Origin of the sequence: Streptomyces sp. B3I8 (assembly GCF_030816915.1) — a bacterium.
In the GTDB taxonomy this organism is placed as follows: Bacteria; Actinomycetota; Actinomycetes; order Streptomycetales; family Streptomycetaceae; genus Streptomyces.
The window spans coordinates 1,718,495-1,949,180 of record NZ_JAUSYN010000002.1 but is presented as its reverse complement, the minus strand read 5'-3'; the positions used below and the strand labels follow the sequence as shown (position 1 = coordinate 1,949,180).

General features: G+C 72.0%; 184 protein-coding genes, 9 pseudogenes and 2 riboswitches (2 of these 195 cut by a window edge). Of the genes and pseudogenes, 106 read left to right on the top strand and 87 right to left on the bottom strand.

The features are described 5' to 3' along the window. From QFZ64_RS10860 to QFZ64_RS10815, 10 genes are all read left to right on the top strand, one after another. Positions 1-132, top strand: the end of a protein-coding gene (locus QFZ64_RS10860) for a hypothetical protein (RefSeq protein WP_307064675.1). It extends 21,651 nt beyond the left edge of the window; the window shows 132 of its 21,783 coding nt (coding positions 21,652-21,783); its start codon lies beyond the left edge, outside the window; its stop codon occupies positions 130-132. A 57-nt stretch (positions 133-189) separates the two neighbouring features. Then, entirely contained in the window at positions 190-930 is a 741-nt protein-coding gene (locus tag QFZ64_RS10855; protein WP_307064674.1) for a type VII secretion system-associated protein, read from the top strand. Between the two features lie 86 nt (positions 931-1,016). Next, positions 1,017-5,495 carry an ADP-ribosyltransferase domain-containing protein gene (locus QFZ64_RS10850; RefSeq protein WP_307064673.1) on the top strand — a complete coding sequence of 1,493 codons (4,479 nt, stop codon included), beginning with the start codon at positions 1,017-1,019 and terminating at the stop codon, positions 5,493-5,495. Positions 5,496-5,934: 439 nt separating this feature from the next. Then, entirely contained in the window at positions 5,935-7,854 is a 1,920-nt protein-coding gene (locus QFZ64_RS10845; RefSeq protein WP_307064672.1) for a non-ribosomal peptide synthetase, read from the top strand. Further along, positions 7,851-11,051: a type I polyketide synthase gene (locus QFZ64_RS10840; protein ID WP_307064671.1), complete on the top strand. Its 3,201-nt coding sequence runs from the start codon at positions 7,851-7,853 to the stop codon at positions 11,049-11,051. The genes QFZ64_RS10845 and QFZ64_RS10840 overlap by 4 nt, the downstream gene beginning before the upstream one ends. Continuing rightward, positions 11,048-11,851, top strand: a complete 804-nt coding sequence (locus tag QFZ64_RS10835) for a thioesterase II family protein (protein ID WP_307064670.1) — start codon at positions 11,048-11,050, stop codon at positions 11,849-11,851. Before QFZ64_RS10840 ends, QFZ64_RS10835 begins: the two co-directional genes overlap by 4 nt. A 182-nt stretch (positions 11,852-12,033) precedes the next feature. Further along, positions 12,034-13,692, top strand: a complete 1,659-nt coding sequence (locus tag QFZ64_RS10830) for an acyl-CoA dehydrogenase family protein (protein WP_307064669.1) — start codon at positions 12,034-12,036, stop codon at positions 13,690-13,692. Next, on the top strand, positions 13,689-15,056 hold the full coding sequence (locus QFZ64_RS10825; protein WP_307064668.1) for a condensation domain-containing protein: 1,368 nt from the start codon (positions 13,689-13,691) through the stop codon (positions 15,054-15,056). Before QFZ64_RS10830 ends, QFZ64_RS10825 begins: the two co-directional genes overlap by 4 nt. Before the next feature lie 32 nt (positions 15,057-15,088). Next, positions 15,089-16,996 (top strand): non-ribosomal peptide synthetase, encoded by a 1,908-nt coding sequence (locus tag QFZ64_RS10820; protein ID WP_307064667.1) that lies wholly within the window; start codon positions 15,089-15,091, stop codon positions 16,994-16,996. Positions 16,997-17,124: 128 nt separating this feature from the next. Beyond that, positions 17,125-18,549, top strand: coding sequence for a hypothetical protein (locus tag QFZ64_RS10815; protein ID WP_307064666.1), 1,425 nt, complete (start codon positions 17,125-17,127; stop codon positions 18,547-18,549). A 94-nt stretch (positions 18,550-18,643) separates the two neighbouring features. On the opposite strand, the gene QFZ64_RS10810 is transcribed toward QFZ64_RS10815, so the two are convergent. Beyond that, a complete protein-coding gene (locus QFZ64_RS10810) occupies positions 18,644-19,159 on the bottom strand; it encodes a sigma-70 family RNA polymerase sigma factor (protein ID WP_307064665.1) in 516 nt (171 codons plus the stop codon). 543 nt (positions 19,160-19,702) lie between these two features. Between QFZ64_RS10810 and QFZ64_RS10805 the strand changes: the two genes are divergently transcribed. The 7 genes and pseudogenes from QFZ64_RS10805 to QFZ64_RS10775 all read left to right on the top strand — a co-directional run bounded on the left by QFZ64_RS10805 (position 19,703) and on the right by QFZ64_RS10775 (position 28,156). After that, on the top strand, positions 19,703-20,596 hold the full coding sequence (locus QFZ64_RS10805; protein ID WP_307064664.1) for an AraC family transcriptional regulator: 894 nt from the start codon (positions 19,703-19,705) through the stop codon (positions 20,594-20,596). Positions 20,597-20,863: 267 nt separating this feature from the next. Then, positions 20,864-21,694 (top strand): ricin-type beta-trefoil lectin domain protein, encoded by an 831-nt coding sequence (locus QFZ64_RS10800; RefSeq protein ID WP_307064663.1) that lies wholly within the window; start codon positions 20,864-20,866, stop codon positions 21,692-21,694. Between the two features lie 37 nt (positions 21,695-21,731). Further along, positions 21,732-22,103 (top strand): YbaB/EbfC family nucleoid-associated protein, encoded by a 372-nt coding sequence (locus QFZ64_RS10795; protein ID WP_307064662.1) that lies wholly within the window; start codon positions 21,732-21,734, stop codon positions 22,101-22,103. Positions 22,104-22,220: 117 nt separating this feature from the next. Continuing rightward, positions 22,221-23,026: pseudogene (locus QFZ64_RS10790) on the top strand (transposase family protein). A 417-nt stretch (positions 23,027-23,443) separates the two neighbouring features. Beyond that, positions 23,444-23,788: pseudogene (locus QFZ64_RS10785) on the top strand (glycosyltransferase family 2 protein); the annotation flags it as partial. A gap of 786 nt (positions 23,789-24,574) precedes the next feature. Further along, positions 24,575-25,918, top strand: coding sequence for a polysialyltransferase family glycosyltransferase (locus QFZ64_RS10780; protein ID WP_307071648.1), 1,344 nt, complete (start codon positions 24,575-24,577; stop codon positions 25,916-25,918). A 540-nt stretch (positions 25,919-26,458) separates the two neighbouring features. Further along, positions 26,459-28,156 carry an N-6 DNA methylase gene (locus tag QFZ64_RS10775; protein WP_307064661.1) on the top strand — a complete coding sequence of 566 codons (1,698 nt, stop codon included), beginning with the start codon at positions 26,459-26,461 and terminating at the stop codon, positions 28,154-28,156. A 13-nt stretch (positions 28,157-28,169) separates the two neighbouring features. Here the strand turns inward: QFZ64_RS10775 and QFZ64_RS10770 are convergent. The 3 genes and pseudogenes from QFZ64_RS10770 to QFZ64_RS10760 all read right to left on the bottom strand — a co-directional run. Next, positions 28,170-28,735, bottom strand: a pseudogene (locus tag QFZ64_RS10770) (3'-5' exonuclease); the annotation flags it as partial. Between the two features lie 54 nt (positions 28,736-28,789). Then, positions 28,790-29,107 (bottom strand): hypothetical protein, encoded by a 318-nt coding sequence (locus QFZ64_RS10765; protein ID WP_307064659.1) that lies wholly within the window; start codon positions 29,105-29,107, stop codon positions 28,790-28,792. Positions 29,108-29,358: 251 nt separating this feature from the next. Continuing rightward, the gene (locus tag QFZ64_RS10760; RefSeq protein ID WP_307064658.1) at positions 29,359-30,183 is read right to left on the bottom strand and encodes a DUF1684 domain-containing protein; all 825 of its coding nucleotides are present in this window, start codon (positions 30,181-30,183) and stop codon (positions 29,359-29,361) included. An 809-nt stretch (positions 30,184-30,992) separates the two neighbouring features. Then, a riboswitch (SAM riboswitch) is annotated at positions 30,993-31,100 on the top strand. A gap of 349 nt (positions 31,101-31,449) precedes the next feature. Between QFZ64_RS10760 and QFZ64_RS10755 the strand changes: the two genes are divergently transcribed. From QFZ64_RS10755 to QFZ64_RS10740, 4 genes are all read left to right on the top strand, one after another. After that, entirely contained in the window at positions 31,450-32,430 is a 981-nt protein-coding gene (locus QFZ64_RS10755) for an amino acid ABC transporter permease (protein ID WP_307064657.1), read from the top strand. After that, positions 32,427-33,224, top strand: a complete 798-nt coding sequence (locus QFZ64_RS10750; RefSeq protein WP_307064656.1) for an amino acid ABC transporter ATP-binding protein — start codon at positions 32,427-32,429, stop codon at positions 33,222-33,224. The genes QFZ64_RS10755 and QFZ64_RS10750 overlap by 4 nt, the downstream gene beginning before the upstream one ends. A gap of 64 nt (positions 33,225-33,288) precedes the next feature. Next, entirely contained in the window at positions 33,289-34,314 is a 1,026-nt protein-coding gene (locus QFZ64_RS10745; protein WP_307064655.1) for an ABC transporter substrate-binding protein, read from the top strand. A 126-nt stretch (positions 34,315-34,440) separates the two neighbouring features. After that, on the top strand, positions 34,441-35,166 hold the full coding sequence (locus QFZ64_RS10740) for a GNAT family N-acetyltransferase (RefSeq protein WP_307064654.1): 726 nt from the start codon (positions 34,441-34,443) through the stop codon (positions 35,164-35,166). Positions 35,167-35,328: 162 nt separating this feature from the next. On the opposite strand, the gene QFZ64_RS10735 is transcribed toward QFZ64_RS10740, so the two are convergent. The 3 genes from QFZ64_RS10735 to QFZ64_RS10725 all read right to left on the bottom strand — a co-directional run bounded on the left by QFZ64_RS10735 (position 35,329) and on the right by QFZ64_RS10725 (position 40,033). Further along, positions 35,329-37,242, bottom strand: coding sequence for a phospholipase C (locus QFZ64_RS10735; protein WP_307064653.1), 1,914 nt, complete (start codon positions 37,240-37,242; stop codon positions 35,329-35,331). A gap of 300 nt (positions 37,243-37,542) precedes the next feature. Beyond that, positions 37,543-38,793, bottom strand: a complete 1,251-nt coding sequence (gene efeB, locus QFZ64_RS10730; RefSeq protein WP_307071647.1) for an iron uptake transporter deferrochelatase/peroxidase subunit — start codon at positions 38,791-38,793, stop codon at positions 37,543-37,545. Positions 38,794-38,836: 43 nt separating this feature from the next. Beyond that, complete coding sequence (locus QFZ64_RS10725) at positions 38,837-40,033, bottom strand: EfeM/EfeO family lipoprotein (protein WP_307071646.1); 1,197 nt, start codon at positions 40,031-40,033, stop codon at positions 38,837-38,839. A 559-nt stretch (positions 40,034-40,592) separates the two neighbouring features. Between QFZ64_RS10725 and QFZ64_RS10720 the strand changes: the two genes are divergently transcribed. The 10 genes from QFZ64_RS10720 to QFZ64_RS10675 all read left to right on the top strand — a co-directional run bounded on the left by QFZ64_RS10720 (position 40,593) and on the right by QFZ64_RS10675 (position 51,727). Next, positions 40,593-40,985, top strand: coding sequence for a hypothetical protein (locus tag QFZ64_RS10720; RefSeq protein WP_307064652.1), 393 nt, complete (start codon positions 40,593-40,595; stop codon positions 40,983-40,985). 725 nt (positions 40,986-41,710) lie between these two features. Beyond that, the gene (locus QFZ64_RS10715) at positions 41,711-42,583 is read left to right on the top strand and encodes a class II glutamine amidotransferase (protein ID WP_307064651.1); all 873 of its coding nucleotides are present in this window, start codon (positions 41,711-41,713) and stop codon (positions 42,581-42,583) included. A gap of 235 nt (positions 42,584-42,818) precedes the next feature. After that, positions 42,819-44,438: an MFS transporter gene (locus QFZ64_RS10710; protein ID WP_307064650.1), complete on the top strand. Its 1,620-nt coding sequence runs from the start codon at positions 42,819-42,821 to the stop codon at positions 44,436-44,438. An 18-nt stretch (positions 44,439-44,456) separates the two neighbouring features. Then, entirely contained in the window at positions 44,457-44,990 is a 534-nt protein-coding gene (locus QFZ64_RS10705) for a hypothetical protein (RefSeq protein ID WP_307064649.1), read from the top strand. A 159-nt stretch (positions 44,991-45,149) separates the two neighbouring features. After that, positions 45,150-45,668 (top strand): hypothetical protein, encoded by a 519-nt coding sequence (locus tag QFZ64_RS10700; RefSeq protein ID WP_307064648.1) that lies wholly within the window; start codon positions 45,150-45,152, stop codon positions 45,666-45,668. Between the two features lie 134 nt (positions 45,669-45,802). Further along, entirely contained in the window at positions 45,803-46,276 is a 474-nt protein-coding gene (locus tag QFZ64_RS10695) for an SHOCT domain-containing protein (RefSeq protein ID WP_307064647.1), read from the top strand. A 30-nt stretch (positions 46,277-46,306) separates the two neighbouring features. Then, the gene (locus tag QFZ64_RS10690) at positions 46,307-46,753 is read left to right on the top strand and encodes a hypothetical protein (RefSeq protein ID WP_307064646.1); all 447 of its coding nucleotides are present in this window, start codon (positions 46,307-46,309) and stop codon (positions 46,751-46,753) included. A gap of 28 nt (positions 46,754-46,781) precedes the next feature. Continuing rightward, a complete protein-coding gene (locus QFZ64_RS10685) occupies positions 46,782-48,134 on the top strand; it encodes a diacylglycerol kinase family protein (RefSeq protein WP_373430584.1) in 1,353 nt (450 codons plus the stop codon). Between the two features lie 151 nt (positions 48,135-48,285). After that, the gene (locus QFZ64_RS10680; protein WP_373430583.1) at positions 48,286-51,090 is read left to right on the top strand and encodes a LuxR C-terminal-related transcriptional regulator; all 2,805 of its coding nucleotides are present in this window, start codon (positions 48,286-48,288) and stop codon (positions 51,088-51,090) included. 439 nt (positions 51,091-51,529) lie between these two features. Further along, positions 51,530-51,727 (top strand): hypothetical protein, encoded by a 198-nt coding sequence (locus QFZ64_RS10675; RefSeq protein WP_307064644.1) that lies wholly within the window; start codon positions 51,530-51,532, stop codon positions 51,725-51,727. 15 nt (positions 51,728-51,742) lie between these two features. Here QFZ64_RS10675 and QFZ64_RS10670 read toward each other — a convergent pair whose 3' ends face one another. After that, entirely contained in the window at positions 51,743-52,432 is a 690-nt protein-coding gene (locus tag QFZ64_RS10670) for a potassium channel family protein (protein ID WP_307064643.1), read from the bottom strand. 427 nt (positions 52,433-52,859) lie between these two features. Between QFZ64_RS10670 and QFZ64_RS10665 the strand changes: the two genes are divergently transcribed. The 4 genes from QFZ64_RS10665 to QFZ64_RS10650 all read left to right on the top strand — a co-directional run bounded on the left by QFZ64_RS10665 (position 52,860) and on the right by QFZ64_RS10650 (position 55,908). Further along, entirely contained in the window at positions 52,860-53,324 is a 465-nt protein-coding gene (locus tag QFZ64_RS10665; RefSeq protein WP_307064642.1) for an SHOCT domain-containing protein, read from the top strand. A 31-nt stretch (positions 53,325-53,355) separates the two neighbouring features. Beyond that, positions 53,356-53,799, top strand: a complete 444-nt coding sequence (locus QFZ64_RS10660) for a hypothetical protein (protein WP_307064641.1) — start codon at positions 53,356-53,358, stop codon at positions 53,797-53,799. Continuing rightward, on the top strand, positions 53,799-54,089 hold the full coding sequence (locus tag QFZ64_RS10655) for a hypothetical protein (protein ID WP_307064640.1): 291 nt from the start codon (positions 53,799-53,801) through the stop codon (positions 54,087-54,089). Before QFZ64_RS10660 ends, QFZ64_RS10655 begins: the two co-directional genes overlap by 1 nt. Positions 54,090-54,204: 115 nt before the next feature. Further along, positions 54,205-55,908 carry an N-6 DNA methylase gene (locus tag QFZ64_RS10650; protein ID WP_307064639.1) on the top strand — a complete coding sequence of 568 codons (1,704 nt, stop codon included), beginning with the start codon at positions 54,205-54,207 and terminating at the stop codon, positions 55,906-55,908. Positions 55,909-55,932: 24 nt separating this feature from the next. On the opposite strand, the pseudogene QFZ64_RS35330 reads toward QFZ64_RS10650, so the two are convergent. After that, a pseudogene (locus tag QFZ64_RS35330) lies at positions 55,933-56,222 on the bottom strand (3'-5' exonuclease); the annotation flags it as partial. Between the two features lie 250 nt (positions 56,223-56,472). Here QFZ64_RS35330 and QFZ64_RS10640 point away from each other — a divergent pair. Then, positions 56,473-57,795 (top strand): hypothetical protein, encoded by a 1,323-nt coding sequence (locus QFZ64_RS10640; RefSeq protein WP_307064638.1) that lies wholly within the window; start codon positions 56,473-56,475, stop codon positions 57,793-57,795. Between the two features lie 133 nt (positions 57,796-57,928). Here QFZ64_RS10640 and QFZ64_RS10635 read toward each other — a convergent pair whose 3' ends face one another. After that, on the bottom strand, positions 57,929-58,183 hold the full coding sequence (locus QFZ64_RS10635) for a hypothetical protein (RefSeq protein WP_307064637.1): 255 nt from the start codon (positions 58,181-58,183) through the stop codon (positions 57,929-57,931). Between the two features lie 355 nt (positions 58,184-58,538). Here QFZ64_RS10635 and QFZ64_RS10630 point away from each other — a divergent pair, with 355 nt between their 5' ends. Further along, on the top strand, positions 58,539-59,612 hold the full coding sequence (locus QFZ64_RS10630; RefSeq protein WP_307064636.1) for a hypothetical protein: 1,074 nt from the start codon (positions 58,539-58,541) through the stop codon (positions 59,610-59,612). Positions 59,613-59,629: 17 nt separating this feature from the next. Here QFZ64_RS10630 and QFZ64_RS10625 read toward each other — a convergent pair whose 3' ends face one another. Next, the gene (locus QFZ64_RS10625) at positions 59,630-60,100 is read right to left on the bottom strand and encodes a hypothetical protein (protein WP_307064635.1); all 471 of its coding nucleotides are present in this window, start codon (positions 60,098-60,100) and stop codon (positions 59,630-59,632) included. A 115-nt stretch (positions 60,101-60,215) separates the two neighbouring features. Next, positions 60,216-60,440: a DUF397 domain-containing protein gene (locus QFZ64_RS10620; RefSeq protein ID WP_307071644.1), complete on the bottom strand. Its 225-nt coding sequence runs from the start codon at positions 60,438-60,440 to the stop codon at positions 60,216-60,218. 343 nt (positions 60,441-60,783) lie between these two features. Here QFZ64_RS10620 and QFZ64_RS10615 point away from each other — a divergent pair, with 343 nt between their 5' ends. Together QFZ64_RS10615 and QFZ64_RS10610 are read left to right on the top strand one after the other, a co-directional pair. Continuing rightward, on the top strand, positions 60,784-61,677 hold the full coding sequence (locus QFZ64_RS10615) for a helix-turn-helix transcriptional regulator (protein WP_307064634.1): 894 nt from the start codon (positions 60,784-60,786) through the stop codon (positions 61,675-61,677). Beyond that, complete coding sequence (locus tag QFZ64_RS10610) at positions 61,674-61,865, top strand: DUF397 domain-containing protein (RefSeq protein ID WP_307064633.1); 192 nt, start codon at positions 61,674-61,676, stop codon at positions 61,863-61,865. The genes QFZ64_RS10615 and QFZ64_RS10610 overlap by 4 nt, the downstream gene beginning before the upstream one ends. Positions 61,866-61,922: 57 nt before the next feature. Here the strand turns inward: QFZ64_RS10610 and QFZ64_RS10605 are convergent, their stop codons facing one another. Next, the gene (locus tag QFZ64_RS10605) at positions 61,923-62,432 is read right to left on the bottom strand and encodes a hypothetical protein (protein ID WP_307064632.1); all 510 of its coding nucleotides are present in this window, start codon (positions 62,430-62,432) and stop codon (positions 61,923-61,925) included. Positions 62,433-62,537: 105 nt separating this feature from the next. Beyond that, on the bottom strand, positions 62,538-63,743 hold the full coding sequence (locus tag QFZ64_RS10600) for a phosphatidylserine/phosphatidylglycerophosphate/cardiolipin synthase family protein (protein ID WP_307064631.1): 1,206 nt from the start codon (positions 63,741-63,743) through the stop codon (positions 62,538-62,540). Positions 63,744-63,926: 183 nt separating this feature from the next. Between QFZ64_RS10600 and QFZ64_RS10595 the strand changes: the two genes are divergently transcribed. The 3 genes from QFZ64_RS10595 (at position 63,927) to QFZ64_RS10585 (ending at position 66,633) form a co-directional block, all read left to right on the top strand. Then, positions 63,927-64,823 carry a helix-turn-helix transcriptional regulator gene (locus QFZ64_RS10595; RefSeq protein ID WP_307064630.1) on the top strand — a complete coding sequence of 299 codons (897 nt, stop codon included), beginning with the start codon at positions 63,927-63,929 and terminating at the stop codon, positions 64,821-64,823. A gap of 199 nt (positions 64,824-65,022) precedes the next feature. Then, on the top strand, positions 65,023-66,240 hold the full coding sequence (locus QFZ64_RS10590; RefSeq protein WP_307064629.1) for a 4-hydroxybenzoate 3-monooxygenase: 1,218 nt from the start codon (positions 65,023-65,025) through the stop codon (positions 66,238-66,240). Positions 66,241-66,396: 156 nt separating this feature from the next. Next, positions 66,397-66,633 carry a DUF1918 domain-containing protein gene (locus tag QFZ64_RS10585; RefSeq protein WP_307171560.1) on the top strand — a complete coding sequence of 79 codons (237 nt, stop codon included), beginning with the start codon at positions 66,397-66,399 and terminating at the stop codon, positions 66,631-66,633. Positions 66,634-66,774: 141 nt separating this feature from the next. Here QFZ64_RS10585 and QFZ64_RS10580 read toward each other — a convergent pair whose 3' ends face one another. Then, complete coding sequence (locus QFZ64_RS10580) at positions 66,775-67,236, bottom strand: signal peptidase I (protein WP_373430582.1); 462 nt, start codon at positions 67,234-67,236, stop codon at positions 66,775-66,777. Between the two features lie 239 nt (positions 67,237-67,475). Here QFZ64_RS10580 and QFZ64_RS10575 point away from each other — a divergent pair. Both QFZ64_RS10575 and QFZ64_RS10570 read left to right on the top strand, forming a co-directional pair. Continuing rightward, positions 67,476-68,324: pseudogene (locus tag QFZ64_RS10575) on the top strand (serine/threonine-protein kinase); the annotation flags it as partial. A 1,508-nt stretch (positions 68,325-69,832) separates the two neighbouring features. Continuing rightward, positions 69,833-71,815: an FHA domain-containing protein gene (locus tag QFZ64_RS10570; RefSeq protein ID WP_307064628.1), complete on the top strand. Its 1,983-nt coding sequence runs from the start codon at positions 69,833-69,835 to the stop codon at positions 71,813-71,815. Between the two features lie 113 nt (positions 71,816-71,928). On the opposite strand, the gene QFZ64_RS10565 is transcribed toward QFZ64_RS10570, so the two are convergent. The 4 genes from QFZ64_RS10565 to QFZ64_RS10550 all read right to left on the bottom strand — a co-directional run bounded on the left by QFZ64_RS10565 (position 71,929) and on the right by QFZ64_RS10550 (position 74,477). Continuing rightward, positions 71,929-72,303: a MazG-like family protein gene (locus QFZ64_RS10565; RefSeq protein ID WP_307064627.1), complete on the bottom strand. Its 375-nt coding sequence runs from the start codon at positions 72,301-72,303 to the stop codon at positions 71,929-71,931. A 21-nt stretch (positions 72,304-72,324) separates the two neighbouring features. Beyond that, the gene (locus tag QFZ64_RS10560; protein WP_307064626.1) at positions 72,325-73,152 is read right to left on the bottom strand and encodes an SAM-dependent methyltransferase; all 828 of its coding nucleotides are present in this window, start codon (positions 73,150-73,152) and stop codon (positions 72,325-72,327) included. A 120-nt stretch (positions 73,153-73,272) separates the two neighbouring features. Beyond that, positions 73,273-73,491, bottom strand: a complete 219-nt coding sequence (locus QFZ64_RS10555; protein WP_030379652.1) for a DUF397 domain-containing protein — start codon at positions 73,489-73,491, stop codon at positions 73,273-73,275. A 104-nt stretch (positions 73,492-73,595) separates the two neighbouring features. Next, positions 73,596-74,477, bottom strand: a complete 882-nt coding sequence (locus QFZ64_RS10550) for a helix-turn-helix transcriptional regulator (protein ID WP_307064625.1) — start codon at positions 74,475-74,477, stop codon at positions 73,596-73,598. A 310-nt stretch (positions 74,478-74,787) separates the two neighbouring features. On the opposite strand from QFZ64_RS10550, the gene QFZ64_RS10545 reads away from it, so the two are divergent. Then, complete coding sequence (locus QFZ64_RS10545; protein ID WP_307064624.1) at positions 74,788-75,222, top strand: ATP-binding protein; 435 nt, start codon at positions 74,788-74,790, stop codon at positions 75,220-75,222. A 207-nt stretch (positions 75,223-75,429) separates the two neighbouring features. Here QFZ64_RS10545 and QFZ64_RS10540 read toward each other — a convergent pair whose 3' ends face one another. After that, complete coding sequence (locus tag QFZ64_RS10540; RefSeq protein WP_307064623.1) at positions 75,430-75,987, bottom strand: DoxX family protein; 558 nt, start codon at positions 75,985-75,987, stop codon at positions 75,430-75,432. A 408-nt stretch (positions 75,988-76,395) separates the two neighbouring features. Between QFZ64_RS10540 and QFZ64_RS10535 the strand changes: the two genes are divergently transcribed. Both QFZ64_RS10535 and QFZ64_RS10530 read left to right on the top strand, forming a co-directional pair. Continuing rightward, positions 76,396-77,832, top strand: a complete 1,437-nt coding sequence (locus QFZ64_RS10535) for a D-alanyl-D-alanine carboxypeptidase family protein (protein WP_307064622.1) — start codon at positions 76,396-76,398, stop codon at positions 77,830-77,832. A 194-nt stretch (positions 77,833-78,026) separates the two neighbouring features. Continuing rightward, a complete protein-coding gene (locus QFZ64_RS10530; protein WP_307064621.1) occupies positions 78,027-79,670 on the top strand; it encodes an alkaline phosphatase in 1,644 nt (547 codons plus the stop codon). Between the two features lie 35 nt (positions 79,671-79,705). On the opposite strand, the gene QFZ64_RS10525 is transcribed toward QFZ64_RS10530, so the two are convergent. Then, positions 79,706-80,707, bottom strand: coding sequence for a Gfo/Idh/MocA family protein (locus tag QFZ64_RS10525; protein WP_307064620.1), 1,002 nt, complete (start codon positions 80,705-80,707; stop codon positions 79,706-79,708). Between the two features lie 151 nt (positions 80,708-80,858). Here QFZ64_RS10525 and QFZ64_RS10520 point away from each other — a divergent pair, with 151 nt between their 5' ends. The 4 genes from QFZ64_RS10520 (at position 80,859) to QFZ64_RS10505 (ending at position 85,580) form a co-directional block, all read left to right on the top strand. After that, a complete protein-coding gene (locus QFZ64_RS10520; protein ID WP_307064619.1) occupies positions 80,859-82,211 on the top strand; it encodes a multidrug effflux MFS transporter in 1,353 nt (450 codons plus the stop codon). Continuing rightward, positions 82,163-83,332 carry a serine hydrolase gene (locus tag QFZ64_RS10515; RefSeq protein ID WP_307064618.1) on the top strand — a complete coding sequence of 390 codons (1,170 nt, stop codon included), beginning with the start codon at positions 82,163-82,165 and terminating at the stop codon, positions 83,330-83,332. Before QFZ64_RS10520 ends, QFZ64_RS10515 begins: the two co-directional genes overlap by 49 nt. Before the next feature lie 291 nt (positions 83,333-83,623). Continuing rightward, a complete protein-coding gene (locus QFZ64_RS10510; RefSeq protein ID WP_307064617.1) occupies positions 83,624-84,652 on the top strand; it encodes a small ribosomal subunit Rsm22 family protein in 1,029 nt (342 codons plus the stop codon). Positions 84,653-84,767: 115 nt separating this feature from the next. Further along, positions 84,768-85,580, top strand: coding sequence for a bifunctional DNA primase/polymerase (locus tag QFZ64_RS10505; protein WP_307064616.1), 813 nt, complete (start codon positions 84,768-84,770; stop codon positions 85,578-85,580). Positions 85,581-85,671: 91 nt separating this feature from the next. On the opposite strand, the gene QFZ64_RS10500 is transcribed toward QFZ64_RS10505, so the two are convergent. The 4 genes from QFZ64_RS10500 to efeO are packed head-to-tail and all read right to left on the bottom strand — an operon-like array spanning position 85,672 to position 90,077. Next, positions 85,672-86,751 (bottom strand): hypothetical protein, encoded by a 1,080-nt coding sequence (locus QFZ64_RS10500; RefSeq protein WP_307064615.1) that lies wholly within the window; start codon positions 86,749-86,751, stop codon positions 85,672-85,674. Then, positions 86,711-87,583: an iron uptake transporter permease EfeU gene (gene efeU, locus QFZ64_RS10495; protein WP_307064614.1), complete on the bottom strand. Its 873-nt coding sequence runs from the start codon at positions 87,581-87,583 to the stop codon at positions 86,711-86,713. The genes QFZ64_RS10500 and efeU overlap by 41 nt, the downstream gene beginning before the upstream one ends. Positions 87,584-87,587: 4 nt before the next feature. Next, positions 87,588-88,904 (bottom strand): iron uptake transporter deferrochelatase/peroxidase subunit, encoded by a 1,317-nt coding sequence (gene efeB / locus QFZ64_RS10490; RefSeq protein WP_307064613.1) that lies wholly within the window; start codon positions 88,902-88,904, stop codon positions 87,588-87,590. Positions 88,905-88,937: 33 nt separating this feature from the next. Further along, a complete protein-coding gene (gene efeO, locus QFZ64_RS10485) occupies positions 88,938-90,077 on the bottom strand; it encodes an iron uptake system protein EfeO (RefSeq protein WP_307064612.1) in 1,140 nt (379 codons plus the stop codon). Between the two features lie 574 nt (positions 90,078-90,651). On the opposite strand from efeO, the gene QFZ64_RS10480 reads away from it, so the two are divergent. Further along, on the top strand, positions 90,652-91,296 hold the full coding sequence (locus QFZ64_RS10480) for a PhzF family phenazine biosynthesis protein (protein ID WP_307064611.1): 645 nt from the start codon (positions 90,652-90,654) through the stop codon (positions 91,294-91,296). A 38-nt stretch (positions 91,297-91,334) separates the two neighbouring features. Continuing rightward, positions 91,335-91,709, top strand: a complete 375-nt coding sequence (locus QFZ64_RS10475) for a hypothetical protein (protein ID WP_307064610.1) — start codon at positions 91,335-91,337, stop codon at positions 91,707-91,709. 85 nt (positions 91,710-91,794) lie between these two features. Here QFZ64_RS10475 and QFZ64_RS10470 read toward each other — a convergent pair whose 3' ends face one another. From QFZ64_RS10470 to QFZ64_RS10460, 3 genes are all read right to left on the bottom strand, one after another. Further along, entirely contained in the window at positions 91,795-92,622 is an 828-nt protein-coding gene (locus QFZ64_RS10470) for an NmrA/HSCARG family protein (RefSeq protein WP_307064609.1), read from the bottom strand. Positions 92,623-92,767: 145 nt separating this feature from the next. Next, positions 92,768-93,208, bottom strand: a complete 441-nt coding sequence (locus QFZ64_RS10465) for a MarR family winged helix-turn-helix transcriptional regulator (RefSeq protein WP_307064608.1) — start codon at positions 93,206-93,208, stop codon at positions 92,768-92,770. A 387-nt stretch (positions 93,209-93,595) separates the two neighbouring features. After that, positions 93,596-94,162: a GNAT family N-acetyltransferase gene (locus tag QFZ64_RS10460; protein ID WP_307064607.1), complete on the bottom strand. Its 567-nt coding sequence runs from the start codon at positions 94,160-94,162 to the stop codon at positions 93,596-93,598. A gap of 126 nt (positions 94,163-94,288) precedes the next feature. Between QFZ64_RS10460 and QFZ64_RS10455 the strand changes: the two are divergent. Beyond that, a pseudogene (locus QFZ64_RS10455) lies at positions 94,289-94,488 on the top strand (GNAT family N-acetyltransferase); the annotation flags it as partial. A gap of 375 nt (positions 94,489-94,863) precedes the next feature. Here QFZ64_RS10455 and QFZ64_RS10450 read toward each other — a convergent pair. Then, positions 94,864-95,532: a heme oxygenase (biliverdin-producing) gene (locus QFZ64_RS10450; RefSeq protein ID WP_307064606.1), complete on the bottom strand. Its 669-nt coding sequence runs from the start codon at positions 95,530-95,532 to the stop codon at positions 94,864-94,866. Between the two features lie 110 nt (positions 95,533-95,642). Then, positions 95,643-96,500: a type I methionyl aminopeptidase gene (map, locus tag QFZ64_RS10445; RefSeq protein ID WP_307064605.1), complete on the bottom strand. Its 858-nt coding sequence runs from the start codon at positions 96,498-96,500 to the stop codon at positions 95,643-95,645. Positions 96,501-96,566: 66 nt separating this feature from the next. Between map (QFZ64_RS10445) and QFZ64_RS10440 the strand changes: the two genes are divergently transcribed. After that, entirely contained in the window at positions 96,567-96,803 is a 237-nt protein-coding gene (locus QFZ64_RS10440; RefSeq protein WP_307064604.1) for a hypothetical protein, read from the top strand. A gap of 61 nt (positions 96,804-96,864) precedes the next feature. Here the strand turns inward: QFZ64_RS10440 and QFZ64_RS10435 are convergent, their stop codons facing one another. Next, complete coding sequence (locus tag QFZ64_RS10435; protein WP_307071642.1) at positions 96,865-98,163, bottom strand: MFS transporter; 1,299 nt, start codon at positions 98,161-98,163, stop codon at positions 96,865-96,867. 177 nt (positions 98,164-98,340) lie between these two features. On the opposite strand from QFZ64_RS10435, the gene npdG reads away from it, so the two are divergent. Together npdG and QFZ64_RS10425 are read left to right on the top strand one after the other, a co-directional pair. After that, positions 98,341-99,078: an NADPH-dependent F420 reductase gene (gene npdG, locus QFZ64_RS10430; protein WP_307064603.1), complete on the top strand. Its 738-nt coding sequence runs from the start codon at positions 98,341-98,343 to the stop codon at positions 99,076-99,078. Between the two features lie 143 nt (positions 99,079-99,221). Beyond that, the gene (locus QFZ64_RS10425; protein WP_307064602.1) at positions 99,222-99,419 is read left to right on the top strand and encodes a hypothetical protein; all 198 of its coding nucleotides are present in this window, start codon (positions 99,222-99,224) and stop codon (positions 99,417-99,419) included. On the opposite strand, the gene QFZ64_RS10420 is transcribed toward QFZ64_RS10425, so the two are convergent. Continuing rightward, a complete protein-coding gene (locus tag QFZ64_RS10420) occupies positions 99,409-100,209 on the bottom strand; it encodes a site-2 protease family protein (RefSeq protein ID WP_307064601.1) in 801 nt (266 codons plus the stop codon). The genes QFZ64_RS10425 and QFZ64_RS10420 overlap by 11 nt on opposite strands. A 304-nt stretch (positions 100,210-100,513) precedes the next feature. On the opposite strand from QFZ64_RS10420, the gene QFZ64_RS10415 reads away from it, so the two are divergent. Continuing rightward, the gene (locus tag QFZ64_RS10415; RefSeq protein WP_307064600.1) at positions 100,514-104,278 is read left to right on the top strand and encodes a BTAD domain-containing putative transcriptional regulator; all 3,765 of its coding nucleotides are present in this window, start codon (positions 100,514-100,516) and stop codon (positions 104,276-104,278) included. Between the two features lie 13 nt (positions 104,279-104,291). Here QFZ64_RS10415 and QFZ64_RS10410 read toward each other — a convergent pair whose 3' ends face one another. From QFZ64_RS10410 to panB, 3 genes are all read right to left on the bottom strand, one after another. Then, positions 104,292-105,134: an ABC transporter permease gene (locus QFZ64_RS10410; protein ID WP_307064599.1), complete on the bottom strand. Its 843-nt coding sequence runs from the start codon at positions 105,132-105,134 to the stop codon at positions 104,292-104,294. Next, positions 105,131-106,153 (bottom strand): ATP-binding cassette domain-containing protein, encoded by a 1,023-nt coding sequence (locus QFZ64_RS10405; protein ID WP_307064598.1) that lies wholly within the window; start codon positions 106,151-106,153, stop codon positions 105,131-105,133. Before QFZ64_RS10405 ends, QFZ64_RS10410 begins: the two co-directional genes overlap by 4 nt. Positions 106,154-106,428: 275 nt before the next feature. Then, complete coding sequence (panB, locus tag QFZ64_RS10400; protein ID WP_307064597.1) at positions 106,429-107,328, bottom strand: 3-methyl-2-oxobutanoate hydroxymethyltransferase; 900 nt, start codon at positions 107,326-107,328, stop codon at positions 106,429-106,431. Between the two features lie 255 nt (positions 107,329-107,583). Here panB and QFZ64_RS10395 point away from each other — a divergent pair, with 255 nt between their 5' ends. The 3 genes from QFZ64_RS10395 (at position 107,584) to QFZ64_RS10385 (ending at position 111,330) form a co-directional block, all read left to right on the top strand. After that, entirely contained in the window at positions 107,584-109,179 is a 1,596-nt protein-coding gene (locus QFZ64_RS10395) for an MFS transporter (protein WP_307064596.1), read from the top strand. Between the two features lie 108 nt (positions 109,180-109,287). After that, positions 109,288-110,031: a TetR/AcrR family transcriptional regulator gene (locus QFZ64_RS10390; protein ID WP_373430581.1), complete on the top strand. Its 744-nt coding sequence runs from the start codon at positions 109,288-109,290 to the stop codon at positions 110,029-110,031. Between the two features lie 264 nt (positions 110,032-110,295). Further along, positions 110,296-111,330, top strand: coding sequence for an endonuclease/exonuclease/phosphatase family protein (locus tag QFZ64_RS10385; protein ID WP_307064595.1), 1,035 nt, complete (start codon positions 110,296-110,298; stop codon positions 111,328-111,330). A gap of 116 nt (positions 111,331-111,446) precedes the next feature. Here QFZ64_RS10385 and QFZ64_RS10380 read toward each other — a convergent pair whose 3' ends face one another. From QFZ64_RS10380 to QFZ64_RS10370, 3 genes are all read right to left on the bottom strand, one after another. Then, positions 111,447-113,207: an NAD+ synthase gene (locus tag QFZ64_RS10380; RefSeq protein WP_307064594.1), complete on the bottom strand. Its 1,761-nt coding sequence runs from the start codon at positions 113,205-113,207 to the stop codon at positions 111,447-111,449. A gap of 176 nt (positions 113,208-113,383) precedes the next feature. Continuing rightward, positions 113,384-114,982 (bottom strand): multicopper oxidase family protein, encoded by a 1,599-nt coding sequence (locus QFZ64_RS10375; RefSeq protein ID WP_307064593.1) that lies wholly within the window; start codon positions 114,980-114,982, stop codon positions 113,384-113,386. A gap of 198 nt (positions 114,983-115,180) precedes the next feature. Then, on the bottom strand, positions 115,181-117,121 hold the full coding sequence (locus QFZ64_RS10370; RefSeq protein ID WP_307064592.1) for a protease pro-enzyme activation domain-containing protein: 1,941 nt from the start codon (positions 117,119-117,121) through the stop codon (positions 115,181-115,183). A gap of 290 nt (positions 117,122-117,411) precedes the next feature. Here QFZ64_RS10370 and QFZ64_RS10365 point away from each other — a divergent pair, with 290 nt between their 5' ends. Next, the gene (locus QFZ64_RS10365) at positions 117,412-117,882 is read left to right on the top strand and encodes an Rrf2 family transcriptional regulator (RefSeq protein ID WP_307064591.1); all 471 of its coding nucleotides are present in this window, start codon (positions 117,412-117,414) and stop codon (positions 117,880-117,882) included. Positions 117,883-118,030: 148 nt separating this feature from the next. Here QFZ64_RS10365 and QFZ64_RS10360 read toward each other — a convergent pair whose 3' ends face one another. After that, on the bottom strand, positions 118,031-119,242 hold the full coding sequence (locus tag QFZ64_RS10360; RefSeq protein ID WP_307064590.1) for a globin domain-containing protein: 1,212 nt from the start codon (positions 119,240-119,242) through the stop codon (positions 118,031-118,033). A gap of 455 nt (positions 119,243-119,697) precedes the next feature. Here QFZ64_RS10360 and glnA (QFZ64_RS10355) point away from each other — a divergent pair, with 455 nt between their 5' ends. Continuing rightward, positions 119,698-121,059: a type I glutamate--ammonia ligase gene (gene glnA, locus QFZ64_RS10355; RefSeq protein ID WP_307064589.1), complete on the top strand. Its 1,362-nt coding sequence runs from the start codon at positions 119,698-119,700 to the stop codon at positions 121,057-121,059. A 198-nt stretch (positions 121,060-121,257) separates the two neighbouring features. On the opposite strand, the gene QFZ64_RS10350 is transcribed toward glnA (QFZ64_RS10355), so the two are convergent. Continuing rightward, complete coding sequence (locus tag QFZ64_RS10350; protein ID WP_307064588.1) at positions 121,258-122,421, bottom strand: NAD(P)/FAD-dependent oxidoreductase; 1,164 nt, start codon at positions 122,419-122,421, stop codon at positions 121,258-121,260. A 138-nt stretch (positions 122,422-122,559) separates the two neighbouring features. Here QFZ64_RS10350 and QFZ64_RS10345 point away from each other — a divergent pair, with 138 nt between their 5' ends. Beyond that, positions 122,560-123,174, top strand: a complete 615-nt coding sequence (locus QFZ64_RS10345) for a TetR/AcrR family transcriptional regulator (RefSeq protein WP_307064587.1) — start codon at positions 122,560-122,562, stop codon at positions 123,172-123,174. A gap of 122 nt (positions 123,175-123,296) precedes the next feature. Beyond that, positions 123,297-123,623: a hypothetical protein gene (locus tag QFZ64_RS10340; protein ID WP_307064586.1), complete on the top strand. Its 327-nt coding sequence runs from the start codon at positions 123,297-123,299 to the stop codon at positions 123,621-123,623. Positions 123,624-123,690: 67 nt separating this feature from the next. On the opposite strand, the gene QFZ64_RS10335 is transcribed toward QFZ64_RS10340, so the two are convergent. Further along, on the bottom strand, positions 123,691-124,266 hold the full coding sequence (locus tag QFZ64_RS10335) for a TetR/AcrR family transcriptional regulator C-terminal domain-containing protein (protein ID WP_373430580.1): 576 nt from the start codon (positions 124,264-124,266) through the stop codon (positions 123,691-123,693). A gap of 74 nt (positions 124,267-124,340) precedes the next feature. On the opposite strand from QFZ64_RS10335, the gene QFZ64_RS10330 reads away from it, so the two are divergent. Both QFZ64_RS10330 and QFZ64_RS10325 read left to right on the top strand, forming a co-directional pair. After that, positions 124,341-125,618, top strand: a complete 1,278-nt coding sequence (locus tag QFZ64_RS10330) for an FAD-dependent oxidoreductase (RefSeq protein ID WP_307064585.1) — start codon at positions 124,341-124,343, stop codon at positions 125,616-125,618. Between the two features lie 188 nt (positions 125,619-125,806). Then, entirely contained in the window at positions 125,807-128,839 is a 3,033-nt protein-coding gene (locus QFZ64_RS10325; protein WP_307064584.1) for a bifunctional [glutamine synthetase] adenylyltransferase/[glutamine synthetase]-adenylyl-L-tyrosine phosphorylase, read from the top strand. 108 nt (positions 128,840-128,947) lie between these two features. Here QFZ64_RS10325 and QFZ64_RS10320 read toward each other — a convergent pair whose 3' ends face one another. Both QFZ64_RS10320 and QFZ64_RS10315 read right to left on the bottom strand, forming a co-directional pair. Beyond that, positions 128,948-129,880: a phosphatase PAP2 family protein gene (locus QFZ64_RS10320; protein WP_307064583.1), complete on the bottom strand. Its 933-nt coding sequence runs from the start codon at positions 129,878-129,880 to the stop codon at positions 128,948-128,950. Positions 129,881-130,018: 138 nt separating this feature from the next. Continuing rightward, a complete protein-coding gene (locus QFZ64_RS10315) occupies positions 130,019-131,053 on the bottom strand; it encodes a LacI family DNA-binding transcriptional regulator (protein ID WP_307064582.1) in 1,035 nt (344 codons plus the stop codon). Between the two features lie 554 nt (positions 131,054-131,607). Between QFZ64_RS10315 and QFZ64_RS10310 the strand changes: the two genes are divergently transcribed. From QFZ64_RS10310 to QFZ64_RS10290, 5 genes are all read left to right on the top strand, one after another. After that, the gene (locus QFZ64_RS10310) at positions 131,608-132,882 is read left to right on the top strand and encodes an extracellular solute-binding protein (protein WP_307064581.1); all 1,275 of its coding nucleotides are present in this window, start codon (positions 131,608-131,610) and stop codon (positions 132,880-132,882) included. A 208-nt stretch (positions 132,883-133,090) separates the two neighbouring features. Further along, complete coding sequence (locus QFZ64_RS10305) at positions 133,091-134,095, top strand: carbohydrate ABC transporter permease (RefSeq protein ID WP_307064580.1); 1,005 nt, start codon at positions 133,091-133,093, stop codon at positions 134,093-134,095. A gap of 14 nt (positions 134,096-134,109) precedes the next feature. Next, positions 134,110-135,021 (top strand): sugar ABC transporter permease, encoded by a 912-nt coding sequence (locus QFZ64_RS10300; RefSeq protein WP_307064579.1) that lies wholly within the window; start codon positions 134,110-134,112, stop codon positions 135,019-135,021. Between the two features lie 113 nt (positions 135,022-135,134). Further along, positions 135,135-136,883 (top strand): glycoside hydrolase family 13 protein, encoded by a 1,749-nt coding sequence (locus QFZ64_RS10295; RefSeq protein ID WP_307064578.1) that lies wholly within the window; start codon positions 135,135-135,137, stop codon positions 136,881-136,883. A 309-nt stretch (positions 136,884-137,192) separates the two neighbouring features. Next, positions 137,193-137,558, top strand: a complete 366-nt coding sequence (locus QFZ64_RS10290) for a beta/gamma crystallin domain-containing protein (protein ID WP_307064577.1) — start codon at positions 137,193-137,195, stop codon at positions 137,556-137,558. 75 nt (positions 137,559-137,633) lie between these two features. Here the strand turns inward: QFZ64_RS10290 and QFZ64_RS10285 are convergent, their stop codons facing one another. Continuing rightward, positions 137,634-139,754, bottom strand: coding sequence for a carbohydrate-binding module family 20 domain-containing protein (locus QFZ64_RS10285; protein ID WP_307064576.1), 2,121 nt, complete (start codon positions 139,752-139,754; stop codon positions 137,634-137,636). A 249-nt stretch (positions 139,755-140,003) separates the two neighbouring features. Here QFZ64_RS10285 and pulA point away from each other — a divergent pair, with 249 nt between their 5' ends. Together pulA and QFZ64_RS10275 are read left to right on the top strand one after the other, a co-directional pair. Further along, positions 140,004-145,472 carry a pullulanase-type alpha-1,6-glucosidase gene (gene pulA, locus QFZ64_RS10280; protein ID WP_307064575.1) on the top strand — a complete coding sequence of 1,823 codons (5,469 nt, stop codon included), beginning with the start codon at positions 140,004-140,006 and terminating at the stop codon, positions 145,470-145,472. 74 nt (positions 145,473-145,546) lie between these two features. Further along, entirely contained in the window at positions 145,547-145,900 is a 354-nt protein-coding gene (locus tag QFZ64_RS10275; RefSeq protein ID WP_307064574.1) for a 5-carboxymethyl-2-hydroxymuconate Delta-isomerase, read from the top strand. A gap of 7 nt (positions 145,901-145,907) precedes the next feature. Here QFZ64_RS10275 and QFZ64_RS10270 read toward each other — a convergent pair whose 3' ends face one another. After that, positions 145,908-146,624 (bottom strand): TetR/AcrR family transcriptional regulator, encoded by a 717-nt coding sequence (locus tag QFZ64_RS10270; RefSeq protein WP_307064573.1) that lies wholly within the window; start codon positions 146,622-146,624, stop codon positions 145,908-145,910. A 73-nt stretch (positions 146,625-146,697) separates the two neighbouring features. Beyond that, positions 146,698-147,519 (bottom strand): type I methionyl aminopeptidase, encoded by an 822-nt coding sequence (map, locus tag QFZ64_RS10265; protein ID WP_307064572.1) that lies wholly within the window; start codon positions 147,517-147,519, stop codon positions 146,698-146,700. A 132-nt stretch (positions 147,520-147,651) separates the two neighbouring features. Here map (QFZ64_RS10265) and QFZ64_RS10260 point away from each other — a divergent pair, with 132 nt between their 5' ends. Continuing rightward, positions 147,652-147,924: a helix-turn-helix domain-containing protein gene (locus tag QFZ64_RS10260; protein ID WP_307064571.1), complete on the top strand. Its 273-nt coding sequence runs from the start codon at positions 147,652-147,654 to the stop codon at positions 147,922-147,924. Between the two features lie 187 nt (positions 147,925-148,111). On the opposite strand, the gene QFZ64_RS10255 is transcribed toward QFZ64_RS10260, so the two are convergent. Together QFZ64_RS10255 and QFZ64_RS10250 are read right to left on the bottom strand one after the other, a co-directional pair. Next, complete coding sequence (locus QFZ64_RS10255; protein WP_307064570.1) at positions 148,112-150,025, bottom strand: hypothetical protein; 1,914 nt, start codon at positions 150,023-150,025, stop codon at positions 148,112-148,114. Between the two features lie 166 nt (positions 150,026-150,191). Beyond that, positions 150,192-153,320 (bottom strand): alpha-N-acetylglucosaminidase, encoded by a 3,129-nt coding sequence (locus QFZ64_RS10250; RefSeq protein ID WP_307064569.1) that lies wholly within the window; start codon positions 153,318-153,320, stop codon positions 150,192-150,194. A 112-nt stretch (positions 153,321-153,432) separates the two neighbouring features. Here QFZ64_RS10250 and QFZ64_RS10245 point away from each other — a divergent pair, with 112 nt between their 5' ends. Next, positions 153,433-153,852, top strand: a complete 420-nt coding sequence (locus QFZ64_RS10245) for a hypothetical protein (protein WP_307064568.1) — start codon at positions 153,433-153,435, stop codon at positions 153,850-153,852. Between the two features lie 277 nt (positions 153,853-154,129). On the opposite strand, the gene QFZ64_RS10240 is transcribed toward QFZ64_RS10245, so the two are convergent. The 6 genes from QFZ64_RS10240 to QFZ64_RS10215 all read right to left on the bottom strand — a co-directional run bounded on the left by QFZ64_RS10240 (position 154,130) and on the right by QFZ64_RS10215 (position 159,211). Beyond that, the gene (locus tag QFZ64_RS10240; RefSeq protein ID WP_307064567.1) at positions 154,130-155,698 is read right to left on the bottom strand and encodes a DUF1996 domain-containing protein; all 1,569 of its coding nucleotides are present in this window, start codon (positions 155,696-155,698) and stop codon (positions 154,130-154,132) included. A 178-nt stretch (positions 155,699-155,876) separates the two neighbouring features. Next, positions 155,877-156,896, bottom strand: a complete 1,020-nt coding sequence (locus tag QFZ64_RS10235; RefSeq protein WP_307064566.1) for an NAD-dependent epimerase/dehydratase family protein — start codon at positions 156,894-156,896, stop codon at positions 155,877-155,879. 125 nt (positions 156,897-157,021) lie between these two features. Further along, on the bottom strand, positions 157,022-157,663 hold the full coding sequence (locus QFZ64_RS10230) for a winged helix-turn-helix domain-containing protein (protein ID WP_307064565.1): 642 nt from the start codon (positions 157,661-157,663) through the stop codon (positions 157,022-157,024). Between the two features lie 135 nt (positions 157,664-157,798). Beyond that, on the bottom strand, positions 157,799-157,921 hold the full coding sequence (locus QFZ64_RS10225) for a hypothetical protein (protein WP_307064564.1): 123 nt from the start codon (positions 157,919-157,921) through the stop codon (positions 157,799-157,801). A gap of 155 nt (positions 157,922-158,076) precedes the next feature. Then, positions 158,077-158,736, bottom strand: a complete 660-nt coding sequence (locus QFZ64_RS10220; RefSeq protein WP_307064563.1) for a hypothetical protein — start codon at positions 158,734-158,736, stop codon at positions 158,077-158,079. A gap of 115 nt (positions 158,737-158,851) precedes the next feature. Further along, positions 158,852-159,211, bottom strand: a complete 360-nt coding sequence (locus QFZ64_RS10215) for an ArsC/Spx/MgsR family protein (protein ID WP_307064562.1) — start codon at positions 159,209-159,211, stop codon at positions 158,852-158,854. 217 nt (positions 159,212-159,428) lie between these two features. On the opposite strand from QFZ64_RS10215, the gene QFZ64_RS10210 reads away from it, so the two are divergent. Next, entirely contained in the window at positions 159,429-159,743 is a 315-nt protein-coding gene (locus tag QFZ64_RS10210; RefSeq protein WP_307064561.1) for a hypothetical protein, read from the top strand. A 111-nt stretch (positions 159,744-159,854) separates the two neighbouring features. On the opposite strand, the gene QFZ64_RS10205 is transcribed toward QFZ64_RS10210, so the two are convergent. The 3 genes and pseudogenes from QFZ64_RS10205 to glnA (QFZ64_RS10195) form a co-directional block, all read right to left on the bottom strand. After that, on the bottom strand, positions 159,855-160,451 hold the full coding sequence (locus QFZ64_RS10205) for a hypothetical protein (RefSeq protein WP_307064560.1): 597 nt from the start codon (positions 160,449-160,451) through the stop codon (positions 159,855-159,857). 81 nt (positions 160,452-160,532) lie between these two features. Then, positions 160,533-161,450: pseudogene (gene htpX / locus QFZ64_RS10200) on the bottom strand (zinc metalloprotease HtpX); the annotation flags it as partial. A gap of 240 nt (positions 161,451-161,690) precedes the next feature. After that, on the bottom strand, positions 161,691-163,100 hold the full coding sequence (glnA, locus tag QFZ64_RS10195; protein ID WP_307064559.1) for a type I glutamate--ammonia ligase: 1,410 nt from the start codon (positions 163,098-163,100) through the stop codon (positions 161,691-161,693). A 229-nt stretch (positions 163,101-163,329) separates the two neighbouring features. Here glnA (QFZ64_RS10195) and QFZ64_RS10190 point away from each other — a divergent pair, with 229 nt between their 5' ends. Next, positions 163,330-163,815, top strand: coding sequence for an RDD family protein (locus QFZ64_RS10190; RefSeq protein ID WP_307064558.1), 486 nt, complete (start codon positions 163,330-163,332; stop codon positions 163,813-163,815). 678 nt (positions 163,816-164,493) lie between these two features. Here QFZ64_RS10190 and QFZ64_RS10185 read toward each other — a convergent pair. The 5 genes from QFZ64_RS10185 to lipB form a co-directional block, all read right to left on the bottom strand. Then, positions 164,494-165,177, bottom strand: coding sequence for a DUF4157 domain-containing protein (locus QFZ64_RS10185; protein ID WP_307064557.1), 684 nt, complete (start codon positions 165,175-165,177; stop codon positions 164,494-164,496). A gap of 241 nt (positions 165,178-165,418) precedes the next feature. Continuing rightward, positions 165,419-166,117, bottom strand: a complete 699-nt coding sequence (locus tag QFZ64_RS10180) for a DUF4191 domain-containing protein (protein ID WP_307064556.1) — start codon at positions 166,115-166,117, stop codon at positions 165,419-165,421. A 111-nt stretch (positions 166,118-166,228) separates the two neighbouring features. After that, a complete protein-coding gene (locus QFZ64_RS10175) occupies positions 166,229-166,450 on the bottom strand; it encodes a hypothetical protein (protein ID WP_307064555.1) in 222 nt (73 codons plus the stop codon). A gap of 404 nt (positions 166,451-166,854) precedes the next feature. Then, positions 166,855-167,820 (bottom strand): lipoyl synthase, encoded by a 966-nt coding sequence (lipA, locus tag QFZ64_RS10170; RefSeq protein ID WP_307064554.1) that lies wholly within the window; start codon positions 167,818-167,820, stop codon positions 166,855-166,857. Between the two features lie 146 nt (positions 167,821-167,966). Then, a complete protein-coding gene (lipB, locus tag QFZ64_RS10165) occupies positions 167,967-168,764 on the bottom strand; it encodes a lipoyl(octanoyl) transferase LipB (protein WP_307064553.1) in 798 nt (265 codons plus the stop codon). Between the two features lie 427 nt (positions 168,765-169,191). On the opposite strand from lipB, the gene QFZ64_RS10160 reads away from it, so the two are divergent. Continuing rightward, positions 169,192-170,631: a regulator gene (locus QFZ64_RS10160; protein ID WP_307064552.1), complete on the top strand. Its 1,440-nt coding sequence runs from the start codon at positions 169,192-169,194 to the stop codon at positions 170,629-170,631. A 326-nt stretch (positions 170,632-170,957) separates the two neighbouring features. Here the strand turns inward: QFZ64_RS10160 and QFZ64_RS10155 are convergent, their stop codons facing one another. Together QFZ64_RS10155 and QFZ64_RS10150 are read right to left on the bottom strand one after the other, a co-directional pair. Then, positions 170,958-172,538, bottom strand: coding sequence for an NAD(P)/FAD-dependent oxidoreductase (locus tag QFZ64_RS10155; protein WP_373430579.1), 1,581 nt, complete (start codon positions 172,536-172,538; stop codon positions 170,958-170,960). A gap of 190 nt (positions 172,539-172,728) precedes the next feature. Beyond that, a complete protein-coding gene (locus tag QFZ64_RS10150; protein WP_307064550.1) occupies positions 172,729-173,685 on the bottom strand; it encodes a TIGR01777 family oxidoreductase in 957 nt (318 codons plus the stop codon). A 105-nt stretch (positions 173,686-173,790) separates the two neighbouring features. Between QFZ64_RS10150 and QFZ64_RS10145 the strand changes: the two genes are divergently transcribed. Next, on the top strand, positions 173,791-174,288 hold the full coding sequence (locus QFZ64_RS10145; protein WP_307064549.1) for a GNAT family N-acetyltransferase: 498 nt from the start codon (positions 173,791-173,793) through the stop codon (positions 174,286-174,288). Positions 174,289-174,360: 72 nt separating this feature from the next. Here the strand turns inward: QFZ64_RS10145 and QFZ64_RS10140 are convergent, their stop codons facing one another. After that, positions 174,361-175,542 carry a MarP family serine protease gene (locus QFZ64_RS10140; RefSeq protein WP_307064548.1) on the bottom strand — a complete coding sequence of 394 codons (1,182 nt, stop codon included), beginning with the start codon at positions 175,540-175,542 and terminating at the stop codon, positions 174,361-174,363. Positions 175,543-176,094: 552 nt separating this feature from the next. Between QFZ64_RS10140 and QFZ64_RS10135 the strand changes: the two genes are divergently transcribed. After that, complete coding sequence (locus tag QFZ64_RS10135) at positions 176,095-176,847, top strand: peptidoglycan recognition protein (RefSeq protein WP_307071639.1); 753 nt, start codon at positions 176,095-176,097, stop codon at positions 176,845-176,847. Positions 176,848-176,903: 56 nt separating this feature from the next. Here QFZ64_RS10135 and QFZ64_RS10130 read toward each other — a convergent pair whose 3' ends face one another. From QFZ64_RS10130 to QFZ64_RS10095, 8 genes and pseudogenes are all read right to left on the bottom strand, one after another. Further along, a complete protein-coding gene (locus tag QFZ64_RS10130) occupies positions 176,904-177,422 on the bottom strand; it encodes a DUF4240 domain-containing protein (protein WP_307071638.1) in 519 nt (172 codons plus the stop codon). A gap of 47 nt (positions 177,423-177,469) precedes the next feature. After that, positions 177,470-178,486, bottom strand: a complete 1,017-nt coding sequence (locus QFZ64_RS10125; RefSeq protein ID WP_307064547.1) for a YafY family protein — start codon at positions 178,484-178,486, stop codon at positions 177,470-177,472. A gap of 194 nt (positions 178,487-178,680) precedes the next feature. Then, positions 178,681-181,422 carry a pyruvate dehydrogenase (acetyl-transferring), homodimeric type gene (gene aceE, locus QFZ64_RS10120; RefSeq protein WP_307064546.1) on the bottom strand — a complete coding sequence of 914 codons (2,742 nt, stop codon included), beginning with the start codon at positions 181,420-181,422 and terminating at the stop codon, positions 178,681-178,683. A gap of 421 nt (positions 181,423-181,843) precedes the next feature. Then, positions 181,844-182,467, bottom strand: a complete 624-nt coding sequence (locus QFZ64_RS10115; protein ID WP_307064545.1) for a GntR family transcriptional regulator — start codon at positions 182,465-182,467, stop codon at positions 181,844-181,846. A gap of 244 nt (positions 182,468-182,711) precedes the next feature. After that, positions 182,712-184,526: a 2-oxoglutarate dehydrogenase, E2 component, dihydrolipoamide succinyltransferase gene (sucB, locus tag QFZ64_RS10110; protein ID WP_307064544.1), complete on the bottom strand. Its 1,815-nt coding sequence runs from the start codon at positions 184,524-184,526 to the stop codon at positions 182,712-182,714. Between the two features lie 57 nt (positions 184,527-184,583). After that, positions 184,584-185,972, bottom strand: a complete 1,389-nt coding sequence (lpdA, locus tag QFZ64_RS10105; protein ID WP_307064543.1) for a dihydrolipoyl dehydrogenase — start codon at positions 185,970-185,972, stop codon at positions 184,584-184,586. Positions 185,973-186,186: 214 nt separating this feature from the next. Next, a pseudogene (locus tag QFZ64_RS10100) lies at positions 186,187-187,726 on the bottom strand (leucyl aminopeptidase). 407 nt (positions 187,727-188,133) lie between these two features. After that, complete coding sequence (locus QFZ64_RS10095) at positions 188,134-188,919, bottom strand: adenosylcobinamide-GDP ribazoletransferase (RefSeq protein ID WP_307064542.1); 786 nt, start codon at positions 188,917-188,919, stop codon at positions 188,134-188,136. Between the two features lie 81 nt (positions 188,920-189,000). Here QFZ64_RS10095 and QFZ64_RS10090 point away from each other — a divergent pair, with 81 nt between their 5' ends. After that, complete coding sequence (locus QFZ64_RS10090) at positions 189,001-189,771, top strand: hypothetical protein (protein WP_307064541.1); 771 nt, start codon at positions 189,001-189,003, stop codon at positions 189,769-189,771. 38 nt (positions 189,772-189,809) lie between these two features. On the opposite strand, the pseudogene QFZ64_RS10085 reads toward QFZ64_RS10090, so the two are convergent. Beyond that, positions 189,810-191,703: pseudogene (locus QFZ64_RS10085) on the bottom strand (phosphatidylglycerol lysyltransferase domain-containing protein). Between the two features lie 58 nt (positions 191,704-191,761). Beyond that, complete coding sequence (locus tag QFZ64_RS10080; RefSeq protein ID WP_307064540.1) at positions 191,762-192,844, bottom strand: methyltransferase domain-containing protein; 1,083 nt, start codon at positions 192,842-192,844, stop codon at positions 191,762-191,764. Positions 192,845-193,004: 160 nt separating this feature from the next. Between QFZ64_RS10080 and cobT the strand changes: the two genes are divergently transcribed. Beyond that, positions 193,005-194,063 carry a nicotinate-nucleotide--dimethylbenzimidazole phosphoribosyltransferase gene (gene cobT / locus QFZ64_RS10075; protein ID WP_307064539.1) on the top strand — a complete coding sequence of 353 codons (1,059 nt, stop codon included), beginning with the start codon at positions 193,005-193,007 and terminating at the stop codon, positions 194,061-194,063. Between the two features lie 33 nt (positions 194,064-194,096). Here the strand turns inward: cobT and QFZ64_RS10070 are convergent, their stop codons facing one another. Then, positions 194,097-195,302: a bifunctional adenosylcobinamide kinase/adenosylcobinamide-phosphate guanylyltransferase gene (locus QFZ64_RS10070; RefSeq protein ID WP_307064538.1), complete on the bottom strand. Its 1,206-nt coding sequence runs from the start codon at positions 195,300-195,302 to the stop codon at positions 194,097-194,099. 125 nt (positions 195,303-195,427) lie between these two features. Between QFZ64_RS10070 and QFZ64_RS10065 the strand changes: the two genes are divergently transcribed. Further along, the gene (locus tag QFZ64_RS10065; protein WP_307064537.1) at positions 195,428-195,718 is read left to right on the top strand and encodes a hypothetical protein; all 291 of its coding nucleotides are present in this window, start codon (positions 195,428-195,430) and stop codon (positions 195,716-195,718) included. A gap of 45 nt (positions 195,719-195,763) precedes the next feature. On the opposite strand, the gene QFZ64_RS10060 is transcribed toward QFZ64_RS10065, so the two are convergent. The 3 genes from QFZ64_RS10060 to QFZ64_RS10050 all read right to left on the bottom strand — a co-directional run bounded on the left by QFZ64_RS10060 (position 195,764) and on the right by QFZ64_RS10050 (position 198,597). Then, positions 195,764-196,852, bottom strand: coding sequence for a S1C family serine protease (locus QFZ64_RS10060; protein ID WP_307064536.1), 1,089 nt, complete (start codon positions 196,850-196,852; stop codon positions 195,764-195,766). 318 nt (positions 196,853-197,170) lie between these two features. Next, entirely contained in the window at positions 197,171-197,884 is a 714-nt protein-coding gene (locus QFZ64_RS10055) for a bifunctional 2-polyprenyl-6-hydroxyphenol methylase/3-demethylubiquinol 3-O-methyltransferase UbiG (protein WP_307071637.1), read from the bottom strand. 83 nt (positions 197,885-197,967) lie between these two features. Next, positions 197,968-198,597, bottom strand: coding sequence for a DUF3043 domain-containing protein (locus QFZ64_RS10050; RefSeq protein WP_307064535.1), 630 nt, complete (start codon positions 198,595-198,597; stop codon positions 197,968-197,970). 286 nt (positions 198,598-198,883) lie between these two features. Here QFZ64_RS10050 and QFZ64_RS10045 point away from each other — a divergent pair, with 286 nt between their 5' ends. The 4 genes from QFZ64_RS10045 (at position 198,884) to QFZ64_RS10030 (ending at position 202,284) form a co-directional block, all read left to right on the top strand. Next, positions 198,884-199,690 carry a PspA/IM30 family protein gene (locus QFZ64_RS10045; RefSeq protein ID WP_307064534.1) on the top strand — a complete coding sequence of 269 codons (807 nt, stop codon included), beginning with the start codon at positions 198,884-198,886 and terminating at the stop codon, positions 199,688-199,690. Between the two features lie 75 nt (positions 199,691-199,765). Further along, positions 199,766-200,044, top strand: coding sequence for a hypothetical protein (locus QFZ64_RS10040; protein ID WP_307064533.1), 279 nt, complete (start codon positions 199,766-199,768; stop codon positions 200,042-200,044). Positions 200,045-200,368: 324 nt separating this feature from the next. Beyond that, complete coding sequence (locus QFZ64_RS10035; RefSeq protein ID WP_373430578.1) at positions 200,369-201,604, top strand: sensor histidine kinase; 1,236 nt, start codon at positions 200,369-200,371, stop codon at positions 201,602-201,604. After that, positions 201,601-202,284 carry a response regulator transcription factor gene (locus tag QFZ64_RS10030; protein ID WP_307064532.1) on the top strand — a complete coding sequence of 228 codons (684 nt, stop codon included), beginning with the start codon at positions 201,601-201,603 and terminating at the stop codon, positions 202,282-202,284. Before QFZ64_RS10035 ends, QFZ64_RS10030 begins: the two co-directional genes overlap by 4 nt. Positions 202,285-202,323: 39 nt before the next feature. Here the strand turns inward: QFZ64_RS10030 and nadA are convergent, their stop codons facing one another. Further along, on the bottom strand, positions 202,324-203,520 hold the full coding sequence (gene nadA / locus QFZ64_RS10025) for a quinolinate synthase NadA (RefSeq protein ID WP_307064531.1): 1,197 nt from the start codon (positions 203,518-203,520) through the stop codon (positions 202,324-202,326). 342 nt (positions 203,521-203,862) lie between these two features. On the opposite strand from nadA, the gene QFZ64_RS10020 reads away from it, so the two are divergent. Continuing rightward, positions 203,863-204,219, top strand: a complete 357-nt coding sequence (locus tag QFZ64_RS10020; RefSeq protein ID WP_006143665.1) for an iron-sulfur cluster assembly accessory protein — start codon at positions 203,863-203,865, stop codon at positions 204,217-204,219. Between the two features lie 61 nt (positions 204,220-204,280). Here the strand turns inward: QFZ64_RS10020 and QFZ64_RS10015 are convergent, their stop codons facing one another. Together QFZ64_RS10015 and QFZ64_RS10010 are read right to left on the bottom strand one after the other, a co-directional pair. After that, entirely contained in the window at positions 204,281-205,876 is a 1,596-nt protein-coding gene (locus QFZ64_RS10015; protein ID WP_307064530.1) for a hypothetical protein, read from the bottom strand. Positions 205,877-205,984: 108 nt separating this feature from the next. Next, positions 205,985-206,209 carry a hypothetical protein gene (locus QFZ64_RS10010; protein WP_307064529.1) on the bottom strand — a complete coding sequence of 75 codons (225 nt, stop codon included), beginning with the start codon at positions 206,207-206,209 and terminating at the stop codon, positions 205,985-205,987. A gap of 138 nt (positions 206,210-206,347) precedes the next feature. Here QFZ64_RS10010 and QFZ64_RS10005 point away from each other — a divergent pair, with 138 nt between their 5' ends. After that, positions 206,348-207,322: a carbohydrate kinase family protein gene (locus QFZ64_RS10005; protein WP_307064528.1), complete on the top strand. Its 975-nt coding sequence runs from the start codon at positions 206,348-206,350 to the stop codon at positions 207,320-207,322. Between the two features lie 171 nt (positions 207,323-207,493). Here the strand turns inward: QFZ64_RS10005 and QFZ64_RS10000 are convergent, their stop codons facing one another. After that, positions 207,494-208,894, bottom strand: a complete 1,401-nt coding sequence (locus QFZ64_RS10000; protein WP_307064527.1) for a cysteine desulfurase/sulfurtransferase TusA family protein — start codon at positions 208,892-208,894, stop codon at positions 207,494-207,496. A 467-nt stretch (positions 208,895-209,361) separates the two neighbouring features. Here QFZ64_RS10000 and coxB point away from each other — a divergent pair, with 467 nt between their 5' ends. The 4 genes from coxB to QFZ64_RS09980 all read left to right on the top strand — a co-directional run bounded on the left by coxB (position 209,362) and on the right by QFZ64_RS09980 (position 213,842). Continuing rightward, positions 209,362-210,321: a cytochrome c oxidase subunit II gene (coxB, locus tag QFZ64_RS09995; protein WP_307064526.1), complete on the top strand. Its 960-nt coding sequence runs from the start codon at positions 209,362-209,364 to the stop codon at positions 210,319-210,321. After that, positions 210,318-212,054 (top strand): cytochrome c oxidase subunit I, encoded by a 1,737-nt coding sequence (ctaD, locus tag QFZ64_RS09990; RefSeq protein ID WP_307064525.1) that lies wholly within the window; start codon positions 210,318-210,320, stop codon positions 212,052-212,054. The genes coxB and ctaD overlap by 4 nt, the downstream gene beginning before the upstream one ends. After that, positions 212,051-212,449 (top strand): cytochrome c oxidase subunit 4, encoded by a 399-nt coding sequence (locus tag QFZ64_RS09985; RefSeq protein ID WP_307064524.1) that lies wholly within the window; start codon positions 212,051-212,053, stop codon positions 212,447-212,449. The genes ctaD and QFZ64_RS09985 overlap by 4 nt, the downstream gene beginning before the upstream one ends. Before the next feature lie 130 nt (positions 212,450-212,579). Then, on the top strand, positions 212,580-213,842 hold the full coding sequence (locus tag QFZ64_RS09980) for an Ig-like domain-containing protein (RefSeq protein WP_307064523.1): 1,263 nt from the start codon (positions 212,580-212,582) through the stop codon (positions 213,840-213,842). 193 nt (positions 213,843-214,035) lie between these two features. Here the strand turns inward: QFZ64_RS09980 and QFZ64_RS09975 are convergent, their stop codons facing one another. Continuing rightward, entirely contained in the window at positions 214,036-214,434 is a 399-nt protein-coding gene (locus QFZ64_RS09975) for a hypothetical protein (protein ID WP_307064522.1), read from the bottom strand. Between the two features lie 181 nt (positions 214,435-214,615). Here QFZ64_RS09975 and QFZ64_RS09970 point away from each other — a divergent pair, with 181 nt between their 5' ends. The 6 genes from QFZ64_RS09970 (at position 214,616) to QFZ64_RS09945 (ending at position 221,946) form a co-directional block, all read left to right on the top strand. Further along, positions 214,616-215,236 (top strand): heme-copper oxidase subunit III, encoded by a 621-nt coding sequence (locus QFZ64_RS09970; RefSeq protein WP_307064521.1) that lies wholly within the window; start codon positions 214,616-214,618, stop codon positions 215,234-215,236. 72 nt (positions 215,237-215,308) lie between these two features. Next, a complete protein-coding gene (locus tag QFZ64_RS09965) occupies positions 215,309-216,121 on the top strand; it encodes a c-type cytochrome (protein ID WP_307064520.1) in 813 nt (270 codons plus the stop codon). Next, positions 216,118-217,185, top strand: a complete 1,068-nt coding sequence (locus QFZ64_RS09960) for a ubiquinol-cytochrome c reductase iron-sulfur subunit (protein ID WP_307064518.1) — start codon at positions 216,118-216,120, stop codon at positions 217,183-217,185. Before QFZ64_RS09965 ends, QFZ64_RS09960 begins: the two co-directional genes overlap by 4 nt. Then, complete coding sequence (locus QFZ64_RS09955; protein ID WP_307064516.1) at positions 217,182-218,822, top strand: cytochrome bc complex cytochrome b subunit; 1,641 nt, start codon at positions 217,182-217,184, stop codon at positions 218,820-218,822. Before QFZ64_RS09960 ends, QFZ64_RS09955 begins: the two co-directional genes overlap by 4 nt. Before the next feature lie 152 nt (positions 218,823-218,974). Next, positions 218,975-220,042 carry an anthranilate phosphoribosyltransferase gene (gene trpD / locus QFZ64_RS09950; protein ID WP_307064514.1) on the top strand — a complete coding sequence of 356 codons (1,068 nt, stop codon included), beginning with the start codon at positions 218,975-218,977 and terminating at the stop codon, positions 220,040-220,042. Between the two features lie 224 nt (positions 220,043-220,266). Then, a riboswitch (SAM riboswitch) is annotated at positions 220,267-220,383 on the top strand. 180 nt (positions 220,384-220,563) lie between these two features. After that, a complete protein-coding gene (locus tag QFZ64_RS09945; RefSeq protein ID WP_307064512.1) occupies positions 220,564-221,946 on the top strand; it encodes an aminotransferase class V-fold PLP-dependent enzyme in 1,383 nt (460 codons plus the stop codon). A 47-nt stretch (positions 221,947-221,993) separates the two neighbouring features. Here QFZ64_RS09945 and QFZ64_RS09940 read toward each other — a convergent pair whose 3' ends face one another. Both QFZ64_RS09940 and QFZ64_RS09935 read right to left on the bottom strand, forming a co-directional pair. After that, positions 221,994-222,275: an Lrp/AsnC family transcriptional regulator gene (locus QFZ64_RS09940; RefSeq protein ID WP_307064510.1), complete on the bottom strand. Its 282-nt coding sequence runs from the start codon at positions 222,273-222,275 to the stop codon at positions 221,994-221,996. Next, entirely contained in the window at positions 222,272-223,003 is a 732-nt protein-coding gene (locus tag QFZ64_RS09935; RefSeq protein ID WP_307064508.1) for a rhomboid family intramembrane serine protease, read from the bottom strand. The genes QFZ64_RS09940 and QFZ64_RS09935 overlap by 4 nt, the downstream gene beginning before the upstream one ends. Before the next feature lie 155 nt (positions 223,004-223,158). Between QFZ64_RS09935 and QFZ64_RS09930 the strand changes: the two genes are divergently transcribed. The 6 genes from QFZ64_RS09930 to QFZ64_RS09905 all read left to right on the top strand — a co-directional run bounded on the left by QFZ64_RS09930 (position 223,159) and on the right by QFZ64_RS09905 (position 230,333). Further along, on the top strand, positions 223,159-223,398 hold the full coding sequence (locus QFZ64_RS09930; protein ID WP_307064506.1) for a hypothetical protein: 240 nt from the start codon (positions 223,159-223,161) through the stop codon (positions 223,396-223,398). 65 nt (positions 223,399-223,463) lie between these two features. Next, positions 223,464-224,813 carry an NYN domain-containing protein gene (locus QFZ64_RS09925; RefSeq protein ID WP_307064503.1) on the top strand — a complete coding sequence of 450 codons (1,350 nt, stop codon included), beginning with the start codon at positions 223,464-223,466 and terminating at the stop codon, positions 224,811-224,813. A 331-nt stretch (positions 224,814-225,144) separates the two neighbouring features. Continuing rightward, complete coding sequence (locus QFZ64_RS09920; protein WP_307064501.1) at positions 225,145-226,185, top strand: NlpC/P60 family protein; 1,041 nt, start codon at positions 225,145-225,147, stop codon at positions 226,183-226,185. 248 nt (positions 226,186-226,433) lie between these two features. Further along, positions 226,434-227,474 carry an NlpC/P60 family protein gene (locus QFZ64_RS09915; RefSeq protein ID WP_307064499.1) on the top strand — a complete coding sequence of 347 codons (1,041 nt, stop codon included), beginning with the start codon at positions 226,434-226,436 and terminating at the stop codon, positions 227,472-227,474. A 207-nt stretch (positions 227,475-227,681) separates the two neighbouring features. After that, positions 227,682-228,890, top strand: coding sequence for a hypothetical protein (locus QFZ64_RS09910; protein ID WP_373430577.1), 1,209 nt, complete (start codon positions 227,682-227,684; stop codon positions 228,888-228,890). A gap of 270 nt (positions 228,891-229,160) precedes the next feature. Beyond that, positions 229,161-230,333, top strand: a complete 1,173-nt coding sequence (locus QFZ64_RS09905; RefSeq protein ID WP_307064497.1) for a CdaR family transcriptional regulator — start codon at positions 229,161-229,163, stop codon at positions 230,331-230,333. Here QFZ64_RS09905 and QFZ64_RS09900 read toward each other — a convergent pair. After that, positions 230,302-230,686, bottom strand: partial view of an alpha/beta hydrolase gene (locus QFZ64_RS09900; protein WP_307064495.1) — the end only. It continues 578 nt past the right edge of the window; 385 of the gene's 963 nt are visible here — the last part of the coding sequence; its start codon lies beyond the right edge, outside the window — the gene reads right to left on this strand; it ends in the stop codon at positions 230,302-230,304. The two genes, QFZ64_RS09905 and QFZ64_RS09900, sit on opposite strands and share 32 nt — an antisense overlap.

Sequence of the window (230,686 nt, the reverse complement as noted above, 5' to 3'; positions counted from 1 at the left end):
GCGGCTGAGGCCGCCGCTGCGGCCGGCGAGAGCGTCGGCTGCGAGGTGTCCGTGGCCCGGGCGCTGGCGGACGAGGCCGCACAGCGGTGGGAGAGGGCACGGACGAGCCGGAGCCACCTTACGGACCACTGACCACGTCGCAGGACGACGAACCCGACCGGACAAGCACGAGCGAGTAAGGCACCTCGAATGACGACCAAGAAGCGCACCAGCAGGACCGATACCCAGTCCACCCCCGAGGCCCGGGAAGAACTCACGGCGGAACGGGACGACATCGAGGGGCGTGGCACTCCGGCGAATTCGGAGACCGCCGAGACCTCGGAGACCGCCGAGACCTCGGAGACCGCCGAGCCGGAGGTGGAAATGCCGGAGCCACCGGAGGACATCCGGCAGGCCGCCAGACTCGCCCCCGACCACTGGTTCAACATGGTCGATCCCACCTGGTCGGGGGAGCAGGCACCACCGGAGTGGGCCGTGATCGGCCGATGGCGCTCGGACGCCGATGGGGAGATCGTCGACTGGGAGCACAACGACACCTACCGCCCGTCGCCGCGCGCCCTCGGACTGCCGGAACCCACCGACCCCGTCGACGCGGCGGTGCAACTGGCCGCCAGCGGATACGGCCCGGCAGAGGACGTACCGGCCGCGCTGGCCACAGCGGAGCTCGCGGTGCTCGTCCAGGCCGACGGCACACCGGTGAGCGCAGCCTCCCCGGACGGCAGCGCGGTGGTTCCGGTCTTCACGTCGCAGACGCACATGGACTCCGCCGGCCGTCTGGCCTTCGAGGTGGTGCCCGTCGCCGCGCTCGTCGACCGTCTCCCCGAGAACCACCAGCTCTACCTGAACCCCAGCGCCGCCGTGGCGATGCGCGTGGAACCCGAACCACTGCGCGAGGCCATCAAGGTGGCCGCCGCTGGACAGGAGACGTAACTCGGTCTGGCCGATGGCCGAGCGGACGTATTCAGGTGTGAAGTGTGATGTGGAGGTGGCAAGCGGTGCCAGGTGAGGTCTCAGGCGTGTTCCCGGAGCAGTGCGTCGCTCAGGCGGTGGACACACTTGGCCCCGCGTTCGATGCTCTGTCCACGGCAGGCAGGGCGGAGCTGACCGGCCGTATCATGCGCGACATCCGGGAGTTCGTCGACTCCAGACGTCCCTCGTGGCTCGCTGAGACGGAGCGGCTCAGCACCGGGGCGTGGGTGACCACGCCCCCGTCCGTGAACGCCACTGACTCTTCCGGGTCCGAGGCGACAGTGGGCCCCGCTCTCCGGCTGCGCGGTGGTGCTCCGGAAGCGTTCGAGCCCGACCAGGACATCGTCGAGAACTGGCTTTCGGAGTCGAATCTCCCCCTTCGGCGTCGATCGCCGAGGTTGCAGGAAATTGACAGGGCCCTCGCCGACTGGATGTCGGGTGGCCGGGACCGCCGGCTTGCCTTCGAGCAGAACACGAGGGAGCTACGGGCAGTCGACTCCGCGATCGGTGCCTGGCTGTCGGAGAACCAGGAGTCCAGCCGGCTGGGCAAGGTGCAACAGCTCAGAGCGCGCATGTGGGAGGAACTGGAAGGCGTGTCCGCCCTCGCGCGCGCCCATCCCTATCTCGTCCAGCAGGGGTATCGAAACACCGACGCGGACCGACGAGTGTTCCGCCGCGGCTTTCGCGACTACGACCTGCACTTGCGGGCCGTACCGCATCGGAGCATCTTCCGTCAGGCACCGGAGGAAGACGTTGTCGCCCTCGTCGCCTATACGGGTATCACTGAGTTCTCTGTGGTCAATGCGGCCTTGCGCCAGGGTGACACGTACACGCTGGCGGCACACGAACCACTCGTCAAAGGTGTAATTTCCGCGCTGAACCACTTCTCGCCGCACATCGGGACCGTTTATCGCGGAATCATGGTCGGCTCCGCGGAATTGGAGAGGGTGCTCGCCCGATACGCGGTGGGCAGGGTGGTACAGGAGCCGACATTCGTCAGTGCGGACTCCCAGGCCCCCCGGTTCTCCGGGAACATCCAGTTCGAGATCACGTCCCGGACCGGTCGGCCCGTCCAGGCTGTCTCCCGACATCGGGGCACCGAGGCGGAGGTCATCTTCCTCCCGGGCACCAGCTTCGAGGTTCTTTCCAGGGAACAGCGGCACGACACGTGGTTCATCAAGATGGCAGAGGAGCCCGCATCCCGAGACACCACCGGCCAATCTTCGCATGAGGAGCCACGCGAAGTCCGTTTCGCCTGGACGGACTCCAGTTCCTGGCGGAGGGTCGGAGAGCAGCTGGGCTCGAACCCGGGGGGTACCTACCTCGATCACCACAATCGCCTCTTCTACGTCAAGACGGCGCAGAGCCATGACCACGCGCGTAACGAAGTGCTGGCTGCCGAGCTGTACCGGACGGCAGGGCTCGACATGCCTGCCCTGTGGTTGGTGACCCACCAAGGGAAAGCCGGCATCGCCTCACCGCTCGTCCACGGAGCACGAACCGACCTTCGGAACAGGCTTGAGAAGGACCCCGCTTATCGGAAGGCCATCCAGAACGGGTTCGCTGTCGATGCCTGGCTCGCCAACTGGGACGTCGCGGGCACCGCTTACGACAACATCGTGAGTTCAAGTGACGGCAGGCCGGTGCGGATTGACGCCGGTGGCACGCTGCTGTACCGGGCCAGAGGAGACCTCAAGGGCAGTCTCTTCGGGGCGCAAGTGAACGAGTGGGAAACCCTGCGCAATCCTTCCTACAACGCGGAATCTTCTTACATCTTCTCCGGGATGAGTACCCAGAGGCTGCAGGAATCCGCTCGGAGGGTGCTTCTCGTCGGGCCGGGCCAGATCGACTCTCTGGTCGACAGCCTCGGGTTCAAGGCGACAGTCGGCACGTTCTTGAAGGACACGCTGAAGGTGCGCCGTGCCGACGTCGCCGCGCGGGCGGGGATTGCGCTGCCGGCCGGAGAGGCCAGCGGTCAGGTAACGAACCGGACCCCCACGGCCATGACCGGGTACTACGGCAACCCGAATTTTCAGTCGAGCGCCGATGACCGTGCGCGGTTCGCGCGTACATTCAGGTCCTACGCTCGTTATCTGCCCAAAGCCCTCGCTCTCGCTGCCGCCAACCCCGCTTTGCAGGGCATTCCTCACGAAGACCTGGTCGCCGTCCTCGGATACACCGGCAACGCGTTCTTCGATGTGGTCAACAAGGGACTTCGCGAACAGGATGCCGAAGTGCTGCAGACCTACGACGCTCATATCCGGGGGGTCGTGTCCGGGCTGAACAGGCTACCCGTGTACAGAGGCACGGTGACCCGTGCGATAGAGATCTATACAGGGTCGGAGCTCGACCGGGTCGCAGCCCGTTACCCGAAGGACGCGACGGTCGAGGAAAAGTCCTTCGTGAGCGCCGACGCCACGCGCCTGTCGCGTCCCGGGAACATCATCTTCACGATCGAGTCCGAGACAGGACGCGACATAAGCCTGCTGTCGGACTACCAGGAGGTGGAGACCGAGGTGACGTTTCCGCCCGGGACCACGTTCAAAGTCACCAAGAACACCAAGAAGGGCTCGACCTACCGCATCTCGATGAGGGAAGTACCGAGGCCGCGTACCGCCGCTCATCCTGACAGTGCGAACGTTCCGGCGGTCCCGTGGGTGGGCGCTGTCCCGGCGATGCCGTCGTCGGCCTATAGCCATGCGTCCACTTCCCGCGAACCCGTGTACTCCCGTCCGTCGGCCTCGCAGGCGTTGGCGATGATGCAGCATTCGGCAGCCGGGCAGGCGGAGCAGGTGGACGCTCTCACCGAGCGTGCCGACCGTATGACGCTGGGAGACCGGGACCGAGCCCGCGGGGGAACGGTTCGGAGCGCCGGCTCGAGTGCCGGCGCCGGTGTCCCCCGGGTGGATCCCGCAGTCACCGCACTGTGGCGGGAGACGTTCTCCCTCGCTCGTCGGGCGCTGCGGGGCGTTCCCGAGTCGCGGCAGTGGCGGGAGACGGCGGTGGCGATCCTGGCCACGCATCACGTGGCGCCCCCGGCGGCCACGCGGGGTGAACCGACGGCGGACGAAAGAGCTTATGGGGACCTGTTCTCCGACATGGTGTACGCGGTCGCCGCCAGGCTTCACGCCGACCGGGCCCAGCCCCGGGCCCAGGAGTCGGCGATCGCGCTCGCCCGGCAGATGGCGGCTGCGTTCGGCATCAACGCCGGCGGTGCACCGGCTCGCACGGGCTGGAGCGAGCCGGCGCCGGGCGGGGACGCGGGCGTGTCCGAAGGCGACGGTGCCGGGTTCGGTGCCGCCGTGGGGTATGCCGGTCTGGACATCGACACCCGGGGCATGAGGGTGGCGCGGGACCTGATCGAAGTCCCGGCGCAGGTCGAACGGCCCGTCGCCGCCCGCACCGAGGCCGCGCGACTGCTCGGACCTCTCCTGCGCAACCCGGCCGTCGCCGAACGCGTCGCGGACAGCGGCGTCCGAGTGATCGTCATCCCCCGCACCCTCCGCATCACCGACCTCCCCGAGTTCTCCGCCGCGAGCATCGCGGAGGGTGGTCCGCCCGCCGAGAGCCGGGGCTGGACCGACACGGCACGTGGGCTGGTGGCCGTGAGCGAGGAGAACCTCCTCGGTGAGGACGCCCCGGACCCCGGCCGCACCCATCCCGAGGGCTATTCGTCCGTGTTGCACGAGGCCGGGCATCTGGTCCATGCGTTCGGTCTGGACGACGACCAGCGGACCAGGGCGGACGCCGCCCACACCGCCCGCCTCGCCGACGGGGCGGCGGAGGACTCGGTCGACGGCCCGCTCCGCCACGTGGACGGCACTCCGTCCGCGAACCACTCCTCCGCCGACCCGGTGGAGAACTTCGCGCAGGCGACGGTGGCCTTCTTCGGGGCCAACCATGGGAAGGACGCCACCACCGGCCGGCACCGCAACAACGGCCCGGGCTGGCTCGCGGCCCACGACCCCACCATGTACGCGCTCCTCCTGGAGGTCTACGGTGAGCCGCCCGCCGAACCTCTCGGCGCGAACGCCCTCTCCGTCACCCGTGCCGACCGGGACCGGTGGCAGGCCCTCAAAGACCACACGGCTCTCGTCGAGGCGCCTGGGGCCCCCGCGATCACCGAAGCCTCGGCACCGGCCACGGACCGCACGACAGGTGGCATTCCGCCGGCCGCCTTCGACGGGCCGCCTCGAGCCGGACGGGGCGGCAGTGCACCGGTGGGGGACGTCACGCCGGACAGGACGACGGCTCGGGACCACGCGGAGCCGACACCGATGCCCGCCGTTCAGGAGCCCTCGCGCTTTCTCAGTCAGGCAGAGGTCGCGACTCTGCTGGTCGAGGAGGAGTACACGGCGTCTCGAGAGGTGCTGGACAGGGCCCTGGCGGCACTGGCGATGGCCCAGCAGGCGGCCGCCGACGGCACCGCCGGGCCGTGTGACCTGTCGGTGGCCCAGGCCCTCGCCAGATCGGCGGAGGATCGCCACGCCCGGGCCGGCAGGATGCGGGACGGGTCGACGACGTGACCGAGGACGGTTCGGGTCGCCTCGCTTGCATGAGCATGCGCGCCCATACGCCCATACGCCGCGGTGGCGCCTGGGTGGTCGATGTCTGCGGACACCCGCCGCACCACGGGCGCTGGGCATGCTCAGCCGGATCAGAACCGCGCACAGATGCCAGCCGGGAACAACCTGCCTCGGCAGCGGGCGGGGTGTGACGCCGATACGCCTCACGCGCTTGTGGTGAACCACTTGCCCGGTCCCACTCGTGTACTTGGCAGATTCGGTATGGCGCAGTGGTTCCATCCGGCGGTGAGGTGTGCCGGACCGGTGCCGGTGCCCGACGCGTGAACAGAGATGCGCGATCGATCGGCGAGTGCGGGACGTGCGGTGCAGCCCGGGATGCGGGCCCCGAACCGAGTGTTGTCCGACTCGTGCGGGCGGTTGCGACAGAATGGTGAGGCACATGCAGAACGGCGATTCCCCGGCGTGCGACGTCGTGGCCGCATTCGAGGAGCGGGCACGGACCGCTCCTGACGCGGTCGCTGTCAGCGATCAGGGCAGGTCGACGACATACGCGGAACTCGACCAGCGGTCGGGAGAGCTGGCGCGGCAATTCGCGGCCCGCGGCGTCGGCCCCGGCACGCTGGTGGGCCTGTGTCTTCCGCGCGGTCTGGGTTTGGTCACGGCATTGCTGGGGTGCCTGAAGTCAGGGGCGGCATATCTGCCACTGGATCCTGCCTTGCCCGAGGGGCGGTTGCACGCTCTTCTGTCCGAAGCCCGAGCAGATCTGGTGCTCGTCGACGACTCCCTTTCGCATGAGCTGAGCGTGCCGGACACGCAGGTGGTGCCGCTTGCGTCCTTTGCCGGGACCGATGAGCTGGAGCCCGGCCGGAGGACGGTCGACGCCACGACGGACCTCGCGTACGTGATCTTCACCTCCGGTTCCACCGGTGAGTCGAAGCCGGTCGCGGTGTCCAGGACGGCACTGTCCCACCACGCTGTGACGATGGCCGCGGTATTCGACCTGACGCCGCGGGACAGGGTGGTCCAGTTCGCCAGTCCCGCGTTCGACGTGGCGGCGGAGGAAATCTTTCCCACCCTGGCGTCCGGCGCCTGTGTGGCGGTGCTCCCCGACCAGGACCGCTCCCCGCGGGACCTTGAGCGGTTCCTCAGGGAGGAAGGAGTGACGGTGGCCAATCTGCCGTCCTCCTACTGGGCGACGTGGGTTGCCGACCTGGACGCCGAGCCCCGGACGCTGCCCGCATGCCTGCGGCTCCTCGTGGTGGGGAGCGAGATCGCGCACACCCGCACGTTGGCCCGGTGGCGTCGGCACTGCGGCATCCCCGTCATCAACGCGTACGGACTGACCGAGATGACGATCACGGCGTTCGTCAGCCGGTTCAGCGGCCAGGACATGCCTTCCGGGGATGTCCTCCCCATCGGGCATCCGCTTCCCGGCGTTGTGGCCCACGTGCTGGACGCCGCACTGCGGCCCGTGCCCCACGGCACCGTCGGTGAACTCTATCTGGGTGGTGTCACACTGGCTCGCGGCTACCACCGGCGGCCTGACCTGACTGAGACACACTTTCTCGAGGGTGCTGTCGAAGCCCCGGGGACCCGCCTGTATCGAACGGGGGACCGAGTCGTCGAAGATGCCGACGGGGCACTCACGTGCCTCGGCCGGATCGACGATCAGGTGAAGATCCGCGGACACCGGGTGGAACCCGCCGAGGTCACGGCCGCGCTCCTCGCGCTTCCCGGCGTCGCCCAGGCCCACGTCAGGCCGCTCGCCGACGAGCGAGGAACCCGGTTGGCCGCCTACGTCGTCGCGGACAGTGGAACTGGGTCCTGCGTCCAGTCATCGGAGCTGCGGGCCGCGCTGGCCCTCAAGCTGCCCGCGGCGATGGTTCCTACCGAGATCATGCGCGTGCCCGAGCTACCACTCACAGTGAGTGGCAAGGTCGACGTGCGGGCTCTGCCACTGCCTGTGGCGTCCGTCGGCAACACCGCGGCAGGCGCCGGGAGGTCGATGGCTCCCACCGAGCAGAAAGTGGCCGAAGTCTGGTGCGAGGCGCTGGGCACCTCATGGGTGCACCCTGACGCCAACTTCTTCGACCTCGGCGGTCACTCGCTCCTCCTGGTACAAGTCCGCCGGCGCCTGTCGGACGCCTTCGGCCGACCGATATTCGCAACTGCGCTCTTCGAGCATCCGACTGTCCGTTCGCTCGCCCGGTTCCTGGACGAAGCGCTCACCGACGCGGTACCGGCTGCTTCACCGGAAGCGGACCGGGGTGACGTGCGGCGCCAGGCACGCAGCCGGATACCACGAAGCGTCCGCCACGCCTCGGATGCGAGTGGTGCGCCCGTGCAGGGGCACTCATGACCGCGTCCCGCTCGGATCTGCGTATCGACGACGGGTCCGCTCCCTTCCTCGCTGTGGTCGGCATGTCGGGACGGTTCCCTGGAGCCGCCGGTATCGAGGAGTTCTGGACCAATCTCGTCAAGGGAACGGACTCTCTCACCCGCTTCACCGCGCCTGGTGCTGCTCACGTGTCGGCGATCGGCCTGCTGGAAGACGCGGACGCCTTCGACGCCGAGTTCTTCGGCTTTTCACCGCGGGAGGCGCTGCTCCTCGACCCGCAGCACCGGGTCTTCCTGGAGTGTGCCTGGGAAGCGTTGGAGGACGCGGGATACGACCCGAAAGCCTGCCCGGGGGCGGTGGGGGTCTACGCGGGAAGCGGTCAGAACTCCTATCGGCATGAGCTGTCCGCCTATCGCGAACGGCTCGGGCCAGTCACCGACTGGCAGCTGAACCTGGGCTGCGGACCGGACTTCCTGACCACCCGTGTCGCCTACAAACTCGGCCTGCGGGGGCCGGCCGTGACCGTGCAGACCGCGTGTTCCACCTCCCTGGTGGCCCTGCATACAGCGGCGCAGGCTCTGCTGAGTGGCGAATGCGACGTCGCGCTGGCGGGCGGGGTGTCCATCCGGTACCCCGCGCAGCCCAGTGAGTACGTGGAAGGCGGCATCATCTCCGCCGACGGGTACTGCCGGGCATTCGACGCCAGAGCGAGCGGCACTGTGGGCTCCAGCGCGGCGGGAGTGGTGGTCCTCAAACGGCTGGCGGAGGCGGCCGCATCCGGGGACCGGATCAGGGCCGTGGTGCGCGGCACTGCGGTGAACAACGACGCCTCCGCCAAGATCGGTTACACGGCGCCCGGTGTGGAAGGCCAGGCGGAGGTGATCCGGGCCGCCCTCTCGGTGGCCGGGGTACCGGCGGAGTCGATCACCTACGTCGAGACGCACGGTACGGGAACCGCACTCGGGGACCCGGTGGAAGTGGCCGCCCTCACCAAGGCCTTCCGTACGAGCACTGACGCCCGGCAGTTCTGCCGCATCGGCTCGGTCAAGACCAACGTGGGGCACACCGACGCGGCTTCCGGAGTGGTCGGCTTCATCAAGGCGGCGCTGGCCGTGGAACGCGGTGTGATTCCGCCGAGCCTGCATTTCTCGTCCCCCAACCCTGAGATCGAGTTCGACGACAGCCCCTTCCGGGTGAACACCGAGCTGATGACATGGGACCCGGCCGAGTGGCCGCGACGGGCCGGCGTCAGCTCGTTCGGAATCGGCGGAACCAATGCCCACGTCGTACTGGAGCAGGCACCGAACCGGTCGGCACCGCCCGCGACATCCGCGTCTCAGCTGCTGGTCCTTTCCGCGCGCAGTGCGACCGAACTGGACACCGCCTCGGCACGACTCGCCGAACATCTGCGTACCCCCGGCGTCCAGGCGCTCCCCGACGTCGCCTGGACGTTGCAGACGGGCAGGCACGCCTTTCCATACCGCCGTGCGGTGGTGGGCGCCGACCATGACAGCTGTGCCCGAGCCCTCGCCTCGGGCGCGGCCGGTGGAACCGCCTTCCGGTCTCGAACCCTGACATCACCGGGGCCGGTATCACGTGAGCCGAGTGTCGCGTTCGTCTTCTCCGGCCACGGAGGGCAGTACGCGGGCATGGGCGGCGCACTCTACGAGAGCCACAGAGTGTTCCGTGAGGAGGTGGAACGGTGCATTGCGTTGGCGGGCCCCGGACTCGGCCCCGCAGTGCGCGTCGCGATCCGCCCCCGAGACTCGGTGGAGACGGAGACTGCCCGTCGGCAATTGGCTGGCATGGGTGTGGCACAGGTCGCCGTCTTCGTCCTGGAGTACGCGACCGCCCAGCTGTGGAGGCATTGGGGGGTTGAACCAGGTGCGGTGGCCGGCCACAGCCTCGGTGCCTTTGCCGCCGCGTGTGTTGCCGGCGTTCTGTCGCTGCAGGACACCTTGCGGCTGGTCGCGGCGCGTGGCTCCCTCATGGAGACGCTCACCGGCGGTGCGATGCTGGCTGTCCAGTGCCGGGAACCGGATGTCACGCCTTTTCTGGGTACGGAGTTGGACCTGGCCGCCGTCAATGGGCCGGAACAGTGTGTTCTCTCGGGCCCCCAGCCGGCGATCCAACGTCTTCACGGGCGGCTGACCGAGCAGGGCGTGGACAGCCGGCCGCTGAACATCGCCGCTGCGGCGCACAGCAGGGCCGTCGAGCCGGTTCTCGCCGCGTTCGCGACGGAGGTCGAACGCGTGGAGTGCAGGCCACCCGCGGTTCCGTGGGTCTCGGACACCACCGGGACCTGGGTTCCCATGGACGCCGCTCCCACCACGGACTTCTGGGTGAACCACATGCGCCGGACCGTCCGTTTCGGCGAGGTCGTCTCGACTCTGTTCTCGGATCCCGCCCGAGCGCTGGTCGAGGTGGGACCGGGAAGAACCCTCACGAGGATCGCCGTGCGACACCCGCAGTACACCGATGGGCACGCGGCGGTGTCCAGCCTGCCGCACGTCTCGGACGGTGCATGTGCCGACGAGACGATGCTGAACGCGGCGGGCACGTTGTGGAGCCGGGGAGCCGACCTGACCTGGCGGCACATGCAGGACGGACAGGAACGACGTCGGGTGGGCCTGCCCACCTATCCGTTCACCCGTAGACGCTACGCGCCCGGCCCAGCTCCCGCCCGGGAGCAGGCCGGGCCCTCGGCACGCGGCCCGCGCCGTTCGTTCCAGGACCCGCCGGCCGAGTCCGCGTGGGGCCTCCCAGAGCCGGTTGAGAGGAATGGGCCGGCTGTTGACGCCACCGCCACGGTGGTAGGACACCTGGCGGAAGCGTTCGGTGTCCTGCTGGGACTGGAGGGCGTCGACCCGCACGAGAACTTCTTCGAGCTGGGCGGAGACTCCCTCGTCGCACTTCAGCTCATGCGTGTCATACGCGAGGACTTCGGGGTGGGCGTCACGGCCCGGCAGATCTTCACCGCCGCCACGCCGGCCGCGTTGGCCAACGTGATCGCGTCCGCGTCCGACAGAACCGTCGACGGCTCCGCGGCGGACGAAGGTGACAGTGACCCGCGTGCAGTTGCGCGACCACGACCCGAACCCGAGGAACACTCTTTGCCCCACGACGACTTCAACCACCGCGACGCGGCACACGGATCCAGCGGCGTGTCGGCGGTCAACGGGCCGACGCCCGGCGAGCCGATGGGGGAGGCCCCGTGAGCGAGACGCCGGCGTCCCGCCCAGCCCCGAGCCGTACGCCCTGGCTGGTATGCCGACGCCCCCGTCCGGGCGCCATCGGACTCTACTGCTTCGCCCACTGCGGCGGAACGGCTGGAGAATTCGCCCGCTGGGCGGACGAGCTGCCCGACGCAGAAGTCCGGGCCGTGCAGCTGCCAGGACGGGGCTCACGTATAGATGAACCGGTCCTCACCAGCATGCAGTCTCTGGTGGCCGCGTTGCTGGCTCACCTCGACTTCGACGGCAGGTTCGTCTTCTTCGGACACAGCCTGGGAGCCCTCGTCGCCTTCGAGGTCGCACGTGGCCTGCGGGACCGCGGCCGGGCTCAGCCGGAAAGGCTCTTCCTGTCCGCCAGTCCCGCACCACACCTGCCAAGAACCCTTCCTCCCGTCCATCACCTGGACGATCAGGACCTCTTGGCGGCCATCACCGACATGTACGGGACCTTGCCCGCCGCGCTGAAGGAGGACCCCGAACTGCTCCGGCTCATGATGGTTCCGCACCGCGCGGACTTCCGGATCGTGGAGACCTACCAGTACCTACCCGGCGCTCCGCTCGACATTCCTCTGCACGTCGTCACCGGCAGGGAAGACCGTCACACGGCCGAGCAGATGACGGCTTGGTCCACGCACTCCCGTGTTCCCGTCGATCTGCATCCGTTGCCCGGCGGACACTTCTACCTGCGCGAGCAACGCTCCGCACTGCTCGCCCATCTGCGCGCGCGCCTGACCGAGACCACGGGGACACCTGAACGGCAGCGGATCACAGGACGTGCCGGATGAAGCACAGGGGACGGATACAAGACCCATCGCGCTCTCCTTCCCGTCCGGACGCCGCCGGAGGGCGGGCTCCGGACGGCTTTTTGACCCGGCTCTACCGCGGAACGTTCGCCTGGGACCTCCTTTTTCCCTTCCCACAACAGGAGAGGGGGGACCGCGAGTATGGAGACCGAGCAACCGCGGAGTTGGCCGACTTCCTGCAGGAGGCAGTTGATCCCACACTCGTCGACACGGCAGGCAAGCTGCCGGACGGGTTGGTGCGGGAGTACGCCACGCGCGGCTATCTGTCCATGCGGCAACCCTTGGAGCAGGGCGGCCTCGGGCTGTCGGCCCTCAACGCCTTCCGGCTTGTGCGCACGGCGGCCGAACATTCGATGGCGGCGGCCTTCACTCTGGCACTCCACACCGGCTTCGGAGCCGCCGCCTATCTCCCGCTGTTGAACGAGGGCGAGACGTCGGCGGACATTCTGCGAGCCTGCGCCGAGGGAGCACTGTTCGGCGACGCCGACACGGAACAGTCCGGCGCTGCCAATACGGCGCGCGCCACCACGGCGACTCCCGTACCGGAGGGCTACATTCTCAGCGGCGAGAAGATCTTCGTGCACAACGCGGCGGAGGCGGGTCTGCTGCTCGTCTCGGCGACGGTCCGCGGCGAGAACACCTGCGAACCGGCGCTGTTCCTGGTGGATCCCTCCAGCCCCGGGTTCTCCCTCACCTCCCGCCACCAGTACATGGGGTTGCGGGGCGCTGACAACGCTGTGATTCATCTCGACGAGGTGTTCGTTCCCCGCGGACGGATGCTGGCCGGCCCTTGTCCGGACCGTCCAGGAAGGCGGGTCGGGCCGTCGGGACGAGCCCTCCGGGAGACCGCGGCGAGAGGACGCCTCTACCCCATCGCCGCTCCCTCACTGGCCGTCGGGCGCCTGGGAACGCAGTGGATGCGTGACTTCGCCCGGCGGCGAAGCGTCGACGGACTCCCACTGGGGGAGCACGACGAGATCCAGCGACTGCTCGCGGTCTCACTCGCCGACGTGTTCGCCATGGAAGGCGTGGTCGAGTGGTGCCTGCTGGCTGAGGAGCGACGTCCGGGCCTCAACGTCGTGGACGACATCACAGCCGCGAAGAACATCACATCGCTGGCCTGTTGGCGCATTATCGACCGGACGCTGTCCGTCACCGCGACGGAAGGTCTGGAGACCGCCCCGAGCAAGTTGCGTCGCGGAGTCCCGCCACTGCCCGTTGAGCGCTTCTTCCGTGATGCGCGCGCACTGCGCATCGCGGGTGGCGTCGACTTCCTGGTCGACTACCGGGCCGCGCGTGACGCCCTCTCCGCTCTCTCTTCGCGCACGTCACAGCCGGTACAGTCGCGCAGGCGGGCCTGCACGGCCACTGGCGCGGCCATGGCGCGCCTGACGGCACGTAACCGCGGACATCTGCAGTACGCCACTCGCCAGAGCGCCGTCTTCGCGTCCGTGTGCCGTGCTCTGACGGCCCGACATCCGGACCCCGCCGATCTCCATGCGCGGCAGCGGACCCTGATCCAACTGTCGCGCGTGTCGAGTGAACTGTTCACCATGGCGGTAGTCCTGGCCCGGGCCGCTCGGATGACGACCGAGGGGGACTCGACGGCCCAGACCCTCGCCGATGTCTTCTGCGAGGAGGCCGGCCACCGGATCGACGACGCGATGCGCCGTCTGACACGGCCGCAGCCGGCGGATCACGCTCGCCTCAGCGCGGCGTGGATGGACGGCGAAGGCTTCGGCCTCCCGGCTCCGAACACCCTCACCGACCCGCCCTCCGCCCAGTCACTGGCATCGCCGACTCAGGAGACAACACAGTCGTGACACCGTTCGACCTCACCCGGTCCCAGCAGATCATCTGGCTGCACGAGGAACTTTTTCCCCGCAGTCACGCCTACAATTTCAGTGCTGTCCTCGATCTGCGCGGCCCGCTCGACGAGCAGGCACTGCGAGACAGCCTTGCCGGTGTCCTTCAACGGCACGAGGGTCTGCGGCTGGAACTCGTGCCCGGTGGCCTCCCGCCACGGCAACGCGTCAACTCCACCACCACGCCGCGGTACAGGACCGCGGACCTGTCGTCCCGGGACGATCCGGATGCCGCCTGCCACGAGATCGTCCTCGCCCAGCACAACGATCCGTTCGACCTCACAGAGGCACCCCTGGCGCGATGGTGCCTGGTGTCCCTCGGCGACAAGCACCACCGGCTCGTGCACACCGAACATCACCTCATCCACGACGGCTGGTCGTTCAGTGTCTTCCTGCGTGATCTGTTCACCCTGTACCGGGGCTTGACCGGGGGCGCCGCCGCGAACCTGCCGACACCACGTTCCTTCGCCGATCACGCTCGCGGGTTCGCCGCCGAACCGGACGGGTACGCATCGCACGAGAGCGCGCTGCGCCATTGGCGTACGCTTCTTGAAGGCGCCGAATTCGGCCTGGCCTTCCCCGGCCGCGCTCCCGCGGAGCGCCGCCGCGAGAGCCCGGACGGCGCCCAAACCCGGCACGTCCTGGACCCCGAGCTCGCTGAGGATCTCCGGGCTCGCGCACGCCGCGACGGCCACACCCCCTATGTCGTGCTGCTCACCCTGTACGCGGAGCTGCTCAGGCGCCACACGGGACGCGACGACATGGTGATCGGAAGCGCGGTGGGCAACCGTCCCACCGCCTACAGGCACAGCATCGGCATGTTCGTCAACACGGTGCCGCTGCGTGTGCGCCTTCGCCCTGGTAGGCCTGCCGGGGAGGCGGTTGACGACGCCGTGGACATGCTGATGCAGGCGCTGCCCCACCAGCATCTTCCTGTACAGGAGCTGGCCAGGGAACTCGGTGTGCATTCACGAACCGGAGTAGACACCCCGCTGTTCCAGGTGATGTTCAGCGCCCACGACGCCCCGTTGCCCGTCATCGAGGGGCTCGATGTTCACGTCTCCTTCGAAGAGGCCCTGAACGGTGGCACGTCGCGTTTCGATCTCGACGTCGTGGTGCTGCCCGACTCCCGGCGGACCGTCAATCCGCGCACCGGGCCGGCCGGCATGACGCTCATCTGGGACTACGCCACGGACCTCTTCGACGAGGCGGCTGTGAGGGTCCTGCAGTCCCAGTACACCGACCTCCTGCGTGACTACGCACGCGCGCCCGGGACCCCCTTGTCCGCCATCGCCCCCCATGTGACGTCCGTCCACCGCTGACCCCTGTGCGACCGATTCTTAGGAAACATGACATGAACACTGCGGATACGATCTCTCCGGGCCGGCATCCGGAACTGAGCATCCTTTGGGGAGGACGGTCAGGAGCGGCACCCGCGCCGGGCGACACGCTGCTCGCGTGGTTCGAGGCCTGGGTGGAACGGCAGCCGGAGGCCGTGGCTGTCCTGGCCGGCGACGAGGCGTGGAGCTACGCCGACATCGACACCGCAGCGAAGCGCGTCGCCGAGGCCCTGGCGGGCAAGGTAGGGCGCGCGGACCTGGTCGGTCTGTGCCTGGACCGGTCTCCCGGCCTGATCGCCGCGGCCGTGGCGCTCGCTCGGCTCGGTGCCGTCTACTGGCCGTTGGGACCGAACCCAGCAGCTGGGCGGCTTGCCGAACTCGTCGACGCCAACGGTGTGAACTGTCTCCTCGCCGACACCCTCGTCTCCCCCTTGCCCGGCTGGAGCGTGGGAGTTCCCGCAGGCCTCGGGCGCGCCGAAACGGCTTTGACCCCGATCGTCCGCCCCGAGCCCGCACCACGACCCACAAGTGCGGGACCGGGCAGCCCCGAGCCATTCTCCGCGGTGACCACCTCCGGCACGACCGGCAGGCCCAAAGTGGTCCTGCTCGCGGGACCCGCGCTGGCCGAACTCGTCCGCTGGTACTGCCACATGCATGAACTCGCCCCCGGCGACCGGGTCAGTCTGCTGCTCGGCACCACCTTCGATGTTCACCAGGCGGAAATGTGGGCGTCCCTGTGCTCCGGTGCGACTCTGTGCGTCGCACCCGCCGGTGCTCGCCAGTCAGCGGCCGAACTCCTCGAGTGGTGGCAGACCGCGAGCATCACCAGCTCCTTCCTGCCCACGCCGCTGTCCGAACTTGTCTGCGCTGCCTCCTGGCCCGCGGACCTGGCACTGCGGCACCTCACCATCGGCGGCGACCGCATGCGGACCAGGCCACCGGCAGGCGTTGCCGTGCAGGTCCACAACATCTACGGACCGGCCGAGGCCACCGTCGTGACCACGGCGCACCACCTGAGGCCGGGCGCACCGCGCGACGCGGTGATACCCATCGGTACGCCGCGTGACGGCGCCATGGTGCTCATCGCGGATCCCGGAGGGCGGCCCGTCCCGGTGGGCGAGGCGGGCGAGGTGCTGATCGGGGGATCCTGCCTGGCCATCGGCTACACGGACCCCGACCGGACAGCCGAGCGCTTCTTCACCGCCGCACCCACCGCGCACACCGGACCGATCCGCCTGTACCGCACCGGCGACCGCGCATGTATGGACATCGACGGAGAACTCCTCTTCCTCGGGCGCATGGACGACCAGGTCAAGATCAGCGGCGTGCGCGTCGAACCGGTCGAGGTCGAGACAGCGCTGGAGCGCCATGCCGGGGTCCGTAACGCTGTAGTGATTCCCGTGAGCGGGGCCGGCGGCGCCCAGTTCCTCGCGGCATTCGTGCGGATGGCGGACGGGGTGCCGCGCGACGCCGGCACCCTTCTGCGCACCGCGCGCCGGCACCTCGTCGAGCAGGCTGTCCCCTCCCACGTGCACTTCGTCGACGCCTTCCCTCTCAACGCCAACGGCAAGGTCGACCGAGCGGCTCTGGCCGCGTCCCACACACGGGCGGTGGCAGACGTGCAGTCCGCCGCCGACGGCCTTGGAGACACCGCCGGACGTCTGCTCGATATATGTCGGCGCCTGCTGGATGTGCCTGTCCTGGAACTGAGTGACAGCTTCGCGGACAGAGGTGGTACGTCCCTGGCTTTCGCGCGGCTGCTCGCCGCCGTCCAGGGGGAGTTCGGCGTCACACTCCGCGCCGCTCGTGCCATGCGGCAACCCGATCTGGGAGCCCTGGCCGTACTGATCGACTCCGTCCGTGACGTCGACGCGCACCATGGACAACGGGCCCACTCCTGCGAAGCAGTGTCTGTGCCGTGAGGCCGCAGCGAGGCCTCAACGGTAGCTGCTCACCTTGTGACGCTTCGTCCGGAATCTCGAATGCCGAACACCACTGCTCCCAGTGTGCCGATATGGAACAAGAACGACAGAGAAGGAGGCACCAGGAAATGGGCGCCGACTCCGTGGTCACCGACGCCTTTCTCGACGTCGTACGGGCCCACTCCGTGACCTCGTCAGAGCTGCTCGAAGGGGTGACGGAGGCCGATCTCCTCAACAGTTACTACGGTGCTGACGAGGGAGTACGGTTCCTGTCCCGCCCCCTGTTCCTGGAACAGTCGTGTCTGAGCCGTCTCATGGCGGATCTGGACAGCCTGTACGAAGCTCTCACCGCGCTACCCGACCGCGCCTACGGAGGGGATGTCGCTGCCTTCGGCAAGGCTGTGGGCCTGACAGACGTCCAAGTCTCGGCGGCACTGCGCAGCAGGGGCACTTCGGTGAGTCGGCAGGGCCGGGCCGATCTGTGCGCGAGCCCTGCGGGCTTCCGTCTCATGGAGTTCAACCTCAACAGCGCGCTCGGCGGCCGGGACAACGCCGAACTGTGCCGGGCCCTTCTGGACCACCCACTGCTGCGGGAGTTCGCTGAGGAGCACCATCTCGGCTACGTGGACACCATGCGTGAGGAAATCCGCAATCTGCGCAGCGAAACCGGGTGGGAGGGGAACGAGAGCCCGGTCGTGGCGATGGTCGACTGGCCCTCCAGTTATCTCTCGCTCTCCCCGTATCTGCGGGCGTACTGCGACCGGCTGCGTGAACTCGGCCTGGACGTACGACCGTGTCATCTCGGGCAGCTCGTCTACAGAGAGGGAAGGGTGTGGCACGACGACCGGGTGATCGACGTCGTGCTGCGTACCTTCCTGATCGAGGACCTTTTGGAATCACCGGGCGCCCCCGCACTGTTGGACCCCCTTCTGGGGGCCGTCGAAAAAGGCCAGGTGAAAATTTTCACGCCGCTGGACAGCGATCTGTATGCCAGCAAGGGAGCACTCGCCATGCTCTCGGACGATCGTAATCGGCACCTTTTCAGCGAGGACGAGCTCGCCGGCATCGACCGTCTCCTTCCCTGGACCCGCATGATGCGTCCCGGTCCGACGGGGCTGGAGGACGGCCGACGCGTCGACCTCCTCGACTACGCCCTGCAGAACCGGGAGGACCTGGTACTCAAGCCCACGTCTCTCACCGCGGGTTCGGGCGTCGTCCTCGGCTGGGACGCGGACACCACGGAGGAGGCCTGGCGATCGCACCTGACCGCCGCGCTGAACGGACCGTATGTCATTCAGCGCCGGATTCGGACACGACCCGAACTGTTCCCCGATGAGAAGGGGGAAACGAATCCCTGGTCCGTCGTCTGGGGTGTGTTCACCGGCGCCCACGGTTTCGGCGGGGCAGCCTGTCGTGGCGTGAGGTGCGACTCGGGTTCGTCCGTGGTGAATGTAGCCGGGGGAGCTGCTTATGCCGCGGTCCTCTGCCGGAATGGATCAGGTAGCGGACCGGGGGTGCCGACGCCGGACCGGGTCGCAGTTCGGTTCGAGTAGGCGGTGAAAATTCCGTGTCCCCTGTGCGGATGGCACCTCCTTGGACGTGATGCGGAACGCGGTGGGCCCACACGGAGAGGTGGTCGCCGTCGTGTTATGTCCCGGTCATGGCGCGCAGGCGGCGAAGTGCGTAATGCCGTCGAGATTTCACGGTTCCGGGTGGTATTCCCAGAATGCGGGCCGTCTGCTGTACGGTCCTGCCGCAGAAATATGTATGCAGGAGGACTTCTCGATGTTGCCGCGGCAGATGGCGCAGTAATTCCGTCATCTCGATGGCAGTGAGGACGGCGGTACAGTGGTCCGGCAGCAAGACCTCCGCGTCGCCGTCGAGGATCTCGTGGCGAGAAGTAGCGCTGCGCATCCGGTCAATGACAAGATTCCGGGCCACGGTGAGCAGCCATCCGCGCACCGAACCCTTGGTGCTGTACAGGCGCTCCGCATGCGCCCAGGCCCGAATGAAGGTTTCCTGGACGACGTCCTCGGCCGCATACTTGTCGTTGAGGAAAGCCTCGGTGTAGGCCAACAGGGCTTCGGTGTGGTCGGATACCAACCTGTGCAGCAATTGGTCACGGCGGGTGGTGTACGAGGTCGCTGTGGCGAGTGAATTCATTGTCCGGTTCTTAGTGACGTCTTTGCGGTGACATGTGAGTGGACGGGGCTGCCGAGGCCGCCGGCGGCGTCCGTGTACGGATGCGCGCTCGAGTCGATCGGAGTGTGTAGGTCCGGACGCCGCTCGCCAGTGGTCAAGTGTCTGACTTTTCGAGGTTGCGCGCTGCGTACTGACTCGGCGGACCCAAGGCGCGAGCCCTACGAGCCCCACTACATTGAAGCAACTCGCCCGCAGTTCAACCTTGCCCAGAATTGGCACATGATTGCACGATCCTCGCCAGATCACTCTGGACTGTGCTGCCAGAACAGCAGGTGGTCGCTTTATGGTCTGCCGACGTCGACCGAGGAGTGCAGTATGTCGTTTTCCCGGGGGAGTGACAGGGTGAGCTCCCCGCTTTCTGTCATGCACGTCAAGTCACCTACGGTTGAGTAACCTTGATATCGGCTTGCCTAAAAATTGCGGAGCCTTGCATGATCCTTCTTTTTAGGCCTCGGTGGCGAGTCGGAATGGACTATTCCTCCGTCGCGATGTTTCAATCTGTGTATGTCGCTGGTTGAACTTCGAGCGTTACTGGCCCGGCATGCTCAGGCCGACGGAAAGACTTGCATCGAGGACGTGTTGATCGTCCGTGCCGAGTCACAAGCTTTAGAGTCGTCCATGACTGGATTGATCATGGAGCTGATCGCCCAGGGTGACAAGCGACTCGCGTTGGGTGAATTCATCTATGAGCTCCGGGCCGGGCAGTACCTGGTCACGTCCGCCGACGTGCCTGTCACAGGTCACTTCATGGGTGTCAAGCCGGAGCACCCGGCGCTCTGTCTCGGTCTCCGCCTGCGGCCGACCGAAATAGCCGAGGTGATGTTGCAGGCGCCGCCGGGGAGTTTTCCGGAGGCGGACACCGAGCCGCCGTCGGCAGTGGCTGTCACCGGCGCCCCCGACGAATTGATCGACGCGGCTGTGCGGCTGCTGAGATTGCTAGATCGACCGAGGGACCGGGAAATACTCGCGCCTCTTGTCAGGCGAGAACTCTTGTGGCATCTGATTACGGGTCCGCAAGGGGCCACCATTCGCCAGATCGGCTTGGCCGACAGTAAGCTCTCCCATATTTCCAAAGTAGTGCAATGGATACGGGAGAATTACAGGGAGCCCTTTCAGGTGAGCACTCTGGCGGACTTGGCGGGTATGAGCATTTCGGCCTTGCATCGAAACTTCCAGGCGGTCACCCGGATGAGCCCCATACAGTTCCAGAAGCACATCAGGCTCCATGAGGCGAGATTGCTTCTGGCGGCACATCCGAAGGATATCGCACACATTGGGTATCGCGTGGGATATGAAAGTCCCTCCCAGTTCAGTCGCGAGTACCGGCGTCATTTCGGTGTGCCGCCAAGTCGGGACAAAATTAAGTTCACGACGTGTATGCCCCGTGCGGAGAAATAATGGCGTAGACCACTCCTCGATCGCCCGTGATCATGCACCGGCCGGCTTGTCGATGTCGCGGATGACTTCTTCAATCCTGGCCATGCAGTGCTCGCATATTTATCCCACACATCGATCCAGAAAGGAAAAAAGACAGTGGGAGAACCTACGCAGACGGAGTCCAAGCGGCCTGGTATACCGGGTTTCGCCAAGGGGTTCGCATCCAGCGCTCGCCGGCGGGGAGACCGGGACACGCGCAGCATGCCGGCTCGCGCTCTCACGGCCGTATTGGCGATCACCGTCATGGCCGTCGGAATAGTCGGCATCGGTGCTCTTGTCAATCACCAGCGTGAGAAGAACAAGGAGCAGCAGGTCGCCGAGGCCAAGCGGGAACGACAACTGCGAGGGGTGGCAACCTCGAAGCCTACCGTGATCGACGTCGGGCCCTCCGCCGGAGGCCATGGAAAGGGCCGGTCCCGTGGCTCCGGAGGCGAGAGTGTTGTGGTTCTTCCGGGCAGCAGTGGCAAGGGCCGTCCGAGTGTCGCTGGGAAATCCGGGCCGGTCGGGTCCCGAACGGCCAGTGAGTCTGCTGCGCCAAGCGCCTCTCGTGCCGCTGACGGTTCAACTGGGACCGGTGGCGGGCGGTCCCAGGAAGGGACTTCCGGCTCAGGTTCCCAGCAGAGAAAGAAGTCGTCCGGCGGGCAGACCCGAAATGACGACTCAGGCGTCCCGCGGTATCGCATCGTTGGCAACCCGTCCAACCGCTGCATCGATGTCACCGACCGGATCTACAGCGCCCCTGATCGCACGCCGCTTCAACTGTTCGACTGCGGTAATAACGGCAACCAGCAATGGACTTTCTACTCGGACGGTACCATTCGCTCACTCGGCAAGTGCATGGGGCTGGTGGGGGGCTCGACAGCCAACGGCACCGCGGTCGATGTCTATACCTGCAACGGCAGTGCCGGCCAGCGGTGGCGCTTCGAACAAGCTGGTGATCTGGTGAACGTTCTGGCCGACAAGTGCGTGGACGCCAAGGATCACGGCACGGCCAACGGAACTCGTCTTCAGTTGTACACCTGTGCCGGGACGGACAATCAGAAGTGGCACGTGGTCTGATCTCTTGGTACGTCCCTCGATAGGCAGGAGTTCAGGCATGACAGCATCTTTGGGCTCACACCGCCCCAACATGCAGGCGTTCATGGAGCAGATACGCCAGACGCAGGCCAGTCTGCTCGCAACACAGCAGGAATTGATCGAGAAAAGGTTCGAAGGATCGTGCGGTGGGGGTGCGGTGCGTGCCATTGTCGACGGGTCCGGACGCTTGCGGGAAGTGATTATCGCCGAGGAGGCTGCTGACCCGGAGGACACCGACAACCTTTCCTCTCTGCTGATCACCGCGATCAGAGAGGCGACGCTGGCCGCCCAGGAATCCGCGATGCAGGAGCTGCTGCCCACTATTGCCGGCACGATCCAGAAGAACATACGCGCCAACGTCTCCTCTCGCTCGGGAACCGGGGCAAGCTGAACGCGGTCATGTCCCTTGTCGTGGTGTAGGCGATCAGTGAACCTCTTTCATCCTGTGCCGTGAGGATGAAATGGGCTGGTCAGGTGGTGTGACATGGCGAAGCCCCTCGTCGTTGGTGTGGTGATCTCACTCAGCACGCCATCGGCCGGGGGGCTTCGTTGGTTCCGTATCCTTCCATGCTCGACGTCCCGTATGAGCTGGTTGAGCACGTTGCGTGGCTCATCTACGCCCGAAGGCATGAACTTCGCACGCGCTGGCGGAAGTTGGGGTGCTTCAAGCAAGCCTTGCTGGTGCTGGCCCACCTGCGGAAGAACGAGACCCTCGCACAGGTGGCCGCCGGTTTCGGAGTGTCGGAAGCGACAGCCTGGCGCTACGTCGGTGAGACCGTGGAGGTGCTGGCGGCGTGGGCACCGGGCCTGCACGAAGCCCTCGTCGGTCTGGGCGAAGGCGACTTCGTCATCGTCGACGGGACACTGATCCCCACCGGCCGGATCGCGGCCGATGAGCCGTACTACTCGCAAAAGCACAAGAAGCACGGCATGAACGTCCAGGTCATCACGCGTCCGGACGGCACGCCTCTGTGGTTTTCGCGGGCAACGCCGGGACGCACCCATGACCTGACCGCAGCCCGTGCTCACGGCATCGTCCAGGCCTGTCTCACCCGCCAGATCCTCGTCCTGGCCGATCGCGCCTACCAAGGCGCCGGCGCCACCGTCCGCACCCCCTACTACGGCCACCGCGAACTGCCGGAGCACTACCAGCAGTACAACCGCGACCACGCCCGTCTCCGCGCTCCGGGCGAACGCGCCTTCGCCCGCCTCAAGTCCTGGCGACTGCTACGTCAAGCCCGATGCTCCACCAACCGCATCGGCAGAGTGATCGCAGCAGTCCACACCCTCCTCACCTGCGAATACGCAGGATGAAAGAGGTTCACTGTTTCCGGTGACGGTGGAACGCTCGCGCCAAGCAATTGCAGAATGGTCGATTCGGCTCATGCTGATGCGCGGCTGACAGCCCGGGGCGACAGTCCACGGTTGTCCATGAGGCCCTGCAGGATATCGGCAAACCGTTGTGTCACCCTCGTACCCTGCTGAACCGACCGAGTTCGGTGCCGGCGTTCGCACCGGAAAGCGGTCCCGTCGAAGTCTTCATCGGCGGGGCTTCCGGGGTGCCTGACGGAGACGGTGACGGCGAAGTCGGCGGACAGCCGCCGGCCATCGGCGCCTCGCACACGGTTGTTCACCTTCATGTCGGTGGCTGTTCATTTCCGGGACATGGAAAGACTTGGCAAATGGATAGCATGCACGGGTTCCTGAATGTGACCCCGGGGGGATCCGCACATGCCGAAGCTTTCCGTTGTCGTCCCGTGCCATGATGTCGAGGCCTATGTGGCGGAAACGGTGCGCAGTCTGGCTGTCAACGCGGACCCCGAGTTCGAGTTCCTGCTGATCGACGACCGCTCGACCGACCGCACCGGGCAGATCCTCGACGACATGGCCGGCACGCTGCCGAACGCCCGGGTGATCCATCACGAGACCAACCAGGGCGTGGCCCAGGCCCGCAACACCGGGCTGGACGAGGCGACCGGCGACTACGTGACCTTCCTGGACGGCGACGACTGGTACGCCCCGGGCCATCTGCGCGCCATGGTCGACCGCATGACCCGCCTCGGCTGCGACTTCGCCCGCACCGACCATGTGCTGGCCACGGGCCGCAAGCGGCAGATCCGGTACGCCCCGGCCCGGCTGCGGGACGTCGTGATGGACCCGCGCGACGGCATCGCGCCCGCCCACATGTCCACCATGGTGGACTACCCCTTCGTGCCGTTCGGCATCTACAGCTCCCGGCTCTTCGAGAACGGCGAGGGCCGGTTCGAGACGCGGCTGCGCACCGCCGAGGACCGCCTGTGGGTGTGGCGGCTGCATCTGCGGGCCCGCAGTTACGCGGCACTGGGACTGCACGGGGCCTTCTACCGGCGGGGCGTGGGAACGTCGTTGACCCAGATCTCCGACACGCGCCAACTGGACTTCATACCCGCCTACGACACCGTCCTCAGGGAAGTCGCCGCCGACCCGGAGGGCGACCGCTTCATGCCGAAGGCGGTCCGCACCTACTGCGCGATGATCGCCTTCCACATGGGCAAGGCCGGCCAGTACGAGAGTGCGGTGGCCAAGCAGCTCAAGGCCGAGTCGACAGCCGCGCTGCACCGGATGCCCGGGGACGTCCTCGACGAGATCCTGGCGACGATGGACACCCCCCGGAGCACGCTGCTGCGCCGCCTGCGTGACACGGGAGAGGCCCGCCCGGGGCGCACGGCCCCCGTGGTGGTCGGGCCCCCGGTCTTCCGCACGCCGCGCACCACGGACGCCCCGGCCCTTCCTACCGGCACCGGCACCGGCACCCTCACCGTCACCGCCCCCCGCTCCGCGGACTCCACCGGCCGGTCCGGGACCGAGGCCGGGTCGCAGCCGGTGCAGGTCTTCCAGGCATCCACCCTGTACGGCGCCGCCACCCTGGCCGCCGCCCTGGACGCCGGCCAGTTCGGTCCCGCCGGCGAGGCCCGGCGGGTGCTGCTGCTCACCAACAACGCGGCCGTCCCCGAGGTGGCGCCGCCCATGTCCGAGATGACGGGCTTCTCGACGGTCGCCGCCCGCTTCGACCAGGTCGAGGACTGGAACGAGGCCATCGCCCCGCACCACCCGGGCGGCTGGCGGCCCCGTCCGGAGGACACGGACCTGTGGGAGCGGGTCCTGCGCACCCGGTGGGAACTCGGCGCCGGACCCGTGACGCTCGTGGTGGAGTCGATCCAGGTCAGCCCGGCCCGCAGCCTCGCCGCCGTGTTCGCCGGCGCCCCGGTGCACGTGTACGCCGACGGCCTGATGAGCTACGGACCGACCCGCGACGAGCCGCCGCACTCCGTCGCCGTCCGGGTCCAGCGGCTTCTCCACCTCGACCTGGTGCCGGGGCTGCGCCCGCTGCTGCTCTCGGAGTTCGGCGTCGCGGCCGAACTCGTCCCGGACGACGCCTTCCGCGCGGTGCTGGCCGACCTGTCCCGGGCCGCCGCCGACGACCCGGAGGTGGTGCGGGCGGCCGAGGCGGCGCCGACCGCGCTGCTGCTCGGCCAGTACCTGGCCGCGCTGAACATCCTCACCGCCGAGGAGGAGGAGGACCTGCACGTGCGGATGCTGCGCGGCGCCGCCGCGGCCGGTCACCGCTCGGTGGTCTTCAAGCCGCACCCCACCGCGCCGGTACGTTACGGCGAGGCCCTCGAGCGCGAGGCCGCCGCGGCCGGAGTACGGCTGACGACGCTGCGCGGCACGCTGCTCGCCGAGGTCTTCTACGCGCATCTGCCGCTGGAACTGGTGGTCGGCTGCTTCTCCACCGCGATGCTCACGGCCTCGGCGTACTACGGCATCCCCACCGCCCGCGTCGGCACCAGGGCGGTGCTGCGGCAGCTGACGCCGTACGAGAACAGCAACCGCGTGCCGCTGGTGATCGTCGACCACGTCGTCCCCGACCTCGAAGCCGGGGCCGCGGCCCGGCTGCCGGAAGCCCCGCCGACCCTCCAGCCGCTGGTGGGGGCGGTCGGGTACGGCATGCAGCCGGTCCGGTACCCCTGGCTGCGCGCCGACGCCGAACTGCTGCTGGCGCAGGACGCCGGCGACCCGGGTGCCGAGGGGGAGGAACGGTACGCCGCGTACTTCGCCACCGAGCGGCTGACCGAGCTGGACCTGCCCGGCGGCCGGAAGCGGCGCGAACCCCTGCTGCGACAGGTACTCACACGCGGCCGCAGCGAGACGGCGTCCCGGTCCTGACGACCGGGCCCGGACACGGGGTACGCGCGGCGGCTCGGCGGTCCGGTGGCCCGGCACCCGGCGGCCGGCCACAGCGGCGACCTGCCGCACGAGGCCGCCGACGCGCACCCGCCCGAACCCGAGGTGCACTCGCCCGAAGTCGACGTACACCCGCCCGAAGCCGGTGTACACCCGCCCGCACAAGCCCCTGTGCGTGCACCCGCCCGCATGAGTCCCGTGCGGGACACCCGCCCGCACGGGCTCTCGGGCACCCGCCCGCACGGGCCCTCGTAGGCGTGCGCCGTGAAGCCCAGCCGGCGGTAGCGGTCCAGGGCGGTGTCGAGGTCCCGTACCGGGATCACGGGCTCAACCTTGTTGAAGGCGACTCCTGTCACTTGCCCAGTCCGGTAGGACTTCGGCAGTCGGACACCGGCCGTGCCGACCGCGGGGAGGAAGGGACGGGGAACAGCGAAATACACAGAAAGTGTGGACATGCGTGCGTGAACGATGTCGACGCATACTGACTCAAGTCGAAATCGGCTGCCCGTGTACGCTGGAATCATGACGGACGATTCCGCTTCCTCGGCCGGGCCCCTCGTCACCGGTTCCGAGATCGCTCGGTTGGCCGGGGTCACCCGGGCCGCCGTCTCCAACTGGCGTAGGCGGTACGACGACTTCCCCGCGCCGGCGGGAGGCGCCGCCAACAGTCCGCTCTTCGCGCTCTCCGAGGTCCAGGCATGGCTGGACAGGCAGCGCAAGGGGCAGGAGGTGTCGCCCGAGGTCGAGCTCTGGCAGACCCTGCGGGCCGTGTACGGGGAGCAGATGGTCACGGGGCTGGCGGCGGTGGCCGCGGCGCTCGGCGGGGACAGCGGGGCGGAACTGCCCGACGAGATTGCCGGGCGGGTGCGGGAGTTGGTGCGGACCGAGACGCCCGTCGATCTCGTGAACGGGTTGACGGAACGGCTGCTGGACTCCGCCCGGCGTGCGGGGTCGGATCAGGTGACGTCCGAACGTGTCGTGCGGGCCGTGCGTCACTTCGCCCCCGAACTGCCCGCCGGCGCCACGGTCTTCGACCCCGCCTGCGGGATCGGGGTACTGCTGCTGGCCGTCGCCCCGGAGAACGGGACGCGGTGTCACGGGCAGGAACTGGACCCGGACAGCGCCCGGTTCGCGCAGTCGCGTGCCGAACTCCTGGGCCGGTCGGGCGTGCGCGTCGAGGCGGGCGACTCGCTGCGCGCGGACGCGTGGCCGGACCTCAGGGCGCGGCTGGTGGTCTGCGATCCGCCGGCCGGTGTGACCGAGTGGGGACGGGAGGAGCTGCTGCTCGACTCCCGCTGGGAACTCGGCACCCCGTCCAAGGCCGAGGGCGAACTCGCCTGGCTCCAGCACGCCTACGCGCACACGGAGCCCGGCGGCGACGTCCTCATGGTCATGCCCGCCTCGGTCGCCTACCGCAAGGCGGGCCGCCGCATCCGCTCCGAGCTCGTCCGCCGGGGCATCGTGCGCCAGGTGGTCGCCCTGCCGCCCGGGACGGCGACCTCGCACGCCCTGCCCGTCCACCTGTGGTGCCTGCGGCGCCCCGAGAGCACGGCACGCACCGACACCCACCAGACGGTGCGCATGGTCGACCTGACCGGCAACAGCCCCGACGGCAGCCTCGAACCGAGCCCCGACCAGGTCGCCGAGGTGCCCCTCATCGACCTCCTCGACGACCTCGTCGACCTGACCCCCGGCAGCCACCTACGGCCCCGGGAACGCGACTACGCGGGCGAGTACGCCACCCTGCGCGCGGAGTTGGACGACAGGATCCGCCGGCTCGCCGCCGTCCTGCCCGACCTCGCGGCGGGCGGCGGACCGGGCTCCCTGGACGGCGCCATGACCAGCGTCGCGGACCTCGCCCGCGCCGGGCTCGTCCGTTACGACGGCCCCGTGCCGGTGTCGGCCAGCGAACAGCTCGACACCGACTACCTCCAGGGGTTCCTGCGCAGCTCCTCCAACACCCGCCGCTCCACGACCGCCAGCGGCACCTACCGGCTCGACGGCAGGGGCTCGCGCATCCCCCGCATGACCATCGACGAGCAGCGCCGGTACGGCTCCGCCTTCCGCGCGCTGTCCGCGTTCGAGGAAGGGGCGCGCGAGATCGGTGAGTTGAGCCGGCGGCTCGCCGAGGTCGTGCGCGAGGGCATCGCCACGGGCGCCCTGGCCCCGCCGCCGGAGTCCACAGAGTCGCCGGAGGCCCCGGAGCCGCCGCAGGACTGAGCGGGCGGCCCGGTCAGGCCGTGGCCGCCGGCGGGAACGGGCTCCGGGTGCCGCTCCACGTCACGCTCAGTGCCTCACGGGCCCGGGTGCAGGCGACGAAGAGCAGGCACCGTTCGCGCGGCAGGTCGGCGTCGTGCGGCAACGGGTCCGCCTCGCGCGGCGTGATCTCGCGGGTGAACGGAACGGTGCCCTCGGTGACCCCGAGGACGTTGACCGCGCGGAACTCCAGCACCTTCATCGCGTGCATCGTCGCCAGCCGTACGCCCTCCGCGCCCGGCGCGATCTGCCCCTTGACCCGCGTCACCGGGACGCCCGCCGCCCTCAGCTTCTCCTCGGCCGCGTCCAGGGAGAGGTTGAAGCGGGCGCACACGCCGATCTCATGCGGTGCCACCCCCCGTCGAGCAGCCCTCTGACCCGCTCCAACAGGGCCTCGGTCTCCCCCTGCCGGGTCGCGTACCCCTGCGCCTGGGGACGCCGCCCGTGCAGCAGCGAGCGGTGTCCGGCGAGGGTGTCCGTGCCGCCCTCGCCCTCCAGCGCCTCGACGGTGACCGGCGCGAGGAGCCGGGCCGACCAGGCCAGGCCCGTACACCAGCGCGGCGGCGGCCGAGGAGGAGTTGCACTCGACGTCCCGGGTCACCCTCCAGCGGGCGGGCGCGTTCTGCGCCCCGCCGGGCGCGCCCTGGGGACTGCCGACGCATCCTGGACGGCACCCGGGGCGGCCGGTACGTCCACGGGCGCGCCCTCCGCCCGCAGTTCCGCCCGCACCCGGCGGGCGTAGGCGCCGGGCCTCGGCCACTCCTGCGCGGTCACGAGCGAGCCCTCCCGTAACAGGAACTTGTTCGTCCCGTTGCCGCCGAACGGGACCAGCAGGTACCCCCGCGCCTCGGCACCGTCCTGCGGCAGCTTGATGAGGAACTCGGGCGTTCCGGGGAGGCGTTCGGGCTGCGGCACGGGTGACCTTCCGGCAGAGGGACGATGCCTGCGAGAGCGCTCCCCAGGCTAGACGTTGACGTTGTCAACGAACATGCGAGCGGCATAGGCTCAGGTGAGCCGCGGGCGTTCGGTCTCTCGGGGGACGGACGAGTCGGGCGCTCTACGATTCCGGTGACACGTGGCCGACGACCGGTGGATTCGCCCCGGTCACGGGGGATCGCGCTTGCGCAGAGCGTCGGTGTTCCCGCCGGGCCGGGAGTGGGTCCGGCTCAGGAGCCGCCGCGCTCGCGGGGGATCTTCTGACCGGCCTCGACCGCCACCGGCAGCCGGTTCTCGGCCGGGGGCAGCGGGCAGGTGGCCAGGTCCGTGTAGGCGCACGGCAGATTGGCGGCCCGGTTGAAGTCCAGGACGACCGTGCCGTCGGCGGCGGGCGGATCGAGGGTCAGGGACCGGTTGGCGGCGTAGGTGGTGACACCCGAGGTCGCGTCGGTGAACAGCACCAGTAGCCGGCCCGCCCCGTGGCCGGGGAAAGCGGTCAGCGACAGCGGGCGCCCGTCCAGCTCGAACTCGACCCTGCCCGGGGCGTCGTAGACATGCTCGAGGCCCTCGACGGCGGCGCCCACGGTGGTCGGCCGCGGAGTGTCGAACGGGACGTAGCGGCCCGTCACGGCCCAGCGTGGGTCGGGGGCGTAGGCGGGCGTCCCGGCGAAGGCCGTGCGCAGCGGGGCGTCCGGGTGCCGGGGGCGCACGATGTCCTGGCCGCCGCGCCTGGCGACCTCGATGACGGCGTCCTTCCAGACGGCGTCCACGCCGCCGCGCTCGGGAAGCACGCCGAAGCGGTGCTCGCCGCTCACCGGCGCCCCGTCGACGACGAGTTCCTCGCCCTCGTCGAGGTCCACGACGACGCCCCCGGGGCCGGTGCGCCACGCGCCGGGCGCGTCCGGGAAGCGTTGGGGCCGGTCGTCGAGCCAGTGCAGACCGGTGATCGCCAGGAACCCGTGCGGGGCGGCGAGCCGGGCCTCTTTGGCGCGGTGCCACTCCAGCCAGCTCTTGGTGAAGGCGTGGAGGTCAGTGGTGGCGGCCTCGGTGGTCATGGGCGATCTCCCTCGTGTCGGGGTGCCTTCGGGCAGGGGATGCGGGGCCGGGCTGCCGGGCCGACGCGCGTACCCGGCGGGCACGTTCGCCGCCGCGTCACCGGGTGCGCCGGCGGTCGGCTTCCACGGGCGTCGGCCGAACCCGCGTTCCGGTGGCGCGGGGCGGCTTCTTGTCGGTCATGCGGACGAGGTCATGCGGATGAGGTCTTGCGGACGAGGTCATGCGGACGAGGTCATGCGGGGACGCCGATCGGCCCGCGACAGGGAAGGGTTCGGCGCCGGGCCGCGGGGTGGGCGTCGTTGCCCTCGAGCTCGACGGCGAGGTGCGGGGCGGGGCCGGACAGGGGAATTCCTTCCGGAGGACACGACGACTCGCGGCCACGGGGCCACGACGAGACGGCCGGCGGGAGCGGCCGGCAGAGGTCAGACGTGTGCGGAAGGACAGACGGCGGAGGAGGTGCGGCAGTAGTCGACGTGCCGCCGGGTGATCAGCCGCGCACCGGTGCACGCACCGTGCGGTGCCGTACCCAGTACGCGCATCACAGCCTCCACCCGTCAACGGCTCTCCTTTTCAACGTAAGTCGTCCGCCCCCGTGAATGTCAAGGCCGACGGCGTCCGCGATGCGGGACGGGAGGGCCCTCTTGACGCCGGTGTCGGCGGGATCGACACTCGCTGGGGCAATCCCAGTGAACGGGTAGGGAACGTAGGGTCGTCCGGGCGGGCGGCGCACGCGGCCTGCCGGCCGGTCCAGTCGGCGGACCGGCGTTGACATCCGTTCGGGCATTTGTCTTTACTACGGCCCCAGAACGGTCATGAGCGTCAGCGACAAGCCCTGGCTTGCTGACCGGCAACCCTCCCACCGCGGTGGGGTGCCCCAGGTGAAGACCCGACCGAAGAGTTTCGGTAAGCGCGAGGCCCACAGGGCCGGAACGGTGACGGTGACGCCATGAACGCAGCTCCCAGGACGGCCACGCGCCGCCCACAGGGCTGCGTGGAGCCGTACCCGAACCCGCTCGTCGCCGATCGCGCGGTCGACCTGCTCCGTGTGAACAGCGCACTGTGTACCGCACCGGGCCGTGCCCGCTGTCGGGGCTGACCTCTTTCCGCAGCGCCCGAAGCCCGCACGCCGCCGCAGCCCCGCATTCCCCGACGAACGCCGCCCGTGCGGTGTGCCGTTGTCCTCCCCGCCCCCGGTTCCCCGCGGCCGCATCCGCCGACGCATGCCGCCGCGCCGTCCGGGGTGTCCGAACCTGCCGGAGCCCACCATGAGTGAACCCCCTGGCGCCACCGTCACGCTCACGCCGTCACCCACCGCCGACGAACCGCCGCCACCGCTCGTCGCACAGCGGGTCCTGCCGCTGCGGCGCCCCGGGCGCTGGATCGCCACCGCGGTCGTACTCGTCCTGGCCGCCCAGTTCGTGCACGGACTGGTGACCAACCCCTTCTACCAGTGGGACCGCTGGAGCTACTGGTTCCTGCGCCCCACCCTCCTCGACGGCCTCGTGATCACCCTCGAAGTCACCGCCTACAGCGCGGTGCTGGGCCTGATCGGCGGCGTCGTGCTCGCCCTGGCACGACTGTCCAGGAGCCCCGTGCTGCGCGCGGTGAGCTGGACCTACGTCTGGGTGCTGCGCTCCGTCCCGCTCATCGTGGTGCTGATCTTCCTCTACAACTTCAGCGCCCTGTACAAGACGCTGAGCATCGGCATCCCCTTCGGCCCGGCCTTCTTCTCCTTCGACGAATCGAGACTGGCCACCGACATGGTCGTCGCCGTCGTCGGCCTCAGCCTCAACGAGGCCGCCTACGCGGCCGAGGTCGTCCGCGGCGGCATCCTCTCCGTCGACCAGGGCCAGCACGAGGCGGCGGCGGCGCTCGGCCTGCCCAAGGGCTACCAGTTCCGCAGGATCGTCTTTCCGCAGGCGCTGCGCTCCATCGTCCCGAACTACGTCAATCAGCTGATCGGCCTGATCAAGGGCACCTCGCTGGTCTTCTATGTGTCCCTGCTCGACCTGTTCGGCTCCGCACAGACCATGGGTGCCACCTACCCCGGCGACATCGTGCCGCTGCTGCTGGTCGTCACCGTCTGGTACCTGATCCTGACCAGCGCCGTCTCCGTCGTCCAGTTCTACGTCGAGCGGCACTACGCCCGCGGCGCCACCCGCGGCCTGCCGCCGACACCGCTGCAGAAGCTGCGCACCGGTCTCACCGGCCTGCGGGCCCGCATCCGCGAGGAGGCCGCCGTATGACCGCCAGGACGCTCGAGCCCCTGGCCGGGGGCGGGGCCGCCACCGTCGAGGTGCACGACGTGCACAAGTGGTACGGCACCCACCGGGTACTGGCCGGCGTCGACCTGACCGTCCGCCCCGGCGAGGTCACCGTCGTCCTCGGCCCCTCCGGCTCCGGCAAGTCCACCCTGCTGCGGGTCATCAACCACCTGGAGAAGCCCGAGATCGGCCACGTCAGCATCAACGGCGAGCTGATCGGCGTGAAGCGGCACGGCGACCGGCTCAAGGAACTGAGCGAGCGGGCCATCCTCGTCCAGCGCGCCCGGATCGGCTTCGTCTTCCAGAACTTCAACCTCTTCCCGCACCTGACCGTCCTCGACAACGTCGCCGCCGCCCCGGTCGCCACCGGCAGGCTGGGCAGGCCCGAGGCCCGGGAGCTCGCCCGCGAGCTGCTCGGCCGGGTCGGGCTCGGCGACAGGACCGGCGCCTACCCGCGCCGGCTCTCCGGCGGCCAGCAGCAGCGCGTCGCCATCGCCCGCGCTCTCGCCCTGCGCCCCGGCGTCATCCTCTTCGACGAGCCGACGTCCGCCCTGGACCCCGAGCTCGTCGGCGAAGTCCTCGCCGTCATCAAGGACCTGGCGACCAGCGGTACGACCCTTGTCATCGTCACCCACGAGATCGGGTTCGCCCGCGAGATCGCCGACCAGGTCGTCTTCCTCGACGGCGGAAGGATCGTCGAGCAGGGCCCGCCCTCCGAGGTCCTCGACAACCCGCGGCACGAGCGGACCAGGGACTTCCTCGCCAGGGTCCTCTGAACCCCGTACCTCCTCCAGACCTTCCCCACGCCACCCTCCTCACCTCCAGCGACAAGGAACGGCCATGCCCACGCAGTTCACCCGACGCAGCCTGATACGCGGCATCACCGCGGCGACCGCCGTCGCCTCCCTGGCCACCGGGCTCGCCGCATGCGGTGGCGACAGCGACGCGGCCACCTCCACCGACACCGCCTCGTCCGGCGAGGTCGTCATCGGGAAGGTCTCCAACGGCGCGGCCGAACAGACCTCCCTCGAGGTCACCGAAGTCAAGTCCATCAGCGCCGAACTGCCCGCCGCGGTCAGGAAGAGCGGCAAGCTGGAGATCGGCATCGGCGCCCTGCCGTCCGGCTTCCCGCCGCTGGCCTACGTGGGCAGCGACCAGAAGACGCTCACCGGCGCCGAGCCCGACTTCGGCCGCCTGGTCGCCGCGGTCCTGGGCCTGCGGCCCGAGGTGAAGAACCTCACCTGGGAGAACATGTTCGTCGGCATCGACAGCGGCAAGGTCGACGTGGCCTTCTCCAACGTCACCGACACCGAGGAGCGCAAGAAGAAGTACGAGTTCGCCTCCTACCGGCAGGACAACCTCGCCTTCACCGTGCCGAAGAAGAGCACCTGGAACTTCGACAACGACTACGAGAACCTCGCCGGCAAGACCGTCGCCGTCAGCTCCGGCACCAACCAGGAGAAGATCCTCCTGGAGTGGAAGGCGAAGCTGGCCAAGGAGGGCAAGAAGCTCACCGTCAAGTACTTCCAGACCGCCAACAGCGTCTACCTGGCCCTGGCCGGCGGCAGGATCGACGCGTACCTCGGGCCCAACCCCGGTATCGCCTACCACAACCGTCAGGTCGCGAACACGCCGGACGCCACCCGCACCGCCGGCACCTACTCCGGTGCCGGCGCGCACCTGCAGGGCCTCATCGCGGCCACCGCCAAGAAGGGCAGCGGCCTGGCGAAGCCGCTCGCCGACGCCATCGACCACCTGATCGAGAACGGCCAGTACGCCAAGTGGCTCAAGGCGTACAACCTCTCCAACGAGGCCGTCACCACGTCCGAGGTCAACCCGCCCGGACTGCCGCTCGACAACTCCTGACCCGGGCGTGCCGGGAACTCCACCGCCGCCTCGCGGTGGAGTCCCACGCGCCGCACACCCGCGCCCAGCACCCGCGCCCGACACCCGCGCAGAACACCCGAGTCGAACACCGGAGACCGTCACACCATGTCCGTCATCGCCCTCGACGCCGGCTCCTCGCACCCTCTGGACAACCCCGCCTGGGCCGCGCTCACCGGCCCGCACGCCCGCTTCGCCGAGCGCGTCGGCCGGGCCGTCCGGTACCAGCAGGACGTGTCCCCCTTCCACGCCGTCGCAGGCGACAACGACCCGCGCGCCTGGGCCGACCTCGCCGCACTCGTCGGCCCCGGCGGTACCGCCGCGGTGCGGGGCGTCACCGAGGTCCCCGAGGGGTGGGAGGTCGTCCACACCGGGCACGGCGTCCAGCTCGTGGACACCTCCCTGCGTGCCGAACCCGACCCCGAGGCCGTACGGCTCGGCCCCGCCGACGTGCCCGAGATCCTCGACCTGGTCGCCCGCACCGAGCCGGGCCCCTACCTGCCCCGCACCGTCGAACTGGGCACCTACCTCGGCATCCGGCACCGGGGCCGCCTCGTCGCCCTGGCCGGCGAGCGGCTGCACCCGCCCGGCTGGACGGAGATCAGCGCCGTGTGCACCGACCCCGAGCACCGCGGCCGGGGCCTGGCCACCCGTCTGGTCCGCGCGGTCGCCGCCGGCATCAAGGAGCGCGGCGAACGCCCCTTCCTGCACGCCGCGGCCACCAACGCGAACGCCATCCGGCTGTACGAGTCGATCGGCTTCACCCTGCGCTGCCGCACGGTCTTCTCGCTCCTGCGGCACACGGGGGCCGCTGCCCTGGAGGAGACCGCGTAGGGGGAGCGGCACATGACACGTGTACTCCGTGCCCTCCGCCCTTCACCCTCCCCGCCCGACGGGGCGGGGAGGGTGAAGGCGCTCGCCCGGGGGAGACTCGGTGTCTCCCCCGGCGGCCTCGCGCGAGACCGACAGCCTCTTCGCGTGCCGGACGGCGTCGGCTCACATGGCCGGGGTCGTGCCCGAGGTGCGGTTGCGGCGGCGGTGCAGGGCCAGGGCTGTGGTCGTGCCGACGGCTGTGAAGAGGCCGGCGGCGATGAGGAGGGGGGTGTTCGGGTCGGTGTCGGTGCTGGCGGCGACGTTCTGGGCCCGCAGTTCCTGGACGTACGCGGGGTACGCGGCGGTGGAGACCTTCGTCGTCGTCCGGTCGTAGTGCGGGGAGTGGTTCACCGAGGCCACCGAGCCGTCCGCGTTCAGCAGCACCTGCTTGTTGTCGGGGTGCCGGAAGTCGAACAGGCCGTCGAGGGTGCCGGCGCGCTGGTCGAAGGAGGCGTCACCGATGCGGCCGGTCGACCAGTTGTCCTCGATGAACTTGGTGATCGAGGTCTGCTCGGTGGCGGCGTGGTCGATCTTGTTGACCTTGCTGTACGGGGAGATGACCAGCAGCGGCTGCCGGGTGCCGGGGCCGCAGCGGTCCGCGTAGCCGCCCTCGGCGGCCGGACCGGACTGGCAGGCGGGGGCGTCGAGAGCCTTGCCGTTGGACCCGACGCTGGTGTCCTTCGAGCCGTTCAGCACCTTCGAGGTGACGTGGTCGTACCAGCCGTCGGAGTCGTCGTAGGCGACCACGACCGCCGTGGATTTCCACTCCGGCGACTTCTGCAGCGCGTTGATCTCCTTGACGAGGAAGTGCTGCTCGTCGATCGGGTCGGAGTAGGCGGCGTGGCCGTCCTGGTACTCGGCGGCCTTGAGGAAGCTGACCGCGGGGAGGTGGCCCGCCTTGAGCGCGGCGTCGAAGTCGGTCAGGTCGTAGTTGTGGTTGGCGCGGCCCGCGTGCCCGATCTCGGCGACGCTCCTCGGGGCCAGGTGGTGCGGGTTGGACGTCGACCTGTAGTACTGGAACGGCGCGTGGTGCGGGCTGTAGTCGACGACCGCGGCGCCGCCGACGTTGGTGTGGGTGGTGCCGCCGCACTTGGCGTAGTGGCCCTGCTCGCCGTCCCACACGGTGCTGGGCCGGAAGCCGCCCTGGAACCAGCCCCAGCTCACGCCCTTGGCGTTGAGCAGGTCACCGATGTTCCTGCCCCGCATCACGGCGAGCGCGTTGGTGCTGGTGTGGTCCTTGTCGGAGCAGTCGTCGTACGCCGGGTCCGGGTCGTTGACGACCGTGCCCACGCCCTTGGCGTCGGGGGAGAGGACCGTGTACGGGTCCGGCGTCGCCGTCTGCTTCGGGTGCTCGGTGCCGGAGGCCGGGTCGACGGAGACGACACCGTGCGTCTGCCCCGAGACCAGGTTGAGCGCGCCGGGCGTGGAGGGGCCGTACACCGAGCTGAACGAGTTGTCGCTCATCGCGTAGTGCTGCGCGTAGTTCCACAGGCCGGTGACGGTGTTGCCGTCGTAGTAGTCCATGGCCAGGCCGGGCTCGCCGAACAGCCCGGTGCACTTGCTGACCTCGGTGTTCTCGACGTACTTGTCGGCCTTGCCGCCGTTGGCCGCGTACTGCTCGGGCCCGTAGCCGTGGTTCTGGTCGCAGGTCATGGCCTGCGACGGCGCGAGCCGCTTGGGCGTGTACAGGTTCGGGTTGGTCTTCAGCAGACCGGCGCTCAGCAGGTTGTCGGCCTCGGGGGTGTGCCGGGCCGCCTTGAAGGTGGTGCCGTCGGTGTTCGCGGCCTTGGGGTAGGTCGCGAAGTAGTGGTCGAACGAGACGTTCTCCTGGTAGATCACCACCACGTGCTTGATCGGCGTGGCGGTGCGCGTGTCGGAGTGGCTGTGGCCGTGACCGTGGCCGCCCTGGCCGCCGTGCCCGGTGTTCGCGGCCGCGGGGAGGACCCCGCCCGCCGCGGCCAGGGCGACGGCGCCGAGGACGGCGCCCACGCGCGTCAACCGGCGCCGTGCGCCTGGGGTTCTGCCTGTGCCGATCATGCTGTCTCGCCTTCCGGGAGCACCGAGTTCCGCTGCCACGCCGTCCGTGGCCCGCATGTCCATGGCTCGAATGGCTGTGGCCTGAATGTCCATGGCCGGATTTTCGTCCACGTCGGCGGCGGATCGGGGGAGCGGCAGTGACCGGCGGGCGAACGTACGGTCAGGAAGTTCTCATGGACTTTTAGGCATTCCTTGACCCGCGCGGGTCGGTTCCTGGTGGGTGCGGGTCCGGGCTCGACGGGTGCGGGTCCGTTTCCGACGGGCGCGCGCCCGTGTCCGTTCCCGTCCGGTTGGGCGAGATCAGGCCAACAAGGTGCGCCCCAGCCAGTCCGACGTGTCCCGCGCTCCCGGCAGGGCGAAGAAGTAGCCGCCGCCGAACGGGGAGATGTAGTCGACCAGCGGCTCCCCGGCCAGCCGCTTCTGCACGGTCTCGAACTGCCGGGCCAGGTCCTGCTGGTAGCAGCAGAACAGCAGGCCCATGTCGAGGTTGCCGTTGACGTCCACCCCCCGGTCGTAGTTGTGGGCGCGGCGCAGGATGCGCTGGTCCGCGGTGGCGGTGGTGCGGGGGTTGGCCAGGCGGATGTGGCTGTCCAGCGGGATGATGTCGCCCTTGGGATCCTGGGCGTACCGGGGCGTGTCCGTCTCGTGCCGGCCGTCCAGGGGAGCGCCGGTGTCCCGGGCGCGGCCGAACATCCGTTCCTGCTCGGTGAGCGAGACCCGGTCCCAGAACTCGACCAGCATCCGGATGAGCCGCACGACCTGGTAGCTGCCGCCGGTCGCCCAGTCCGGTTCGCCGCCGCCCGCGCCCACCCACACCAGCCGGTCCATCGCCCGGGGACTGGTGACGTCCGGGTTGGCGGTGCCGTCCTTGAAGCCCATGTGGTTGCGCGGGGTGCCGGAGGGGCGGGGCGGGCTGACGAAGCCGTCCATGCGCCAGCGCACCTGCATGCCGCCGCGGGTGTGCCGGGCGACGTCGCGCAGGGCGTGCAGCACGGTGTCCGTGCTTCCGGCGCTGAACTGCACGCTCAGGTCGCCGTGGCACCAGGCGGCGTCGAGGTCGTCGTCGGGGAAGGACGGCATGGCGGTGAGCCGGCGGGGCCTGCGGTCCGCGAGGCCGTACCGCTCGTCGAAGAGCGAGGCGCCCACGCCGACGGTGACGGTCAGCGCGTCGGCCGGGAGGGTGGGGCCGAGGGTGCCGGAGTCGGCCGGCGGGGCGGTGATCCCCAGCTCCTGGGGGTTGCCGCCGGCGGTGAGGAAACGGGCCCGGTCGGTCAACGTGCGGAGCAGATCGGCCAGTTCGGTGCGGTTCTCGGCGGTGGTGTCGAAGGACACGAACGCGGTGGCGCGGCGGGTGGGGGTGAGGATGCCGGCCTGGTGACGGCCGTGGAAGTCCACGCGCGCGTCGGTGCCGGTGCCGGTGCCGGTGCTCGTGTCCGTATGCGTGTCCGTGGCGGACGCGGCACCCTGGTCCGCGGCCACGAGCCCCGCACCGGCGACGGCCGCTGCGCCCGCCAGGAACCCCCGGCGGCCGACCTCGTTCACCCGGTCCATCCGGTCCATCCGGTTCCTCCTTGGTCGATCCCGTCCCCCCGCTTCACGCGGTCCTCCGTACGTCCGTGAGGGCGGCCACGTCGGCCAGCCGCTCGGCCAGGTCGCCCAGGTCCGCGTCGACCTTCTCCCGCTGCGTGCGGGTGAGCCGGTCCAGCGGCGTCCAGTGGCCGCTGTGGTGGAAGGCGTCGAGGGTGTGCCGGGCCCGGTCCATCGCGGTGCCGAGTCCGCCCAGCCCGGAGTCGCGGCCCTTGAGCAGCGGGCGCAGGCGGGTGAGCAGTTCCCGGCTGCCGTCGAGGTTGGCGCGGGCGGTGGCCAGGTTGGTGCCGCTGCCGTAGTCGGTGCGGCCGGTCAGCTCGAACTGCACGGTGTTCTCCACGATCTCGTGCGCGCGCAGCCCGATGTCGCCCGGGTCGATCCGCTGGTCGGGCCAGCCGTCGCGCAGGGCGTGCACGGCCTTGGCGAGCCGGCCGGCCGGGCCGCGCAGGCCGCGCGCCGACTCCCCGTGCCACAGCCCGTACTCGACCCGGTGGAACCCGGCGAAGTCGGCGTCGTGGACCCCGCCGGGCAGCCCCGCGGTGGTGCCGTTGATCTCGCCGTCGGCGTCGCCGAAGGTGCCGTAGGCGGCGCCCATCCGCTCGTACACGAGGTGCGCCGGCAGCCAGGCGGCGCGGGCGGCCGGGAGGTCCCCGCGGTCGATCGCGTCGCGCAGCGCGTCGGTCCTCGTGGCCAGCTCGACGGTGCGGTCCTGGATCCACTTCTGGTAGCCGAGGGTGGGCGGGATGAGGTCCTGCTGGGTCACGGGGACGGCGGCGGGGCCGCTCTTCACCTTGCCGCCCCCGGCGATCCGTACGGTCGGGCCGGTCACGGCGTCCGCGTCGTCGGGCAGGCACTTGAAGGCGTACGAGCCGCTGCCGAGGGTCACCCGCATCGGGCGGACGGTCCCCGGGGCGAGCCCCTCGACCTCGCCGTAGACGGCACCCGTACCCGCGTCGGTCAGGTACACCTCGGCCGCCGCGCTGGAGGTGTTGTTCAGGTCGAAGACCTGCCGGCCGGGGGCGGGGTGGGACCAGCCGCGTCCGCACCCGCCGGGCGTCACCTCGACGACGGTGTGCCGCAGCCCGTCGGAGTCGGACGCGCGCGCCGGACCGCCGCCCCCGCCGGAACCCCCGGCGGTCGCCAGCACCCCGGCCCCGACGGCCGCCCCCGCCACGAGGACCCCGGACACGGCCCACACCAGCACGGTCCGCCGACGGCCGGTCCGGCCGGGCGGCGCCGCTACGGGACCGGGTACGACGCCGGCGTCGCCCTCGGTATCGCTAGCGGCATCGGCGTCGGTATCGGCGTCGGCATCGGTGGGGATCTCGGGCACGCCGGTCCTCCAGGAAGGGTCGTACGAAACGAGGCGGCACCGACGATCCTAGGCACGCCACGCCCCCGAAACCGCCCCCCCGAGCCCCCTTGCGACCAGAGGGAAAGCCAGAATTCGCCCCCAGTTCACCCGCCCGTCGCGCCACGCCGTCTCCGGACGGCGGGTGGCTTCGGGACCACGGCCAGGGGCAGGCGTACCAGCTACCCGCTGACCGCGATGAACCACCGGGGCAGGCCCCCTTCGAGTGAGCTTTCGGGAAACCGTCCCACCGATCTGCCTCGATCTCGCCAGGACGACATGGGTGGCAGCCGTCCCCGCAGACCTCTGCCACCACTACGGCCGCACCTGACAGGCCCTCTCTGAGCGCCGCCTCTCAACTGCACACCGCCACCAGCAGGTTGGAAAAGGCTCACTGTCCCAGAACACGGAGGTGCTCAGCTACCACCACGGCGCCAAGGGCCTGAATATCGTAGAACGGTGGATCGACGGGCAACCGGTCGAGCAGTTCGAGCCCAGCAACGAACGGACGCTTCGCGCCCAGGGTGCACCGCTGCTGTGGCAGGCCCTGCAACATATGCGCAGCCAAACGGGCGCCAATGCTTCTCCAGGGACGGACGCGGCTTTGGCGCTGTGCACCGTGCACGACCACGTCGGAGCCGCTGTGACCGACGAACTGCTCCGCCAACCTCTGCTCAGCGTCTGGCTCCACCAGCCCGAACGTACGGACCAGCCCGAAGACGTTGACTACCCACCCCTGGTGATCCCTCCGGCATCCCGCGGACTGGGCCGCCACCTGGGTTCCCTGCCGGCCTCAGACGTGTAGCCACCGTACTGTCTTGCACTCTGCCTCGGCAGACTCCGTCCCCCCCCCCGGCCCCCCAGCCAGGGCCCCCGCCTCAGCGTTGCACGGCAGCACCTTGCACACTCCGTACGCCTTGACGGCGGAACGCTCCTGGCGGATCAGATGACCGAACGAAGTAGCGGCCGCGTCGCCGCATCCTATGTTCCGGACGCGACCACGATCAGTTCCCACCTACGCGAGCACCTGGTAGACCTCCGGCATTGGATGCCCTACGCCTTGGCGCCATTGATGTCGCCAGGCGTTGTAATCCGTGCCGACCTTGATGTCGCCGCCCCGCGACCGCCCACCGCATCCACAACGCCAATGCCAGTTCGCCTCGTTGCGAGGACGAGCGTCTTCAGTATCCGACTGCGACGCGGCCCGCTGAAGCGCACGCCCGATGAGCAAGGCCCCACCCGCAACCAGCACACCCACGCCGGCCCACCCATCCAAGGAACCGGAGCGAGTGGCCTGGACTGTTGCTGCGGGCGGGCAGACCGAGACGGCTCGGTGGCCGTGTTTCCCGCGCTGCCCATGCGAGCGTAGGGATACGGGCTCCGGGCATCCCCTGTCCGCATGCCCCGAGGGGTGCCGAAGGCGATACTGGTAGCAGCCGCGGGACGACGCCCGCCATGCGCCGAGGCTGCTCGAGTCCGGCGGCCGGCCACTGCGGTGGCGCCTCCGCCGCCGCCGGAAGGGGCGTCACGATGTGCCGCTGGATCGCCTACTCGGGTACACCCGTCCTCCTCAGCCAGGTTCTGTTCCAGCCGAAGCACTCCCTCATCGACCAGAGTCTGCACTCCCGCATGGGTGTGGAGACGACCAACGGCGATGGCTTCGGAATCGGCTGGTACCCGCAGGAAACAGCGGAAACGGCTGACACGGCCGATCCGGCCGTCCTGCGGGATGTCGGCCCGGCCTGGAACGACCGCAATCTGCAGGAGGTCGCCCACCACACCCGCTCGGGCCTCTTCTTCGGGCACATCAGGGCATCGACGGGAACGGCGGTGCAGCAGAGCAACTGCCACCCCTTCCGGAGCGGCCGATGGCTGTGGATGCACAACGGGATGATCAGTGGGTTCCGTCGGGTCCGGCGTGATCTCGCCCTGGCCGTGGACCCGGCCCTGTACGCCGACATGGAGGGCTCCACCGACTCCGAGGTCATGTTCTTCCTCGCCCTCACCTTCGGCCTGGCCGACGACCCGCCCGGCGCGGTGGCGCGCATGGCGGGTCTCGTCGAGACGACCGCGGAGTCGCACGGCATCCCGCACCCGCTGCAGATGACCATCGCGGTGGCCGACGGCGAACGCGTGTGGGCCTTCCGTTACTCCAGTGAAGGCCGTTCGCGGTCGTTGTACGTCAGTACCAGGGTGGACGCCCTGCGTGCGCTCCACCCCGACGTGTCGTTCCTGCGTGAGCTGTCCGACGAGACCCGTCTCGTCGTGTCGGAGCCTCTGGGCGACCTGCCCGGCGCGTGGAACGAGGTGCCGGAGAGCAGCTACGGCGTCGTGCAGCCGGGCGGAAGCGTCCTCCAGCGCTTCAGGCCCGAGTACGCGGCGGCGGCCGGCGCGCATGAATGAGCACGGAGGGGACCGCCACCGGCCCTTACGTGTCGGTCGACACGGTGAGGACCCCTTTCGGAGGCGTCCGCCGGAAGCCGGTGGTGAACCGGCGCGGTGACGCGGTACGCCGGGCGCGTGACCTCGGGCTTCCGCGATCTCCCCCGCGAGGGGTGAGGCACGAGACGCCACCGCGGCGGTGCGATGGGGGGAACGTGCCGCAGCGCACCGGTCCGACTCGGCGAGGTGAGACGACGTGAAGCACTGGCGGGCCCTGGCAGTCCTCGGTACGGCCCAGTTCCTGATGGTTCTGGACACCTCCGTGATGAACGTGTCGATCAGCCGGTTGGTCGAGGACTTCGACACGGAGGTCACCGCCATCCAGGCCGTGATCACCCTGTACGCGCTGGTCATGGCAGCGTTCATGCTCATCGGCGGCAGGCTCGGGGACATTTTCGGACGGCGCCGCATGTTCCTGGCGGGGCTGACCGTGTACGGGGTGGGGTCGGCCCTGACCGCCGTGGCGCCCACGCTCTGGGTCCTCACCCTGGGCTGGTCCGTCATCGAGGGGCTCGGGGCTGCCATGGTGCTGCCGGCGATGGCGGCCCTGGTCGCACAGTCGTACCGCGGTCGCGACCGGGCCGTCGCCTACGCGGTCATCGGGGGCCTCGCCGGAGCCGGGATCGCGGTCGGCCCGCTGCTCGGCGGCTGGATGACCACGTACCTCACCTGGCGGCTGGTCTTCGCGGGCGAGGTCCTGGTGGTCGTCGCCGTGCTGCTGTGCCGGCGGATGATCGCGACGCCCGCCTCGACCGGACCTCGGCCCCGGCTGGACAAAGTGGGCGCGGTGCTCTCCGCCGCCGGGCTGGGGCTGGGTGTGCTCGGGGTGCTGCAGAGCAGTACCTGGGGCTGGGTGAAGCCCCGCAATCCGCCGTTCACCGTCCTCGGTTTCGCCCCCACCCTGTTCGTCGTGGGCGCCGGGCTCGCCGTGCTGGCCGTCTTCCGGTTCTGGGAGCGGCGGCGGGAGGGCCGCGGCGCCGCCCCACTGGTGCACCTGTCCCTGCTGGACAGGCCGGTGCTCCGGGCCGGCCTGACGACGCTCCTCGGCCAGAACCTCATCCTCCTCGGTCTGTTCTTCGCCATTCCGTTGTATCTGCAGGTGGTGCAGGGCTTCGACGCCTTCGAGACGGGACTGCGCCTGCTGCCGGTGTCGGCCACCATGCTGGTGACCTCCCTGTGCGGTTCCTCGCTGGGACGCAGGATGGGGCCACGCGGGGTGGTGCGGCTGGCCCTCACGATCCTGGCAGCGGCCGTCGTGTGGTTGCTGGCCACCATCGACCCGGTCATCGACGACGCGCAGTTCGCAGGAGCCATGGCCGTACTGGGCGTCGGCGTCGGCCTGCTCGCCTCGCAGCTCGGCAACATCATCCAGTCCGGCGTCGGCGAGGACGAGCGCAGCGAGGCCGGAGGGCTCCAGTTCACGGCACAGAATCTCGGCTCGGCGCTGGGCACCGCCCTCATCGGCTCCATCCTGGTCGGCGCGCTGGCAGGCGCGTTCACCACTCAGGTCGCGGACGACCCGCGGCTGTCCGCGACCGCCCGCGAACAGGTCGGGGCCCGCCTGGAAGCGGGCATCACCTTCGTCTCCACGGAGCAGGTGCGTTCCGCGGCCGAGCAGGCCGGGCTGCCACCGTCCGAGGTCGACGCCGTCACCGAGTCCTACGCCTCCGCTCAGCTCGACGGGCTGAAGGCGGCGATCCTCGCCACCGGAGGCGTTGCGCTCGCCGGTTTCCTGGTCACCGCACACCTGCCGAGCGCGCGGGTGGGCCGCTCGCCCGAGAGCGCCCCGGGCACCGCGGTCGGACGCGCGGACTGACCTAGGAAGGAGATCTGGGTGTCCAGGAATACGAGCGGGGTCGGGCAGAGCGCGGCCCGACGGGAGCGCCGGGCCGACCATCGTGCCCACGCGGACTACACCGGCGGCGTGTACGGGTCCATGCTCGCGGCCTCCGTCGCCATCGGTGCCGGATCCCTGGGTTCCTTCCCCCGTGCCGAGTTGGTCCTGTTGCTGTTGCTCACCAGCCTGGTCTTCTGGATCGCCCATGTCCACGCGGAACTGTTCGGAGCGCGTCTCGCCCAGCATCCTCCGGACCGACGGCTGATCCTGCGCGTGTGCCGTGACGAGTGGCCCGTCGTCAAGGCGGCCGTACCGCCGGCCGCGGCCATCGCCGTCAGTCCCCTGCTGGGGCTCGACGTCCGGGGCGCCGTGTGGCTTGCGCTGTGCGTCGCCCTCACCGGACAGGTGGGCTGGTCCGTCGCCGCGGCACAGCACGCGGGCGCCTCACGACGGCTGATGGCCGCCACCGCGACGGTCAACGTACTGCTCGGTCTGGTGATCGTCGCCGTCAAGATCGCAGTGACGCACTGACGCACTGGCACCGCCTGTCCGACTCCTCTGCCCTCCTCCTGCTGCTGACTTCGTTGCTCGCTGCGGCTGCTGGACGTCGTCGGTGTCTGGCTGCCCGTACTGACCGTCGTCCTCGCCGCGCTCGCCGTGTGGACCGCACCGGCCCACCGGGTGATGCTGATGGCCACCGCGACCGGCGTCGCCGCGACGACGGCGCTGCTGCTGGTGGCTCTGGCGGTACTCCGCCGGGCCTACCTGGACTCGGTGCCGCCCGCCGCGCTGCCGCCCGACGCGGCGGCGGCCGTCTACGACACGCTCGTCCACTTCCTGCGCGACAGCGCCCGCACACTGCTTGTCGTGGCGGTGGTCACCGTGCCGGTCGCGTATCTGTACGGGCCGGGGCGTGCCGCCCGTGCCGCCCGAGGGGCGGCCGTGCGGGCCACGGCGGCCGCCGGCCGGGCCCTGCGTCGAGGCGGTGTGGACACCGGGTCCACGGGACGTCTGCTCGCGCGGCACCGGACGGGCGCCACCAGCAGCGTCATCGTGGCGGGAGCGCTGATCCTGCTGTTCTGGAACCACCCCACGGTCACCGCCGTGGCGCTCGTCCTCGGGATCACCTCGGCCGCCCTGATCGTCCTGGCGGTGCTGGCGGCGGCGGCCGGACCGGCACGTACGTCGCCGCGCCGAACAGTCTCCTGAACGAGCGTGTGGGCCCCCGGGCAGGGGCATCGGCCGCACTCACCCGCGCCGGGTGATGCCGGACGGCGAGGCCCGTGACCACCCTGAGGTCAGCAGGCAACAACGGCCGGGCATGCCCGGGACGGAGGACGGACATGAGCGCACAGACCTATCTGGCGTACGACTATCCGCTGCTGGGGGCCTTCTGGACGATTCTGATGATCTTCCTGTGGATCATGTGGTTCGTCCTGCTCCTCCGCATCGTCACCGACATCTTCCGGGACGACGGGCTGAGCGGCTGGGCGAAGGCCGGCTGGCTGGTGTTCTGCATCCTCCTGCCCTTCCTCGGCGTGTTCGTCTACGTGATCGCCCGCGGCAGGAACATGGGGCGCCGCGAGACGACGCGGGCCCGCGCGCAGCAGGAGGAGTTCAACGCCTACGTCAGGAAGACCGCGGCCGGCGGATCCAGCAGCGCCGACGAGCTGGCCCGGCTCTCCGAGATCCGGGACCGGGGTGCCATCACGGACGAGGAGTTCCGCAGGGCGAAGGAACTGGTCCTGTCCGGCAACGGCCACCCAGGACGCGCGGAGACCGTCGGCACCGCAGGCACCGGCGCCTCCGCACGCTGAAACTCCCACACCCGAGAAACGAGGTCCGAGATGACCGCGACACACACCCACCCGGCTCACACCGCGAGGCAGGAATGGGCGACCGGTCTGACCGCCTTCGCGGCAGTGATGCTCTTCCTCGCCGGCCTGCTCACCCTCTTCCGGGGCATCATGGCCATCGCCGAGGACGACGTCTTCGTCACCACGCCCAACTACGTCTTCGAGTTCGACCTCACCACCTGGGGCTGGATACACCTCGTTCTGGGCGCGCTCGCCATGGTCATCAGCGCCGGGCTGCTCAGGACGGCGGTGTGGGCGCGGGTCACCGGGGTCGCCATCGCCGCCCTTGTGATCATCGCCAACTTCCTCTCCCTGCCGTACTACCCGGTGTGGTCCGTCGTCATGATCACCATCTCGGGCTTCGTCATCTGGGCCCTGTGCGTGGTGAAGCGCGGCGGCGACCTCCACGACCTGCCCGGGGAACCCCGGTCGCGATAGCGACGAGGCAGGGAAGAAGGGGCGACAGGTGGGGTCACGAGGCGACGAGCCGAACGCGCCGCGAGCGGCGGGCGGGCCGGGCGGTCACAGTGCCGCGCGAGCCCGCGTCGCCCTGCTCCTCCTGCTGGGCGGCGTCCTGACACCGCTCGTCGCCGCCGGTCCGCGCAGCGTGCTGTGGGTCCTGGTCGGCATCGCGGGACTCGTGCTCGCGGCCGTCGGCGTGTGGTGGGCCCTGGCACACACCGGTCTCGCCCGCATGGTCGGAACGGTCCTGTCGGTGGCCGCGCCCCTCACCGTCCTCGCGCTCTACGCCACGGCCGACCTGCTGGGCCCCGCCCTGGTATCGCTGGGCCTGCTGGCACTGGCCGTCCTCGCGGCACGCTCGGCCCTGGCGCCCGCTCCCCCGGCCTTTGAAGCGACCGCCGTGACGCCGCGGCACCCGTGGGTGCTCATGAACCGCCGATCCGGCGGCGGCAAGGTGGACCGGTTCCGTCTGGCGGACAAGGCACGGGCCGCTGGCTGCCGTGTGCACGTGCTCGGCCCCGGTCAGGACGTCACCGCGCTGGCCCGGCAGGCCGTCGCCGACGGGGCGGACCTGCTGGGGGTGGCGGGCGGCGACGGCACCCAGGCGCTGGTCGCCGACGTCGCCGCCCGCCACGACGTGCCGTTCGTGGTGATCCCGGCCGGAACCCGCAACCACTTCGCCCTCGACCTCGGCCTCGACCGCGACGATCCGACAGCGGCGTTGGAAGCCCTGACCGCAGGTGTGGAACTCCGCGTCGACCTGGGATACGCCGCGGACCGCGTCTTCGTCAACAACGCCTCCTTCGGCACGTACGCGGCCGTCGTCAACGACCCCGCCTACCGGGCCGCGAAAGCCCGTACGGTCTGGCAGACCCTCCCCGGACTGCTCACCGGCGACAACGCACCCGCTCTGCGCATGACGGCCGACGGACGGCACGTGACCGGCCTCCAGGCACTGCTCGTCAGCAACAACCCCTACGGACACGCCGCTGAGGTGTCGCGCCCGGGGCGCAGGGAGCGGTTGGACACAGGACTCCTCGGTGTGGCGTGCGTCCGGGTCGGCAGCACCACCGAGGCGGCGCGCCTGGCGAGCCGCCCCCGCTCCGGGGGCCTCGTCCGGCTCACCGCCGACGAGGTCGTCGTCGAGGCCGGCACCACCACCCTGCCCGTCGGCATCGACGGGGAGTACGTCGACCTGCCCTCTCCCGTGGTGTGCCGCAGCGCGCCCGGAGCACTGCGGGTGCGCGTGCCACGCCACCGGCCCGGTGGATCGAGGCCCCGGGGGCCGGCGCCCGACTGGCCGCGCGTGGCCCGGCTGGCACTGGGCCGGCCGCCGCCCCGCCTGGGGTGGTCCTGAGCGGAGGTGCTCCCGGACGGCCGTCCGCGTGCCCGGACGGCCGTCCGGAGCGACACTGGGAGGGATCGCGGGACGGTGTCGGCCCGGCGTCGGCGCCACGGACGATCCCGCGTCCAGGCCACCGCGATGGCACCCCCGCTGCCGGAAGGGCATGGACAATGTGCCGCTGGATCGCCCGCTCGGGCGCACTCGATCCGCCCGGCCGGGCTCCGTGTCGGCCGGAGCACTCCTTCGGGCCCGCGTACGCCGACGGTCCGGGATCGCGGGGCTGAGGGCCGTGGTGGCGACCGACCGCACGACCCGGGCACCGGACGGGACGAGCACCGACCCGCTGGGCGATCCGTACCTGCTCACACGGTTCGCTTTTCCGGCGCGGCCTGCGACCTTCCTGCGGCGGCAGCGGCTCGTCGCGCGCCTGAATCAGGCTCTGCGCACACCGCTGACGCTGGTCAACGGCCCGGCGGGGGCCGGCAAGACACTGCTGGTGGCCGACTGGGCCGCGGGGCTGCCGTCGCCGGTCGCCTGGCTGACCGTCGAGGCGGGGGATCACCGGCCGGGGGTCTTCTGGGCCTACGTCTTCGAGTCCCTGCGCGTCAACGGGGCACGGGCCGCCGGTGCCGTCGGGGCCCCCGCGGACCCGGCCGATGTGGGACGCGGACTGCTGGCCTCGCTCGCCGCCGAGTTGAACGACCGCGACCGGCCCGTGGTCCTCGTGCTCGACGAGTACGACCGCATGACCGCGCCCGAGGTCGCGGAACAGCTGGAATTCGTCCTGCACCACGCCGGACGGGGACTGCGCCTGGTCCTCGTCACCCGCACCGAACCGCTGTTGCCGCTGCACCGCTACCGGGCCGCCGACGAGCTGACCGAGCTGCGCGGCGCCGAACTGTCCTTCACCTCGGAGGAGGCCGACGCGCTGCTGCGGCTGCACGGACTGCGCCTTCCCGCGCATGCCGCGTCCGCCCTGGTGGAGCGCACCCGGGGCTGGGCCGCCGGGCTGCGGCTGTCGGCCCTGGCGGCCCAGGAGAGCGCCGACCCGGAGCGGTTCCTGAAGGAGTTCGAGGCGGGCCGCAGCACGGTCGCGGACTTCCTGCTGGCCGAGGTCCTGAAGGGGAGGACGCGGGAGGCGCAGGACCTGCTGATGCGGGTCAGCGTCCTGGACCGCTTCTGCCCGGACCTGGCCGACGCCCTCACCCTGCGCAACGACGCCGAACCGCTCCTCGCCGAGCTGCACCGGCAGAACGCGTTCATCGAGCGGCTGGGGCACTCCTGGTACCGGCTGCATCCGCTCTTCCGGGAGATACTCCGGGCCCACCTGCGCGAGCGGCTGCCCGGCACGGAGACGGAACTGCACCTGCGGGCCGCCCGATGGCTGCGCCGTTCCGGCATCGTCGAGGAGACGCTCGTCCACGGCGCCGCGGGTGGCGACTTCGATCTGGCCGCCGGCGCGCTCGTCGACAATCTGGCGATCGGCGAGTTCTTCACGGGCCTGCGCTCGGACTCCCTGGCCCAGCTCTTCGCCGGCATGGGGCCCGAGGCGGGGAGCGCGGCGAGCGACCTCGTGCGGGCGGCGGGCGCGCTGGCCCGACGCGACCTCGACCGCGGACTGTGCCGGCTGCGGCGGGCTCAGGAACAGTTGTCCGACGCCGGAGACGGCCCTGACCTGGCGGCGGCCCGGCTGAGCTGCACACTCCTCGAGGCGCTCGCGGCCCGGCTCACCGGATGCCCCCCGAGGGCCGAGCGGGCCGCCGCGACCGCCGAGGAACTGCGCCGGGATCTGCCGGACCGGCTGCTGGACGAGCATCCGGAACTGACCGCCCTGCTGCTGACGCACGTGGGTTCGGTCCGTCTGTGGGAAGGGCACTTCGACCACGCACGTGCCGCGCTGACCCGTGGTGCCGGTGTTCCGAGCGGGTCCGCCACCGTGGTGCCCCGTACGGAGTCGATGGGGCACCTGGCTCTGGCCGACTACCTGAACGGCTGGCTCGGCCGGGCCGAACGCAGGGCGCTGGCCGCGGTGTCCGAGGGGGAGCTGGCGGGTCTGCACCGGCCTCCCGGTGCCGGCCTCGGCCGGCTGGTCCTGGCGGCGGTGGCCGTGGACCGTCAGGAACTGGGCCGGGCCCGGGCCCTGCTCGACGAGACGGCCCTGCTCCCGGCCCGGGAGCACGATCCCGTGCCGACGGCGGGCCGGGCACTTGTCGCGTCACGCCTTCTCCTCGCCGACGGGGAGACGCCCGCCGCCGCGGAGGCCGCGGAGCCGGCCGTGTCCGCGGCCGTGGCGTCCCCCTGGGCGCGGAGCCACGCGGCGGTCGTCCGTTCCGCCGCCTGTCTCGCCGACGGGCGACCGGACGAGGCCGTGCGGTTCCTCGACGGCGTCCTCGGCGACCAGCCGCTGTACGCGGTGGAAGCGGCGGCGATCCAGGTCGCCGCGGGGCACCCCGACTCGGCGGCCGAACTGCTCGACGCCGTCCGTGCCGGGGGACGCGCCGGACCCGCGGTGGGTGTGGGGGCGGCGCTGGTGCGGGCCCGGGCGGCGCAGGAGTCGGGGGAGAGCGACACCGCTCGCAGACTCGTCGCCCGTGCCCTTCTCGACGCCCGGCGCGAGCGTCTGCGGCGCCCCTTCCTCCAGGGAGGGGACTGGATCAGGCCGCTGCTGGCCACGGCCCCGCTGCGCGAACTCGCCGAGGGCTGGCTCCTGCCCGGCCGGCCGGGAGGGCACGGCGGGCCGCGGCGGCCCGTGTCCGATCCCCCACCCCTGGTGCCGGTGGAGCTGAGCACACGCGAGCGTGACGTCCTGCGGCGGCTGGCGCGCATGATGACCACGGAGGAGATCGCGGCCGACATGTACGTGTCGGTGAACACGGTCAAGACCCACCTCAAGAGCACGTACCGGAAGCTGGCGGTGAACCGGCGCGGCGACGCGGTGAACCGCGCCCGCGAGCTCGGCCAGCTGTGAGGGGACGCGGCGAGAGCGCGTGGTCCGGGTCCGTCGAGGGGGGGAGAGAGCGGGCCCTGCCGCGCGGTGAGGACGCGGAGGGAGAAGAGGGAGAACCTGGTGTCCGAAGGTACGAGCGGGGCCGGACGGGCCCCGGACCGAGGGGGTGCCGGGCCGACCACCGGGCCCGTGCGGACCGCGCGGACCGCGCGGGCGGTGTCTACGGCCCCATGCGACGGCCGGTGGTCACCACCGCGGGCGGTCGACGTACTGCTGGGCCTGGTGATCGTCGTTCTCGGGATCGCGTCGACGCACTGGGACCACGGCCGCGGTCACCTGTAGCGGGGGAGGCCACCGGGGGGCGACGAGGGGCACGATCGTCACAGAAGCACCGCCCGCGCCGAGGCCCGCGCCGAGACCCGGGGCGGTGTCCCGAGCCCGGCCGGTGGAAGGTCCGCTCGTGCGCTACGAGATCCGAGTCGAGGGACACGTGTCGGAGACGCTCACGCACGCGTTTCCGGAGATGGAGCACGTCGTGATGTCGGGCCAGACCGTCCTGTTCGGCACCGTGATCGACGAGGCCCAGCTGTACGGGTTGCTCGTGCGCTGCCAGTCGCTGGGTCTGCGCGTCATGGAGATGCGGCAGCTTCCGGAATGACGGCGCCGGGGGCGGTCACGGTCCGGCTTCCTGCCCCGTCGGCCCCTGCCCCGTCGGCCCCTGCCCCGTCGGCCCCTGCTCCGTCGGCCCCTGCTCCGTCGGCCCCTGCTCCGTCGGTCCCTCACCGGGGTCGGTGTGGTCCCGTCGCTGCCGGTGGAGACCTTCCTGCACCGCGCTCGCCAGCACCCGGGCGGCGACCCCGACGAGCAGCAGCCCTCCCATCATCTGCACCATCGTGAGGATGCGCCCCGTCCGGGAGCGTGCCGTGATGTCTCCGAAGCCGACGGTGGTGAACGTGGTCAGGGTGAAGTACAACGCGTCCGTCCGGGCCAGCGGTTCGCTGAAGGAGCCGGGCGCGGAGCGGTCCAGCAGGTAGTAGGAGCCGGCGAAGAGGACCAGGAACAGCGACAGCGTGGCCGCCAGGCCCTCGACGGCTCTCAGCCGCGGGTGGGGAGAGCGTGTGATGGCCCGCACCTCCCAGGTGAACACCAGGAGGACCGCCAACAGGCCGCATGCCAGCAGTACCGACGTGCCGACGGTGAGCCGCTCGTCCAGCGGCAGCAGGTAGTAGGCGGCGACGAGGCCGGCGGCGATGAACACGGCGCGCACGAGGGTGACGGCGGCGGCCCGTCGGGAGCGGTGCCCGCCGTGGCCGGCCGGCCCGGACGGGGTCCGGTCCCCGTCGTGCGTGGTCGTCTCACTCATCTCAGGTCTCTTCGTCCCGTCACGGTTCCTTCGCCGCCGTCCGGATCGGTGGGCCGATCCCGTCCCCGGCTCCACCTCCATGCCCCGGCGCCCGGCCGGGATCACCCCTGGCGGGTGAACCCGGACCTCGATGCCGGACCACGACACTGGAACGGACGCGTACGGACGTTTTGGCGTCCACCGACCGACCGCCCCGTCCGTCGGGCGACCCGGTGCCGGCCGGCCGCCCCATGAGGAGGCGCCACGACCGCGCCCCGGGACCGGCGGGACCTGCCGGCCGGCTCGCCAGGGCCCGGCCGAGCCCGCCGCGGCGGCCCGCGGAGGCGCCCCCACTCACCCGTGCCGGGTGAGGCCGCGCGGTGGACCCGTGAGCACCCTGAAGTCGTACGGAACGACGGCCGGGCACCGCCCGGGACGGAGGTCGGACATGACCGCACAGACGTATCTCGCTTACGACTACCCCCTGCTGGGGGCCTTCTGGACCATGCTGGTGATCTTCCTGTGGATCATGTGGTTCGCCCTGCTCTTCCGTGTCGTCGCCGACATCTTCCGGGACGACGACCTGAGCGGCTGGGGAAAGGCCGGCTGGCTGGTGCTCTGCGTCGTCCTGCCCTTCCTGGGCGTGTTCCTCTACGTGATCGCCCGCGGCAGGAACATGGGGCGCCGGGAGGCGATGCGTGTCCGTGCGCAGCGGGAGGAGGCCGACAGCTACATCAGGATGACCGCGGCCGGCGGGTCCAGCAGTGTGGACGAGCTGGCCCGGCTCTCCGAGATCCGTAACCAGGGCGTTCTCACGGACGAGGAGTTCCGCAGGGCGAAGGACCTGGTCCTCTCCGGTCGGGGCCCGGCGGAACGCGCGGGCACGGCAGGCACCGGCGCCTCCGCCCGCTGACACACCCGCATCCCATGAATCGAGGTACGAGATGACCGCGGCACACACTCATCCGGCACGTACCGGCAGGCAGGAATGGGCGACCGGTCTGACCGCCTTCGCGGCAGTGATGCTCTTCCTCGCCGGCCTGCTCACCCTCTTCCGGGGCATCATGGCCATCGCCGAGGACGACGTCTTCGTCACGACACCCCACTACGTGTTCCAGTTCGACCTCACCGGCTGGGGCTGGATCCACCTCGCCCTGGGCGCCGTCGCCATGATCGTCAGCGCCGGGCTGATCAGGCCGACGACATGGGCGCGGGTCGCCGGCGTCGCCATCGCGGCCCTGGTGATCATCGCCAACTTCCTCTCCCTGCCGTACTACCCGGTGTGGTCCGTCGTCGTGATCACCGTCTCGGGCTTCATCATCTGGGCCCTGTGCGCCGTGACGAGCGGACCGCGAGCAGGGGAAGCGACGAGAAGGAGGGACAACTGATGACTCGGGCGCACACGGGCAGGGCGCACACGGGCAGGGCGCACGCGGACAAGGTGCATACGGACGGGTCGTACTCCTCCCGCCCCGCGGTCCGCCGCCTCCTGCCGTTCGCCGTGATCACCGCGATCGCCCTGGTCTTCATCTTCGAGAACCGCTCGAACGTCGAGATCCGCCTCCTCGTTCCCCTGGTGACGATGCCCCTGTGGGGCGCCCTCCTGATCGCCTGGGCCCTCGGCGTCCTCGCCTGCGTCTTCACGGTGCGACGCCGGTCGCACCGGCACTCACGATGAGGTCGCGGCGGCACAGAAGAAACAAACTGCACACAAAACACAGACGCACGCGTGTGTACGATGTCGACGTATGTAATCTTTAGTCGAAATCGACTGCCCGTGTACGCTGGAAATCATGACGGATGATTCCGCTTCCTCGGCCGGGCCCCTTGTCACCGGTGCCGAGATCGCTCGGTTGGCCGGGGTCACCCGGGCCGCCGTCTCCAACTGGCGTCGGCGGTACGACGACTTCCCCGCACCGGCGGGAGGCGCCGCGAACAGTCCGCTCTTCGCGCTCGCCGAAGTCCAGGAATGGCTGGACAGGCAGCGCAAGGGCCAGGAGGTGTCGCCCGAGGTCGAGCTCTGGCAGACCCTGCGGGCCGTGTACGGGGAGCAGATGGTCACGGGGCTGGCGGCGGTGGCCGCGGCGCTCCGCGAAGAGCACGCGGCGCCCGGCGGAGTACCCGGGGCAAAGCTGCCGGACGAGATCGCCACCCGGGTACGGGAGCTGGCGCGCACCGAAACGCCCGTCACTCTCGTGAACGGGCTGACGGAACGGCTGTTGGACTCCGCTCGGCGCGCGGGGTCGGACCAGGTGACGTCCGAACGCGTGGTGCGGGCGGTGCGTCACTTCGCCCCCGAACTGCCCGGCGACGCCACGGTGTTCGACCCGGCCGGCGGCATCGGGGTGCTGCTGCTGGCCGTGGCCCCCGAGGCGGGGACGCGTTGCTACGGACAGGAGCTGGACGCGGACAGCTCCCGTTTCGCGCAGCTGCGCGCCGAACTCCTGGGCCGGTCGGGCGTGCGCGTCATGGCGGGGGACTCACTGCGCGCGGACGCGTGGCCGGACCTCAAGGCACAGCTGGTCGTCTGCGATCCGCCGGCCGGTGTGACCGAGTGGGGGCGGGAGGAACTGCTGCTCGACTCCCGCTGGGAACTCGGCACCCCGTCCAAGGCCGAGGGTGAACTCGCCTGGCTCCAGCACGCCTACGCGCACACGGAGCCGGGCGGCCACGTCCTCATGGTCATGCCCGCATCGGTCGCCTACCGCAAGGCGGGCCGCCGCATCCGGTCGGAACTCGTACGCCGGGGCATCGTGCGTCAAGTGGTCGCCCTGCCGCCCGGGACGGCGACCTCGCACGCACTGCCCGTCCACCTGTGGTGTCTGCGGCGTCCCGAGAGCGCGGCACGTACGGACACCCACCAGACGGTGCGCATGGTCGACCTGACCGGCAACAGCCCCGACGGCAGCCTCGAACCGGGCCCCGACCAGGTCGCCGAGGTGCCCCTCATCGAGCTCCTCGACGACATCGTCGACCTGACCCCAGGCAGCCACCTCCGGCCCCGGGAACGGGACTACGCGGGTGAATACGCCACCCTGCGCGAGGAGTTGGAGGACAGGGTCCGCGGACTGGCCGCCGTCCTGCCCGAGCTCGCGGCGGGTGGCGGGCCGGGCTCACCGGCCGGTGCCACCACCAGCGTGGCGGATCTCGCCCGCGCCGGGCTCGTCGCGTACGACGGTCCGATGCCGGTGTCGGCCAGCGAACAACTCGACACCGACTACCTCCAGGGGTTCCTGCGCAGCTCCCTCAACACCCGTCGCTCCACGACCGCCGGCGGGACCTACCGTCTCGACGGCAGGGGTTCGCGCATTCCCCGCATGACCATCGACGAGCAGCGCCGGTACGGTTCCGCCTTCCGAGCACTGTCCGCGTTCGAGGAAGGGGTGCGCGAGATCGGCGAGTTGAGCCGGCGGCTCGCCGAGGTCGCCCGCGAGGGCATCGCCACGGGAGCCCTGGCCCCACCGCAGGAGCAGGAGAAGCAGCAGCAGGAGAAGTGAGCGGGTGGCCGGTCGGGCCGTGCCCGGCAGGAGCGGGCTCCGGGTGCCGCTCCACGTCAGGCTCAGTGCCTGGCGGGCGCGGGTGCGGGCGACGAAGAGCAGGCACCGTTCGCGGAGCAGGTCGGCGTCGTGCTGGAGCGGGTCCGCCTCGCGTGGAGTGATCTCGCGGGTGAACGGGACGGTGCCCTCGGTGACGCCGAGGACGGAGACCGCGCGGAACTCCAGCCCCTTCATCGCCTGCACCGTCGCAGGCCGTACGCCCTCCGCGCCCGGCGCGACCTGCCCTTTGACCGCGTCACCGGGACGCCCGCGGCGCGCCGTAGCCGTACACCGGCGCGGCGGCGGCCGAGGAGGAGTCGCACTCGACGTCCCGGACCACCGTCCAGCGGCAACATGTTGACGTTGTCAACGAATATTCGGACGGCGTAGGGTCCGGAGAGCCGCGTGGGTACCGGCTGCGGGCCACAGGCGGTCGGCTCTCCGGGGGAACGGGCGCATCAGGCGATCTACGATTTTGGTGACACGTCGGCCGTGGGCCGGCGTGTGTCGGCCGAGGGGGAAAAGATGATCGACTACCGCAAGGCGGAGAGCGTCCCGGTCTGGATGCTGGCGACACGCGATGTCCAAGTGCCCGCGGTGATCGGGGACGGGCCTATGAGCGCTGAGCGGTTGGGTGAACTGCGCGGCGTACTGGCCGCGTTGGCCGAGCAACCGATCGCCACGCTTGAGGCGCATCCGATGCCCGACAAACTCGACCGCAGCCGGGGCATCCCTCTCGATGCCGCCAGCCCGCTGGCACAGCACCTGTCGCAGCTCCTCACGCAGTCGGCGAAGGCGTCCGCCACGGCCGCCAAGGCGACGGCCTCGGGCGAGCTCCTGTGCCGTGTGGTGGTCCCCGCGAAGGTCGCCGCCGAGTTCGGGCAGGGGCTGGTTCGCTGGGTGGTGCCGAAGGGGTCGACGAGCGGGTTCCACGGCACTCTCGTGCACACCGCGACGGGCCAGTTCGCCGCCAACGCGACGCTTCTGCCGGTCGGCGGAGTGGCAGCGGCGGGCGCGGTCGGCGGTGCCGGGGCGACCGCCGGTGCGGCGGCCGCCGGGGGCGCGCTGCTCACCGTGGCCGCTCCGCTCGTGCTCATGGCCGTGGCGGTCGGGGTGAGCGCGCACGCCGACCGCAAGCGCCAGCAGGCCATCGCACACATCACGGACCTGCTGGAGCAGCTCCAGGAGGACAAGCTCGACGACGAGCACAGCTCGCTCAACGGCTGCCGCCCCGCCATCGACAAGGCCACGGCCATCCTGCTCGACCAGGGCAAGCTCGGTGCCTCCCTGGGTCTGGACACGGCGGTCAACACCATCGACACGGCACTGAGCAGGGCCGACATCCGACTGACCCGTTGGCGGAACGCGCTCGACAAGCTCCCCGACGGCGAGCCCGTCGAGATCGGCACGCTGAGCGAGGCGTTCCCCGGCATCGACGAGGAGGGCGGCACGTTCCGCACCCACCTCGAACTGGCGGGTCTCGCACTCGCGTTGAAGCGGCGGGTCAACGTCCTCCAGGCGGTCGAGGCGGCCCAGAGCGACCCCGACAACCTGTTCGAGAACTTCACCCGCACGCTCCGGGACGACGAACAGCGGCTCAACGAGTTGGAGTCGGGCCTCTCCGGAGTGCTGCTGCGCCTGTCGACGCTGGAACTGGCCCGCCCGAAGAGCGTGCGGCCCGTCCTCATGACCAGCGAGGTCGACCGGCTGCTGCGCACGGCGTACCGGATCCGCGGTCTGGGCGACGGCGTCGCGGCCGACGGCCGTCCGGCGGACGTGGCGATCGAGATCGCCCGCGACCGGGACGGCTCGGTGGTCGTGTTCCCCGCGCTGCCCGTGCGGGCGTAGGCGCGCGCGAGCCGCGGCCCGGCTCGTCGGCGCCGTCACGCGAGGGCCGGTGTCGTCAGGACCGCCCGGACCGTCTTGCCGCTGGGTGGGAACGGGACGCAGTCCCAGTGGTCGGTGAGGGCCGTGACGAGGGTCAGGCCGCGGCCGGCGGTGGCGAGCGGGTCGGGTGTGGGGGGCGCGGGGCGGGGGAGGGGGCGGAGGTCGCCGCGGGCGTCGGTGACCTCGATGCGGAGTCGGCCGGCGGACCGGTCGAGTGCGAGCGTGAGCGCCGGAGGCAGCGGCCCGGGACGAGCCCGTGCAGGACGGCGTTGGAGGCCAGTTCGGCGACGACGAGTTCGGCCCGCTCGGTGAGGTCCGGCGGGTCGTCCCAGGTGTGCGGTGCGGTCACCGCGAGGAGCCGGGCCCTTCACGATGCCTTCTTCCCGTCCGGCGATGCGTGCCTCGCCGACGATGGTGCCTCGCCTGGGGTTGAACCGGGTTTCCATCACGTTCCTCCAGAATTTCCGGGCGTGTTCGCTGCCCGGGCCGTGCTCGGCGAGGGGTCGTGCAGGTGCCGTGATCGGCGTTGGGCAGGAAGCGAACCTATGGACTGGACGGGAACGCTTGTAGGTTTTTGAGGGTCGATCACCTTATTGAGTGATCCTGGTGATGGGGTGACGCAGGTGAGGAGGGGCGGGCCGCGCGGGCGGGGGGCGGCCGTCTGTCCGGGGGCGCTGTCGGTGGTGGGTGGCAGGATCGCCGGCATGGTTTTCGTACGTACGACTCCGCCGCGGCCTGTCGAGGTGACCGAGCTCTTTCCCGAACTGGCTCCGCTGGCGCGTCCCGCGATCCGGCTGCATCCCCGCCCGGGATCGCCCTCGGTCGAGGACAGTTCCGTCGGGGGACCGTTGCTGTGGCCGGCCGAGGCGCCCTGGCCGCACTGCGAGGAAGCGCACCTGCACGGTGACAGCGGGTTCCGCGAGTCACCGGCAGAGGTGCGGCTCGACAGGCACCGGCGGGCCCGGCGGCATGAGGACCCCTACGGCCCCTCGTTCACGCCCGAGGAGGAGGCGGCCATGGAGCGGAAGGCCGCGAGGCTCGCGGAGCGACTCGACGCCGGCCCTCCCCTGCCCGCCGAGTGCCCGGTCCCCCTGCTGCCCGTGGCCCAGCTGTATCTGCGCGACGTGCCCCTGCTGCGGCCGCCCGGAGAGGCCGATCTGCTCCAGGTCCTCTGGTGCCCCTACGACCACGAGCCGGACTGGAAGCCCGCGACCGCGGTGTTCTGGCGCTCCGCCGCCTCGGTCGGCGACGTCCTCGCCGCACCGCCCGAACCGTATGAGGCCAACTACCCGGGCTACGTGCCGGAGCCGTGTCTGCTGGCACCGGAAATGATCACCGAGTACCCCGACAGCCTCGATCTGAGCCCGGAGCTGCGGCAGATGGTGGGGGACTGGAGCCGATGGCAGGCAGCCGGTGCGGTGGTGGACAGCTCGTACGAGGAGTACCCGCCGGAGTTCTACGACGGCAACCTGGCCGACGCTCCCGGCTGGAAGGTCGGCGGCTGGCCGCCGTGGGGCCGCACCGACCCGTACCCCCGGTACTGCGCTGTCTGCGAGGCCCGGATGGTCCCGCTGCTGACCATCGCCTCCTTCGAATGGGACGGTGGTACGCGCAGCTGGGCGCCGCGGGAGGACCGGGCCGCCGCCTACGCCCCCGGTCACCTCGCCGGCCTGTCCCCCGCGCAGCCGACGCGAGTGGAAGTGGGCAGCGCCGACAACATGCAGCTCTACGTCTGCCCCACCTCCCCCGAGCACCCGCACACCGACCTGATCCAGTGAACGGCCCGGCCCCCCGACTACGCGCAGGGGCAGGGGAGTTGGGGGGTCGCGCGGTTCGGGGTGCACGTCACCACGGCGAGGGTGAGGTACGTGGGGCGGTCCAGGTAGTAGCCGTACGAGACGTCGGCGCCCGCGTGCAGGCGTTCGGTGGCGGTCTGCACCAGGCGGGTCAGGCGGGCGGGGGCCCGGTCGGGCTCCGTCGCGAAGCGGGGGGCGTATTCGGCCAGGCGTTCGCCGAGCCGGTCCGCCGCCTCCTTCGGCTCGTCCCACGTGCTCCGGACCAGTGAGCGCGGCTTGACGAGCCAGTACGCCGTCTCCAGCGGCGGGAGGTCCGACGTGCGGAACTCGGCGGCCACCTGGCGGTAGCGCTCGATCAGTTCCGGCCTGCTCCCGGGCGGTGGCGGGCCGGGGTGCGGGGGCCGTCGCAGCGCTTCGTCGTCGAAGCGCGCCTTCGGGCCGGTCCAGAGGTAGGCGTGGTGGTGCCGCACGTGCGTTTCCGTTCCCGTTTCCGTTTCCGTGGTGAGGGGCACCGGCCGGACGCGGGGCAGTGCCCGGTCCGGCCGACGGCGGGGAGGGGAGGGCGGGGAGGGGGAGGGACGTCGGTCAGGCGCCGAGGCCGAAGCGCGCCGGGTCGATACCGGCGGCGTCCAGCTCCTTTGTGGTGAACCGCAGCGGCTGCGCCTGCGGCCGCTTGCTGTCGCCCAGCGCCCACGCGTCCTCGCCGATCCGCGCGAGCGTCACGCAGCCCTCCGTGCAGGGGCCTCCGCGCGCCTTCGTGAACGAGGCCCCGCCGATGTCGAGCGCGTACAGGTCGCTTCCGCTCCACATGACTGCCATGACTGCCATGACTGCGCCTTCCCGCTCGTCCGACGCGGCCGGGTCCGGCCGCCCGCCGCCCTCGGTGGGCGGCAGTGCACGGGGCCCGGGGCGCCCGCCCCGCTGTTTCCGCTGGTCAGCGGTGTGGGCGGACCTGGTCTCCCGGATCTCCGTGACCTCGGAGTGGCGGTCGGACGGGGGCGGGGACGAGTGTGGCACCCCGTACGGTGAGTCAGCGTACGGACACGAAGAGTGGACGGTACATCTGATTGTCCGTCAGGCTGGGGGTGTACGCGGGTGGCGTGAGCGCCGGTTGAGCGGTGCGGTGCGCGCACGACAGGAAAGGGGCGACGGGATGGACGTGGTCGGGGTCGAAGGGGAGGCGGCGGCCGGGAGTGCCGGTACGCGGGCGGCGGTTCCGGTGGGGGACTGGGAACGCGAGCCCCATCCGTCCGACAGCCTGCGGACGTTCGGCGCGTTCGTCCAGGCGCTGCGCGAGCACGCGGGGCTCAGCCGGGCCGACCTCGCCGCCCGGGTCCAGTACTCCAGGCACACGGTCGAGTCGGTGGAGCTGGGGCGCCGGATGCCGGACGAGGGGTTCGTCGAGCGGGCGGAGGAGGCCCTCGGCAACACGGGGGCGCTGCGCAGGGCCGCGCGGCACCTCACGCGGGGTGAGGCGGGGTTGGCGGCGTGGTTCCGGCGGTGGGCGCGGCTGGAGCGGGAGGCGGTGAGTCTTTGCACGTACGAGTGCCGGTTGGTGCCGGGCTTGTTGCAGTCGGAGGAGTACGCCAGGGCCGTGTTCGAGGGCACGATTCCGCTGCGGACGGACGAGGAGCTGGAGGTGCAGCTTGCCGCGCGCATGGAGCGGCAGGTGATGATGCGGGAGCGGCCGACGGTGCCGTTCAGCTTCATCGTCGAGGAGCACGTGTTCCGGCGGGGGTTCGGGGACGCGGAGGCGATGCGCGGGTCGGTGGACCATGTCCTCGAGCTCACCGCTCCGCGCAACGTGACGCTTCAAATGGTGCCGGTGGGGGCTGGGTTGCACGCGTGCCTGGACGGGCCCTTGCAGATCCTGGAGACCTCCGAGGGACGGCGACTCGGGTACTCCGAGGGGCAGCAGAACGGTCGGCTGATCTCCGACCCGAAAGAGATGATTCTGCTCTGCCAACGCTATGACACACTGCGCTCGCAGGCCCTGAACCCGACGGAATCCCGGGACCTGCTGGAGCGACTTCGAGGAGAGCTATGAACAGCGGTACGTCGGAACTCGCCTGGTTCAAGTCCAGCTACAGCGGCAGCCAGGGTGACAGTTGCGTTGAGGTTGCGATCGCCGAACAGGCCGTCCACGTACGGGACTCCAAGGACGTGAACCGCCCGGCCTTCGCCGTCGGCCGCGAGGGCTGGGGCCAGTTCGTACGGTTCGCGTCGGAGCGATGAGCGGATCGAGGGCGTGCCGTCCGCTGCCGGGGTGGCGGGCGGCACGCCTCACCGCGTTCAGGAGCCGTTGGCCTCGTAGCCGAGCGCTGCGCGGTCGATGAAACGGTCACCGAGGTCGCGCACGGGCGCGGGCTTCGGTTCCGGGGTGGTGCTCTCCGCCGTGCGCTTCTTCTTCGGGGCCGGCTTCTTGCCGCCCGTCTGCTCGGCCGGGGTCGCCTTCGCCTGCCTGGCCATCTTCGCGGCCGGCGTATTGCGCGCCTCGAACCTCTTGCGGAGTGCTGCGAGTTGCTCGCGTTCTAGCGGGGCCACGTCGGCGGGGAGGGCGTTGACGAGGGCGCGGGCCCTGCTGAGCGAGTAACGCGCCGCGTGCCACTTCTTCTTGCCGATCGCCGTGCGGGCCAGGTCGAGGGCCTGGTGCAAGGCCTTGATCTTCGCGGGCTGCCGCCGGGGTATCTCGGCCTCGGCCCCGCTGCTCCGCCGTTGCTTGGCGGCACGGGTGCCCCAGTCCGTACCCGAGGTCAGGACGACGACCGATCGGGGGTTGCTGCTCTGGCTTCGACGAACCACGTGCGTTGTTCCTTGGCTGAGCGGTGGGGCATGCCCCTCGGCCTCAAAGATGGCATGACAGTGTTGACATCGTCAACAGCATATTGCCCGTCCACCTTCATCTGGTCACAGGAACCGGCGGATCGGGTGTACCGCCGTCTCGCGCAGGCGCTGCCGGACGGCGCGGTGGTGCCAGCGGGTGCGGTCGATCGTCGTGCTGCGTTTCAGGTCGGCGTCGAAGTCGCGGTCCAGGCCCGCGGTGAACTCCGGGTCCAGGACGGCGAGCATGACCTCCTCGTCGTGGTCCATGGAACGCCGGTTGAAGTTGGTCGAGCCGATGAGGGCGGCCAGGCCGTCCACCGTGATGATCTTCGCGTGCATCATGGTCGGCTGGTACTGGTGGATCTCGACGCCCGCGTCGAGCAGGCGGCCGTAGTGGTGCTGGCCCGCCAACTGGCAGGCGCGCTGGTCGGTGTGCGGGCCGGGCAGCAGGATCTCCACCCGCACACCGCGCCGGGCGGTGGCGCAGAGCAGGTCGATGAAGTAGATGTCCGGGGCGAAGTAGGCGGTGGCCAGCCGGAAGCGCTGCTCGGCGGAGGTCAGCATGACGCGGATGAGGGTCTGCATGTCCTGCCAGCCGAAACTGGCCGACCCGCGCACCACCTGCACGACGGACGTACCGGGCTGGGCGTGCTCGGTGAAACGGTCCCGGTCGTCGTACAGCTCGTCGTGACACTCGGCCCAGTTCTGGGCGAAGGCGGCGGCGATGCCGTCCAGGGCCGGGCCGTGCACCTTGACGTGGGTGTCGCGCCACTCGTCGGGGTTGCGGGCGTCGCCGCACCACTCCTCGGCTATGCCGACGCCCCCGGTGAAGGCCGTGTGCTCGTCGACGATCAGGGCCTTGCGGTGGCAGCGGTGGTTCTGCTTCAGCGGTGACAGCCGTAGCGGCTTGCGGAACCAGGCGACCTGCACGCCGGCGGCGTCCATGTCGTCCAGGAGGTCCTGCTCGATCCGCTTGGCGCCGAAGCCGTCCAGCAGCAGCCGTACCCGTACACCGGCGCGGGCCCGTTCGGCGAGGGCGGCGGCGAAGTCGCGGGCGATCTGCCCCCGCCAGTACACGAACGTCATCATGTCGATCGTGTACTCGGCGGCCCGTATCGCCTCCAGCATGGCGGGGAAGATCTCGTCCCCGTTGCGCAGTGCGATCAGTTCGTTCCCCTCCGTGGCGGCGACGCCGATCAGCCGCTCCAGGCGGCGGCGCAGCCGCTGGACACCGGCCCCGGTCCCGGTTCCGGCACGGTCGACGTGGGGGCGCTGTTCGGCGACGGTCATGAAGGGTCCTTGACTGAGAGAGGGCTTGTCCCGGAGAACCCGTCCGTACGCCGTCGGGCACCGGGGAGTGTATTCAGTACCTGCCCGCGCCGACCCCTTCGAAGCGGTGTGCGGGTCCTCGGCCGCAGTGGGCGTCGCCCCGTCACCACTCCGCCCTCGGGACCGGTCGTACAGTGGCCCACCATGCCGGAACACCGCCAGGAGCGTGCCGCGTCCGCCGCGTCCGCCGCGTCCGCCGCGTCCGCCGCGTCCGCCGTGCCCGCCGTGGCCCGGGAGCCGCAGTACATGGATCGGCACCCGGACCGACAACCGGACTACGCCCAGTCCGTCGAGTACCGGAAGGGGACGTCGCGCGGGGCCGCCCGCCTCCCGCACGGCTTCGTCCTCGAGCCGCACTCGCACACCAGGGGCCAGCTCGTGTACGCCGCCTCGGGCGCGCTGGCCACGGCGACGGCACGGGGGACGTGGGTCGCGCCCGCCAACAGGGTCACCTGGACGCCGCCGCGGTTCGCCCACTCCCACCGCTTCTACGGGGAGACGGACGTGCGTCTCCTCACCGTCCCGCTCGACCTGTGCGGGCAGCTCGTGGACCATCCCAGCGTCTTCGCGGTCAGCCCGCTGCTGCGTGAGGCGCTGCTCGCGCTCACCGGCGGGAAGGAGCGCAGGCCGGGTGCGCACGGGCGGCTGCTCGCCGTCCTCGTGGACGAACTCGCCGATGCCGCCGAGCAGTCGCTGCACCTTCCGGAGGCGAGCGACGACCGGCTGCGCACCGTCACCGCCCTCCTCCACGAGGACCCGGCCCGGCCCGCCACCCTGGCCGCGCTGGGCCGGACGGTGGGCGCGAGCGAGCGCACGCTCAGCCGGCTGTTCCACGCCGAGCTGGGCATGAGCTTCCACCGCTGGCGCACCACACTGCGCATCCACCATGCCCTCGCCCACCTCGCCGCCGGCCTGTCCGTCACCGACACCGCTGTGGTGTGCGGCTGGTCCAACCCCTCCACCTTCATCGACGCGTTCACCGAGATGGTCGGGCAGACACCGGGCCGATACCGGGCGGGGCTGCGCGGCGCCCGGTCGTAGCCCGTCGTAGCCCCTCGCGGTGCGTCGTAGCCGGTCGCAGCTTGGCGGGTTTTCGGTATCCGGTGTGCGATCACCGGTGGTCGGCGGGGGAGCGCGGGTCCGAGAGTGGGGACCGAGCGCCGCGCCCGTCAGGCCGGCGCCCCCGGTCACGCCACCGCCGTGACCGGCCACCACCGCGAGCCCGGAGACGTACACGCACATGAGCTCAGCCCACGACAGCACCACCCCCGAGAGCACCCCCCACGACAGCACCACCCACGAGAACACGACCGTCGTCATCGTCGGGGCCGGTGTCGCCGGTCTCACGCTCGGCAACTTCCTGCTGCGCAACGGCGTCGACTGCGTCGTGCTGGAGAAGCACTCCCGCGCCTACGTCGAGGGACGCCAGCGCGCCGGGACCATCGACACCTTCGGCGTGCGCATGTTCCGCGAGTGGGGCCTGGAGGAGGTCCTCGCGGGCGACTCCGTACCCGAGAGCGACTTCGACTTCTACATCGACGGCCATGCCATGTCGGCCGACATGGGCGACGACAACGACGAGGCCCTCTACTGCCCCCAGCAGGTGCTTGTCCGCAACCTCACGGACGTCTTCCTCCGGGACGGCGGGGATCTGCGGTACGAGGCCGCCGACGTGTCCCCGGAGAACCTGACGGGGGAGCGCCCCGTGGTGCGGTACCGGGACGCCGACGGCGTGGACCGGGCCTTGGACTGCGACTTCGTCGCCGGGTGCGACGGCTTTCACGGGGTGAGCCGGCGCAGCATCCCCGCCGCCGCGCTGACCGAGTACTCCCACGCGTACGGGTACAACTGGCTCAGCGTCCTGGCCGCCGTCCCGACCGACCCGGCGGCCATGGCGATCCACCCGCGCGGTCTGGCCGGCATGATCCCTCGCGGCTCGCAGGCCACCCGGCTGTATCTGCAGTGCGCGGTCGAGGACACCGCCGAGCAGTGGCCGGACGAGCGGATCTGGAGCGAACTGGAGGCCCGCTTCGAGATACCCGTGCCGACCGGCGAGATCGTCGAGAAGCGGATCGTCCCCCTGCGCAGCGTGGTGTTCGACCCGATGAGTCACGGCGGGCTGTATCTGCTGGGGGACGCCGCCCATATCGTCCCGCCGATGAGCGCGAAGGGCATCCACCTCGCCCTCCACGACACGCAGGTCTTCGCCCGCGCCGTCATCCGCGCGGTCAAGGAGGGCGACCGCGGTCTCCTCGACACCTACTCCGAGACCTGCCTGCCCCACATCTGGAACTACCAGGCGTTCGCCACCTGGATCACGGAGGTCATGCACAACGCCGGGGACACCCGTCACGAGGGCGAGTTCCGCAAGCAGATCGCCCGCGCCGAACTGCAGCGCCAGTTCACCTCCGACGCCGCGAACAGACTCTTCGGCGAACTCACCGCCGGCGTCAACTAGGGTCTTTCGTGCCGGACCCCGCGACGCCGGAATGATCCAAACGAGAGGCCCAGGGATCGTTTGGCGGCGGCCCCCAACCTGTACGAAGCTGGAGGGGACGGGGACGGGCCGGTGGCAGGGGTGCCGTTCCGCCGATCACGAGAGAGGGTGACGACCATGCGAGCTCAGGTCGGCGACCAGCTCGTCGTCGAAAGTACCAAGTCGGGCGCGACCCGCCGGGACGGGGAGATCGTGGGGCTCCACCACGGGGACGGCACCCCGCCGTACGACGTGCGGTGGTCGGGCACGGAGGAGGTGTCGGTCGTGGTCCCCGGGCCCGACGCGCACGTCCACCACGTCCCTCACAGGGAGCACGAGGGGTACGGGACGCCGCGCGAGGACCGCGGGGTGTAGGCCGCCCGACCCGGGGCTACGCGGGTGTGAAGGGTGCGGCCCTCCTAGGGCCTGTTGCAAAGTCCCGTCGTCCGCCCGGAGGGCAGGCGGGACTTTCGCAACAGGCCCTAGGAGGGGTGAGGGGGGCCGTATCGAGTCTCTTCACGCCTCCTGCTCCCGCGGCGGCTGTGGCACCGCGTACCCCGGTACGGAGGGCCACCGCACCGTCAGCACCACCGACTCCTCCTCCGCAACCCAGGAGTGGTCCACTCCCCGGCTCCAGACGACGTAGTCGCCCTGCTCCTGCAGGAGCACGTCACGGCCGGGGAACTCCATGCGGAAGCGGCCGCTGATCAGTACCAGGAGGGCGGTGCGGACCTCGCCCTCCACCCACTGGGCCCGGCGTTCGCCGCGCGGGTGGACACCCCACTTGACCTCGACGGCGTCGCTGTGGCGGGGGTCGCCCGGTTCCCGGAAGTGGCCCAGCAGCCAGCCCCGGTCCAGCACCGCGTCCTTGCCCGCGCTGCCCACGTACACGCCGTCGTCCGTACACCCGTCTTCGGCCGCGTGCGCGTGGTTGCGGTTCGCGTACGCCCCGTCGTCCCCGCGTTCGCCGTTCTCCATGCCGGGACGCTAGCAGTCCGCCGGACGCGCGCAGTGCCCGTTGCGCACCCGTCCCGTGCAGTACTGCCCGCTCAGGTGTTCGTATGAGGTGTGGCCGCGTTGTTATCCTGCCACCAACCGAACTTCCCCTGTTCCGCGTGTACTTGACAGGGCGGGCGAACGCTTCGGCGGTGGGGGCGGGGTGGGTCCTCCTGGCTCGGTGAGCCCGCCCACGCCCAGGAGACGAGGAGAGTCGCCCCATGCAGGACCAGGACGCGGTGCCCCCGGACACGACCGACGAGCGGTTGGTGGCCGGCCGATACCGCCTGCTGTCCCCGCTCGGCGCGGGCGGCATGGGAACCGTGTGGCGCGCCCGCGACGAGATGCTGCGCCGCGAGGTCGCCGTCAAGGAGGTGCGCGCGCCCGCCGGGCTGCCCGCCGCCAAGGTCGAGCGGATGTACACCCGGCTGGAGCGGGAGGCGTGGGCCGCGGCCCGCATCGCCGCCCGCAATGTCATCACCGTGCACGACGTGGTCATCGACGCCGACCGCCCGTGGATCGTGATGGAGTTCGTCCGCGGCCGCTCGCTCGGCGAACTGATCGCCTCCCAGGGGGCGTTGACGCCCCGGGAGGCGGCCCGGATCGGTGCGGAGGTACTGGCCGCGCTGCGCGCCGCGCACGACGCCGGGGTGCTGCACCGCGACGTGAAACCCGCCAACGTCCTCCTCAGCGACGACGACCGGGTGATCCTCACCGACTTCGGCATCGCCATGGTCCAGGGCGACACGGCGCTGACGCTCACCGGCGAGGTGGTCGGCTCGCCCGAATACCTGGCGCCGGAACAGGCGTTGGGCCGTCCGCCGGGGCCGGCGACCGACCTGTGGTCGCTCGGCGTGCTGCTGCACACCGCCGTCCAGGGCCGCTCGCCCTTCCGGCGCGAGAACACCCTGAGCACGCTGCGCGCGGTCGTCGACGAGGCACCGCCCGCCCCGCACCGCGCCGGGCCGCTCACCCCCGTCATCGAGGGCCTGCTGCGCAAGGACCCCGCCGAGCGGACCTCCGCCGAGCGGACGGCCGAGCAGCTGCGGCTCGTGGCGGCCGGGAGCACGGCGGACGCGGACACGGAACGGACGGACCCGGAAACACCGGTCACCGGCAGGCCAGGTACGGATGCGCGGGCGGCCACGGATGCGCCGAGTACGGACGTGCAGTCCACGGTGGCGGACACGGGAGTGACCGCCGAGGCGACGGCCGTAGAGGCGACGGTCACGGAGGTCGGGACCCCGGTCACGGCCGTCGAGCCGACGGTCACGGAGGTCGGGACCCCGGTCACGGCCGTCGAGCCGACGGTCACGGAGGTCGGGACCCCGGTCACGGCCGTCGAGCCGACGGTCACGGAGGTCGGGACCCCGGTCACGGCCGTCGAGCCGACGGTCACGGAGGTCGGGACCCCGGTCACGGCCGTCGAGCCGACGGTCACGGAGGTCGGGACCCCGGTCACGGCCGTCGAGCCGACGGTCACGGAGGTCGGGACCCCGGTCACGGCCGTCGAGCCGACGGTCACGGACGTCGGGACCCCGGTCACGGCCGTCGAGCCGACGGTCACCGCCGCCGAAACCCCGGCCACGGACGCCAGGACGACGGTCACCGCCGCCGGGACGGCCGCCGCTACCGCCGCCACCACGGCCGCGGGCCGACCGGTCTCCGGCGGCTCCGGCTCCCGGGCCGTCGACCCGCGCACCGCCCTCGCGCGTCCCGCCGGCCCCGGGGCCGCCGACGCGCCCGCCGCACCACAGGGTTCGGCCCCGGCGACGCCCGTTCCCGCAGCCCCCGTCGCCCAGGTGCCCGTCGCCCCGCAGGGGTCGCCCCCGGCCGCCGCGCCCACGGTGACCGCGGACGCCCTGCCGGCCCCGCGCGGTCCGCAGGGCGAGCCCCCGGCGCCCCCCGGCACCCCTCCGGGGCGGCCCCGGAGGTGGGGCGGGGCGTACGTGTGGGGTGCGGCGGCCGCCGCGTTCGTCGTGCTGGCGGGCGGACTGGGATACGCCCTGGCCACCCACGGCGACGACGGCGACAAGGGCGGCACGAACACCAAGGCCGGCACCGCCACGGCGGGTACGGCCACCGGGCAGGACCAGGGCCAGGGCGGCACGGCTCTCGAGAACGGCGGCGCCGCCCCGCCCCCGGCGACCGTCTCCGTCACCGGCACGCACACCACGTACGCCGGGAGCTGCCCGCCCCCGCAGGGCCAGGCGCCCACCTTCACGGCCACCTTCGAGGTGACGAAGCTGCCCACGACGTTCACCTACCGCTGGGTGTCCTCGGGCGGCACGGTGGTCGACCGGGCCTGGCGGAAGCTGTCCTTCGCGGCGGACGGCCCCCGTACCCACCAGGAATCGGTGAGCGTGACGACGTACGCGCAGTCGGGGACGCTGTCGAGCGCGATGGGCGTCGAGATCCGGTCGGAACGGCAGACGGTGTCCGACACGGTGCCGTTCACCCTGACATGCGAGTGACGGAACGGCGCGCGGCGCCCGACGGCTCCCGGGGCGCCCCGAGCGCCCTTCACCCCGCACCACCCCTTCACCCCGCACCACCCCTTCGCCCCCAGGAGTCTTGAGTGTCGTCGGTCATCGTGGGACGTACCGGTCCCTTCAGTGGTCAGAGTGTGCTGCTCGGCACCGCTCCGCTGCGGTTCGGGCGCAAGAGCGACAACGACGTGGTCATCGTCAGCACCAAGGCGTCCCGGCTGCACGCCGAGATCGTCGTGGAGAACGGTGTCCACGTCCTCCACGACCGTGACAGCAGGAACGGCACCCACGTCAACGACCAGCGCGTCACGCGGCACGTGCTGGTCTCCGGCGACGTGATCCGGATAGGCGACGAGACCTTCCGTTACGAGACGCAGGAGGCCATGGAGACGGTCATGGACCTCTCCCAGGCCGATCTGCCGCCCGCCGCCGCGGCCGACCCCGGCCGGCTGCGGGTCACGGTCGTCGGCGGGGGACCGGTCGGTCTCGCCTTCGCCCTGCTGCTGGAGGACGCGCTGGCGGGCAACGTCGCCCTCACCGTGTACGACGGCCGGTGGACCCGGGCCGACAACGCCGTGGTCTGGAAGGACGAGACACAGGGCAACGTCCGCCGCCAGCAGGTGGTGACCATCCAGAGCCGGCAGTACCTCGCGCTGACCGAGGAGATGCGCCAGGCGCTGTTCGGGGCGGGCGAGTTCTCCGAGATGTGGCCCGTCGGACCGGACTCCGTGGGCGGCCGGCCTCCCCGCAACATCCGGATCGCCTACATCGAGGACCGGCTGCTGGAACTGGCCGCGCGGAAACCGGCGATCCGGCTGGTGCCGCGCCGGCTCGACGTCGAGGAGCACGACACCCGGCTCGCCGGGGAGCACGTCCTGGTGATCAGCGACGGCGGCCGCTCCCGCACCCGTGAGCACTACATCGACCGCTTCGGCCGGGCCGACTCCTCCGTGTACTCCCTCGACGGCGAGCACCTGCACGACCTGGTGCTCGGCCTGCGGGTCAAGTCGCCGCTGCCGGACCCGACGAGCGTCCTGCTGACCGTCTCGCAGAACCGGTTCCTGCTCAACTCGCTGCGCGGCGAGGGCTTCCTCAACATGCGGCTGACCCGCGAGGAGGCCAAGGCGGTCGTCGGCATCGACCCCGAACGCCAGGTGTTCGCGGACTGCGTCGCCGCGCGCCCCTGCGTGATGAGCCGGCAGGAGGACAACGAGTTCGTCTGCCCCACCCACGGCACCCTCTTCCTGCCCGCGCTGCTGCGCGGCTCCGTCCTGTGGAAGCGGATCCAGGAGGGGCTGCGGATGTTCGGCGTGCCGGAGGAGGACCTGAGCGCCATCACCTCCTTCCGGCTGGACATGGTGCAGCGCCCCCGGTTCACCGCGGAGCTCCGCCGCGCCACCGCGACCGGCCCGGGGACCTACGGCTTCCTGCTGGGCGACGCGGCCAACGCGATCCACTTCTGGCCCGGCCGCGGCCTCAACAGCGGCCTCGCCTCCGCCACGTCGCTGGCCCGCTCGCTCAGCCGGGTGTGGCGGGGCCGGCCGCTGCGCGACGCCGACTTCATCCGGCACGAGGCCGCGATGTCGATGCTGCAGTACCGGCACAAGAGCCGGGCGTGGAACGCCATGGTCGCCACCGACGACAAGGGCGTCACCCGCGCCATCAAGGACATCATCGCCCACAGCACCGAGCCGCTCCCGGAGGGCGGTGTCGGCGCCGGTGCCGGTGCGGAGGCGGGCGGGGCCGATCTGGACGGGCTGCTGGAACGCATGTCCGCGATCCGCGAACGGCTCGCCCCCCGGATGCCGGGCCTGCCCGGCGACGAGGAACTGCGCGCCCACCTGTCGGCGCTCGCCCCGTCGACCCTGCGCACGCTCCGGGAGAGCGGCGCGTGGGACACCCTGATCGTCGGCGGCGAGGAGGTCGACATCGACCTCTTCTACCAGTCCGACGCCCCCGTCTACGTCCCCCGTCCCAGCGACCCCCTCGACGCCCCGGGCGTCCCGCGCGATCCCCGCGTCCTCGGCACCGAGCCCGGCCCGTCGGCACCGGTGGCGGGCCCGCGCGGCTGAGCGCGGACGGAGGACCAGGACCAGACCGGAGACGAGCACCGGACCGAAGACGAGGACCAGACAGAAGACAAGGAACAGACAGAGGACGGAAAAGGGGCCTCACACCTCAGGTGTCAGGCATCCGATCCCGAGGCCGGTGGCCCGAGTGAGCGGCGGGCCACCCCGGCGACGTGGGACTCGAACGTCCCGCGGGCGTCCGGGGTCAGCGTGCGCAGCGCCACCAGCGCCGTGAGGGCGACATCGCACAACTCCGCGCGGACGTCGTCCCAGGTGTGGGTGACGCCCTTGCGGGGGTTCTGGCCGACCGCCCCGATCACCGCCTCGGCGACCTCGCCCACCTCTTCCGACAGCTTCAGCATCCGCAGCAGCAGCCCCTCGCGGCCGCCGACCGGGCTCGCGGCCTCCAGCCACGTCCACAGGTCGTCGACGGACCGCCAGAGACCGTCCGCCGCGCCCGCCGCGTCCGCCGCCGTGCCCTCCCCGTTCACCCGCTCACCCCGCTCGTCGACTCACCGCTTGATGCCGACCCCGGTCCACAGGCTGACCTGGGCGTCGGTGGGGGGCTCCGACGCCTGCTCGGCGCCCGTGCCCGCGTCGGGGCGCCAGCGGTGGCCGACGGAGATTCCCGGGTCGAGCAGGTCGAGCCCGTCGAAGAAGCGGGCGACGTCCTCCCGCGCGCGGAACCGCACCGGTGTCCCGGCGTTGGTGTATATCGCGGTGACCTTCTCCCACGTCTCCGGGTCGAAGTCCGGGGTGCAGTGGCTGAGGGCCAGCGCGCTGCCCGTGGGGAGGACGGCCAGCAGACCCTCCACGATGCCGTACGGGTCCTGCGCGTCGGTCACGAAGTGCATGAGGGCGTTGAGCGAGAGCGCGACCGGCTGGTCCATGTCCAGGACGGCGGCCAGCTCGGAGGAGTTGATCAGCGCCTCGGGGTTGTTGACGTCCGCCTCGATGTACGTGGTCCGCCCCTGCGGGCTGCTGCGCATCAGCCGCTCGGCGTACTTCAGCACCAGGGGGTCGTTGTCGGCGTAGACGACCCGGGCCTCCGGGACCACCGACTGGGCCACCTGGTGCAGGTTCGGCTCGGTGGGGATGCCGGTGCCGATGTCCAGCCACTGGCGGATGCCGTGCTCCCGGGCGAGCACCCGGGTGGCGCGGTGCATGAAGGCGCGGTTCTCACGGGCGCACACGAAGATGCCGGGGTAGGCCTCCGCGACGGCCTCGGCGGCCTTCTTGTCGACCTCGAAGTGGTCCTTGCCGCCGAGGTAGTAGTCGTACATCCGGGCGGAGTGGGGCCGGCTGGTGTCTATCTCCCGGGCCGTGTGCGAGGTGTTCATTTCGTCCCTTCCCTCTGTCCCTTTCGGTGCAGGTCTGTGCGGTGCGGTGCGGTTCCGTTCGGCGTGGTCCCGGCGTGGTCCCGGTGTGGTCCCCGTGCGGGGACCGACGTGGTCGGTCCGTCAGCCTGCGGCCAGGTGGTCGGCGAGACCCCGCTTGACGCCCGCGACGAACGCGGCCATCTCCTGCGGGGTGTAGATCAGGGCGGGCCCGGCCGGATCGGTCGACTGCCGCACCGCGACCCTGCCGTCGGAGAGTTGCTTGGTCTGCACGCACTGACCGCCGTTCGGGCCGCTCCACGGGGACTCCCAGCCCTGCTCGCCGAGGTCGAGGGCGGGCATCCCGTTGTAGACGCTGGTGTGGGCGTCATGTGCGCCGTACGCGCCGTGCGCGGCGTGCGCGGCGTGCGTGCTGTGGACACTGCGGGCACTGCTCTTGCTGGTGCTCATGAGTATTCCTTGCGCATCTGGTTCAGGAGCGCTCTGCTCTCCGCGGACGAGGTCAGAAGGGACATCCGGTTGTGCGCCTCGAGGTGTGTCACCACGTCGGAGCGCTGGTCCAGGTACACGGCGGCGGACAGGATCTCGCTGTAGACGACGTCGGGGAGTTCCGGTTCCTCGAACCGGAAGTACGTGAACGGCGCGCAGGCGCCGGTGTGCGCGCCCGCGGCGAACGGCACGACGTCGACGCTGACGTGCTCCAGTTCGGAGACCTCCAGCAGCCGCTCGATCTGCTCCCGCATGACCTTGGGGCCGCCCACCACCCGGTGCAGCACGGCCTCCTCCAGCACCACCCACAACACGGGGGCGTCCGGCCGCTCCAGCAGGCTCTGCCGGCGCAGCCGCAGTCGTATGCGCCGGTCGAGGTCCTCCTCGCTGTCGTTGGGGAAGCCGCCGCGCAGGATGGCCTTGGCGTAGTCGTGGGTCTGGAGCAGCCCCGTGACGTACTGCGGCTCGTAGGTGCGCAGGGTCTTCGCCCCGCTCTCCAGGCTCACGTACGCGCTGAACCAGTTCGGCAGCACGTCCCGGTACGGGTGCCACCAGCCCGGCTCGTTGGCCTTGTCGGCCATGGTGACGAACTCGTCGATCTCCTGCGGGTCGGCCCCGTACGTCTCGAGCAGCTTCTCCACGTAGAGCGGCTTGAGCGCGACCTCCGCCTTCTCCAGCCGGCGGATGGTCAGGGACGTCACGCGCAGCGCCTTGGCCGCCGTCTCCAGGGAGACGTTCGCGTCCTGCCGTCGCTCCTGCAACCGCCGGCCCAGGATCATCCGGAGGACGGTGGGCGCGCTCCCGCCCGAACCACCCGTACCCGAACGGGAGTCACTCACGACCAACCTCCTGAGGAGCCGTCAACAGTATGAGCATGACAGTGACTTGGCTGATTGCGCCAGACCGAAAACAACTGTCCGACATCTGCTGGGTGAAAATATCAGCGAGCCGGTTGCAGCCTGAACTCACCCGCGAGCATAGTTACTTGTGTGACGCCGGCCGACGGACACGACCAGTCCGGCGGCGGTCCGTCACGCGCTCGCTCACGCCCCGACGCTCGACCCGCCCACCCGGACCACCCTGCTCCGACTGCGTCCGCCGGCCCGACGGAAGGCGACCATCGTGTCCCCCCACGCGACAACCTCCCCCGTGACCACGTCCCCCGAGCTCTTAGACGTAGCCAACCCCGACCGCACGCACTGGCTCGAACTCCCGGCGTACCGCACCAGCGTCAGAGTCGCCCGTCGCTCGGTGGGCGCGCGGCTGACCGGATGGCGGCTGCCCGGGGAACTGTGCGAGGACGCCGTGCTGCTCGTCTCCGAGCTGGCCACCAACGCGATACGGCACACGCTGAGCGCGCGCATCCTGTGCGGGGTCGGGTTCATGGGGGAGGGCCGCGTACGGCTGGAGGTGCACGACCACGACTACGGCGGCGGCAGCGCGGACATGACGGGGTCGCGGCCGGGCAGTGACGCCGAGGGCGGCCGGGGACTGTTCCTCGTCGAGCAGCTCGCCGACGGGTGGGGGGTCTGCCGGTCGAGGCTGACCGGCGGCAACGCGGTCTGGGCGACGCTCACGGCGTGAGCCGCCGGGGGGGCGGGCGGAGCCGCACCGGAGTGGTTCGGGCATGGGCACCACCGGTCCGGACCGCACGGGAGCGATCCGGCCAGGGGCTCGACCGTACCGGAGCGATCCGGTCACGGACACGGTCACGGACACGACCGCACCGGCGTGATCCGGCCAAGGTTCCGTCCGGTTCGGAGCGATCCGACCGCGGGTCCGGCCGGTTCGCTATTCCTCGAACAGTGGTGCCTGGTCACCCAGCCGTTCCGCCCGCTCCCGCTCCCGGACCCGCCTGGTGCGGGCGCCGATCACCGCGCAGGTGACCGCCGCCGTCACGCCGAGCGCGGCCGGCACCATCCAGTTGCGGTTCACCGCGTGGCGCAGCACATGGTCCAGGGAGATCCGGCCGGGACCCGCCACCGCGAGCCCCGCCGCCGTCAGACCGAGCGAGGCCGCGTACTCGTAGCCACCGCTCTGGGCGAAGAAACCGTTGGGCGCGTGCAGCGCCGCCGCGCCCGCCATCGACCCGGCCGCCGCCGCGCCCGCCGCCGGTGTCGCGAGGCCCAGCGCCAGCAGGGTGCCGCCGCCGGTCTCGGCGAGCCCGGCCGCCGTCGCGCTGGCCCGGCCGGGCGCGTAGCCGACGGACTCCATGTACTGTCCGGTGCCCTCGATCCCGTGGCCGCCGAACCACCCGAACAGTTTCTGCGCGCCGTGCGCCACGAGCACCCCGCCGGTGCCCAGCCGGAGCAGCAGCAGTCCTACATCACGTCGGTCGCACAGCGTCACGATCGATCACTCCCGGAACGGCGATGGTCCCTCTTGCACCTCCACCGTTCCACGCCCCGCACCGGCCCTCCCGTCCCGCGCGGCCGGACGGGTGAGGGGGTGGGGAGGGTGCATACGGCTGGGGCGGGGAGGGCGAGGACGGCTGGGGCGATGTCGAGGAGCCCCGCATTTCACCGGCCGCGTCTGATGAACGAACCCGCCCGCCTCGCCGTCTTCCTTCCCGGGCATCGTCCGGGGCCCGCTCGCCCGGCCGACCGGCCGAGATCGACCTGCCGTGGGAAGGACCTGAGGGGTATGGGGACATCGAAGGGAAAAGCGATGGTGGAGGGCCGGGACCGGGGGCCGACTTTGCCGAGGCTTGGTGACCCCGATGTGGGCCGGGCGGGCAGGACTTTGTACGGTCCCGGGATGCGTGACTCTTCCCCGCTCTCCCGTCGTGCGCTGCTCGGCCTCGCCGCCGCCGCGCCCCTGGCCGCCGCCGTTCCCGCGGTCACCGCCACCTCCGCGTATGCCGCCACCGCCATCGGCGGGGAACGGCTGGGCCGCCCCGGACTGCAGGTGCAGAGCGGTGTCAAAATGCCCGCCAAGCTGACCGCACAGGCCTGGCTGGTCGCGGATCACGACACCGGAGAGGTCCTCGCGGCGTTCGACGCGCACCGGCACCTGGCCCCCGCGTCCACCCTGAAAATGCTGTTCGCGGACACCGTGCTGGGCAAGTTCGACCGCACTCAGCGGCACAAGGTGGCCCTGGAGGAGATCTCGGACGTGCCGGCGGGCTCCAGCCTCGTCGGCGTCAAGGAGAACTACACGTACACCGTCGAGCAGTTGTGGCTCGGCGTCTTCCTGCGCTCCGGCAACGACGCGGTGCACGTGCTGTCCCACATGAACGGCGGCATCGCGAAGACGGTCGCGGAGATGCAGGCCAAGGCCGTCGACCTCCAGGCCCTGGACACCCAGGTGCGCAGCCCCGACGGGTTCGACCACAAGGGCCAGGTCTCCTCCGCGTACGACCTGACGCTGTTCGCCCGGCACGGCCTGAAGAACGACGACTTCCGCGCCTACTGCGGGACGAAGACCGCGAACTTCCCGGCCGGCGGCAAGAAGACCTTCCAGATACAGAACACCGACCGCCTGCTGACCGGTTCGTGGGGGCTGGACACGTACGACGGCATCATCGGCGTCAAGAACGGTTACACCAGTCACGCCGGCAACACCTTCACCGGCGCGGCCACAAGGAACGGGCGCACCCTGCTGGTCAGCGTGCTGCACCCCGAGTCCGGCGGCAACGGCGTGTACAAGGAGACCGCGCAACTGCTCGACTGGGGCTTCGCGCACGTGGGCAAGGTCGAGGCGGTGGGCAAGCTGGTCGACCCGCTGAGCGAGGGCGGTGCGAAGAAGGCCCCCGCGGACAAGGCGGCCGGAGCGAAGGGCGCGGGCGGCCCCCGGCCGGCGTCGGCCTCCGGCGACAGCCCGTCCTGGGGCCTGGTCGGCGGCGCCGGCGCGGCGGTGGCCCTGCTGGCGGGCGGCGCACTGGCCCTGCGGAGCCGACGCAGGCGGCGGACGGCCGCGACACCGGCACTCGGGGGGACGCCTGCGAACGGCGGGACGCCCGCGAACGGTGGGATCCCCGCGAACGGCGGGACACCTGCGACCGGCGGGATATCCGCGAACGGTGGTCCCGCGCCCGCCGGCCCGGTGGCGCCCGCGGGCGCCGGCCACACGATTCCCGGTCAGGGCGGCCCGGGACACCCGGGTCCCACGGCTCCGGGTCACGGAGGCCCCGGCCACCCGGGCAGCCCCGCCGACGGTCCGGCAGCGGGTTCCTCCGGGCGGCAGGGAGGGTGACGCTGTGGCCCGGAGAGTCCTCCGGGCGGCAGAGGAGCCGGTGTCGCGGCAGGGAAGCTGACGCTACGGTCGGGGCCGGCGCTGTGGCGAGCGGATCTCATCCGCTCGTCACGTGGCTGTTGTGTACGTGACAGACGGAGGTCGACCGGGGCCGGTCGAATGGCGGGGTCCGCAACCGTCAGGGGAGGCCCCGGATGACATCCGCGTCCCGCCAGCCGTCGCAGCACGCTCCCGAACTCCGCGCCGCGGCCCGCCACTTGGGCCGCCGTCGGTTCCTCACCACGACCGGGGCGGCCGCCGCGCTCGCCTTCGCGGTCAACCTGCCCGCCGCCGGCGCCGCGAGCGCCGCCGAACTCGACTCCCGCAGGATCGGTGAGAACCCGTTCACCCTGGGCATCGCCTCCGGCGACCCGCTGCCCACCTCCGTCCTGCTGTGGACCCGGCTCGCCCCGCGGCCGTACGAGACGGACGGCGGGCTGCCCGCCCTCCGCGTCCCGGTTCAGTGGGAGCTCGCCCACGACTCCCGTTTCCGCCGGATCGTCAGACGCGGCTCCGCCACCGCGCACCCCGAGTACCAGCACACCGTGCACGTCGCCGTCTCCGACCTCGACCCCGGCCGGGGGTACTACTACCGCTTCCGCACCGGCTCGTGGATCAGCGCCACCGGCCGCACCCGCACCGCCCCCGCCACCGGCACCGACTCCTCCCGGCTCAGGCTCGCCGCCGTCTCCTGCCAGGCGTACCACGACGGCTACTACACCGCGTACGGCCACCTCGCCGAGGACGACGTCGACGTGGTCTTCCACCTCGGGGACTACCTCTACGAGTACGCCGTCAACTCCGCCGGAGGCGCCCGCGGTTACACCGACCGCGTCCTGCCCGACGTGTTCAACCGCGAGACGGTCACCCTGGAGGACTACCGGCTGCGGTACGCCCTCTACAAGAGCGACCCCGACCTGCGCGCCGCGCACGCCGCGCACCCCTTCGTCGTCACCTGGGACGACCACGAGACGGAGAACAACTACGCCGACGGCGTCTCCGAGAACGAGGACCCGCCGGAGGAGTTCCTGCTGCGCCGCGCCGCCGCCTACCGCGCGTACTGGGAGCACCAGCCGCTGCGCCGCACCCAGCTCCCGCACGGCCCCGACGCCCAGCTCTACCGCCGGCTGCAGTGGGGCCGGCTCGCCCAGTTCGACGTGCTGGACACCCGCCAGTACCGCTCCGACCAGGCGTACGGCGACGGTTCCCACGTGCCCGGTCCCGAGTCCGACGACCCGGCGCGCACGATCACCGGCGCCACCCAGGAGCGCTGGCTGATCGACGGCTGGCGCACCTCCCGCGCGCTGTGGAACGTGGTCCCGCAGCAGGTCACGTTCTCCCAGCGCAAGCTGGACCTCAACCCCGTCGCCAAGCTGTCCATGGACGCCTGGGACGGCTACCGGACGTCCCGGCAGCGGGTGCTCGCCGGGGCGAGGTCCGCCGGCGTGGAAAACCTGATGGTGCTCACCGGCGACGTGCACGTGGGCTACGCGTTCGACATCAAGGCCGACTTCGACGACCCGTCCTCGAAGACGCTCGGCACGGAGATCGTGGCGACGTCCATCACCAGCGGCAAGGACGGCTCCGAGAAGCCGTCCAACTGGGCGACGTACACCGAGGCCAACCCGCACCTGAAGTACTACAACGGGCAACGCGGTTACGTGACCGTGGAGTTGGGACGCTCGCAGGCGCGGGCGGACTTCAAGACGGTCGCGGCGGTGACGACCCCCGGGGCGGCGATCAGGACCGCCGCCTCCTTCGTCACGGAGGTGGGGAAGCAGGGCCTGCGGAAGGTGTAGCCCCCCGCCGGCCAGGAGGGGGGAGCACCGTTCCGTCAGGCCGCTTCCCCCGGGTACCGCACGCCGATCTGCTCGCGGATCGTGTCCAGCGTGCGCATGATCGCGAGGGTGCCCTCCAGCGGCACCAGGGGGGACTCCTTCTCCCCGGCGCGCAGCGCCCGCATGACCTCCCCGGCCTCGTGGCGGAAGCTGGTGCGGGGTCCGTCGGCCGGGTCGGCCGTGAACTCCTCGGGGTCACGGCCGTCGCGGTGCAGCACGAAACGGTCGGGGTGGAAGAAGCCGCTGGGCACGTCGATGCGGCCCTCGGAGCCGGTCACCGACGCCACCACCGCCGTACCGCCGCTGATCGAGCAGTGTACGGAGGCGAGCGCGCCGCTGTCCCAGGTGAACAGGGCGCCCGTCTGGAGGTCGACGCCCTCCTCGGAGAGCACCGCGCGCGACGTGATCCCCGCCGGCTCCCCGAGCAGGAGCTGCGCGAAGGACACCGGGTAGACCCCGAGGTCCAGCAGCGCGCCGCCGCCCTGCGCGGGGTCCCGCAGCCGGTGCGCGGCCGGGAAGGGGCCGGCCAGCCCGAAGTCCGCCTGCACGGTGCGGATCTCGCCGATCGCGCCGTCGTCGACCAGTGCCTTCAGGCGCCGTACCAGCGGGTTGCAGTACATCCACATGGCCTCCATCAGGAAGCGGTCGTGCCTCTTTGCCAGCGCGACCAGTTCCTCGGCCTCGCGCAGGTTCAGCGTGAACGCCTTCTCGCACAGCACGTTCCGCCCGGCCTCCAGGCAGAGGCCCGCCGCCGCCCGGTGCGCCGCGTGCGGTGTGGCGACGTACACCACGTCCACGTCCTCGTCCCGCGCCAGGGACTCCCAGTCGCCGTAGGCCCGTTCGATCCCGAACCGGTCCGCGAACGCCTGCGCCGACTCCGCCCGGCGCGAAGCCACCGCGACCACCTCGGCGTCGGGCAGATCCACCAGATCCGCCGTGAACGCCGCGGCGATCCCGCCGGTCGCCAGAATGCCCCACCGCACGCGTTCGTCCGTCATGTCCGTCCCTCGTCCCGTCCACCTGTCGGGCCGGCCACGGGGCGTCCACGCCGTCCGCGTCGTCCACCCAGTGGGCACCGCCCTCGATCAGTCGTTCGAGCTGAGAGCATAGGCGGCGGGGTGGAGGAACGAGAGAACAGGGAGGGGTCCCATGCCGGAGCCCGGTCGCACCACGCAGGTGTCGGACGGCTCGGAGAGATGCCCGGAGGAGCGTGCGGCGAGCGGCGGTGCGGCCGCGCCGCCCGTGACCGCTCCCGCCGGGAGTGCCGCGCGTGCCGGGAGTGCCGCGCGGGCCGGGCTGTTCGTCACCTTCCTCCTCGGCGGGCTGACCGCGACCGCCCCGCTGGCGATGGACATGTACCTCCCTTCGCTGCCCGAGGTCACCCGCTCCCTGCACGCCCCCGCCGCCACCGTCCAGCTCACCCTCACCGCCTGCCTGATCGGCATGGCGGCGGGCCAGCTCGTGGTGGGCCCGATGAGCGACCGGTGGGGCCGCCGCCGGCCGCTGCTCGCCGGGCTCGCCGTCAACGTCGTGGCCACCGCGCTGTGCGCGCTCGCGCCCACCGTGGAAACCCTCATCGCCTTCCGGCTGGTGCAGGGGCTCGCGGGCGCGGCCGGCATCGTCATCGCCCGCGCCGTCGTGCGGGACATGTACGAGGGCGTGGCCATGGCCCGCTTCTTCTCCACCCTCATGCTGATCTCCGGTGTCGCCCCCGTCGTCGCCCCGGTGATCGGCGGCCAGCTCCTGCGGTTCACCGGCTGGCGGGGCGTCTTCGTCCTGCTCACGGTCGTCGGGCTGGTGCTCGGCGCGCTGGTGTGGGCGCGGCTGCCCGAGACGCTGCCGCCCGCGCGCCGGCACGCGGGCGGGATCGGCGAGACCCTGCGCGCCATGCGCGGACTCCTCGCCGACCGGGTCTTCGTCGGCCACACCCTCACCGGCGGCTTCGCCTTCGCCGCCCTCTTCGCGTACATCTCCGCCTCCCCGTTCGTCGTGCAGGACATCTACGGCGCCTCCCCGGGGACCTTCAGCCTCCTGTTCGCCGTCAACTCCGTCGGCCTGATCACCGTCGGACAGATCAACGGCAAGCTGCTGGTGGGCCGCGTCCGGCTGGAGAACGTGCTGGCGGTGGGCCTCGCCCTCACCGCCGCCGCCGCGTGCGCGCTGCTGCTGATGACCACCGGCGTCTTCGGCGAGGTCGGTCTCGCCCCGGTCGCCGCCGGCCTGTTCGTCCTGATGTCCGCGCTCGGCCTGACGATGCCCAACGCCCAGGCCCTCGCCCTGATGCGCACCAAGCGGGCCGCCGGAGCCGCGTCCGCGCTGCTCGGGACCTGCTCCTTCCTCATCGGCGCCCTCGCCTCGCCGCTCGTCGGCCTGGCCGGCGAGCACACCGCGGTGCCCATGGCCGTCGTCCAGGTGGGCGCGGCACTGGTGTCGGTGGTCTGCTTCGTGGCACTGTGCCGTCCCTGGCAGGGAACGGCCGGCGCGGAGGGAACAGAGCACTGAGCGCACCGAGACTGCGTGTCGACAGCCCGGAGCGGGCCGGGCTCGACCCCGGGGAACTGCGCCTGCTGGTGCGCGACGTGCGCGCGGCGGTGGAGCGCGGCTGGGCCGCGGGGGCGGTCGTGGTCGCCGGGCGCGGCCCCGTCGTCGCCGTCGAGGACGCCACCGGCTGGGCCGTCCGCTACGCCCGCTACGACGAGGCGACCGGCACCGGTGTCGAGCTCCCGCCCGACGCCCGTGTGCCGATGACCGTCGACACGTCCTTCGACCTCGCCTCGCTCACCAAGCTGTTCACCGCCGTGGCCGCGGTGCAGCAGCTCGAACGCGGCACGCTCGGCATCGACGCGCGCGTGGGGGCGTACCTGCCGGACTTCACCGGCGCCGCCGCGCACGGCGTCACCGTACGGCAGCTCCTCACCCACACCTCCGGGCTGCGGCCCGAACTCCCGCTGTACGACGCCGCCGACGCCGCCGGGCGGCTGGCACTGCTGCGCGCCGAGGAGCCCGTCGGGGCGCCCGGCACGTACTGCTACTCCGACCTCAACATGCTGTTGTTGCAGCACCTCCTGCAACGGCTCACCGGGTGTCCGCTCGACGTGCTGATCCACGGCTGCGTCACCCGTCCCCTCGGCATGACCGCCACCGGGTTCGGGCCGTGCCCCGGGGCGGCGGCCACGGAGGACCAGCGGCGGCCGTGGGGGAAGGCGGACCGGGGGATGCTGCGGGGCGTGGTCCACGACGAGAACGCGTGGGCGCTCGGCGGCGTCGCCGGACACGCCGGGATGTTCTCCACGGGGCGGGACCTCGCGGTCTTCTGTCGCGCGCTGCTGACCGGGGGCTCGTACGGGCCGGCCCGCATCCTCGGCCCCGACTACGTGGAACTGATGCTGACGGCACCCGGGCTGGGGTTCGCCGTGGACCAGCCGTGGTTCATGGGGGAACTGGCGGGGCGGGGGGCGGCGGGGCACGCGGGGTTCACGGGGACGTCGCTGGTACTGGACCCGGCGACGGGGGCGTTCCTGGTGCTGCTCGCCAACACGGTCCACCCGCGCCGACGCCCCCCGGACAACACGGTCCGCGCGACAGCGGCGACGCGTCTGCACCGGGCGGTGCGGCCGTTGTGACCGAGGGGTTCACCCCTGCGGCCCCGGGCGCCCAGTAGCTCGAGGGGGTGGAGGTTGTTCGGCGGGTGCGGGTGCGGGTGCGGGTGCGGGAGCGTCGTGGCTTGTCGCGCAGTTCCCCGCGCCCCTTGAAGAGCGGGGCTGCGCCCCGCTTCCAGGGGCACGAGCGACCGCCCACCGACCCGCGCCCGCCGGACGACCCATCCCCCGGGCCCCGAGGAGACGGGCAGGGGCGAGGGGGCGAGAAAAACCCGCGCGCACTCCCACCCCCACCCGCTCCCTACAATTCCGCACGTGAACCCCGCCGTCCCCGCTCCCGCTCCCGATTCCGCCTCCGCCGAGGAAACCCTCCGCACCACCCTCGCCCGCCTCCTGGACGGCCTCCCGCCCCGCCAGGCCACCACCGCCGTCGACCGCCTCATCACCAGCTACCGGGGCAACACCCCCACCCACACCCCCGTCCTGCGCGACCGCGCCGACGTCGTCGCGTACGCCGCCTACCGCATGCCCGCCACCTTCGAGGCCGTCCGCGCCGCCCTCCGCGCCCTCGCGCGGGCCGCCCCGGACTGGACCCCCCGCAGCCACACCGACCTCGGCGGCGGCACCGGCGCCGCCACCTGGGCCACCGCCGCCACCTGGCCGGCGGAACGCCCCGTCACCGTCCTCGACTGGGCCGAGCCCGCCCTCGCGCTGGGCCGCGAGATCGCCGCCGCCCACCCCGCCCTGAAGGACGCCGAGTGGCGGCGCGCCCGCATCGGCCGGGCGCTCACCCTCGACGCCACCGACCTCGTCACCGTCAGTTACGTCCTCGGCGAGCTGACCGACGCCGACCGCGCCCACGTCGTCGACGCCGCGGCGGCCGCCGCGCGGACCGTGGTGATCGTCGAGCCCGGCACCCCGGACGGCTACGGCCGGATCATCGAGGCCCGCGACCGGCTGATCGCGGCCGGCCTGCGCATCGCCGCCCCCTGCCCGCACAGCGCCCGCTGCCCCATCGTGCCCGGCGAGGACTGGTGCCACTTCGCCGCCCGCGTCAGCCGCTCCTCCCTGCACCGCCAGGTCAAGGGCGGCTCGCTGCCGTACGAGGACGAGAAGTTCGCCTACGTCGCCGCCACCCGCCTCCCCCCGGAGGAGGCGACCCCGGCACCCCACCGCATCGTCCGCCGCCCCCAGATCCGCAAGGGCCAGGTGCTGCTCGACCTGTGCGACCCCGACGAGGAACTGCGCCGCGGCACGGTCACCAAGCGCCACGGCCCGCTGTACCGGGCGGCCCGCGACGCGGCCTGGGGCGACGCCTGGCCGCCACCGCACCCGGAGGAGTGAGGCGGCCCGGACAGGGGGAGTGACGCGGCCCCCGACGCCGACGGCGGTCACCGAAGGCGCGGGATGGTGGGACCATGGAGCGAGCCGCAGTCTTCCGCACCTGGGTGAGGGATGGATGAACGCAGAGTTCGGCCGCCGAACGGGCGGGCAGGGCAGGTTCTCCCGGATGTCCCAGTGGCTGCGCGGACGCCGCCCCGACGACGCGGACGACGCGGCCGCCGCCGGCGGCCGCGAGGACCTGCTGCTCGCCACGGCCGCCGCCGGACTCCCGCTGGCCCCCGCCGCGCACCCCGTGGGCTACCGCTGCTCCTGCGACCGCGTCGGCTGTCCCACACCCGCCCGGCACCCCGTCTCCTGGGCCTGGCAGACCCAGTCCACCACCGACAGGGCACAGGTCGAGCGGTGGGCCAGGCACCAGCCGGACGCCAACTTCGTCACCGCCACCGGCATGACCCACGACGTGCTCGACGTGCCGCGCGAGGCCGGGCAGGAGGCCCTGGAGCGGCTGCTGGCGGCCGGCGTCGAGGTCGGCCCGGTGGCCGTCACCGGCGGCGGGGCGGTGACGGGGGAGGGGCGGATGATGTTCTTCACCCTCACCCGCGGCACCCCGCCGGACGAGGACGAGTGGTGGCCGTGCGCGCTGGACTGCCACCCCGAGACCATGGACGAACACCCCGGACTGCGCTGGCACTGCCGGGGCTCCTACGTCCTCGTGCCGCCGGCCGTGCTGCCCGGGGAGGAGCGCGTGGAGTGGATGCGCGGCCCCGAACACCCGCTGCCGGACCCGCTGAGCCTGCTGGAAGCGCTCACCGACGCGTGCGCCCGCCACCACGTGGAGGCCGACGCCGATCACATGGACGCCGCCGGTGACACGGACGGCACCGCCCACGGCACCGACGCGCTCCCGTCCCCGCCCCGCCGCGGCTGACCCGCGGCCACGCCGACCGGACCGGCCACGTCGGCGGATCAGGACGGAACCCGGCAGAACCGCGGTCCGCCACCGCCGGACCGCGCTCGCGCTATTCGCCCTTCGCCCCCGTGAGCCCCGCCACCCGGCCGAGGAACGCGACCCCGTCGCGGTCGCCGTCACCGTCGCCGCCGTGTCCGGACCTCGCCGGGTCCAGCACGGCCTGGTTCGAGACGTAGGCCAGCGTCAGGGACTGCTGGGGCTCGCCGTTCATCAGTGCCTTGATGGCCGGGTCCGTCACCGTGAGACGGACCCCCTTCGCGGCCGTCTGCTTCTCGTAGTGCCGGGTCGCGAAGAACACCAGCGCCGACCCGTCCTTCGTGCGCAGCCCCAGCGGGGTGTACGCGCCGCCGGACAGCGCCTCGTCACGGTACTGGCGGGCCAGCCCCGGCCGGGTCGCGTTCTTCTTCCGGGTGTCCCGCAGCGCGCTCGTGAAGGCACCGGGCGCGAACCCGTCGCCGCCGTCCTGGAGGTAGTCCGCGTACGCCGTCGCGAGCCTGCCCGGTGTGACCGCCAGCGCCGGGTCACCGGCCGCGACGGGTTCCGCGAACCCGTTGTCGTCCTTCTTGAAGACCGGTACGTCGTCGGCGGCGACCACCGTCAGATACGACACCCGCCAGGCGTCGTCCGCGCCGGCGCGGGTGAACACCAGCAGCCAGCGGCTGCTGCCGCGGTTGGAGGCCGAGTCCGCGACGAACCAGCGCGGCCAGCCCGCCTTCTTCGGGATCGTGTACGTCGTGTCGGTCAACTCCAGCGCCTTGTACGAGGAGTTGCCGTCCGGGGCGGTTTTGTGCCCGGCCCGCAGCTTGGCACCGTCGATGTCGGCCAGCGCACCGGCGACCCGACCGGCGTCCAGCGCACGGTCGTTGGCCCGCTGCGCCTTGTTGTAGGCGGTCAGGAAGGACGTCATCGCCTTCGCCGCCTCGCCCTTCGTGGCGGCCGGGAGCACCTCGCGCTCCCCGTGCACCACCACGCACCCGCTCGCCGTCAACGACAGCGCGGTCACCGACGCCGCGAGCAGCGCGCTCCGCCGCGTGCCCGGCCCCGCGCCCCGCCGCGTACTCCGCTCCGCTCCGCGCCCCGCGTTCGGCTCAAGCCTGCGAAGCCTTCGAGGTCCGCGATCCCTGGTCATCAGGTGCCTTCACCTTCCCCTTCCCGGAGGCGAACCCTACCGGGGCGAGGAACAGCGCGAGCGCCGGGACCAGATACAGCACCCACACCACCGACTGCAGCACGGTCGGGTCGGGCTGGAAGTTGAACACGCCCTTGAGCAGGGTGCCGTACCAGCTGTCCGGCGGGATCGTGCCGCTGATGTCGAAGGCGAGGCTGGTCAGGCCGGGAATGATGTCGGCCTCCTGGAGGTCGTGGACGCCGTACGCGAGGACGCCCGCGGCGACCACGACGAGCATGCCGCCGGTCCAGGTGAAGAACTTGGCGAGGTTGATCCGGACCGCGCCCCGGTAGAACAGCCAGCCCAGCAGCACCGCGCTGGCCAGGCCGAGGGCGACGCCGATCAGCGGACGCGGGGTGCCGTCACCGGCCGCGTGCACCGACGCCCACACGAACAGCGCGGTCTCCAGGCCCTCCCGGCCCACCGCGAGGAACGCGGTGGCGACCAGCGCGCCGGTGCCCATCGCCAGGGCGGCGTCCAGCTTGCCGTGCAGCTCCGACCTGAGGTGGCGGGCGGTGCGCCGCATCCAGAACACCATCCACGTCACCAGTCCCACCGCGACGATCGACAGCGAGCCGCCGAGCCCCTCCTGCGCCTGGAACGTCAGCTCCTGCGAGCCGAACTCCAGCACGCAGCCGAAGGCGAGCGCGAGGGCGATCGCGATGCCGATGCCGGTCCAGACGGGCCGCAGGGCGTCCCGGCGGCCGGTCTTGACCAGGTAGGCGATCAGGATGCAGACGACGAGGCTGGCCTCCAGCCCCTCGCGCAGACCGATCAGATAGTTGGAGAACACGGTGCTACGCCTCCTCGGAGAACAGCGCCCGGCCCCACCAGTCGTCCGCGTCGCGGACGCCGGGCGGGATCGCGAAGACCGCCGAACCCACGTGCTGGATGTACTCGTTGAGTGCGTCGGACGCGGACAGCTTGCGCTGGAGCGGGATGAAACCCTTGCGGGGGTCGCGCTGGTAGGCCAGGAAGAACAGTCCTGCGTCCAGCCGGCCGAGGCCGTCGGTGCCGTCGGTGAAGGAGTAGCCCCGGCGCAGGATGGTGATGCCGCCGTTGGCGTCGGGATGCGCGAGCCGCACGTGCGCGTCGGGCTTCATCGCCTTCAGGAACGGCGCGTCGTGCTCCTTGGCCTTGCCGACGGGTGCGCCCTCGCCCTTGTCGCGGCCGAAGACGTCCTCCTGCTCCTGCAGTGCGGTGCGGTCCCACACCTCGATGTTCATGCGGATGCGCCGGGCGACGAGGTACGAGCCGCCCTCCATCCACTTCGTGCCGTCGCTCTCCCCGGCCCACACGTACTTCTTCAGCCGGTCGGTCTCGGTCCCCGCGATGTTCCGGGTCCCGTCCTTGAACCCGAAGAGGTTGCGGGGGGTCTGGGCGCCCGGGGTGGTGGAGGAGGTCTTGCCGAAGCCGAGCTGCGACCAGCGGACGGCGACCTTGCCGAAGCCGATGCGGGCCAGGTTGCGGATCGCGTGCACGGCGACCTGGGGGTCGTCCGCGCACGCCTGGACGCACAGGTCGCCGCCGGTGCGGGACTTCTCCAGGTTGTCGCCGGGGAACTTCGGCAGGTCGACGAGTGCCTCGGGCCGCCGGTCGCCGAGGTCGAACTTCTCGAACAGGGAGGGGCCGAAGCCGAGGGTCAGCGTCAGCCGGGAGGGCTTGAGGCCGAGCGCCTCGCCGGTGTCGTCCGGCGGGGCCTCGGCGAGCCCGCCGTAGGCGCCGTCGCCGACGGCCTTCCCGGCCGTCATCCGCCGAGCGGCGGCCGTCCAGTCCTTCAGGAGCTGGACGAACGCGGCCCGGTCGGTGGTCTTCACGTCGAACGCGGCGAAGTGCAGCCGGTCCTGGACGGGGGTGGCGATGCCTGCCTGGTGCGTGCCGTGGAAGGCGACGGCGTCGCCGGTGTCGGCGCCGGCGGGGTCGATGTCGTCCCCGCCCCCGGCCATGGCGACGGCACCCCCGGCCACGGCGGCCCCGAGCGCGAGCCCGGCACCGCCCCACCCGAGGAGGGCACGCCGGGAGGGCGCGCCGCCGTGTGCGGGCGCCTCCGCCTCCGCGGGGATGCCCGTGTCGTCCGTGTCGTCCGTGTCCCGGTCCCGGGGGGTGTCCGTCATGCCCGTACGTCCGTCCCTACGTGTTCGCTCGTCCTACTTGACGACGGCGGAGGCCAGCTTGGACAGCGGCTCGGCGAGCGCGTTGACCGCGTCCGACAGCTCCTTGCGGTCGTCCTTGCCGACCTTGTCGTAGGAGGTGAAGTCGTAGGAGTCCGTGCTGGGGCGGTACTTGTCGAGCAGCTTGTCCAGCGCGGCGAACTGCTTGTCCAGCTCGGCGGTGAGCGCGGGGTCGTTCTTCCCGGCGACCGGCTTGAGCAGCTCGTACGACTTCTGGGCGCCCTCGACATTGGCCTTGAAGTCGACGAGGTCGGTGTGCGAGTACCGCTCCTCCTCACCGGTGACCTTGCCGGTGGCGACCTCGTCGAGGAGCTCCTTGGCGCCGTTGGCCATGGAGGTGGGGGTGATCTCCGCCTTGCCGACCCGCTTCTGCCAGTCGGTGAGGTCGGTGACGAGCTGGTCGGCGAGGGTCTTCTCGGTGGCACCGATCTTCTTGTCCTGCCAGAGGGCCTTCTCCAGCCGGTGCCAGCCGGTCCACTTCTGGCCCTCCTCCAGGCCGTCGGCGCGGGTGTCGACCTTCGGGTCGATGTCGCCGAAGGACTCGGCCACCGGCTCGGTGCGCTCCCAGCCGATGCGGGAGGGGGCGTACGCCTTCTTCGCCGCCGCGAGGTCGCCGTCCTTGACCGCCTTCACGAAGGTCTTGACGGCGGGCAGCGTGGCGTCGGCCTGCTCCTGCGCGTACGCCCGGTAGTCGGCGACGGCCTTGTCCAGCCGCGGATCGCGCTCGGCGGTCCTGCCACCGCCGGTGACGGTGAGCTTCTGGCGGACACCGTGGCCCTTCATGCCCGGCCGGCAGGCCACCTCGTACGCGCCCGCCTTGACCTCGGCGGTCAGCGTGTACTTCGTCCCCGGCCCGATGTTCTCCTTCTCGGACACGATCCGGTCGTCCGGGAAGAGGATCTCGACCTCGGTCGCCTTGGACCCCTTGTTCTCGATCCGCAGGGTGACCTGCCCGGCGGGCACGGACTTCGCGGAGGTGTCGCAGGTGGAGTCGGCGGCGGTCACCTGGATCGCGTCACCGTCCTTGGCGTCGCTCTTCTCGGTGCAGCCCGTGACGGCGACCAGGGCAGTCGCGCCGGCGACGGCGGTGACGACGGAGAGGCGGACGGCTCGCATCAGGACTCCAGGCTCCGGGGCGACAGATCAGACAGGCACAGGTGAGGCTGTCCTAACTTAACTGAGGATTACCTCAGTCATACCCGCAGGAGTCGTGATTCACCTCTCACGGGAGGATCACAGCCACGGCCAGATCTCACTGTCCAATAAGAGCCCCCAAGGACAGGCAAAGCGCGGGTCAAATGCCCTGCCGGCGAGAGAGGTCGGGTGACGCATCTCACAAGAGCCGGGTCCGCCCGCACTTCGCAAGGGGCGCGCCCCGCGAGGCCGCGCCCCGCGAGGCCGCGCCCCGCGAGGCCGCGCCCCGCGAGGCCGCGCCCCGCGAGGCCGCGCCCCGCGAGGCCGCGCCCCGCGAGGCCGCGCCCCGAGAGGCCGCGCCCCGCTGGGGCGCGCCTCAAGGGTCGCGGGGAACTGCGCGGCCAGCCACCCCCGATCCGCACCCGCCCGCGCTCCCCCCTCCCGAGCTCTCCCGTGCCGGGGGCCCAAGGGGCGAAGCCCCTTGACGGGACGGGAAAGGCAGGGGCGGCGGGGGCGAATACCCCTCCCCACCCCACTCCCCTGCTTAAATCCCCCCGTGACCGACTACGACGTCCTCCGCGTCTTCTGCGGAGCAACCGCCGGCTACGGCAACGAACTCGCCGTCATCCGCAACGGCTCCACCCTCCCGAACCGCGAGGACCGCCAGGCCCTCGCGGCGAAACTCGGCTTCAGCGAGACCGTCTTCGTCGACGACCCCGAGCGCGGAGTCATCGACATCTACACCCCCACCCTCCGCCTCCCCTTCGCCGGCCACCCCTGCGTCGGCACGGCCTGGCTGCTGGACGTCCCCGAACTGGTCACCCCGGCGGGGACGGTCGGCACCCGCCTGGACGGCGAGTTCACCTGGATCGAGGCCCGCCCGGAGTGGGCCCCGCCCCGCACCCTGCGCCAGTACGCGACGGCCGCGGAGGTCGAGGCCCTCCCGGTCCCGCCCTCCGGGGAGTGGATCTACGCCTGGGCCTGGCTCGACGAGGCCGCCGGCCGCGTCCGCGCCCGCGCGTTCCCCGGCCGCGACGACGGCATCGAGGAGGACGAGGCGACGGGCGCCGCGGCCCTCCTCCTCACGGCCCGACTCGACCGCGCCCTCAACATCACCCAGGGCGCCGGCTCTCAACTCCTCACCGCCCCCCAGCCGGGGGGCTGGGTGGAGGTGGGCGGCCGGGTGGTCCTGGAACGCTGAGCCCACAACCCGCCCGACGGCGTTGAGGAGCGGGCCGGTTGCCGATCCCGTCTTCCGCGGCCGATCCGGCTGCCGCCCCGGAATCGTCGCCGGAACCCGACGTCCCGGTCCCGGACCCGGTGACGCGGCTGCTCTGCTCGGCCCTCTACGTACGGCCGAGCCGGATCGGCGAACGGCTGCGGGAACGCAGGCTCCGCCGGGAGCGGACCCGCCGTCGGACCCGGTGCGGCCGTAGGCGGACCCTCTACCTGGACGACGAGGGCAGTTGCCCACCGCTGGGCGAAGCCGCGGCCCAGTGGAGCGTCCGGCAGGTGCTGCGCGGTCCGCGCCTGCCGGTCCCGTCGTTCGGACTCGACCTGATACCCATGGTCGCCCACCGCCTCGGAGCACGTCGCGTCAGAAGGCTGCGGTGACTACTTCAACCGCTGGCGGATGCGTTGCCGTGCCCGGAGCCGAGACCGTGGGCGCGATGGCGGAGCGTTCATCGCGGCCGGAGGCTCAGGAACCGGCCACGTCGGTGGGCGCGGTCCAGCCGGTGGCTTGGATCCACCCGGCCAGGTCCATGGTGGCCGGCTCGATCGAGCGCACCACCGCGAGGTCCGCGGGGTGTTCCGCCGCCTTCGCGAACTCGCGGAACATCACCCTGTCGAGGTCGGTGGGAAGCACGCTCAACGGAAGGGCCTCGTACCGTGCCGGGAGCCCGGCGCGCGCGCCGAACGCCGCGGCGATCTGGGGACCCGTCAGCTCGTCGCCGACGAGCTCGACGGCTCCGCCGGGCGCCTTGGCGGTGCCGAGCAGGAGCGCGGCGGCGACCCGGCCGATGTCCCTGACCGAGATCATCTTCAGGGCGACGTCCTCCGGCAGCGGCAGCCTCAGCACGATCTCCCCGTGCTCCAGGCCCGGTGCCATCACGCTCGCGAAGTTCTCCATGAAGGCGGTCGCGCGAACCATCGTGGCCTTGAGGCCCGATTTCCTCAGGTGCTTCTCGATCCGGTGCTTCGAGTCGTGGTGCGGCACCCCCGACTCCCGGTCCGCTCCGAAGACCGAGTTGAACACGACGTGCGGGACGCCCGCCTCGACCGCCGCGTCGACGAGCGCGGTACCGATGCGGATCTCCGCCTCGACCTCTTCGAGGCTGTTCGCCTCCGGAGTCATGAAGTAGAACCCCTCGACCGTGGCCAGCGCGGCGGCCAGCGACGCCGGGTCGTCGGCCCGGACGGCCGCCAGTTCGACGCCGCGGGCGGCCAGTGCCCGAGCCCGGTCGGACCGCGGGTCGCGGACCAGAGCCCGCACCCGCGCCTTGTGGTCCAGCAGCGCGTCGACCACCGCCCCGCCCTGTTGCCCCGTCGCGCCGAAGACCGCGATCGTGCCGTTTCGTCTGTGTGCTCATCGCTGCCACCCTTCAGTAGTTCATGCCATGAACGAAACTAGTTCATGGCGTGAACTTCGTCAAGGTGCGGGTAGCGGGACCTCACGGCGTGACGGGCCGGTCCGGGGTGGGCGAAGAGAGGTCCGAGGTGTCCACGACGGCGGTGGCCACGCGCTCGAAGTCGCGCTGGTCCTCGGCGTCGAGGTTCCTCGCGATCTCGGGCAGGCGCTTGGCGATCTCGGCGTAGACGGCCTCGCCGAGCACCTTCCCCGCGGGCGTCGCACTGAGCATGACCACCCGGCGGTCCTGCGCCGAGCTCGCCCGGCCGACCAGCTCGCGCCGCGCGGTGCGATCGACCAGCTGACTCAACGCGTTCTTGGTCATACCCAACGCCGCGGCGAGGTCAGCCATCCGCCGCGGCTCGTTCCTGACCGCGCAGAGCAGCGTGGCCTGCGAGGGGGTCAGGTCGAACTCGGCGCAGATCTGCGCGTACTTGCGTTGAATCACAACCGACAGCCAGAAGAGCTTGTCGCCATAGTCCACGCCGACCTCCCCGGTCCGAAGACGAACGATCAGCCTACTCGTCGCGGGCCGACAGTCCGCAGCGAGCGGCTCTCTGGGCTCGGCCATTGGTATTCGTCCCGCAATGTGCGTGGTGACGGTACCGCCGGCCTCTTCCCGGCCGGTCCCGGCGTGGAGCCCCGCGGGCAGGGTGCGCGAACTGCCGCTCACCAAGGATGAACGGCTGTCCGAGCCCCGAGCAGGACTCGCCCCGTGCCCCGCGCGGGCTTCGGGCGGGCGCTACCCGCACGGGTGGCCGGCACCGCCCTCCAGGAGGCCGGTCACGCCCTGGCAACGGCACTCGGCGTCCCGCTGGGGTGAGTCGGGCTCCGGGTTTCCTCGTCCGCATGGTGACTCGACTCCCCGGCATCAGGCCGCAGTGTCGGCCTTTCGCCTGTGCAGGTGGCCGTCGCTGGGAAAAGGTGGCTGAGCGGGGAGGACCCGGTGAAACCCGTATCCCGCCTTCTCCGCGACCCGGCACGACGCGAGGTTGTCCACCTGGTGGAGCAGGTCGAGACGTTTCAGGCCTTCGCCCGCGAAGACGTCGAAGGCCCACCCGGTGAGCGCTTCGAGCGCACGAGGCGCCACACCCCTGCCGCGAGCGTGGGCCGCCGTCCAATAGCCGACCTCTGCCGATGCCCGGCCGGAAGAACCGCCCCGCTTCAACACCACGTGTCCCACCAGTCGGCCCCCGTCGACCCCGGAGCGATCCTCGACCACAGCGAAACTCAATCGCTCCCCGGTCTCCCAGCCGCGTCTCTGCGACTCCAACCACGCGGCCGCGCCCTCGACGCTCTCCACCGGGTGACTCGACCAACGACGCAATGCGGGATCGCGGTACGCCTCGACCAGTGGCTCGACGTCGACGTCGTCCCAAGGACGCAGAACGAGCGCGGACGCGGACGGCGTCGCCCCCACCCGCAAAGTGACGGTCATCAAGATCCTCCCCGACGCGAACGACTCAGCTGATCATCCCCCTCCCATGAAGCCGCGAACGGCGCCGATGGCTTGATCGGGTCGACGAGTCCTGAGCGCTGCCCGGCCTGTTGATCGGCTGGCGCCATGACTGATCCCGGACCTCTCGCCTGGTCACCCGCCCCGATCGGGACCGAGAGGCTCGTGCTTCGTGAGCCCCAGGCGCGGGACCGTGCGGCGCTCATCGAACCGCTTGCCTCGCCGAGGTGCACACCCACCTCGGCGGTCTCTGCCCGCGTGACGAGCCGGAGCGCGAGATGCCCGGAACACCCGAGCGGTGGCCCGGGCGCCGCTGTAGCCGCTCCCGCGCCATGTCGACGTGTCGGTGATGGCGAGGCCGAGGTCGTCTCCCACGCGGCGTCACGTGTGGCAGCCGCCTCCTCGAGCGCCGCGGGGTCGGGCCGGTGGCACCCGTACGCCTCCGTGCTCAGCGACACGTACACCGCCCGGATCGAGAGGGAGGCTGTCTGCGAAAGCACCCTGCGTCTGCAAGAGCCCAGGAACGAGCTGTACTTGGTATGTCCGCGGCTTCGGACGTCCGGGTCGGGCGGTCGCGCTGGACGCGCTGCGGAAGGTCCCCGTCTGTCGATGCTGGAACGCCGGCCTGCGAATGGCGCTGGAGCGGCTGCGTTTCCTGTGAGGCCGTGTGCCGGCGCCCGGCATCACGCCGTCAGCGGGAACTCCTCGCCGAGGGCGTGGAAGACGGCCGTGTTCAGGGCGAAGGCGCGCCTGCACTCCGTCACCACGCGTTGCTTCTCCAGGTCGTCGGCGTGGAGGGCGTCCAGGAGGGTGCGGTACTCGCGCTTGAAGGCGGCGGGGTTGGGGATGCCCTCGAAGACGTAGAAGCGGACGCCGTCGCCCTTGCGGGGGAAGCCCCAGGCGCGTTCCGCGCGGTCGCGGATGATCTGGCCGCCGGAGAGGTCGCCCAGGTAGCGGGTGTAGTGGTGGGCGAGGTAGCCGGCCGGCCAGTGTTCCGCGACCGCGCGGATCCGGTCCGCGTACTCCTCCGTGGCCGGGAGGGCGGTCAGGGCCGTGCGCCAGTCGGGGCCGCGCAGATGGGCCAGGTCCCGTTCCAGCGCGGGCAGGCGGCGCAGTTCGGGACGGAGGAAGGGGGCCGCCACGGGGTTCGAGGTCAGTCGCTCGGCGGGGCCGGTCTCCAACGCCTCGTATACGAACCACAGTTGCTCGGTGTAGCGCGCGTATGCCTCGACGCCGAGGCGGCCGCCGAGCAGGTCGCTCATGAACGTCGACGCCTCCGCCTCCCGGTGCTGTTCGTGCGACGCGGTGCGGATCAGGGTGGAGAACGGGGTGTTCTCCGGCGTGCTGCTCATGCGACCTCCTGGGCCGGGCGGGAAGCGCCCTCAGTCTGCATGGTTAGGGTTACCTAAGTCAATGACTTGCCGACGGTGTGTCGGTAAGGGTGCGCGCCGCCGCGCGCCCGTCACGGCAGCGTCAGGATGTCCGCGCCCGTCTCCGTGACCACCAGCGTGTGCTCGAACTGGGCGGTCCGCTTCCGGTCCGCGGTGACGACCGTCCAGCCGTCGTCCCACATCTCGTACTCGTGCGTGCCGAGCGTCAGCATCGGCTCGATCGTGAAGGTCATGCCGGGCCGCATCACCGTCGTCGCCCGCGGGTCGTCGTAGTGCGGGACGATCAGGCCGGAGTGGAACGACGAGTTGATGCCGTGACCGGTGAAGTCCCGCACGACGCCGTAGCCGAAGCGCTTGGCGTACGACTCGATCACCCGGCCGATGATGTTGAGCTGCCGGCCCGGCCGGACCGCTTTGATCGCGCGGTTCAGGGACTCCCTGGTCCGTTCCACCAGCAGCCGCGACTCCTCGTCGACCTCGCCGACGAAATACGTGGCGTTGTTGTCGCCGTGCACCCCGCCGATGTACGCCGTCACGTCCAGGTTGACGATGTCGCCGTCCCGCAGCACCGTCGAGTCCGGGATGCCGTGGCAGATGACCTCGTTGACCGATGTGCACAGCGACTTGGGGAAACCGCGGTAGCCGAGGGTGGACGGGTACGCCCCGTGATCGCACATGTACTCGTGCGCGACCTGGTCGAGCCGGTCCGTGGTCACCCCGGGCGCGATGTGCTTCGCCGCCTCCTCCATCGCGCGCGCCGCGATGCGGCCGGCGACACGCATCGCCTCGACGGTCTGCGGGGTCTGCACCTCCGGGCCCGTGTACGGCGTCGGCGCGGGCCTGCCGACGTACTCGGGGCGGCGGATGCCGCCGGGTACGGAACGGGCCGGGGAGAGCTCTCCGGGGATGAGCAGCGACTGACCAGACATGCCGGCGAGTGTATCCAGCGGGGTTGGGGGGACGATGGCCCTGGTGAGGTGAAAGGAGCCGACGCGATGGCCCTGTTCAAGAAGCGGACCGCCGGGAAGCCCGGCGAGTGGTTCTACTGCCTGGAGCACAAGAAGGTGGAGGAGGGACCTGACTGCCCGGCCAAGGACCGGTTCGGGCCGTACGCCTCGCCCGAGGAGGCGCGGCACGCGATGGACCGGGCGCGGGAACGGGATCTGGAGTGGGAGACGGATCCCAGATGGCATGACGGTGGCGGACCGGACACGGGACCGGACGCGGGCTGAGCCCGGCGCCGGGCTGTACACGCGGTTCCCCCCGCCCCCGGGGCCGGGGGGCGAGGGGGCTTCATCCGCCGTCCCGCCGCCGCAGGGCATGCGCGTTCGTGCGGGCGTCGTAGCGCATAAGGCCCGGCAGGGACAGGGCCAGCGCCCCCACCGCCGCCACGCACGCCAGACCGCCCGACCAGATCGACGTCCGTACCCCCAGCAGCGCCGCCGTGCCGCCCGCCCGCACCTGGCCGAGCTGCGGGCCCGCCGAGTACGACAGCAGTTCGATGCCGGCGAGGCGACCGCGCAGCTCGGCCGGGATCGTCTGGTTCCAGATCGCGCCGCGGAAGATGCCGCTGACCATGTCGCAGCCCCCGGCCACGGTCAGGAACAGCAGCACCAGCCACACCTCGCGCACCGCCCCCGCCGCCACCACCGCCAGTCCCCAGCCGGCCGCCGCCAGCACCACCATCCGGCCGTGCCGGTGCACCCGCGAGGTCCAGCCGCTGGTCAGCGACACCAGCAGCGAACCGGCCGGCACGCTCGCGTACATCAGCCCCAGCGACCACTCGGCGTCCAGCTCGTCCGCGAGGAACGGCAGCACCGCCAGCGGCATGGCGAGGAACATGGCCGCGAGGTCGACGGCGTACGTGCCCAGCAGCTCCTTGCGGCTCCACGCGTACCGAGCGCCCTCCGCGATGGCCCGCAGCGAGGGCCGGGCCGCCTCCCGGGCGGCGGGCGCGGCGGCCAGCCCCCACCCCAGCGCCACCGAGACCGCGAAGGTCAGCACGTCGGCGGCGTACGCCCAGCCGAGACCCGCGTACGCCACGACGATCCCCGCGAGCGCCGGGGCGGCCACCCCGCCGACCGTCCAGCGCAGGCTGTTCAGCGCGCCGGCCGCCGTGAGGTGCTCGTGCGCCACGATCCGCGGCAGGATCGCGTCCAGCGCCGGCCGCTGCACCGCGGCGAGCGCGGAGGACAGCGCGGCGACGGCGTACAGCGGCCACACCAGCGGCTCCGGGAGCAGTGCGTCGATCAGCAGGACGGCGCTGAGCAGGCCGAGGCCCGCCTCGGTGCCGAGGATCAGCCGCCGCTTGTCGAACGCGTCCGCGAGCGCGCCGCCGTACAGCCCGCACACGAGCAGCGGAACGAGTTCGACGGCACCGATCGCGCCGACGGCCGCCGCCGAACCGGTCAGTTCCTTGAGCTGCACGGGCAGCGCCACGAGGGTCAGGAAGCTGCCGAAGTTGGTGACCAGGCCGGCCAGCCACATCCGGCGGAAGTCCGCGGAGGTCCGCCAGGGAGCCAGGTCCGGCAGCAGCGCCCGCCACCCGGACGCGGCACGGGCCGGAGCGCCGGTGTGCTCCTCGGAAGGGATCCCGTGAGCCGCCGGAAGCGGTGCGGCGACGGGTGGCGCGGCGGCGGGTGGGGGGACGGGTGGCGCGGCGGCGGGTGGGGGGACGGCGGTGTCGTCGGTCACGACCCGCCATGCTCGGCCCACGGCGGCCGGGCGACAACCGAATTACCGCCTGTGACGAACACGTAGAGTCGGCACATGACCTCCAGCGACAGCGCATCCCACGCTTCCGACGCCCCCGCGAAGGCCGCTGACAAGGCCCCCGCCAAGGACCCCTGGGACCTGCCCGACGTCTCCGGGCTCGTCGTCGGCGTCCTCGGCGGCACCGGGCCGCAGGGCCGTGGCCTGGCCTACCGGCTCGCCCGGGCCGGCCAGAAGGTGATCGTCGGTTCCCGTGCCGCCGACCGGGCGCGGGCGGCCGCCGAGGAACTCGGCCACGGTGTCGAGGGCGCCGACAACGCCGACTGCGCGCGGCGCAGCGACGTCGTGATCGTCGCCGTACCGTGGGAGGGCCACGGCGACACCCTGGCGTCGCTGCGCGAGGAACTCGCCGGCAAGCTCGTCGTCGACTGCGTCAACCCGCTCGGCTTCGACAAGAAGGGCGCCTACGCGCTGAAGCCCGAGGAGGGCAGCGCCGCCGAGCAGGCCGCTGCGCTGCTGCCGGACGCGCGCGTCACCGCCGCCTTCCACCACCTGTCGGCGGTCCTGCTGGGGGACCCCGAGGTCGAGGAGATCGACACCGATGTGATGGTGCTCGGCGAGGTGCGCGCGGACGTCGAGATCGTCCAGGCGCTGGCCGGCCGCATCCCCGGCATGCGGGGGATCTTCGCCGGGCGGCTGCGCAACGCGCACCAGGTGGAGTCCCTGGTCGCCAACCTGATCTCGGTCAACCGCCGGTACAAGGCGCACGCGGGGGTCCGGCTCACCGACGTGTGACGCGGTGGGGGAGGAGGGACGGGGGCGGACGGGGACGGGGGCGGCTGCGGGCATGAGGGACACTGGAGGCCGCGGCGGTTCCCGCACCGTGCCGAGGGGCCGCACGCCGCAGTGTCGCCGTGTCCCCCCGACAGGAGCCCCTCATGCCCCGCCTGGCCCTCTACGCCCTCGCCGTCTGCGTCCTCGCCGTGGCCGCTGCGGTCGTCTCGTTCGTCCAGGGCAGCTGGCTGGGGATCGTCTGGGTGCTGCTCGCGGGGCTGTCGTCGAACATGACCTGGTACTACGTCCGCCGCGACCGGGCCGCCGCTGCCGCCCGCGAGCAGCGGTCCGTCACTGGGTGACGACGCATTGCGGGTCGCTGTCGCGCCAGAAGCGGAACAGGTCGTAGCCGCAGGACGTCGAGAAGTCGTCGATGCCGAGGCCGTTCAGCAGCCCGTAGACCATGTCGAAGAACGCGTTGTTCACCGACGGGATCCACAGCACCGCGAACACGAACAGCAGCCCGAACGGGGCGAACGGCTCCATCTGGCGCCGGGCGTTGTGCGACAGCCACGGCTCGACCACGCCGTAGCCGTCCAGACCCGGCACCGGCAGCAGGTTCAGGATCGCCGCGGTGATCTGGAGCAGCGCGAGGAACGCCACCGCGTAGCGGAACGTGCGCGGCATGTCGTCCAGCGCGCCCAGCCAGAACGGGACCGTGCACAGGACGGCGAACAGGACGTTGGCCAGCGGGCCTGCCGCCGAGATCGCGCTGTGCTTCCAGCGGCCGCGTATGTGCCCGCGCTCGACGAAGACGGCACCGCCCGGCAGGCCGATGCCGCCCATGATCATGAACAGCACCGGGAGCACGATGCTGAGCAGGGCGTGCGTGTACTTCAGCGGGTTGAGCGTGAGATAGCCCTTGGCGCCGATCGTGAAGTCGCCGCTGTGCAGGGCGGTGCGGGCGTGCGCGTACTCGTGCAGACAGAGCGAGACGATCCAGGAGGCCGTCACGAAGAGGAAGACGGCCAGGCCCGGCTGCTCGGACAGCCCGGTCCAGGTGGCCCACCCGGTGACCGCGGCGACGGCCAGGATGCCCACGAAGACGGGACTGATCCTCCGGTCGCTGTGGCGGGTGGCGGCGGTGCTCATGGGGAGGGGCTCCTGGGGTTCGTCGTGGGTACGTTCGAGCGGGAAGAACGTGCGTGGGCGGAACGACCGTACAGGTGATGGGGCGTCGTGGGGAGAACGTTCCGGGAGGTAATGGCGGTTCCCGGGGGACGGGACGGGAACGGGGCGGGGACCGTGCGGGACCGGACGGGGAGAGGACGGGGGCGGGACGGTGGCGGGTGCGGTGACCGGACACGGGGCACGGGAGCGGACGCGGACGCCCGGAGACGGCGGCGAGGACAAGTCCCGCGAACCCGGGGGCGGACGGGGTGCGTCCCCAGGGACAATGGGCCCCGTGCGCTACCGCATCCTCGGCACCACCCAGGCCCTCCGCCCCGACGGCACGCCCGTTCCGGTCGGCGGGGCGCGGCTGCGCGCCCTGCTCACCGTGCTCGCCCTGCGGCCCGGGCGGACCGTGCCGGCCGGGTTCCTCGTCGAGGAGGTGTGGACCGACGCCCCGCCCGCCGACGCGCCGGGCGCGCTGCAGGCGCTGGTGGGGCGGCTGCGGCGGGCGCTGGGCGCGGGCGCGGTGGAGTCGGCGGACGGCGGCTACCGGCTCGCGGCGGTCGCCGACGACGTCGACCTGCACCGTTTCGAACGGCTCACCGGGGAGGGGCGGCGGGCGCTGGCCGACGGGGACGCCGCGAAGGCCGCCGCCGTCCTCGACGACGCGCTCGCCCTGTGGCAGGGCCCGCCGCTGGCCGACCTGCCGGACCGCACGGGGGAGTCGGCCCGCTGGGAGGCCCGCCGCCTCGACGCCCGCCGCGCGCGGCTGACGGCGGCGGTGGCGCTGGGGGAGGCGGAGCAGTACCTGCCGGAACTGACCGCGCTGTGCGGTGCGCACCCGCTGGACGAGCCGCTGCAGGCGCTGCGGCTGCGCGCGCTGCGGGCGGTGGGCCGGCCGGCGCAGGCGCTGGTGGCGTACGAGGCCGTACGCCGTCTCCTCGCCGACCGCCTGGGCACCGACCCGGGCCCGGAGCTGCGCGCCCTGCACGCGGAACTCCTGGCCGCCGACGCCGGCGCCCGCCCCGGCAGCGCCCCGGCGCCCACCCCGCGTGGGAACGACCGGGCGCACGCCCCGCACGAGGACGACCGGGCGCCGGGCGCCCCGGCCGGCCCCGCCGCCGGGAACGACGGTGGCGGATCCCGGGCCGCCGTCGGCCCTGACGAAGCCGGGTCCCGGGCCGCCGTCGGCCACGACGGTGCGGGGTCACGAGCCCCCGTCGGCCACGACGACTCCGGATCCCGGGCCCCCGTCACCCCCCACGGCACCACCCCCCGGAACCCGGACGACGGCTTCGCCGCCGGGGGCGCCCGGCCGGGTCCGCCCGGGAACCTCCGTGCCCGGCTCACCTCCTTCGTCGGCCGCGACGGCGACATTGCCGCCCTGCGGCAGGACCTCGGCGCCGCCCTGCGGCAGGATCCGCGGAGCGCACTGCGGCAGGACCCCGGAGCCGCCCTGCGTCGGCATCCCGGGAGCGCGCCGCGGCGCGACCTCGGCGGTGCGCGGCTCGTGACGCTGCTCGGGCCCGGCGGCGCGGGCAAGACCCGGTTGTCGCAGGAGGCGGGGGAGGCCGTCGCCGACGCCGTGCCCGACGGCGTGTGGCTCGCCGAACTCGCCCCCGTGCGCGACCCCGACGCCGTGCCCGAGGCCGTGCTCACCGCGCTCGGCGCCCGCGAGACCGTGCTGCGCGGCGCCGGCGCCGAGGAGATCCGCGCCGCCGCCGACCCCCAGCGCGACGACCCCGTCACCCGGCTCGTCGAGCACTGCGCCCGCCGCCGCATGCTGCTCATCCTCGACAACTGCGAGCACGTCGTGGACGCCGCCGCCCGCCTCGCCGAGGAACTCCTCGCCCGCTGCCCCGGCCTGACCGTCCTCGCCACCAGCCGCGAACCCCTCGGCATAGCGGGGGAGTCGCTGCGCCCCGTCGAGCCGCTGCCGCAGCCGTACGCCCTGGAACTGCTCGCCGACCGCGGCGCCGCCGCCCGCCCCGGCTTCCGGCCCGAGGACGACCCGGAGGCCGCCGCCGAGATCTGCCGCCGCCTCGACGGGCTCCCGCTCGCCATCGAACTGGCCGCCGCCCGGCTGCGGATGCTGACGCTCCGTCAGATCGCCGACCGGCTCGACGACCGCTTCCGCCTGCTCACCTCCGGCAGCCGCACCGTACTGCCCCGCCAGCAGACCCTGCGGGCCGTCGTCGACTGGTCCTGGGAACTGCTCGACGACGAGGAGCGCGGCGTCCTGCGCCGGCTGTCCGTGTTCGCCGGCGGCTGCGACCTCGCCGCCGCCGAGGCGGTCTGCGGACCGGCCGCGCTCGACGCGCTCGGCTCCCTCGTCGACAAGTCCCTCGTCGTCGCCGCCCCGGCCGAGGCGGGCGACGGCGCCGAGATGCGCTACCGGCTCCTGGAGACCGTCGCCGAGTACGCGGGAGAACGGCTCGACGAGTCCGGGGAACGCCCCGAGAGCGAACGCGCCCACCTCGTCCACTACCGCGAACTCGCCCGCACCGCCGACCCGTTGCTGCGCGGCTCCGGCCAGCGGGCCGCGATGGGCCGACTCCAGCAGGAGTACGAGAACATCCGCACCGCACTGCGCCGGGCCGTCGCCGCCCGCGCCGAGCAGGACGCCATCTGCCTGGTGCTGTCCCTCGTCTGGTACTGGCAGATGCGAGACCTGCGGATGGAGGCGCGGAACTGGACCTCCGCCGTGATGGAGCTCTTCCCCGACCCCTTCGAGGGACCCGTGCGGCCCGTCCCCGACCTCGTGGACCGCTGCACCGCCGCCGCGCCCCCCTTCCGCCCCGACGTCCTCGACGAGGCCCGGCGCGGCGTCCACCTGGCCCACCTCGCCTGCATGGACGTCGACATGGCGGCCTGGCAGACCGAGCGGGCGCAGGAGAAACTGCGGACCATCGCCGGTACCTACCGGCCCGGCCAGCCGCAGGTCTGCCGCATGCCGGGCAGCCTGTGGTTCTTCGCCGTGCTGCTCACCAGCGGGCTGGACCGCATCCGGGAGATCGCCGACGCGACGGTCGCCACCTGCCGTGCCCTGGGCGACGAATGGGACCTGGCCCAGGCGCTGGAGACCCGGGCCAACATCTTCGCCAACCGCTCCGACTGGGCGGTCGACGCGACCCGTGACGCGGAGGAGGCGCTGGAGATCTTCGAGCGCCTCGGGGACGCGTGGGGTGCCGCCGAGGCGCTCTCCGCCCGCGGCGAGGCCCTGGAGCGCACGGGGGCCTACCTGCGCGCCGCCGCCGACTACGAGACGGCGATCGAGCACGCCGACCGGCTCGGCGCCCACGCGCAGGTCGGCGTGTTGCGGTCCCGGCTCGGCGCCGCCCTGATCGAGGCCGGCCGGGGCGAGGAGGGCGAACGGCTGCTGTGGCGGGTGATCGAGGAGAACGCGGGGTCGGCGTCCGAGGGCATGCCCGCGGCCCGGATGTTCCTGTCGATGTGGCTCGGGTACACCGGCCGGCCCGCCGAGGGTCGCCAACAACTGGTCAGGCTCCGCGAGGAGTTCAAGGCCGTCGGGTTCCCGGTGTTCGACGCGCTGGTGCAGGGCCTGGACGCCTGGCTCGACACCCTGGAGGGCCGGTACGAGGAGGCGCTGGTACGGGTGCGCGAGGCGCTCCGCAGCGCCGGGGACCGGCTCATCCAGGTGATGGCGCCCCAGATGGGCTCGACGTACCTGGTCGTCGCCGCCCTCACCCTGGCCGGCCTCGACGGCGGCATCCGCACGGACGCCGCCCGCTGCCTCGGTGCCGCCGACGCGCTGCTGCCCAACGGGCATCTGCTCAACGTCGCGGAGCGCGCGAGCCGGCAGGAGGCCGAACGCCGGCTCAGGGAACTGCTCGGCGACCAGGCGTACGAGGCGGCGTACGCCGAGGGCGGTGGCCTCACTCTGGAGGAGGCCACCGCCCTCGTACGACGCGCACCGGCCGCTGCGGGAGACATGGGCGACATGGACATCGCGGGCGACGTGGGAGTCACCGGCGACACGGGCGACACGGGCGGCACGGGAGACAAGGACGACACGGGCGACCGGTGACACCGGCGCCGGTTCACGCCTTGGTGGAGAACTTGCGGACCGCGATCGGCATCATGACCGCCGTCAGCACCACCGACCAGGCGACGGTGATCAGGATGTCGTGGGCCACCGGCCCGCCGTTCATCAGGCCCCGCGCGGCGTCCGCCAGCGAGGACAGCGGGTTGTAGTCGGTGAACGCCTGGAGCCAGCCCGGCATGGTGCTGGTCGGGGCGAAGATGGACGAACCGAACTGCAGCGGCATCAGCACGAGGAACCCCATCGCTTGGACGGCCTGGGCGCTCTTCATCACCACACCCAGGGTCAGGAAGATCCACATCACCCCGAAGCCGAACACCATCGACAGGCCGATGGCCGCGAACAGGCCGGGGACGTCAGACACGGACAGGCCGAGCAGGAAGCCCACCACGAGCAGGATCGCGGTGGCCACGAGCATCCGGCCGATCTCCACCACGATCTTGGCGATCAGCACCGAGGCCCGGCCGATCGGCAGCGACCGGAAGCGGTCCATCACCCCGGTCTGGAAGTCCTGGTTGAACCCGGTGCCCACGCCCTGGGCGATGTTCATGCCCATCATCGCCATCAGGCCCGGCACCAGGTAGTTGACGTACTCCTGCCGGTTGTCGGCGCCGGTGATCGCGCCGCCGAAGACGAACACGAACAGCAGGCAGAACACGATCGGGAAGAGCACCGCGTCGAACATCGACTCGGGGTCCTGCCGGATCCACAGCAGATTGCGGCGGATCAGCGCACCGGTGTGGCGCAGATGGCCGCGCAGTCCGATCCGGCCGTCGTCGTGACCGGCGGGCGGGGCGGAGCCGGGGGCGGTGGTGTGCGGGGCGGCGGTGGTGGCGCTCATACGGCGACCTCCTCACGGGCGGGGACGTCGTCCTGCGCGGCACTGGCCTTGTGGCCGGTGAGCGACAGGAACACCTCGTCCAGACTGGGCAGTTCGGTGGTGACGGAGGAGAGCGTGATGCCGCGCGCGGTGAGCGCGCCGAGCACCGCGGTGAGCTGCTCGTCGCTGAGGACCGGCACCATGACGCTCGCGGTCTCGGCGTCCACGGTGGCGCCCCCGGGGCCGGTGAGCCCGAACTCGTCGAGCGCGGCGGCCGTCGGGCGCAGCTCCAGCGGGTCCGCCGGGCGGATCCGCAGCGTACGGCCGCCGACCCGCGCCTTCAGCTCGTCGATCCTGCCGCCCGCGACGACCTTGCCGCGGTCCACGACGGTCAGCTCCAAGGCCAGGTACTCGGCCTCCTCCATGTACTGGGTGGTGAGCAGCACGGTCGCGCCCTCGGCGACCATCCGGCGCACCTCCGTCCACACCTCGTTGCGGGTGCGCGGGTCCAGACCGGTCGTCGGCTCGTCCAGGAACAGCACCGCCGGGCGGCCGATCATGGAGGCGGCGAGGTCGAGCCGGCGCCGCATGCCGCCGGAGTAGGTGCCCACCGGGCGCTTGGCGGCCTCGGTGAGGGAGAACCGCTCCAGCAGACCGTCGGCGCGGGCGCGGGCCTCGCGGCGGGGGAGGTCGAGCAGGCGGCCGATCAGGTAGAGGTTCTCGAAGCCGGACAGCTTCTCGTCGACCGAGGCGTACTGGCCGGTGAGGCCGATCACACGACGCGTCTGGCGCGGCTGGCGCAGCACGTCGTAGCCGGCGACGGTGGCCCGGCCGGCGTCCGGCACGATCAGGGTGGACAGACAGCGGACCAGGGTGGTCTTGCCGGCCCCGTTGGGACCGAGCACGCCGAGGACGGTCCCCTCCCGCACGTCGAGATCGACGCCGTCGAGCGCCTTCGTCGTGCCGTAGTGCTTCACCAGCCCCCGTACGGTGACGGCCGCGTCCGGGGCGGCGTCGGGGTTCTTGTCGATTCGCGTCATGCCCACGAAGGTGTCAGCCCCCACCGACAGTCGGCCGACAGATCGCCGACACGTCACCGACAGCGTTTCGGAACACCCACCGACAGCGGTCGGGCAGGCCCGCGGAACACGAGAAGGGGCAGCCCGCCGACGGGGGAAGATCGGCGGGCTGCCCGGTGGTGCCACTGTGGCTCGGCGGGCCGGTGGCCCGGTGGGTCACGGCGGGGCACGGTGGGCCGGCGGGGCGCGGTGGACCAGGGCGCCCGAGGGGTCGGGGCGCCCTGGGGTCCGGCGGCTCAGTGCACGGAGTGCTCCTCGCTCGGGAAGGTGCCGCCCACCACGTCCTCCGCGAACGCCTTCGCCGCGTCGCCCATGACCCGGCGCAGCTCCGCGTACTGCTTCACGAACTTCGGCACCCGGCCGGACGTCAGGCCCATCATGTCCGTCCACACCAGTACCTGCGCGTCGGTCTCGGAACCCGCCCCGATGCCGACGGTCGGGATGTGCAGTACGCGGGTGACCTCGGCCGCCAGCTCCGCCGGGACCAGTTCCAGGACCACCGCGAACGCCCCCGCGTCCTGCACCGCCTTGGCGTCCCGCAGCAGTTGCTGCGCGGCCTCCTCGCCGCGGCCCTGCACGCGGTAGCCCATCGCGTTGACGGACTGCGGGGTGAGGCCGATGTGGGCCATCACCGGGATGCCGGACTCGACCAGCAGCTCGATCTGGCGGTGCGAGCGCTCGCCGCCCTCCAGCTTCACCGCGCCGACCCCGGCCTCCTTCACCAGCCGTGTCGCCGAGCGCAGCGCCTGGACCGGGCCCTCCTGGTAGGAGCCGAACGGCAGGTCGGCCACGATCAGCGCGCGCCGGGTGCCGCGCACGACGGCCGCGGAGAGCATGGTCATCTCGTCGAGGGTGACGGGGACGGTGGTGTCGTACCCCAGGTGGCAGTTGCCCGCCGAGTCGCCGACGAGCATGACCGGGATGCCGGCCTCGTCGAACACGGACGCGGTCATCGCGTCGTAGGCGGTGAGCATGGGCCACTTCTCGCCGCGTTCCTTGGCGGCGGTGATGTCGCGCACCGTGATCCGCCGGGTGCTCCTGCCCCCGTACAGCGCCTTGCTGTCGCCGGAAGGTTTCAGCACGTCCCGCGCACCGGGCGCGGGGGACTGCTCCTGGGCAGCCGAGAACTGCGTCATCGCAACGGCTCCTTCTGTCATCTCGAGGCGCCCTGACGGCGTCCCCGGACCATTTCCATGGTGGCACTTCGGGATGCGGCGGACCAGAGCGGGGGCGGGGCGATCCGTCACACACGGTCCGTTCTACGCGTACGCCCGCTTCACGCGTACGGCCCGTTTCGCGCCTGTGCCGACCCCGGCTCCCGCGCATAACGCCTCCGTAAAGGCTTTCGATACGAGACGGTGCCGTATCGAAATTCGTTCTACGCTCTCCCCATGACAACTCCCGCTGCCCCGGTCGAGCGCCGGATCCCGGAGTCGGTACACCGGCGACGGTGGGCCATCCTCGGTGTGCTCATGCTGAGCCTGCTGATCGTGGTGCTCGACAACTCGATCCTCAACGTGGCCATCAAGACCATCTCCACCCCGGCCCCCACCGGCCTGGGTGCCACCCAGAGCGAGCTGGAGTGGGCGATCAACGCCTACACGCTCGTCTTCGCCGGCCTGCTCTTCACCGCCGGCCTGCTCGGCGACCGGCTCGGCCGGAAGAAGACGCTGCTGGCCGGTCTCGCCGTCTTCGGCATCGGCTCGGCACTCGCCGCCGAGTCCGGCTCACCCGTCCAGCTCATCGTCTTCCGCGCGGTCATGGGCCTGGGTGCCGCGTTCGTCATGCCGGCCACCCTCGCCGTCCTCATGAACGTCTTCGAACGCGAGGAGCAGCCCAAGGCCATCGGCATCTGGGCCGGCGGTGTCGGCCTCGCCATCGCGATAGGCCCGATCACCGGCGGACTCCTCCTGGACCACTTCTGGTGGGGCTCGGTCTTCCTGGTCAACGTGCCCATCGTGGTCCTGGCCATCGGACTGATGGTCTGGCTCGTCCCGGACTCCCGCGACCCGCGCCCCGGCCGCCTCGACCCGGTCGGCGTCGTCCTGTCCGTCATCGGTCTGGTGCTGCTCGTCTACGGCATCATCAAGGGCGGCCAGCTCGCCGACTTCGGGGATCCGAAGGTCCTGGCCAGCAGTCTCGGCGGGTTCGCCGTGCTGGTCCTCTTCGTGATCTACGAAAAGCGCAGCGACCACCCGTCCATCGACGTCACCTACTTCAGGAACAAGGTCTTCTCCGCCGCCATCGCCGCGATCACCCTGGTCTTCTTCGCGCTGATGGGCGTCACCTTCTTCTCCGTCTTCTACACCCAGAGCGTGCGCGGCTACTCGCCGCTGCAGACGGGTCTGCTGATGCTGCCGCTGGCCGCCGCGCAGATGATCTTCGCGCCGCGGGCCCGGCTGCTGGTGGACCGGTTCGGCAACAAGGCGACCACCACCGGTGGTCTGGTGATACTGGCCGCGATGCTCGCCGCGTTCGCCTGGCTCGACTCCGACACCCCCATCTGGATCCTCGAAGTGATCTTCTTCCTGATGGGTACCGGCATGGCGCACGTCATGACCCCGACCAGCGTGGTCATCATGCAGGCCCTGCCGCGCGAGAAGGCCGGCTCCGCCTCCGCGCTCAGCAACACCTTCCGCCAGGTCGGCGGCGCGCTCGGCATCGCGGTCCTCGGCTCGGTGCTCTCCACGGCGTACCGCAACGGCATCGAGGGGCACCTGGCCGGCGTCCCGGCCGCCCTGCGGCACACCGCCGGCGAGTCCATCGAGGCCACCCTCGGCGTGGCGCACAAGCTCGGTCCGCGCGGCGACGCCCTGGTCGGCCCCGCCAACGACGCCTTCCTGCACGCCATGCACGTCACCGCCCTGTGGGGCGCCGGCGTCGCGGTGCTCGGCGCGATCGTGGCGGCCGTCTTCCTGCCCGGAAGGGTCCGCGAGGACCCGGCGGGCGAGAAGGAACCGGAACTGGTCACGACCAACCGGTCCTGACCGCGCCCGGCCGGTCCGGGCCCGCCTGGTCCGGAGCCGCGGGGGCGGCGCCGAAGCACACGGGGGCAGTGGGGGATCCTGGCAGTACAGGAGACGAAGGAGCACCACGTGACCCGTGCCGACAGCACCGCCGGACAGCGGGAGACTCCCGTGCGGGCAACCCCCGTGCGGGAGACCCCCGTGCGGGGGCGCCCCCGCAGCGAGGCGGCGGAGCACGCCATCATCGAGGGCGTCCTCGCACTCCTGGAGGACGGGGTGCCGCTCGCCGAGCTCTCCATAGAGCGGATCGCCCGCACGGCCGGCGTCGGCAAGGCGACGATCTACCGCCGCTGGAGCGGCAAGGAGGAGCTCTTCGTCGACGTCGTGCGCGCCGCGGAGCCCTCCGAGCCCGGGCTGCCCGGCACCTGCCTCCGCGACGACCTGGTGGTCATGCTGGAGTGGATGCGCCGGCGCGGGCTGGCCAGCCGGTCCTCGGCGGTCCTGCACAACGTCTACGCCCAGATGAAGTCCAGCCCCCGGATCTGGGCGGCCTACGAGGGGTCCGTCATCGAACCCCGCCGCAGCGCCCTCGCGGAGGTGCTGAGGCAGGCCCAGGAACGGGGCGAGATCCGCGCCGACGTCGACGTGCGGCTCGTCAACGACCTGCTCACCGGCCCCATGCTCCTGCGGACCGTCCTGCGCCCCGACGGCGACATCCCCGAGGACCTCGCGCAACGCATCGTCGACACGGTCCTGGAGGGCCTCCGCCCACCCGCCACCGGGCCGCTGCCCGCCGGATCCCTGCCCGCCGAACCCTCGTCCGCCGCGCCCCGGCCCACCGGGCCCCAGTCCCAGGGGGCCGCGTCCGCCTGACGACCCGGCCACTGCCCCGGCGGTCTTCCGGTTGGCCGACGGCCGGGCGCCCCACACGCCGTCAGAGCGGCGTCCCGGCCGGGCCCGTGTGCGCATTTCGTCACAAGGCGCGCCCGTTCCGCTTCCGTTCGGAACTCCCTACGCCGCCTTCGTCGTCCTTGTGCGGGTACGGCCGCCCGGGCGGGCGCCGTGCGGAAGCGATCATCCCCTAGGGTTTTCCTCCACGGGGACGACGAGTGCACGGGCAAGGTGTGAGGCGACGGTATGGCGCAGGCGCAGATGACGGAGACCGGCAGCGACGACGGGAACGGGGACGGCCGTCGGGGCGCCCGGTTCCGGCGGCTGTGGGACCGCCTGCGCACGGACCGCGGCATCTGGCGCCGGGGCATCGTGCTGGCCGTCCTCACCGTGCTCCTCGGCTTGCTGATGGCCCTGCACGAGAGCGTCCCCAACCGGATCGGCAACTTCGGCAGCCTCCTGGAGACCTTCCTGCCCTGGCTGGGCGTCGCCGTCCCGGTGCTGCTGGTGCTCGCGCTGGTGCGCCGCTCGGCGACCGCGCTGATCGCCCTGCTGGTGCCGGTCCTCGTCTGGCTGAACCTCTTCGGCGGCCTGCTCACCGACAAGACCGCCGGCGGCGGTGACCTCACCGTCGCCACGCACAACGTCAACGCCGACAACGCGGACCCCGCCGGCACCGCCCGCCAGATCGCCGCCGCGGGCGCCGACGTGCTCGCGCTGCAGGAACTCAAGGCCTCCGCGGTGCCGACGTACGAGCGCCTGCTGGAGCCGACGTACCAGTACCACGCGGTGGTCGGCACGGTCGGCCTGTGGAGCAAGTACCCGATGAGCGGCGTCAAGACGGTCGACATCAAGCTCGGGTGGAAGCGCGCGATGCGGGCGACAGTGACCACGCCCGACGGGCCGCTCGCCGTCTACGTCGCCCATCTCCCCTCGGTGCGGGTGAAGCTGCGGGCCGGGTTCACCGCCCGCGAGCGCGACCGCAGCGCGGACGCGCTCGGCGCGGCCATCGCGCACGAGAAGCAGAGCCGGGTGGTGCTGCTCGCCGACGCCAACGGCACGATGAACGACCGCGCCCTCACCGCGGTCACCTCGCAGATGCGCTCCACGCAGGGCGCGGTGGGCAGCGGGTTCGGCTTCAGCTGGCCGGCGTCGTTCCCGATGGCGCGGATCGACCAGATCATGGTCAAGGGCGCCAAGCCGGTCTCGTCCTGGACCCTGCCGAAGACCGGCAGCGACCACCTGCCCATCGCGGCCCGCCTCCGGCTCGGCGACGAGTGAGCAGGGCACGGAGTGAACAGAGCGGGGAGCAAGCAGGGCGGCCGGGGGCGCGGGAGCGCGGAGGGCGCGAGACCGTCGTCGGCCTCGCGCCTCACACCCCCGCATTCCCGGGTCCGCTATCCCCGTTCCCGCCACGCGTTGGTGATGGGCAGGCGCCGGTCCTTGCCGAAGCCCTTCGCCGAGATCTTCGTGCCCGGCGGGTACTGGCGCCGCTTGTATTCCGCGGTGTCGACCATCCGCAGCGTCTTGACGACCAGCTCCCGCTCGAACCCGGCCGCGACGATCTCGTCGGCGCCCTGGTCGCGGTCGACGTACCGGTCGAGGATCGCGTCCAGGACGGGATAGTCCGGCAGCGAGTCCGTGTCGACCTGCCCCGGCCGTAGTTCCGCGCTCGGCGGCTTGGAGATCGAGTTCTCGGGGATCGGCGGTGTCTCGCCCCGCTGCTCCGCCGACCGGTTCCGCCAGCGCGCCAGCTCGAAGACCGTCGTCTTGTACACGTCCTTGATCGGCCCGTACGCGCCCACCGAGTCCCCGTACAGCGTCGAGTACCCCACCGCCAGCTCGGACTTGTTGCCCGGGGCCAGCACGATGTGACCCTCCTGGTTGGAGATCGCCATGAGCAGCGTGCCGCGCAGCCGCGACTGGAGGTTCTCCTCGGCGAGCCCGGTCAGCTCCGTGGCCGACATGTAGGCGTCGAACATCGGCGCGATCGAGACCGTACGGAGGTTGAGCCCCGTACGCCGGGCCAGCTCCGCCGCGTCGCCCCGGGAGTGCTCGGAGGAGTACTTCGACGGCATGGAGACGCCGTACACGTTCTCCGGGCCCACCGCGTCGCAGGCGATCGCGGCGACCAGGGCGGAGTCGATGCCGCCGGACAGGCCGATCAGCACCGAGCGGAAACCGTTCTTCCGCACGTACGCGCGCAGGCCGACGACGAGCGCGGAGTAGATCTCCTCGACGTCCTCCAGCCGGTCCGCGTACCCGCCGGTCAGCTCGGGCTCGTAGGCGGGGAGAGGCTCCTCGGAGACGACCAGGCGCTCGACGCGCAGCCCGTCGTCGAGGACCTCCCCGTCGGCCGGCGCGTCCGCCGCGAAGCCGGGCAGGTCGAGGTCGAGCAGCACCCCGCACTCCTGGAACTGCGGCGCCCGCGAGACGACCTCGCCCTCCGGGTCGACGACGATGGTGTCACCGTCGAAGACGAGTTCGTCCTGGCCGCCCATCATCGCCAGATACGCGGTGGTGCAGCCGGCCTCCCGGGCGCGCTTGCGCACCAGTTCGAGCCGGGTGTCGTCCTTGTCGCGCTCGTACGGCGAGGCGTTGACGGAGAGCAGCAGCCCGGCCTTCGCGGAGCGGGCGGCGGGCACCCGGCCGCCGTCCTGCCACAGGTCCTCGCAGATGGCGAGGGCGATGTCCACGCCGTGCAGCCGCAGGACCGGCATGGTGTCGCCGGGCACGAAGTAGCGGAACTCGTCGAAGACGCCGTAGTTCGGCAGGTGGTGCTTGGCGAAGCGGAGCGCGATCTCACCGCGGTACAGCACGGCGGCGGCGTTGCGCGGGGTACCGGCCGGCTGGCCGTACTTGGGCTGCGCGGACTCGGAACGGTCGAGGTAGCCGACGAGGACGGGCAGTTCGCCCAGTCCCTCCGCGGCCAGCCGGGCGGCCAGCTCGCGCACGGCGGCACGGCTGGCCTCGACGAAGGAGGAACGCAGGGCGAGATCCTCCACGGGATACCCGGTGAGCACCATCTCCGGGAACGCCACGAGGTGCGCTCCCTGCTCGGCGCAGTCCCGGGCCCTGCGAAGGACGGCCTCCACGTTCCCGGAGAGGTCACCGACGGTCGAGTCGATCTGATTCAGAGCGAGACGTAGTTGAGGCACGCCACCCAGTCTAATCGTCACACCGACACGATGCCTGGGCCGGTACGGGGGCGCGGGGCTGTGTCGATCTGCGGCTCCGCCGCGCGGGCGCGTCTTTTCGGGGTCCGGGGGCGAAGCCCCCGGGGACGGGAACGGGGAGGGGCGGCGGGGGCGAGATCCCCCACGGAAAAGCCCTCTCAGTACCGCAGCAACGTCATCATCCCCGCCTCCTGGTGATACGCGTTGTGACAGTGCAGCATCCACACTCCCGGATTCCCCGCGTCGAAGTCCGCCACCACAGTCCGCCCCGGCAGCACGATCGCCGTGTCCTTCCGTGCCCCCGGCCCGTCCTGTGTCCCGGTCAGGGCGAACACATGCCCGTGCAGATGGACCGGGTGCCACATCTTCGTCGCGTTGGTCAGCACCAGCCGCACCCGCTCCCCGGCCCGCAGTTCGTGCGCCTGCCGGGGGTCGTACGGCTTCCCGTCGAACGCCCAGTCGTACGTCTTCATGCTCCCGGTCAGCCGCAACCGCAGCGTCCGGTCCGGCCGCCGGTCGTCCAGCGCCACCGAGTCCTCCGCGAGGAGCTCGCCGGCCGACACCAGCCGCCCGTCCAGTTCCCTCGGCCGCGCCGAGGCCTTCGGCGCCGTACCGCTCGCGGTGCGCAGCAGCGCCCGCGCCGCCGCGCCCTTGCCCTCGGCGAGGGCGGTCAGCGGGAAGACGCCGTCCCGCACGGTCACCAGGACGTCGTACCGCTCGCCCATGGCCAGCAGCAGCGCGTCCGTGTCGGTGTGCCGCACCGGGTGGCCGTCGGTGTGCGTCACCGTCATCCGGTGGCCGCCGAGCGCGACCCGGAAGGCGGTGTCGCCGCTCGCGTTGATCAGCCGGATCCGGACACGCTGCCCGGGCCGTGCGCCGAACACCTCGGGGGCGCCCGCCGTCCGCCCGTTGACCAGGTAGCAGGGGTAGGCCACGTTGCCGCCGGGCCCGCCGAGCAGGGCACTCCTGCCCCGGTGCGGCCGGTCACCGGCCCGGCGGGAGCCGTGCGCGGCGCCGTTCCCGCTCCTGCCGTCGTCGGCGGCAGCGCTCCCGCTCCTGCCGTCGTCGGCCATGTCCATACTGCTGCCCCGGCCGCCGAGCAGCTTCCTCAGCGTCGCCTCGGGGCTCCGGCCGCCCACCCCGTCCAGCCAGTCGTCGAGCACGACGACCCACTCGGTGTCGTAGCCGAGCGGCTCGTGCGGGTCCTCCACGATCAGCGGCCCGTACAGGCCGCGGTCCGCCTGCACCCCGGCGTGCGAGTGGTACCAGTACGTGCCCGGGGAGCGCGGCGGGAACCGGTAGGCGAAGTCGCCGCCCGCCCGGACCGCGCGCTGGGTGAGGCCGGGGACGCCGTCCATGGCGTTGGGCACCACGACGCCGTGCCAGTGCAGGGTGGTCGGCTGCGGCAGGTGGTTGGCGAGCGTGACGGCGAGCGTCTCGCCCGCGGTGACCCTGATCTCCCGACCGGGCAGGGCGCCACCGTACGTCCATGTGGTGACGGTGCGTCCGCCGAGGTCGACCCTGCCGGCGACGGCGGTGAGCCGGACCGTACGGGTGCCCGCGCCGGGTTTCGCGTCGTCGGCCGGGGCGGGAAGCGTGCCGGCGGAGCCAGGGGCGCCGGGGGCTCCGGGGGCGCCTGCCGACGCGGAGCAGGACGGGTCGGGCAGTGGACGGGCGGCGGCGACGGCACCGGCTGCGGCGACCGCGAGGGCACTGGTCCGGAGCAGGGCACGTCGGGTGGGGACAGAAATACGCATGACCGAATTGCACTACTTGCGAAGGCGTGCGCACGCGCACGAAACGCGTGTTGCTCCGGCCGGGTGAGCACGGCCCCCGTGTCCCTGCCGAACCGGCGGGGACACGGGGGCCGTCAGAACCGTCAGGACCGTCAGGAACGCAAGCGCTCAAGACCGTCAAAACCTCAGGACCGTCAAAACCTCAGGACCGTCAAGAACTCAGTGCCGCCGGTACGACGACACGTAGCCGTCCCTCGGCGACCCGACGCCCGTCACCGGGTCGTAGCCGCGCACCGCCTTCAGCGAGCTGTCCTTGCCGAGGCTGCGCACCGAGGTGATCAGACCCTCCGACGCGTCGACGGAGTTGGCGAAGTCCACGCGAGCGACCGCGAGGTCCTTGCCGGTCGGCCTGTCCACCACGTCGTGGTAGACCTTCGAGCCGTAGCGGTCGTAGATCGCCGGGTTGGCGAAGCCGATCGCCCGGCCGCCGCGGTTCTGCTGCGCGAGCGCCTGGACGCCCGCGATCACCGGGGCGGCCAGCGAGGTGCCGCCGATGCGGTACTCGGAGTACCGGTAGGAGCCGTCCGGGAAGGCCTGCGTCTGACCCACCTTGAAGCCGGTGTTGGGGTCGGCGATCGCGGAGATGTCCGGAACCGTGCGCATCGGAGCGCCCGTTCCGTTCGCATCGGCGAGCGCGGACGGGACCACACCGCGCTGGTAGTACGGCTGCGCCACGGTACGGCTGGTGCCACCGCCGGCGCCCGAGGTGAACGCGCCGGGGAAGTCGGCCCAGCTGCGGCCGTCGTCCGACAGGGCGGCCCGCTCGGTGCCCCAGCCGGTCTCCCACAGATACTTGTCGTGCTTGCCGACGGCGAGCGAGGTGCCGCCGACCGCCGTCACCCAGGCGGAGTTGGCCGGGGTGTCGACCTGCTTCGTCCCGGTGTTGGCGACCTCGTCGCCGTTGTCGCCGGAGGAGAAGTAGAAGCCGATGCCCTCGATCGCGCCGAGCTGGAACACCTGGTCGTAGGCGGCGGCCAGGTCCGGGGTCTGGTTGGCCTCGATGTCGCCCCAGGAGTTGGAGACGATGTCGGCCAGGTGCCCGTCGACGATCTTGCCGAGCGAGTCGAGCAGGTCGTTGTCGTAGCAGGAGGCGGCGCCGACGTAGACGAGGTCCGCCTTCGGCGCGACCGCGTGCACGGCCTCGACGTCGAGGGTCTCCTCGCCGTACCAGCCGGCCGCCCCGCACTCCTCGGTCCGCGTGTACTCGCTCGGCAGCACCTGGTTCAACTGGCCGCGCCCGTACGACGCGTCGCCGTGCTTGCGGGCGTAGGTGGCCGCGTCCGAGGCGATGGTCGGGGAGGCGTAGGCGTCGGTGATGGCGACCCGCACGCCCTTGCCGGTCGCCTTGCCCGCGCCGTACGCCGCGCGGAGCTGCTTGCCGGTGTAGCCCTCGACCGCGTACGGGATCTTCTGTCCGTACGCCTTCGGCAGCGAGGAGGCCGTGTTCGAGCCGTAGTAGGAGGAGAACGGCCCGGCGTTGCGGAACACCGCGTCCGGCGGCGGCAGGGTGTCGCTGTGAGTCGCCTTGTGCGGGGCGTTGTCCAGGCCGGTGACGGTGAGGACGGCGCCGTCGAGCGCGGTGGGAACGGAGGCGTCGGCGGCCGGGGCGCGGTAGGTCTTCTTGCCCTTGGCGTAGTTGTGGAGCTGGGTGCCGAAGGCCTTCTCGGCGGCGGCCACGTCACCGGTGACGGAGAGGTAGTGCCGGGTGGTGCCGGTGACCGTCAGACCGGCGGACTTCAGCCAGTCGGTGACGGCGGCGACCTGGGCCTTCGTGGCGCCGTAGCGGGCGTCGGCCTGCTTCGCCGAGAGGTACTTGCCGTACGAGGCGGAGTCCGGGTCGGACACGGCCTTCGCGTACGCCCGCAGACCTGCGGCGTCCCGACCGGCCAGGTAGACGCGGACGGAGACCTTGGAGCTGTCGCTGGTGGAGCCCTTGTCGGTCGAGCTCTTGGCCCATACCGGCTTGGTACCCGCCAGTGAGTGCCGGCCGCCGTCCGCGGCGTGGGCCGCGGGCGAGCCGAGTGCCAGGGCCCCGGCGAGCAGCGGCAGTGTCGCTGCCAGGCTCAGCCCGGCGCGCGCGGTGGCGCGAGTGGATCTCATAAAACCCCCTGCGATGCGGTTCTTCGCATGTTTCGTCGCATGTCGAGCGCACGATCCCGGCCACTCTTTCGATGATCGGTTCATGTCAGGGGAATGGAATGGCCAAGAAGAGCCCAAGTGCCGTGGATTGATGGGGGTTTGGGTGGGATCAGGGAACGAGGGGAGCGGCGGGGCGGGGTGTGTGAAGGCGGGGAGCGGGAGTCGTGGGGAAAGCGTGGGGCAAATGTCCGGGAGGTGCCGGAGGCGACGAAAAAGTTGAATGCGTGATGCGCATTATTTACGCTGAGGGGATGCGGCTTCTGCGCTCCACCGACCTGGCGCTGCGCGTCCTGATGAGACTCGCCGTCGCCGGCGACTCCAGCCCCACGACCCGCGAGGTCGCGGCGGACATGGACGTGCCGTACACGCATGCCGCGAAGGTCGTCGCCGAACTCCAGCACCGGGGGCTGCTCGCGGCGCGCCGGGGGAGGGGCGGGGGGCTCTCGGTCACGGAGGCGGGGCGGACGGCGTCGGTCGGCGGGATCGTACGAGCCTTCGAGGGCGCGGGCGCGGACGGCGTGACCGACGTGGTCGACTGCGACGGGGGCGGGGCCGGGACCCCGCCGTGTCCGCTCCGCTCGGACTGCATGCTGCGGGGCGCGCTGCGGCGGGCCCAGGAGGCGTTCTACGCGAGCCTGGATCCGCTCACTGTGGAAGACATGGTCGCGTCCCCCACGGGGCCGCTGCTCCTGGGGCTTCCGGGGGTGGGGGCGCCGGCGTAGGGGCGAGCCCGGGGTTTTCTCGCCGCCCACGCGGCGGAGCCGCGTATCGGCACAGCCCCGCGCCCCTGATCAGGGGCGCGGGGAACTGTGCGATCTTCTGGGGGTCCGGGGGCGGGAAGGGTGAGGGCGGCGGGGGCGAGAACCCCCGTCAGGCCGCCGCAGCCACGTCCGCGCCCGCGTCCTTCGCCAGCCACAGGTCCGGCCCGAACACCTCGTAGTGGATGTCCGCCGCCGCAACCCCCTTGCGGAGCAACTGCTCCCGCACCACCCGCATGAACGGCAACGGCCCGCACAGGTAGGCCACCGTTCCCGGCCCCACCTCGACCGCGCCGAGGTCGACCAGACCGGGCCGTCCCGCCCCCTCCGCGTCCTCCTCGTAGAAGAACACCGCCTCCCCGTCCGCCAGCTTCGCCGCGTACGCCGCGTGATCCCCCCGCAGCGCGTGCGCCGCCGGCGACCGGTCGGCGTGCACCACGGTCACCCGCCCCGCGTGCTCACCGAGCGAGAGCTGCTCCAGCATCGCGATCATCGGGGTCACCCCGATCCCGGCGGAGGCGAGCAGCAGCGGCGCGTCGGTGCCCTCCAGCACGAGGTCGCCGTACGGCGCGGACAGCTCCAGCACATCACCCACGCGCACCTGTGCGTGCAGGTGGTTGGAGACCTCGCCCTCCGGCGTGAGCGCGTCCCCCGGCACCCGCTTGACCGCGAACTGCCGCACCGGCGAACCCGGTGCCGCCGTCAGGCTGTACTGCCGGATCTGCCGCGCCCCGTCCGCGAGCCGCACGCCGACCGAGACGTACTGCCCGGCCCGGTAGGCCGGCACGGGCCCGTCGTCGGCGGGGCGCAGCCGGAACGTGGCGACGTCCGCGGTCTCGTCGATCCGCTCGACGACCTTCCACTCCCGCGCCCCGTCCTCCCCGCTCTGCGCGTACAGCGTCCGCTCGATGGCGATCAGGGCGTTCGCCATCAGCCAGTAGACCTCCGTCCACGCGGCGGCGACCTCCTCGGTGACCGCCTCGCCGAGCACCTCGGCGATGGCGGCGAACAGGTGCTCGTGGACGATCGGGTACTGCTCCGGCCGGATGCCGAGCGAGGCGTGCTTGTGCGCTATCCGGCGCAGCATCAGGTCGGGGCGCTGCTCGGGGTTGTCGACCAGGTGGGTGGCGAAGGCGGCGATCGAGCCGGCCAGCGCCTGCTTCTGCGTGCCGGCGGCCTGGTTGCCGCGGTTGAACAGGTCGCGCAGCAGCTCCGGACGGGCGGCGAAGAGCCGTCCGTAGAAGCGCTCGGTGATGTCGCCGATCGCCGCGCCGACGGCGGGAAGCGTGGCACGGACGGTGGCTGCGGACTGCTCGGAGAGCATCGGGACTCCTCTGAGTAACGGAGCGACGGTCCGTGAGCCCCGAGTGGGGACCCACGGACCCGTGGGAGGGGCCGTACGGCCCGGGGGAGAGCCGTACAGCCCCGCCGGGACCCTTCGGCCCCGGCGGGCACCGGCGGAGGAAGTGGATCGTGGTGGCTCCGCCGGATTCCACCGGCACCGTATTAAAACTTGCATCCGAGATGCAAATTAAGAACGCGGCGGGGGCCCAGGATCGGCCATTCACGAAGGCGCAGTTCAGGGGGCAAGATGACCCCGAAGCAGGGCACCCGTGCGGACACCTGCCGTACGTGTGACGTTCGGAACAGGGCCGCCGGGCCGCCGAGGGTCCGCAACGCGGATGAAATGCTGGTGTGGTGGGATGCTCACGTGCCCGACCGTACGTTCCGCCACCACCGGAAACGGCGGCCTGACCAGCAAGGATGGGGAAGCGGAAGATGGACAAGCAGCAGGAGTTCGTGCTCCGGACCTTGGAGGAGCGCGACATCCGGTTCGTACGCCTGTGGTTCACGGACGTGCTGGGCTTCCTCAAGTCCGTCGCCGTGGCCCCGGCCGAGCTCGAACAGGCCTTTGACGAGGGCATCGGCTTCGACGGCTCGGCGATCGAGGGCTTCGCCCGGGTCTACGAGTCCGACATGATCGCCAAGCCGGACCCGTCCACGTTCCAGATCCTCCCCTGGCGCGCGGAGGCCCCCGGCACGGCCCGGATGTTCTGCGACATCCTGATGCCCGACGGCTCCCCGTCCTTCGCCGACCCCCGCTACGTTCTCAAGCGGGCCCTGAACCGCGCCTCCGACCTGGGTTTCACCTTCTACACCCACCCGGAGATCGAGTTCTATCTGCTCAAGCACAAGCCGGTCGACGGCAGCCGGCCGACCCCCGCCGACAACTCCGGCTACTTCGACCACACCCCGCAGGCCATCGGCATGGACTTCCGCCGCCAGGCGATCACCATGCTGGAGTCGATGGGCATCTCGGTGGAGTTCTCCCACCACGAGGGCGCCCCCGGCCAGCAGGAGATCGACCTGCGCTACGCCGACGCGCTCTCCACGGCCGACAACATCATGACGTTCCGCCTGGTCATGAAGCAGGTCGCGCTGGAGCAGGGCCTCCAGGCCACCTTCATGCCGAAGCCGTTCTCGGAGTACCCGGGCTCCGGGATGCACTCCCACCTCTCCCTCTTCGAGGGCGACCGGAACGCCTTCTACGAGTCCGGCGCGGAGTACCAGCTCTCCAAGGTGGGCCGCTCCTTCATCGCGGGCCTGCTGCGGCACGCGGCGGAGATCTCGGCCGTCTCCAACCAGTGGGTCAACTCCTACAAGCGCATCTGGGGCGGCGCCGCCCGCACGGCCGGCGCCGGCGGCGAGGCCCCGTCGTACATCTGCTGGGGCCACAACAACCGCTCGGCCCTGGTCCGCGTGCCCATGTACAAGCCCGGCAAGACCGGCTCGGCCCGCGTCGAGATCCGCTCGCTGGACTCCGGAGCCAACCCCTACCTCTCCTACGCCGTCCTGCTGGCCGCCGGTCTCAAGGGCATCGAGGAGGGCTACGAACTCCCGGCCGGCGCCGAGGACGACGTCTGGGCCCTCACCGACGGCGAACGCCGCGCCCTGGGCATCGAACCGCTCCCGCAGAACCTCGGCGAGGCGCTCGACCTGATGGAACGCAGCGACCTGGTCGCCGAGACCCTCGGCGAACACGTCTTCGACTTCTTCCTGCGCAACAAGAAGCAGGAGTGGGAGGAGTACCGCAGCGAGGTCACCGCGTTCGAGCTGCGGAAGAGCCTGCCGGTGCTGTAGGCGCGGGCCGCTGCGTGTCTGAGACACGGCCACGGGCCGGGTGCGGGAGTGATCCCGCACCCGGCCCGTGGTTGTCGCTGTCGCCCGCAGGGCGTCGGACGGACGCCGACCGGGGGCGCCCGTCCCCGGGCAGTGCGGGTGATCCAGGTTGTGGCGGTGCGTTCACTTGCGGGGCCCCTGTCGTGGTGGCCCCGGCGCTCAGTGCCGGTCGTGGCCGAACCGGGCGAGGTCCTCGGCCGTCGGCTCTTCCAGCAGGGACTCGGCGGCGCCGTCGAGCATGCGGGCCGTCTCCGTGGAGCGGGGGAGCATCGTCTTCTCGTAGGTGCGTACGGCGTCGTCGACCGTGGTGGAGCGGGTCAGGGCGAGGGCGAGTTCGCAGGCGTCGAGCATGGCGAGGTTGACGCCGACGCCGAGCGGCGGCATGAGGTGGGCGGCGTCGCCGAGGAGTGCGACGGTGGGGGAGTGCTCCCAGGTGTGCGGCACGGGGAGGGCGAGGATCGGGCGGTCGACGTAGGGGCCGTCGTTGTCGGTGAGCAGCCGCAGCAGCTCCGGCGACCAGTTCGCGTACTCGCGCAGCAGGTGTGCGCGGATGCCCGCGGTGTCCTCCGGGCGCAGCCCGATCCGGGCGAGCCAGTCCACGGGGGTCTTCCGGATGAGGTAGACGCGCATGTGGCCGCCGCTGTTGCGCTGCGCGAAGAGGCCGCGCTCGCCGTCGGCGGCGTGTGCGTTGCCCTTGCCGACCAGGGCGGACAGCTCGGGGTGGACCCCTTCCATGTCATCGAACCAGGCCTCCAGGAACCCGACGCCGGTGTGGCGCGGCTTCGCGGGTGAGACGGCCTCGCGGACACGGGAGAACGCGCCGTCCGCCCCGATCACCAGGTCCGCCTCGACGGCCGTGCCGTCGGTGAACGTCAGGGTGCGCGGTCCGTCGGACGGCCCGCCGACCGAGGCGAGCGCGCGGCCCCACTGGACGGTGCCGGGCGCCAGTGAGCGGAGCAGGAGGCCGCGGAGCCGGCCGCGGTCGATCTCGGGGGCGGCCGTCTCGCCCTCGGCGGGCAGGTGGTGGGCGAGCAGCCGTCCGGACATCGGGTCGAGGTGCCGCATCTCCTGACTCTCCGGCCTGGCGAGCGCGAAGAACTCCTGCAACAGGCCGGCCTCGCGCAGGGCGAGCTGACCGTCGTCCTCGTGCAGGTCGAGGGAGCCGCCCTGGTCGCGGGAGTCCGCGTCCGGGTCGCGGTCGTACACGGTCACCGCGAGGCCGTGCCGCTGGAGGACGCGCGCGCAGGTCAGACCGCCGGGTCCGGCGCCGACCACGGCGATGCGGGCGTGGGCGGGGGTGAGGGCAGGGGTGGGCGAGGGCATGGCGGGGCTCCTGAGGTCGTGGTGGCACCGGCCGGCGGCGTGCGACGCCGGCCGGTGCCACCACCAAAGCAGAACTCAGTGCGAAAGTGCAACCAGTCCAGTTTCTGTATCGGTCCAGTATTGAGGTACGGTGAGGGCATGCCGGACACCTCCGTACCCCCGGAACACGCCGACGCGCGGCCCGCCCTCGGCCGCCGCGAACGCAAGAAGGCCGCGACGAGGCAGGCCGTCGCGGACGCGGCCCTCGCGCTCTTCCTGGAGCACGGCTTCGACCGTGTCAGCGTCCGCGACGTCGCCGAGAAGGCCGACGTATCGACGACGACCCTCTTCGCGCACTTCCCGAGCAAGGAGTCACTGGTCTTCGACCGCGAGGCGGACGTGGACGCGCGGTTGCGCGACTGCGTGCGGCGACGGCCCGAGGGTCAGAGCGTGCTGGAGGCACTGCGCGCGCACGCGCTGAGCGCCTGGATCCCGATCGCGACGGACCCGCGCCGCGAGGAGTTCGCCGCCCTGGTCGACGGCACGCCGGCGCTCCGCGAATACAGCGAGCGCATGTGGATGCGCCATGCGGACACCCTCGGCACGGCGATCGCCGAGGAACTGGGCCGCGAGCCCGACGACCTCGCGTGCGCGGCCCTGGCGAGGTTCGTCCTGGAGATCCCGACCCTGACGAGGGACCGCGAGGACCCGGAGACCAGCGTGGAGAAGATCTTCGACCTGCTGCTCGACGGCTGGCGGTCAGAGGCGGTTTGAGTGAGGACGGCGTCCGTGGCGCACTCGCGGGCAGGCGGCGGCCCGGACCGCCGTTTCCGCAACCCGCCCGGGCGCCTCGGCGTCCTACACGGCGGACGGCTGCCGAGTACCCGGGAGAGCACGTGGCGAAGAAGGGCCGATCGACGGACGCGGCGAAGGACAAGGACAAGGACCGCGAGAGGTGGCTGGCGCGGTTTCAGGTGCGGCTGGTGACGCAGCCGGGGGTGGACCGGGCCGTCGTACTCCAGGCTGTCAAGGAGGTCACGTTCCACTGCGACGAGACGGGGGAGGACCCCCGGACCGCCTTCGGTGACCCCGACGAGTACGCCGTGAAGACCGCCGCGCGGCTCGTGTCGCCGGAGCGCGCGGAGCGGGACCGGCGGCAGAGCGGTCTGCTGAAGGCGATCAAGTCCGTGGGCCGCAGGGCCGAGGACATCGCCGGCATCTGACCCGACCGGCGGGAACGAAGGGCGTCACAGTCCGCCACGCGGGTCGTGACGCCCTTCGCCGTGCGACTCAACGAGGCTCCTCGCCACGCCCCGCCCCGCACGCCAGGCCTTCCACGATGAGGGTCAGGCCCGCCTCGAACGCCGAGTCGTGGTCGATCGGCGGGATGCCGGGCGACCCCGCGGCACCGTCCTCCGCCTGTTCCTCCAGAACGCTGCCCACGGTGAAGCGGCCGGCGGCCAGCATCGCCATGGCGGCCTGCCGTTCGGGCAGGCCGGAGGCGACCAGGAACGCCATCTTGTGCGCGATCCGGTCCAGGTCCCCGCCGCCGGGGCGGCTCCCCGCGTGGAGCCGCGCGCCGTCGCGGCGCAGCAGCAGCGTGCGCCGGAAGCTCCGCGTGTTCTCGCGGAACCACGCGCGCCAGTCCTCCTCCGGCGCCGGCAGCGGAGCCGTCGCGTGCGGGGCCATGGCGGCCTCGGCCATCGCGCCGAGCAACTCCTTCTTGTTCTTGAAGTGCCAGTAGAGCGACGGCTGTTCGACGCCCAGCCGCTGCGCCAGCCGACGCGTGCTGACGGCGTCCAGACCGACCTCGTCGAGCAGGTCGAGCGCCTCCGCGATCACGGTCTCCCGGTTCATCTTTGCCACCTTGACAATCTATCGCCGATAGGGGGACCTTGGGGAGCGCAAGCTACCTATCACCGATAGATTCGGAGCGTGGCATGACAGCGGAGCGAACGACCACGGCACAGGGGGCGGGGGCGACGGGGAGCTCCCTGCGTGTCCTCGTCTGCGGCGGTGGCATCGCCGGGCAGGCGCTCGCGTACTGGCTCGCCAGGGGTGGACACCGGGTGACCGTCGTCGAGCGGTTCCCGGCGCTGCGCGCCACCGGCGCCCAGGTCGACCTGCGGGGGCAGGGCATCGAGGCCGTCGCGCGCATGGGGCTTCTCGACGCCGTCCGCGGCCGCCTCGTCGACGAGCCCGGCGTCGCCTTCGTGGACGCGCACGGCAGGAGGCGGGCCACGATCATGGCCAACACCTCGGGCAAGGGCAGGCAGAGCCTGACCTCCGAGTACGAGATCATGCGCGGCGACCTGGTGCGCGTCCTCCACGAGGCGACGAAGGACGATGCGGAGTACGTCTTCGGCGTGAGCGTGGAGCGCTTCGAGCAGGATGCGGACGTCGTCGTCGCCCACCTCTCCGACGGGACCTCCCGCACCGTCGACCTCCTCGTCGGCGCCGACGGCCAGGGCTCCCGCGTCCGCCGCGCCCTGCTGCCGCCCGGTGCCCCCGACCCGTACCGGCGGGTGGGGATCCACATGGCCTACTGGTTCGTGCCGCGCATCGCGTCGGACAGTGACGTCCGGGACACCTACCTCGCCCCTGGCGGACGCATGATCATGCGCAGGAGCCACAACCCGGCCGAGACCCAGGTCTACTTCGTGCTGCGGGAGGAGTCCGAGGAGGCCTCGGCCGTGCACCGGGAGCCCGTCGAACGGCAGAAGCGGTTCTGGACCGACAGGTTCCGCGACGCGGGATGGCAGACGCCGCGCTTCCTCGACGGCATGGCGACGACCGGGAGCTTCTACTCCCAGGAGGTGCTGCAGGTGCGGACCGACACCTGGTCCCGGGGGCGCGTCGCCCTGGTCGGGGACGCCGCCCACTGCGCCTCCCCGTACAGCGGCATGGGCGTCTCCGGCGGTCTCGTCGGCGCGTACGTCCTGGCCGGTGAGATCAACCGGCACCCCGACGACCTGACCAGGGCCCTGGCCGGCTACGACACCACGCTGAGGCCCTTCGTCGACGAGATCCAGGCCGCCGTCAAGCCGCGCCTCCTGCGCCTCGGCATGCCCGAGAGCCGGCCGGCCATCGGCGCCTTCCACTCCGTCACGGCGCTGGCCTGCTTCCTGCACATCCCCGACCTCGTCGCCCGGTACGCGAAGGAGGACCGGGGCGGGGCGTGGCAGCTCCCGGAGAGTCCGGTCGCGGCGGCGGGATGACCCCCGCCGGTCCGACGCCTTGCCGACGGCCGCGGGGGATCACGCGCGGCCGCCGCGGGGGATCACGCGGGGCCGCCCGGGGAGAGTGCCGATAGGCTCGCCTCCGGACGAGCCTGATCAGGGCGCCGTACGGCCTTTGCGGTGCGGTACGGCACGCGAAGTGGCCGTATGAGCGACGGGAGGCCGGGATGACGGTGCCGGGGCGCAGGAGCAGTACCTTCACGCGACTGCTGCGGCACGGGTTCACCGATCCGTCCGCCTCCGAGCGGCTGCTCGACGTACCGGAGCTCGCCGCCGTACGCGCCGACCCCGTCCTCCTGGAGGCCCTCGGCGCCACCGCCGACCCCGACCTCGCGCTGCTCGGACTCGTCCGACTGCTGGAGGCCCAGCCCGGCGACACGGCGCGGCACGAACTGCTGGACACCCTGATAGCGGCCAAACCGCTGCGCGACCGGCTGCTCGGGGTGCTCGGCGCCTCCGCCGCGCTCGCCGACCACCTCGCACGGCACCCGGGCGACTGGCGGGCCCTCGTCACCTACGAACCGCGGGACCTGCACCCCGGTGTCCCCGAGTTCGAGCGGGCGCTCGCCGAGGCGGACGACCCCGTCTCGCTGCGCGTCGCCTACCGCCGCTGCCTGCTGTCGCTCGCCGCGCGCGACGTGTGCGGCACCACCGACCTCGCCCAGACCGCCGCCGAACTCGCCGACCTCGCCACCGCCACCCTGCGCGCCGCCCTCGCCCTCGCCGAGGCCGCCGCGCCCGAGGACGCCGCGCTGTGCCGGCTCGCCGTCATCGCGATGGGCAAGTGCGGCGGTCACGAGCTGAACTACGTCTCCGACGTCGACGTCATCTTCGTCGCGGAGCCCGCCGAGCGGGCCGAGCCCGCCGTCGGCACCGGCACCGACGAGACCAAGGCGCTCCAGGCCGCCACCCGGCTCGCCTCGCACCTGATGCGGATCTGCTCCGAGACCACCGTCGAGGGCAGCATCTGGCCCGTCGACGCCAACCTGCGCCCCGAGGGCCGCAACGGACCCCTCGTCCGCACGCTGAGCAGCCACCTCGCCTACTACCAGCGGTGGGCCAAGACCTGGGAGTTCCAGGCGCTGCTCAAGGCCCGCCCGGTGGCCGGGGACGCCGCACTCGGCGCCGCCTACGTGGACACCCTCTCGCCGCTGGTCTGGGAGGCCGCCGAGCGCGAGAACTTCGTCGCCGACGTGCAGAAGATGCGCCGCCGGGTGGTCGAGAACATCCCCGCCGCCGAGATCGAGCGCGAACTCAAGCTCGCCCCCGGCGGACTGCGGGACGTCGAGTTCGCCGTCCAGCTCCTCCAGCTCGTGCACGGCCGCACCGACACCACCCTGCGCAGCCGCACCACCCTCGACGCGCTGGCGGCCCTCGCCGCGGGCGGCTACATCGGCCGTACCGACGCCGAGCAGCTCGACGCCGCCTACCGCTTCCTGCGCACCATGGAGCACCGCATCCAGCTCCACCGGCTGCGCCGCACCCACCTCGTCCCCGAGGACGAAGCCGACCTGCGGCGCCTGGGCCGCTCGCTCGGCCTGCGCACCGACCCCGTCGCCACCCTCACCCGCGAGTGGAAGCGGCACGCCGGTGTCGTACGGCGGCTGCACGAAAAGCTGTTCTACCGGCCGCTGCTCGACGCCGTCGCCCAGCTCGCCCCCGGCGAGGCCCGGCTCAGCCCCGGCGCCGCCCGCGAACGCCTCGTCGCCCTCGGGTACGCCGACCCCGGCGCCGCCCTGCGCCACCTGGAGGCACTCGCCTCCGGCGTCAGCCGCAAGGCCGCCATCCAGCGCACCCTGCTGCCGGTGCTGCTCGGCTGGTTCGCGGACTCCGCCGACCCCGACGCCGGACTGCTGGGCTTCCGCAAGGTCTCCGACGCGCTCGGCAAGACCCCCTGGTACCTGCGGCTGCTGCGCGACGAGGGCGCCGCCGCGGAGAACCTCGCGCGCGTCCTGTCCGCCGGGCGGCTCGCCCCCGACCTGCTGATGCGCGCGCCGGAGGCGGTCGCGCTGCTCGGCGACGGGGGCGGGCGGCGCCACGGCAGCGGGCTCGCCCCGCGCTCCCGCGCCCATCTCGAACAGGAGATCATGGCCGCCGTCGGGCGCGCGGACGGCGCCGAGCAGGCGGTCACCACCGCCCGCGGGGTGCGCCGCAGGGAGCTGTTCCGCACGGCCGCCGCTGACATCGTCGGCTCCTACGGCACCGAGGAGACGCCCGTCGAGGCGGACCAGGGGGCGCTGGTCGACCTCGTCGGCGGCGCGATCTCCGACATCACCGCCGCCACCCTGGCCGGGACCCTGCGGGCGGTGGTGCGCGAGCGGTGGGGCGACACGCTGCCCACCCGGTTCGCCGTCATCGGCATGGGCCGCTTCGGCGGCCACGAACTCGGCTACGGCTCCGACGCGGACGTCCTCTTCGTGCACGAACCGCGCGAGGGCGTCGACGAACAGGAGGCGGGGCGGGCCGCCAACGCCGTCGTCACCGAGATGCGGCGGCTGCTGCAGTTCCCGAGCACCGACCCGCCGCTGCTCATCGACGCGGACCTGCGACCCGAGGGCAAGTCCGGACCACTGGTGCGCACGCTGACCTCGTACGCCGCGTACTACCGCCGGTGGTCGCTCGGGTGGGAGGCACAGGCGCTGCTGCGGGCCGAGCCGGTGGCGGGCGACGCCGAGCTGGGGGAGCGGTTCGTCGAGCTGATCGCCCCGCTGCGATACCCCCCGGGCGGGCTGGGGGAGGACGCGATACGGGAGATCCGGCGGCTGAAGGCCCGTATGGAGGTGGAACGGCTGCCCCGGGGCGCCGACCCGACGCTGCACACCAAGCTGGGCCGGGGCGGGCTGTCCGACGTGGAGTGGACGGTGCAGCTCATGCAGATGCGGCACGGCCACGAGGTCACCGCGCTGCGCACCACCCGGACGCGGGCCGCGCTGGTGGCGGCGCGGGAGGCCGGGCTGCTGTCGGCGGAGGACGCGACGACCTTGGACGACGCGTGGGTGCTGGCGACGCGGGTGCGGAACGCGGTGATGCTGGTGCGGGGGCGGGCCGGGGACACGTTCCCGTCCGACGCGCGGGAGCTGGCGGCGGTGGGGCGGTACCTGGGGTACGGGCCGGGGCATGTCGGGGACATGCTGGACGACTATCGGCGTACGACGCGGCTGGCGCGGACGGTGGCGGAGGCGTTGTTCTACGACGCGTGAGGGTGCGGTTGCCTCGCGGCGGGCGGGGGCGCGGTTGCTCCGCGGCGGGCGGAGGTGCGGAGGCTCGGCGGTGGGTCGGGTGCGGCGTGTTCTCCGCCCCCGCCACCCTTACCCTTCCCGTCCCTTCAAGGGGCCGCGCCTCTTGGACCCCGGGGGTGGGTCCTCGGGTGCGGGTGGACGGGTGGTTGGTCGCGCGGCCCCCCGCGCCCCTGAGGTGCCGGACGGGACCGTCGGCCGGCGCGGCAGCGCGTACGCGGTCGTGCCGTGCCAGAGTGCCGCCACGCCGAGGCCCAGTGCCAGGCACAGGGCGCCCCCGACCGCGTCCAGCCAGAAGTGGTTGGCCGTCGACACGATGACGAGCAGGGTGGCCGCGGGGTACAGCAGGCCCAGTATCCGTACCCACGGCAGCCTCGCCAGGACGAAGATCGTCAGGCCGCACCACAGCGACCAGCCGATGTGCATCGACGGCATCGCCGCGTACTGGTTGGACATGTCCTTCAGGTCCCCCGACGCCATCGACCCCCATGTCCGGTGCACCACCACCGTGTCGACGAAGCCGCCGCCCGGCATCAGCCGCGGCGGTGCGAGCGGGAAGAGGTAGTAGCCGAGCAGCGCCGCCCCCGTCGTCGCGAACAGGGCCAGTCTGGCCGCCCCGTAGCGGCCCGGATGGCTGCGGTAGAGCCACGCCAGCACGCCCAGCGTCACGACGAAATGCAGGGTGGCGTAGTAGTAGTTCATGCCGACGATCAGCCACGTCACCGAGTTCACCGCGTGGTTGACCGAATCCTCGACGGCGATCCCCAGATGCCGCTCCAGCCCCCACACCCCGTCCGTGTTCCGCAGCGCCTCCCCACGGCGCTCCGGTACCGCGTTGCGGATCAGGGAGTAGACCCAGTAGCTCACCGCCGTCAGCAGCACCTCGAACCACAGACGGGGCGCACGGGGCGCACGAGGTGCCCGCGGCACACGGAGAGCCCGCGGCCGGCGCGGAAAGCCCTGCTCCGCGCGGCCTTCCTGCAGGGACGCGGTCGTCTCACCCATGGGCACAGAGTCTGTCAGAGGAGCCCTTCCCTCGGATCCTCCTCCGGGTGGGCTCGCCCCGCACGTTCACGGGTGGAGACCACGGGGTCTTTCTCCACCGTGGGGAGTAGCCCCTCCCCCCAAGGCGGCTACACCCGACTACGCCCGGTGTCGTTCCCCCGGTGCCGACGCCGTCGACCCTCGCACCACCAGCTCCGGCATGAACACGAACTCGCTGTGCGGGGCCGGCGTGCCGCCGATCTCCTCCAGGAGCGTGCGGACCGCCGCCTGGCCCATCGCGGGCACCGGCTTGCGGACCGTGGTCAGCGGCGGGTCGGTGAACGCGATCAGCGGGGAGTCGTCGAAGCCCACCACCGACACGTCCGTCGGCACCCGCAGCCCCCGCTGCCGGGCCGCTCGTACAGCGCCCAGCGCCATCATGTCGCTCGCGCACACCACCGCCGTGCAGTTCCGGTCGATCAGCGCGCTGGTCGCCGCCTGCCCGCCCTCCAGGGTGTAGAGGGAGTGCTGGACCAGCTCCTCCTCGATCACGGCCGGGGCCAGCCCCAGCAGGTCCTGCACCGTCCGTACGAAGCCCTCGATCTTGCGCTGCACCGGCACGAACCGCTTGGGCCCGAGGGCCAGCCCGATCCTGGTGTGGCCGAGGGAGACCAGGTGCGTCACGGCCAGCGCCATGGCCGCCCGGTCGTCGGGGGAGATGAACGGCGCCTGCACCTTCGGCGAGAAGCCGTCCACCAGGACGAACGGCACGCCCTGCGCCCGCAGTCGCTCGTAGCGCTGCATGTCGGCGGTGGTGTCGGCGTGCAGCCCGGAGACGTAGATGATGCCGGCGACCCCGCGGTCCACCAGCATCTCGGTCAGCTCGTCCTCCGTGGAACCGCCGGGGGTCTGTGTGGCCAGCACCGGGGTGTAGCCCTGCCGGGTCAGCGCCTGGCCGATGACCTGCGCCAGCGCCGGGAAGATGGGGTTCTCCAGCTCCGGGGTGATCAGCCCCACCAGGCCCTCGCTGCGCTGCCGCAGCCGGACCGGACGCTCGTAACCGAGCACGTCGAGCGCGGCCAGGACGGACTGGCGGGTGGTCGCGGCGACGCCCGGCTTCCCGTTCAGGACCCGGCTGACGGTCGCCTCGCTGACTCCCGCCTGCGCTGCGATGTCGGAAAGCCGTGTGGTCACGGGAGGCGACTGTACCGGCCCCCTCGCCCCTCGCGCACCGGGCGCACGCCGGGTGCGGGCGGGCGGCCGGCCCGCGGCGGGCTGCTGCGTCATCGCGCTCCCTAGTGAATGCGGCGGGGTGCCCCGCTTTCAGCGGCCTTCACCGACCGCCTGCAAAGGATGATCCCCCGTCCACCCCCTTGCGGCAAGAGCTTGCAGAGACTTGCACAAGCCGCCACCACCCCGCTCCGACCTCTTTCCGCCCTTGATGGCGCGCTATCGCACGACAGTCGCGCGCACATCACGGACGGGTAACTGTCACCGGTTCTTACACTTTTTTGCTGCAAGACCTTTCGCGCCGATTGCATCGCTGTTACGTTCACGTCGCTCGGCGGCCTCCCCCCGCTTCCGGCCAGGCCGCTTCCGGCCACGGACACGGAAGAGGGGGACACCCCCATCGGCGCAGTCGGCACCTCGGCACACAGGCAAGTCGGCGACAGGCAAGTCGGCGACAGGGACCGCGGACGGGACCGCGCTCCCCGGCCCACACGGGCATTCACCCTCAAGGAGAACTCATGCGGCGTGGCACAGCGGCCACCGTGCTGGTGGCGTCCCTCGCCCTCGCGGCGACGGCCTGCGGCTCGGGCGACAGCGACAGCGGTAAGGCCGACGGTCCGGTCACCCTGACCTGGTGGGACACCTCCAACGCCACCAATGAGGCCCCGACGTACAAGGCCCTCGTCCAACAGTTCGAGGCGGCCCACAAGAACATCAAGGTCAAGTACGTCAACGTCCCCTTCGACCAGGCGCAGAACAAGTTCGACACCGCCGCCGGCTCCAAGGGCGCCCCCGACGTCCTGCGCTCCGAGGTCGGATGGACCCCCGCCTTCGCCAAGAAGAGCTACCTCCTGCCGCTGGACGGCACCGAGGCCCTCGCCGACCGGTCGAAGTTCCGGGCCGGTCTGATCAAGCAGGCCCAGTACGAGGGCAAGACCTACGGAGTTCCCCTGGTCACCGACACCCTCGCGCTCGTCTACAACAAGGCCCTGTTCAAGAAGGCCGGCATCACCAAGGCCCCCACCACCTGGGACGAGCTGAAGGCCGACGCCGCGAAGGTCGAGGACAAGGCCGGCGTCGACGGCTACTGGGGCTCCACCGCCGGGTACTACGGCCAGCCGTTTCTCTACGGCGAGGGCACCGACACCGTCGACGCCTCCGCCAAGAAGATCACCGTCGACTCCGCCGCGGCGAAGAAGGCCTACGGCACCTGGCTGGGCCTGTTCTCCGGCAAGGGCCTGCACAAGGCCGACACCACCGCCGACGCCTACGCCCACATCCAGGACGCGTTCGTCAGCGGCAAGGTCGCCGCGATCATCCAGGGGCCTTGGGAGATCACCAACTTCTACAAGGGCAGCGCCTTCAAGGACAAGGGCAACCTCGGCATCGCCACCGTCCCGGCCGGCTCCAGCGGCAGGGCGGGCGCTCCGACCGGCGGCCACAACCTCTCCGTCTACGCCGGCTCGGACAAGGCGCACCAGGCGGCCGCACTGACGTTCGTCAACTTCATGACCTCGGCGAAGTCCCAGGAGACCATCGCCCTGAAGAACTCCACGCTGCCCACCCGCGACGACGCCTACACCGACAAGGTCAAGGCCGACCCCGGCATCGCCGGCTACCAGCAGGTGCTGCCCGCCGCCCAGCCGCGCCCCGCGCTGCCGGAGTACAGCTCCCTGTGGACCCCGCTCGACACCGAACTGCCCAAGATCGCGGGCGGCAGGGAGTCCCTGGACAAGGGGCTGGGCAACGTCGAACTCGCCTACACGAAGCTGGTCCCCGACTTCGCCGAGTGAACCCCGCCGGCCGCCGGGCCCCCGCTTCGGGGGAGGGGCCCGGCGGCCGGGCCCGCCCGCTCCGTCGCGCGCGCGGCTGGACCGTGAGCACGCGGCTCGGGCCGTGAGCACTCGGCTCGAACCCCGTGCACGCGGCTCGAACCGCGGGCACCAGCTCTGGCCGCCGCACATTCCGTCGTACCGCAGAACTTCCAGAAGGTGTCGAACCATGACAGTCGCCATCGACCGCGCGACCGGCAAGCGCCACGGTGAGGGCACGCCGCGCCCCGGCCGCACCGGGCGCCTGCGGCGGGCGTACCAGAAGCACTGGTACGCCTACGTGATGATCGCCCCCGTGGCGGTCGTGCTCGGCGTGCTCGTGCTGTACCCCCTGGTGTACGGCCTCTACCTCACCCTCACCGACGCCAACAGCCTCAACACCGCGCGCACGATCGGCGTCAACCACATCGACGCCACCTACAAGTTCATCGGCCTCGACAACTACAAGGACATCCTGTTCGGCCCGACGGCGTACGACCGCTTCTGGTCGCACTTCCTGTGGACGGTGCTCTGGACGGCCGTCTGCGTCGCCCTGCACTACGGCATCGGTCTCGGCCTGGCGCTGCTGCTCAACCAGAAGCTGCGCGGCCGCACCTTCTACCGGCTCGTCCTGGTGCTGCCCTGGGCCGTGCCCACCTTCGTCACCGTCTTCGGCTGGCGGTTCATGCTCGCCGACGGCGGCATCGTCAACGCCGCCCTCGACGCGCTGCACCTGCCGACGCCGCTGTGGCTGGAGGACACCTTCTGGCAGCGGTTCGCCGCCATCATGGTCAACACCTGGTGCGGCGTGCCGTTCATGATGCTCTCGCTCCTCGGCGGACTGCAGTCCATCGACACCACCCTGTACGAGGCCGCCGAGATGGACGGCGCGAGCGCGTGGCAGCGGTTCCGGTACGTCACCCTGCCGGGGCTCAGGTCGGTCGGCTCCACTGTCGTCCTGCTCGGCATCATCTGGACGTTCAACCAGTTCGCGATCATCTTCCTGCTGTTCGGCAACACCGCCCCGGACGCGCAGATCCTCGTCACCTGGGCCTACCGGCTGGGCTTCGGACAGCAGCCGCGTGACTTCGCGCAGTCCGCGTCGTACGGCATCCTGCTGCTGGCCATCCTCGTCGTCTTCACCTCCTTCTACCGCCGCTGGCTGAACCGCAACGACCAGCAGCTCGCGATCTGAGGCAGGAGCTCCCCATGAGTACGACCACCGCCCGGACCTCCGCCCCGGCCTCCGCCCGGCCCGCCGCCGACACCCCCCGGCGCCGGGTGCGCCGGCGCGGCGAGCAAGGGCCGCTCGCCACCCTCGCCTCCCACGGCGTACTGATCACCGCGAGCCTGATCGCGTTCTTCCCGGTCGGCTGGCTGATCTTCCTCTCGCTCGGTCCCGGCAAGGACGACTACCTGCACCCGGGCCGCATCTGGCACACCATGACGCTGGACAACTACACGTTCGTCCTCCAGCACACCAGCTTCTTCGACTGGCTGAAGAGCACGCTCGTCGTCGTGCTCGGCACCACCGTCATCGGAGTGGTCATCGCCGCCACCACCGGCTACGCGGTCTCCCGCATGCGCTTCCCCGGCTACAAGAAGTTCATGTGGCTGCTGCTGCTCACCCAGATGTTCCCGATCGCCGTCCTCATCGTGCCGATGTACCAGATCATGTCGGACCTGGGACTCATCGACACCTACCTCGGACTGATCCTGATCAACAGCACCACGACCGTGCCGTACTGCGCCTGGCTGCTCAAGGGCTACTTCGACACGATCCCGTTCGAGATCGACGAGGCCGGGCGCGTCGACGGGCTCAACCCGTTCGGCACCTTCCTGCGGCTGATCCTGCCGCTGGCCCGGCCGGGGCTCGCGGTGGCCGCGTTCTACTCTTTCCTCACCGCGTTCGGCGAGGTCGCCTTCGCCTCCACGTTCATGCTGAGCGACGACAAGTACACCTTCGCCGTCGGCCTGCAGAGCTTCGTCAGCGAACACGACGCCCAGCGCAACCTCATGGCCGCCACCGCGGTGCTGATCGCGATACCCGTCTCGGTCTTCTTCTACCTGGTCCAGAAGAACCTGGTCACCGGGCTCACGGCGGGCGGTACGAAGGGCTGACGCCCGTTCCGTGAGGACCAGGGGTTGCCCGGCCCACCCGCCGCCGGGCCCCCTTCCCCGCGCCCCGTCCGCCCCGCACTCGTACACGCACTCCACGACGCTCCAAGGACGCCATGACCCAGCAGCACTCCGCCGATACCGCCCCGGCCGCATCCGCCCCGGCCGCGCACCCGGCCCCCCTCGCCCCGGCCACCGTCCCCGAAGCCGCCCCCGCCGCCGTGACCACCGTCGCCGCCGACCGCTCCGGCTGGTGGCGGGACGCGGTGATCTACCAGGTGTACCCGCGCAGCTTCGCCGACAGCGACGGCGACGGCATGGGCGACCTGGAGGGCGTCCGCACCCGGCTGCCGTACCTGCGCGACCTCGGCGTGGACGCCGTGTGGCTCAGCCCGTTCTACGCCTCCCCGCAGGCCGACGCCGGGTACGACGTCGCCGACTACCGCGCCGTCGACCCCATGTTCGGCACCCTCCTCGACGCCGACGCGCTGATCCGCGACGCCCACGAACTGGGACTGCGGATCATCGTCGACATCGTCCCCAACCACTCCTCCGACCAGCACGAATGGTTCAAGCGGGCGCTCGCCGAGGGCCCCGGTTCCGCGCTGCGCGACCGCTACCACTTCCGCCCCGGCAAGGGGAGGAACGGCGAACTCCCGCCCAACGACTGGGAGTCCATCTTCGGCGGCCCCGCCTGGACCCGGGTCACCGAACCCGACGGCCGCCCCGGCGAGTGGTACCTGCACCTGTTCGCGCCCGAGCAGCCCGACTTCGACTGGGACCACCCGGCCGTCGGCGACGAGTTCCGCTCCGTTCTCCGCTTCTGGCTCGACATGGGCGTCGACGGCTTCCGCATCGACGTCGCCCACGGCCTGGTCAAGGCGCCCGGACTGCCGGACATCGGCTCCCACGACCAGGTGAAACTGCTGGGCAACGACGTCATGCCGTTCTTCGACCAGGACGGCGTGCACGACATCTACCGGCAGTGGCGCACGATCCTCGACGAGTACGCGGGCCACCGCATCTTCGTCGCCGAGGCGTGGACGCCGACGATCGAGCGCACGGCGAACTACGTGCGCCCCGACGAGCTGCATCAGGCGTTCAACTTCCAGTATCTGAGCACCCATTGGGACGCCACAGAGCTGCGCGAGGTGATCGACCGCACGCTCGACGCGATGCGCCCCGTCGGCGCTCCCGCCACCTGGGTGCTCTCCAACCACGACGTCACCCGGCACACCACGCGGTTCGCCAACCCGGCGGGCCTCGGCACCCAGATCCGCCTCCCCGGCGACCGCGCACTGGGGCTCCGGAGGGCGCGCGCCGCCACCCTCCTGATGCTCGCCCTTCCCGGCTCGGCCTACGTCTACCAGGGCGAGGAACTGGGCCTGCCGGACGTCACCGACCTGCCCGACGAGGTCCGCCAGGACCCGGCGTACTTCCGCGGCGCCGGCCAGGACGGCTTCCGTGACGGCTGCCGGGTGCCGATCCCGTGGACCCGTACGGGCCCGTCGTACGGCTTCGGCGACGGCGGCAGCTGGCTCCCGCAGCCGGCCGACTGGGCCGAGCTGAGCGTCGAGGCCCAGACGGGCGCCCCCGACTCCACCCTCACCCTCTACCGCACGGCCCTGTCCGTCCGCCGCGCCCACCCGGACCTGGGCGCGGGCGACACGGTGGAGTGGCTGACGTCCCCCGAGGGCGTCCTGGCCTTCCGCCGCGGCGACTTCGTCTGCGTCGCCAACACGACGGGCGAGCCGGTGACGGTCCCGTCTTATGGCCGCGTCCTGCTGACGAACGGCGAGGTACGCGCCACGGCCGAGACGGCGGAGCTCCCCGCCGACACGACGGTGTGGTGGACCCGGGCCTGACGACCGCCCACCCCGCCGCCGCCCGGCCGCTGTCACTCCGACGGCGGCCGGGCGCTGCCGCGCACGCCCTCGCCCGGTCGCCGTGAGGTGACACGGCTCTTGGGGTTGCCGTCAGCAATGGCGAGGAGTGCGGTTCGGTGAGTGCGCATGCCCGCCCCTCCGTCAACAACTGCCCCTTGAGGCAACCGAGTTGCACCGCACGCCGTACAGCCCCCACGCATCGCTGGAATACGCTTCAGCCGGCACCGCGAGGCGGCTGCCGGTCGGCGGTTCTGCCGCTCCTCCCGCGAAGTGAAGTGGAGAACTCCTATGAAGCGAAGCGCACGAAGGGCTGTTCTGGCCGGGCTGGCGTCCGCCGCGCTGATGACGTCGCTGAGCGTCGGGGCGACGAGCGCGTCCGCGCTGAGCATCGTCAAGTGTGACTCGCCCGACTACCTGAAGGTCACCGTGCATGGCGGCGTCGACGGTGGGTTGAACACATGGTGTTACGCCAACGCGGGCGAGATAGGGCTGGCGGACGGCGTGTGGATGACCAAGATCGAAACCGGTAACAACCGCGTCCAGTGGTACGGGGACAACCGGTGGCAGCCTGCGCAGCCGATCGGGAAGTGGACCACGTTCACCTGGCCCAGTTTCCCGGGCGGGGTCAGTGTCAACAGGATCAAAATCGTCTGAGTCGACAGAATCCTGACAAGGCCCGGTCCGCCGCACGAGCGACGGACCGGGCCGGCGTGGCGTTCCAGCCGCCGTTCACTTCCAGGTGTCACTCGTCGTACAGCCGCTCGACGCCCCCGTCGAGTACGAGCGGTTCGTGCCCGACTCCCAGGTGACGTTTCCTGACGTGTCCTTCTTCAGATACTTGTACGTGAACGCCGTGCTCTTGGGGACGATGACCAGCTTGCTCCAGGTCGGGTACGACGCGGAGGACAGGGGGATCGCGTCCGCCGGGTTCCAGGAGCCGAGGGACGGGAGGGAGCCCACGACGTAGGTGTTCGTGCCAGGTGTCGTCGTCGCGTTGACGTTGAACGTGACGTCCGTGGCGTCCGTGCTCGCCACGTTCCAGGTGTTGTTCAGGGTCAGGGCCGAAGTCGCCGTCGTCGCCGAGCGGTTCGCGTTCGACTCCCAGGTGACGTTCCCCGAGGAGTCCTTCTTGATGTACTTGTACGTGACGGTCGTGTTCGTGGGGAGGTTGGCCTCGCCGGACCAGACGGGGTAGCCCGTCGACGACAGTTTCACCGCCTTCGTCGTGTCCCAGGCGCCCAGGCCGGCCGTCGAGCCGACCACGTACACGTTCGTGCCGGACGGTGTTGCGGCGTACTCGTTGAACGTCGCCGTGACCGTCGTCCCGGAGCCGCCGTCGCCCCCGTTGCCGCCTCCGTCGCAGCTCGTCGTCGGGCAGGTGTACGAGCCGTCGTAGAAGGCCACCGCCCCCTTCGCCGGAACCGTGAGCGATGCGTTGCCGCCCGAGACCGTGACCTTCGTCGAGCCGCCGTCGATCACGTTCGTGTACGTGCCGTCGGCCATGCCGGTCGTGAACGTGTAACTCGCGGCTGAAGAGCCGTTGTTGAGGGCGAAGAAGCCCTTGCCCGAGCGGCCGAAGCCGATCACGTTCGACGACTTGCTCTGCCAGTTCGAGACGGCCGCCGTGTCCGTCGCGTTGTGCCAGGCGACCATGCCGAGGACGGCGGCGTCGCGGTCCAGGCAGTACCAACCGCCGCCCGAGCAGTCCGTGTCGGTGACGAAGCCGCCCGAGTTCGGCGGGGCCTCGTCGGAGACGTTCCACTTCCAGCTCGCGTAGACCGTGGGTGTCGCGCCCTTGTACGCCAGCTCGAACAGGTTGGCCAGCTTGTACGTGTCGCCGTCCTTGTAGGACAGGTGCAGCCCGTTGCGCTCGGTGTCGTGGTTGGCGACGAAGGCGACCGCGTTCGCGGCGGGCAGGACGCCGCTGGAGGAGAGCGACGACAGGTCGGAGACGTTGCCCTGGAAAGCGGACTTCAGCTTGCTCGCGTAGGTGAAGTCCAGGACGTCACCGGAGGCGAAGTAGTCCGACGGCTGCGGGGTCGTGCCGGGGTAGACCTCCTGGAAGACGTACGGGTCCGCGCCCGAGGACGTGTTGTCCAGCTTCGCCTCGATCGCGGCCATGTCGGCCTCGGCGATGTGCTTGGCGGCGTCCACGCGGAAGCCGTCGGCACCGGCCGCGAGCAGCTTGTTGAGGTAGCCCGCGATCTTCGAGCGGACCGAGTCGTCGCCGGTCTTCAGGTCGGGCAGGCCGAGCAGTTCGCAGTTCTGCACCTCCTGCACGTTGTTCCAGTCGTCGATCGTCCCGTCCTCGTCGTTGCAGTAGCCGTCACCGGCGTGGTGGTAGTCGGCGGAGTCGAAGTCCGGGGTGTCGTACTTGTCGCTGATCGTCGTGCCGTGGTAGCCGGTGCCGGTCTGCGCGGCGGTGTGGTTGATCACGGCGTCCACGTACACCTTCACGCCCGCCGAGTGGCACGTCGAGACCATGGAGGAGAACGCGGCCGCCGTCCCGAAGCGGCTGTTCAGGTTGTAGGAGTAGGGCTGGTAGACGTCCCACCAGTAGAGGTTGGTCTGCTTCAGCGATTCGGCGGGCGGGGCCACCTGCACCGCGCCGTAGCCCGCCGGGCCGAGGACGTCCGTGCACTCCTGCGCGATCGACTTCCAGTTCCACTCCCAGAGGTTGGCGATCACGTCGTTCTTCGCGGTGGTGTCCGCCCGCGCCGGGACGGCCGGGAGCGCGACAGTGCCCGCGAGGGCCAGCGGGAGAGCGAGCGCGGCGGCGGTCACGGCGGTGGCCAGGTGCTTCGCGGCTCCGGTGCGCGCGCCGGGTGATTGTCCGTGTGGGGTCGTCATCTGCGGCTCCGTCGAGTGGGGAGAGCGGCTTTCGCGGTGGGGAGCCGCGGAGTCCGCCTTTTCAACGCGAGCCGAGCGTGCGGCAGTTGCGCGAGGTACGTCAAGACAGTCGTTGAAACTTCTTGCTATGGGTTTCATGCCTCTTGCTGCAACCCTTGCGGCGGCGATACGGTCACGCCGCGCCCGGCAGCATCGCCGCCGCCGTGGCGGGGTTCAGCAACCGAGCCGCATCCCCGAGGAGTTCACCCTGTGAGACCGAGACGGCGGACGCCCCTGTCCGGGCGCCGCACCCCACAGCGCGGCCGCGTCGCCGCCCTCACCGCGGCCGCGCTCGCCGCCGCCCTCCTCAGCCCGGTCGCCGCACGGGCCCAGGCCCAGGCCCAGACCCCGCCCGCGCCTCCGTCGGACGCGAAGCTCGCCGCCCAGCCCGCGCGCCACGACGCGACCCGCGAGCAGTTCTACTTCGTCATGCCGGACCGTTTCGCCAACGGCGACACCGCCAACGACCGGGGCGGACTCACCGGCTCCCGCCTCGCCACCGGCTACGACCCCACCGACAAGGGCTTCTACCAGGGCGGCGATCTCAAGGGCCTGACGAAGCGGCTCGACTACATCAAGGGCCTCGGCACCACCGCTCTCTGGCTCGCCCCGATCTTCAAGAACCGCCCCGTGCAGGGCACCGGCGACAACGCCTCGGCCGGCTACCACGGTTACTGGATCACCGACTTCACCAAGGTCGACCCGCACTTCGGGACGAACGCGGACCTCGAGACCCTCATCGACAAAGCCCACGCCAAGGGCATGAAGGTTTTCTTCGACGTCATCACCAACCACACCGCCGACGTCGTCGACTACGAGGGAAAGTCCCACGACTACCTCTCCAAGGGCGCCTTTCCGTACCTCACGAAGGACGGCAGGCCCTTCGACGACACCGACTACGTGGGCGGCGAGAACGGCAAGCAAGGCAAGCACGGCAGGACCGACTTCCCCGCCGTCGACGCCGGTTCCTTCCCGCGCACCCCCGCCGTCGCCGCCGCCGACAAGGACGCCAAGGTCCCCGCCTGGCTCAACGACCCGACGATGTACCACAACCGCGGCGACTCCACCTACGCCGGCGAGTCCGCCACCTACGGCGACTTCTCCGGCCTCGACGACCTGTGGACCGAGCGCCCCGAGGTCGTCCGCGGCATGGAGAGGATCTACGAGCGCTGGGTGCGCGACTTCGACGTCGACGGGTTCCGCATCGACACCGTCAAGCACGTGAACATGGAGTTCTGGACGCAGTGGGCCACCGCCCTCGACGCGTACGCGGCCCGCCACGGCCGCAAGGACTTCTTCCAGTACGGCGAGGTCTACTCCGCCGACACCTCCGTCACCGCCCCCTACGTCACCCAGGGGCGCCTCGACGCCACTCTCGACTTCCCGTTCCAGGACGCGGCCCGCGCCTACGCCTCCCAGGGCGGCAGCGCCAAGAAACTCGCGTCCGTCTTCGGCGGCGACTACAAGTACACGACCGACAAGGCCAACGCCTACGAACAGGTCACCTTCCTCGGCAACCACGACATGGGCCGCATCGGGTACTTCCTGAACCAGGACAACCCCAAGGCCACCGACGCCCAACTCCTCGCCAAGGACCGGCTCGCCAACGAGCTGATGTTCCTCGGCCGCGGCAACCCCGTCGTCTACTACGGCGACGAACAGGGCTTCACCGGCGCGGGCGGCGACAAGGACGCCCGTCAGACCATGTTCGCCTCGAAGGTCGCCGACTACCTCGACGACGACGAGATCGGCACCGCCCGCACCCACGCGAGCGACGCCTACGACACCAACTCCCCGCTCTACAAGCGGATCGCCGCGCTCGCCGAACTGCGCAAGGCCAACCCCGCCCTCACCGACGGCGTCCAGACCGAGCGGTACGCGGCCGACGGGGCCGGTGTCTACGCCTTCACCCGCACCGGAGGCGATAAAGACGAGTACGTCGTCGCCTTCAACAACGCCGACGACGCCAGGACGGCCACCTTCGCCACCGGCTCCGCCCGCATGACCTACCGGGGCATCTACGGCACCAGGGCGAACGTCACCTCCGGCACGGACCGCAAGGTGACCGTCACCGTCCCCGCCGGGTCCGCGATCGTCCTCGAGGCGGCCGCACCGCTGGAGAAGCCCGCCACCGAGCCGACGATCGCCCTCGAGGCCCCGGCGGCCGGCGCCACCGGCACCGTGGAACTCACCGCGGACGTCGACGGCGGACAGCTCAACAGGGTCGTCTTCGCCGCCCGGACCGGCACCGACAGGTGGCAGGTCCTCGGCTCCGCCGACCACGCTCCCTACAAGGTCACCCAGACCCTCGGCGCGGACGTGGAGCCCGGCACCGCCCTGCGCTACAAGGCGGTCGTCGTGGACTCCGCCGGCCGCACCGCGAGCGCCACCGCCGCCTCCACCTCCGGCACCCCGCCCGCCGCGCAGCCCCCCACCGCCTCCACCCGCGACTACGCGATCGTCCACTACAAGCGCGGCGACGGCGACTACGCCGACTGGAACCTGTACGCATGGGGCGACCTGGCCGACGGCGAGGCGACCACCTGGCCCGCCGGGCATCCCTTCAGCGGCCGTGACGCCTACGGCGCCTTCGCCTGGGTGAAACTCGAGCCGGGCGCGTCGAACGTCGGCTTCCTCGTCGTCGACAAGGACGGTGACAAGGACGTCGCCGCCGACCGGTCCATCGACGTCACCAGGACGGGGGAGGTGTGGATCGCGCAGGGCGACGCCGGCGTCGTCACACAGAGGCCCGACCATCCGGCGCAGGACACCACCAAGGCCGTCCTGCACTACCACCGCGCCGACGGCGACTACGACGGCTGGGGGCTGCATGTCTGGACCGGCGCCGCGCACCCCACCGACTGGTCGGCACCCCTGAAGCCGGTGAAGACTGACAGCTATGGCGCTGTCTTCGAGGTGCCGCTCACCACGGGTGCCACCGGTCTCGGCTACATCCTCCACAACGGAGACGAGAAGGACCTCTCCGCCGACCAGTCGCTCGACCTCACCGCCGCCGACGGCCACGAGGTGTGGCTGGTGAGCGGCCAGGAGGAACACCTGCTGCCGCAGCCCGCGGGCGGCGCGGCCGCGCTCGACCTCGGCACGTCCAAGGCCGTCTGGATCGACCGGGACACCGTCGCCTGGAACGGCGTGGACGGTGCCGCCTCCACCCAGCTCCTCTCCTCCCCCGACGGCTCGATCACCGTCAAGGACGGGGCGCTGACCAGCGACGACGAGCGTTGGCTGCGGCTGAGTGGCACCACGCTCAGCGACGCCCAGAAGGCGAGGTTCCCGCATCTGAAGGACTACGCCGCCTGGTCCGTCGACCCGCGCGACCGCGACCGGGTGCGCGACGCCCTGCGCGGGCAGCTCGTCGCCACCCAGCGGGCCGCGAACGGCGCCGTCCTCGCGGCGACCGGCGTGCAGACCGCCGGTGTCCTCGACGACCTCTACCCGGGCGCCACCGAGGCCGACCTCGGGCCCACGTTCCACCACGGCCGGCCCACCCTGTCCGTCTGGGCACCCACCGCGCGGAACGTGGCGCTGGAGCTGGACGGCCGTACCGTGCGGATGCACCGCGACGACACCACGGGTGTGTGGTCCGTCACCGGGCCCGCGTCGTGGCGGAACAAGCCCTACCGGTACGTCGTGAAGGTATGGGCCCCCGGCGCCGGGGGGACCGGACAGGCCGGGAAGGTGGTGACCGACAAGGTCACCGACCCCTACTCCGTCGCCCTCACCACCGACTCCGCGCGCAGCCTCGTCGTCGACCTGGACGACGCACGGCTCGCCCCGTCCGGCTGGTCCTCGCTGCACAAGCCCAAGGCCGTGCCGCTGCGGGACGCGCAGATACAGGAGCTGCACGTCCGCGACTTCTCCGTCGCCGACACCACCGTCCCGGCGAAGGACCGGGGCACCTATCTCGCCTTCACCGACAGGGACAGCGACGGCTCGAGGCACCTGCGCGCGCTGGCCGAATCCGGCACCTCCTACGTCCACCTGCTGCCGGTGTTCGACTTCGCCACCGTCCCCGAGCGGGCGTCCGACCGGGCCACCCCCGACTGCGACCTCGCCTCCTTCGCCCCCGACTCCGACAAGCAGCAGGAATGCGTGGCGAGGACCGCCGCGAAGGACGCGTTCAACTGGGGCTACGACCCGTACCACTACACGGTCCCCGAGGGCTCGTACGCCACCGATCCGGACGGCACGGCCCGTACGGTCCAGTTCCGGCAGATGGTGAAGTCCCTCAACCAGGACGGGCTGCGGGTCGTGATGGACGTGGTCTACAACCACACCGCCGCCTCCGGGCAGGCCGACACCTCCGTCCTCGACAAGATCGTCCCCGGCTACTACCAGCGGCTGCTCGCCGACGGCTCGGTCGCCACCTCCACCTGCTGCGCGGGGACCGCGCCCGAGAACGCGATGATGGGCAAGCTGGTCGGCGACTCGATCGTCACCTGGGCCAGGGAGTACAAGGTCGACGGGTTCCGCTTCGACCTCATGGGCCACCACCCGAAGGCCGACATCCTCGCCGTCCGAAGGGCGCTCGACGCGCTCACCGTGGAGAAGGACGGCGTCGACGGGAAGAGGATCATCCTCTACGGGGAGGGCTGGAACTTCGGCGAGGTCGCCGACGACGCCCGGTTCGTCCAGGCCACGCAGAAGAACATGGCCGGCACCGGCGTCGCCACCTTCTCCGACCGCGCCCGTGACGCCGTGCGCGGGGGCAGCCCGTTCGACGAGGACCCCGGCGTGCAGGGCTTCGCGAGCGGCCTGTACACCGACCCCAACGCCTCCGCCGCCAACGGCACGAAGGCCGAGCAGAAGGCGCGGCTGCTGCACTACCAGGACCTCCTCAAGGTGGGCCTCAGCGGCAACCTGGCCGGATACCGGTTCACGGACAGCGGCGGCAAGGAGGTCACCGGCGCGGAGGTCGACTACAACGGTGCCCCCGCCGGTTACGCGGCCGCGCCCGGCGACGCCCTCGCCTACGTCGACGCGCACGACAACGAGTCCCTGTTCGACGCACTCACCTACAAGCTGCCGACGGACACCTCCGCCGCCGGCCGGGCCCGTGCGCAGGTCCTGGCGATGGCCACGGCCGCCCTCTCGCAGGGCCCGGCGCTCTCCCAGGCAGGCACCGACCTGCTGCGCTCCAAGTCCCTGGACCGCAATTCCTTCGACAGCGGCGACTGGTTCAACGCCATCCACTGGAACTGCGCGGACGGCAACGGCTTCGGGCGCGGGCTGCCCCCGGCGGCGGACAACGCCTCCAAGTGGCCGTACGCGAAGCCGCTGTTGAGCTCGGTGAAGGTCGGGTGCCCGCAGATCGAGGGCGCCTCGGCGGCGTACCGGGACCTGCTGCGGATCCGTACGACGGAGAAGGACTTCTCCCTCTCCACGGCGGCCCGGGTGCAGGACCGGCTCTCCTTCCCGCTGTCGGGCGAGGGCGAGACGCCCGGCGTGCTCACCATGAGCCTCGGCGACCTCGTCGTGGTCTTCAACGCCACGCCCCAGGAGCAGCGGCAGACGGTGAGGGCGGCGGCCGGGACACGGTACGCGCTGCACCCGGTGCAGGCGAAAGGCGCGGACCCGGTGGTGAAGCGCGCCTCGTACGACAGGGCGGTCGGTACGTTCACGGTCCCGGGCCGAACGGTCGCCGTCTTCACCCGCGGTTAGGGTGAGGGGGCCCGCCTGCCGCGTTCTGGCCGGCGGGCCCCGTTTCTCCGATGAGATCAGGTCAGGGGTTGCTCATGCCGCAGGTCACCGTCGAGTACTCGGACACGCTCGCGTCCGGCTTCGACCGGAAGGGTTTCGCCACGGCACTGCACGCCGATCTCGTGGAGACGGCGGCGGCGAAGCCGGAGGCGTGCAAGACACGCTTCGTGCGCACCGAGGACGTGACGGTCGGCCCCGACACCGAGGGGCACGCGCACGTCCACGTCTCGATCGCGCTGCTGCCCGGCCGCACGGACGAGACCAAGGCCAGGCTCACCGAGGCGGCGCTGGACCTGCTGCGCACGCATCTGCGAACGGGCGAGGAGCGGCTGCACACCTCCGCCGAGGTGCGCGAACTCGACCCCTCCTACCGGAAGTTCGAGGGCTGAGCAGGCTTCAGGAGGCGTCGGGGGGAGTGGCCAGGGCGACGAGCCGGGCGACCAGGTCGGTGAACGGGCTGTCGTCCGGCTCCTCCTTGACCATGGCGCGCAGCACGTCGCTCATCTCCTCGTCGTGCGCCGCGCCGACGGCCGCCAGCGCGGCGAAGTCGTGCACGAGCTGCACCTCCAGCGCACCGCGCGGGATGCGGCGGCCCTCCAACCAGATCAGCGCCGTCGACTCGACCAGCGAGATCCAGGACCGGACGACGAGCTCCAGCTGGGCTGGCGGGGCCTTGGCTCCCGGCTCGAAGCCCAGGTGCGACAGGATCTGGACGTACGCGGCCTGGCGCACGGAGTCGACGAGCGCGTTGGTCCGCGAGGAGCCGACGGCGGGACCGCCGCGCATCAGGGCGGAGAAACCGGGGCCGTGGTCCTCGACGAAGTCGAAGAAGCGGCGCATCACCCGCAGCAGCCGGGCGCCGAGCGGACCCTCGTGCGGTTCGGTGAAACGTCCGGCGAGATCCTCCGAGGCGCGCTTCAACGCGGCCTCGTACAGGCTGAGTTTGCCGGGGAAGTAGTGGTAGACCAGCGGCCGTGAGATGCCGGCGGCCGAGGCTATCTCGTCGATGGAGACCTCGTCGGGGGAGCGTCGGCTGAACAGTTCGAGGGCGACGCCGATCAACTGCTGCCGCCGCTCCTCGACACCCATCCTGCGGCGAGCCCCGATTGTCATACGAGCACTTTACCGATCGCGTCACCGATCACGTCACTTACGACGTCACCGATGACGTCGTCGCTCGCACGCGTCAGTGGCCGGTGTCCGACGACGACGTCCGGCGGTCCGCCGCTCCCCCGTCGTTCTGGGGGCGCCTGGTGAGGACGAGCGGCTCGGACTCGGTGATGGCGACCGTGTGCTCGGAGTGGGCGGCGCGCGAGCCGTCCGCCGAGCGGATCGTCCAGCCGTCCGGGTCGAAGCGGATCTTGTCCGTGCCGGCGGTGAACCAGGGCTCGATCGCCAGGGTCAGCCCGGGGCGCAGCGTCCAACCGCGGCCGGGGCGGCCTTTGTTGGGGATGTGCGGGTCCTCGTGCATGGTGCGGCCGATGCCGTGCCCGCCGAACTCCAGGTTGACCGGGTAGCCGTACTCGGCGGCGACCGCGCCGATGGCCGCCGAGATGTCCCCGAGCCGGTTGCCGGGCCGGGCGACGCCGATCGCGGCCTCCAGCGCGACCTCCGTGGCCTCGATCAGCCGCAGGTCCTCCGGGGCCGGGGTGCCGACGACGACGGAGAGCGCCGAGTCGGCGGCCCAGCCGTCGACGGTCACCGCCATGTCCATGGTCAGCAGATCACCGTCGCGCAGCGTGTACTTGTGCGGCAGCCCGTGCAGCACGGCGTCGTTGACCGAGAGGCACACCACGTTGCGGAACGGGCCCTTGCCGAAGGAGGGTGCGTAGTCCCAGTAGCAGGACTCCGCGCCGCGCTCCTTGATCCGCCGGCGGGCGTGGTGCTCCAGGTCCATCAGGTCCACCCCCACCGCGGCGAGCTCGCCCAGCTCGGCCAGCACCTCGCCGAGGAACTGCCCGGTGACGTGCATGCGTTCGATGTCTCTGGGGGTTTTGTGCTCGATCACTGCGCTCCTCGATTCCCCGGGGCGACCGGTAGGTATATTTATACCAGGCGGGGGGCGGGTCGACGGCACGGGAGGTGTCCCGTCGACGAGGAGTCGGTTGCCGGGGGGTACCCCCGCCCCTAGCATGGGCTCATGGTCCGCCACCCGCTCGCCCCCGAACAGATCGAGGCGGGCCGACGCCTCGGAGCCGCGCTGCGCCGCGCCCGGGCCGGGCGCAACCCCGGCGAAGTGGCTCTGGCGGCGGGCATCTCGCCGGAGACCCTCCGCAAGATCGAGACCGGTCGGCTGCCGACGCCCGCGTTCGGCACCGTCGTACGGCTGAGTGAGGTGCTCGGCGTGCCGCTGTCCGAACTCGCCGACGTCTGGCGCGCCGACCCGGCGGCCGCGCTCAGCGAGGCGTCCTGACCCTCCCGCGTCGAGCGTCGTGACCCTCCCGCGTCGAGCGTCGTGATCCTGCCGCGTCGAGCGCCGGGTCCGCGTACGAGCCGGGCGGCCCCTTCTCACGACCGTGCGGCCCGTCGTGTCGTCGACGGGCCGCACGGTCGTGCTGGGGGTGCTCTCGGGTGTGCTGGGGGTGCCGGGAAGGCGCGCCTCAGCGCAGGTGGTCCAGTGTGTTCCCGTTCTCCAGCGTCGCCGTGAGCTCGGTCTCGGCGTCCGGCTTCGCCGGCAGCGACAGGGTGTGGCCCTCGGCCTCGCCCCTGACCGAGCCGGTGGCCCGCACCGTGACGGCCGCGCGGTCCGCGGCCGCCAGCAGGTACCACGCGTCGGCGTCCGACTTCCACAGCACGCCCGCCAGGACGTGCGGATCCTTCGGACCGCAGGCCGGGTCGTCCTGCGCCTTCGCGGTCACCGCCCCGTAGGGGGAGGACGGGGCCCGGAACTGGGCCAGCACCTGGACGTCCTCGCCCCGCCAGGTCTCCGCCCGCGTGCACACCCACGCCCCGTCGCCGCTGCCGTCCGGGAGCGGCTGGCGCGCGTACTGCCAGGCGTTCACCGTGCGCACACCCTGCGCGCGGTCCGCCGCCAGCGAGCAGGCGAACGGGGCCCAGGTGCGCAGCGCCGCCGCCCCGGCCGCCTCGCGCGGGGCCGCCGGACGGCCGACGGTCAGATGGGCGGGGGTCAGCTCCCCGAGGTCCGTCATCAGGCGGGTGCCGCCCGAACGGTCGGTGAGCTGCAGGACGTTCCAGGAGGTGCAGGACCCGGGGTGGGCGGCGGGACTGGACAGCGGCGAGACGGTCCCGTCCGCACGGCGGTGCAGGTCCATCACCCCGGCCGCCGGCTTCCTCAGGTCCCGCTCGCCGGCCCGCTCGATCCAGGGTGCCGTCAGATAGCGCACGTTGCCGTCGGCACGGCCCAGCACCACCGCGACGGCCTCCGCGCGGCCGGCGCCGTCCACCCGGGCGAAGTCCACAGCGGCGCCGGCCGTCCCGGACACCGGCTCGGCGTACCGGACGATGCGCAGCCCGTCGTACAGCAGCACCACCCGGGCGGAGTCGACCTCCCCGGCGTACAGCAACTGCGGTGGACCTGCCGGACCGCCCGAGGGCGTGCCCGGTGTCACCGCCACCCGCACCGACTCGCCCGGCCGCGCCCACACCGCCAGGGCACGGCGCAGCAACGCGGTGTCGTCGACGTCGTCGCCCCGCGCGGGCCACACGGAGAAGTCGGTGCGCGGCGAGGTCCGCCACGCCGTGGCCGCCGCCTTCGTGAGCCTGCCGGGGTCGAGGGCGGCCGCCGCGGACGGGTTGCGCGCGTACGCCGGGGCGGCGGCGCCGTCCGGCCCCCAGCCGCCGCCCGGCAGCGCGAGCAGCGCCCCGCAGACGGCGACGGCCGCCGCCGCGACGAGCGCGGCGCGGGCGTGCCGGCGGCGGCGCATCAGGTCGGTGGGGCGGGCGTGCAGTGTGCAGGGATCGAACTCGCGGGAACCGAACAGCAGTTCCCGCGCGGGGACGGTGGCCGCCTCGGCGAGCGCGCCGTCCGGGTCCGCGACGCCGGCCGCGGCCAGGACCTCGCGCAGGGCGTCGTCGGGCAGCCGGTCCAGGCCGCGCAGGACGTACGCCGCGCGCGCCGGGGCGGAGAGCGCGGACAGCGCCTGGTCCAGGGCGTTCTCGTCGGCGCCGCCGGAGCGCGGGGACAGCGCGAGACCGCGGACCTGGGGGAGCAGCGGGGGGAGCTGGGCCCGGCGGGGCCAGGCGCGGAAGGTCAGGGGGCGGGCGGCGTCCAGCGCGGTGCGGATCACCCGGGTACGGACGAGGGCGTAGCCGGGGTCGCTCTCGCGGCCCTTGGACTGGGCCGGGATCACGGCGGGCGGGGCGGGGGTGCGGCCGTGGGGGAGGGCGCGTTGGACGAGGGAGTGTGCGGTCAGGACGCGGCGGTTGCGGCCGAGGGTGGCGGGGAGGGTGAGGTAGGCGAGGCGGGTGAGACGGGGATAGTGCTCGACGAGGGCGGCCTCGGCGGCGGTGACGTCGATGGTGGCGGGGCGGGGGGCGACATCCTGTGACTGCACGTTCAGCGCAACGAGCGAACGGCGACGAGGTCACCGGGCTCCGTTCGTGCCAGGGGGTGCGCGAGTGTTCTCCTCGCTCCCGCCGCCCTTGCCCTTCCCGACCCCGGACCGCAAAGGAGCGCGCGGTTCCCCGCGCCCCTGAAGAGGGGCGCGGGGAACCGCGCGGTCACGCGAGCCGCCAGGCGGAGAACGTCGCCGTGCCGCGCTCCCCGTCGCCCCCGTTCGTCGCCGTCATGAAGAGGCCGACGTCCTGCACGGACCCGGCCCCCGGCACCGTCACCGTCGCCACCGTCCGCCAGGACGACCCCCCGTCCGCCGAGAACTCCCCGAGGAACGCGCCCCCGGTCCGCGTCAGCCGCAGCAGCACCGGCGCCTTCACCCCCGTCACCCGCTTGTACGTGTCGAGCGTGCCGTCGCCGTTCGAGTCGTACGACAGCACCACCCCGTTCGACGGCGTCACCGCCAGGTCGACGAAACCGCCCGCCCCCGGCGTCGCCAGGGCGTCGCGGGCGACGATGCCGGCCCGCGCCCACGCCCCCGTCACCGCCTGCGTGTCCACCCGCACCGTCACCGACACCCCGTCGCGCAGCGCCCCCTCCCGGTACACCGTGCCGAACTCGGCCGTGCCCTTCCAGAGGTCCGCCCCGCCCCCGTCGATCGCGAACCGCTCGCCGAGCTGCCCGAAGACGGCGTCGTTGTTCGTGTACGTCCGCCATCCGTCCTCCAGCGGCCCCGCCTCGAACAGCGTGCCGTCGAAGCGTGAGGTCACCCGGCTCTCGCCGCGCGGGCCGTAGGTCACGGCGAGGGAGTACGGCAGCGGCCGCAGGGGCTCGTCCAGCGGCGTGCCCGGCGCGTTCGCGCGCCACCGCACGATGCCGGTCCCGGCCGCCGGCACCCCGCTCAGCGACCCGGCACCCTCCGGCGTCGCGTCGAGGCCGGTGAGCGCGAAGTCGACGCGGCCGGTGCCGCGCAGCCCGTTGACGTTGCGGAAGACCGCCGTCACGCGTGCGTGTCCGCCGGGCGGGAGGACGACCGGGTCGGCGGTCACCGCCAGCGCGCCCTGGTACGGCGCCCGCGCCAGGGCGTCCCGCACCCGGGCGGCGGTCCGGTAGGCGTCGCCCACCGGACGCAGCGGGTAGTCCTTGCGCTCCCGGGTCCACGGCTCCTCGAACGCGAACCAGTCCACCGCCGCCGGCTCGGTGCCGGTGGCCAGCGCGTCCTCGCAGGCGTCCAGCCACTTCCGCCAGCGCGGCAGGTAGAAGTCGGAGAGCAGACCGTGCCATTCGCGGTTGCCGTACTCGTGCAGGTCCCCCGCGTCGGAGGTGTCCCGGTCGCCCCACACCGTCACCAGCGTCTTCGCCGTGCGCTCGAACTCGGCCCGCTCGTCCGTACCGGTCGCCATCCGGCGCGCGTCCTCGATCCAGGGTCCCAGCAGGAAGGCCGGGTGGGTACCGGTGACGTCGTCGGAGAGCCGCATCAGCGTCAGCCACTGGGTGGCCAGCGCCTTGAACGTGGCGGTGTCCTTGCGGTCGAAGGCGGCCCTGAGCTGTGGCAGGTACTGGCGGCTGCGGTGCGCGAGGGCCTGCCGGGCCACGTCGATGAGGTCGTAGCGGTAGGCCGCGCTGCCCCGCCGCCGGCCGGCGACCGCGAGGAGCCCGGCGAGCGCGGCGTCGAAGCGGGCCGGGTCGTAGGTGAGGGCGCTGGGCGCGTACCGGGCGGCGCGGGTGGCGGACAGGTCGGGGCGGGCGCAGAACAGGGAGTCGTGCGGGTCGCTGCGCTCGGTGGCGTGCTGCTGGTACGCGGTGTCGTGCAGGGCCTGCCAGGCCCTGCGGGCGGCGGCGTCCCGGCCGCCGTAGCGGAAGTCGGCGTAGGAGGCGAACCACCGCGCGCGGTCGATCGGTTCGTCGGTCCAGGCGAGTTCGGAGAAGAGCTCGAAGGCGGCCGGGTCGCGGTCGGTGGCCTCCGGGAGGTACGCCGTGCCGGCCAGCGCGCTGCCGGGCTTGTCGCGCCAGGCGAAGAACTTCTCCTGCCAGACGTGGGCGCGGGCGCCGATCGTGGTGCGGCCGCCGAAGTTGGGGATGGTGCCGAACGCGTACGGGGTGCCGCCCCAGTCCTTCTCCCGGTCGGTGACGCTCGTGTAGCGGTCCGAGACGCCGTCGACGATCAGCATGCGCTTCTTGTCGATCGCGTCGAGGAGTTCGGGCAGCGGGTTGGCCTCCCAGCCCAGGATCACCCAGGTGGCGCCGGGGTGGGCGGCCTGCAGCGCCTTCTCGACGCCGTGTGCCGCGTCCGGCACGGGGACGTCGCCGGCGGTGCCGCCCTCGTGCAGCAGGTCCATCTTGAAGTGGGCGGCCGTGCCGAAGACGTCCTTCTGGTGGCGGTAGAAGGAGGTGGCGACCTCCGCGAAGGACTCCGTGCGGGGGTCCAGCCAGTCGGGGCGGTCGAAGCCGTGCCAGGTGCCCTGCGGGACGACGTGCGCGTCGCCGCCGTTGCGGTCCACGAAGTTCTTGGGGACGTGCCCGTAGTAGCCGGGCAGGACGGGGCGCATGCCGAGGGCGCGCAGCCGGTCGGCGATCCGGCGGCCCAACGCGGCCCGCTTCGCGATCAGTTCCGGGGAGAGGGGGCCGCCGTAGCCGTACAGGTTCTGCAGCAGCCACCACGGCTGGTGGGAGGGGGCCGGGAGCCAGGCGCGGGCCTCGGCGTCGCTGTAGCCGAAGTCCTTCAGGACCCGGTGGTAGACGGCCTCCATCCCGGCGATCACCATGACCTCGTTGCAGCCGTGCGCGGCGAGCAGGTCGATCTCGTGCTCCCAGTACGCGAAGTCGGCGTACGGGGCGGTGTAGCCGTCGTTGGTGTCGTTGAGCGCGAACCGGTGGGGGAGCGCGGTGGCTCTCTCGATCGTGCGGGCGGGCGCGGGCAGCCGGCGCGGCAGGTCCAACTGGCTGCCGTTCCAGGCCAGATGAGCCCCGCAGACGTACTTCAGGTACCAGTGCGCCCCGTGGACCAGCACCGCGGGAGACGTTCCGGCCACCTCCAGGTGTCCGGTGGTGCCGGTGACCCGGAAGCGGTCGTGTCCGGCGGCCGCGCGGCGCAGAGGCGTCAGCCGGAACTGTCCGGCGTGATCGGGCAGCAATCGATTGAGCGCGGAGCGCGCGGGAGCCGTATCGAAGGCGGGGCCCTCGCCGGGGCCCCCGGCGGCGTGGGCCGGAACCGTCGTACCCACCACGGTTCCGAGGCCGAGAACACCGGCCGTGCCCAGCACCGTACGTCGCGACGGAAGGTTCGATGAGTCCATCTGGGTGCCCCCTGTGTCGACAGGTGCGGCACGCTAATGGGACGGCCGTCCGTGCTCAATGGTGCGCACGGAGCTGGCGAGTTCACGTCGCCCGAAGTGACCGGAGGAACGGATGAGGTTGACAACCGCGAGGCTCGCGACGGGCGCGGCCGTGGCCCTGCTGACGCTGACGGCGTGCGGGGCCGGGAAGAACGGGGCCGCGGCGGAGCAGATACCCGCCACCAGGACCGGGAGCCTGGAGGAGATCGCCTCCGACGCGCACTGCGCGCCGGACATGCAGACCGACGCCGACGAGATCCGCCAGGCGATCTGCAAGAACAAGGGAGGGAAGTTCGTCCTGGCCACCTTCGCCACCGACCGCGGTCAGCGCGAGTGGGTCAACGAGGCGAAGGACTACGGCGGTTTCTACCTCGTCGGCGCGAAGTGGGTGGCCGTCGGCGACCAGAAGATGGTGCGGACGCTGCGCGGCACACTCGGCGGGACGCTGGAGGTGGGCACCGACCACGCGGCCCACGCCTCCCACGAGGGCTGAGGAGGGCCAGGTCCGTTCGTCCGTCCGGCCGGGCGCCCGCGGGGCGCCCGGCCGACTGCTGCAAGGGCGTGGGGGCGGCTGTCGGGAGAGCACCAGGGGCGGGCGCCCGGGCCGAATGAGGGCCGGGTGCGCGGGCTCGGTTGCGGGCCGGGCGCCCGGATCGGGTGCGGGAAGAACGTCCGGACCGGCTGGGGGAAAGCCGAAAAGCCGGCGGTGGAATTTCCACCGCCGGCTTTCCCGTGGGGGGATCTGTGGGGAATCCGTACGGGTCAGCGGATCACGTGCACTTCCGCCCGGAGTTGATGCAGTTCACCACCTTGTTCATCAGGTTCTGGTCCATGACGCTGATGAAGTCGTCGTGGTCGTTGATCGGCTTGTGCAACTGCTCCGGGAATCCGTCGACGGCGTAGGCGTTCTTCACCTGTCCGTTCTCGATGGTCGGGGTCGGGACCTCGTAGACCAGGCGCATGGTGAGCTGCGGGATCGCCTTGAAGCCGTTCGCGCAGTTGCCGTTCGCGTCGGCGAACGCGACGTGCGCACGGTGGTTGGCGCTGTCGGTGTTCTGGCCGTCCCAGCAGCTCTGGAAGGAGAACGAGCGGACCACGTCACTGCCCTTGGGGCAGATCGGGTACTTGTCCGTGAGCTGGACCTTGTTCTCGAAGCCGGTGCAGCTGAAGTGCGCGTTGGCGTTGGCGGGGCCGTTGGTGAAGGCCTTCGCGTCACCGGTGATGATGCGCAGGAACTTCGGCATCCCGACGACCTTGGAGGTCGCGCTGCCGACGTACTTGATCTCGGCCTGCTTGGCGGTGAGGATCTTGCCGACGTTGCCCTCCTTGCCGCCGCCGTCGTTGTCCTGGTCGAACTCCTGCGTGCCGTCCTGCACACGCATCACCGGCCAGTAGTACGACGACTTGTCGCCCTGCTCGTCGCAGGAGGTGTCGGCCGCCGCGAACGTGTCGTTGTTCGAGAAGGCGTTGACGTCCTGGTTGCCGACGTAGTCGTGGGTGTGGTGCGCGCCGTTGGTCACGCCGGGGGCCACGATCACGTTGTCGGTGTTGTAGTTCTTGTTCTCGTTCACCCCGCAGTCGACGGTGAACGTGCCGGTCGAGGCGGCCCGGGTGCCGTTCCGGCCGCCCCTGCCGAACCGTCCGCCCTTGCGGGTCGTGGCCTTCTTCGCGACGTTGGGCTTGACCTTGGTGATGTCGACGAAGTCCGCGGCCACCGGGCCGTTGTCGTCCTGACCGCCGTTGCCGGCCTGCTGGCCGCCGCCGTTCTGGTCCTGACCGTTGCCGGTCTGGCCACCACCGTTCTGTTCCTGGCCACCGTTCTGGCCCTGACCACCGTTCTGGCCGGTGCCGCCCGCGTCGGTCTGGCCGGTGGCGGGCGTGCCGGTGCAGGGGGCCAGGTTGTCCAGCCCGTCGGGCGCGGCGGCACCGACCCGCTTGAAGTCGATCTTGATGCGGCCGATCCCCGCGGACCGCTTCTCCTTCAGCGGGCCGAGGATCGCGTTCTGCACGAAGTTGGCGTCGTTCGTCTGCGCCCGGCGCGTCGACGCCAGTCGTGCGTAAGCCTCGGTGATCTGCTTGTCGAGGTTCGCCAGCTCCTTGTCGACGTTGGCCTTCGCCCCGCCCGGCACACTGGTCAGCTTCTGGCCGACGTCCGGGCAGGAGATCGTGGCCACCTGTGCTCCGGCGGCCTTGGTCCGGTTCTGGCCCGAGTTCTCCTCGTGCGCAGAAGCATAGAAGTTCGCCCAGATCAGCCCGCCCCCACCGAGCGCTAGGGCCGCCGATGCGGCTATGGCCTTGGTGGCCAGCGACGAGCGGCGTTTTCTTGTGTTGCGTCCCATGGAACTCCTCTGACTTCCTTGGCGGGGCGGAGGCGCCCGACAGGAGTGAAGCGGCGTCATTCCATACGCGAGGGGCTCGTGGGGCGTTCAGAGCTGCCGGAAAAAACTTGGCGCACATTGTTGAACGGCGTTCGGCGCGACGGCAGTCGGGGAACGGTGGGAATTCCGTCGTACCTGGTCACCGGTCAGTTTCCGCCGGTGCCGGGGGAGCGGCCAGTACCCTCGCCTCCACCGCCGGATCCAGGCCCACTTCCGGCCGGTCGGCCCGCCGGGGTGCGTGGCCGTCCATGGTGCGCAGCCACGCCCAGGTGTCGGCGACGGTCTCGTCGGCCGGCCGGTGCCGCAGTCCCTCCCGGGTCGCGCGGGAGACGTCCATGCCGTACACCCCGCTCTCCAGTTCGCTGCCCCGGGGCACCCACATCGGGAGCTGCGTCCAGGGCTCGATCCCGGCCGCCAGGACGGTCTCGGGCTCGGTCCAGCGCAGCCGCGCCGCGCCGCCGGTCACCCGGACGCAGGCGTCCAGCACCTCGCCCATGGTGGCCCGGTCGGGGGTCCCCGCGACGTTGTACGGTCCGCTCGACCCCCGTTCGACGGCCGACAGCACCCACGCGGCGAGGTCCCGCGCGTCCACGTACGGCACCGCCAACTCCCGTGGCCCCGGGGCCAGTATGTCGCCGCCCCGGGCGATGCGGTGCAGCCACCACGGCAGCCGTCCGATGTTCTCGTACGGGCCGAGGATCAGCCCGGCCCGTACCAGCAGCGACGCCTCCGCGCCGAAGGACTCGACCGCCGCCAGCTCGCCGCCCCGCTTGTCCCGGGCGTAGTCGGTCTGCCCGGCGCCGGGGTCGGCGCCCGTCACCGTCGGCGCCTCCTCGGTGAAGCCGGCGGGGCGCGGCCAGTCGTAGACCGAGACGCTCGACACGTACGCGTAGTGGCCGGCCCGCCCGGCCAGCAGCCCGGCCGACTCCCGTACGGCGCGCGGCGCGGCCGACCAGGTGTCGACGACCGCGTCCCAGGTGCCGTCGGCCAGCGCGGCGAGCCCGTCGGGCGCGGTGCGGTCGCCGAGCAGCGAACGGGCGCCGCGCGGCGCCTCGTTGCGGCCCCGGTGGAAGACGGTCACCTCCCAGCCCCGGCGCACGGCGTCCTCCACCAGGGTCCGACCCACGAAATCCGTTCCACCCAGCATCAGCAGTCTCATACCGACGACTGTGCCCGACGGGGACCGGGGGCGGAACGCCGCTCTGCTGACAGAGAAGCGGGCGGGGCGCGGGGCGTTCGGGGTGCCTGGGGCGGAAGGTGCCCGGGGCGGCCGGGGCGCGCGGGTCAGGCGTCGGTCGGCGGGGTGTACTTGTACCCCACCCGCCTCACCGTCTGGATCACCGCACGGTGCTCGGCGCCCAGCTTGCGCCGCAGCCGGGCGATGTGGACGTCGACGGTACGACCGTCGCCCACATGCCCGTAGCCCCACACGGTGGTGACGAGCCGGTCCCGCGTGTGCACCCGGTGCGGATGCGCGACGAGGTGCGCCAGCAGCTCGAACTCCAGGTACGTCAGGTCCAATTGGCGCCCGTCCACCTCGGCGGTGCGGCGCACCGGGTCGATGCGGATCAGCGGGTCCCCGGACTGCGCGCCCTTCCGCGGGGTGTCGACGGCGGCCTCGACGGGCTCCGGTCCCTCCGGCTCGACGGGCACCGCGGCGGACGCGAACGGCGGCTGCTGCCCGGCCGGCACGAGGACCAGATAGCCGACCATCGGGGGCCGGCCCGGCAGCGTCGGAAGAGCGTGCGGGGGAGCGGGCAGCCAGGTGGCGCCGGGCGGCAGGAGGTCGGCGATCTCGACCACCTCGTCCCGGTCGACGGCGCGCAACCGGTGCCGCGAGCTGTGCGGGGCGCGGCCGGAGGGGCCGGGGGCGGTGGATGCCGTGGAACCGGTGGAGGCGGTGGGGAGGTAGCGGGGGGTCGCCATGAGACGTCAGCTCTTTCGCGCGAGGGGTTCGACGACGGAAGGCTCGACGGCCGCGGGACGTGGGCGGGTGGCCCGGTTACCGGGGGCGTCGAGGAAGTGCGTCTTGTCGCGCCGGCCGGAGACCGGGGTACGGCTTCAGAGGGCCGGCGCGTTCGTCGCGCGGCAACACACCCGGTCGAAGTCGTGGTGCTGACGGGAAGGCCAGAACGGCTCCAGGTCGTGGCGACCCGTCGCGATGCGCTGCTGAATGCCGGCCATGCTCACATTGAAGCAGACCCCCGCCGCCGAAGGGAGCCTCCTCTCACAGCGTGGACGCCCGGTTTCCGGCAGGCGCGCGGAAGGGGGCGCCCGCCGTGACGGCGGACGCCCCCTTCGCGGTGACGGCGGCGGTGGGCCGGTCGGACCTGGCCGGCCTATCCCACCTTCTCGATGAGCGCGTGCCGGATGAGGAACTTGCCGGGCTCCCGCACCTGTTCGAAGGCCGCGTCGTTCAGCAGGGCGCAGCTCCCGGAGACGGAGGTGACCTCCACGGTGGTGGACTTGTCGTTGTCCAGGTTGGTCACCTTCAGCTTCGTACCGGCCGGGAACTGGTTGCTGGACGCGGCGGGGGCGCCGTCCTCACCGGAGAGGGTGACGGTCGAGCCCTTGCAGACCTGCTCACCGGAGGCGGCCGCGTCGCCGGAGCCGGCGCCCGCGGCTGTGCCGCCGCCCTTCGCCGGGGGCCGGGTCTGCGCGGGGGGCTCGGCGGCGGTGGTCGGGGAGCCCTGAGCCGACTCCCCGACCTCACAGCCGGACGCCTCCTGCTTGCGCCGGATCTCGGCGACAACCGCCTCGCGGTTCGCGATCCGCGCCTCCGACAGGGCGTCGGGTGCGGCCCGTTGGCCCTCGATGAACTTCTGGTTGTTGCCCAGCGCGGTGGCGAGCCCCTGGCAGACGGTCGAGGTCGACGCGTTCCGCACGGACGCCGCGTTCGACGTGGCGGCGAGGGCGAAGGCCCCGCCGCCGGCCAGCATCGCGGCACCGGCCAGCAGCGCGACCTTCTTCTTCGTGCCGAGCTTTCTCCTGCGCGACATGCGCGCCTCCTGGGAGGTAGGGGAGCGTACGCCGCTATGTACGAGATCCCGAACAGAAGCTACTCATCGGTCCGGCGAGCCGTGCGAGTGACCTGCGCCACACGCACTCCGGGACTCAGCGGGAGAGCGAGTCGCGTACGGCGTCCTCGGTGCGGGCCACCACGGCGGTGCCGTCCTCGGCGGTGATGATCGGCCGCTGGATCAGCCTCGGGTGCTCCGCGAGCGCCCGCACCCACCGGTCCCGGGACTCCGCGTCCCGCGGCCACTCCTCGACGCCGAGCTCCCTGGCCTCGGCCTCGCCGGTGCGCGTGATGTCCCACGGTTCGAGCCCGAGGCGCCCGAGCACCTCGCGGATCTCGTCCTCGCCCGGCACGTCCTCGAGGTAGCGGCGGACGGTGTAGTCGGCGCCCTCGGCGTCGAGCAGGGTGAGTGCGCTGCGGCACTTGGAACAGGCGGGGTTGATCCAGATCTCCATACGGGACACGGTAGCGGCGGTCCCTCACGCCCCGCAGACCCCACGCTCACCGGCGGTCCCGCGGCACCCCCCGTATCTCCCAACTCCCGTGCTGACCTGGCCTTTTGACGCCCTTTCGGCCTCTCGATTGTCAGTGCCGAGCAGTAGAATAGAAGCAGTGTTCGAGGCCGTCGCCGGAGGTTCCGGACGGTGTCCCGACCGCGACAGGAGGATGCCCGTGCCCGCTGCCACCCTCACGTCCAAGCCGCTGCCCACCCAGTCGACCGCCGCCCGGCAGATCCCGCTGGACCTGCCGTACGCCCCCGTGGCCAAGCGCCCGCTCCCGGCGGGCCGGCCCCGCGAGTGGTACGTCACCCACAACCGCCGGCTGAAGGCGATGCGCCTGGCGATCGCGCTGCTCGACTCCGGGGTCTACCTGCCGAACCAGGCCCGCGACGAGGTCATCCACCGGACGGCGGACCTGATCGGCGTCCACCCGCCGTCGGACCGCACCTGCCACATGGTCCGCGCGCTACTGCGGTACACGCGCTGAACCACGAATGCGCGGGCTCCCCGCGCCCCTGACCAGGGGCGCGGGGAAGCGCGCGATCTTCTCGGAGTCCGGGGGCGACGGGAAGGGCAAGGGCGGTGGGGCGAGCCCCCGTCACAACCCCGGCGCACCCCACAGCGGGAACCACCGACCCAGATCCGCCTCCATCCGCAGCTCCCCCGCCAACACCCCCCGCATCCGCAGCTCCAACGCCGTGTCCCGCCGCTCACCCCCCACCGGCGCGAACGGATAGAACGTCCCCCGCTTGAACAGGTACACCAACCCCAGCCGCTGCCCCGGCACCCCCGTCTCCACCCCCGCCGCCTCGAACCCCACCACCGAGCACAGCAACTGCGGCCCGAACCCGTTGACCTCCATCGCGCTGTTCACCGCGTGCAGGTCGTTCACCAGCGAGGTCAGCTCACCGGGCCCCCGCCGCGACACGAGCCACGAGTACCCGTACTCGTCCCGCCGCAGTTCGACCCCCACCCCCATCCGCTCCGTGTCCGCGTCGAGGAGCGCCCGTACCTCCCGGTGCGTCTGGTCGAACGCCGCCCCCTCGACCGTCGCGAAACACACGGCCCCCGCCCCCGTAGGGGTGAACCCGGCGCCCGCCTCCAGCGTCACCGCCGCCGACGGCAGCCCGAAGAGCTGATCGAGGTCGGGCGCGACCGGCTTCGTCCGCCCGAGCAGGATGTCGAGAAACCCCACGTCGCCTCAGCCCGCTCTCCCGGCCCCGCCGATTCCGCCGGCCCCGCCGTTCCCGCGGGTCTCACCGACCCCACGCGTCTCGCCGGTCCCACAAACACCGGCCTCGCCCAGCTCGGTCGAGATCCGGCCCAGCTGCTCCAGCCGCTGCTCCAGACTCGGATGGGTGGAGAACATCCGGGCCAGTCCCGCGCCCTTGCCGAACGCGGGCGTGAAGTAGAACGCGTTGAACGCCTGCGCCGTCCGCAGGTCCTGGCTGGGGATGCGCGCGATGTCGCCGTCGACCTTGGTCAGCGCGGCGGCCAGCGCCGAGGGCCGCCCGGTGAGCAGCGCGGCCGCCCGGTCCGCGGCCAGCTCCCGGTACCGGGACAGCGCGCGGATGAGGACGAAACTGAGCGCGTACACCACCGCCGAGACGCCCATCACGATGCCGAGCACGGCCAGCGTGTTCTGGTCCCGCCGGCCCCGCCCGCCGAACAGCTGCGAGTAGAACGCGAACCGTACGACGAGCCCGGCGAGCACGCCGAGGAACGAGGCGACGGTGATCACGGCGACGTCCTTGTGCGCCACGTGCGACAGCTCGTGAGCGAGGACGCCCTCCAGCTCCGCCGGCTCCAGCCGGCGCAGCAGCCCGGTGGTCACGCACACCACCGCGTGGTCGGCGTTCCGCCCGGTCGCGAACGCGTTCGGCATGTCCAGGTCGGACACGGCGACGAGCGGCTTCGGCATGTCGGCGACGGCGCACAGCCGGTCCACGACCCCGTGCAGCTCCGGATACTCCTCGCGCTCCACGAGCCGCCCGTGCATCGCGTACAGCGCGATCCGGTCGGAGAACCAGTACTGCGCCCCGAGCACCGCCGCCGCGATCACCACGACCAGCACCCACGACTTCAGCAGGACGACCAGCGCGGCCACGAAACCCACGTACAACAGCCCGAGCAGGAACATCGTGACCGTCATCCGCACGGTCAGCCGCCGATCACTGTGGAACCGGCTCCGCATTCCGCATCACCTCGCGGTACCTCGCCTCAAGGCACTTCTCAAGGCACTCGTCCCGGTCTCCATTGTGCGCCCGCTCCTGCCCGCGCGGCCCATGCGCGGCCCCCGAACACCCCCAGGGACGGCAAAGGCGGGCAGACGGCGGGGTGACGGCGGGGCGATACGGCGACGGGGCCGCCGTCCACGAGGGACGACGGCCCCGGAGGCCGCTGGACGGGTGCGCGCGCACCCGCCCGGGGGTGCTCACACGTCGAAGTACAGCTCGAACTCGTGCGGGTGCGGGCGGAGCTGCAGCGGGGCGATCTCGTTGGTGCGCTTGAAGTCGATCCACGTCTCGATCAGGTCGGACGTGAAGACGTCGCCCTGGAGGAGGAACTCGTGGTCGGCCTCGAGGCGGTCGAGGACGGCGCCGAGGGAGGTCGGGACCTGGGCGACGCCCGCGTGCTCCTCGGGGGCCAGCTCGTAGAGGTCCTTGTCGATCGGCTCGGCCGGCTCGATCTTGTTCTTGATGCCGTCCAGGCCCGCGAGCAGCAGCGCCGAGAAGGCGAGGTAGGGGTTGCCGGAGGAGTCCGGGGCGCGGAACTCGACGCGCTTGGCCTTGGCGTTCGAACCCGTGATCGGGATACGCATGGCCGCGGAACGGTTGCGCTGCGAGTACACGAGGTTGACCGGGGCCTCGAAGCCCGGCACCAGACGGTGGTACGAGTTCACCGTCGGGTTGGTGAAGGCCAGCAGCGACGGGGCGTGCTTGAGGATGCCGCCGATGTAGTAGCGGGCGGTGTCCGACAGGCCCGCGTAACCGGCCTCGTCGTAGAACAGCGGGTCGCCGCCCGCCCAGAGCGAGGAGTGGATGTGCATGCCCGAACCGTTGTCGCCGAAGATCGGCTTGGGCATGAAGGTCGCGGTCTTGCCGTTGCGCCAGGCGACGTTCTTCACGATGTACTTGAAGAGCTGGAGGTCGTCCGCGGCGGCGAGCAGCGTGTTGAACTTGTAGTTGATCTCGGCCTGGCCGGCGGTGCCCACCTCGTGGTGCTGGCGCTCGACCTTCAGGCCGGACCGCTCCAGCTCCAGGGAGATCTCGGCGCGCAGGTCGGCGAAGTGGTCGACCGGCGGGACCGGGAAGTAGCCGCCCTTGTAGCGCACCTTGTAGCCGCGGTTGTCCTCGACCGAGCCGGTGTTCCAGGCGCCGGCCTCGGAGTCGATGTGGTAGAACGACTCGTTCTCGGCGGTCCGGAAGCGGACGCTGTCGAACACGTAGAACTCGGCCTCCGGGCCGAAGTACGCGGTGTCGGCGATGCCGGTGGAGGCGAGGTACGCCTCGGCCTTCTTGGCCACGTTGCGCGGGTCGCGGGAGTACTGCTCGCCCGTGATCGGGTCGTGGATGAAGAAGTTGATGTTGACCGTCTTGTCGCGGCGGAACGGGTCGACGCGCGCGGTGGACAGGTCGGCGCGGAGTGCCATGTCCGACTCGTGGATGGCCTGGAAGCCACGGATCGAGGAGCCGTCGAAGGCGAGCTCCTCGGCCGGGTCGAAGGCCTCGGCCGGGATCGTGAAGTGCTGCATCACACCCGGCAGGTCGCAGAAGCGGACATCGACGAACTTGACGTCCTCGTCCGCGATGAACTTCTTGGCCTCGTCGGCGTTCTGGAACATCCAGCTCCTCCTACTCCCGACCGTTCCTTGCCGGGGTGGTAGTTCGTTCGTGCGGCCGGTGCGGTGGCACAACCGGTCTCGACCCTAGGGAGGGGTGATTTCTCTGGCGTGACCCATTTGTTTCGTCGAGGTTAACCGGCTCGCCCCCCATTGTGACGTGTGTCGGACGTCCGTGTGCGGTGCGACGGGGGCCGTCCGGCCGTCGAGGGGGGCGCAGTACCGTGGACGCGTGGACAACAGGCAAGCAATCGGATCATGGCTGTCCGGTCCCCGTGCCGCCGCCGAAGAGGCCGGGGCGGACTTCGGTTACCGCGGGGAACAGCTCGGGCTGCCGGAGGAGGGGCCGGGGTCCATCGCCCGGCCGGGACGGCGGCTCGGCGCCCTCGTCGTCGACTGGGCGCTGTGTCTGCTGATCGCATACGGCCTCATCACCGACGGCTACGAGCAGGCGACGGGCAACTGGACGCTGCTCGTCTTCCTGCTGCTGGGCGTGCTGACCGTGGGAACCCTCGGGTACACCCCGGGGAAGCGGCTGTTCGGGCTGCGGGTGGTGGCGCTGGCGTCGGGGCGGGTCAGTCCGGGGCGCGGGGCGCTGCGGACGGTGCTGCTGTGCCTGGCGATCCCGGCGCTGGTCTGGGACCGCGACGGCCGCGGCCTGCACGACCGCCTGGCCGGCACGGTCGAGGTCCGCGGCCGGGGCGTGTTCCGGAAGTAGCGTCGTCCGCCCGGAGGGCGGGTCCGGCGGCCGGGTCGGCGCCGCGGACGGACACGCCCGGCCACGGGGCCGGTCCGTCCCGCCGTACCTCACCGAGGCCGGTCCGTACCCCGAGGCCGTTTCGTACTGTCATGACGCGGGGCGCCGGTAGTGGACGCGGATCTCCCGGGTAGAGCGGCGACCTGTCCTCGACGAGGAACTCGTTCGTCCCCGTCCTGCCGAGCCTGCCCGGGTTCTCCTTGAGACCGGGGCTCACCACGCGGGTGCGGCCGGCCTTCAGGGTCTTGTGGCCCTCGCCCCGCCTGCTGCGGAGACCGAGGCGCGCGAAGTCGGGCGAAGTCGGGCGAACCGACGAGACCGCGCATCAGCAGGAGCTGCCGGTTGGCCTCGGCCTTCGGCGCGGTGACGGGGGCGAGTTCCCGGGAGAGCCGGGCGGTACTCCGCGACGGCGTTCCACACGCGGTGACCGCGGGGCAGGACGGCCGTGTGGAAGCCTTGCCCGCCGCCGGTCCACGCGAGGTCGTTTCAGTAGTCCGGGATCTTCCTGCCGAGCGCCGCGTCGAGGTCCGGCGGCAGCCCGACCTGCTGTTGCTGCGGCGGGTCCGGGGTGAGGGTGTTGCCCGGTGCGGGCGGGACGTGCCCTGTGGTCTCGGCGGTGCGCAGCAGGTCGGCGGCGGGTCAGCCGGGCAGTGTCAGGTCGGGGCTCTCCCCGCGGGCCATCCGGCGGCCGTTCTCGGCCGCCTGCACCTCGAAGGGGTCGTGCGGGCTGGAGACCTTCGTCCCGGACCCGTCGTCGGTGCCGGCCACCTCACCCATGGCCTGCTGCCAGATGTGACCCCCCTCGTGGTACAGGGTCTCGTCGTCGAGGTCCGACCGGCCGCTGACGATGTGCGAGCCGGTGGTGTACACCACGGCGCCGTGGTCGGTCGCCGAGCGCTGCGCGACGGGACCGTCGTGGAGACGGACGTGGTCGAACCTCATCGGGTACTCCTGCTCCATGCGCGCGACGATGCGCGCGGGCAGCGGCCGGCCGGCGGTGGCGATCGCCTCGCCCGGCGACACCCGGCGCTGCACGGGCGCCTCCTCGTGGTCGCATCCGGCACCGTGCTCGTGGGAGTCGGTGTCCGCGTGGCGCTGTGCGGCGGCGTCGGCGTGCCGCTGTACGGAGGCATCCGCGTGGCCGCATCCGGGGCCGTGCCGGTGGCGGGCCTCGGCGAGCGTACGCGACACCGCCGCGTTCCCGGCCTGTCGCTGGAGCGCGAGGACGTCGTTCGCCCATCCGGGGAGCCGGGGCGGCCGGGGGCGGTGGCCCGCCGGTTCGCTCCCGCGGCTCCGCTCCTTGCCGCTGTCGTGTGTGTGCATGACCGTCCCCGCCTCGACCGTGGTCACTCGTCGACAGCAGATTCTCCTGCGGCACACCGGGGCCGGGCAGGGCCACAGGGGCACCTTCGAGGGCACCTCGGAGCGGACCGGGGGCGGATCAGCGGCGGATCGCGGGTCTACGAGGCGGGGAGGGCGGGCGCACGACGGACGAGGGCCCCCTAGCGATCCGTGGATCGCTAGGGGGCCCTCGTCCACGACCGTGTCCGTGCGGGGACATCGGTCACCGCATGCGGCCGCCCCGCGGCATGCGCATGCCCTTCGGCATCGGGCCCTTCGGCAACGGCATGTTGCTCATCAGGTCGCCCAGCGCGCGCAGCCGGTCGTTGGTCGCCGTCACCTGGGGGCCGGTCAGGACCCGCGGGTACTTCAGCATCGTCGTCCGCAGCTTCTTCAGGTCGACCTGGCCCTCGCCCGTTCCGACGACCACATCGTGCACCGGCACGTCCGCGACGATGCGGGCCATCCGCTTCTTCTCGGCCGCCAGCAGGGTCTTCAACCGGTTCGGGTTGCCCTCCGCGACCAGCACGATGCCGGCCTTGCCGACCGCCCGGTGCACCACGTCCTGGTTGCGGTTCATCGCCACCGCCGGTGTCGTCGTCCAGCCGCGCCCGATGTTGTCGAGCACGGCCGCCGCCGCACCCGGCTGGCCCTCCATCTGCCCGAACGCCGCGCGCTCGGCCCGGCGGCCGAAGACGATCGCCATCGCCAGCAGGGCGATCAGCAGACCGAAGATGCCGACGTAGATGGGGTGACCGATCAGGAAGCCGATCGCGAGGAAGACACCAAGGGTGACGATTCCGACAGCCGCGAGTACAAGACCGATCATCGAATCGGCCTTGCGGGTCATCTTGTAGGTCAGGGCGATCTGTTTCAGTCGCCCGGGGTTCGCAGTCTCCGCCGCGGATTCCTTCCTCGCCATGGCACGAAGTCTACGTGTCCCCGGAGGAGCCGACGACGGCAGTGTCCGGAGCGGTGCGGGAGGGCGACACCGTACGCCGAATCGTTACGCCGTCACGGTCGTCCGTCGTGGTCACCCGTCGACGCGGAGCCCGGTCAGGACGGGGGCGGCGGTGGCGTCGAGGACGCGCTCGGCCTCGACGCGGTCCTTGGCCCGGCGGCGGTCCTCCAGGACCGAGTTCCAGGCGTTGCGGCGGGCCGTGCGCTGGCCGCCGCTCAGCAGCAGGGACTCGACGGCACGGAGTGCATCGGTGAACGTGGGAAGGGCGGTGGCGCGGACGGGTGCGGCCTGCATGACGGAGGTTCCCCCTCGGGAAAACGGCGGCGGCCAGGGCTGGGTGCCACTAGTGGTGAACCCAGGGTCACGCTTCGGTGTTACCAGGGCGTGACCGGCCGGTCAAACGGACATGAAGCCTGGACACGGCGCCGGGAACGGCCGTCGCGGCCCCGGCGGAGCCGCTAGCTGCGGGGACGCGGGGACCGCGCGGACCCCGGTCGCTACTGGCGGGTAGCGCCCTGTGCGCGGATTCACACGGCTTCATGCGCCGGGAGCCCGGCACACACCAGAGCGGCGGCACTGGGTGCCAGTGCCGCCGCTCGGGTGTGTGCAGGGCCGGGGATGCCGGTCGGTGGGCCGGCTGAACGTACCGGCCGGCCGAACGTACCGGCCGGGTGCACCCGGCCGGGTGTGCCGGCCGGTCAGACCGCCTGCGAGGCGACGTAGGCGCCGCGCTTCTCGACGGCCATGCGGTACAGCCGGCCGGCGCGGTACGAGGACCGGACCAGCGGGCCGGACATCACACCGGAGAAGCCGATGCTCTCGGCCTCCTCCTTCAGCTCCACGAACTCCTGCGGCTTGACCCAGCGCTCCACCGGGTGGTGGCGGACGCTCGGCCGCAGGTACTGCGTGATGGTGATCAGCTCGCAGCCGGCGTCGTGCAGCTGCCGCAGCGCGTCGACGACCTCCTCGCGGGTCTCGCCCATGCCGAGGATGAGATTCGACTTGGTCACCAGGCCGTAGTCGCGGGCCGCGGTGATGACCTGCAGGGAACGGTCGTAACGGAAGCCGGGGCGGATCCGCTTGAAGATCCGGGGGACCGTCTCGACGTTGTGGGCGAAGACCTCGGGGCGGGAGGAGAAGACCTCCTCCAGCTGCTCGGGGACCGCGTTGAAATCGGGGGCGAGCAGCTCGACCTTGGTGCGGCCCTCGGCCCGGTCGGCGGTCTGCGCGTGGATCTGGCGGACCGTTTCCGCGTAGAGCCAGGCACCGCCGTCCTCCAGGTCGTCGCGCGCGACGCCGGTGATGGTGGCGTAGTTCAGGTCCATGGTGACCACGGACTCGCCGACGCGGCGGGGCTCGTCACGGTCGAGCGCCTCGGGCCTGCCGGTGTCGATCTGGCAGAAGTCGCAGCGCCGGGTGCACTGGTCGCCACCGATGAGGAAGGTGGCCTCGCGGTCCTCCCAGCATTCGTAGATGTTCGGACAACCGGCCTCCTGGCAGACCGTGTGCAGCCCCTCGCTCTTCACGAGGCTCTGCATCTTGGTGTACTCGGGGCCCATTTTCGCCCGGGTCTTGATCCACTCGGGCTTGCGCTCGATGGGGGTCTGGCTGTTGCGGACCTCCAGGCGCAGCATCTTGCGTCCGTCGGGTGCGATTGCGGACACATCGGCTCCCTGTAGCTTCGATTCTTCGGCGATCCCCAGCGTACGCCCGAACGAGTGCAGGCCCCGAACCGGTTCGGGGAGGGCGCTTCGAGGGCGCGGGGACCGCCCTCGCGGGCCGGAGGACCGGCCCCGCCCGGCGTGCGGCACTATGCCGACGCCCGCTCCACCACCCTGGGCCTCAGGTCGGCGTTCTCCAGTACCTCCCGCAGGTGCCGCTCCACCACCGGCAGCACCTCCGCGATGGTCACGTCCTGTCCCAGCTCGCTCGCCAGGGAGGCGACGCCCGCGTCGCGGATGCCGCACGGGATGATCCGGTCGAACCAGGTCGCGTCGGGGTTCACGTTGAGCGCGAAACCGTGCATGGTGACTCCCTTGGCGACCCGGATGCCGATGGCCGCGACCTTGCGGTCCTCCCGCCGCTGGCCCGCGTTCGACGGCGCGTACTCGGGGCCGTTCAGCCGCGGATCGAACTCCTCGTCCGTCAGCCGCGGGTCGAAGTCCAGGGACAGCCCGCCGAGCGCGGGCCGCTGCTCGACGGGATCGCCCAGCACCCACACCCCGCTGCGTCCCTCCACCCGCGTCGTCTCCAGGCCGAACTCCGCGCAGGTACGGATCAGTGCCTCCTCCAGACGCCGCACGTGTGCCACGACGTCGACCGGGCGCGGCAGCTTCTGGATCGGATAGCCGACGAGCTGGCCGGGGCCGTGCCAGGTGATCTTGCCGCCGCGGTCCACGTCGATGACCGGCGTGCCGTCGAGCGGACGCTCGCTGTCCTCCGTGCGCCGCCCGGCGGTGTAGACGGGCGGGTGTTCCAGGAGCAGCACGGTGTCCGGAACCTCGTCGGCGAACCGCGCCGCGTGCACCCGGCGTTGCTCGTCCCACGCCTCCTGGTACTCCACGGCATCCGGGCCGAACCCCATATGGACGAACCGCACCTCACCCACGGCGAGTGCCTCCCTCAGCGAGCTGTCGGGCGCGTGCGCCGCGCCCGAACCACTGTACGTCCGTGCGGGAGGAACCCTCGGGCGGGGCCGAACGGGGGTGCGGGGAGGGAGTGCGGGGAGGGGTGCGCGAGGAGGCGTGCGTGAGGTGGGCAGGGCGTGCGGGCGGACGCTCACCCGGCCGTCCGCTCCCGCTTCGTCAGCCGGTCGGGCGCATCCTCACACGATCGGATGAATGGACGCCGAAGGGTGCGATCGGCCGCTCACTCTCCGCTACATTCGCGCCGACGGCAGCAGACGCAACAGACGAGTGAGCACCAAGAACGGCTGCTCAGAGGCGATCCGGGCAGCGCGTACGGTTCCCGCGGACAGTCCCCGCGGACGACGTGCGGTTCCGGACGGCACCGGAAGGCAGGAGACCGCACCGCAGATGACGGAACGACCCGCGCAGCGCACCCCCAACCGCCAGCTCGCCGCACTCATCGCAGAAGCGGGGTTCTCCAACGCAGGTCTGGCCCGTCGTGTGGACCAGCTCGGCCTCGAACACGGACTCGACCTCAGATACGACAAGACCTCGGTCACCCGGTGGCTGCGCGGCCAGCAGCCCCGCGGCACCACGCCCGCGCTGATCGCCGAGGTCTTCACCCGGCGGCTGGGCCGCAGGCTCAGCGCCCAGGACCTCGGCCTCGACGCGTGCGCCCCCGTCTACGCGGGGCTGGAGTTCGCCTCGACACCTGAGGAGGCCGTCGACATCGTCGGCGGACTGTGGCGCAAGGACTCCGGCAGCCACGCCGAACTCCGCAAGATCGCCTTCACCCCGGCCGGTCTCGTCGTCCCCAGCCGCGACTGGCTGATCGGGCGCGCCGACGACCGGGTCGCGCACGGCGAGCCCGGCCCCGTACGGCTGCCCGCGCAGGGCCGCCCGACGGTCCCGCGCCAGCGCGGACACTCCGAGCGGGGCCCCGGCCAGCGGGTCACCGGCGGCGACATCGCCGCGCTGCGCTCGGTCGGCGAGCTGTTCCGCACCCTCGACCATGCCTACGGCGGCGGCCACGCCCGCCAGGCCCTCGTCCGCTACCTGGAGCACGAGGTCGAGCCCATGCTGCGCGGCATCTACGGCGAGCAGGCCGGGCGCCGCCTGTTCGGCGCCGCCGCGGACCTCACCCGGCTGGCCGGCTGGACCTCGTACGACATCGGGGCGCACGGGCTCGCCCAGCGCTACTTCGTCCAGGCGCTGCGGCTGGCGCAGGCGGCCGGTGACCGGGTGTACGGGGCGTACGTCCTGGTGACGATGAGCAGGCAGGCCATCTACCTGGGGCACGGCAGGGAGGCCGTGCAACTCGCCCGCGTCGCCCAGCAGGGTGCTGTCAACGCCGCGCCGCCCGCCGTACAGGCGCTGCTGCACGCGGTCGAGGCACGCGGGCACGGGGTGCTGGGGGAGGTGCGGGCGTGCACGGCCTCGCTGGTACGGGCCGAGCGGGCCCTGGAGGCGAGCCGGCCGGGGGACGAACTCCCGCCCTGGGCCCGCTTCTTCGACGAGGCCCAGCTCGCCGACGAGTTCGGCCACTGCCACCGGGACCTCCAGCAGTACCGGGCGGCGGTGCAGCACGCGGAGCGGTCGCTGCAACTGCGGCCGGTGGCGTTCGCGCGCAGCAGGCTGTTCTGCCGCGTCGTGCTCGCGTCGGCGCGGCTGGGCCTCGGTGAGCTGGACCAGGCCTGCCAGTTGGGTGCGGAGGCGGCCGCGCAGGCGGCGGAGATGCGGTCGGTGCGGGCGGTGGAGTACGTGCGGGACTTCGAGCGACGGCTCGAGCCGTACCGGGATGCGGGGCCCGTGCGGGGCTATCGCGACCGGGTGGGGGTCCTGCTGTAGCCCCTGGCCGGCCCGCAGCGCCCCCTTCGGGGCGGGGGTTCGGGAGTGAGGGCGACCGCGCCGCCGTCGTGGCTGGTCGCGCAGTTCCCCGCACCCCTGAGGACGGGGCGTATCGATGCGCGGTTCCGGCCGCGCCCTTGTAAGGGGCGAGGGGAACTGCGCGAGAAGTCACCACCGACCCGCACTCCCTGCCCGACCCCACCCGTTCGAGCCCTCCGGGGCCGGGGCCGGGGCCGGGGCCGAAGGGGCGGAGCCCCTTGTAGGGACAGGGGTGGGGTGGGAAGGGCAGGGGCGGGGGCGAGGGAAAAGCCCCCGCCGCCCACGGGTCACGCCGCCGTTTCCAGGGAGCGGCCCGCCGGCCGCGAGGCCGACGCACCCGCATCCGCCAGCACCGCCCGCGCCACCCTCCGCGCCGAGAGCAGTTCCCCCTGAAGCCCGCTCACCCCGCGGTGGTCACCGCACACATACAGCCCCGACAACACCCGCACCGGCCGCCGGACATCGTGCGGCACCCCCATCCCCGGCACCGCCTCCGCGTCATGGTGCACCGCCAGCAACTCCCACCGGCTCGTCGACGCCCGGTACAGCCGGGAGAGATGCGCCCGCACCTGCGCGTCCAGCCCGGCGACCCCGCCCGGACCGGCCGGCCCCTCCGGTCGCCCCAGCACCACCGAGGTCACCAACGCCCGCCCCGCCGGCGCCCGTCCGGGGTCCACCTGGCTGAGCACCGCCGTGTGCGCCACCGGCCCGCCCCGGTCGGCGTCGAGGAGCAGCACCGGTTCGGTGAGCGGCGGCTCGTCGGTGGTGTGGTGCAGCACCGTCGCCGCGTGATGGGCCGGCACCCGCAGCCCGGGCAGCAGCGCGGCGGCGGACCGCGCCCCGGTCGCCAGCACGACCGCCCGGCAGCCGATCTCGCCCGCCTCCCGCGTGCTCACCGAGGTCGTGGACACGGCCGTCACCCGTACTCCGGTGCGCACCGAACCCGGCGGCAGCCCGGCCGCGAGCAGTTCCGGCAGGGCGTCCGCGCCGCCCTCCGGCAGACACAGCCGCCCCGTCGCGAACGCGTGCAGGGCGAGGTCGGCGCAGCGGCTGGAGGACGTCAGCGCCGGATCGCCGAGCAGCGCCGCCAGCAGCGGCCGCAGGAAGCCCTCGACCACGCCGGACGGCAGCCCGTACCCCGACAGGACCTGCGCGGCGGGCCGTTGCGGCCGGGACAGCAGCCGTTCGGGCGGGGTCGCGGCCAGCCGGGCCAGCACCGTGGCCAGCCGTGCCTGCTCCGCGGCTCCGCCCAGCGGTCCGGGCGCGGTTTGGTGCGGGCGGCCGCGGTGGGGCGGTTGCGGACGCGCGGACCTGGGGGCGCTTGCGAGGGCGCGTACGGCCGTGAGTGCGCCCCGCGTGCCCCGTACCGCGCTCACGGCGGCGCCCCGGCGTGCTCCCCGCCGGGCGGGCGCGGGCAGGAACGACTCCCCGGCCCGGTGGTGACGGCCCTCGCTGTGCAGCAGCACCCCGGGGGAGAAGGTGCGCAGCGACAGCGTTTCCAGACCCGGGGCGCGGGCCAGTTCCGGATACGAGGTACACAGGAGCCGGCCCGTACGGTCGAGGCGGAAGCCGTCGACCTTCTCGCTGGTCATTCGGCCGCCCACGGTGCCGGCCGCCTCCAGGACGAGGACGCTCAGCCCCGCCCCGGTCAGATGGCGGGCCGCCGCGAGCCCGGCGACCCCGGCTCCCACGACGACGACGTCCACGGTGTCCGTGATGTCCGCGACACCTGCGATGCCGCCGGCGTCCGCGGTGTTCGGGACATCTGGAACACCTGAAACGCCCGAAAAGTTCGGAATGTTGCGAGTGTGCGGGGGATTCGCTGTGCCGACGATGTGCGCATCCGCCTGGTGCACCGGCTCAAGCACGTGCCCTCCTCGAGGTCGCGCGGCTGCTGGGGACGTGATGCCCCAACAGGCTCCCGCAATACGCGAGTTCGGCTTGAGGGTAGGCGGCGCCAAGAAGCACGTCAGGGGGCACGGAGGTCTCGTACGGGGGCACGGGGGCGCTTCCCGGCCGAGCCGGACGCCCCCTCGGCGCGCCCCCCGCCGCCCCGGCTCAGCCGGCCGGGCGCAGCGCCGCCCGCAGGGTGTCCTCGATGCCGGGGAACGCGAAGCGGAAGCCCGACTCCAGCAGCTTCGCCGGCAGCACCCGCTGGCTGGTCAGGATGTCGCCCGCCAGGCCGCCGAGCGCCACCCGCAGCAGCGCCCCCGGTGTCGGCACCAACGTCGGCCGGCGCAGCACCCGCCCCATCGCCCGGGTGATCTCCGCGTTGGTCAGCGGGGACGGCGCGGTGAGGTTGACCGGCCCGGACAGCGACCCGGTGTCCAGCGCGTACCGCAGCGCGGCCACCTCGTCGTGCAGGGAGATGTAGCTCCAGTACTGCCGCCCGCTCCCCATCCGCCCGCCGAGCCCCGCCCGGAACAACGGGAACAGCCGCGCCCACGCCCCGCCCTCGCGCGCCACCACCAGCCCGGTGCGGGCCAGGACCGTACGGATGCCGGCCTCCCGCGCCGGGCCCGTCGCCGCCTCCCACTCCACGCACACCGACGGCAGGAAGCCCTCCCCGGGTGGCGCCGACTCGTCCACCGCGCGGTCGCCCGTCTCGCCGTAGAAGCCCATCGCGCTGCCGTTGACGAACACCCGCGGCGGCTCGTCCAGCGCGGCCAGGGCCCGCGCGAGCGTGGCCGTGCCCAGCACCCTGCTGTCCCGGATCAGCCGCTTGTAGCTCTCCGTCCAGCGCCGTGCGCCCACCCCGGCCCCCGCGAGGTTCACCACGGCCGCGCAGCCGGCGAGGCCCGCCGCGTCGACGCGTCCTTCCGCGGGGTCCCAGCGCACCTCGCCCGGGCCGCGCGGCGGGCGCCGCACCAGGCGCACGACCGTGTGGCCGTCCCGCTCCAGCGAGCGGGCCAGCGCCGAACCGATCAGCCCGGAGGCACCGGCGAGCGCCACCCGGGAACCGGCGGGGAGCGCGGATGCGGCGGGCGGCGGGGGAGGGGGCGCGTCGGCTGTCATACGTCCATCCTGCCTCGCATCCGCGCCCGCGCCCGTGCGGACCGCCGACCGCGCCCCCGACCGGCCGTCGTAGCCCTGTCGTACCCCCGTCGTACAGTGATCGGCATGTCAGACCCGCACCCGCCGCGCATACGCCGGGCCACCGCCGACGACGAGGACGCGCTCGGACGGCTCGACCGCGCCACGTGGTCCACGCTGCACGCCGTCCAGCCCCCGCCGCGGCCGCCGTACGAGCCCTTTTTCACCGAGCGGTTCGGGCCCCGCGACCACCTCGTGGCCGAGTCCGGCGGACGCGTGGTGGGCTACCTGCGCATCGGCTTCCCGACCTCGCTCGCCGCCAACGCGCACGTGCGCCAGATCCTGGGGTTCGTCGTCGCCGAGGAGGCGCGCGGTGCCGGTGTCGGACGGGCGCTGCTGCGGGCCGCGGGGGAGGAGGCCCGACGGCAGGGCGCCCGCCGCCTCACCCTGCGCGTCCTCGGGCACAACACCCCCGCCCGGCGGCTGTACGAGTCGGAGGGGTTCGTGGTCGAGGGCGTGCTCCCGCAGGAGTTCCTGCTCGACGGCGCGTACGTGGACGACGTCCTCATGGGACGCACGCTGTAGCGGCCGCGTGCGGACGAGTACGGACAAGTGCGGACGCGCACGGCTGGGTGCCCGGCCGCACTCGCCCGGCGGCTACTCCGCCGGATCGCCCGTGTCCACCGGCGCCCTGCGGTCCGCCGCGTCGCGGGCGTCCTTCGCGACCTCCTTCGCGGTGAGCACGTACCCGGTGCGCGCGTCCGAGGTGGAGCGGGCGAACACCACCCCGTACACCCGGCCGTCGGTGCTCAGCAGCGGGCCGCCCGAGTTGCCGGGCAGCACCGTGGAGCGCACGGAGTAGATCTGCCGGGTGACCGTGCCGGTGTTGTAGATGTTCCGGCCCGTCGCCTCGATCGTGCTCGCGACCGTGGCCGCCCGCAGGGTCAGGGCGCCGTCCTGCGGATAACCGGCCACCACCGCCGGGTCGCCGCGCCCCGCCGTGTCGTCGAAGCGGAGCGCCGGGGCGGTCAGCTTCGGCACGTACAGCACCGCCACGTCCCGGTCCGGGTCGAACAGCACCACCCGGGCCGGGTACATCGTGCCGACCCCGCCCACGAGGACCGAGGGGTCGTCGATGCCGGCCACCACATGGGCGTTGGTCATCACGTGCCGGGGCGCGTAGACGAAACCGCTGCCCTCGCGGCCCTGGTCGCCCGCGATGCCCTCGACCTTCACCGTGCTCAGCTTCGCCGCGTCGGCCGCGCGCGGCGTCACGTTGTCCCCGGAGGGCTCGGCGACGCCCGCCGTCGGCTCGTTCTCGAACGGGTTGAACACCTGCGGGAAGCCCGCCTCGGTGAGCGCCGTCGTGGCCCGGGAGAACCACGACGGGGTCGTCTCCGGCATGACGTCCTGCACCGCGCCCAGCAGCGCCGAGTCACGGATCGAGGAGGAGACCACCGTGGACGAGGACCCGCCGACCACGCTCGCCGCCACCCACGCCACCAGCAGTACGGCCACCGCGTTGGACGCCGCTCCGCCCACCCCGTCCGCCACCCGCAGCGGACCCCGGTCCAGCTCGCCGCGCAGCCGCAGGGCCAGCCGGCCCGCCAGCTCGTGCCCCACCGCGGCCGGCGCCAACAGCGTCAGCACCGCCGTCAACGTGGCCGTGACGGTGCCCCGGGTGACCAGCTCCATGATCCACGGCAGTACCCACACGCCGAGCACGGCACCGGCCACGAAGCCCGCCAGCGAGACGCAACCGGCGACCAGCCCGCGCCGGTATCCGGACGCCGCGTAGACCACGATCACCAGCGACAGCAGTACGTCGAGCAGGTCCACAGGGCCGCCTTCCTCTCGGGCCGCCGCTCGGCACGTGCAGGGCGCACCGGCCCGTCCTGTTGATCAGGCCCCGGAGCCTTCCGTACGGCATCGGTACCCGCACCCGTCGAGAACGCTCCGGGACGGGGTGATGGTTCCGCCGGGTGGCGCGGCACACATCTGGCAGCGCACGCGTCGCGGAGGCGGCACGGGCGGGTGAGGGTGAGGACCATGCGTGTGGTCCGAAGAACGCGCGGGCGCCTGCGGGCGAGGATGCGCGGCAGGCACAGACAACATCACACCGGCCAGGCCGTGTCCGGTCCCCACGACGCCGGGTACGACGCCGGACTCGGCGCCGGGAACGACGCGTACGGCGCCGGGAACGACGCGTACGGCGCCGGGCACGACATCGGGTACGGCATCGGGCAGGGCGGCTCTCACGACGCCGGGCTCGGTGCCGGGCCCGGCGACCGGTACGAGCCGCATCGTTCGTACGGGCGTCCGTACCGCCGGACGCACCAGCGCCGTGCCGTGCGCCGGGGCGGGTCCGGGCACCGCCGTACCCGGCGCCTCCTGGTCCTGCTCCTGGGCTGCCTGCCCGGTGCCGCCGTCGCGCTGGTGCTGGCGTTCTGCGCGGTCGGCGCGGCCCCCACAGGGGCCCGGTCCGCGCACCCCGCCGCCCCCACCCGGCACCCGGCCACCGCCCTCGCGCACACCGCCGTCCGCCCGGCCATCGTGCCGCGCTCGCGCTGGGCGGGCGAGGGCTTCCCCGCGCAGCCGCCCCCGCGCTACGACGACCGGGTCGTGGCCATCTTCGTCCACCACACCGACTCGCCCAACGGTTACGACTGCGCCGACGCGCCCCGCATCATCCGCGCCCTCTACCAGGGCCAGACCGATGCCCGGCAGTGGGACGACATCGGCTACAACTTCCTCGTCGACCGCTGCGGCACCATCTACGAGGGCCGGGCCGGCGGGGTCGACCGCCCCGTCACCGGCGCCCACACCCAGGGTTTCAACCACCGCACCACCGGCATCGCCGCGATCGGCACGTTCACCGCGGGCACCCCCGTGCCGCGGGAGATGACCGACGCCATCGCGGCGCTCGCCGCCTGGAAGCTCGGCCTCTCCGACATAGACCCGCGCTCCCGGGTCGCCCTCGTCTCCAGCAACGGCGGCAGCCGGTACGCCGCCGGGGCCACCGCGCTGCTCCCGGCGGTGGCCGGACACGACGCGGGCTACCAGACGAGCTGTCCGGGCGCCGCGCTGTCGGCCGAACTGCCCGGGATACGGGCACGGGCGGCACTGCTCCAGGGCCGCACCTGAGCCACACCGGCGCCCGTGGCGCCCCGGGACCTCCGCGTTGCGCGCGCCCGCCCGGGTCAGTCGCCGAAACGTGCCCAGAGGCTGGGATAGCGTCGGGCCAGGGCGTCCTCGTCCTCGAGGTCCTGGGGCGTGCCCTCGGGCTCGTCGGGCGCGGGCGGCAGCCCGAGGTCCGGCGCGACGGTGCCGGTGAGCTGCTCGTACGCCTCGTCGGCCGCGTAGCCGAGTTCCTCCCCGTCACCGTCGACCCGTTCGTCGAAGTCGTCGAGGAGTTCGGCGAGGGAGTCCGGGTCGTGCAGGGCGCCCTCGAAGACCTCGCGGCCCTGGCCGATCAGCCAGCAGCGGAAGTAGTCGAACGCGTCGTCGCTCGCCCCGCCGAGCAGCAGCCAGGCCGCGCCCCACACATCCCAGCGGTACGCACGGTTGTAGCGGGCCTCGAAATGGCGGGCGAAGTCCAGCACCGCCTCCGGGTCGAGCCGCACGAGCCGCTCCACCAGCAGGTCCGCGTGTTCCTCCGGATCGCCCCCGGCGGCCTCGCGGGTGGCGTCCACCAGCTCCCAGAACTCCGTCTCGTCCATCACGCCCACCAGGATCGGCCCTCGACGGGCGCGGCGCACGTCGGTCGTCAGGCGTAGAGCGCGGCGAGCCGGCGGGCGTCGGCGGCCAGACGGCGGCGCAGGGAGGCGGGGGCCAGCACCTCCGCCTCCGGGCCCAGCGCGGTGAGCTGGGCATGGGCGACCTCCTCCGACTCCACCGGCAGGGTCACGGTGACCCGGCCCTCCCGGTCCGCGTCGGCCGGGTCCGCCAGCGCGCGGCGGGCGGACGCGGGATCCACCACGCCGGGCAGCCGGCGCGCCCCCTCCGGGGAGAGCCGCACCACGACCTCGGTCCGCAGGAGCGACCGCGCGAACCGCTCCGCGTGCTCCGCCCAGAACCGGGGCAGATCGAAATCCTCGTCACGCACGAACCGCTCCCCGCCGCCCCCGTCGCCGCCATCGGTCCTCTCGGCTCCGGCCGTCTCGACCGCCGTGAACCGGTCGAGGCGGTACACCCGCAACGCCCCGCCGTGCGGGGCGGCGACCCGGGCGCACAGGTACCAGACGCCCGCCTTGAGGACGAGGCCGTACGGCTCCAGCTCCCGTCCGACCTCGTCGTCCCGGCCCCTGCGGTAGCGGACGGCGATCCGGCGGTCGTCCCAGACGGCCTCGGCGACCGCGGGGAGCAGCCCGGGCGTGTTCGGCTCGCGGAACCAGGCGGGGGCGTCGAGGTGGAAGCGCTGGGCCGCCGTGCGGGGAGCGTCCCTGAGGGAGGGCATGAGGGCGGCGGACGCCTTCAGTCGGGCGGCGGAGGCGGCGTCGGCGAGACCCATGTCGCGCAGGGCGCCGGGGAGTCCGGAGAGGAACAGGGCCTCGGCCTCGGTGCGGGCGAGACCGGTGAGGCTGGTGCGGTAACCGGCCACGAGGCGGTAGCCGCCGGTGCGGCCGCGGTCCGCGTACACGGGGATGCCGGCCTCGGAGAGCGCCTGGGCGTCGCGGGCGACGGTGCGTTCCGACACCTCCAGCTCGCGTGCGAGTTCGGTGGCGGTCATGACGGGGCGGCCCTGCAGAAGCAGCACCATTCTGATGAGCCTGGCGGCACGCATGGGGACATGATGGCGCGGGGTGGTGGGGCGGGCGGGTTTTTCCTCGCCCCCGCCGCCCTGACCCTCCCCGGAGCTCTCAACTCCGTTCGAGCAGGGGGACCCCCACCGTCCCATCGGGCGCGGTTCCCCGCGCCCCTTGTGGGGGCACGGCCCCGCGTCCCCATGACGGGGGCGCGGGGCCGTGCGTCTGTTCTCTACAGGCCGTAGCGCTCGCGGGCTTCCTTGACCGCTGTGGCCTTGACCTCGCCCCGCCGCGCGAGCTGCGCCAGGGCCGCGACGACGATCGACTCCGCGTCGATCCCGAAGTGACGACGGGCGGCCTCACGGGTGTCGGACAGGCCGAACCCGTCCGCGCCCAGCGACGCCCAGTCCTGCTCGACCCACTGCGCGATCTGGTCGGGTACCTGCCGCATGTAGTCGGAGACGGCCAGCACGGGACCCTGCGCCCCCTGCAGCGCCCGCCGCACGAACGGCACCCGCTCCTCGCCCCGCAGCATCGCCGCGTCCGCGTCCATCGCGTCACGCCGCAGCTCGGTCCAGGACGTCGCGGACCAGACGTCCGCCGCCACGCCCCACTCCTCGGCGAGCAGCCGCTGCGCCTTCAGCGCCCAGTGGATCGCCGTGCCCGAGCCGAGGAGCTGGATCCGCGGGGCGACGGGGGCACCGCCCTGTTCGAGCGAAGCGGAGAGCTCGGGGGACACCGGGGCCAGTCCCGCCTCCTCCGCCGTGTTGTAGCGGTACAGGCCCTTGACGATGCCCTCGTCGACACCGGGCGTCGTCGGCTTCGCGGGCTGCGGCAGCGGCTCGTTGTAGACGGTCAGGTAGTAGAAGACGTTCGGGTCCTCGCCGGGCGCGGCCTCGCCGAACATCCGGCGCAGACCGTCCTTGACGATGACGCCGAGCTCGTACGCGAACGCCGGGTCGTACGACAGCGCCGCCGGGTTGGTCGCGGCGATCGCCGGCGAGTGACCGTCGGCGTGCTGCAGGCCCTCGCCCGTCAGCGTCGTACGGCCGGCCGTGGCGCCGACCAGGAAGCCGCGGGCCAGCTGGTCGCCGGCCTGCCACATCTGGTCGCCGGTGCGCTGCCAGCCGAACATCGAGTAGTAGATGTAGAACGGGATCATCGTCTCGCCGTGCGTCGCGTACGACGTCGAGGCGGCGATGAACTCGGCCATGGCGCCGGCCTCGGTGATCCCCTCGTTGAAGATCTGGCCGTTCGTCGCTTCCTTGTAGTACATGAGCTGGTCGCGGTCGACCGGCTCGTACGTCTGCCCCTTGGGCGAGTAGATGCCCAGGGACGGGAAGAGGCTCTCCATGCCGAAGGTGCGCGCCTCGTCGGGGACGATCGGCACCCAGCGCTTCCCGGTCTCCTTGTCGCGGACGAGGTCCTTGACCAGGCGGACGAAGGCCATCGTCGTGGCGACGGACTGCGTGCCGGAGCCCTTGTCGAACGCGGTGAACGCCTTGTCCGCCGGCATCGGCAGCGGCGCCACCGGGTGCACACGGCGGGACGGGGCCGGGCCGCCGAGGGCCGCGCGGCGCTCCTGGAGGTAGCGGACCTCGGGGGAGTCGGCGCCGGGGTGGCCGTAGGGGACCACGCCGTCGACGAACTGCGCGTCGGAGATCGGCAGGTCCAGCCGGTCGCGCATGTCCTTGAACTGCTCCACCGTCAGCTTCTTCATCTGGTGGTTGGCGTTCTTCGACGCGAAGCCGTCGCCGAGGGTGTGGCCCTTGACGGTCTGGGCGAGGATCACGGTCGGCGCGCCCTTGTGCGCGAGGGCCGCCTTGTACGCGGCGTAGACCTTGCGGGCCTCGTGGCCGCCGCGCGAGAAGTGGAAGCACTCGAGGATCTTGTCGTCGCTCAGCAGCTTCGCCATCTCGACGAGCGCCGGGTCCTTGCCGAAGAAGTCCTCGCGGATGTAGGCCGCGTCGCGCGTCTGGTACGTCTGCACCTGTGCGTCCGGCACCTCGCGCAGCCGGCGGACCAGCGCGCCCGTGGTGTCCAGCCGGAACAGCTCGTCCCAGGCGGTGCCCCACAGCGTCTTGATCACGTTCCAGCCGGCGCCCCGGAAGAGGGCCTCCAGCTCCTGCACGATCTTGAAGTTGGCGCGTACCGGACCGTCGAGCCGCTGCAGGTTGCAGTTGATGACGAAGGTCAGGTTGTCCAGGCCCTCGCGGGAGGCGAGGGTGAGCGCGGTGGTGGACTCCGGCTCGTCCATCTCGCCGTCGCCGAGGAACGCCCACACGTGGGAGTTGCTCAGGTCCTTGATGCCGCGGCTGGTCAGGTAGCGGTTGAACCGCGCCTGGTAGATCGCGGAGATCGGGCCGAGGCCCATGGAGACGGTGGGGAACTCCCACAGCCAGGGCAGCCGGCGCGGGTGCGGGTAGGAGGGCAGACCGTTGCCGCCGGCCTCGCGGCGGAAGTTGTCGAGCTGCGTCTCGCTGAGCCGGCCGTCGAGGAAGGCGCGGGCGTAGATGCCGGGGGAGGCGTGGCCCTGGACATAGAGCTGGTCGCCCGAGCCGTCGCCCTCCTTGCCGTGGAAGAAGTGGTTGAAGCCGGTCTCGTACAGCCAGGCGGCCGAGGCGAAGGTGGCGATGTGGCCGCCGACGCCGTATTTGCTGCCCCGGGTCACCATCGCGGCCGCGTTCCAGCGGTTCCACGCGGTGATACGGGACTCCAGCGCCTCGTCACCCGCGACGGCGGGCTCGGCGGCGGTGGGGATGGTGTTGACGTAATCCGTCTCGAGGAGCTGCGGCAGCGATACGCCGGCTCCCTCGGCGCGCTCCAGCGTGCGACGCATCAGATAGGCCGCGCGGTGCGGGCCGGCGGCCTCCGCGACGGCGTCCAGGGAGGCCTGCCATTCGGCGGTCTCCTCCGGGTCCCGGTCCGGGAGCTGGTCGAGCGCGCTCGGCTGGATGGCGTTGGGGTCGGTCATGTCAACCGCCTTCCTCAGTCGAAGGGGGTTCCCTCATCGGTAAGGGTTCAGGGTGCCCTTGGTCTTTGGCAGGACAGGGCGGTGGGCTTCGGTGCTGTGACACCATGCGGTCTCGCCGCGCGGCCCAACGAGGACTGTAACCCCGTGATCGATGATCGATCAAAGGGTTGAGAGCAAAATATCTTGATTCCGAGAAAGTCGGCACGGGGTGTCTCCGGCGGTGGCACCGGGTGACGGTTCCCTCCGGGGGTTCGCGCAGGTGCCGGGGGGTGCGCCCTGCCGGCCTCGGGTGCGCGGGAGAGCTCGGGGGGTGGGGCGCGCCCCTGACCGGGGCGCGGGGAACCGCGCGCCTTTCGGGTGCCCCGGGGCGGAGCCCCCGGGGGAGGGGAGGCCAGGGGTGGCGGGGGCGAAGAACCCCTGGTCAAGCCCTCGGCGCGCAGCCCAGGACGTGGGACTTGACCAACTCCGCGATCCGCGGATCCCGGCGGCGGAAGGCCGCGACGAGCTCCTCGTGCTCCTCCGCGTACGACTGCTGCACCGTGCCCAGCCACCGTATCGACAGCGCCGTGAAGACCTCGATCCCGAGCCCCTCCCACGTGTGCAGCAGCACCGAGTTCCCGGCCGCCCGCACCAGCTCCCGGTGGAACCCGACCGTGTGCCGCACCTGTCCCGTCCCGTCCGCCACCCGGTCGGCCGCGTACAGCGCGGCCACGTGCGGTTCCAGCGCCGAGCAGTCCTCCGCCAGCCGCTCCGCCGCCAGCTCCGCCGCGATCGCCTCCAGGCCGGCCCGTACGGGGTAGCTCTCCTCCAGGTCCGCCGCCGTCAGGTTCCGCACCCGGACGCCCTTGTTCGGCGCCGACTCGATCAGCCGCAGCGACTCCAGCTCCCGCAGCGCCTCCCGCACGGGCGTCTGGCTGACCTCCAGCTCGGTGGCGATACGGCGCTCCACGATCCGCTCGCCCGGCTGCCAGCGCCCGCTGACGATCCCCTCCACGATGTGCTCGCGGATCTGTTCGCGCAGCGAGTGGACGACGGGCGCGGTCATGAGGGCTCCGTAGGTTGCTGGACGGCCCGGCCGGGCCCACCGGCCCCCGGGGCGTTTGACGTTTAGACAATAAGGCCGTACACGCCACGCGGAAGGGCGCACGGGCGCGCTCACCCGCAGGTGAGACGAGACGCACACGCCGTTGCCACGTACACCCGGGTGCGGTGCGCCGGGAGAAGACGACGGTGCCCCCGCCCGGAAGAATCCGGGCGGGGGCACCGTGTGCACCGGTCTGGCGTGGGGGTCAGAGGCCCAGCTCGACCTCGAACTCGCCCGCCTCCAGGATCGCCTTGACCGCGGTCAGGTAACGGGCCGCGTCGGCGCCGTCCACCAGACGGTGGTCGTAGGACAGCGTCAGGTAGGTCATGTCGCGGACGCCGATGACCGTACCCTCCTCCGTCTCGATGACGGCCGGGCGCTTGACCGTGGCGCCGATGCCGAGGATGGCGACCTGGCCCGGCGGCACGATGATCGTGTCGAACAGCGCGCCGCGCGACCCGGTGTTGGAGATGGTGAAGGTCGCGCCGGACAGCTCGTCCGGGGTGATCTTGTTGGCCCGGACCTTGCCCGCGAGCTCGGCGGTGGCCTTGGCGATACCGGCGATGTTGAGGTCGCCCGCGTGCTTGATGACCGGGGTCATCAGGCCCTTCTCGGAGTCCACCGCGATCCCGATGCTCTCGGAGTCGAAGTAGGTGATGGTCCCCTCGGCCTCGTTGATCTTGGCGTTGATGACCGGGTGGGCCTTCAGCGCCTGGGCCGCCGCCTTGACGAAGAACGGCATCGGGGAGAGCTTGACGCCCTCGCGCGCGACGAAGGAGTCCTTCGCCTGGGCGCGCAGCCGCATCAGCCGGGTGACGTCGACCTCGACCACCGAGGACAGCTGGGCCTGCTCGTGCAGGGCCTTGACCATGTTGTCGCCGATGACCTTGCGGATCCGCGGCATCTTCACGGTCTGGCCGCGCAGCGGGGAGACCTCCAGCTTCGGGGTCCTCTTCGCCGACGACGGGGCGGGCGCCGCGGCGGCCGGCGCCGGGGCGGCGGCCTTCGCGGCCTCGGCGGCGGCGATCACGTCCTGCTTGCGGATCCGGCCGCCGACGCCGGTGCCCTTGACGGAGCCCAGGTCGACGCCGTTCTCGGCGGCGAGCTTGCGCACCAGCGGGGTCACGTAGGCGCCGTCGCCACCGGCGGTCGCGGCGGGAGCCGGAGCAGGGGCGGGAGCCGGCGCCGGGGCGGCCGGGGCCGGCGCGGGCGCCGGGGTCTCCTGGACCTGCGGGGCCGGGGCGGTCGGCGCCTGCGGGGCGGGCGCGGGCGCCGGGGCGGCGGCCTGCGGAGCCGGAGCGGGGGCCGGTGCCGGGGTGGGCGCCGGAGCGGGCTCGGGCCGGGCCGGGGCGGCGGGGGCGGCCGGAGCCGCCGCCGGGGTGGCACCCGGCTGACCGATGACGGCGAGTTTCGCGCCGACCTCGGCCGTCTCGTCCTCGGCGACCACGATCTCGAGCAGCACGCCGGAGGCGGGCGCCGGGATCTCGGTGTCGACCTTGTCCGTGGAGACCTCGAGCAGCGGCTCGTCGGCCTCGACGGACTCGCCGACCTCCTTCAGCCAGCGGGTCACCGTGCCCTCGGTGACCGACTCGCCGAGCGCCGGCAGCACCACGTCGGTGCCCTCGGCGGAACCGCCGCCGGCGGCGGCCTCGGGGGTCGGCGCCGGGGCGGGCGCGGCCTGCTCGGTGGAGGGGGCGGCCGCGGCGGGCTGGGGCGCCGGCTCGGGCTCGGGCTGCGGCGCGGGCTCGGCGGCGGGCGCGGGGGCCGCAGCCGGGGCGCCGGAGCCGTCGTCGATGACGGCGAGCTCGGCGCCGACCTCGACCGTCTCGTCCTCGGCGACCTTGATGGAGGACAGGACACCGGCGGCCGGCGAGGGGATCTCGGTGTCGACCTTGTCGGTCGACACCTCCAGCAGCGGCTCGTCGGCCTCGACGCGCTCGCCCTCGGCCTTCAGCCAGCGGGTGACAGTGCCCTCGGTGACGCTCTCACCGAGCGCCGGAAGGGTTACGGAAACCGCCATGGTTTCGGTTGCTCCTTAACGGAAGTGCGGAAGTCTGTTGTCGTCGACCGAGGGGGGTCAGTCGTGGGCGTGCAGCGGCTTGCCGGCCAGGGCCAGGTGGGCCTCGCCGAGCGCCTCGCTCTGCGTCGGGTGGGCGTGGATGAGCTGCGCGACCTCGGCCGGCAGCGCCTCCCAGTTGTAGATCAGCTGCGCCTCGCCGACCTGCTCACCCATGCGGTCGCCCACCATGTGCACGCCGACCACCGCACCGTCCTTGACCTGGACGAGCTTGATCTCGCCCGAGGTCTGGAGGATCTTGCTCCGGCCGTTGCCGGCCAGGTTGTACTTCAGGGCGACGACCTTGTCCGCACCGTAGATCTCCTTGGCCTTGGCCTCGGTGATGCCCACGGAGGCGACCTCGGGGTGGCAGTACGTCACCCGGGGGACACCGTCGTAGTCGATCGGCACGGTCTTCAGACCGGCCAGCCGCTCCGCCACCAGGATGCCCTCGGCGAAGCCGACGTGCGCGAGCTGGAGGGTCGGGACCAGGTCGCCGACGGCGGAGACGGTGGGCACGTTGGTGCGCATGTACTCGTCGACGAGGACGTAGCCGCGGTCCGTCGCGACACCGGCCTCCTCGTAGCCCAGTCCCTGCGAGACCGGGCCGCGGCCGATGGCGACGAGGAGGACCTCGGCCTCGAACTCCTTGCCGTCGGCGAGGGTGACCTTGACACCGTCCTGGGTGTACTCCGCCTTCTGGAAGAAGGTGCCCAGGTTGAACTTGATGCCGCGCTTGCGGAACGCGCGCTCCAGGAGCTTGGAGGAGTTCTCGTCCTCGACCGGGACGAGGTGCTTCAGGCCCTCGACGATCGTCACGTCGACGCCGAAGGACTTCCACGCGGAGGCGAACTCCACGCCGATGACGCCGCCGCCCAGGATGACCGCGGACTTCGGCACACGGTCGAGGACGAGGGCGTGGTCGGAGGAGATGATCCGGTCGCCGTCGATGTTCAGGCCCGGCAGCGACTTCGGCACGGAGCCGGTCGCCAGCAGGATGTGCCGGCCCTGGATGCGCTGCCCGCCCACGTCCACCGAGGTGGGGGAGGACAGGCGGCCCTCGCCCTCGATGTACGTCACCTTGCGGGAGGCGACCAGGCCCTGAAGGCCCTTGTACAGACCGGAGACGACCCCGTCCTTGTACTTGTGGACGCCCGCGATGTCGATGCCCTCGAAGGTCGCCTTGACGCCGACGGACTCGCTCTCGCGGGCCTGGTCGGCGATCTCGCCCGCGTGCAGCAGGGCCTTGGTGGGGATGCAACCCCGGTGCAGGCAGGTGCCGCCGACCTTGTCCTTCTCGATCAGGGCGACGTCCAGGCCCAGCTGCGCCCCGCGCAGGGCCGCGGCGTAACCACCGCTACCACCGCCGAGGATCACTAGGTCGAAAACGGTGCTGGCGTCGTTCGCCACGTCACGTCCTCCATGCATGTGCGCCACCGGTCGTCGGTGACCGGCTGACGGCTGGTGTCCGGCCGCTCGTTCTTCGGCCCTGGGTGGGGCCCTGTCCTGCCAGGCCCCATCTTCGCACTTGTCGCCGCCGGGTGAGACGCGGGGCCGGGAGTGAGACGTCCCACGCTCACCTGTGACGGGGCCCGCAGGCCGCGGGCCCCGTCACAGGTGAGGCTCAGCCGAGGTCGCCCGCCGCCGTGAGCTCCGCGAGCCGGACGAGGGTGCGCACGGCCGTGCCCGTGCCGCCCTTCGGCGTGTAGCCGAAGGGCGCGCCCTCGTTGAACGCCGGGCCCGCGATGTCCAGGTGGGCCCAGGTGATCCCCTCGCCCACGAACTCGCGCAGGAACAGGCCGGCCACCAGACCTCCGCCCATCCGCTCGCCCATGTTGGCGAGGTCGGCCGTGGGGGAGTCCAGCCCCTTGCGCAGGTGCTCCGGCAGCGGCATCGGCCAGGCCGGCTCGCCGACCTCCTCGGCCGCCTCGTGCACCGTGGTGCGGAACGCCTCGTCGTTGCCCATGACACCGAAGGTGCGGCTGCCGAGCGCCAGCATCATCGCGCCGGTCAGCGTGGCCACGTCGACGATCGCGTCCGGCTTCTCCTGCGAGGCGGCCCACAGCGCGTCGGCGAGGACCAGCCGGCCCTCGGCGTCGGTGTTGAGGACTTCGACCGTCTTGCCGCTGAACATGCGCAGCACGTCACCCGGGCGGGTGGCGGAACCGGAGGGCATGTTCTCGGCCAGCGCCAGCCAGCCGGTGACACCGACCTCCAGGCCGAGCCGCGCGGCGGTGACGACCGCGGCGAACACGGCGGCGGCACCGGCCATGTCGCACTTCATCGTCTCGTTGTGGCCGGCCGGCTTCAGGGAGATGCCGCCCGAGTCGTAGGTGATGCCCTTGCCGACGAAGGCGAGGTGCTTGGCCGACCGGGCGCCCTTGGCCGGGGTGTACGACAGTTTCACCAGGCGCGGCGGGGTGGCGGAGCCGACGCCGACACCCAGGATGCCGCCGTAGCCGCCCTTGGCGAGCGCTTTCTCGTCGAGGACCTGGATCTTGAGACCGTGCTCCTTGGCGGCGGCCTGCGCGAGCGCGGCGAACCCCTGCGGGGTGAGGTCGTTGGGCGGGGTGTTGACGAGGTCGCGGGCGCGGTTGAGCTCCTCGGCGACGGCGGTGGCGCGGGCGAGCGCCGCCTTGTGGGCGGTGTCGCGGGGCTTGCCGCCGAGCAGGGCGGCCTCGGCGAGGGGGGCCTTGCCGTTCTTGGCGTCCTTGCCGGTGCGGCCGTTCTCCTTGTACGCGTCGAAGGCGTACGCGCCGAGCAGTACGCCCTCGGCGACGGCGCCCAGGTCGGCGGCGTCGGCGACGGGGAGTGCGAAGGCGGCCTTGCGGGAGCCGGCGAGTGCGCGGGCGGCGGTGCCGGCGGCGCGGCGCAGGGTCTCCGCGGAGTACGAGGCGTCCTCCTCGGGCTCGGCGCCCAGGCCGACGGCCACGACGACGGGGGCCTTGAAGCCGGAGGGTGCCGGCAGCTTCGTCACCTCGCCCTCGGCGCCACAGGCACCGAGGGTTTCGAGCACGGTGGCGAGTGTGCCGTCGTACGCCGTGTCGACGGCCTCGGCGCCCGGTGCGACGACCGGGCCTTCGGCGCCCTTCGCGACACCGACCACGCAGGGCGTCGGCGCGGAGGCCGGACGCGGTGGCGGTGCTGAGAGTGAGAGCAGTCACGGTGGTGAATTCTCGCTTCCGTCTTGAGTGTTCTGTGGCCGAACGGATCGGGTCGACCGCCCGGTGCTGACCCTGGATCCGCGGTGCGTACTGGCTCCGACCGGCCCGGTCATGTGCCGCCGCCCCGAGCCTACGCGCAGGCCCCGCGCCGAGAGGGTTTCGCCCCCGCCGCCCCTGCCCTTCCCACGCCGGCAAGAGGCTCCGCCCCTTCCACCCCGGGGCTGTGTGGTCGGCCGACGGCCGGTGGGGACTTCCCGCGCAGCTCCCCGCGCACCTGGAAGACGGGGCCGCGCCCCCGCCATCCGGGCCGCGGGGAACTGCGCGAGCAACCACGACGGGCCCGCACTCGCCGACGGACCCCGTCCGTCCGAGCTCTCCGGGGCAAGGGGCGGAGCCCCTCGAGGGGGTCAGCCCAGGGACAGGACGAGCAGCGCCGCCGTCCCCGCCGTTTCCGCGAGTGCGCCGAAGACATCCCCCGTGACCCCGCCGAACCGCCGTACGCAGTGCCCCAGCGACAACTCGGCCGCACCGGCGGCGAGCGGCACCGCCAGCCCCGCCCGGACGGCGTCGTACGTGCCGCCCAGCGCGGCCCCGGCCGCGACGGCCAGCACGGTCGCGGCGGCGCCCACCGCCAGCGCCGCCCCCCTCGGCACCGTCCCCGCGACCGCCGCGCCCAGCCCCTCCGGGCGGGCCGCCGGCACGCCCCGCCGCGCGGCCAGGGTGAGGGCGAGCCGGGCCGCCACCCCCGACACCGCCGCCGCGACCAGCCCCCGCTGCCACGAGGCGCCGTACGCCTGGGCGAGCGCGGCGACCTGCCCGAGCAGCACCAGCAGCAGGGTGATCACCCCGAACGGCCCGATGTCGGAGCGCTTCATGATGTCCAGGGCCTCGGCGGCGGGCCTGCCGCTGCCCAGGCCGTCCGCGGTGTCGGCGAGCCCGTCCAGGTGCAGGCCCCGGGTGAGGACGGCCGGTACGGCGACGGCGGCCACCGCGGCGAGCAGGGCGCCGGCGCCGAGCCGCGTCAGCAACGCCCCGAGGAACCCGGCCGCCACCCCCACGGCCAGCCCGGCGACCGGTGCGCAGAGCATCCCGGCGCGCGCGGCCTCCCTGTCCCACCGGGTGACCCGGACGGGGAACACCGTGAGGGTGCCGAAGGCGAAGCGGAGGCCGGCCGAGCGCGGGGTCGTGGACACCGGCGCAGGTTACCGGGCGGTCGTGAACGGCCGCCCGGCCGGCAGCCGCCACGAAGTCCGATAACTGAATAAGGTGCGCTTATGGGACATTGGTGGGTCCGTAACGTCGTCGAGCCGGGCAAACTGCCCCTGCTGCTCGCGCTCGGCGCGTTCGTCCTCACCTTCCTGCTCACCCGCGTCGTCACCCGCATGATCCGGGCCGGAAAGGGCCCCTTCGGCAACATCAGCGCGGGCGGCACGCACATCCACCACGTGGTGCCCGGCGTCGTCCTCACCGTCCTCGGCGGCTTCGGCGCCGTCGCCAGCGGCAGGCACGGCTTCGCCTCCGGCGCGTTCGCCGTGGTGTTCGGCGTCGGCGCGGGCCTGATGCTCGACGAGTTCGCGCTGATCCTGCACCTGGACGACGTCTACTGGACCGAGGCCGGGCGCCGGAGCGTGGAGGTCGTGGTGGTGACGGCGGCCCTGGTCGGGCTGGTCCTCGTCGGGTTCCTGCCGTTCGGCGTCAACGACATGACCGGTCAGGAAATGCGGGACCGCGGCGGTGTCGTCGTCAGTGTCGCCGTCAACTTCGCGTTCTCGCTGCTCGCCCTGAGCAAGGGCAAGGCGCGGCTCGCGCTGTTCGGGGTGATCGTGCCGCTGATCGCGCTCGTCGGGGCGGTCCGGCTGGCCCGCCCCGGCTCGTTCTGGGCCACCCGCTTCTACCGCCGCCGCCCGCGCGCCCGGGCCCGCGCCCGGCTGCGCGCCTACCGCCACGACCGGCGCTGGAGCGGACCCCGCCGCCGCTTCCAGGACTGGATCGCCGGTGCCCCGACCCCACCGGACCCGCCACCCCCCGCCCCCGGCCGCCACTGACACCGGCCGGGCGCACGTACGCGTCGTCAGCGCCCGCCTCAGCGCCGGGACGCCAGGTGCCGCCGGTGCAGCCACTTCGGCAGTCCCGGGGCCTCCAGGAAGCCCTCCGCGCGGGCCGCCGCGATCGCGATCCGCGGCAGGTCCGCGCTCTTCTCGAAGAGGACGAAGCGCGGCTCCCAGATGGGCCGGTACTTCGCGTTGGCCCGGTACAGCGACTCGATCTGCCACCAGCGGGAGAAGAAGGTCAGCAGCGAACGCCACAGCCGCAGCACCGGCCCGGCGCCGAGGCGCGAGCCGCGCTCGAAGACCGAACGGAACATCGCGAAGTTGAGCGAGACCTGCGTGATCCCCAGCCCCGGGGCGGCCCGCAGCAGCTCGATCACCATGAACTCGATCAGCCCGTTGTCGCAGTCCCGCGCCCGCCGCATCAGATCCAGGGAGAGCCCGCACGGCCCCCACGGCACGAACGACAGCAGCGCCCGCAGCCGCCCGTCGGCGTCGACGCACTCGACCATCACGCACCGCCCGTCCGCCGGATCGCCGAGCCGCCCGAGCGCCATGCTGAAACCGCGCTCGGTGGCGCCGTCGCGCCAGTCGTCGGCGCGCCGCAGCAGGTACGCCATCTCGTCGGCCGGGATCTCCTCGTGGCGGCGGACGCGCACCCGGTGGCCGGCCCGCCGCACCCGGTTGTGCGCCTGGCGGACGGTACGCATGGCGCGGCCCTCCAGCGTGAACTCGGCGGTCTCCACCAGCGCCTCGTCGCCGAGTTCGAGCGCGTCCATGCCGTGCCGCGCGTACACCGTGCCGGCCTCCTCGCCGGCGCCCATCACCGCCGGGGTCCAGCCGTGCGCCCGGGCCTCGGCGAGCCAGGGCACGATGGCGCCCGGCCACGCCTCCGCGGTCCCCGAGCGGATCGCCGGAGGCCAGCGAGACCCCGCCGACGACGCGGTAGGCCACCGCCGCCTTCCCGGTCGGCGACCACACCACGCTCTTCTCCCGGCGCAGCGCGAAGTACCCGAGCGAGTCCCGCTCGCCGTGCCGCTCCAGCAGTGCGCGCAGCCGCTGCTCGTCCTCGGCGGTGAGCGGGTCCACGGCACGGCGGGCCCGGAACGCGGCGTGCGCGACGGCCAGCAGCAGCACCGTACTGAGCACGTTGATCGCGACGTCGACCCCGTTCGGGGTGGCGACGCCGGGGAACCGGGCGTTGTCGGCGGCGACCGAGATCAGCCGCAGGGTGCCGTAGTGCCAGCGTTCGAGGAAGGTCGAACGGTCCGCGTCCGGCGCCTGGTTGGTGACCGTCACCAGCAGCGCGGCCAGCAGCGAGCTGCCGAGCAGCCCGCCGGCCGCGACGACCGCGGCGAGCCGGGGGTTGGCGCGGTCCCCCTTGGCGTAGAACTCGCGGCGGCCGGCCAGCAGTGCGCCGACGAACGCGGCGGTGAGGACCAGGGAGACCCAGTTCTGCGGGGAGCGGCGGGCCCCGGACAGGGTCATGGCGAGGCCGAGCAGCACCAGGAAGGGACCGGCGAGCGCCAGGTTGAGGATCCACGCGGCCCGCTTGCGGCGGCGCAGGGTGACGGCGAGGAACAGGGTGAAGACCCCGGAGGCGAAACCGGCGGTCAGCAGGTACGGGGTGAACAGGTCGGCGTGGTTGTGCCGCCGTACGTCCTGGCCGAGGGAGACCCATACGGCGCTGAGCAGATTGACGCATGCGACGATCCGCACGTACCGGACGGCGAACGCGGCGGCCCGCCGGGCGAGCGCCGCCCGCCGTTCCGAGGTGCCGCGCCACGGCCCCCCGCGCCCCCAGGCCGTACGCAGCCGGGAGACGGGACGGAACCGGAGCCGGGGGACCGGGCGGCCGGGCCGTGGGACCGGGAGGGGCGGGGGCGCCGGACGGTCATCGGGTCCCACTGTGACTCGGGCATCTGCCATGAAACCGGATCATATCCGCACCGTCCCGCGGTACTTCGCCCGCTCCCCCTGCGAGACGTCAGGATCGCCGGGGGCGTTGCGCCACGATCCGGTAAGTGTTCGCAAAGCGTGTGCGCCTCAGCGCGGGCGCCAGCGCGTGGTCGATGGCCGCGCCCGCCGCCACCAGCGGTGCCCCGATGCCGAGGAGCACCTCGCGCACCGTGCGGGCCGGGGGTGACGGCGGGGCCGGCCGCCACGGAGTGTCCGGCGCCGGGGCTGCCCGGGACACGGCCAGGGCCAGCGCCGCGGCCAGGTCGCCGGGCGCGTGCGGCCGCGTCCGGTCCACCGCGAGGACCTCGCAGCCGCGCGCCGTCAGCTCCGCCGTCAGGTTCCGCACCGTCATCAGGTGCAGTTGCCGCGGCTGGTCGTAGGGGGCCCACCAGTGCCCCAGCAGCGGTGCGAACAGGCAGGCGGGATCGGGGAGTTCGAGCAGCAGGACGCCGCCGGGCCGCAGTACCGCGAGCGCGGCGCGCAGTTCGGCGCGCGGCCCCGGCACCCGCGGCAGGTGGTGCAGCATGCTCACCACGTCGTAGCGGCCTCGCAGCCGGGCGACGACGTGCGGGTCGGTGAGCTGCCCGCGGTGCGCCTCCTCCACCCGGCCCGCCTCCCGCGCCCGCTCCACGCGTTCCGTGGCGTCCAGCCCGTCGAAGGAGGTGTACGGGAAGAACTCCCGCGCCGCCGCCGGGAAGTGCCCGTACCCGGTGCCGACGTCGAGCCAGCTCTCCGGTTCGCCGTACGCCAGCATCGACCGTGCGGCGGCCCGGTGCCGTCGCCGGACCGCCCGCGCGAGCCCCGGCCGGGGCACCGGCTCCCCGGCCTCCAGGGGGCTTTCGGGGAGGTCGCGGTGGTGGAAGGCGAGCCCCTCGGCGGACAGCGGGGGGTTCTGGAAGGCGTGCCCGCAGTCCCGGCAGCCGTCGACGGTGAAGCTGCCGGGCCGGTGGCGCAGCAGGTCGGGGCTGCGCACCCGGGTGCGCAGCCGCCCCGAACCGCACCAGGGGCAGGTCTCGCGCCGCGGGCCGAGGAACCGCTCGACGCCCTGGGCGAGTTCGCCCAGGCACACGGTCCGCCGCGCGGTGATCGCCTGCGAGGTGCTGCGGGACATGGGCGGCTCCAGGAAGGCGGCAGACCGACAGGGGAATAAGCGGGCAAAGCGGAACGTATGGGATCACGCTCACCGGTGCAACGACGTGGTCCCGACGTGGCGCGGACGCGGCACGGATGTGGCGCCGACCGGTTCTGCCGCTGCCGGTACTGTTCGGCGAATGAGCTCGCTTAATCTCGACGACTTCACCGACCTGATCGAGCGCCCCGACGGCGGGGTGCGCCGCGACGCCGAGGCGCACCGGGAGAGCCGGACCGTGCCCCCCGGGGCCCTGGGCCGACTGGACGAGCTGGGTGAATGGCTGGCCGCGGCGCAGTCCGCGGTACCGGTGCGGCCGATCGAGCGGCCGCGCGCGGTGCTGTTCGCGGGCGACCACGGCGTCGCCGCGCTCGGGGTCTCGGCGCGCCCCGCGGGCACCGCCGAGCGGCTGGTGCGCGACGTACTGGACGGGGCCGGCCCGGCGGCGGTCCTCGCCCGCGGGGCCGGGGTGCCCGTACGGGTGATCGACATGGCCCTGGACTGCGACCCCGAGTCCCTGCCGGCCGAGGTCGTACGGCACCGGGTGCGGCGGGGCAGCGGGCGCATCGACATCGAGGACGCGCTCACCGCGGAGGAGGCCGAGGCGGCGTTCCGGGCCGGTATGGCGGTGGCTGACGAGGAGGCCGACGCGGGTACGGACCTGATCGTCCTCGGCGACCTCAGTGTCGGCGGGACGACCGCGGCGGCCGTGCTCGTCGCGGCGCTGTGCGGGACCGACGCGTCCGTGGTGACCGGGCGGGGCGGGCAGGCCATCGACGACCTGGCGTGGATGCGCAAGTGCGCGGCGATCCGCGACGCGCTGCGGCGGGCGCGGCCGGTGCTGGGGGATCAGCTCCAGTTGCTGGCGACGGTCGGCGGGGCGGACCTCGCGGCGATGACGGGCTTCCTGCTGCAGTGCGCCGTGCGCAAGACGCCGGTGATCCTGGACGGGGTGGTGTCGGCGGCGTGTGCGCTGGTGGGGCAGCGGATCGCGTTCCGGGCGCCGGACTGGTGGCTGGCGGGGCAGAGCAGCGGGGAGCCGGGGCAGGCTAAGGCGCTGGACCGGATGGCGATGGAGCCGCTGCTGGACCAGGGGGTGACGGTGGGCGAGGGTGCGGGGGCGCTCCTCGCCCTCCCCCTGGTCCGTGCCGCCGCGTCCCTGGCAGCGGACCTCCCCGAACGCCCGGCGCAGCCGGAGTGACCCCCGGGCGGCGGGGGCGGGGCAAGCGCTTCCTCAGCCGCGCAACGGCAGGGGCTGGCCGGCGACGACGAGCAGCACCGTCTCGCACTCCGCCGCCACCGCCGCGTTCAACCGCCCCAGTTCATCCCGGTACCGCCGCCCCGACACCGTCGCCGGCACGATCCCGGACCCCACCTCGTTGGACACGACGACCACCGTCCGCCGAGCCCCCCGCACCGCCTCCGCGAGCTCCCCCACCCGCGCCCGCAACGCCTTCTCCCCACCCCCGCCCCACTCCGCGTCGTCCCACGCGGACACCGTGTCCATCGCGTCGGTAAGCCACAGCGACAGACAGTCGATCAGCACCGGCGGCCCGCTCTCGCCCAGCAGCGGCACCAGGTCGCACGTCTCCACCGTCCGCCACGACCCCGGCCGCCGCTCCCGGTGTGCGGCCACCCGCGCCGCCCACTCGGTGTCCCCGCCCCGCGTGCCCCCCGTCGCCACGTACAGCACGTCGGGGAAGGACTCCAGCCGCCGCTCCGCCTCCACGGACTTCCCCGACCGGGCGCCCCCCAGCACCAGCGTGCGGCGAGGCACGTCGGGCACGTCCTCGTAGACGCCCACCGTCAACGTCGTCCCGTCCGGCACCGCCCGCGCGCCCGCCGCCGCGAGCCGCCGCCGCGTCTCGGCGCCCGGCGGCACGTCGTGGTCGAGGTGCGCGGCGACCACGTCCGTCGCCGGTCCCGCCGCGCCCACCGCCCGCAGCCGCGCCAGCGCGTCGGGCCGTCCCAGCACATCGGCGACGACCATGTCGTACGGCTCGCCGCCCGCCCCGTTCTCCAGCCCGGCCGGCGCGCCCCCGGGCGGCAGGTACAGCAGCCGGGTGCCGTCCGGGCCGGTCACCGCGTACCCGGTGCCCGGCGCGTCCAGTGCCACCGCCCGCACCCGGTGCCCGGTCAGCAGCGCCAGTTCCCGCCCGTCCGGGACCCGCCCCGGCTGCGGCAGCTCCGCCGGGACCTCGACCGCGGGCCCGTCGTGCGGATGCGACAGCAGCACCTGCCGTACGCCGCCCAGGGAGCGCCCCGCGCGGGCCGCCGCGAAGGCCGCGCCCGGCGTCAGGTCGAGCAGCAGCGTGTCGTCGACGAGGAGCGCGGTCGCCGCGCGCGCGTCCGCGCCGAGCGAGGTCGCGCAGGCGGCGCAGGGGCAGTCGGGACGGGGCAGGCCCGCGGGGGCGCCGGTGCCGAGCAGAGTCAGTTCCACGAACCCGATTTTCACTTGTTTTCACCGGTCCCCGCAGATCTTGCGCGCCCGACTAGGCTTCGCAGCGGGAGCCGGACCATGATCCGGCTCCCGCTGTGCAGTGTGCTCACACCTTGGAGGCGTACATGGCGGCATGGACGTGGCGGTTCGAGAAGGCCGACGGGGCGGAGGTCGAGCCCGCTGTCGTGCCGGAGGAGTTCACCACACAGGGGGATGCCGAGTCCTGGATCGGGGAGTACTTCAAGGAGCTGCGCGAGGGCGGCACCGATCAGGTGCGGCTGTTCGAGGACGGCACGCAGATCTACGGGCCGATGAGCCTGCACGCCGAGGAGGCACGGCCGGCCGAGGAGCCGCAGGAGTCCGGGCAGTCGCCGGAGCCCGGGCAGCCGCAGGAGTCCGGGCAGCCGCAGGAGTAGGGGACACGGGCGGGGCCGGGGCGGCGCCGCCGCCCGCCGGTGGCGTCACTGCTCGCCCAGGGTCACGCGCGCCGTCCTGTGGCCGCCGTCCCTCGTGTACGTCACCTCGGTGCGGTCGCCCGGCTTCCTGCTCGCCAGGGCCTCGGCGAGCGAGGTGAGGGTGGTGACCCGGGTGCCGCCCAGTCCGGTGATGACGTCACCGGGCCTGAGCCCCGCCCGGTCGGCCGGGCCGCCCTTGGTCACGTCCACGACCGCGACCCCGGCCGGCTGGTAGTCGTCGCCGACCACGGTTCTGGCCGTGATGCCGAGGGCCGCCCGGCCGGAGTCGGTGACCTTGCCGTGTTTCACGATCTGGTCGGCGACGGTCTTCACCATGGACGACGGGATCGCGAACCCGATCCCCGGCGCCGCGCTGCCGCCCAGGTCCGGGTCGGTCGCGGCGAGTGTGGGAATGCCGATCACCCGGCCGTCGAGGTCCACGAGCGCGCCCCCGCTGTTGCCGGGGTTGATCGCCGCCGAGGTCTGCAGCATGTTCGGCAGGGTGGCGCCCGTGCCACCGTCCGAGCGGCCCTCGCTGACGGTGCGGCCGGTCGCCGACACGATGCCCTGGGTCACGCTCGACGACAGACCGAGCGGGGAGCCCATCGCCAGCACGATCCGGCCGACCGCGACCTTCGTCGAGTCGCCGAAGCGGGCCGCCCGCAGCCCCTGCGGCAGCTTGTCCAGCTTGATCACGGCGAGGTCCTGCTCGGGGTACGAGTAGATCAGCCGCGCGCTGAGGGTGCCCTCGCTGTTGGCCGTGGTCACCGCGAACGTCTTCTCGCCGCCGACCACGTGCGCGTTGGTGACGATGTGCCCCTTGTCGTCGTACACCACCCCGGAGCCCAGGTCATGGCTCGCCCGGATCTGCACCACCGAGGGCAGGACGTCCCTGATGACCCTCTGGTAGTCGGCCTGCAGGTCGTCGGCGGCGAGGGGGCGGGTGGCGGGGGTGGCCGTCGCGGCGCGGGGGGTGGTGCCGGTGCGGTCGCCCGTGCCGTTGGCCGTGCCGTTGTCGGAGCAGGCGCCCAGGAGGAGGGCGGCGCTCGCGACGGCGGCGCACGCCGCGAGTGCGTGGCTGCGGGAAGCGTCCATACGGTGAGTCTGCGGCCCCCGGGTGCCGGTGGCCCGAGGTGACCCCCCGAACGGGCCCGGGTTCCCTCGCCCCCGCCGCCCTTGCCCTTCCCCCTGCGGGGCTCCGCTGCTTCACCCCGGAGAGCTCGGGGTGGGTGGGGTGCCGTCGGGGGCTGCGGGTGGGCGGGGACTTCTGGCGCAGTTCCCCGCGCTCCTGAAAGGCCGGGGCGCCCCCTGCCTCTGGGGGCGCGGGGCTGTGCTCCCTATGCCACTTCGCCGCGGGGCGCGACCGGCCACGTCGCACCCGCGCTCGCCGATGCGCCCCGCCCGCCCGGACTCTCAGGCGCCCCGTACTCCGCAGAGGTGCAGCAGCGCCGCCACGCGCCGGTACGGGTCCGTGCGCCCCGCCCGTTCCTCCGCGGCCAGCAGCGCGGAGAGCGCGCCCTCGGCCGCCGGGGGCGGTGTCCCGTCCGGCGCGGTGTCCGTGAAGACCCGTACGCCGTACCAGGCGTGCAACGGCGCGCCGATCCCGGCGAGTGTCGCCGTCAGCGCGTCGAGCCGGTCGGCGCGCACCGACAGGCCCAGCCGATTGGTGTATGCCGTCGTGTCGAACGCGGCCAGCGCCGTCTGCCAGTCGCCGGACAGTCCCGGCCGCATCGCCAGCGCGTCGCCGTTGCGCACCAGCAGGGACAGCAGGCCGCCGGGGGCCAGCATCCGGGCCAGCCCCGCCACCAGCGGATCCGGCTCCTCGACGTACATCAGCACCCCGTGGCACAGCACCACGTCGAAACTGCCCGGCAGGAAGTGCACGCCGGTGTCGCGGCCGTCGCCCTCGATGATCCGCATCCGCTCGCGGACGCCCTCCGGCTCGGCGGCCAGCGCCTCGTGCGCCGCGACGAGCATCCGCGCGTCCCGCTCCAGGCCGGTCACCCTGTGCCCGGCCCGCAGCAGCCGCAGTGCCTGCGTGCCCTGGCCCATGCCGACGTCGAGCACCCGCAGCCGCTTCCCGACCGGGAACCGGCCGGCTATCTGCTCGTCGAGCTGCCGGGCCACCAGCTCCTGCCGGACCATGTCCCGCAGCCCGCCCAGCTTGTTCAGCCAGGCATCGGCCGCGCCCCCCGAGAACTCGTCCGTAGTCAGGGCCGCTCTCCGCGCTTGACCTGGGGCTTGGGCAGCCGCAGCCGCCGCATCTGCAGCGAGCGCATCAGCGCGTAGGCCACTGCGCCCCGCCGGTTCGCGTCCGGGAAGCGCTCGGTGAGCCGCTTGCGCAGACGGAACGCGGAGAGGACCGAGTCGAGCACGATCAGCACGATCACGACCAGCCACAGCAGCAGCGCGATGTTCTGCAGCGAGCCCACTCGCACCAGGCTCAGCACCAGGATGACCACGGCCATCGGCAGGAAGAACTCCGCGACGCTGAACCGCGAGTCGATGTAGTCCCGCGCGAACTTGCGCACCGGCCCCTTGTCGCGCGCGGGGAGGTACCGCTCGTCACCGCTGGCCAGCGCCTGGCGCTGACGTTCCATCGCGGCACGGCGCTCGTCGCGCTGCCGCCGGGAGGCGTCCTTGCGCGTGAGCGGAGTGGTCGCGACGCTGCGGCGCTGCGACTGGGCCTCGCTGCGCTTGGGGGTCGGCCGGCCCTTCGGGGCCTGCGGGTCACGGGTCTGCTTGGAGCCGGTCGCGCTCACCTTGTCGGTGACGGCGGCCTTCTCGTCCTTGGCGCGGCTTCGGAACACAAAGCCCAAGGGTACGGGGTGCGCCTGCATGGACCGCAGCCGCGTGGGGAACGATCCCGCAACACCATTCGTCTGCAGGGGGAGGGATGCGGGGGTTTCTGGTGGTGGCGCCCGGGGGTACTCGGGTGGACCGGGGAGATTCCCGCGGTTTCGGGGAAGCACCTACTCCCTGGGCGGGAGCGGAGCCGTCCGCAGTCGTCCTTGGGGATGAGCGCATCGGTCCCCGAACAGTGCGGTAATGGAGGCAGGGCCCGTACTGTGGGTTCTGTCGCAGTCGCAGGAGCCGGAGTCCGTCAGAAGGGGGCGCGCGAAGCCCATGAGCGGTGTCATGAAGCGTATGGGGATGATCTTCCGCGCGAAGGCGAACAAGGCCCTTGACCGGGCCGAGGATCCGCGCGAGACCCTCGACTACTCGTATCAGAAGCAGCTGGAGCTGCTGCAGAAGGTCCGCCGCGGCGTCGCCGACGTGGCGACCTCGCGCAAGCGCCTGGAGCTCCAGCTCAACCAGCTCCAGTCGCAGTCCGGGAAGCTGGAGGACCAGGGCCGCAAGGCGCTCGCGCTCGGCCGGGAGGACCTCGCCCGCGAGGCGCTGTCCCGTCGCGCCGCGCTCCAGCAGCAGGTCACGGACCTGGAGACGCAGCACCAGACCCTCCAGGGCGAGGAGGAGAAGCTCACCCTCGCCGCCCAGCGCCTCCAGGCCAAGGTGGACGCCTTCCGTACGAAGAAGGAGACCATCAAGGCCACCTACACCGCCGCCCAGGCGCAGACCCGGATCGGCGAGGCCTTCTCCGGCATCTCCGAGGAGATGGGCGACGTCGGCCTGGCCATCCAGCGCGCCGAGGACAAGACGCAGCAGATGCAGGCCCGCGCCGGCGCCATCGACGAACTCCTCGCCTCCGGCGCCCTGGACGACCCCTCCGGCATGGCCAAGGACGACATCCAGGCCGAGCTGGACCGCCTCTCCGGCGGCACGGACGTGGAGCTGGAGCTGCAGCGCATGAAGGCCGAGCTGGCGGGCCCCGCCGAGCAGCGGCAGGCGATCGAGGGCGGCGACGGACAGGACCAGGCACAGCCCCAGGCACAGCCCCAGTCCAAGGACACCCCGCGCTTCGACAAGCAGTGACGGCGGGCATCGCCCACAATGCGGTCAGGGCCGGTGCGGCCCGATCCGGTCCCACGCGCGCCTGAGGAGGGCGACATGATCGTACGGATCATGGGGGAGGGGCAGGTGAGGCTGGAGGACTCCCGCCTCACCGAGCTCGACAAGCTGGACGACGACCTGCTGGCGGAGGTCGAGGGTGGCGACGAGGCGGGGTTCCGGCGCACCCTGACGGCCCTGCTGGACGCCGTACGCACCCTCGGGGAGCCGCTGCCGGCCGATTCGCTGGAGCCCTCCGACCTGATCCTGCCGTCGCCGGAGGCGACCGTGGAGGAGGTCCGGGAGATGCTGGCGGACGACGGCCTGCTCCCCGGCTAGGGCCTCTCGTTCGGATCATTCCGGCGTCGCGGGGTTTGGCACGTGCCTCTGCGGCGTTGTCGTCGGTTGCCGGGGCTCCGCCCTGGCGTCCTCCTCCGCCTTGCCGCCGCACGCACCGGACCCCGCTCGGGTCGGTCGAAGACGCACCGCGCCTCCCAGCCGGCCTGATCCGAACGAAAGACCCCAGCGGCCTGCTCCCCGGCCGGCTACGACGGACTGCTGCGGCGGCCTGTGCCCGCCGGCGGCGGCGACGAGTCGCCGCCTGGTCAGGAACGGTGCGCCCCGCCGGGGCGCTCCCCGCGCGGCGCACCGTACCGTTGGGCCGTGGGCAATCCGGCCGTGGACAACCTGTCGCAGTTGCGGTGCTGGCTGGCGAGTCATCCCCTCACGTTCGACGCGGGGCTCGCCGTCGGCGTCTTCGTCTGCATGGTCGCGGGGTCGTTCGTCGACCCGCACGGCACGAACGGCGTCAGCTGGGTGTTGCGCGGCCCCACCGTCCTCAGCCTCGCCCTGATGCTGCCGGCCGCCGCCGCGCTGGTGCTGCGCCGGGTCGCCCCCCTCGCCGTACTGGCCGTCACCACCGGCCTCTCCCTCGTCGAGCTGATCACCGGCGACCCCCGCGCCCCCGTCCCGATGGCCGCCGTCGTCGCGCTGTTCACCGTCGCCGCCGCCACCGACCGCCCCACCACCCGGCGGGTCGGCGTGCTGACGATGACCGTGCTGACCGCCACCGCGATGCTCACCGGCCCGCTGCCCTGGTACACCCAGGAGAACCTCGCCCTGTTCGCCTGGACCGGCATGGCCGCGGCGGCCGGGGACGCCGTCCGCAGCCGGCGCGCCTTCGTGCACGCCATCCGCGAACGCGCCGAACGCGCCGAACGCACCCGCGAGGAGGAGGCCCGGCGCCGCGTCGCCGAGGAGCGGCTGCGCATCGCCCGGGACTTGCACGACGTCGTCGCCCACCACATCGCCCTGGTCAACGTCCAGGCCGGGGTCGCCGCGCACGTCATGGACAAGCGGCCCGACCAGGCCAAGGAGGCCCTCGCCCACGTACGGGAGGCCAGCCGCTCGGCGCTGAACGAACTGCGCGCCACCGTCGGCCTGCTGCGCCAGTCCGGCGACCCGGAGGCCCCCACCGAACCCGCGCCCGGGCTGGCCCGGCTCGACGAACTGGCCGACACCTTCCGGCACGCGGGCCTGCCCGTTCAGGTCGCCCGCGCCGACCACGGCACGATCCTGCCCGCCGCCGTCGACCTCGCCGCCTACCGCGTCATCCAGGAAGCCCTCACCAACGTGCAGAAACACGCGGGAGACGGCGCCAAGGCCGAGGTCAGCGTCGTCCGCGTGGGACCGCACGTGGAGATCACCGTCCTCGACGACGGGGCCGGCGGCGACGACGGCCCCGAGGACGGCGGCGGGCACGGCCTGCTCGGCATGCGCGAGCGGGTCACCGCCCTGGCCGGGACCCTCACCGCGGGGCCCCGGTACGGGGGCGGCTTCCGCGTCCATGCGATCCTGCCGCTCGACCGCCGCGCCGCCACCACGAAGGACAGCCCATGACGATCCGCGTGCTGCTCGCCGACGACCAGGCACTGCTGCGGAGCGCGTTCCGCGTGCTCGTCGACTCCGAGCCGGACATGGAGGTCGTCGGGGAGGCCTCGGAGGGCGAGGAGGCGGTGCGCCTGACCCGCGAACGGTCCGCCGACGTCGTCCTCATGGACATTCGCATGCCCGGTACCGACGGCCTCGCCGCCACCAGGCTGATCAGCGCGGACCCCGAACTCGCCGATGTCCGGGTGGTGATGCTGACGACGTTCGAGGTCGACGAGTACGTGGTGCAGTCCCTGCGGGCCGGCGCCTCCGGCTTCCTGGGCAAGGGCTCGGAGCCGGAGGAACTGCTGAGCGCCATCCGGATCGCCGCCGGGGGCGAGGCGCTGCTGTCGCCGGCCGCCACCAAGGGGCTGATCGCCCGGTTCCTGGCGCAGGGCGACGCGGACGACGACGGCCGCGACCGGGTGCACGCGGAACGGCTGGCCGCGCTCACCGGGCGCGAGCGCGAGGTACTCGTCCAGGTCGCCGGCGGCCACTCCAACGACGAGATCGCCGAGCGGCTGGAGGTCAGCCCGCTGACGGTGAAGACCCACGTCAACCGCGCCATGAGCAAGCTCGGCGCCCGGGACCGCGCCCAACTGGTCTTCATCGCCTACGAGTCGGGCCTGGTCCGCCCGCGAACGGACTGACCAGGCCCCAGGGCTCGCTACGCGGGCCGCGCCCGGGGGTTACGGAAGCGCCAGCATCCGCTCGAGCGCCAGCTTGGCGAACGCCTCCGTCTCCGCGTCCACCTCGATCCGGTTCACCAGCGTCCCCTCCGCCAGCGACTCCAGCGTCCACACCAGGTGCGGCAGGTCGATCCGGTTCATCGTCGAGCAGAAGCAGACCGTGCGGTCGAGGAAGACGATCTCCTTGCCCTCGGGGGCGAAACGGTTCGCCAGCCGCCGTACCAGGTTCAGCTCCGTGCCGATCGCCCACTTGGACCCGGCCGGGGCCGCCTCCAGGGCCTTGATGATGTACTCCGTCGAGCCGACGTGGTCCGCCGCGGCGACGACCTCGTGCCGGCACTCGGGGTGCACCAGCACGTTGACGCCCGGAATCCGGGCCCGCACGTCGTTCACCGACTCCAGGCTGAAGCGGCCGTGCACCGAGCAGTGGCCTCGCCACAGGATCATCTTGGCGGCCCGCAGCTCCTCCACCGTCAGCCCGCCGTTCGGCTTGTGCGGGTTGTAGACGACGCAGTCCTCCAGTGACATCCCCATGTCGCGGACGGCGGTGTTGCGCCCGAGGTGCTGGTCGGGCAGGAACAGCACCTTCGTCGTCTCCGGCTCGCCCTGCGCGAACGCCCACTCCAGGGCCCGCTTCGCGTTGGAGGAGGTGCAGATCGTGCCGCCGTGCCTGCCGGTGAAGGCCTTGATGTCGGCGGAGGAGTTCATGTACGACACCGGCACCACCTGCTCGGCGATGCCCGCCTCGGTGAGCACGTCCCAGCACTCGGCGACCTGCTCGGCCGTCGCCATGTCGGCCATGGAGCAGCCGGCGGCCAGGTCGGGCAGGACGACCTTCTGGTCGGCGGAGGTCAGGATGTCGGCGGACTCGGCCATGAAGTGCACACCGCAGAAGACGATGTACTCCGCCTCCGGGCGGGCCGCGGCGTCGCGGGCCAGCTTGAAGGAGTCGCCGGTGACGTCCGCGAACTGGATGACCTCGTCGCGCTGGTAGTGGTGGCCGAGCACGAAGACCTTGTCCCCGAGCTTCTCCTTGGCCGCACGGGCGCGCTCGACCAGGTCCGGGTCGGACGGCGAGGGCAGGTCGCCTGGGCACTCCACACCGCGTTCGCTCCTCGGGTCGGCCTCCCGGCCGAGCAGCAGCAGGGCGAGGGGTGAGGGCTGTACGTCGAGCTCGGGGGTCTGGGCCGTGGTCACGACACGCACCCTTTCTGTTCTGCGGCTCGTCGGCCGGGGCACCGGACCGACGGGGCATGCGGGGCAATCGGGATGAGCGGAACCGACTTCTCGTCGGATTGACGCTATTATCATATCCGCTTCGCGTCAGTTTGACGACGGCCCTCGCGTCCATGTGACGTGAATCCCGGTCGCCCCGAAGCGGGAATGCGACGGTGTCCCACCGACGGCGTGTGTGCGAGCATGAAGGGGAAGAAGGAAGCGGGACGAAACGAGAAGCACTGCCCGGCCCGGAATGAATCCACGGCCCCGCCGGTTGCACTCGTCGGCAAGCAGTCTCCGTACAAACCGGGAGAGATGTAGATGTCCGTATCGGACGAGACCACCACCGTCACCGACGGCATCATCCTGACGGACGCCGCCGCGTCCAAGGTCAAGGCCCTGCTCGACCAGGAAGGCCGTGACGACCTCGCGCTGCGCGTCGCCGTCCAGCCCGGCGGCTGCTCCGGCCTGCGCTACCAGCTCTTCTTCGACGAGCGCTCGCTCGACGGCGACGTGAAGAAGGACTTCGGCGGGGTCGCGGTCGTCACCGACCGCATGAGCGCGCCGTACCTGGGCGGGGCGACCGTCGACTTCGTGGACACGATCGAGAAGCAGGGCTTCACGATCGACAACCCGAACGCGACGGGCTCCTGCGCCTGCGGCGACTCCTTCAGCTGATCGTCACACACGACGGCGGCGCCCCCTTCCGAGGGGGCGCCGCCGTCGTGCGTGCGGGCGTTCACCGGGGGGCCGGGCTCGCCGACGGCAGCGGGGCGGTGGCCCTCGGCACGGGCCTGCCGCGCGAGTCCACCACCGTGCGGTCGCCGAGCGGTGCGTCCAGGTGGACGGTGGCGCTGTAGATCCGGGCGACCGCGACGCACGGACGCTCCGGGTGCGCCGTGGTCCCGCTGACGGTCACCGTCACCTTCTTCGCGTCCTCGCGCGCGGTCGCCTCGTACGCCGTGCAGACCCCGCCCTCGTAGACGACGGTGAGGTCCGTGCCGTCGGCGCGGTGACCGGTGACGTGCGCGTCGCGGGTGGACGACGACGCCGTCGGGGTGGGCGAGCCGGGGACCTCCGCGCCGGTCAGGTACCGCGGATCGATCGCCGGGCGGGCCACGGTGGACGTCTCCTTCCCGCCCGGAGGCCGCACCTGGAACAGCCACGACGGCACCAGCACGGGCCGGCCCGCCGAACTGCGCGCCGCCAGCCCGAACACCGCGTGCTCGACCCGTACGGTCGGCCGCGCGCCCGCCGTGGCCGGGGCGGAGCACGGTTTCTCGTCCCGGTCCTTCGGCGGCACGGGGCTCGCGCAGCCGCCGATGCCCTTGCGGCCGTACGAGGTCGACGCGCCGTTCATCAGCTCCAGCGCCTTCCCGGCGCCGATCACGGGGTACTCGGCGCCCTCGACGGGTGCGGCGAGCCGGCCGCTGCCGCCGACCACCCGGCCCCCGGCACCGATCTGCAACCCGGTCGTCCACCCGGAGGTCGGCAGCCCGCCGACCCGGGGCTCTGCGTTCACCACCCGTACTCCACCCAGGACCTGGCGCGCGTCCACCTTCGCGTCGTCCTGGCCCACCGCCTTCAGCACCGGGGCGGCGGCCCTCCGCGCCGCGGCCTCGCCGACCGGGTCCGTCGTGGCCGGGTCGGCGCCCGCGCCGCCGGGCCTGCACGGACGGCCCCGCAGACAGTTGTCGCCACCGGGTTCCAGCGCGCTGAACGTCCAGGCGCCGGGCGCCTCGCGGTCCACCCGGAGCAGGGGTGCCGTGCCGCCCTCGGCGCCCCCCACCTGCCAGTGGCCGTCGACCGGGCGGGGGGCGCCGGTCAGGTCCAACGCCTTCGCCAGCCGGGCCACGTCGCCCTCGGCCACCCGCCCCTTCGCCCAGTACACCGACGCCGCGTCCGGTCCGTCGGGCAGATCACCGCTCGCGCGGTGAACGGCCCCGTACGGATTCGGCTCCCCGACCGCGATGCCGGGGCGCCCGGCGGCGCCGTACCCGTCGAGGGCGAGCGCGGACGGGGCGGAGCCGCCGCCGTCGCCCGGGGAGGCCCCGCCACCACCGCCGGACGCGGTCGCGGCGAGGTAGGCCCCACCGCCCGCGACCAGCACCACGGCGGCCACGACACCACCGACGACGACCCGCGTACGACGGGGGCCGTGCGCGCCGGGGGTGTCCTGCCCGGCGGCGGTGTCCGCGGCCTGGGGGGTGTCCGCGCCTGCGGTACGCGGTGTCCTGGTCGTACGCGGTGTGTCCGCCGCGCCCGGAGCGCTCTCGGTGCCCTCGGCACCCCGGGGGCCGTTCCGGTCGTCGTCGGTGGGGGGCTCGGTGTCCACCGCATCGCTCCTTCCGCTCCGCTGCTGTCCACGAGTCGTATGTCGCCTCCCCCGCACGGGGGACGGCGATGGGACGCAGCGGGGGAGCGCACGGTTCCCCGGCCCGGCTCAGTCCCCGTAGTCGGACATCGCCTCCAGCAGTCGGGCGGAGCCCGCCGGTACGCGCACCCCGTGGATGCGGGAGGGGGAGACCGGCGGCGATGCCTGCGCGTCGACGGCGGGCGTCCAGTGCGGGGCCATCCGGGCGCCGTCGCCCGGCAGTGACGCCAGGTCGCCCTCCAGGTCGACCGGAACGGTTGCCGGGGGAGTGAAGTGGAACTCGAGGTTCGCCATGCCCGCACCGTAGGCACGGACGGACCCGCGAAGAAAGACCTACTATCGGGTAGTTCCGCCTGCTTCAGTGGCGAGTGCCGAGCGGGTAGCGTGAACTGTCAATCCCCCTCCTTCTCCTTCGAGGAGCGTGCCCTCGCCGTGCGTATCGCAGTCACCGGCTCCATCGCCACCGACCATCTGATGACCTTCCCCGGCCGCTTCACCGATCAGCTCGTCGCGGACCAGCTGCACACGGTCTCCCTCTCCTTCCTGGTCGACAACCTCGACGTGCGCCGGGGCGGTGTCGGGGCGAACATCGCGTTCGGCATGGGCCAGCTCGGCACCCGTCCCGTGCTGGTCGGCGCGGCCGGGGCGGACTTCGACGAGTACCGGGCGTGGCTGGACCGGCACGGCGTCGACACGGACTCCGTACGCATCTCGGAGACCCTGCACACCGCGCGGTTCGTGTGCACCACCGACGCCGACCACAACCAGATCGGCTCCTTCTACACGGGCGCGATGAGCGAGGCCCGGCTGATCGAGCTGAAGACGGTCGCCGACCGGGTGGGCGGCCTCGACCTCGTACTGATCGGCGCGGACGACCCGGAGGGCATGCTCCGGCACACCGAGGAGTGCCGCTCCCGCGGCATCCCGTTCGCCGCCGACTTCTCGCAGCAGATCGCCCGGATGAACGGCGACGAGATCCGGATACTGCTGGACGGGGCGACGTACCTCTTCTCCAACGAGTACGAGAAGGGCCTGATCGAGTCCAAGACGGGCTGGACGGACGCGGAGATCCTGCGGCGGGTCGGGCACCGGGTGACCACGCTCGGCGCGCGGGGCGTGCGGGTGGAGCGGGTCGGGGCGGAGCCGATCGAGGTGGGCTGCGCGGAGGAGGAGCGCAAGGCGGACCCGACGGGGGTCGGGGACGCGTTCCGGGCGGGCTTCCTGTCCGGGCTGGCGTGGGGTGTCTCGCTGGAGCGGGCGGCGCAGGTCGGCTGCATGCTCGCGACGCTCGTCATCGAGACGGTGGGCACGCAGGAGTACCGGCTGAGCCGGGCCCACTTCATGGACCGTTTCGCCAAGGCGTACGGCGAGGAGGCCGGCCTGGAGGTCAAGACCCACCTCCGCTGACGCCGACGGGGGCCGGTCCTCACTCGCCCCCGGACCCCCGGAAGACGCGCGGTTCCCCGCGCTCCTGATCAGGGGCGCGGGGAACCGCGCGAGAACGGGGCGAACCCCCATGGTGCGGAGCCTTGAAGGGACGGGAAGGGCAAGGGCGGCGGGGACGGGGAAAACCGTCCGTCACGACAGCCGTCGGACCAGGTACGCGACCCCACCCCCCTCGACCGCTGCCTCCCCCTCGTACCGCTGCCCCCGCATCTCGCACCACGCCGGAATGTCCAACCGCGCCGCCTCGTCGTCCGACAACACCCGGACCAGCCCACCCACCGGTACCTCCCCCCACACCTTCGCCAACTCGATCACCGGCACGGGGCACCGCTTCCCCAGCGCGTCGACCACCAGGGGCCCCGCCCCCTCGGGCCCCGAATCCCCGGCCCCCGGCCGGATCTCCACCCGTACCCCCCACTTCTCCCGCACCCCCCGCACCACCCCCGGCAGCACGTCCAGGAACCCCTCCACATCGCCCGCGGCCGCACCCGCCGGCAGCGACACCCGCACGTTGCCCTCGCTCAGCACCCCCATCGCCACCAGCACATGGCTCGGTGTCAGCGTGCTGCTCGTGCACGAGGACCCGGACGACACCGAGTAGCCCGCCCGGTCCAGCTCGTGCAGCAGGGTCTCTCCGTCGACGTAGAGACAGGAGAACGTGACGATCCCGGGCAGTCGCCGCACCGGATCGCCGACCACCTCCACGTCCGGCACCAGCTCCGGCACCCGCGCCCGGATCCGCTCCGTCAACTCCCGCAGCCGTTCCGCCTCCCGGGCCGCGTCGGCGCGCACCGCCCGCAGCGAGGCCGCCGCCGCCACGATCGCGGGCAGGTTCTCGAAGCCGGGCGCCCGCCCCGACTCCCGCTCGTCCCCCGGCCCGGCCGGCGCGAACCGCGTCCCCTTGCGCACCGCCAGCAGCCCCACCCCGGACGGCCCGCCCCACTTGTGCGCGCTCGCGGTGAGCAGCGACCAGTCCCCGGCCACCGGCCCCCACGCCAGCGACTGCGCCGCGTCCACCAGCAGCGGCACCCCGGCCGCCCGGCAGGCCGCCGCCACCTCGGCCACCGGCTGCTCCGTGCCCACCTCGTGGTTGGCGGACTGCAGACAGGCCAGCGCGGTGTCCGGGCGCAGCGCCGCGGCGTACGCCGACGGATCCACCGCGCCCGTGCGGTCCACTCCGACCCGGGTGACCGTCCCGCCGTCCGTCTCGTGCGACTCGGCCGCGTGCAATACCGAGGAATGTTCGACCGCTGACACGATCAGGTGGCGTCCGACGCGCCGCCGGCCGCCGAGCGCCCCCGCGATCCCGGAGTGCGCCGCCCGGGTCCCGGAGGACGTGAAGACCAGCTCGTCCGGCCGGCATCCCACCGCCTCGGCGGCCGCCTCCCGCGCCGCGTCGAGCAGCAGCCGGGCCCGGCGCCCCTCCCGGTACAGCCGCGCGGGATCGGCCCACCCCTCGTCCAGGGCGGCCAACAGCGCCTGACGGGCCACGGGATGGAGGGGAGCGGCGGAAGCGGCGTCGAAGTAGGGCATGACACCCACGCTAGGGCCTGTTGCGAAAATGCCGCCTGCCCCGCGACGCCCTGCACGCTCCCTCAAGCTCTCGGCTTCGCTCGAGCAGGGGCCCCCAGAGGGACCCCCGGAGCACGCACCTGACGCCGCAGGGCCCGCCCTCCGGGCGGACGACGGGACTTCCGCAACAGTTCCTGGGCGCAACCGCAGGCGGGGCGGCGTCCGGCCGCCCCGGACCCGCCCTCAGCGTGCCCCCGGCGCGCCGCCGTTCCGCCCGGCGCCGTCCCGCTCGCGCCCCGCCCGCGCCCGTGTTCCGCCCCGCGGGGTGAACCGTGACGCGTATGCCACCCTCCCCGCGACCCCCCGATGGGCGTCGGCTAGGGTTTGGTCCGCATAAACATCAAACCCCTGCCCGACGCAGGGCGGCGACCGACCAGCGAGAAGGCCGCAGCCAACCAGCGCGGGCGAGACTCTCGGGAAGGCGCTACGTGAGTCCCAACGGCTCCGACCGCTCGCCGCGGCGCCCGATGCGGCGGAAGCTGCTGCAGGCACTGACTGCGGGCCTGGTCCTGGCGACCGCGACCGGTTGCACATACAAGGACTTCCCTCGCCTTGGTATGCCCACCCCGACCACGGAAGAGGCTCCGCGGATCCTCTCCCTGTGGCAGGGATCCTGGGCGGCCGCGCTCGCGGTCGGCTGCCTGGTCTGGGGCCTGATCCTGTGGAGTGCTTTCTTCCACCGGCGCAGCCGCACCAAGGTCGAGGTTCCCCCCCAGACCCGGTACAACATGCCCATCGAGGCGCTGTACACCGTGGTCCCCCTGATCATCGTCTCGGTGCTGTTCTACTTCACCGCCCGGGACGAGTCGAAGCTCATGGACACCTCCAAGAAGCCCGACGTGACCATCAACGTCGTCGGCTTCCAGTGGAGCTGGGGCTTCAACTACATCGAGAACGTCGACGGTTCCACCGGTGACGCGAAGACCGACAAGAACCTGACGCCGATCCCGGACCGGTTCAAGAAGGCGTTCCCGGCCGACGCCGGCGGCGTCTACGACGTCGGCACGCCCGCCTCGAAGAACCCGCAGAACGGCAACCCCGGCCCCACCCTGTGGCTGCCCAAGGGCGAGACCGTCCGCTTCGTCCTCACCTCGCGCGACGTCATCCACTCCTTCTGGGTGCTGCCGTTCCTGATGAAGCAGGACGTCATCCCGGGCCACACCAACGCGTTCCAGGTGACCCCCAACAAGGAGGGCACCTACCGCGGCAAGTGCGCCGAGCTCTGTGGCGTCGACCACTCCCGGATGCTGTTCAACGTGAAGATCGTTTCTCCTGAGCGTTACCAGCAGCATCTCAAGGACCTCGCCAAGAAGGGGCAGACCGGTTACATTCCCGCCGGCATCGCGCAGACGAGCCACGAGAAGAACCGGGAGACGAACAACCTGTGAGCATCCTCAATCAACCCCAGGGTGCCGCGGCGGCAGGTTCCCACTACGAGGACGAGCTGCCGGTCCGGCGCCAGAATCGCGGCAGTGTCGTCGTCAAGTGGCTGACCACCACCGACCACAAGACGATCGGCACGCTGTACCTGGTCACGTCGTTCGTGTTCTTCTGCATCGGCGGCGTCATGGCGCTCTTCATGCGCGCCGAACTCGCCCGGCCCGGTCTGCAGATCATGTCGAACGAGCAGTTCAACCAGGCGTTCACGATGCACGGCACGATCATGCTGCTGATGTTCGCGACGCCGCTGTTCGCCGGCTTCACCAACTGGATCATGCCGCTGCAGATCGGCGCGCCCGACGTGGCGTTCCCGCGGCTGAACATGTTCGCCTACTGGCTCTACCTGTTCGGCTCGACCATCGCGGTCGGCGGTTTCCTCACCCCGAAGGGCGCGGCCGACTTCGGCTGGTTCGCCTACTCCCCGCTGTCGGACGCGGTCCGCTCGCCGGGCGTCGGCGCCGACATGTGGATCATGGGTCTGGCCTTCTCCGGCTTCGGCACGATCCTCGGCGCGGTCAACTTCATCACCACGATCATCTGCATGCGCGCCCCCGGCATGACGATGTTCCGGATGCCGATCTTCACCTGGAACGTGCTGCTCACCGGTGTCCTGGTGCTGCTGGCCTTCCCGGTGCTGGCCGCCGCGCTGTTCGCCCTGGAGGCGGACCGAAAATTCGGGGCACACGTATTCGACGCCACGAACGGTGGCGCACTGCTGTGGCAGCACCTCTTCTGGTTCTTCGGCCATCCAGAGGTGTACATCATCGCGTTGCCGTTCTTCGGCATCATCAGTGAGGTCATCCCGGTCTTCTCCCGCAAGCCGATGTTCGGCTACATGGGCCTGATCGGCGCGACGATCTCGATCGCCGGCCTCTCCGTGACCGTGTGGGCGCACCACATGTACGTCACCGGCGGTGTGCTGCTGCCGTTCTTCTCCTTCATGACGTTCCTCATCGCGGTCCCGACCGGTGTGAAGTTCTTCAACTGGATCGGCACGATGTGGAAGGGCTCGCTCAGCTTCGAGACGCCGATGCTGTGGGCCACCGGCTTCCTGATCACCTTCACCTTCGGTGGTCTGACCGGTGTCATCCTGGCGGCGCCGCCGATGGACTTCCACGTCTCGGACTCGTACTTCGTGGTGGCGCACTTCCACTACGTCGTCTTCGGCACCGTCGTGTTCGCGATGTTCTCCGGCTTCCACTTCTGGTGGCCGAAGATGACCGGCAAGATGCTCGACGAGCGGCTCGGCAAGATCACCTTCTGGACGCTGTTCATCGGCTTCCACGGCACGTTCCTCATCCAGCACTGGCTGGGCGTCGAGGGCATGCCGCGCCGGTACGCGGACTACCTCGCGGCCGACGGCTTCACCACGCTGAACACGCTGTCGACGATCTTCTCGTTCCTGCTCGGCCTGTCGATCCTGCCGTTCCTCTACAACGTGTGGAAGACCGCCAAGTACGGCAAGCCGGTCGAGGTCGACGACCCGTGGGGCTACGGCCGCTCCCTGGAGTGGGCGACCTCCTGCCCGCCGCCCCGGCACAACTTCCTCACGCTGCCCAAGATCCGCAGTGAGTCCCCGGCCTTCGACCTGCACCACCCGGAGATCGCGGCACTCGACCAGCTCGAGAATTCCGGTCACGGCGAGAAGACCCTCGCCGGGAGCAAGGAGGCCGGCAAGTGAAGGTCCAGGGCAAGATGTTCCTGTGGCTGGCGGTCTTCCTGGTCGCCATGGCCATCATCTACGGCCTGTGGTCGAAGGAGCCCGCCGGTACGACGGCGCTGTTCCTGGCCTTCGGCCTGAGCCTGATGATCGGCTACTACCTGGCCTTCACGGCCCGGCGGGTCGACGCGGGCGCACAGGACGACAAGGACGCGGACGTCGCGGACGACGCCGGCGAGCTGGGCTTCTTCAGCCCGCACAGCTGGCAGCCGCTCGCCCTCGCCGTCGGTGGCGCCCTCGCCTTCATGGGCGTCGTCTTCGGCTGGTGGCTGATGTTCTTCTCCCTCCCGATCATCCTGATCGGCCTGTGGGGCTGGGTCTTCGAGTACTACCGCGGCGAGAACCGCACCCAGTAGCACGCCTTCGCACCACCGGGAGCCCGGACACTCCGTCAGGAGCGTCCGGGCTCCTTCGTTCGGCCCACCCGCGTCCCCCGTACGGCCCACTCACCGTGCCGCCGTCGGGGGGCTTCCCTACGTTGAGGCCATGAGTACCTCACCGCGCAGTCGCACGGTCGTCGGCTGCAGCCTGTTGGTGGTCTCCGTCGCCGCGGGCCTCGCGTCGTGCAGCGGGGGCGACCACCCGCTCGCGGCCAAGCCGTACGACGCGGGGGACCGGATCGCCGTCAGCGCCCTGACGGGCGACGGCGGGAAGGCGGACCCGGACAAGCCCCTGGAAGTCACCTCACGGGACTCGGACGGACGCCTCACCGACGTCACCGTCACCGACGCCGCCGGGCGCCACGTGCCGGGCGAACTCACCGCCGACGGCAGCCGCTGGCGCAGCACCGCACCGCTGGCCTCGGGCGCCCATTACACGGTCCGGGTCAGTACCGAGGACGAGGACGGCGCCCCCGGACGCAAGGTCGTCGAGTTCGACACCGGCGCCGGGAAGGCCAAGAAGGTCGACGTCACCTTCGGCCCGGACGCGGGCACGTACGGCGTCGGCCAGCCCGTCACCGCCACGCTCAGCGAGCCGGTCGAGGGCAAAGCCGCCCGGGCCGTCGTGGAACGCTCCCTGCACGTGAGCGCGCAGCCCGCGGTCGAGGGCTCCTGGTACTGGGTGGACGACACCACCCTCCACTACCGCCCCAAGGACTACTGGCCCGCCCACGCCACCGTCGAGGTCTCCAGCGACCTGAGGGGACTGAAGGTGGCCGAGCGCCTGCGCGGCGGCGAGGCCGAGCCGCTGAAGCTCACCACCGGCGACAAGGTAGTCGCCGCCACGGACGCCGCCACGCACACGATGACGGTCTACCGCAACGACGAGGAGATCAACGAGATCCCCGTCACCACGGGCAAATCCGGCTTCGAGACCCGCAACGGCGTCAAGGTCGTACTGGGCAAGCAGTACCTCGTACGTATGCGCAGTACCAGCATCGGCATCGCGGAGGGCTCCACGGACTCCTACGACCTGCCCGTGTACTACGCCACGCAGCTCACACTGAGCGGCGAATACGTGCACGCGGCCCCGTGGTCCGTCGACTCCCAGGGCTCCGCCAACGTCAGCCACGGCTGCACGGGCATGAGCACGAGCAACGCGGAGTGGTTCTACGACACGGTGCGGGCCGGCGACGTGGTGACTGTCGTCAACTCCGAAGGGGACGCGATGGCGGCGTTCGGCAACGGCTTCGGCGACTGGAACCTGTCCTGGAAGGACTGGCAGAAGGGCAGCGCCCTCGCCCCGGCGAAGCCGGCGAAGTTGCCGAGCCTCCTTGACAGGGCTCGGCTGAGGCCCCAGGGCGCCTAGCAGCTCGGGGGTTCGCGTTGTCGGGCGGGTGCGAGTCGGTTGTGGTCGCTCGCGCAGTTCCCCGCGCCCCTTGAAAGCGAGGGGGCCCCTGCTTTTCAGGGGCGCGGGGAACTGCGCGACAAGCCACGACGCACCCGCGCCCGCCGACGGGCTCCGAACGAACCCCCGGGCCACTGGGGGCCCGGCGGAGCCGTCACGCGCTGAGGGCGACCCTGCGAAGGAGGGAGCCCAGCGTCGTGGCGAGGTCGACCGGGTCGACCGGCAACGTCACCGCCGCGTCCGCCCGGCTCCACGTCGCCAGCCACGCATCCTGCGGACGCCCCATCAGCACCAGCACCGGCGGGCTCTGGAACACCTCGTCCTTGATCTGCCGGCACAGCCCCATGCCGCCCATCGGCACGGCCTCGCCGTCCAGCACGCACACGTCGATCCCGCCGCGGTCCAGCTCCCGCAGGACCGCCTCCGGCGTGGCGCACTCCAGGAACTCCACCTCGGGGCCGTCCGGGACGGGCCGCCGGCCGGAAGCGAGCCGCACCTGTTCGCGGGTGGTGGAGTCGTCGCTGTAGACCAGCACGGTGGCGGTCGGCTGCATGCTTCCTCCGGAAGACCTCGTCGTCGCGCGGACATGGACCGTTGGGCCGGATGCTACTCCCTCGCGCCCTCCCCGGGCAGCGGGCGGAACGGCCCGGGGATGAGCCATCCGGGCAGCGCACGGGGTGCGGACACTCCGAACGGCACCCCCCGGGGTGAGGGCGGGATAAGCGACCGACATAATGTCGGTCGTGGCGACAGCAACGACAGTAGATACCGGGCACGCACACCCGTCGGTCAATCGGCCGAACCTCACCAGCGTCGGAACCATCATCTGGCTGAGTTCCGAGCTGATGTTCTTCGCGGCCCTCTTCGCGATGTACTTCACCCTGCGATCGGTGACCGGCCCCGATCACTGGAAGGAGATGGCGAGTGCGCTCAACGTCCCCTTCTCGGCGACGAACACCACGATCCTGGTGCTCTCCTCGCTCACCTGCCAGCTCGGCGTGTTCGCCGCCGAGCGCGGGGACGTGAAGAAGCTCCGGGGCTGGTTCATCGTCACCTTCATGATGGGCGCGATCTTCATCGGCGGTCAGATCTACGAGTACACCGAGCTGGTGAAGAAGGACGGCATCTCGCTGTCCTCGGACCCGTACGGCTCGGTGTTCTACCTGACCACCGGCTTCCACGGCCTGCACGTGACGGGCGGTCTCCTCGCCTTCCTCTTCGTTCTCGGCCGTACGTACGCGGCGAAGAGGTTCACGCACGACCAGGCGACGGCGGCGATCGTCGTGTCCTACTACTGGCACTTCGTCGATGTCGTCTGGATCGGCCTCTTCGCCACGATCTACTTGATCAAGTAGTCGAAGCGCCGAGACCGGCCACCCGACCCTTCCGAAGCATCGACGCAGAAGATCCTGACACCGGGGTAATCCGTGAAAAAGCTCTCCGAACGACGACGCCATCCGCTGGCGGCGCTCGTCGTCCTACTCTTCGCGCTGGCGGCCACCGGGGGGCTGTACACCGCGTTCGCACCCGCGGACAAGGCACAGGCCGACTCCACCGCCCAGTCCCTCGCCATCGAGGAGGGCAAGAAGCTCTACGAGGTGGGCTGCGCCAGTTGCCACGGCACCGGTGGCAAGGGCAGCTCCGACGGTCCGAGCCTGGTCGGCGTGGGCGCGGCGGCGGTCGACTTCCAGGTCGGCACCGGCCGCATGCCGGCCTCCACCTCGCAGCAGACGCAGGTCGAGAAGAAGAAGAACATCTACTCGCAGGCGCAGATCGACCAGCTCGCCGCGTACATCGCCTCGCTCGGCGCCGGCCCGGCCAAGCCGACCAAGGACGAGTACAGCCCGGAGGGCGCGGACGTGGCCAGGGGCGGGGAGCTGTTCCGCACCAACTGCTCCCAGTGCCACAACTTCACCGGCAAGGGCGGAGCGCTGACGAACGGCAAGTTCGCGCCGAGCCTGGAGGGTGTCGCCCCGAAGCACATCTACGAGGCCATGCAGACCGGCCCGCAGAACATGCCGTCCTTCCCCGACACCACGCTGACGTCGAAGAACAAGCAGGACATCATCGCGTACCTGAAGGCCGTCGACGGCGACGAAACGACCAACCCCGGCGGTCTCGAACTCGGCGGATTGGGCCCGGTCAGTGAAGGTCTGTTCGCCTGGATCTTCGGACTCGGCGCGCTGATCGCGGTCGCCATCTGGGTTGCCGCTCGGACCGCAAAGGCCAAGAAGTCATGAGTAGCCAAGACATTCCAGAAGAGAAGCTGCCCGCCGAGCGGGACCAGGAGCACGGGGCCCACGAGGCCCTGGCCGTCGCGGACGAGGAGAACCCGTTCGCGGACCCCGGTCTGCCGCCGCACGAGCACCGCCGCCAGGACGTGGACGAGAAGGCCGCCAGGCACTCCGAGCGCACGGTGGCCATGCTGTTCACGCTCTCGATGCTGGCCACCGTCGGCTTCATCGCGTCGTACGTGGCGATCTCGCCGGACAAGTCGATCTACGTGTTCCCGCTGGGGCACCTCAGCGCGCTCAACTTCGCGCTGGGCCTGACCCTCGGCGTGGCGCTCTTCACGATCGGCGCCGGCGCGGTCCACTGGGCCCGCACGCTGATGTCCGATGTGGAGATCGCCGACGAGCGTCACCCGATCGAGGCACCCCCGGAGACCCGCTCGAAGGTCCTCGCCGACTTCAAGCAGGGCGCCAAGGAGTCCGCGTTCGGCCGGCGCAAGCTGATCCGCACCACCATGTTCGGCGCGCTCACCCTGGTGCCGCTCTCCGGCCTCATGCTGCTGCGCGACCTCGGCCCGCTGCCCCACACCAAGCTCCGCCACACCGCGTGGGCCAAGGGCAAGCTGCTGGTCAACATGAACACCAACGAGCCGATCCGTCCCTCCGACGTGGCCGTGGGTTCGCTGACCTTCGCCAAGCCCGAGGGGCTCGAGGAGCACGACGAGGAGTTCCAGACCGAGATCGCCAAGGCGGCCCTGATGATCGTCCGGCTCCAGCCGGAGAACATCAAGGACAAGCAGGAACTCGACTGGAGCCACGAGGGCATCGTGGCCTACTCCAAGATCTGCACCCACGTCGGATGCCCGATCTCGCTGTACGAGCAGCAGACGCACCACGTTCTGTGCCCGTGCCACCAGTCCACCTTCGACCTCTCCGACGGTGCCCGAGTCATCTTCGGTCCGGCCGGCCACCCCCTGCCGCAACTGCGCATCGGTGTGAGCGAGGACGGCTACCTCGAGGCGCTCGGCGACTTCGCGGAGCCCGTCGGTCCTGCTTTCTGGGAGCGCGGATGAGTACTGCAGCAGCCAGCAACGAGCCGCGCAGGCGCGGCAAGGCGCCCGCCGGTGAGCGGGTCGCCGACTGGGCCGACGGCCGCCTGGGGATCTACTCCCTGGCCAAGTCCAACATGCGCAAGATCTTCCCGGACCACTGGTCGTTCATGCTCGGTGAAGTCTGCATGTACAGCTTCATCATCATCATCCTGACCGGTGTGTACCTGACGCTGTTCTTCCACCCGTCGATGAACGAGGTCCAGTACCACGGCACTTACGTGCCGTTGCAGGGCCAGCTGATGTCGGAGGCGTTCAACTCCACCATGCACATCTCTTTCGAGGTGCGCGGTGGTCTGCTGATCCGACAGATTCACCACTGGGCGGCGCTGATCTTCCTCGCCGGCATGTTCGTGCACATGATGCGCGTCTTCTTCACCGGCGCGTTCCGCAAGCCGCGCGAGGTCAACTGGCTGTTCGGCTTCCTGCTGTTCGTCCTGGGCATGTTCACCGGTTTCACCGGCTACTCGCTCCCGGACGACCTGCTCTCCGGCACCGGTGTCCGCTTCATGGAGGGCGCGATCCTGTCCGTGCCGATCGTCGGCACGTACCTGTCGTTCTTCCTCTTCGGCGGCGAGTTCCCGGGCGGCGACTTCGTGGCCCGGTTCTACTCGATCCACATCCTGCTGCTGCCGGGCATCATGCTCGGCCTGATGGTGGCGCACCTGATTCTGGTCTTCTACCACAAGCACACGCAGTACGCGGGTCCCGGAAAGACCAACAACAACGTCGTCGGCATGCCGCTGCTGCCGGTGTACATGGCCAAGGCCGGGGGCTTCTTCTTCCTGGTCTTCGGCGTCATCGCGGCCGTCGCGGCGATCGCGCAGATCAACCCGATCTGGGCGATCGGCCCCTACCGGCCGGACCAGGTCTCCACCGGCGCCCAGCCCGACTGGTACATGGGCTTCTCCGAGGGCCTGATCCGTGTCATGCCCGGCTGGGAGATCAACCTCTGGGGCCACACGCTCGTCCTGGGCGTGTTCGTCCCGCTGATGATCTTCCCGCTGGTCCTGGTCGCCATCGCGGTCTACCCGTTCATCGAGTCCTGGGTCACCGGCGACAAGCGCGAGCACCACATCCTGGACCGCCCGCGCAACGCCCCGACCCGGACCGCGTTCGGTGTCGCCTGGATGACGTGGTACACCGTCCTGCTGATCGGCGGCGGCAACGACCTGTTCGCCACGCACTTCAGCCTGTCGATCAACGCCATCACCTGGTTCGTCCGGATCGCGTTCTTCGTCGCCCCGGTGATCGCGTTCGTCGTCACCAAGCGGATCTGCCTCGGCCTCCAGCGCCGCGACAAGGAGAAGGTGCTGCACGGGCGCGAGTCCGGCATCATCAAGCGCCTGCCGCACGGTGAGTTCATCGAGGTGCACGAGCCGCTCAGCCAGGAGCAGCTGCACACCCTCACGGCGCACGACCAGTACAGCCCGCTCGAGCTCGGCCCGACGGTCGACGAGAACGGTGTCGAGCGCAAGATCAAGGGCCCGCAGAAGCTCCGCGCCAAGCTGAGCGAGGCGTACTACGGGGAGCACAACCAGATCCCCAAGCCCACCGTCGAGGAGTACAAGGAGATCACCAGCGGCCACGGCCACCACTGATCACCCACTGTCGCCACGCCACGGCGAGGAGGGCCCCGTCCGAACATCGGACGGGGCCCTTCCCCGTGCGCGGGGCTGGATAGGGTGGAGACCGCCCGGCACTGCCGTGCCGACGTGCCGGAACACCCCTTGCGACGACCCAGGAGCGGCGTATGACTGCTGTGACCCCCGCTGGAGGCGACACCGCGGCGGGCCGCTCCTGGCCCGCCCTCCTCAACGGCCTGCTCGACGGGCGTGACCTGTCCGCGGACGACACCGCCTGGGCGATGGACCTCATCATGCGCGGCGAGGCGACCGACGCGCAGATCGCCGGCTTCGCGGTGGCGCTGCGTGCCAAGGGCGAGACGGTCGAGGAGATCACCGGGTTCGTGCGCGCGATGTACGCGCACGCCCACGTCATCGACATCCCCGGAGACACCGTCGACATCGTCGGCACGGGCGGGGACGGCGCCAAGACCGTCAACATCTCCACGATGTCCGCGATCGTCGTCGCCGGGACCGGCGCGAAGGTCGTCAAGCACGGCAACCGGGCGGCCTCCTCGGCGTCCGGGGCCTCCGACGTCCTGGAGAAGCTCGGCGTCGACCTCAACCTCACCCCGCAGCGGGTGGTGGAGGTCGCCGAGGAGGCCGGGATCACCTTCTGCTTCGCGGCGAGGTTCCACCCGGCGCTGCGGCACGTGGCCGCGGCGCGCGGGCAGCTCGGCATCCGGACGACGTTCAACTTCCTCGGGCCGCTGACCAACCCGGCGAAGGTACGGGCCCAGGCGATCGGCGTCGCCGACGCGCGGGTCGCGCCGATCATCGCCGGGGTCTTCGCCGAGCGCGGCAACTCCTCGCTGGTCTTCCGCGGCGACGACGGGCTCGACGAGCTGACGACGACGTCCACGTCACGGGTGTGGGTGGTGCGGGACGGCAAGGTGACGGAGGAGGCGTTCGACCCGCGGTCGGTCGGCATCCCGCTGGTGCCGGTGGAGGCGCTGCGCGGTGGTGACCCCTCCTACAACGCGGAGGTCGCGCGGCGGCTGCTGGAGGGGGAGACGGGGCCGGTGCGGGATGCGGTGCTGTTGAACTCGGCGGCGGCGGTGGTGGCGTTGCGGGGGGAGGACGGGCCACTGGTGGACCGGATCCGCGACGGGATGGCGCGGGCGGCGGAGTCCATCGACAGCGGGGCGGCGCGGGAGACCCTCTCGCGCTGGGTCACGGCCACGCGCCGCGCGTAGCGGTGCCGTTCGGGGGTGCGGGGCCCTCCGGTGTGCGGCCTCCCGCCCCCGCCGCCCCTGCCCGTCCCGTCCCTCCAAAGGGCTGCGCCCCTCGGACCCCGGCACGGGGTTCCGCCCCCCGGGGCAGGTGCGGCGGGGGCGAGAACGCGCCTGGGCGCACCCCCGCGTATCGGGATGTGGGACGGGTTGCGGCGGAGCCGCACGGTCCCGTAGCGTCGTGTGCAGGTCATGAGTGACAGTCATGAGGCCCCGGCCGACTGTCCGGCAACCCTCCGTCCGTGGCGGGGTGCCCCGGGTGAAGACCAGGCCGCGCGCCACAAGGTCCGCGGCAAGCGCGGACCCCTCGAAACCCCAGGGGTCCTGGTCCTCGAGGAGCCCCCGTGAGCAAGCGAATGCGATAGGGCCGCAGAGCCCCGCCTCCGCACACCCTTCTCGTTCCCCCCCTCACCCACGCGCGAGCGCCGGCCGTCGGCCGCCCCTGCCCGCGTGGTGATTCCGGCTGCTTCCACGGGAGTTCACCGATGTCCGCCACCGCCGTCACCCCCGCCACCACCGTCTCCACCACCTCCGCCGACGCCCCCGCCCCCCTCCCCGTCCTCGGCCGCGACGTCACCGTCCCCCTCGTCACCGGCGGCGAAGTCACCTACGCCGCCCTGGACTACGCGGCGAGCGCCCCCGCCCTGCAGCGCGTCTGGGACGACGTCGCCGCGTACGCCCCGTACTACGGCAGCGTCCACCGCGGCGCCGGTTACCTCTCGCAGCTCTCCACCGACCTGTTCGAGAACGCCCGCCGTACCGTCGGGGAGTTCCTCGACTGCCGCGCGGACGACCAGGTCGTCTTCACCCGGTCCACCACCGACTCGCTCAACCTCCTCGCCGCCGCGCTGCCCGCAGGCTGCGAGGTGTTCGTCTTCGAGACCGAGCACCACGCGTCCCTGCTGCCCTGGCGCGACGCCCGCGTGACCTGCCTGGACGCCCCCCGCACCCCGGGCGACGCCGTCGACACCCTGGAGCGCGCCCTCGCCGCCCGCGACATCCACGCCCCGGCCCTGGTCTGTGTCACCGGCGCCTCCAACGTCACCGGCGAGCTGTGGCCCGTACGCGAACTGGCGGCCGCCGCGCACGCGCACGGCGCCCGTGTCGTCCTGGACGCCGCCCAGCTCGCCCCGCACCACCCCGTCTCCGTGCAGGACCTGGACGTCGACTGGGTCGCCTTCTCCGGGCACAAGCTGTACGCCCCCTTCGGCTCCGGCGTCCTGGCGGGCCGCGCCGACTGGCTGACCGCCGCCGAGCCCTACCTCGCGGGCGGCGGCGCCAGCCGCAGGGTCACCCGGCGCGCCGACGGCGGCGTCGACGTGGAGTGGCACGAGGGCGCCGCCCGGCACGAGGCCGGCTCGCCCAACGTGATCGGCGCCCACGCCGTCGCCTCCGCCTGCAAGGCGCTCACCGAGGCCGGCTGGGACACCCTGGTCGCCCGTGAGATCCATCTGATCGACCGGGTCCGCGCGGGCCTCGCCGACGTGCCCGAGGTGCGGATCCTCTCCCTGTTCGGCGACGCCGCGCCCCGCGTGGGCGTGCTGTCCTTCGTCGTCGAGGGCTGGAACAGCTCGCACTTCGCCGCCGCGCTCTCCGCCGAGTACGGCATCGGCGTCCGCGACGGCCTGTTCTGCGCCCACCCGCTGGTGCGCACCCTGCTCGGCGGCGACCCGGAGTCCCAGGGCGAGTGCGGGGCGCCGGAGGCGGCGCCCGGCGAGAAGTCCCTCAACGCGATCCGCGTGAGCTTCGGCGCGGGCACGCCCGACGAGCACGTCGACCGCTTCGTCCTGGCGGTACGGGAACTGGTGCGCGAGGGCGCGAAGTGGGAGTACCGCACGCAGGACGGCCGCTGCGTCCCGGCGGTCTGACCGGCTGCCCGGAGAGGCCGACGCCCGAGGTCCGCGGGCTGGAGTTCCTACGACTCCAGCCCGATGGAGAACGCCGCCTCCAGGTCGTGCTGCGAGTACGTGCGGAACGCGACGTGCGTGTCGGTGCCCTCGACGCCGGGGATCTTGCTGATCCGGCCGGGGATGACGTCCGCCAGCTCGTCGTGCGCCTTCACGCGGACCATCGCGATCAGGTCGTACGTCCCGGTCACGGAGAACACCTCGCTGACGGAGTCCAGCGCGGCGATCGACTCGGCGATCTCGGGGATCCGGTCCACGCTGGTCTTGATGAGCACGATCGCGGTGATCACGGCTGGTTCTCTCCCTCGGGGGCCGGGCTTGTGTCCCTCACTGTAGCCATGGGCCCGTAGCGCACCCACGCGTACCCGAAGCCCAGCGCGAACCCCACCACGTGTGCCAGGTAGGCCACGCCCGGGCCCTGGCCCTCCCGGCCCGCCGCCAGCCACTGCAGGGCCGCCCAGAACGGCAGCACCACCCAGGCCGGGAAGCGCAGCGGCAGGAAGAACAGGAACGGGAAGATGCTGGTCACCCGCGCCCGGGGAAACAGGAACAGGAACGCCCCGAGGACCGCGGAGATCGCCCCGGAGGCACCCACCAGGGACTGCGCGGAGCCGGCCCGCGCCGCCGCGTAACCGAGCAGCGCCAGCGCGCCGCACCCCAGGTAGAACAGGGCGAACTCCACGTGCCCGAGCCGTTCCTCGGCCATCGCGCCGAAGACGTGGAGGAACAGCATGTTGCCCAGCAGGTGCACCCAGGTTCCGTGCACGAACAGGGCGGTGACCGGGGAGAGCGTCGCCCGCGCGGAGCCGCCGAACAGCTCCACCGGGATCACCCCCCAGCGGGCGAAGTACGTCTGCTGGGCCAGCAGCAGCCGGTCGCCGGTGCCGTACCCCGGGTCGAACCCCGAGGCGGGACTCAGCATGAAGAGCACGAAGCACACGGCGATCAGCCCGTACGTCACCGGTGCCGGCTGCCGTCGCAGTGCCCGTACGGCCGACGCGGTCCTGTCGCGGATCATGCGACGAAGCATGACGTACCGGGTGGAACGGGGCGGAGTGCCTCGCCGCGGCGGACACATCGGCGGGGGGTCCCGTGCAGGCCGTAGGGTTACGACCCATACGCACCAGGGAAACTGGGGCATCACGGAGACCGGAAGAAGGAGCAGCAGCCACGATGACGGTTCCCCTGCCGACCGAGACGACCCGGTGGCGCTGCACACTGTGCGGCAACCTCACGCGTTTCGACGTGACCCGCTCTTCCAGGGCGGTCGAGTACGTCCACCTGGATCTGTCCGGCACGCCGAAGGTCGAGGAGCGCGAGGTGGTCAGTGAGACCATCGAGTCGGTGCGCTGCCGTTGGTGCAACGCCGTGGATCAGGTGGAACTCGTGGACAGGCCGGGCGCCGGCTCCTGAGCGGAGCGGGTACCCGCGGTCAGGGAGCCCGCTGCGGGGCTCCCGTACAGGCATAGGGGTGACGGATGGCTCAGACACAAGGCGGGGAGCCGGGCGACGGCGCCGCCGAGGTGCTCGACCGTCCGCTGCCCGACGGCGTGCGCAGGCGTGTGGTGGGGATCGTCTCCGACGGCTTCGGCGGGCTGACCGTGGCCGAGCTGCCCACTCAGCTCCGGCAGTACGCCCGGTTCACCCCCACCCGGCGGGCCAAGTTCGCGGGCAACGCGATGGCGGCCGCGGTGGAGACCGACCCGCTGTTCCGCCAGCGCGTCGCCGAGAAGCTCAGGGAGGCCCAGCCCGAGCTGACCGGCGCCCTCGACGCCGGCTCCCCGCCCCCGGCCGCCGACCCGCTCGACGTGGCGGCCGCGGCCTACGTGCTGCGCCCCGCCGGCTGGGTGAAGCTGGTGACCGCCGCGGGCGAGGAGGCCCAGCGGGCGGACGCCGAGCGGGCCGGTGAGGAGACCCGTGTCGAGCTGGAGCGGCTGCGCGCCGAGCTGGCCGTCGCCCGTGGCCAGGTCCGCGCGGAGACCGAACGGCTGCGTGCCGAACTGGAGACGGCGAAGAAGGAGTCCGAGTCGCTGCACCGCAAACTGCGGGCCGCGCTCAGCGACGTCAAACGGGGCGAGGCGGCGCTGCGCAAGGCGCGGGCCGAGCGGGAGGCCGAGCGCGCCGAGGGGCAGGCACGGCTGTCCGCCGCGGAGAGCGAGTCCCGTCGGCTCAAGACGCGGCTGGGGGAGTCTGAGGCCGCCCTGGAGGCGACGCGCAAGGCCGCCCGGGAGGGCCGCAGCGTCGAGGACATGCGGATCAGGCTGCTCCTGGACACCGTCCTGGAGGCGTCCCAGGGGCTGCGCCGGGAGCTGGCGCTGCCGCCGGTGTCGGTGCGGCCCGCCGAGACCGTGGACGCCGTGGAGCCCGGCCGGATGACCCCGAAGGACATCGCCAACCGGGCGCTGTCCGAGAACGACCCGGCCGTCGTCGACCAGTTGCTCGCGCTGCCGCAGGCGCACCTCGTCGTCGACGGCTACAACGTCACCAAGACCGGCTATCCGCAGATGCCGCTGGAGAAGCAACGGCTGCGACTGCTCGGGCAGCTCGCCCAGCTCGCCGCGCAGACCGGCGCCGAGACCACCTGTGTCTTCGACGGCGCCGAACTCGCCGCCCCGGTGCTGCTCGCGCCGCCGCGCGGGGTGCGGGTGCTGTTCTCCAAGCCGGGGGTGACCGCGGACGAGTTGATCCGCCGGCTGGTGCGCGCGGAGCCGCCGGGACGGCCCGTGATCGTCGTCTCCACGGACCGCGAGGTCGCCGACGGGGTCGCGCGCGCCGGCGCCCGTCCGGTCGCCTCAGCGGTGCTCCTGAAGCGTTTCGCGCGCGGCTGAGCCCGACTCCTCCCCGGACTCCTCGACGTACTCGCGGCCGCCGTGTCCGAAGTGGGCTGTACGCGCCAACCGCAACCTCCGTGCCGCATGCCCCAATTCGCCGCATCGTCACGCAACGTAGTGTCAATGCTGGGTCACTGGTTGTGTGTTGTGTGCAAAATATGCCCGCGAGAGCCGTGTTTTTTCTGATGAGGATTTGAACTGATCACAAGAGGGTCACTAGGGTCAGCCCCAACCTCCACTCGGTTGATCACTTATGGGGAGTGACGGTGGAGGGGCACCGCCCACCGGTGTGTCGGTAGGCGGCTGAAGGAAGAAGGAGCTCGCCTCCGTGGCGTCCCACCGTCGACCCAAGCAGCCGAGCCGCACGCGGGTGACCGCGCTCACCACCGTCGCGGCCGCAGCCGTCGCCCTGAGCGCGCAGGCCGCCAACGCCGCGCCGAGCGAGAAGCCCAGCAAGAGCGAGGTCAAGGCCAAGGTCGACAAGCTCTACGAGCAGGCCGAGCAGGCCACCGAGAAGTACAACGGGGCCAAGGAGAAGCAGGAGAAGCTGCAGAAGCAGATCAGCACCCTGCAGGACAAGGTCGCCCGGGGCCAGGCCGACCTCAACGAACTGCGCGAGGGCATCGGCACGATGGCCAGCGCCCAGTACCGCACCGGCAGCATCGACCCCTCCGTCCAGCTCTTCCTCTCCGCCGACCCGGACGACTACCTGGACAAGGCCGCCACCCTGGACCAGCTCAGCGGCCAGCAGGTCGAGGGGCTGAAGAAGATCCAGGAGAAGCAGCGCGTACTGGCCCAGGAGCGCAAGGAAGCCTCCGACAAGCTCAAGGACCTCGCCGACACCCGCACCGAGCTCGGCAAGAAGAAGAAAGAGGTCCAGGGCAAGCTCGGCGAGGCGCAGCGGCTGCTCAACACCCTGACGGCCAAGGAGAAGCAGGAGCTCAAGGACGAGCAGACGCGCTCCAGCCGCTCCGCCGCCTCGCGCGTCGACCTCGGCAACTCCACCCCCGCCTCCGGCCGCGCCGCCGCCGCGTTCTCCGCCGCCCAGAGCAAAATCGGCTCGCCGTACGTCTACGGCGCCACCGGCCCCTCCTCCTTCGACTGCTCGGGCCTGACCTCCTGGGCCTACGCGCAGGCCGGCGTCTCCATCCCGCGTACCTCCCAGGCGCAGGCGAACATCGGCACGCGCATCTACTCGCAGAGCCAGCTCCAGGTCGGCGACCTGGTGTTCTTCTTCAACGACATCCACCACGTGGGCCTCTACGCCGGCAACGGCCAGGTCCTGCACGCGCCCCGTACCGGCACCGTCGTCCGCTACGAGTCGATGAGCACGATCGGCGGCCCCTTCATGTTCGGCGTCCGCGTCTGAGACCGGGTCCGCGCCCGTGGCGCCGGTTCCGGCCGGCGCCGCTTCCGCATCAAGCCGTCATGCCGCCCGAACGGGCGAATTCCCGCACCCCGCGCTGACCCCGCGCCCCGCCGGTGACCTGCGTCAGCGGCGGGGCGCACGGCTGTCCGGCGGTCACTGCCCGTAGCCGGACGGTCACCGGCCCGGCTACTGTCTGCCGCCGTGCCTCCGTGAACGGGGGCCCGTCAGCGGAAGGGAGTGCGTCGGTCGTGGGGTCCCATCAGCGTCCTGCACCACACGGACTCGGCCGGGGGCGTGGCGCCACGCTCGCCGTGCTGTCCGCCGCGGCCACCGCGGCCGCGGCACTGGGCGCCGTACCTGCCGGTGCCGCGCCGAGCGGGGGGCGCGCGGAGGTGGAGCGGCTGTACCAGGAGGCCGAGCGCGCCACCGAGGCCTACAACAAGGCCGACGAGCGCGCCGACACCCTGCGCGGTGAGGTGCACCGCGCGCGGGACCGGATCGCCCGCACGCAGGAGAAGGTCAACACCCTGCGGGAGACCCTCGGTTCGCTCGCCGGCGCGCAGTACCGGTCCGGCGGGATCGATCCCGCGCTCGCCCTGCTCCTCTCCTCCGACCCCGACGACTACCTCGACCGGGCCGCCGTCCTCGACCACGTCGGCGACGACCAGGCCGCCCGGCTCCGGCAGTTGAGGGCAGTGCTGCGGGAACTGGGCCAGCAGCGCACGGAGGCGGGCGGCAAGCTCGCCGAACTGGAGGCGAGCCGCAAGGCGGTGGCGCGCCACAAGCACGCGGTGGAACGGAAGCTGGCGCGGGCACGGCAGGTGCTGAACGCCCTGCCGGCCGGCGAGCGGGCCGCGTACGCGCGGGCGTCCCGCTCCGCCGGGCGGCTCCCCGCCCCGCTGCCCGGACCGGACGCCGGCCCCGGGTACGAGGCCGCGAGCGGTGCGCGGGCGGCCGCCGCGGTCGCGGCGGCACGGTCCGCGCTGGGGCGGCCCTACGTGTGGGGGGCGACCGGACCGAACGGGTTCGACTGCTCGGGGCTGACGCAGTGGGCGTACGCGCGGGCGGGGGTGGGACTGCCGCGGACGTCGCAGGAGCAGCGGTACGCGGGGCGGCGGGTGCCGCTGTCCGAGGCACAGCCCGGGGACCTGGTGGTGTACCGGTCGGACGCGAGCCATGTGGGGATGTACGTGGGGGCCGGGCAGGTGATCCATGCGCCGTATCCGGGGGCGGTGGTGCGGTACGACTCCGTCGGGATGATGCCGGTGGTGGCCGTCACGCGGCCTTGAGGGCGGGGGGCGCCCCTCTCTGTCCCCCCTGGGGTGCCTTGGCGCCTTGGTGCCTTGGGTGTCTTGGGTGCCTTCCCGCTCGGGGGGCTTGTTCGTCGGCGGGTGCGGGCTCGGGGTGGCTGGTCGCGCAGTTCCCCGCGCCCCTTTGGCGGGCGGCCCTGCAAAGGGGCGCGGCCCCTGTCGGGGTGGGGCACGTACGATCGTCCTGTGGCTGGGTTCGGGCGTGTGGTGGGGTGTCTCCTCTTGGTGGGGGCGCTCGTGGGGTGCGGGGGCGGCGTGGCGTCGGACTCCGGGCGCGGGGACGCGCAGCGGATGCTGGACCGGCGGGCCGGGGCCGTGCTGGAGCGGGACCGGAAGGCGTTCCTCGGCACCGAGTCCCCGACCGCCGGCCCCCGGGGGCAGCTGGCCACCGGTGCCGCCGAGTTCGCCAACCTCAGAAACGTTCCGCTGGCCTCCTGGTCGTACCGCATCACATCCTTCCGCCGCACCGGCGAGCGCGCCACTGTCGACGCCGACCTGCGCTACCGGGTGCGGGGCCAGGACCGCGCGCCCGTCGCCTCCGGCCGGGTGCTGCGCCTGGTGCACCGCGGGCGGCACTGGTACGTGGCCTCCGACGAGCCCGCGAAGAAGTCGGGGCAGCAGCTCTGGGAGCAGGGCGCGGTGCGCGTCGTGAAGGGCCGGCACAGCCTGATCCTCGGCGTGGGCCAGCCCGAGGCGGGCCTGAAGGCGTACGCCCGGCTCGCCGACGACGCCGTGCCGGCCGTCTCCCGGGCCTGGGGGACCGGCTGGGCGGGCCGGGTGGTGGTGTACGTACCGCGGACGGTGAAGGGGATGGCGGGCCTGCTGGGCTCGACGGACGGCGACTACCGGGGCATCGCGGCCGTCACCACCGGTGAGGCGGGCGGCTCGGGAGCGGCGCCCGCCGACCGCGTCATCGTCAACCCCGACGCGTACGGCGTCCTCGGCGACTTCGGCCGGCAGGTCGTCCTCACCCACGAGGTCACGCACGTCGCCACCCGCGCCCACACCACCGCCGCCACCCCGCTGTGGCTGTCGGAGGGGTACGCGGACTTCGTCGGCTACCGCGAGTCGGACCGTACGGCGGCACAGGTGGCGCCCGAGCTGCGCGACGAGGTGGCCGCGGGGCGGGTGCCGGCCGCGCTGCCCGCCGACGCGGACTTCGGGTTCGCCCAGGACGCGGGGCGGCTGGCGCGGGCGTACGAGGGCGGCTGGCTGGCCTGCCGGATGATCGCCGAGCGGTGGGGCGAGAAGCGGCTGCGCGCGTTCTACCGGGCGGTGGGCGCCCACGGGAAGCGGACGGGCGCGGTCGAGGAGGCGCTGCGGGACGTCCTGGACACCGACCCGGCGACGTTCACCAAGGACTGGCGGGCCTCGCTGCGGGACCGGTTGGGCTGAGTTCCACCGGTATGCGGCGGGGCGCCCGGTCGGTTGCGAACCGAAAGTTTCGGTTCGTCCATGGAGCCGCGCCGTGCGCGCGGCCACCCCTGGCGGCGGTCGACCGGCGGGATGCGAGGGTGACGCGAGGGGTGTCGCGCGGGACGGGGAATCGTGCGGCAGGCGCGTGGTGGGTCCCACGCACACGCCTTTCGGACATGTTCCCGTCCGGGGCGCCCGTTCCGCGCCGGGAGGGTGCTTGTTTCGCGCAAGTTTCCTAAACTTGCGGATGTGAAGGGTCTGCTGCTGCGGCTGTCGTCGCTCGACGCCGACGCGACCGCCGCGGTACGGGTGATCGCGCACTTCCAGGCGCTGCTCGCCGCCGACCGCGTCGACCCGGCGGCACTGCTGCGGTCCACCGCGGCCCTGGCCGAGTGTCCGGCCGGGATGGAACTGGCCGACGGACGCGTGCTGCGCGCGGGACCGGACGGCGCCGCTCTGGCCGGTGGCCCCGGGCAGGTGTCCGGCGCCGCCGACCTCGGCGCGGCCGGCCGGGTCTGGCTGGAACGGCCCGGACCCGCCGGGCCCTTCGACGAGCTGGTCCTGGAATGGCTGGCCGTCGCCGCCCGCACCCTCGCGCAACCGGCCCACGCCGCCGTCGATCCGGGCCTCCTCGAGGTGGTGCTCTCCGGCCGCGAGACCGTCGCCGACCGGACCCGGGCACTGCGGCTGCTCGGGTTCGCCCCGCAGGCACCGCTGCGCGCGGTCGTCGTCGCCGCGCCCGGTGAGCCGGAGTCGCTCGCCCTGGCCCTGCTGGGCCGGGGCCGCCCGCCCGGCACCGTACGCGCCGCCCGGATCGGCGGTCACGGGGTCGCGCTCGTGCAGCGGGCGGCGGTGCCCGGCGCCCCCTCCCCGACGGGCGGGACGGACTCGCCCGCCGGGGAGCTGCGGGAGGTGCTGCGCGGTGCCGTACGGGTCGGGGTCGGCGGCGCGGTCGAGGCGCTCGGGGCGGCCCGGTCCTGGGAACAGGCGGTGGTGGCCCTGCGGTTCGCGGCGCCCGGGGTACCGGCCGAGGCCGTCGCCGACCACGACGAACTGGGCACGGTCACCGTCCTGGCCGACCTCCCGGCGGCCCGGCTGCGCGCCCTGCCCGACGTGACGCTCCTCGCGGCGGTGGCCGCGCGTGACGGCGGCGCGGCCGGCGTCGACGCGCTGTCCGCGTTCTGCCGTACCGGGTCGCTGCGTCAGGCCGCCGCCGAACTCCACCTCCACCACAGCTCGGTGGCGACCCGGCTGGCACGGGTCGAGGCCGTCACCGGCTGGCGGCTGCGCGAGGCCGGCGACCGGTTCCGGGCCCGGCTCGCGCTGTACGCCTGGCGGCTGGCGTGGGCGGACGACGGCGATCCGCTCACCACGCCGGGTGCCGGTCCGCTCACCAGGTCAGGGCGCGACGCAGCGCCGTGAGCTCCTCCGAGGCCATCCGCTGCGCCACGGCGGCGTGCCGCACCATCGCGGCGCCGTGGAACGTGCCGGGGAACAGGTGCAGTTCCGCTGCCACCCCGGCGTCCAGCAGCGCGCGGGCGTAGTCGACGCCCTCGTCGCGCAGCGGGTCGTACGCCATCACGACCACGTGCGCCGGGGGCAGCCCGGCGAGGTCGGTGGTGCCGGCCCGGGCGGGGGCGGCGGTGACCGGCACACCGGCCGAGCCGGGGACGCCCTCGCCGAGGTAGGCGGTCCAGCTCAGCCGGGCGTTGCGGCGGTTCCAGACCGGGGTGTCGGTGAAGCGGCGGGCGCTGGGGGTGCACAGCCGGTCGTCG

Excerpts from the sequence above, each read along its gene's own strand:
- QFZ64_RS10695 (WP_307064647.1), top strand. The coding sequence starts at position 45,803 with ATGAGCGCACAGACCTATCTGGCGTACGACTATCCGCTGCTGGGGGCC.
- QFZ64_RS10755 (WP_307064657.1), top strand. The coding sequence starts at position 31,450 with ATGAGTGAACCCCCTGGCGCCACCGTCACGCTCACGCCGTCACCCACC.
- QFZ64_RS10615 (WP_307064634.1), top strand. The coding sequence starts at position 60,784 with ATGGACGTGGTCGGGGTCGAAGGGGAGGCGGCGGCCGGGAGTGCCGGT.
- QFZ64_RS10820 (WP_307064667.1), top strand. The coding sequence starts at position 15,089 with ATGAACACTGCGGATACGATCTCTCCGGGCCGGCATCCGGAACTGAGC.
- QFZ64_RS10840 (WP_307064671.1), top strand. The coding sequence starts at position 7,851 with ATGACCGCGTCCCGCTCGGATCTGCGTATCGACGACGGGTCCGCTCCC.
- QFZ64_RS09970 (WP_307064521.1), top strand. The coding sequence starts at position 214,616 with ATGTCGGTCGTGGCGACAGCAACGACAGTAGATACCGGGCACGCACAC.
- QFZ64_RS10425 (WP_307064602.1), top strand. The coding sequence starts at position 99,222 with ATGCCCCGCCTGGCCCTCTACGCCCTCGCCGTCTGCGTCCTCGCCGTG.
- QFZ64_RS10260 (WP_307064571.1), top strand. The coding sequence starts at position 147,652 with ATGGTCCGCCACCCGCTCGCCCCCGAACAGATCGAGGCGGGCCGACGC.
- QFZ64_RS10680 (WP_373430583.1), top strand. The coding sequence starts at position 48,286 with ATGGACAATGTGCCGCTGGATCGCCCGCTCGGGCGCACTCGATCCGCC.
- QFZ64_RS10585 (WP_307171560.1), top strand. The coding sequence starts at position 66,397 with ATGCGAGCTCAGGTCGGCGACCAGCTCGTCGTCGAAAGTACCAAGTCG.
- QFZ64_RS10160 (WP_307064552.1), top strand. The coding sequence starts at position 169,192 with ATGACGGAACGACCCGCGCAGCGCACCCCCAACCGCCAGCTCGCCGCA.
- QFZ64_RS10090 (WP_307064541.1), top strand. The coding sequence starts at position 189,001 with ATGGGACATTGGTGGGTCCGTAACGTCGTCGAGCCGGGCAAACTGCCC.
- QFZ64_RS09955 (WP_307064516.1), top strand. The coding sequence starts at position 217,182 with ATGAGTACTGCAGCAGCCAGCAACGAGCCGCGCAGGCGCGGCAAGGCG.
- QFZ64_RS10440 (WP_307064604.1), top strand. The coding sequence starts at position 96,567 with ATGGCCCTGTTCAAGAAGCGGACCGCCGGGAAGCCCGGCGAGTGGTTC.
- QFZ64_RS10670 (WP_307064643.1), bottom strand. The coding sequence starts at position 52,432 with ATGAGTGAGACGACCACGCACGACGGGGACCGGACCCCGTCCGGGCCG.
- QFZ64_RS10230 (WP_307064565.1), bottom strand. The coding sequence starts at position 157,663 with ATGGCGACCCCCCGCTACCTCCCCACCGCCTCCACCGGTTCCACGGCA.
- sucB (WP_307064544.1), bottom strand. The coding sequence starts at position 184,526 with ATGGCGGTTTCCGTAACCCTTCCGGCGCTCGGTGAGAGCGTCACCGAG.
- QFZ64_RS10845 (WP_307064672.1), top strand. The coding sequence starts at position 5,935 with ATGCAGAACGGCGATTCCCCGGCGTGCGACGTCGTGGCCGCATTCGAG.
- QFZ64_RS10520 (WP_307064619.1), top strand. The coding sequence starts at position 80,859 with ATGCCGGAGCCCGGTCGCACCACGCAGGTGTCGGACGGCTCGGAGAGA.
- QFZ64_RS10215 (WP_307064562.1), bottom strand. The coding sequence starts at position 159,211 with ATGGAGATCTGGATCAACCCCGCCTGTTCCAAGTGCCGCAGCGCACTC.
- QFZ64_RS10600 (WP_307064631.1), bottom strand. The coding sequence starts at position 63,743 with ATGACCGTCGCCGAACAGCGCCCCCACGTCGACCGTGCCGGAACCGGG.
- QFZ64_RS10535 (WP_307064622.1), top strand. The coding sequence starts at position 76,396 with ATGCGTGACTCTTCCCCGCTCTCCCGTCGTGCGCTGCTCGGCCTCGCC.
- QFZ64_RS09930 (WP_307064506.1), top strand. The coding sequence starts at position 223,159 with ATGACGGTTCCCCTGCCGACCGAGACGACCCGGTGGCGCTGCACACTG.
- QFZ64_RS10500 (WP_307064615.1), bottom strand. The coding sequence starts at position 86,751 with ATGACCAGGGATCGCGGACCTCGAAGGCTTCGCAGGCTTGAGCCGAAC.
- QFZ64_RS09980 (WP_307064523.1), top strand. The coding sequence starts at position 212,580 with ATGAGTACCTCACCGCGCAGTCGCACGGTCGTCGGCTGCAGCCTGTTG.
- QFZ64_RS10330 (WP_307064585.1), top strand. The coding sequence starts at position 124,341 with ATGACAGCGGAGCGAACGACCACGGCACAGGGGGCGGGGGCGACGGGG.
- QFZ64_RS10610 (WP_307064633.1), top strand. The coding sequence starts at position 61,674 with ATGAACAGCGGTACGTCGGAACTCGCCTGGTTCAAGTCCAGCTACAGC.
- QFZ64_RS10590 (WP_307064629.1), top strand. The coding sequence starts at position 65,023 with ATGAGCTCAGCCCACGACAGCACCACCCCCGAGAGCACCCCCCACGAC.
- QFZ64_RS10580 (WP_373430582.1), bottom strand. The coding sequence starts at position 67,236 with ATGGAGAACGGCGAACGCGGGGACGACGGGGCGTACGCGAACCGCAAC.
- QFZ64_RS10275 (WP_307064574.1), top strand. The coding sequence starts at position 145,547 with ATGCCGCAGGTCACCGTCGAGTACTCGGACACGCTCGCGTCCGGCTTC.
- QFZ64_RS10115 (WP_307064545.1), bottom strand. The coding sequence starts at position 182,467 with ATGACCGCGCCCGTCGTCCACTCGCTGCGCGAACAGATCCGCGAGCAC.
- QFZ64_RS10415 (WP_307064600.1), top strand. The coding sequence starts at position 100,514 with ATGGGCCCCGTGCGCTACCGCATCCTCGGCACCACCCAGGCCCTCCGC.
- QFZ64_RS10555 (WP_030379652.1), bottom strand. The coding sequence starts at position 73,491 with ATGCCCGCCCTCGACCTCGGCGAGCAGGGCTGGGAGTCCCCGTGGAGC.
- QFZ64_RS10775 (WP_307064661.1), top strand. The coding sequence starts at position 26,459 with ATGACGGACGATTCCGCTTCCTCGGCCGGGCCCCTCGTCACCGGTTCC.
- QFZ64_RS10060 (WP_307064536.1), bottom strand. The coding sequence starts at position 196,852 with ATGGACGCTTCCCGCAGCCACGCACTCGCGGCGTGCGCCGCCGTCGCG.
- QFZ64_RS10815 (WP_307064666.1), top strand. The coding sequence starts at position 17,125 with ATGGGCGCCGACTCCGTGGTCACCGACGCCTTTCTCGACGTCGTACGG.
- QFZ64_RS10050 (WP_307064535.1), bottom strand. The coding sequence starts at position 198,597 with ATGCAGGCGCACCCCGTACCCTTGGGCTTTGTGTTCCGAAGCCGCGCC.
- QFZ64_RS10795 (WP_307064662.1), top strand. The coding sequence starts at position 21,732 with ATGACAGCATCTTTGGGCTCACACCGCCCCAACATGCAGGCGTTCATG.
- QFZ64_RS10750 (WP_307064656.1), top strand. The coding sequence starts at position 32,427 with ATGACCGCCAGGACGCTCGAGCCCCTGGCCGGGGGCGGGGCCGCCACC.
- QFZ64_RS10010 (WP_307064529.1), bottom strand. The coding sequence starts at position 206,209 with ATGGCGAACCTCGAGTTCCACTTCACTCCCCCGGCAACCGTTCCGGTC.
- QFZ64_RS10810 (WP_307064665.1), bottom strand. The coding sequence starts at position 19,159 with ATGAATTCACTCGCCACAGCGACCTCGTACACCACCCGCCGTGACCAA.
- QFZ64_RS10320 (WP_307064583.1), bottom strand. The coding sequence starts at position 129,880 with ATGGGTGAGACGACCGCGTCCCTGCAGGAAGGCCGCGCGGAGCAGGGC.
- cobT (WP_307064539.1), top strand. The coding sequence starts at position 193,005 with ATGAGCTCGCTTAATCTCGACGACTTCACCGACCTGATCGAGCGCCCC.
- QFZ64_RS10350 (WP_307064588.1), bottom strand. The coding sequence starts at position 122,421 with ATGCCCTCGCCCACCCCTGCCCTCACCCCCGCCCACGCCCGCATCGCC.
- QFZ64_RS10370 (WP_307064592.1), bottom strand. The coding sequence starts at position 117,121 with ATGAGATCCACTCGCGCCACCGCGCGCGCCGGGCTGAGCCTGGCAGCG.
- QFZ64_RS10620 (WP_307071644.1), bottom strand. The coding sequence starts at position 60,440 with ATGTGGAGCGGAAGCGACCTGTACGCGCTCGACATCGGCGGGGCCTCG.
- QFZ64_RS10700 (WP_307064648.1), top strand. The coding sequence starts at position 45,150 with ATGGCCACCGCGACCGGCGTCGCCGCGACGACGGCGCTGCTGCTGGTG.
- glnA (WP_307064559.1), bottom strand. The coding sequence starts at position 163,100 with ATGTTCCAGAACGCCGACGAGGCCAAGAAGTTCATCGCGGACGAGGAC.
- QFZ64_RS09935 (WP_307064508.1), bottom strand. The coding sequence starts at position 223,003 with ATGATCCGCGACAGGACCGCGTCGGCCGTACGGGCACTGCGACGGCAG.
- QFZ64_RS10045 (WP_307064534.1), top strand. The coding sequence starts at position 198,884 with ATGAGCGGTGTCATGAAGCGTATGGGGATGATCTTCCGCGCGAAGGCG.
- QFZ64_RS10660 (WP_307064641.1), top strand. The coding sequence starts at position 53,356 with ATGACCGCGGCACACACTCATCCGGCACGTACCGGCAGGCAGGAATGG.
- QFZ64_RS10405 (WP_307064598.1), bottom strand. The coding sequence starts at position 106,153 with ATGACGCGAATCGACAAGAACCCCGACGCCGCCCCGGACGCGGCCGTC.
- efeB (WP_307071647.1), bottom strand. The coding sequence starts at position 38,793 with ATGGACCGGGTGAACGAGGTCGGCCGCCGGGGGTTCCTGGCGGGCGCA.
- QFZ64_RS10655 (WP_307064640.1), top strand. The coding sequence starts at position 53,799 with ATGACTCGGGCGCACACGGGCAGGGCGCACACGGGCAGGGCGCACGCG.
- QFZ64_RS10235 (WP_307064566.1), bottom strand. The coding sequence starts at position 156,896 with ATGAGACTGCTGATGCTGGGTGGAACGGATTTCGTGGGTCGGACCCTG.
- QFZ64_RS10225 (WP_307064564.1), bottom strand. The coding sequence starts at position 157,921 with ATGGCCGGCATTCAGCAGCGCATCGCGACGGGTCGCCACGACCTGGAG.
- QFZ64_RS10125 (WP_307064547.1), bottom strand. The coding sequence starts at position 178,486 with ATGCGTGCCGCCAGGCTCATCAGAATGGTGCTGCTTCTGCAGGGCCGC.
- QFZ64_RS10740 (WP_307064654.1), top strand. The coding sequence starts at position 34,441 with ATGTCCGTCATCGCCCTCGACGCCGGCTCCTCGCACCCTCTGGACAAC.
- QFZ64_RS10690 (WP_307064646.1), top strand. The coding sequence starts at position 46,307 with ATGACCGCGACACACACCCACCCGGCTCACACCGCGAGGCAGGAATGG.
- QFZ64_RS10745 (WP_307064655.1), top strand. The coding sequence starts at position 33,289 with ATGCCCACGCAGTTCACCCGACGCAGCCTGATACGCGGCATCACCGCG.
- QFZ64_RS10305 (WP_307064580.1), top strand. The coding sequence starts at position 133,091 with ATGACAGTCGCCATCGACCGCGCGACCGGCAAGCGCCACGGTGAGGGC.
- QFZ64_RS10180 (WP_307064556.1), bottom strand. The coding sequence starts at position 166,117 with ATGGCGAGGAAGGAATCCGCGGCGGAGACTGCGAACCCCGGGCGACTG.
- QFZ64_RS10735 (WP_307064653.1), bottom strand. The coding sequence starts at position 37,242 with ATGATCGGCACAGGCAGAACCCCAGGCGCACGGCGCCGGTTGACGCGC.
- QFZ64_RS10245 (WP_307064568.1), top strand. The coding sequence starts at position 153,433 with ATGAGGTTGACAACCGCGAGGCTCGCGACGGGCGCGGCCGTGGCCCTG.
- QFZ64_RS10240 (WP_307064567.1), bottom strand. The coding sequence starts at position 155,698 with ATGGGACGCAACACAAGAAAACGCCGCTCGTCGCTGGCCACCAAGGCC.
- QFZ64_RS10300 (WP_307064579.1), top strand. The coding sequence starts at position 134,110 with ATGAGTACGACCACCGCCCGGACCTCCGCCCCGGCCTCCGCCCGGCCC.
- efeB (WP_307064613.1), bottom strand. The coding sequence starts at position 88,904 with ATGACGGACACCCCCCGGGACCGGGACACGGACGACACGGACGACACG.
- aceE (WP_307064546.1), bottom strand. The coding sequence starts at position 181,422 with ATGACCGACCCCAACGCCATCCAGCCGAGCGCGCTCGACCAGCTCCCG.
- QFZ64_RS09975 (WP_307064522.1), bottom strand. The coding sequence starts at position 214,434 with ATGCAGCCGACCGCCACCGTGCTGGTCTACAGCGACGACTCCACCACC.
- QFZ64_RS10360 (WP_307064590.1), bottom strand. The coding sequence starts at position 119,242 with ATGCTCTCCGAGCAGTCCGCAGCCACCGTCCGTGCCACGCTTCCCGCC.
- QFZ64_RS10450 (WP_307064606.1), bottom strand. The coding sequence starts at position 95,532 with ATGAGCAGCACGCCGGAGAACACCCCGTTCTCCACCCTGATCCGCACC.
- QFZ64_RS09945 (WP_307064512.1), top strand. The coding sequence starts at position 220,564 with ATGTCCGCCACCGCCGTCACCCCCGCCACCACCGTCTCCACCACCTCC.
- QFZ64_RS10630 (WP_307064636.1), top strand. The coding sequence starts at position 58,539 with ATGGTTTTCGTACGTACGACTCCGCCGCGGCCTGTCGAGGTGACCGAG.
- QFZ64_RS10410 (WP_307064599.1), bottom strand. The coding sequence starts at position 105,134 with ATGAGCGCCACCACCGCCGCCCCGCACACCACCGCCCCCGGCTCCGCC.
- QFZ64_RS10020 (WP_006143665.1), top strand. The coding sequence starts at position 203,863 with ATGTCCGTATCGGACGAGACCACCACCGTCACCGACGGCATCATCCTG.
- QFZ64_RS10855 (WP_307064674.1), top strand. The coding sequence starts at position 190 with ATGACGACCAAGAAGCGCACCAGCAGGACCGATACCCAGTCCACCCCC.
- map (WP_307064605.1), bottom strand. The coding sequence starts at position 96,500 with ATGTCTGGTCAGTCGCTGCTCATCCCCGGAGAGCTCTCCCCGGCCCGT.
- QFZ64_RS10665 (WP_307064642.1), top strand. The coding sequence starts at position 52,860 with ATGACCGCACAGACGTATCTCGCTTACGACTACCCCCTGCTGGGGGCC.
- trpD (WP_307064514.1), top strand. The coding sequence starts at position 218,975 with ATGACTGCTGTGACCCCCGCTGGAGGCGACACCGCGGCGGGCCGCTCC.
- QFZ64_RS10325 (WP_307064584.1), top strand. The coding sequence starts at position 125,807 with ATGACGGTGCCGGGGCGCAGGAGCAGTACCTTCACGCGACTGCTGCGG.
- QFZ64_RS10175 (WP_307064555.1), bottom strand. The coding sequence starts at position 166,450 with ATGCAGGCCGCACCCGTCCGCGCCACCGCCCTTCCCACGTTCACCGAT.
- QFZ64_RS10760 (WP_307064658.1), bottom strand. The coding sequence starts at position 30,183 with ATGACCACCGAGGCCGCCACCACTGACCTCCACGCCTTCACCAAGAGC.
- QFZ64_RS10365 (WP_307064591.1), top strand. The coding sequence starts at position 117,412 with ATGCGGCTTCTGCGCTCCACCGACCTGGCGCTGCGCGTCCTGATGAGA.
- QFZ64_RS10460 (WP_307064607.1), bottom strand. The coding sequence starts at position 94,162 with ATGACCGTCACTTTGCGGGTGGGGGCGACGCCGTCCGCGTCCGCGCTC.
- QFZ64_RS10295 (WP_307064578.1), top strand. The coding sequence starts at position 135,135 with ATGACCCAGCAGCACTCCGCCGATACCGCCCCGGCCGCATCCGCCCCG.
- QFZ64_RS10030 (WP_307064532.1), top strand. The coding sequence starts at position 201,601 with ATGACGATCCGCGTGCTGCTCGCCGACGACCAGGCACTGCTGCGGAGC.
- QFZ64_RS10595 (WP_307064630.1), top strand. The coding sequence starts at position 63,927 with ATGCCGGAACACCGCCAGGAGCGTGCCGCGTCCGCCGCGTCCGCCGCG.
- efeO (WP_307064612.1), bottom strand. The coding sequence starts at position 90,077 with ATGCGAGCCGTCCGCCTCTCCGTCGTCACCGCCGTCGCCGGCGCGACT.
- QFZ64_RS10505 (WP_307064616.1), top strand. The coding sequence starts at position 84,768 with ATGAACGCAGAGTTCGGCCGCCGAACGGGCGGGCAGGGCAGGTTCTCC.
- QFZ64_RS10285 (WP_307064576.1), bottom strand. The coding sequence starts at position 139,754 with ATGACGACCCCACACGGACAATCACCCGGCGCGCGCACCGGAGCCGCG.
- QFZ64_RS10145 (WP_307064549.1), top strand. The coding sequence starts at position 173,791 with ATGTCAGACCCGCACCCGCCGCGCATACGCCGGGCCACCGCCGACGAC.
- QFZ64_RS10185 (WP_307064557.1), bottom strand. The coding sequence starts at position 165,177 with ATGCACACACACGACAGCGGCAAGGAGCGGAGCCGCGGGAGCGAACCG.
- QFZ64_RS10715 (WP_307064651.1), top strand. The coding sequence starts at position 41,711 with ATGTGCCGCTGGATCGCCTACTCGGGTACACCCGTCCTCCTCAGCCAG.
- QFZ64_RS09925 (WP_307064503.1), top strand. The coding sequence starts at position 223,464 with ATGGCTCAGACACAAGGCGGGGAGCCGGGCGACGGCGCCGCCGAGGTG.
- npdG (WP_307064603.1), top strand. The coding sequence starts at position 98,341 with ATGACCTCCAGCGACAGCGCATCCCACGCTTCCGACGCCCCCGCGAAG.
- QFZ64_RS10640 (WP_307064638.1), top strand. The coding sequence starts at position 56,473 with ATGATCGACTACCGCAAGGCGGAGAGCGTCCCGGTCTGGATGCTGGCG.
- QFZ64_RS10525 (WP_307064620.1), bottom strand. The coding sequence starts at position 80,707 with ATGACGGACGAACGCGTGCGGTGGGGCATTCTGGCGACCGGCGGGATC.
- QFZ64_RS10345 (WP_307064587.1), top strand. The coding sequence starts at position 122,560 with ATGCCGGACACCTCCGTACCCCCGGAACACGCCGACGCGCGGCCCGCC.
- QFZ64_RS10065 (WP_307064537.1), top strand. The coding sequence starts at position 195,428 with ATGGCGGCATGGACGTGGCGGTTCGAGAAGGCCGACGGGGCGGAGGTC.
- QFZ64_RS09960 (WP_307064518.1), top strand. The coding sequence starts at position 216,118 with ATGAGTAGCCAAGACATTCCAGAAGAGAAGCTGCCCGCCGAGCGGGAC.
- QFZ64_RS10650 (WP_307064639.1), top strand. The coding sequence starts at position 54,205 with ATGACGGATGATTCCGCTTCCTCGGCCGGGCCCCTTGTCACCGGTGCC.
- glnA (WP_307064589.1), top strand. The coding sequence starts at position 119,698 with ATGGACAAGCAGCAGGAGTTCGTGCTCCGGACCTTGGAGGAGCGCGAC.
- QFZ64_RS10310 (WP_307064581.1), top strand. The coding sequence starts at position 131,608 with ATGCGGCGTGGCACAGCGGCCACCGTGCTGGTGGCGTCCCTCGCCCTC.
- QFZ64_RS10805 (WP_307064664.1), top strand. The coding sequence starts at position 19,703 with ATGTCGCTGGTTGAACTTCGAGCGTTACTGGCCCGGCATGCTCAGGCC.
- QFZ64_RS10220 (WP_307064563.1), bottom strand. The coding sequence starts at position 158,736 with ATGTCGCGCAGGAGAAAGCTCGGCACGAAGAAGAAGGTCGCGCTGCTG.
- QFZ64_RS10270 (WP_307064573.1), bottom strand. The coding sequence starts at position 146,624 with ATGACAATCGGGGCTCGCCGCAGGATGGGTGTCGAGGAGCGGCGGCAG.
- QFZ64_RS10375 (WP_307064593.1), bottom strand. The coding sequence starts at position 114,982 with ATGCGTATTTCTGTCCCCACCCGACGTGCCCTGCTCCGGACCAGTGCC.
- panB (WP_307064597.1), bottom strand. The coding sequence starts at position 107,328 with ATGACGCAGTTCTCGGCTGCCCAGGAGCAGTCCCCCGCGCCCGGTGCG.
- QFZ64_RS10560 (WP_307064626.1), bottom strand. The coding sequence starts at position 73,152 with ATGAACACCTCGCACACGGCCCGGGAGATAGACACCAGCCGGCCCCAC.
- QFZ64_RS10150 (WP_307064550.1), bottom strand. The coding sequence starts at position 173,685 with ATGACAGCCGACGCGCCCCCTCCCCCGCCGCCCGCCGCATCCGCGCTC.
- QFZ64_RS10130 (WP_307071638.1), bottom strand. The coding sequence starts at position 177,422 with ATGGACGAGACGGAGTTCTGGGAGCTGGTGGACGCCACCCGCGAGGCC.
- QFZ64_RS10290 (WP_307064577.1), top strand. The coding sequence starts at position 137,193 with ATGAAGCGAAGCGCACGAAGGGCTGTTCTGGCCGGGCTGGCGTCCGCC.
- QFZ64_RS10080 (WP_307064540.1), bottom strand. The coding sequence starts at position 192,844 with ATGTCCCGCAGCACCTCGCAGGCGATCACCGCGCGGCGGACCGTGTGC.
- QFZ64_RS10040 (WP_307064533.1), top strand. The coding sequence starts at position 199,766 with ATGATCGTACGGATCATGGGGGAGGGGCAGGTGAGGCTGGAGGACTCC.
- QFZ64_RS10385 (WP_307064595.1), top strand. The coding sequence starts at position 110,296 with ATGGCGCAGGCGCAGATGACGGAGACCGGCAGCGACGACGGGAACGGG.
- QFZ64_RS10530 (WP_307064621.1), top strand. The coding sequence starts at position 78,027 with ATGACATCCGCGTCCCGCCAGCCGTCGCAGCACGCTCCCGAACTCCGC.
- QFZ64_RS10250 (WP_307064569.1), bottom strand. The coding sequence starts at position 153,320 with ATGGACTCATCGAACCTTCCGTCGCGACGTACGGTGCTGGGCACGGCC.
- QFZ64_RS10420 (WP_307064601.1), bottom strand. The coding sequence starts at position 100,209 with ATGAGCACCGCCGCCACCCGCCACAGCGACCGGAGGATCAGTCCCGTC.
- QFZ64_RS10395 (WP_307064596.1), top strand. The coding sequence starts at position 107,584 with ATGACAACTCCCGCTGCCCCGGTCGAGCGCCGGATCCCGGAGTCGGTA.
- QFZ64_RS10000 (WP_307064527.1), bottom strand. The coding sequence starts at position 208,894 with ATGCCCTACTTCGACGCCGCTTCCGCCGCTCCCCTCCATCCCGTGGCC.